Annotated in this window: 229 protein-coding genes, 3 tRNA genes, 3 pseudogenes and 1 riboswitch (1 of these 236 only partly in view); of the genes and pseudogenes, 115 read left to right on the forward strand and 120 right to left on the reverse strand. The window is 64.8% G+C overall.

The genetic code is table 11. The features are described 5' to 3' along the window. A protein-coding gene (locus NLM15_RS28140; protein WP_254120826.1) for an aspartate/glutamate racemase family protein crosses the window boundary here: on the forward strand, positions 1-24 show its final stretch. The gene continues 708 nt to the left of window position 1, outside the view; 24 of the gene's 732 nt are visible here — the last part of the coding sequence; its start codon lies beyond the left edge, outside the window; its stop codon occupies positions 22-24. A 177-nt stretch (positions 25-201) separates the two neighbouring features. Continuing rightward, positions 202-696, forward strand: a complete 495-nt coding sequence (locus tag NLM15_RS28145) for a hypothetical protein (protein ID WP_254120828.1) — start codon at positions 202-204, stop codon at positions 694-696. Positions 697-932: 236 nt separating this feature from the next. Here the strand turns inward: NLM15_RS28145 and NLM15_RS28150 are convergent, their stop codons facing one another. After that, positions 933-1,295 carry a hypothetical protein gene (locus NLM15_RS28150; RefSeq protein WP_254120830.1) on the reverse strand — a complete coding sequence of 121 codons (363 nt, stop codon included), beginning with the start codon at positions 1,293-1,295 and terminating at the stop codon, positions 933-935. Positions 1,296-1,399: 104 nt separating this feature from the next. Beyond that, positions 1,400-1,720, reverse strand: coding sequence for a hypothetical protein (locus tag NLM15_RS28155; RefSeq protein ID WP_254120832.1), 321 nt, complete (start codon positions 1,718-1,720; stop codon positions 1,400-1,402). Positions 1,721-1,877: 157 nt separating this feature from the next. On the opposite strand from NLM15_RS28155, the gene NLM15_RS28160 reads away from it, so the two are divergent. Continuing rightward, complete coding sequence (locus tag NLM15_RS28160) at positions 1,878-2,042, forward strand: hypothetical protein (protein ID WP_254120834.1); 165 nt, start codon at positions 1,878-1,880, stop codon at positions 2,040-2,042. Between the two features lie 78 nt (positions 2,043-2,120). Here the strand turns inward: NLM15_RS28160 and NLM15_RS28165 are convergent, their stop codons facing one another. Next, positions 2,121-2,651, reverse strand: coding sequence for a gamma carbonic anhydrase family protein (locus NLM15_RS28165; RefSeq protein ID WP_027560089.1), 531 nt, complete (start codon positions 2,649-2,651; stop codon positions 2,121-2,123). Positions 2,652-2,738: 87 nt separating this feature from the next. Next, positions 2,739-3,068, reverse strand: a complete 330-nt coding sequence (locus tag NLM15_RS28170; protein ID WP_254120836.1) for a DUF6949 family protein — start codon at positions 3,066-3,068, stop codon at positions 2,739-2,741. 219 nt (positions 3,069-3,287) lie between these two features. Between NLM15_RS28170 and NLM15_RS28175 the strand changes: the two genes are divergently transcribed. Continuing rightward, the gene (locus NLM15_RS28175) at positions 3,288-3,995 is read left to right on the forward strand and encodes a hypothetical protein (RefSeq protein WP_254120838.1); all 708 of its coding nucleotides are present in this window, start codon (positions 3,288-3,290) and stop codon (positions 3,993-3,995) included. Positions 3,996-4,242: 247 nt separating this feature from the next. Here NLM15_RS28175 and glyA read toward each other — a convergent pair whose 3' ends face one another. Genes glyA through NLM15_RS28200 form a run of 5 tightly spaced genes read right to left on the reverse strand, consistent with a single transcriptional unit; the run spans position 4,243 to position 9,801 of the window. Continuing rightward, positions 4,243-5,544 (reverse strand): serine hydroxymethyltransferase, encoded by a 1,302-nt coding sequence (gene glyA, locus NLM15_RS28180; RefSeq protein ID WP_254120840.1) that lies wholly within the window; start codon positions 5,542-5,544, stop codon positions 4,243-4,245. Positions 5,545-5,604: 60 nt separating this feature from the next. After that, entirely contained in the window at positions 5,605-6,399 is a 795-nt protein-coding gene (locus tag NLM15_RS28185; RefSeq protein ID WP_256565505.1) for an amino acid ABC transporter ATP-binding protein, read from the reverse strand. Continuing rightward, on the reverse strand, positions 6,396-7,529 hold the full coding sequence (locus tag NLM15_RS28190; protein ID WP_254120842.1) for an amino acid ABC transporter permease: 1,134 nt from the start codon (positions 7,527-7,529) through the stop codon (positions 6,396-6,398). The genes NLM15_RS28185 and NLM15_RS28190 overlap by 4 nt, the downstream gene beginning before the upstream one ends. Next, positions 7,526-8,719 (reverse strand): ABC transporter permease subunit, encoded by a 1,194-nt coding sequence (locus NLM15_RS28195; RefSeq protein ID WP_254120843.1) that lies wholly within the window; start codon positions 8,717-8,719, stop codon positions 7,526-7,528. The genes NLM15_RS28190 and NLM15_RS28195 overlap by 4 nt, the downstream gene beginning before the upstream one ends. 53 nt (positions 8,720-8,772) lie before the next feature. Then, the gene (locus NLM15_RS28200) at positions 8,773-9,801 is read right to left on the reverse strand and encodes a transporter substrate-binding domain-containing protein (RefSeq protein WP_254120845.1); all 1,029 of its coding nucleotides are present in this window, start codon (positions 9,799-9,801) and stop codon (positions 8,773-8,775) included. Positions 9,802-9,997: 196 nt separating this feature from the next. Between NLM15_RS28200 and NLM15_RS28205 the strand changes: the two genes are divergently transcribed. Both NLM15_RS28205 and NLM15_RS28210 read left to right on the forward strand, forming a co-directional pair. Continuing rightward, a complete protein-coding gene (locus tag NLM15_RS28205; RefSeq protein WP_254120846.1) occupies positions 9,998-10,906 on the forward strand; it encodes a LysR family transcriptional regulator in 909 nt (302 codons plus the stop codon). A gap of 92 nt (positions 10,907-10,998) precedes the next feature. Next, positions 10,999-11,403, forward strand: coding sequence for a hotdog domain-containing protein (locus NLM15_RS28210; RefSeq protein WP_254120848.1), 405 nt, complete (start codon positions 10,999-11,001; stop codon positions 11,401-11,403). A 50-nt stretch (positions 11,404-11,453) separates the two neighbouring features. Here NLM15_RS28210 and NLM15_RS28215 read toward each other — a convergent pair whose 3' ends face one another. Together NLM15_RS28215 and cysE are read right to left on the reverse strand one after the other, a co-directional pair. Further along, positions 11,454-11,672: a DUF3126 family protein gene (locus NLM15_RS28215; RefSeq protein WP_007602550.1), complete on the reverse strand. Its 219-nt coding sequence runs from the start codon at positions 11,670-11,672 to the stop codon at positions 11,454-11,456. 124 nt (positions 11,673-11,796) lie between these two features. After that, positions 11,797-12,621, reverse strand: a complete 825-nt coding sequence (gene cysE / locus NLM15_RS28220; protein WP_254120849.1) for a serine O-acetyltransferase — start codon at positions 12,619-12,621, stop codon at positions 11,797-11,799. Between the two features lie 275 nt (positions 12,622-12,896). On the opposite strand from cysE, the gene NLM15_RS28225 reads away from it, so the two are divergent. Continuing rightward, positions 12,897-14,267: a hypothetical protein gene (locus tag NLM15_RS28225; RefSeq protein WP_254120850.1), complete on the forward strand. Its 1,371-nt coding sequence runs from the start codon at positions 12,897-12,899 to the stop codon at positions 14,265-14,267. Here NLM15_RS28225 and NLM15_RS28230 read toward each other — a convergent pair. Next, positions 14,253-15,008: an alpha/beta fold hydrolase gene (locus tag NLM15_RS28230; protein WP_254120851.1), complete on the reverse strand. Its 756-nt coding sequence runs from the start codon at positions 15,006-15,008 to the stop codon at positions 14,253-14,255. The two genes, NLM15_RS28225 and NLM15_RS28230, sit on opposite strands and share 15 nt — an antisense overlap. Positions 15,009-15,044: 36 nt before the next feature. After that, positions 15,045-16,193: a hypothetical protein gene (locus tag NLM15_RS28235; protein WP_254120852.1), complete on the reverse strand. Its 1,149-nt coding sequence runs from the start codon at positions 16,191-16,193 to the stop codon at positions 15,045-15,047. A 319-nt stretch (positions 16,194-16,512) separates the two neighbouring features. Here NLM15_RS28235 and NLM15_RS28240 point away from each other — a divergent pair, with 319 nt between their 5' ends. Next, on the forward strand, positions 16,513-16,758 hold the full coding sequence (locus NLM15_RS28240) for a zinc-finger domain-containing protein (RefSeq protein ID WP_007602543.1): 246 nt from the start codon (positions 16,513-16,515) through the stop codon (positions 16,756-16,758). A gap of 19 nt (positions 16,759-16,777) precedes the next feature. Further along, the gene (locus NLM15_RS28245) at positions 16,778-17,980 is read left to right on the forward strand and encodes an FAD-dependent monooxygenase (protein WP_254120853.1); all 1,203 of its coding nucleotides are present in this window, start codon (positions 16,778-16,780) and stop codon (positions 17,978-17,980) included. A 21-nt stretch (positions 17,981-18,001) separates the two neighbouring features. Here NLM15_RS28245 and NLM15_RS28250 read toward each other — a convergent pair whose 3' ends face one another. Then, positions 18,002-18,427, reverse strand: a complete 426-nt coding sequence (locus NLM15_RS28250; RefSeq protein ID WP_254120854.1) for a twin-arginine translocation pathway signal — start codon at positions 18,425-18,427, stop codon at positions 18,002-18,004. A 173-nt stretch (positions 18,428-18,600) separates the two neighbouring features. On the opposite strand from NLM15_RS28250, the gene NLM15_RS28255 reads away from it, so the two are divergent. After that, positions 18,601-18,689: transfer RNA gene (locus NLM15_RS28255), tRNA-Leu, on the forward strand. Between the two features lie 30 nt (positions 18,690-18,719). Here NLM15_RS28255 and NLM15_RS28260 read toward each other — a convergent pair. From NLM15_RS28260 to NLM15_RS28270, 3 genes are read right to left on the reverse strand one after another with little or no spacing between them, the layout of a single operon-like run. Then, entirely contained in the window at positions 18,720-19,334 is a 615-nt protein-coding gene (locus NLM15_RS28260; RefSeq protein WP_254120856.1) for a class I SAM-dependent methyltransferase, read from the reverse strand. A gap of 22 nt (positions 19,335-19,356) precedes the next feature. Beyond that, positions 19,357-20,265 carry an oxidoreductase gene (locus NLM15_RS28265; protein ID WP_254120858.1) on the reverse strand — a complete coding sequence of 303 codons (909 nt, stop codon included), beginning with the start codon at positions 20,263-20,265 and terminating at the stop codon, positions 19,357-19,359. A 5-nt stretch (positions 20,266-20,270) separates the two neighbouring features. Continuing rightward, positions 20,271-20,831 carry a TetR/AcrR family transcriptional regulator gene (locus tag NLM15_RS28270; RefSeq protein ID WP_254120860.1) on the reverse strand — a complete coding sequence of 187 codons (561 nt, stop codon included), beginning with the start codon at positions 20,829-20,831 and terminating at the stop codon, positions 20,271-20,273. 229 nt (positions 20,832-21,060) lie between these two features. On the opposite strand from NLM15_RS28270, the gene NLM15_RS28275 reads away from it, so the two are divergent. Next, positions 21,061-22,608, forward strand: a complete 1,548-nt coding sequence (locus tag NLM15_RS28275) for a hypothetical protein (RefSeq protein WP_309144942.1) — start codon at positions 21,061-21,063, stop codon at positions 22,606-22,608. Positions 22,609-22,612: 4 nt separating this feature from the next. Here the strand turns inward: NLM15_RS28275 and NLM15_RS28280 are convergent, their stop codons facing one another. Both NLM15_RS28280 and NLM15_RS28285 read right to left on the reverse strand, forming a co-directional pair. Then, positions 22,613-23,842, reverse strand: a complete 1,230-nt coding sequence (locus NLM15_RS28280) for a hypothetical protein (protein WP_254120862.1) — start codon at positions 23,840-23,842, stop codon at positions 22,613-22,615. A gap of 68 nt (positions 23,843-23,910) precedes the next feature. After that, on the reverse strand, positions 23,911-25,269 hold the full coding sequence (locus NLM15_RS28285) for a hypothetical protein (protein WP_254120864.1): 1,359 nt from the start codon (positions 25,267-25,269) through the stop codon (positions 23,911-23,913). A 330-nt stretch (positions 25,270-25,599) separates the two neighbouring features. Here NLM15_RS28285 and NLM15_RS28290 point away from each other — a divergent pair, with 330 nt between their 5' ends. After that, entirely contained in the window at positions 25,600-26,802 is a 1,203-nt protein-coding gene (locus NLM15_RS28290) for a multidrug effflux MFS transporter (RefSeq protein WP_375166866.1), read from the forward strand. A gap of 203 nt (positions 26,803-27,005) precedes the next feature. On the opposite strand, the gene NLM15_RS28295 is transcribed toward NLM15_RS28290, so the two are convergent. From NLM15_RS28295 to NLM15_RS28305, 3 genes are all read right to left on the reverse strand, one after another. Then, a complete protein-coding gene (locus NLM15_RS28295) occupies positions 27,006-28,601 on the reverse strand; it encodes a glycosyltransferase family 39 protein (RefSeq protein ID WP_254120868.1) in 1,596 nt (531 codons plus the stop codon). 220 nt (positions 28,602-28,821) lie between these two features. Next, the gene (locus tag NLM15_RS28300; protein ID WP_254120870.1) at positions 28,822-30,438 is read right to left on the reverse strand and encodes an ABC transporter substrate-binding protein; all 1,617 of its coding nucleotides are present in this window, start codon (positions 30,436-30,438) and stop codon (positions 28,822-28,824) included. 124 nt (positions 30,439-30,562) lie between these two features. After that, positions 30,563-32,170: an ABC transporter substrate-binding protein gene (locus NLM15_RS28305; protein WP_254120872.1), complete on the reverse strand. Its 1,608-nt coding sequence runs from the start codon at positions 32,168-32,170 to the stop codon at positions 30,563-30,565. A 266-nt stretch (positions 32,171-32,436) separates the two neighbouring features. Between NLM15_RS28305 and NLM15_RS28310 the strand changes: the two genes are divergently transcribed. The 8 genes from NLM15_RS28310 to NLM15_RS28345 all read left to right on the forward strand — a co-directional run bounded on the left by NLM15_RS28310 (position 32,437) and on the right by NLM15_RS28345 (position 42,680). Beyond that, positions 32,437-33,567, forward strand: a complete 1,131-nt coding sequence (locus NLM15_RS28310) for a M20/M25/M40 family metallo-hydrolase (protein WP_254120874.1) — start codon at positions 32,437-32,439, stop codon at positions 33,565-33,567. 140 nt (positions 33,568-33,707) lie between these two features. Continuing rightward, entirely contained in the window at positions 33,708-34,649 is a 942-nt protein-coding gene (locus tag NLM15_RS28315) for an ABC transporter permease (RefSeq protein WP_254120876.1), read from the forward strand. 21 nt (positions 34,650-34,670) lie between these two features. Continuing rightward, on the forward strand, positions 34,671-35,558 hold the full coding sequence (locus tag NLM15_RS28320; RefSeq protein ID WP_254120878.1) for an ABC transporter permease: 888 nt from the start codon (positions 34,671-34,673) through the stop codon (positions 35,556-35,558). 14 nt (positions 35,559-35,572) lie between these two features. Next, positions 35,573-37,222 (forward strand): ABC transporter ATP-binding protein, encoded by a 1,650-nt coding sequence (locus tag NLM15_RS28325; RefSeq protein ID WP_254124461.1) that lies wholly within the window; start codon positions 35,573-35,575, stop codon positions 37,220-37,222. A 300-nt stretch (positions 37,223-37,522) separates the two neighbouring features. Continuing rightward, a complete protein-coding gene (locus NLM15_RS28330; protein WP_254120880.1) occupies positions 37,523-39,028 on the forward strand; it encodes a M81 family metallopeptidase in 1,506 nt (501 codons plus the stop codon). A 14-nt stretch (positions 39,029-39,042) separates the two neighbouring features. Next, on the forward strand, positions 39,043-40,206 hold the full coding sequence (locus NLM15_RS28335) for a M20 aminoacylase family protein (protein WP_254120882.1): 1,164 nt from the start codon (positions 39,043-39,045) through the stop codon (positions 40,204-40,206). Positions 40,207-40,208: 2 nt separating this feature from the next. Further along, positions 40,209-41,630 (forward strand): amidase, encoded by a 1,422-nt coding sequence (locus tag NLM15_RS28340; protein ID WP_254120884.1) that lies wholly within the window; start codon positions 40,209-40,211, stop codon positions 41,628-41,630. Between the two features lie 159 nt (positions 41,631-41,789). After that, positions 41,790-42,680, forward strand: coding sequence for a crotonase/enoyl-CoA hydratase family protein (locus NLM15_RS28345; RefSeq protein ID WP_254124463.1), 891 nt, complete (start codon positions 41,790-41,792; stop codon positions 42,678-42,680). Between the two features lie 97 nt (positions 42,681-42,777). On the opposite strand, the gene NLM15_RS28350 is transcribed toward NLM15_RS28345, so the two are convergent. The 3 genes from NLM15_RS28350 to NLM15_RS28360 all read right to left on the reverse strand — a co-directional run bounded on the left by NLM15_RS28350 (position 42,778) and on the right by NLM15_RS28360 (position 45,199). Further along, positions 42,778-43,755 (reverse strand): NADPH:quinone oxidoreductase family protein, encoded by a 978-nt coding sequence (locus NLM15_RS28350; protein WP_254120885.1) that lies wholly within the window; start codon positions 43,753-43,755, stop codon positions 42,778-42,780. Then, positions 43,755-44,363, reverse strand: coding sequence for a 2-hydroxychromene-2-carboxylate isomerase (locus NLM15_RS28355; protein ID WP_254120887.1), 609 nt, complete (start codon positions 44,361-44,363; stop codon positions 43,755-43,757). Before NLM15_RS28355 ends, NLM15_RS28350 begins: the two co-directional genes overlap by 1 nt. A gap of 134 nt (positions 44,364-44,497) precedes the next feature. Continuing rightward, positions 44,498-45,199, reverse strand: coding sequence for a glutathione S-transferase N-terminal domain-containing protein (locus NLM15_RS28360; RefSeq protein ID WP_254120889.1), 702 nt, complete (start codon positions 45,197-45,199; stop codon positions 44,498-44,500). A 145-nt stretch (positions 45,200-45,344) separates the two neighbouring features. On the opposite strand from NLM15_RS28360, the gene NLM15_RS28365 reads away from it, so the two are divergent. Both NLM15_RS28365 and NLM15_RS28370 read left to right on the forward strand, forming a co-directional pair. Next, positions 45,345-46,367 carry a methionine synthase gene (locus NLM15_RS28365; protein ID WP_254120896.1) on the forward strand — a complete coding sequence of 341 codons (1,023 nt, stop codon included), beginning with the start codon at positions 45,345-45,347 and terminating at the stop codon, positions 46,365-46,367. Continuing rightward, positions 46,367-46,597 carry a hypothetical protein gene (locus NLM15_RS28370; protein WP_254124465.1) on the forward strand — a complete coding sequence of 77 codons (231 nt, stop codon included), beginning with the start codon at positions 46,367-46,369 and terminating at the stop codon, positions 46,595-46,597. The genes NLM15_RS28365 and NLM15_RS28370 overlap by 1 nt, the downstream gene beginning before the upstream one ends. On the opposite strand, the gene NLM15_RS28375 is transcribed toward NLM15_RS28370, so the two are convergent. The 3 genes from NLM15_RS28375 to NLM15_RS28385 all read right to left on the reverse strand — a co-directional run bounded on the left by NLM15_RS28375 (position 46,594) and on the right by NLM15_RS28385 (position 48,661). After that, positions 46,594-47,211 carry a hypothetical protein gene (locus tag NLM15_RS28375; RefSeq protein WP_254120898.1) on the reverse strand — a complete coding sequence of 206 codons (618 nt, stop codon included), beginning with the start codon at positions 47,209-47,211 and terminating at the stop codon, positions 46,594-46,596. The genes NLM15_RS28370 and NLM15_RS28375 overlap by 4 nt on opposite strands. Positions 47,212-47,361: 150 nt before the next feature. Then, entirely contained in the window at positions 47,362-47,889 is a 528-nt protein-coding gene (gene gpt, locus NLM15_RS28380) for a xanthine phosphoribosyltransferase (protein WP_254120900.1), read from the reverse strand. A gap of 34 nt (positions 47,890-47,923) precedes the next feature. Next, the gene (locus tag NLM15_RS28385) at positions 47,924-48,661 is read right to left on the reverse strand and encodes a molybdopterin-binding protein (protein WP_254120902.1); all 738 of its coding nucleotides are present in this window, start codon (positions 48,659-48,661) and stop codon (positions 47,924-47,926) included. A 221-nt stretch (positions 48,662-48,882) separates the two neighbouring features. On the opposite strand from NLM15_RS28385, the gene NLM15_RS28390 reads away from it, so the two are divergent. From NLM15_RS28390 to NLM15_RS28420, 7 genes are all read left to right on the forward strand, one after another. Continuing rightward, positions 48,883-50,301: a circularly permuted type 2 ATP-grasp protein gene (locus tag NLM15_RS28390; RefSeq protein ID WP_254120904.1), complete on the forward strand. Its 1,419-nt coding sequence runs from the start codon at positions 48,883-48,885 to the stop codon at positions 50,299-50,301. 4 nt (positions 50,302-50,305) lie between these two features. Then, entirely contained in the window at positions 50,306-51,250 is a 945-nt protein-coding gene (locus NLM15_RS28395) for an alpha-E domain-containing protein (RefSeq protein WP_008143144.1), read from the forward strand. Positions 51,251-51,317: 67 nt separating this feature from the next. Further along, the gene (locus NLM15_RS28400; protein WP_254124470.1) at positions 51,318-52,160 is read left to right on the forward strand and encodes a transglutaminase family protein; all 843 of its coding nucleotides are present in this window, start codon (positions 51,318-51,320) and stop codon (positions 52,158-52,160) included. A gap of 141 nt (positions 52,161-52,301) precedes the next feature. Continuing rightward, positions 52,302-53,501 (forward strand): acyl-CoA dehydrogenase family protein, encoded by a 1,200-nt coding sequence (locus tag NLM15_RS28405; protein WP_254120906.1) that lies wholly within the window; start codon positions 52,302-52,304, stop codon positions 53,499-53,501. Between the two features lie 53 nt (positions 53,502-53,554). Then, the gene (locus NLM15_RS28410; protein WP_254120908.1) at positions 53,555-53,962 is read left to right on the forward strand and encodes a carboxymuconolactone decarboxylase family protein; all 408 of its coding nucleotides are present in this window, start codon (positions 53,555-53,557) and stop codon (positions 53,960-53,962) included. Positions 53,963-54,045: 83 nt separating this feature from the next. Then, on the forward strand, positions 54,046-54,804 hold the full coding sequence (locus tag NLM15_RS28415) for a proteasome-type protease (protein ID WP_254120914.1): 759 nt from the start codon (positions 54,046-54,048) through the stop codon (positions 54,802-54,804). A gap of 24 nt (positions 54,805-54,828) precedes the next feature. Then, positions 54,829-55,587: an SDR family oxidoreductase gene (locus tag NLM15_RS28420; protein ID WP_211385151.1), complete on the forward strand. Its 759-nt coding sequence runs from the start codon at positions 54,829-54,831 to the stop codon at positions 55,585-55,587. A 60-nt stretch (positions 55,588-55,647) separates the two neighbouring features. Here NLM15_RS28420 and NLM15_RS28425 read toward each other — a convergent pair whose 3' ends face one another. Then, on the reverse strand, positions 55,648-56,886 hold the full coding sequence (locus NLM15_RS28425) for an MFS transporter (protein ID WP_254120916.1): 1,239 nt from the start codon (positions 56,884-56,886) through the stop codon (positions 55,648-55,650). Positions 56,887-57,045: 159 nt separating this feature from the next. Here NLM15_RS28425 and NLM15_RS28430 point away from each other — a divergent pair, with 159 nt between their 5' ends. Continuing rightward, positions 57,046-58,296, forward strand: a complete 1,251-nt coding sequence (locus NLM15_RS28430) for a NupC/NupG family nucleoside CNT transporter (RefSeq protein ID WP_254120918.1) — start codon at positions 57,046-57,048, stop codon at positions 58,294-58,296. Between the two features lie 124 nt (positions 58,297-58,420). Here the strand turns inward: NLM15_RS28430 and NLM15_RS28435 are convergent, their stop codons facing one another. Continuing rightward, positions 58,421-58,960 (reverse strand): cupin domain-containing protein, encoded by a 540-nt coding sequence (locus tag NLM15_RS28435; RefSeq protein ID WP_254120920.1) that lies wholly within the window; start codon positions 58,958-58,960, stop codon positions 58,421-58,423. A 179-nt stretch (positions 58,961-59,139) separates the two neighbouring features. Beyond that, positions 59,140-59,427 carry an usg protein gene (locus NLM15_RS28440; RefSeq protein WP_254120922.1) on the reverse strand — a complete coding sequence of 96 codons (288 nt, stop codon included), beginning with the start codon at positions 59,425-59,427 and terminating at the stop codon, positions 59,140-59,142. Between the two features lie 379 nt (positions 59,428-59,806). Between NLM15_RS28440 and NLM15_RS28445 the strand changes: the two genes are divergently transcribed. Both NLM15_RS28445 and groL read left to right on the forward strand, forming a co-directional pair. Then, positions 59,807-60,121, forward strand: coding sequence for a co-chaperone GroES (locus NLM15_RS28445; RefSeq protein ID WP_008139213.1), 315 nt, complete (start codon positions 59,807-59,809; stop codon positions 60,119-60,121). Positions 60,122-60,166: 45 nt separating this feature from the next. Beyond that, the gene (gene groL, locus NLM15_RS28450; RefSeq protein WP_254120924.1) at positions 60,167-61,807 is read left to right on the forward strand and encodes a chaperonin GroEL; all 1,641 of its coding nucleotides are present in this window, start codon (positions 60,167-60,169) and stop codon (positions 61,805-61,807) included. 136 nt (positions 61,808-61,943) lie between these two features. Here groL and lepB read toward each other — a convergent pair whose 3' ends face one another. The 5 genes from lepB to NLM15_RS28475 all read right to left on the reverse strand — a co-directional run bounded on the left by lepB (position 61,944) and on the right by NLM15_RS28475 (position 65,512). Further along, positions 61,944-62,702 carry a signal peptidase I gene (gene lepB / locus NLM15_RS28455; protein WP_254120925.1) on the reverse strand — a complete coding sequence of 253 codons (759 nt, stop codon included), beginning with the start codon at positions 62,700-62,702 and terminating at the stop codon, positions 61,944-61,946. A 155-nt stretch (positions 62,703-62,857) separates the two neighbouring features. Beyond that, on the reverse strand, positions 62,858-64,009 hold the full coding sequence (locus tag NLM15_RS28460; RefSeq protein ID WP_254120926.1) for a slipin family protein: 1,152 nt from the start codon (positions 64,007-64,009) through the stop codon (positions 62,858-62,860). A 334-nt stretch (positions 64,010-64,343) separates the two neighbouring features. Next, a tRNA-Asn gene (locus NLM15_RS28465) sits at positions 64,344-64,409 on the reverse strand. 4 nt (positions 64,410-64,413) lie between these two features. Further along, positions 64,414-64,484, reverse strand: a tRNA-Ser gene (locus tag NLM15_RS28470). A gap of 194 nt (positions 64,485-64,678) precedes the next feature. Then, the gene (locus NLM15_RS28475; protein WP_254120927.1) at positions 64,679-65,512 is read right to left on the reverse strand and encodes a LysR family transcriptional regulator; all 834 of its coding nucleotides are present in this window, start codon (positions 65,510-65,512) and stop codon (positions 64,679-64,681) included. A gap of 126 nt (positions 65,513-65,638) precedes the next feature. Here NLM15_RS28475 and NLM15_RS28480 point away from each other — a divergent pair, with 126 nt between their 5' ends. From NLM15_RS28480 to NLM15_RS28490, 3 genes are all read left to right on the forward strand, one after another. After that, entirely contained in the window at positions 65,639-66,232 is a 594-nt protein-coding gene (locus NLM15_RS28480; protein WP_254120928.1) for a cysteine hydrolase family protein, read from the forward strand. A 12-nt stretch (positions 66,233-66,244) separates the two neighbouring features. Then, on the forward strand, positions 66,245-66,883 hold the full coding sequence (locus NLM15_RS28485; protein ID WP_254120929.1) for a glutathione binding-like protein: 639 nt from the start codon (positions 66,245-66,247) through the stop codon (positions 66,881-66,883). Positions 66,884-66,959: 76 nt separating this feature from the next. After that, positions 66,960-67,784: an SDR family NAD(P)-dependent oxidoreductase gene (locus NLM15_RS28490; RefSeq protein WP_254120931.1), complete on the forward strand. Its 825-nt coding sequence runs from the start codon at positions 66,960-66,962 to the stop codon at positions 67,782-67,784. Positions 67,785-67,859: 75 nt separating this feature from the next. Here the strand turns inward: NLM15_RS28490 and NLM15_RS28495 are convergent, their stop codons facing one another. After that, entirely contained in the window at positions 67,860-68,945 is a 1,086-nt protein-coding gene (locus tag NLM15_RS28495) for a DUF2778 domain-containing protein (protein WP_254120932.1), read from the reverse strand. A 665-nt stretch (positions 68,946-69,610) separates the two neighbouring features. Between NLM15_RS28495 and NLM15_RS28500 the strand changes: the two genes are divergently transcribed. After that, entirely contained in the window at positions 69,611-70,132 is a 522-nt protein-coding gene (locus tag NLM15_RS28500; RefSeq protein ID WP_254120934.1) for a FecR domain-containing protein, read from the forward strand. Between the two features lie 61 nt (positions 70,133-70,193). Continuing rightward, complete coding sequence (locus NLM15_RS28505) at positions 70,194-72,083, forward strand: CHASE2 domain-containing protein (protein ID WP_254120936.1); 1,890 nt, start codon at positions 70,194-70,196, stop codon at positions 72,081-72,083. Positions 72,084-72,262: 179 nt separating this feature from the next. Here NLM15_RS28505 and NLM15_RS28510 read toward each other — a convergent pair whose 3' ends face one another. From NLM15_RS28510 to NLM15_RS28525, 4 genes are all read right to left on the reverse strand, one after another. Beyond that, positions 72,263-73,765, reverse strand: a complete 1,503-nt coding sequence (locus NLM15_RS28510; protein WP_254120938.1) for a glycosyltransferase family 39 protein — start codon at positions 73,763-73,765, stop codon at positions 72,263-72,265. Positions 73,766-73,772: 7 nt separating this feature from the next. Further along, positions 73,773-74,906, reverse strand: a complete 1,134-nt coding sequence (locus NLM15_RS28515; RefSeq protein ID WP_254120940.1) for a glycosyltransferase family 2 protein — start codon at positions 74,904-74,906, stop codon at positions 73,773-73,775. Positions 74,907-75,166: 260 nt separating this feature from the next. Further along, the gene (locus NLM15_RS28520; protein ID WP_254120941.1) at positions 75,167-75,364 is read right to left on the reverse strand and encodes a hypothetical protein; all 198 of its coding nucleotides are present in this window, start codon (positions 75,362-75,364) and stop codon (positions 75,167-75,169) included. An 88-nt stretch (positions 75,365-75,452) separates the two neighbouring features. Further along, complete coding sequence (locus NLM15_RS28525) at positions 75,453-75,848, reverse strand: hypothetical protein (protein ID WP_254120942.1); 396 nt, start codon at positions 75,846-75,848, stop codon at positions 75,453-75,455. Between the two features lie 100 nt (positions 75,849-75,948). Between NLM15_RS28525 and NLM15_RS28530 the strand changes: the two genes are divergently transcribed. Both NLM15_RS28530 and NLM15_RS28535 read left to right on the forward strand, forming a co-directional pair. Beyond that, positions 75,949-76,785 carry a DUF72 domain-containing protein gene (locus NLM15_RS28530; protein ID WP_254120943.1) on the forward strand — a complete coding sequence of 279 codons (837 nt, stop codon included), beginning with the start codon at positions 75,949-75,951 and terminating at the stop codon, positions 76,783-76,785. A gap of 9 nt (positions 76,786-76,794) precedes the next feature. After that, positions 76,795-77,256 carry a DUF488 family protein gene (locus NLM15_RS28535; RefSeq protein WP_254120945.1) on the forward strand — a complete coding sequence of 154 codons (462 nt, stop codon included), beginning with the start codon at positions 76,795-76,797 and terminating at the stop codon, positions 77,254-77,256. Positions 77,257-77,302: 46 nt separating this feature from the next. On the opposite strand, the gene NLM15_RS28540 is transcribed toward NLM15_RS28535, so the two are convergent. The 10 genes from NLM15_RS28540 to NLM15_RS28585 all read right to left on the reverse strand — a co-directional run bounded on the left by NLM15_RS28540 (position 77,303) and on the right by NLM15_RS28585 (position 86,823). Then, positions 77,303-78,217 (reverse strand): PhzF family phenazine biosynthesis protein, encoded by a 915-nt coding sequence (locus NLM15_RS28540; RefSeq protein ID WP_254120947.1) that lies wholly within the window; start codon positions 78,215-78,217, stop codon positions 77,303-77,305. Positions 78,218-78,339: 122 nt separating this feature from the next. After that, positions 78,340-79,239 carry an amidohydrolase gene (locus NLM15_RS28545; protein ID WP_254120949.1) on the reverse strand — a complete coding sequence of 300 codons (900 nt, stop codon included), beginning with the start codon at positions 79,237-79,239 and terminating at the stop codon, positions 78,340-78,342. Positions 79,240-79,261: 22 nt separating this feature from the next. Further along, a complete protein-coding gene (locus tag NLM15_RS28550) occupies positions 79,262-80,503 on the reverse strand; it encodes an MFS transporter (RefSeq protein WP_254120951.1) in 1,242 nt (413 codons plus the stop codon). 51 nt (positions 80,504-80,554) lie between these two features. Next, positions 80,555-81,286, reverse strand: coding sequence for a GntR family transcriptional regulator (locus tag NLM15_RS28555; protein ID WP_254120953.1), 732 nt, complete (start codon positions 81,284-81,286; stop codon positions 80,555-80,557). 127 nt (positions 81,287-81,413) lie between these two features. Next, positions 81,414-81,641 (reverse strand): hypothetical protein, encoded by a 228-nt coding sequence (locus tag NLM15_RS28560; protein ID WP_254120955.1) that lies wholly within the window; start codon positions 81,639-81,641, stop codon positions 81,414-81,416. A gap of 145 nt (positions 81,642-81,786) precedes the next feature. Further along, on the reverse strand, positions 81,787-83,094 hold the full coding sequence (locus NLM15_RS28565) for an adenylate/guanylate cyclase domain-containing protein (RefSeq protein ID WP_254120956.1): 1,308 nt from the start codon (positions 83,092-83,094) through the stop codon (positions 81,787-81,789). A 30-nt stretch (positions 83,095-83,124) separates the two neighbouring features. After that, complete coding sequence (locus tag NLM15_RS28570; RefSeq protein WP_254120958.1) at positions 83,125-84,288, reverse strand: ABC transporter permease; 1,164 nt, start codon at positions 84,286-84,288, stop codon at positions 83,125-83,127. Next, positions 84,285-85,217, reverse strand: coding sequence for an ABC transporter ATP-binding protein (locus NLM15_RS28575; protein ID WP_254120960.1), 933 nt, complete (start codon positions 85,215-85,217; stop codon positions 84,285-84,287). The genes NLM15_RS28570 and NLM15_RS28575 overlap by 4 nt, the downstream gene beginning before the upstream one ends. Continuing rightward, on the reverse strand, positions 85,214-86,131 hold the full coding sequence (locus NLM15_RS28580) for an HlyD family secretion protein (RefSeq protein ID WP_254120962.1): 918 nt from the start codon (positions 86,129-86,131) through the stop codon (positions 85,214-85,216). The genes NLM15_RS28575 and NLM15_RS28580 overlap by 4 nt, the downstream gene beginning before the upstream one ends. Then, positions 86,128-86,823, reverse strand: a complete 696-nt coding sequence (locus NLM15_RS28585) for a TetR/AcrR family transcriptional regulator (RefSeq protein ID WP_254120964.1) — start codon at positions 86,821-86,823, stop codon at positions 86,128-86,130. The genes NLM15_RS28580 and NLM15_RS28585 overlap by 4 nt, the downstream gene beginning before the upstream one ends. A 109-nt stretch (positions 86,824-86,932) precedes the next feature. Here NLM15_RS28585 and NLM15_RS28590 point away from each other — a divergent pair, with 109 nt between their 5' ends. Genes NLM15_RS28590 through NLM15_RS28600 form a run of 3 tightly spaced genes read left to right on the forward strand, consistent with a single transcriptional unit; the run spans position 86,933 to position 88,152 of the window. After that, the gene (locus NLM15_RS28590) at positions 86,933-87,268 is read left to right on the forward strand and encodes a helix-turn-helix transcriptional regulator (RefSeq protein WP_254120966.1); all 336 of its coding nucleotides are present in this window, start codon (positions 86,933-86,935) and stop codon (positions 87,266-87,268) included. Further along, complete coding sequence (locus NLM15_RS28595) at positions 87,265-87,726, forward strand: SRPBCC domain-containing protein (RefSeq protein WP_254120967.1); 462 nt, start codon at positions 87,265-87,267, stop codon at positions 87,724-87,726. The genes NLM15_RS28590 and NLM15_RS28595 overlap by 4 nt, the downstream gene beginning before the upstream one ends. A gap of 12 nt (positions 87,727-87,738) precedes the next feature. Continuing rightward, positions 87,739-88,152 (forward strand): GFA family protein, encoded by a 414-nt coding sequence (locus tag NLM15_RS28600; protein WP_254120968.1) that lies wholly within the window; start codon positions 87,739-87,741, stop codon positions 88,150-88,152. A 152-nt stretch (positions 88,153-88,304) separates the two neighbouring features. On the opposite strand, the gene NLM15_RS28605 is transcribed toward NLM15_RS28600, so the two are convergent. From NLM15_RS28605 to NLM15_RS28650, 10 genes are all read right to left on the reverse strand, one after another. Next, entirely contained in the window at positions 88,305-88,715 is a 411-nt protein-coding gene (locus tag NLM15_RS28605; RefSeq protein WP_254120969.1) for a DUF2000 family protein, read from the reverse strand. A gap of 79 nt (positions 88,716-88,794) precedes the next feature. Beyond that, entirely contained in the window at positions 88,795-89,184 is a 390-nt protein-coding gene (locus NLM15_RS28610) for a DUF4189 domain-containing protein (RefSeq protein ID WP_254120970.1), read from the reverse strand. Between the two features lie 215 nt (positions 89,185-89,399). Further along, complete coding sequence (locus NLM15_RS28615) at positions 89,400-91,004, reverse strand: NTP transferase domain-containing protein (RefSeq protein WP_254120971.1); 1,605 nt, start codon at positions 91,002-91,004, stop codon at positions 89,400-89,402. Next, the gene (locus NLM15_RS28620) at positions 91,001-91,702 is read right to left on the reverse strand and encodes an XdhC family protein (protein ID WP_254120972.1); all 702 of its coding nucleotides are present in this window, start codon (positions 91,700-91,702) and stop codon (positions 91,001-91,003) included. The genes NLM15_RS28615 and NLM15_RS28620 overlap by 4 nt, the downstream gene beginning before the upstream one ends. A gap of 2 nt (positions 91,703-91,704) precedes the next feature. Beyond that, positions 91,705-92,028 carry an XdhC family protein gene (locus NLM15_RS28625; protein ID WP_008564652.1) on the reverse strand — a complete coding sequence of 108 codons (324 nt, stop codon included), beginning with the start codon at positions 92,026-92,028 and terminating at the stop codon, positions 91,705-91,707. Between the two features lie 10 nt (positions 92,029-92,038). Next, positions 92,039-93,241, reverse strand: coding sequence for a VWA domain-containing protein (locus tag NLM15_RS28630; protein WP_254120974.1), 1,203 nt, complete (start codon positions 93,239-93,241; stop codon positions 92,039-92,041). 69 nt (positions 93,242-93,310) lie between these two features. Beyond that, positions 93,311-94,249, reverse strand: a complete 939-nt coding sequence (locus NLM15_RS28635; protein WP_254120976.1) for a MoxR family ATPase — start codon at positions 94,247-94,249, stop codon at positions 93,311-93,313. A 61-nt stretch (positions 94,250-94,310) separates the two neighbouring features. Beyond that, the gene (locus NLM15_RS28640; protein ID WP_254120978.1) at positions 94,311-95,117 is read right to left on the reverse strand and encodes a xanthine dehydrogenase family protein subunit M; all 807 of its coding nucleotides are present in this window, start codon (positions 95,115-95,117) and stop codon (positions 94,311-94,313) included. 32 nt (positions 95,118-95,149) lie between these two features. After that, positions 95,150-95,635 (reverse strand): (2Fe-2S)-binding protein, encoded by a 486-nt coding sequence (locus tag NLM15_RS28645; protein WP_008137528.1) that lies wholly within the window; start codon positions 95,633-95,635, stop codon positions 95,150-95,152. Between the two features lie 146 nt (positions 95,636-95,781). Beyond that, complete coding sequence (locus NLM15_RS28650; protein ID WP_254120980.1) at positions 95,782-96,228, reverse strand: carbon monoxide dehydrogenase subunit G; 447 nt, start codon at positions 96,226-96,228, stop codon at positions 95,782-95,784. A gap of 170 nt (positions 96,229-96,398) precedes the next feature. Here NLM15_RS28650 and NLM15_RS28655 point away from each other — a divergent pair, with 170 nt between their 5' ends. The 3 genes from NLM15_RS28655 (at position 96,399) to NLM15_RS28665 (ending at position 99,072) form a co-directional block, all read left to right on the forward strand. Then, complete coding sequence (locus tag NLM15_RS28655) at positions 96,399-97,754, forward strand: 3-carboxy-cis,cis-muconate cycloisomerase (RefSeq protein ID WP_254120982.1); 1,356 nt, start codon at positions 96,399-96,401, stop codon at positions 97,752-97,754. Positions 97,755-97,782: 28 nt separating this feature from the next. Further along, the gene (pcaD, locus tag NLM15_RS28660) at positions 97,783-98,565 is read left to right on the forward strand and encodes a 3-oxoadipate enol-lactonase (protein ID WP_254120984.1); all 783 of its coding nucleotides are present in this window, start codon (positions 97,783-97,785) and stop codon (positions 98,563-98,565) included. A 114-nt stretch (positions 98,566-98,679) separates the two neighbouring features. Next, positions 98,680-99,072 (forward strand): carboxymuconolactone decarboxylase family protein, encoded by a 393-nt coding sequence (locus tag NLM15_RS28665; protein ID WP_254120989.1) that lies wholly within the window; start codon positions 98,680-98,682, stop codon positions 99,070-99,072. On the opposite strand, the gene NLM15_RS28670 is transcribed toward NLM15_RS28665, so the two are convergent. Further along, positions 99,034-99,570, reverse strand: coding sequence for a hypothetical protein (locus NLM15_RS28670; RefSeq protein ID WP_254120990.1), 537 nt, complete (start codon positions 99,568-99,570; stop codon positions 99,034-99,036). The genes NLM15_RS28665 and NLM15_RS28670 overlap by 39 nt on opposite strands. Positions 99,571-99,751: 181 nt before the next feature. After that, a complete protein-coding gene (locus NLM15_RS28675; RefSeq protein ID WP_254120992.1) occupies positions 99,752-99,925 on the reverse strand; it encodes a hypothetical protein in 174 nt (57 codons plus the stop codon). Positions 99,926-100,214: 289 nt separating this feature from the next. Between NLM15_RS28675 and NLM15_RS28680 the strand changes: the two genes are divergently transcribed. The 5 genes from NLM15_RS28680 (at position 100,215) to NLM15_RS28700 (ending at position 105,332) form a co-directional block, all read left to right on the forward strand. After that, positions 100,215-101,132, forward strand: a complete 918-nt coding sequence (locus tag NLM15_RS28680) for a branched-chain amino acid ABC transporter permease LivH (RefSeq protein ID WP_254120994.1) — start codon at positions 100,215-100,217, stop codon at positions 101,130-101,132. 9 nt (positions 101,133-101,141) lie between these two features. Then, complete coding sequence (gene livM, locus NLM15_RS28685) at positions 101,142-102,461, forward strand: high-affinity branched-chain amino acid ABC transporter permease LivM (RefSeq protein WP_254120996.1); 1,320 nt, start codon at positions 101,142-101,144, stop codon at positions 102,459-102,461. Continuing rightward, positions 102,458-103,303 (forward strand): ABC transporter ATP-binding protein, encoded by an 846-nt coding sequence (locus tag NLM15_RS28690; RefSeq protein WP_254120998.1) that lies wholly within the window; start codon positions 102,458-102,460, stop codon positions 103,301-103,303. Before livM ends, NLM15_RS28690 begins: the two co-directional genes overlap by 4 nt. Then, a complete protein-coding gene (locus NLM15_RS28695; protein ID WP_254121000.1) occupies positions 103,300-104,040 on the forward strand; it encodes an ABC transporter ATP-binding protein in 741 nt (246 codons plus the stop codon). The genes NLM15_RS28690 and NLM15_RS28695 overlap by 4 nt, the downstream gene beginning before the upstream one ends. Before the next feature lie 173 nt (positions 104,041-104,213). Beyond that, the gene (locus NLM15_RS28700) at positions 104,214-105,332 is read left to right on the forward strand and encodes a branched-chain amino acid ABC transporter substrate-binding protein (RefSeq protein ID WP_254121002.1); all 1,119 of its coding nucleotides are present in this window, start codon (positions 104,214-104,216) and stop codon (positions 105,330-105,332) included. A 75-nt stretch (positions 105,333-105,407) separates the two neighbouring features. Here the strand turns inward: NLM15_RS28700 and NLM15_RS28705 are convergent, their stop codons facing one another. Beyond that, positions 105,408-105,794 (reverse strand): response regulator, encoded by a 387-nt coding sequence (locus NLM15_RS28705; RefSeq protein WP_254121004.1) that lies wholly within the window; start codon positions 105,792-105,794, stop codon positions 105,408-105,410. 196 nt (positions 105,795-105,990) lie between these two features. Here NLM15_RS28705 and NLM15_RS28710 point away from each other — a divergent pair, with 196 nt between their 5' ends. Beyond that, entirely contained in the window at positions 105,991-108,843 is a 2,853-nt protein-coding gene (locus NLM15_RS28710) for a PAS domain S-box protein (protein WP_254121006.1), read from the forward strand. 54 nt (positions 108,844-108,897) lie between these two features. Continuing rightward, positions 108,898-109,896: a P1 family peptidase gene (locus NLM15_RS28715; RefSeq protein ID WP_254121008.1), complete on the forward strand. Its 999-nt coding sequence runs from the start codon at positions 108,898-108,900 to the stop codon at positions 109,894-109,896. A 161-nt stretch (positions 109,897-110,057) separates the two neighbouring features. Here the strand turns inward: NLM15_RS28715 and NLM15_RS28720 are convergent, their stop codons facing one another. Beyond that, complete coding sequence (locus tag NLM15_RS28720) at positions 110,058-110,837, reverse strand: EF-hand domain-containing protein (protein WP_254121010.1); 780 nt, start codon at positions 110,835-110,837, stop codon at positions 110,058-110,060. 252 nt (positions 110,838-111,089) lie between these two features. Here NLM15_RS28720 and rpe point away from each other — a divergent pair, with 252 nt between their 5' ends. From rpe to NLM15_RS28745, 5 genes are all read left to right on the forward strand, one after another. Further along, a complete protein-coding gene (gene rpe, locus NLM15_RS28725) occupies positions 111,090-111,791 on the forward strand; it encodes a ribulose-phosphate 3-epimerase (RefSeq protein ID WP_254121012.1) in 702 nt (233 codons plus the stop codon). A gap of 49 nt (positions 111,792-111,840) precedes the next feature. Continuing rightward, positions 111,841-112,434 carry a hypothetical protein gene (locus NLM15_RS28730; protein ID WP_254121014.1) on the forward strand — a complete coding sequence of 198 codons (594 nt, stop codon included), beginning with the start codon at positions 111,841-111,843 and terminating at the stop codon, positions 112,432-112,434. A 90-nt stretch (positions 112,435-112,524) separates the two neighbouring features. Then, positions 112,525-112,665, forward strand: coding sequence for a hypothetical protein (locus tag NLM15_RS28735; RefSeq protein WP_254121016.1), 141 nt, complete (start codon positions 112,525-112,527; stop codon positions 112,663-112,665). A 19-nt stretch (positions 112,666-112,684) separates the two neighbouring features. After that, on the forward strand, positions 112,685-112,849 hold the full coding sequence (locus tag NLM15_RS28740) for a hypothetical protein (RefSeq protein WP_254121018.1): 165 nt from the start codon (positions 112,685-112,687) through the stop codon (positions 112,847-112,849). A 24-nt stretch (positions 112,850-112,873) separates the two neighbouring features. After that, positions 112,874-113,065: a hypothetical protein gene (locus tag NLM15_RS28745; protein WP_212487404.1), complete on the forward strand. Its 192-nt coding sequence runs from the start codon at positions 112,874-112,876 to the stop codon at positions 113,063-113,065. 27 nt (positions 113,066-113,092) lie between these two features. Here the strand turns inward: NLM15_RS28745 and NLM15_RS28750 are convergent, their stop codons facing one another. From NLM15_RS28750 to NLM15_RS28770, 5 genes are all read right to left on the reverse strand, one after another. Next, on the reverse strand, positions 113,093-114,517 hold the full coding sequence (locus NLM15_RS28750; protein ID WP_254121020.1) for a bifunctional serine/threonine-protein kinase/universal stress protein: 1,425 nt from the start codon (positions 114,515-114,517) through the stop codon (positions 113,093-113,095). A gap of 6 nt (positions 114,518-114,523) precedes the next feature. Next, positions 114,524-115,264, reverse strand: a complete 741-nt coding sequence (locus NLM15_RS28755) for a metallophosphoesterase (protein WP_254121022.1) — start codon at positions 115,262-115,264, stop codon at positions 114,524-114,526. Positions 115,265-115,380: 116 nt separating this feature from the next. Beyond that, on the reverse strand, positions 115,381-115,986 hold the full coding sequence (locus tag NLM15_RS28760; protein WP_254121024.1) for a hypothetical protein: 606 nt from the start codon (positions 115,984-115,986) through the stop codon (positions 115,381-115,383). Continuing rightward, the gene (locus NLM15_RS28765) at positions 115,979-116,665 is read right to left on the reverse strand and encodes a hypothetical protein (protein ID WP_254121025.1); all 687 of its coding nucleotides are present in this window, start codon (positions 116,663-116,665) and stop codon (positions 115,979-115,981) included. The genes NLM15_RS28760 and NLM15_RS28765 overlap by 8 nt, the downstream gene beginning before the upstream one ends. Continuing rightward, on the reverse strand, positions 116,662-117,432 hold the full coding sequence (locus tag NLM15_RS28770; RefSeq protein ID WP_254121026.1) for a MotA/TolQ/ExbB proton channel family protein: 771 nt from the start codon (positions 117,430-117,432) through the stop codon (positions 116,662-116,664). The genes NLM15_RS28765 and NLM15_RS28770 overlap by 4 nt, the downstream gene beginning before the upstream one ends. A 199-nt stretch (positions 117,433-117,631) precedes the next feature. Here NLM15_RS28770 and NLM15_RS28775 point away from each other — a divergent pair, with 199 nt between their 5' ends. The 4 genes from NLM15_RS28775 to NLM15_RS28790 all read left to right on the forward strand — a co-directional run bounded on the left by NLM15_RS28775 (position 117,632) and on the right by NLM15_RS28790 (position 121,262). Further along, a complete protein-coding gene (locus NLM15_RS28775; RefSeq protein WP_254121028.1) occupies positions 117,632-119,002 on the forward strand; it encodes a sensor histidine kinase in 1,371 nt (456 codons plus the stop codon). Between the two features lie 7 nt (positions 119,003-119,009). Next, positions 119,010-119,660: a response regulator transcription factor gene (locus NLM15_RS28780; RefSeq protein ID WP_254121030.1), complete on the forward strand. Its 651-nt coding sequence runs from the start codon at positions 119,010-119,012 to the stop codon at positions 119,658-119,660. A 170-nt stretch (positions 119,661-119,830) separates the two neighbouring features. After that, on the forward strand, positions 119,831-120,862 hold the full coding sequence (locus NLM15_RS28785; RefSeq protein WP_254124472.1) for an MBL fold metallo-hydrolase: 1,032 nt from the start codon (positions 119,831-119,833) through the stop codon (positions 120,860-120,862). A 94-nt stretch (positions 120,863-120,956) separates the two neighbouring features. Next, positions 120,957-121,262 carry a hypothetical protein gene (locus tag NLM15_RS28790; RefSeq protein WP_254121031.1) on the forward strand — a complete coding sequence of 102 codons (306 nt, stop codon included), beginning with the start codon at positions 120,957-120,959 and terminating at the stop codon, positions 121,260-121,262. A 36-nt stretch (positions 121,263-121,298) separates the two neighbouring features. Here the strand turns inward: NLM15_RS28790 and NLM15_RS28795 are convergent, their stop codons facing one another. Further along, complete coding sequence (locus tag NLM15_RS28795; RefSeq protein ID WP_254121032.1) at positions 121,299-121,886, reverse strand: TetR family transcriptional regulator; 588 nt, start codon at positions 121,884-121,886, stop codon at positions 121,299-121,301. A 571-nt stretch (positions 121,887-122,457) separates the two neighbouring features. On the opposite strand from NLM15_RS28795, the gene purB reads away from it, so the two are divergent. Together purB and NLM15_RS28805 are read left to right on the forward strand one after the other, a co-directional pair. Beyond that, on the forward strand, positions 122,458-123,765 hold the full coding sequence (gene purB / locus NLM15_RS28800; RefSeq protein WP_254121033.1) for an adenylosuccinate lyase: 1,308 nt from the start codon (positions 122,458-122,460) through the stop codon (positions 123,763-123,765). Positions 123,766-123,876: 111 nt separating this feature from the next. Next, positions 123,877-125,046: a M20 aminoacylase family protein gene (locus NLM15_RS28805; protein WP_254121034.1), complete on the forward strand. Its 1,170-nt coding sequence runs from the start codon at positions 123,877-123,879 to the stop codon at positions 125,044-125,046. A gap of 123 nt (positions 125,047-125,169) precedes the next feature. Here the strand turns inward: NLM15_RS28805 and NLM15_RS28810 are convergent, their stop codons facing one another. The 4 genes and pseudogenes from NLM15_RS28810 to NLM15_RS44075 form a co-directional block, all read right to left on the reverse strand. Further along, positions 125,170-126,495 carry an LVIVD repeat-containing protein gene (locus NLM15_RS28810; RefSeq protein ID WP_254121035.1) on the reverse strand — a complete coding sequence of 442 codons (1,326 nt, stop codon included), beginning with the start codon at positions 126,493-126,495 and terminating at the stop codon, positions 125,170-125,172. A gap of 88 nt (positions 126,496-126,583) precedes the next feature. Further along, positions 126,584-128,386: a caspase family protein gene (locus NLM15_RS28815; protein ID WP_254121036.1), complete on the reverse strand. Its 1,803-nt coding sequence runs from the start codon at positions 128,384-128,386 to the stop codon at positions 126,584-126,586. Positions 128,387-128,603: 217 nt separating this feature from the next. Next, a pseudogene (locus NLM15_RS28820) lies at positions 128,604-129,866 on the reverse strand (sensor histidine kinase); the annotation flags it as partial. A gap of 126 nt (positions 129,867-129,992) precedes the next feature. Continuing rightward, positions 129,993-130,514, reverse strand: a pseudogene (locus NLM15_RS44075) (CHASE3 domain-containing protein); the annotation flags it as partial. Positions 130,515-130,678: 164 nt separating this feature from the next. Here NLM15_RS44075 and NLM15_RS28830 point away from each other — a divergent pair. Beyond that, a complete protein-coding gene (locus tag NLM15_RS28830) occupies positions 130,679-132,055 on the forward strand; it encodes an ABC transporter substrate-binding protein (RefSeq protein WP_254121038.1) in 1,377 nt (458 codons plus the stop codon). A gap of 78 nt (positions 132,056-132,133) precedes the next feature. Here NLM15_RS28830 and NLM15_RS28835 read toward each other — a convergent pair whose 3' ends face one another. Continuing rightward, on the reverse strand, positions 132,134-134,041 hold the full coding sequence (locus NLM15_RS28835) for an acyl-CoA synthetase (RefSeq protein WP_254121039.1): 1,908 nt from the start codon (positions 134,039-134,041) through the stop codon (positions 132,134-132,136). A 247-nt stretch (positions 134,042-134,288) separates the two neighbouring features. Here NLM15_RS28835 and NLM15_RS28840 point away from each other — a divergent pair, with 247 nt between their 5' ends. Next, positions 134,289-135,371, forward strand: a complete 1,083-nt coding sequence (locus NLM15_RS28840; RefSeq protein WP_254121040.1) for a preprotein translocase subunit SecD — start codon at positions 134,289-134,291, stop codon at positions 135,369-135,371. Between the two features lie 257 nt (positions 135,372-135,628). Then, positions 135,629-136,435: a Crp/Fnr family transcriptional regulator gene (locus NLM15_RS28845; protein ID WP_254121042.1), complete on the forward strand. Its 807-nt coding sequence runs from the start codon at positions 135,629-135,631 to the stop codon at positions 136,433-136,435. 13 nt (positions 136,436-136,448) lie between these two features. Here NLM15_RS28845 and NLM15_RS28850 read toward each other — a convergent pair whose 3' ends face one another. Next, positions 136,449-137,090, reverse strand: coding sequence for a glutathione S-transferase family protein (locus NLM15_RS28850; RefSeq protein ID WP_254121044.1), 642 nt, complete (start codon positions 137,088-137,090; stop codon positions 136,449-136,451). A 186-nt stretch (positions 137,091-137,276) separates the two neighbouring features. Between NLM15_RS28850 and NLM15_RS28855 the strand changes: the two genes are divergently transcribed. Beyond that, complete coding sequence (locus NLM15_RS28855) at positions 137,277-138,452, forward strand: IS481 family transposase (RefSeq protein WP_254115031.1); 1,176 nt, start codon at positions 137,277-137,279, stop codon at positions 138,450-138,452. A 66-nt stretch (positions 138,453-138,518) separates the two neighbouring features. Here NLM15_RS28855 and NLM15_RS28860 read toward each other — a convergent pair whose 3' ends face one another. Next, positions 138,519-139,067: a cytochrome b gene (locus tag NLM15_RS28860; protein WP_254121046.1), complete on the reverse strand. Its 549-nt coding sequence runs from the start codon at positions 139,065-139,067 to the stop codon at positions 138,519-138,521. A 169-nt stretch (positions 139,068-139,236) separates the two neighbouring features. Between NLM15_RS28860 and murI the strand changes: the two genes are divergently transcribed. The 6 genes from murI (at position 139,237) to NLM15_RS28890 (ending at position 144,442) form a co-directional block, all read left to right on the forward strand. Beyond that, positions 139,237-140,034, forward strand: coding sequence for a glutamate racemase (gene murI / locus NLM15_RS28865; protein ID WP_254121048.1), 798 nt, complete (start codon positions 139,237-139,239; stop codon positions 140,032-140,034). A gap of 62 nt (positions 140,035-140,096) precedes the next feature. Next, positions 140,097-140,870 (forward strand): HpcH/HpaI aldolase/citrate lyase family protein, encoded by a 774-nt coding sequence (locus tag NLM15_RS28870; protein WP_254121050.1) that lies wholly within the window; start codon positions 140,097-140,099, stop codon positions 140,868-140,870. Between the two features lie 67 nt (positions 140,871-140,937). Next, positions 140,938-141,336, forward strand: a complete 399-nt coding sequence (locus NLM15_RS28875; RefSeq protein ID WP_254121052.1) for a cupin domain-containing protein — start codon at positions 140,938-140,940, stop codon at positions 141,334-141,336. A gap of 107 nt (positions 141,337-141,443) precedes the next feature. Then, positions 141,444-142,211, forward strand: coding sequence for an acyltransferase (locus tag NLM15_RS28880; protein ID WP_254121058.1), 768 nt, complete (start codon positions 141,444-141,446; stop codon positions 142,209-142,211). 199 nt (positions 142,212-142,410) lie between these two features. Then, the gene (gene rpsD, locus NLM15_RS28885) at positions 142,411-143,028 is read left to right on the forward strand and encodes a 30S ribosomal protein S4 (RefSeq protein WP_254121064.1); all 618 of its coding nucleotides are present in this window, start codon (positions 142,411-142,413) and stop codon (positions 143,026-143,028) included. Positions 143,029-143,374: 346 nt separating this feature from the next. Then, on the forward strand, positions 143,375-144,442 hold the full coding sequence (locus NLM15_RS28890; RefSeq protein WP_254121066.1) for a low specificity L-threonine aldolase: 1,068 nt from the start codon (positions 143,375-143,377) through the stop codon (positions 144,440-144,442). 101 nt (positions 144,443-144,543) lie between these two features. Here NLM15_RS28890 and NLM15_RS28895 read toward each other — a convergent pair whose 3' ends face one another. Genes NLM15_RS28895 through grxD form a run of 4 tightly spaced genes read right to left on the reverse strand, consistent with a single transcriptional unit; the run spans position 144,544 to position 148,022 of the window. Next, positions 144,544-145,827, reverse strand: coding sequence for a serine hydrolase (locus NLM15_RS28895; RefSeq protein ID WP_254121068.1), 1,284 nt, complete (start codon positions 145,825-145,827; stop codon positions 144,544-144,546). Then, complete coding sequence (locus NLM15_RS28900) at positions 145,808-147,094, reverse strand: serine hydrolase (protein ID WP_254121070.1); 1,287 nt, start codon at positions 147,092-147,094, stop codon at positions 145,808-145,810. Before NLM15_RS28900 ends, NLM15_RS28895 begins: the two co-directional genes overlap by 20 nt. A 46-nt stretch (positions 147,095-147,140) precedes the next feature. Next, positions 147,141-147,692, reverse strand: a complete 552-nt coding sequence (locus NLM15_RS28905; RefSeq protein ID WP_254121078.1) for an O-acetyl-ADP-ribose deacetylase — start codon at positions 147,690-147,692, stop codon at positions 147,141-147,143. Positions 147,693-147,695: 3 nt separating this feature from the next. After that, positions 147,696-148,022 (reverse strand): Grx4 family monothiol glutaredoxin, encoded by a 327-nt coding sequence (gene grxD, locus NLM15_RS28910; protein ID WP_254121080.1) that lies wholly within the window; start codon positions 148,020-148,022, stop codon positions 147,696-147,698. Between the two features lie 251 nt (positions 148,023-148,273). Here grxD and egtB point away from each other — a divergent pair, with 251 nt between their 5' ends. Both egtB and egtD read left to right on the forward strand, forming a co-directional pair. Beyond that, positions 148,274-149,572, forward strand: a complete 1,299-nt coding sequence (egtB, locus tag NLM15_RS28915; protein ID WP_254121082.1) for an ergothioneine biosynthesis protein EgtB — start codon at positions 148,274-148,276, stop codon at positions 149,570-149,572. A gap of 50 nt (positions 149,573-149,622) precedes the next feature. Continuing rightward, a complete protein-coding gene (gene egtD / locus NLM15_RS28920; protein WP_254121084.1) occupies positions 149,623-150,594 on the forward strand; it encodes an L-histidine N(alpha)-methyltransferase in 972 nt (323 codons plus the stop codon). A gap of 202 nt (positions 150,595-150,796) precedes the next feature. On the opposite strand, the gene NLM15_RS28925 is transcribed toward egtD, so the two are convergent. Then, on the reverse strand, positions 150,797-151,990 hold the full coding sequence (locus tag NLM15_RS28925; protein ID WP_254124473.1) for a low temperature requirement protein A: 1,194 nt from the start codon (positions 151,988-151,990) through the stop codon (positions 150,797-150,799). A 27-nt stretch (positions 151,991-152,017) separates the two neighbouring features. Next, positions 152,018-152,263, reverse strand: a complete 246-nt coding sequence (locus tag NLM15_RS28930; protein WP_254121086.1) for a BolA family protein — start codon at positions 152,261-152,263, stop codon at positions 152,018-152,020. Positions 152,264-152,456: 193 nt separating this feature from the next. On the opposite strand from NLM15_RS28930, the gene NLM15_RS28935 reads away from it, so the two are divergent. Together NLM15_RS28935 and NLM15_RS28940 are read left to right on the forward strand one after the other, a co-directional pair. Continuing rightward, complete coding sequence (locus NLM15_RS28935; protein ID WP_254121088.1) at positions 152,457-152,816, forward strand: DUF427 domain-containing protein; 360 nt, start codon at positions 152,457-152,459, stop codon at positions 152,814-152,816. Between the two features lie 102 nt (positions 152,817-152,918). Beyond that, a complete protein-coding gene (locus NLM15_RS28940; RefSeq protein ID WP_254121095.1) occupies positions 152,919-153,986 on the forward strand; it encodes an alpha/beta fold hydrolase in 1,068 nt (355 codons plus the stop codon). Positions 153,987-154,036: 50 nt separating this feature from the next. Here NLM15_RS28940 and NLM15_RS28945 read toward each other — a convergent pair whose 3' ends face one another. Then, positions 154,037-154,210 (reverse strand): DUF1328 domain-containing protein, encoded by a 174-nt coding sequence (locus NLM15_RS28945; RefSeq protein WP_148742381.1) that lies wholly within the window; start codon positions 154,208-154,210, stop codon positions 154,037-154,039. 184 nt (positions 154,211-154,394) lie between these two features. Here NLM15_RS28945 and NLM15_RS28950 point away from each other — a divergent pair, with 184 nt between their 5' ends. Continuing rightward, entirely contained in the window at positions 154,395-155,585 is a 1,191-nt protein-coding gene (locus NLM15_RS28950; RefSeq protein ID WP_254121097.1) for an acyltransferase, read from the forward strand. Positions 155,586-155,714: 129 nt separating this feature from the next. Here the strand turns inward: NLM15_RS28950 and purL are convergent, their stop codons facing one another. Beyond that, a complete protein-coding gene (gene purL / locus NLM15_RS28955; RefSeq protein ID WP_254121098.1) occupies positions 155,715-157,925 on the reverse strand; it encodes a phosphoribosylformylglycinamidine synthase subunit PurL in 2,211 nt (736 codons plus the stop codon). 183 nt (positions 157,926-158,108) lie between these two features. Here purL and NLM15_RS28960 point away from each other — a divergent pair, with 183 nt between their 5' ends. Further along, positions 158,109-158,588 (forward strand): PaaI family thioesterase, encoded by a 480-nt coding sequence (locus tag NLM15_RS28960; protein WP_254121099.1) that lies wholly within the window; start codon positions 158,109-158,111, stop codon positions 158,586-158,588. A gap of 75 nt (positions 158,589-158,663) precedes the next feature. After that, positions 158,664-159,629: a DMT family transporter gene (locus NLM15_RS28965; protein WP_254121100.1), complete on the forward strand. Its 966-nt coding sequence runs from the start codon at positions 158,664-158,666 to the stop codon at positions 159,627-159,629. Positions 159,630-159,639: 10 nt separating this feature from the next. Here NLM15_RS28965 and NLM15_RS28970 read toward each other — a convergent pair whose 3' ends face one another. Together NLM15_RS28970 and NLM15_RS28975 are read right to left on the reverse strand one after the other, a co-directional pair. Continuing rightward, complete coding sequence (locus NLM15_RS28970; protein WP_254121101.1) at positions 159,640-160,995, reverse strand: NAD(P)H-dependent oxidoreductase; 1,356 nt, start codon at positions 160,993-160,995, stop codon at positions 159,640-159,642. A 233-nt stretch (positions 160,996-161,228) separates the two neighbouring features. Further along, positions 161,229-162,116, reverse strand: coding sequence for a LysR substrate-binding domain-containing protein (locus NLM15_RS28975; protein WP_254121102.1), 888 nt, complete (start codon positions 162,114-162,116; stop codon positions 161,229-161,231). A gap of 285 nt (positions 162,117-162,401) precedes the next feature. On the opposite strand from NLM15_RS28975, the gene NLM15_RS28980 reads away from it, so the two are divergent. Together NLM15_RS28980 and NLM15_RS28985 are read left to right on the forward strand one after the other, a co-directional pair. Then, positions 162,402-163,424, forward strand: a complete 1,023-nt coding sequence (locus NLM15_RS28980; RefSeq protein ID WP_254121104.1) for a TRAP transporter substrate-binding protein — start codon at positions 162,402-162,404, stop codon at positions 163,422-163,424. Continuing rightward, complete coding sequence (locus tag NLM15_RS28985; protein ID WP_375166868.1) at positions 163,421-165,301, forward strand: TRAP transporter large permease subunit; 1,881 nt, start codon at positions 163,421-163,423, stop codon at positions 165,299-165,301. The genes NLM15_RS28980 and NLM15_RS28985 overlap by 4 nt, the downstream gene beginning before the upstream one ends. A 37-nt stretch (positions 165,302-165,338) precedes the next feature. On the opposite strand, the gene NLM15_RS28990 is transcribed toward NLM15_RS28985, so the two are convergent. The 5 genes from NLM15_RS28990 to purC all read right to left on the reverse strand — a co-directional run bounded on the left by NLM15_RS28990 (position 165,339) and on the right by purC (position 168,949). Continuing rightward, positions 165,339-166,076 (reverse strand): tetratricopeptide repeat protein, encoded by a 738-nt coding sequence (locus tag NLM15_RS28990; RefSeq protein ID WP_254121106.1) that lies wholly within the window; start codon positions 166,074-166,076, stop codon positions 165,339-165,341. A 180-nt stretch (positions 166,077-166,256) separates the two neighbouring features. Continuing rightward, positions 166,257-167,231, reverse strand: coding sequence for a tripartite tricarboxylate transporter substrate binding protein BugD (locus NLM15_RS28995; RefSeq protein ID WP_254121108.1), 975 nt, complete (start codon positions 167,229-167,231; stop codon positions 166,257-166,259). Next, a complete protein-coding gene (gene purQ / locus NLM15_RS29000) occupies positions 167,228-167,929 on the reverse strand; it encodes a phosphoribosylformylglycinamidine synthase subunit PurQ (RefSeq protein WP_254121110.1) in 702 nt (233 codons plus the stop codon). The genes NLM15_RS28995 and purQ overlap by 4 nt, the downstream gene beginning before the upstream one ends. Further along, entirely contained in the window at positions 167,929-168,168 is a 240-nt protein-coding gene (purS, locus tag NLM15_RS29005) for a phosphoribosylformylglycinamidine synthase subunit PurS (protein WP_015685059.1), read from the reverse strand. Before purS ends, purQ begins: the two co-directional genes overlap by 1 nt. 13 nt (positions 168,169-168,181) lie before the next feature. Beyond that, a complete protein-coding gene (purC, locus tag NLM15_RS29010; protein WP_172782948.1) occupies positions 168,182-168,949 on the reverse strand; it encodes a phosphoribosylaminoimidazolesuccinocarboxamide synthase in 768 nt (255 codons plus the stop codon). Between the two features lie 318 nt (positions 168,950-169,267). Here purC and NLM15_RS29015 point away from each other — a divergent pair, with 318 nt between their 5' ends. Beyond that, positions 169,268-169,591: a DUF1476 domain-containing protein gene (locus NLM15_RS29015; RefSeq protein ID WP_254121112.1), complete on the forward strand. Its 324-nt coding sequence runs from the start codon at positions 169,268-169,270 to the stop codon at positions 169,589-169,591. Between the two features lie 68 nt (positions 169,592-169,659). Here NLM15_RS29015 and cynS read toward each other — a convergent pair whose 3' ends face one another. Both cynS and NLM15_RS29025 read right to left on the reverse strand, forming a co-directional pair. Continuing rightward, on the reverse strand, positions 169,660-170,148 hold the full coding sequence (gene cynS / locus NLM15_RS29020) for a cyanase (protein ID WP_145628604.1): 489 nt from the start codon (positions 170,146-170,148) through the stop codon (positions 169,660-169,662). 90 nt (positions 170,149-170,238) lie between these two features. Then, on the reverse strand, positions 170,239-171,807 hold the full coding sequence (locus NLM15_RS29025; protein WP_254121118.1) for an alpha/beta fold hydrolase: 1,569 nt from the start codon (positions 171,805-171,807) through the stop codon (positions 170,239-170,241). A 148-nt stretch (positions 171,808-171,955) separates the two neighbouring features. Here NLM15_RS29025 and mddA point away from each other — a divergent pair, with 148 nt between their 5' ends. From mddA to NLM15_RS29045, 4 genes are all read left to right on the forward strand, one after another. Further along, the gene (gene mddA, locus NLM15_RS29030; RefSeq protein ID WP_254121120.1) at positions 171,956-172,726 is read left to right on the forward strand and encodes a methanethiol S-methyltransferase; all 771 of its coding nucleotides are present in this window, start codon (positions 171,956-171,958) and stop codon (positions 172,724-172,726) included. Next, positions 172,723-173,700: an NADPH:quinone oxidoreductase family protein gene (locus tag NLM15_RS29035; protein WP_254121122.1), complete on the forward strand. Its 978-nt coding sequence runs from the start codon at positions 172,723-172,725 to the stop codon at positions 173,698-173,700. Before mddA ends, NLM15_RS29035 begins: the two co-directional genes overlap by 4 nt. A 33-nt stretch (positions 173,701-173,733) precedes the next feature. After that, positions 173,734-174,483: a PaaI family thioesterase gene (locus tag NLM15_RS29040; RefSeq protein WP_254121124.1), complete on the forward strand. Its 750-nt coding sequence runs from the start codon at positions 173,734-173,736 to the stop codon at positions 174,481-174,483. A 295-nt stretch (positions 174,484-174,778) separates the two neighbouring features. Continuing rightward, positions 174,779-175,987 (forward strand): GGDEF domain-containing protein, encoded by a 1,209-nt coding sequence (locus NLM15_RS29045; RefSeq protein ID WP_254121126.1) that lies wholly within the window; start codon positions 174,779-174,781, stop codon positions 175,985-175,987. A 151-nt stretch (positions 175,988-176,138) separates the two neighbouring features. On the opposite strand, the gene NLM15_RS29050 is transcribed toward NLM15_RS29045, so the two are convergent. Next, positions 176,139-177,908: a tetratricopeptide repeat protein gene (locus NLM15_RS29050; RefSeq protein WP_254121128.1), complete on the reverse strand. Its 1,770-nt coding sequence runs from the start codon at positions 177,906-177,908 to the stop codon at positions 176,139-176,141. Positions 177,909-178,006: 98 nt separating this feature from the next. Further along, a complete protein-coding gene (locus NLM15_RS29055) occupies positions 178,007-179,206 on the reverse strand; it encodes a TrmJ/YjtD family RNA methyltransferase (protein ID WP_254121138.1) in 1,200 nt (399 codons plus the stop codon). Positions 179,207-179,545: 339 nt separating this feature from the next. Here NLM15_RS29055 and NLM15_RS29060 point away from each other — a divergent pair, with 339 nt between their 5' ends. Further along, positions 179,546-180,760 (forward strand): NADP-dependent isocitrate dehydrogenase, encoded by a 1,215-nt coding sequence (locus tag NLM15_RS29060; protein ID WP_254121139.1) that lies wholly within the window; start codon positions 179,546-179,548, stop codon positions 180,758-180,760. 100 nt (positions 180,761-180,860) lie between these two features. Continuing rightward, the gene (locus tag NLM15_RS29065; protein ID WP_254121141.1) at positions 180,861-181,361 is read left to right on the forward strand and encodes a DUF3455 domain-containing protein; all 501 of its coding nucleotides are present in this window, start codon (positions 180,861-180,863) and stop codon (positions 181,359-181,361) included. 4 nt (positions 181,362-181,365) lie between these two features. Here the strand turns inward: NLM15_RS29065 and NLM15_RS29070 are convergent, their stop codons facing one another. Both NLM15_RS29070 and alaS read right to left on the reverse strand, forming a co-directional pair. Then, a complete protein-coding gene (locus NLM15_RS29070; protein ID WP_254121144.1) occupies positions 181,366-182,592 on the reverse strand; it encodes a cyclic nucleotide-gated ion channel in 1,227 nt (408 codons plus the stop codon). A gap of 6 nt (positions 182,593-182,598) precedes the next feature. Further along, positions 182,599-185,292, reverse strand: coding sequence for an alanine--tRNA ligase (gene alaS / locus NLM15_RS29075; protein WP_254121149.1), 2,694 nt, complete (start codon positions 185,290-185,292; stop codon positions 182,599-182,601). 223 nt (positions 185,293-185,515) lie between these two features. Next, a riboswitch (glycine riboswitch) is annotated at positions 185,516-185,606 on the forward strand. A gap of 144 nt (positions 185,607-185,750) precedes the next feature. On the opposite strand from alaS, the gene gcvT reads away from it, so the two are divergent. From gcvT to gcvP, 3 genes are all read left to right on the forward strand, one after another. Then, a complete protein-coding gene (gcvT, locus tag NLM15_RS29080) occupies positions 185,751-186,899 on the forward strand; it encodes a glycine cleavage system aminomethyltransferase GcvT (RefSeq protein ID WP_254121151.1) in 1,149 nt (382 codons plus the stop codon). A gap of 10 nt (positions 186,900-186,909) precedes the next feature. Beyond that, positions 186,910-187,278 (forward strand): glycine cleavage system protein GcvH, encoded by a 369-nt coding sequence (gene gcvH, locus NLM15_RS29085; RefSeq protein WP_254121153.1) that lies wholly within the window; start codon positions 186,910-186,912, stop codon positions 187,276-187,278. A gap of 160 nt (positions 187,279-187,438) precedes the next feature. Beyond that, positions 187,439-190,306 (forward strand): aminomethyl-transferring glycine dehydrogenase, encoded by a 2,868-nt coding sequence (gcvP, locus tag NLM15_RS29090; protein WP_254124476.1) that lies wholly within the window; start codon positions 187,439-187,441, stop codon positions 190,304-190,306. A 149-nt stretch (positions 190,307-190,455) separates the two neighbouring features. On the opposite strand, the gene NLM15_RS29095 is transcribed toward gcvP, so the two are convergent. From NLM15_RS29095 to recA, 3 genes are all read right to left on the reverse strand, one after another. Continuing rightward, entirely contained in the window at positions 190,456-191,430 is a 975-nt protein-coding gene (locus NLM15_RS29095; protein WP_254121155.1) for a hypothetical protein, read from the reverse strand. Positions 191,431-191,486: 56 nt separating this feature from the next. Then, positions 191,487-192,482: a hypothetical protein gene (locus NLM15_RS29100; RefSeq protein ID WP_254121157.1), complete on the reverse strand. Its 996-nt coding sequence runs from the start codon at positions 192,480-192,482 to the stop codon at positions 191,487-191,489. A 99-nt stretch (positions 192,483-192,581) separates the two neighbouring features. Further along, the gene (gene recA, locus NLM15_RS29105; protein ID WP_254121158.1) at positions 192,582-193,670 is read right to left on the reverse strand and encodes a recombinase RecA; all 1,089 of its coding nucleotides are present in this window, start codon (positions 193,668-193,670) and stop codon (positions 192,582-192,584) included. A 219-nt stretch (positions 193,671-193,889) separates the two neighbouring features. On the opposite strand from recA, the gene NLM15_RS29110 reads away from it, so the two are divergent. Next, positions 193,890-194,138, forward strand: coding sequence for a hypothetical protein (locus NLM15_RS29110; protein WP_254121159.1), 249 nt, complete (start codon positions 193,890-193,892; stop codon positions 194,136-194,138). A gap of 671 nt (positions 194,139-194,809) precedes the next feature. After that, positions 194,810-195,001, forward strand: a complete 192-nt coding sequence (locus NLM15_RS29115; protein ID WP_254121160.1) for a hypothetical protein — start codon at positions 194,810-194,812, stop codon at positions 194,999-195,001. Between the two features lie 35 nt (positions 195,002-195,036). On the opposite strand, the gene NLM15_RS29120 is transcribed toward NLM15_RS29115, so the two are convergent. Next, on the reverse strand, positions 195,037-195,192 hold the full coding sequence (locus NLM15_RS29120; protein WP_254121161.1) for a hypothetical protein: 156 nt from the start codon (positions 195,190-195,192) through the stop codon (positions 195,037-195,039). A 248-nt stretch (positions 195,193-195,440) separates the two neighbouring features. On the opposite strand from NLM15_RS29120, the gene NLM15_RS29125 reads away from it, so the two are divergent. Continuing rightward, positions 195,441-195,608, forward strand: a complete 168-nt coding sequence (locus NLM15_RS29125; protein WP_254121163.1) for a hypothetical protein — start codon at positions 195,441-195,443, stop codon at positions 195,606-195,608. An 862-nt stretch (positions 195,609-196,470) separates the two neighbouring features. On the opposite strand, the gene NLM15_RS29130 is transcribed toward NLM15_RS29125, so the two are convergent. Together NLM15_RS29130 and NLM15_RS29135 are read right to left on the reverse strand one after the other, a co-directional pair. Further along, positions 196,471-196,710, reverse strand: coding sequence for a DUF2798 domain-containing protein (locus NLM15_RS29130; RefSeq protein WP_254121165.1), 240 nt, complete (start codon positions 196,708-196,710; stop codon positions 196,471-196,473). A gap of 110 nt (positions 196,711-196,820) precedes the next feature. Beyond that, the gene (locus NLM15_RS29135) at positions 196,821-197,369 is read right to left on the reverse strand and encodes a hypothetical protein (protein WP_254121167.1); all 549 of its coding nucleotides are present in this window, start codon (positions 197,367-197,369) and stop codon (positions 196,821-196,823) included. Positions 197,370-197,405: 36 nt separating this feature from the next. Here NLM15_RS29135 and NLM15_RS29140 point away from each other — a divergent pair, with 36 nt between their 5' ends. After that, entirely contained in the window at positions 197,406-197,648 is a 243-nt protein-coding gene (locus NLM15_RS29140; RefSeq protein ID WP_254121169.1) for a hypothetical protein, read from the forward strand. 89 nt (positions 197,649-197,737) lie between these two features. After that, positions 197,738-197,971, forward strand: coding sequence for a DUF6894 family protein (locus NLM15_RS29145; RefSeq protein ID WP_254121171.1), 234 nt, complete (start codon positions 197,738-197,740; stop codon positions 197,969-197,971). 9 nt (positions 197,972-197,980) lie between these two features. Here NLM15_RS29145 and NLM15_RS29150 read toward each other — a convergent pair whose 3' ends face one another. Continuing rightward, positions 197,981-198,235, reverse strand: coding sequence for a hypothetical protein (locus tag NLM15_RS29150; RefSeq protein ID WP_254121173.1), 255 nt, complete (start codon positions 198,233-198,235; stop codon positions 197,981-197,983). A gap of 103 nt (positions 198,236-198,338) precedes the next feature. After that, the gene (locus tag NLM15_RS29155) at positions 198,339-198,635 is read right to left on the reverse strand and encodes a hypothetical protein (RefSeq protein ID WP_254121175.1); all 297 of its coding nucleotides are present in this window, start codon (positions 198,633-198,635) and stop codon (positions 198,339-198,341) included. 363 nt (positions 198,636-198,998) lie between these two features. Here NLM15_RS29155 and NLM15_RS29160 point away from each other — a divergent pair, with 363 nt between their 5' ends. Beyond that, complete coding sequence (locus tag NLM15_RS29160; RefSeq protein WP_254121177.1) at positions 198,999-199,463, forward strand: PaaI family thioesterase; 465 nt, start codon at positions 198,999-199,001, stop codon at positions 199,461-199,463. A 119-nt stretch (positions 199,464-199,582) separates the two neighbouring features. Here the strand turns inward: NLM15_RS29160 and NLM15_RS29165 are convergent, their stop codons facing one another. Beyond that, positions 199,583-199,876 carry an HdeA family protein gene (locus NLM15_RS29165; RefSeq protein WP_254121179.1) on the reverse strand — a complete coding sequence of 98 codons (294 nt, stop codon included), beginning with the start codon at positions 199,874-199,876 and terminating at the stop codon, positions 199,583-199,585. 182 nt (positions 199,877-200,058) lie between these two features. Between NLM15_RS29165 and NLM15_RS29170 the strand changes: the two genes are divergently transcribed. Then, positions 200,059-200,301 (forward strand): PilZ domain-containing protein, encoded by a 243-nt coding sequence (locus NLM15_RS29170; protein WP_254121181.1) that lies wholly within the window; start codon positions 200,059-200,061, stop codon positions 200,299-200,301. 46 nt (positions 200,302-200,347) lie between these two features. On the opposite strand, the pseudogene NLM15_RS44080 reads toward NLM15_RS29170, so the two are convergent. Beyond that, positions 200,348-200,561 (reverse strand): annotated as a pseudogene (locus NLM15_RS44080) (pyrroloquinoline quinone-dependent dehydrogenase); the annotation flags it as partial. A 172-nt stretch (positions 200,562-200,733) separates the two neighbouring features. Then, positions 200,734-200,964, reverse strand: a complete 231-nt coding sequence (locus tag NLM15_RS29180; protein ID WP_254121183.1) for a hypothetical protein — start codon at positions 200,962-200,964, stop codon at positions 200,734-200,736. Between the two features lie 168 nt (positions 200,965-201,132). Between NLM15_RS29180 and NLM15_RS29185 the strand changes: the two genes are divergently transcribed. Both NLM15_RS29185 and NLM15_RS29190 read left to right on the forward strand, forming a co-directional pair. Further along, positions 201,133-201,537 (forward strand): hypothetical protein, encoded by a 405-nt coding sequence (locus tag NLM15_RS29185; protein WP_254121185.1) that lies wholly within the window; start codon positions 201,133-201,135, stop codon positions 201,535-201,537. A gap of 112 nt (positions 201,538-201,649) precedes the next feature. After that, positions 201,650-201,973, forward strand: coding sequence for a hypothetical protein (locus NLM15_RS29190; RefSeq protein WP_254121187.1), 324 nt, complete (start codon positions 201,650-201,652; stop codon positions 201,971-201,973). A 58-nt stretch (positions 201,974-202,031) separates the two neighbouring features. Here NLM15_RS29190 and NLM15_RS29195 read toward each other — a convergent pair whose 3' ends face one another. Further along, positions 202,032-202,499 (reverse strand): DUF6691 family protein, encoded by a 468-nt coding sequence (locus tag NLM15_RS29195; RefSeq protein WP_254121189.1) that lies wholly within the window; start codon positions 202,497-202,499, stop codon positions 202,032-202,034. Between the two features lie 5 nt (positions 202,500-202,504). Beyond that, a complete protein-coding gene (locus NLM15_RS29200; RefSeq protein ID WP_254121190.1) occupies positions 202,505-202,933 on the reverse strand; it encodes a YeeE/YedE family protein in 429 nt (142 codons plus the stop codon). A gap of 179 nt (positions 202,934-203,112) precedes the next feature. Between NLM15_RS29200 and NLM15_RS29205 the strand changes: the two genes are divergently transcribed. Beyond that, positions 203,113-204,282 (forward strand): GNAT family N-acetyltransferase, encoded by a 1,170-nt coding sequence (locus NLM15_RS29205; RefSeq protein ID WP_254121191.1) that lies wholly within the window; start codon positions 203,113-203,115, stop codon positions 204,280-204,282. 5 nt (positions 204,283-204,287) lie between these two features. Here NLM15_RS29205 and NLM15_RS29210 read toward each other — a convergent pair whose 3' ends face one another. Beyond that, complete coding sequence (locus tag NLM15_RS29210) at positions 204,288-204,953, reverse strand: DsbA family oxidoreductase (protein WP_254121192.1); 666 nt, start codon at positions 204,951-204,953, stop codon at positions 204,288-204,290. Positions 204,954-205,121: 168 nt separating this feature from the next. On the opposite strand from NLM15_RS29210, the gene NLM15_RS29215 reads away from it, so the two are divergent. Then, positions 205,122-205,922, forward strand: a complete 801-nt coding sequence (locus tag NLM15_RS29215) for a thioesterase family protein (protein ID WP_254121193.1) — start codon at positions 205,122-205,124, stop codon at positions 205,920-205,922. On the opposite strand, the gene NLM15_RS29220 is transcribed toward NLM15_RS29215, so the two are convergent. Both NLM15_RS29220 and NLM15_RS29225 read right to left on the reverse strand, forming a co-directional pair. Then, on the reverse strand, positions 205,910-206,734 hold the full coding sequence (locus NLM15_RS29220) for a helix-turn-helix domain-containing protein (RefSeq protein ID WP_254121194.1): 825 nt from the start codon (positions 206,732-206,734) through the stop codon (positions 205,910-205,912). The two genes, NLM15_RS29215 and NLM15_RS29220, sit on opposite strands and share 13 nt — an antisense overlap. 40 nt (positions 206,735-206,774) lie before the next feature. Then, complete coding sequence (locus NLM15_RS29225) at positions 206,775-207,596, reverse strand: helix-turn-helix domain-containing protein (RefSeq protein ID WP_254121196.1); 822 nt, start codon at positions 207,594-207,596, stop codon at positions 206,775-206,777. 101 nt (positions 207,597-207,697) lie between these two features. Between NLM15_RS29225 and NLM15_RS29230 the strand changes: the two genes are divergently transcribed. Continuing rightward, a complete protein-coding gene (locus tag NLM15_RS29230; RefSeq protein WP_254121198.1) occupies positions 207,698-207,928 on the forward strand; it encodes a hypothetical protein in 231 nt (76 codons plus the stop codon). A gap of 36 nt (positions 207,929-207,964) precedes the next feature. Next, the gene (locus NLM15_RS29235; protein WP_254121200.1) at positions 207,965-208,363 is read left to right on the forward strand and encodes a hypothetical protein; all 399 of its coding nucleotides are present in this window, start codon (positions 207,965-207,967) and stop codon (positions 208,361-208,363) included. A 159-nt stretch (positions 208,364-208,522) separates the two neighbouring features. On the opposite strand, the gene NLM15_RS29240 is transcribed toward NLM15_RS29235, so the two are convergent. Next, positions 208,523-209,095, reverse strand: coding sequence for an SET domain-containing protein (locus NLM15_RS29240; RefSeq protein WP_254121202.1), 573 nt, complete (start codon positions 209,093-209,095; stop codon positions 208,523-208,525). 159 nt (positions 209,096-209,254) lie between these two features. Here NLM15_RS29240 and NLM15_RS29245 point away from each other — a divergent pair, with 159 nt between their 5' ends. Further along, positions 209,255-209,860: a hypothetical protein gene (locus tag NLM15_RS29245; protein WP_254124478.1), complete on the forward strand. Its 606-nt coding sequence runs from the start codon at positions 209,255-209,257 to the stop codon at positions 209,858-209,860. Here the strand turns inward: NLM15_RS29245 and NLM15_RS29250 are convergent. Continuing rightward, entirely contained in the window at positions 209,857-210,465 is a 609-nt protein-coding gene (locus NLM15_RS29250) for a DUF6321 domain-containing protein (protein WP_254121203.1), read from the reverse strand. The genes NLM15_RS29245 and NLM15_RS29250 overlap by 4 nt on opposite strands. A 35-nt stretch (positions 210,466-210,500) precedes the next feature. After that, entirely contained in the window at positions 210,501-211,238 is a 738-nt protein-coding gene (locus tag NLM15_RS29255; protein WP_254121204.1) for a TetR/AcrR family transcriptional regulator, read from the reverse strand. Between the two features lie 107 nt (positions 211,239-211,345). Between NLM15_RS29255 and NLM15_RS29260 the strand changes: the two genes are divergently transcribed. The 6 genes from NLM15_RS29260 to NLM15_RS29285 all read left to right on the forward strand — a co-directional run bounded on the left by NLM15_RS29260 (position 211,346) and on the right by NLM15_RS29285 (position 215,658). Then, positions 211,346-212,743 (forward strand): carotenoid oxygenase family protein, encoded by a 1,398-nt coding sequence (locus NLM15_RS29260; protein WP_254121205.1) that lies wholly within the window; start codon positions 211,346-211,348, stop codon positions 212,741-212,743. Positions 212,744-212,836: 93 nt separating this feature from the next. Further along, on the forward strand, positions 212,837-213,100 hold the full coding sequence (locus tag NLM15_RS29265; protein WP_254121209.1) for a hypothetical protein: 264 nt from the start codon (positions 212,837-212,839) through the stop codon (positions 213,098-213,100). Between the two features lie 76 nt (positions 213,101-213,176). Continuing rightward, entirely contained in the window at positions 213,177-213,752 is a 576-nt protein-coding gene (locus tag NLM15_RS29270; protein WP_254121211.1) for a hypothetical protein, read from the forward strand. Between the two features lie 14 nt (positions 213,753-213,766). After that, a complete protein-coding gene (locus NLM15_RS29275; RefSeq protein WP_254121213.1) occupies positions 213,767-214,321 on the forward strand; it encodes an inner membrane-spanning protein YciB in 555 nt (184 codons plus the stop codon). A gap of 103 nt (positions 214,322-214,424) precedes the next feature. After that, on the forward strand, positions 214,425-214,721 hold the full coding sequence (locus NLM15_RS29280; protein WP_254121215.1) for a hypothetical protein: 297 nt from the start codon (positions 214,425-214,427) through the stop codon (positions 214,719-214,721). Between the two features lie 16 nt (positions 214,722-214,737). Beyond that, a complete protein-coding gene (locus NLM15_RS29285) occupies positions 214,738-215,658 on the forward strand; it encodes an SH3 domain-containing protein (RefSeq protein ID WP_309144944.1) in 921 nt (306 codons plus the stop codon). A gap of 63 nt (positions 215,659-215,721) precedes the next feature. Here the strand turns inward: NLM15_RS29285 and NLM15_RS29290 are convergent, their stop codons facing one another. Continuing rightward, on the reverse strand, positions 215,722-216,663 hold the full coding sequence (locus tag NLM15_RS29290) for a hypothetical protein (RefSeq protein ID WP_254121219.1): 942 nt from the start codon (positions 216,661-216,663) through the stop codon (positions 215,722-215,724). A 34-nt stretch (positions 216,664-216,697) separates the two neighbouring features. After that, positions 216,698-218,353 (reverse strand): fumarate hydratase, encoded by a 1,656-nt coding sequence (locus NLM15_RS29295; protein WP_254121221.1) that lies wholly within the window; start codon positions 218,351-218,353, stop codon positions 216,698-216,700. A 211-nt stretch (positions 218,354-218,564) separates the two neighbouring features. Between NLM15_RS29295 and NLM15_RS29300 the strand changes: the two genes are divergently transcribed. From NLM15_RS29300 to NLM15_RS29310, 3 genes are all read left to right on the forward strand, one after another. Beyond that, positions 218,565-219,038, forward strand: coding sequence for a hypothetical protein (locus NLM15_RS29300; RefSeq protein ID WP_254121223.1), 474 nt, complete (start codon positions 218,565-218,567; stop codon positions 219,036-219,038). A gap of 264 nt (positions 219,039-219,302) precedes the next feature. Then, complete coding sequence (locus NLM15_RS29305) at positions 219,303-219,476, forward strand: hypothetical protein (RefSeq protein ID WP_167358184.1); 174 nt, start codon at positions 219,303-219,305, stop codon at positions 219,474-219,476. 116 nt (positions 219,477-219,592) lie between these two features. Further along, entirely contained in the window at positions 219,593-220,267 is a 675-nt protein-coding gene (locus NLM15_RS29310; RefSeq protein ID WP_254121225.1) for an isoprenylcysteine carboxylmethyltransferase family protein, read from the forward strand. Positions 220,268-220,414: the final 147 nt, after the last annotated feature.

The raw sequence follows: 220,414 nt of genomic DNA on the forward strand, positions 1-220,414 counted from the left end.
CCGTTTTCGCCGTTTCAGCCCTGATCACGTCCTCTTTGGGGCCTTCTGGAGGCCTCAAGGCCAGCTGATTGCTGGATTTTTTGCCCTTAGCCTCTTTTTGGTCCCATTCCTTGCCGAAATCTAACGTTTTCGGGACCCCCGGCCGCCCATAGGTAGCCGGTCTTCGCCACGCACCAAGTTTCAATTTGGGTTTTGTCAGCGATGATCGATCTCGCACGGGACACGCCGTCCAATCCCCTCCTTCGCTTGGGCGCCCAGCCTATCGCGCTGACCGCCGCTGCCCTTCTTTTGCTGGTCGCCGGCGTGACCTCGATCGCGATCTGGCGCGCCTATACCGGCTCAGCTCCCGAGACCGACCGGGTCGTGGCATCGCGGCAGCTCCAGGCCCGCACGGCTCAGGCGTCCGAGCAACTCGTCGAGAAGACCAAGGGGCTGGAGGCGACTCAGCAGGAATCGATCGACCAGCTCCAGCTCGTGCAGGACCAGCTCCAGACCATGAAGCGACTGATGGCGGCGCAGCAAGCCGACACCAAGCGCCTGTCCGAGCAGGTCACGACACTGAACGAGTCCGTCGACAATCTGCGGCAGTCCTTTGCCAGCGCCCGGGCCACGGAAGCCGAGACGCCCTCGGTTACCCGCAGGAAACCGGCGCGGCACCGTGTCCACGCCAGCGCCCGAAAGCGCTCGCGCGGCTAACCGGGTCACCGCCGGCGCCTTTAAATTTTCTGACTTGTGAACTGGATCACATTCCCCCGTATGATTCCGCTTCATGCTCTCCGGTACCGGATGGCGTGAGCCGATTTCAATGTCCGGGGCTGGCAAGGTCGTTGACGGTATACTGCGTCAACGGCCTTGTTCTTTTAGTGGGTCCAGGTTTTGGCAGGTCTGGCTTGGTAGGTCTGGCCTAGCAGCCTGATCGGGCGTTGTGGACGTTATTCGCAGACATCCACGCGGCGGACACGCCAGCCCGACGGCGTCATGACGCGCTTCCGCGCGACATAGCATCCACCATAACCGCCATCGTCGTAGCCGGTACCATAGTAATAGGGATTGCCGTAATAGGGGTAACCGTAGCCGTAATAGCCGCCGTAGTAGCCGGCGCCGGCGAGGCCCGCTCCGATCGCGACGCCCGGCCAAAAGCCGCCGCCCCGCCAGTGGCCGCCATGACCCCAGCCGCCGCCATGGCCCCAGCCGCCTCCGCCATGTCCAAAACCGCCCCTCGCCTGGGCCGCCTGCGGTGCCGACAGCGCCACCGCCGCAACGGCCACGGCCGCCATCATCATCTTGCGTAACATCACTCGATCCTCCGCGTGGAGACGTTCCACGCTTCAAAGCAGGACCAAGCTAACGTCACCCGCGCTTTCCTGACAGCCTCACTGTCTCACTTCCGCGCGAGCCATCAGCAGCCGCGGCAGATGCTCTTCATCTTCTTGTCGAGCAACCGGTTCTCGGTGTTGACGGCGGCATCAGCCGCCTCACCTGTGCCGGTGCCGGTGGTGACTCCGGAGCCGGTGTTCGCGCCGGATGATTGGGCCGTCCCCAGGCTGTTGGTGCCGGGTGGCGGAGCGGGAGCGTTGGCGACGCCTCCGGTCGATCCGCTCGATCCGCTGGAGCCGGTTGCGCCGCCGGTCGCTTGCGCGAACGACACGGCCGGCATCGCCGCGAGACTGAGGATCACCATCAACGTCTTCATTGAAATGGTCGCAGGCGATGTGGCCATCGGAATGCTCCTTTGGCTGTCAACGGTCCCGGCCAGGAGCCGTTCCGGAACAAAACCCGTCACATCAGCTTGAAAGCGAGGATGCAGGCGCGATCAGCGCCAACAAGGACCCTGCCAAGCCGGCTGCGCGTTCCAAAGCCAGAAAGGCCAAATCACGATGACCGATCGCGATCCTTTTGCAGAGGGCGAACGCGCCGCGCGCGAAAACATCCCGGCCGAAGCCAACCCCTACTCGGACGGCAGCGACGAGCATGCGCTGTGGTCGGCAGGCCACGAGAAGGTCGCGGGCGCAAGCGAAGCTCGCGAATCCGAGGGAAGCTGACGCGCCGCGCGGGTTCATGGCGATCTCGCAGGCCGCCGGCTCAATGGTGCGCGGACCGGAGGCGGCCTACAGCTATCCTCAGCCGATCCGCTTCAGGCCTTTCTTGAAACGCGGGCCGTTGGCCACGTAGAACCTCGCCGCGCTCCCCATCTTCTGCACCTGGGCATCATCGAGCGTGCGGATCACACGCGCGGGCGAGCCGATGATCAGCGAGCGTTCGGGAAATTCCTTGCCCTCGGTGATGACGGAGCCCGCGCCGACGATGCTGTTGCGGCCGATCTTCGCGCCGTTCATCACGATCGATCCCATCCCGATCAGCGCGCCCTCCTCGATCGTGCAGCCGTGCAGGATGACGTTGTGGCCGACGGTGCAGTTCCTGCCGATGACCATGGGAAAGCCGAGGTCGGTGTGGCAGGTCGAGCCGTCCTGCACATTGGCGCCCTCGCCGATCTCGATCCATTCATTGTCGCCGCGCAGCACGGCGCCGAACCAGACGCTCGCGCCCGGCTTCAGGCGCACGCGGCCGATCACGGTCGCGGTCTCGGCGATGAAGTAGTTCCCATCGGCGGGAAGATCGGGTGCCTGTCCGTCGAGCTCGTAGATCGCCATGGGGTTCTCCTGTCGCGTCAACCCCAGCCATAGCGAAACGGCGGCGCGGAGGCAAAGGCCCGCCGCGCCACGCAGCCCTGCAGAGCGTCAGCCCAGGACGCCGGTCGCGCGCAGCGTCATCAGGAAGAAGGTGCCGCTCATCATGCTCCAGAAGCCGGCGATGACGGTCGCCATCATCACGAATTCGAAGCGGCGGCTCTCCAGCCGCATGCCGCGCAGGGTGTTGCGCATGATGATGAAGGGCGCCGCGAACACCAGGAACGGCACCGCCGCAAACGTCCTCGGCGCCACACCGTCCTGCAACAAGCCGAAGCCGGCGGGGCGCTGCGCGACCGCCTGGTATCCGCTCACGAGCGCGCCCGCGAGCGCGAATCCGATGCAGATCGAGAAGAGAGAATTGAAAGCCTCAGGTGTCATCGGAACGGTCCGCCCTTACGCAACGCCGGAGCCTTCCTGTGACAAAGAGTGCCGGTTAACGCTACATTATCCTTAAGGGAAGGTTAACATCGCCAGCCGGTCCGCGCAGGGCCCTCCCTCATCCCGGCAGCCGGGACCGCTGCGCGAATTCGCCGCCACGTGGCATATTCGCGCCTGATTCGTCGGCCACCGGCCGACGTCCCGGCTCGACTCAAGCTCATGACGATGTTTTCAGCAGTCTCCCCCCGGTCCCGCAGGACCCGCGCATGGGCGCATGTCGTCCCGATCGTGCTCGGCGGCGTTGCTGCGCTGGCCGCAGTCGCGCTCGTCGCCTACCTGCTGTGGCCGACCTGGGGCTCGGGCGGCGCGAACGCTCCGGACAGGCTGCCGGTGAGCGTCGGCGGCACGCTGTTCAACGTGCCGACGTCGGCGATCCGGATGAAGATCCAGCGGCACTCCGGGCCGCAGGAGCGCATCGATCTCGACTTCCTCTATCCGTCCCTGGAGCCGCCGGGCGCGCCCAAACACGTCACCGCCGACACCGTCGAAGAGGCGATGCAGCCGATCGACCGCATCTTCCTGTCAATCGCGGCGCATCGCGATGCGCTCGCGCCCGAGCAGCGAACGGCCACGATCTATCCGCGCTATCTCGATCAGGCCGCGACCATGCCGCAGGACGGACTGACGATGCGGATGTTCCGCAGCGATACGCCCTATGGCAGCGAGGACTTCTATTCCGCAGCAAACCCCGCGCTGAGCGCGCGCTGCACGCGCGATGCGGCGACGCCCGGCATGTGCCTCTCCGAACGCCGCGTCGGTGGCGCCGATCTCACCTTCCGCTTTCCGCGGAGCTGGCTGTCGCAGTGGCGCGATGCGGCGGACGCGATGGACCGCCTGACGGCGCAGCTGCGCGGGCCAAAGGGCTGAGCGGCGCCTCTCCGCCCCGCCGCGAGAGCGGCTTGCGGGGACGGGCCGCAGCCTCTCGACAAAAAACATCGAAAACAACCCCATGCACAGTAGCCAAGCGCCTGTCATGACTTCGTATTTTTCGAAGTCAATTTGACCCGTCGGGCAAAACAGGGGTATGGTGTCATGATGGGGCGATCGACTTGAACGATGCGGCCACCGACTAGCATCGGGCGATCCTGAAGTCCGTCGGCTCCCGCGCGCGGGATCAATCGACGAAGGACGGAATGGGATGGGCGTTGGCCAGATCCTTCAGCCTGCGAAGCCGCGCGGGATCGACGGCAGCGCTTGGGCCGGCGCGCAAGATCTCCGCAACCTCGCGGCCGAGTGTCCTCGCCTCGGCTATGTCGAAGCCACGGATCGTCAATGCGACGCTGCCGAACCGGAACGCGGTACGTGGTTCGCCGGCTTGCCCGGGCGCACGCATGGCGTTGCCGATGACCCCGTAAGCACCGAGCCCCGCAACCAATTCGGGCTGGGTCCAGCTCTCGCCGGCGTAAGCCATGATCATGTGCGAGTCCGTGCCGCCGGTGTAAAGCTCGATGCTGCCTTCCTCCAGGCCCACAGCGAACGCCTTTGCATTCGCAACGACGTCACGCATGAGCTGCGCAAAAGCCGGGCGAGTGATCATCTCCATCTGCACGGCCCGCGCCGCGATCATGTTGGAGGCTGCCGGGCCTTGCAGGCCGGGATAGACGGCGGCGTCGATGGCGGCGCCGAAGCGCTCTTTGGCGAAGACAAAGGCGCCGTTGCGCGGTCCGCACAATGTCTTCTGCGTCGAGCTCGTGGAGACATCGGAGAACGGAACGGGGTTGGCATGGAGGCCGGCCGCGATCAGCCCCGCGACATGGGCGATATCGGTGAAGAACAGCGCACCAACCTCGTCGGCGATGGCCTTCAATCCCGCGAAGTCGATCTCGCGCGGATACGAGGACGGGCCGGCGAGCAAGACATGCGGCCTCGTCTTGCGGGCGAGGTCGCGGGCCTGGTCTAGGTCGACCGCACCGGTACGGGTCACACCGAAGGAGACGACCTCGCGGTCTGCGCCCGTGATATGGCGCATGGCGCCGTGGCTGACATGGCCGCCGGCGAGCTCGTCGAAGGTGAGCAGCCGGGCGCCCTCGGCCGGCAGGATCGCGCGCAAGACCGCGACATTGGCAATGGTCGAGGACAGCGCCTGCACGTTGACGTATTCGGCGCCGAAGATCGCCTTCGCCCGATCGATCGCAAGGTTCTCGATGGCGTCGAGTTCCTCGCAATTGGCGACGCTGCGACGGCCGGGCAGCCCCATCGGCGCACGGTTGACGAGATGAGTCCCCTCGATCTGCCGCAGGCCGAGCGGCGCATAGGAGGCGGAAGCGATCATGTTGAGGGACAGCGCCTCCCTCTTGCGGTCCTGGTCGATCAGCGCGACGACGTCAGCGCCGACCTGACGGGCATCGGCGCCGAAAAAGCCGTGCCAGTTGACGTCGGTCGAATGAGCTTGGGCAGTGCCCGACGAAAGTGACATGTGTCATCCTCTTTCTAGGTGATCGGAATTCTGAAATCGTTGTACGAGGCGGCGGCTTCGTCAGTGACGCAGCACGCGCGAGAGAAAGGTTCGGGTTCGTTCGTGCGTCGGCCGGTCGAAGATCTCCGCCGGCGTGCCGATCTCCAGGATGCGTCCGTGATCGATGTAGACGACGCGGTCGGCGACCTCGCGAGCGAAGCCCATCTCGTGGGTCACGATCATCATCGTCATGCCTTCGCGCGCGAGTCCGCGCATGACGTCGAGCACCTCGCCGACCATCTCGGGATCGAGCGCCGAGGTCGGCTCGTCGAACAGCATGATGTGCGGCTCCATCGCCAGCGACCGGGCGATGGCGACGCGCTGCTGCTGACCGCCGGAGAGCTGGGAGGGAAGCTTGTGGGCGTGGTCGCGCAAGCCCACCCGCTCGAGCAGGCGCAGCGCATTCGCCCTCGCCTCGTCAGGCTTGCGACCGCGCACGCGGATCGGCGCAATGGCGACATTGTCGATCGCGCTCATGTGCGGAAAGAGATTGAACTGCTGGAACACCATGCCGACGCCCTTGCGGATCCTGGCCAATTCCTTCTCGCCGCCGATCGCGAGATCGGCCTCCGTCGGCATGTTGAAGCCGTCCACAGTCAGGCGCCCGCTCTGGTACGTCTCCAGACCGTTGACACAGCGGATCAAGGTCGACTTCCCCGAGCCGCTCGCACCGATGATGACGACGACTTCGCCGCGCCCGACGTCGAGATCGACATCCTTCAGGACATGGAACGCGCCAAAGGACTTGTTGAGACGGCCGATGCTGACGATCGCGTCGCGCGACAGCTCGGCCGCCGGAATCTGGATGGCGTTCATCGTGATCCCCTTGCGAGATGGGCTTCGAGGCGGCGCGAGGCGTAGGTGATCGCCCCGCCGATGGCGAGATAGACGGCGAACAGGAAGACGTAGATCTCGTAGGTCCGGCCGCTGTTTTGCGGATCGGCCAGGATCATCTGTCCGGCGCGCAGGAAATCGGTCAGGCCGATGATGAAGACCAGTGTCGCACCGTTGAAGATGTCGAGGATCTGGCCGACCAGCGAGGGAACGACAACCCGCAGCGCCTGCGGCAGGACGATGTCGACATTGAGCGTCCAGCTGCTCATTGCCAGCGAACGCGCCGCCTCGATCTGCCCCTTCGGGACCGCCTGAAGTCCGCTGCGAACATATTCGGCGACATAGGCCGCGAAGAAGAGCGCATAACCGGCCATGCCGCGCAGCAGGCCCGGCACGGACGTGTCCGGTGCCAGCAGCGGCACGATGATCCAGATCCAGTAGACGACGAGGATCAACGGCACCGACCGCATCGTCTCGATATAGGCGGTTGAAATCAGGCGCAGACTGGTGATGCGGCTTTGCCGGCCGAGCGCGAGCAGGATGCCGAATGGCAGGGTCAGGATCGAGACCGCGATCGTCAAGACGACGCTGAGCAGCAGACCACCCCAGACCTCGAAACCCGGCGGCGAAAGCACGACGAAGATGGCCACCACGCCCGCGAGGAGGCCGGACAGGACGATGCGCTGGCCCACAGCCGAGTGATAGGCTCCGACCCAAACGGCAACGCCGAGCGCAGCGCTGCCGGCGGCAAGGACGCCCGACTGCACGTTGATCGCGACCGCAAGCATGACGCCGGTCAACGTCACGACCGATGCGACGACCGTCAACGCGGCTCGCCCCGGGCGGACCGAAAGGCCGAGGCCGGCGCCGAACATCGCGCACAGCGTCGCGACGGAGAACCATGCCCGCCACAACTGGTCGGCGGGATAGATGCCGGTCATCAACACCTTGAAGCTGCCGCCGACGACTTGCCAATGCGCCTCGATCAGCGCCCAGTGCGCAAAGGCATAGACCGCCCAGACCAGCATCGGGATGACGACAAGCGAAAGCGCTGCGTCGAACGGCTTGGCGAAGAGATTGCGGTGGACCCACCGCAGCGCCATCGTGGTCATCGCGCCCTCCGTCCGTTGACGCGCGCGTTGATGCCGTTCACGCAGGCGCTGATGATCCAGCTCAGCGCGAGGTAGGTCAGCATCACGATCACGACGCCCTCGAGATTGCGTCCGGTCTGGTTCGAGACGGTACCGTAGACGTTGAACAGATCAGGAAAGCCGATCGCGATCCCGAGCGAGGTGTCCTTGGTCAGGCTGATGTATCGGTTGGCGAGAGACGGCAGGACGATCCGGAAGACCTGCGGAAGGATGATGTCGCGCAGCGTGTGGGAACGCGACAATCCGAGCGATGCAGACGCCTCCCATTGCCCCTTGGGCAAGGCCTCGATCGCGCCGCGGACGATCTCGGCGACATAAGCGGAGCTGTTGACGACGATCGCGATGAGGAGCGCCGTCATTTCCGGTGAAATGGCAAAGCCTCCGCGCGCGCCGAAGCGGGTTGCGACCGGCAGGTCGAGGCCGAGGGGGAAGCCGACAAAGGCGGTTGCGATCAGGGCTGCGACCGCTGCCGCCAGGAGGATCAACCGGAGGCGCAGTCCGCGCAGAACCACGCAGGCGACGACCAGGGCGAAGGCCGTGGCGAGCAATCCCCAGGACACAACGCCGGCGCGCTCGGAGATCGCAAGGCCGGGAAAGAACACACCCGAACGACTGGCAAGCAGGCCGCCGAACCAGTTCGACGCAGCGTTGGCGGGAGGAAACCGCAGGACCACCGCAAAATACCAGAACACGATCTGGATCAGCAGCGGCGTGTTGCGGATGGCTTCAACCAGTCCAAAGCAGAGATTGCGCACCAGCCAGTTGGTCGAAAGCCGGCCGATGCCGACCAGCGTGCCGAACATGGTACAGAGGACGATCGCCGAGAGCGCGACCTTCAGCGAGTTCCACAGCCCGGCGAACAGCGCCTGGAGATTGCTGTTGGAGGGCGAGAAAGGCTCCAGCACCAGCCAATTGCCGTCAAATGAAGGGACGAGGCCTTCACTGAGACTGAAATTCGCGACATTGCCGACATAGCCGAACGAGAACTGGATGCCCTTGCGCGCGAGTGCCTCACGGACAGCGAGGCCGAGCCAGATGACGATCCCCACCACCGCGATGACGATCGCTGCCTGCAACAGCCATCTCGACGCGATCAACAGGCCGCGACGCGCCGGCGGGATGCTGTGATATTCGGCGATCTCTGTGCTCACGACGCCCTCTCGGGATCGAGGCGAGCCGGTCGGCTCGCCACGGACCATGTGGCTCAGTTCCACGGAGGCGAGTACTCGGCGCCGCCCTTGGTCCACATCGCATTGGGCGTGCCGGCACGATCGATGAAGTATGGTGTCTTGGGTCCGAGGTTACGGTCGTAGATCTCGCCGTAATTGCCGACGGACTTGATCATGCTGGCAACGAAATCGTCGGCGACACCGAAATCCTTGCCAAAACCGTCCTTCACGCCGAGGAATTTCTGCACGAACGCGCTCTCGTCCTTCATCCTGTCGAAGAGGTTGGCGGTCGTAATGTCCCACTCCTCCGCCTGGAACAGCGCGAACGTCGCCCAGCGCAGGAGATTGCGCCATTTGGAATCATTGGCGATGACGAAGCCCGCGAATGGAGACTTGTTGAGAGTCTCGGGCAGGATGGTGAAGTCGTCCGGCTTGGGCGAGTTGCCGCGCCAGGCTGCAAGCGCAGATTTGTCCGTCGACATCGCGTTGCAGCGATCGCTCTGGAGCGCACCAAACAGCTTCTCGAGATTCTCGAAGGTGAGAACCTTGGTGGTCTTGAAACCGCGCACGCGGACGAAGCTGGCGAGCGTGGCTTCGGTGCCGGAGCCCTGCGTCGTGCAGATCGTCGCGCCGTCCAATTCCGCGACGGATTTCACGCCGGACGCTGACTTCACCATCATGCCGGTGCCGTCGTAGAAATTGATCGGCAGGAAATCGATGCCGATCGCGGATTCGCGCACCGGCTTGACGGTCGTGTGTGCAAAGACGACGTCGGCCTGTCCGGTCTGCAAGGCGTTGAAGCGGCTCTTGTCGGTGACGATGACGAAGTTGACCTTGCTGGCATCGCCGAGAACGGCTGCTGCCATGGCGCGGCAGAAATCGGCATCGAGTCCTTCGACCTTGCCGGTCTTGGTGTTGAGATAGCCGAAGCCAGGAGCCGTGTTGTCGGTGCCGCAGTTCAGCATGCCGCGCTGCTTGACGTTGTCGAGGACGGTCGCGGATGCGCCCGGCGCCCACAGCGATGCTGCGGCAAGCGCAGCGACCAGAAATCTGGAATGAGCCATCCGAAAACCCCTCTCTGCCTGTTGTCGTCGTCCGACGCATCTCAGCCGGGCTTGGGATGTGCTCCTCTTGTGGGCCCGAACTGCTCTGGAGAATGAGGCTACAGTCGCAAAACAATTCTGGTCTACTTAATTAATTTCGCGATATACATTAGAGAATATGCACGATTGTCTTCTGGGCATCTGTTGGAGCTGAAAGATGGATTTCGCCCGACTCCGCACGCTTCGTGAGCTTTCGCTGCGAAAAACAATGGCAGCGGTGGCCGAGGCCTTGCTGATCTCTCCATCGGCCGTTTCGCAGCAAATCGCGCAGCTCGAGGACGAGACCGGGGTTGAATTGGTGGAACGCAGGGGCCGCGGCGTACGGCTGACGCCGGCGGGACAGCGACTGGTCGATCATGCCGGGCGGGTCATCGGCATTCTGGAAGAAGCAAAGACCGATCTTGCGGAGCTTAAGAAGACCGTCGCCGGCGAGTTGCGCGTCTCGGCGTTCCCCTCGGTCGCCGCATCCCTCATTCCGCCGACGATCCGCGCGATGTCGGCGCGCTTCCCGGATCTGGCGACGATCTTCGAGGAGCTGGAGCCCGACGACAGCCTGGCCGCCCTGCGTGCCTGGCAGACGGACGTCGCGATTATCGACGACCTCACCACGTCGGCGAGCCTCTCGGAGACGCAAGTCGAGACGCTGCATCTTCTGGACGACCACCTTCACGTCATGCTGCCGCGCGACCACCCCTTGGCCGAGCGGCCTCACCTCACCTTGCCTGAGCTGGCGACGGAGCGATGGGTTCTCGATACGACGTCCGCCACCTATTCGGACGTGATCGTCGGCGCTTGCCGCAGTGCCGGCTTCGATCCCATCGTCAATGCCCGCTGCCACAGTTTTGAAGTGGTCAGGGCCATGGTCGAAGCGGGCTGCTCGGTCTCGATCAATCCGGGGCTACGCGGACGCGATCATATCGGCACGCTGCGCCTCAAGGAGATCCGGCCGATCATCACGCGGCGGATCTTCGCGGCCTTCCGTACCGGTGAAAGGCGTAACCCGGCGATCGCCGAATTCGTCGACGAGCTTCGCGCGGTGGCAACGTCGATGACGGCCCGGCGCTGATGGTGCAATTGCGCGGGCTGCGCGGCCAGGCCTGCATCTCGCTTGCGTGACATCGGCCACCTGATAGGCTCGTCATCAACACATCAAACGCGGTGACCGACGTGACCGATGCAGCGGCAAACCTGCCACCGGGTGCCCAGCTGCTGGGGCGGGAATGGCTTGGCTTCGACGAGGGCGGGCACGCACTGATCCGCTTTCAGGCGCAACTCGCCTTCACCAACAGGCACGGGACAATCCAGGGCGGCTTTCTCGCCGCGATGCTGGACTCCGCCACCGGGATTTGCGCGCTCGCGGCGCTCTCGCCTGATCTGACTGTGGTGACCAGGGGCCTCGACACGCGCTTTCTGAAACCTGCGGCGGTCGGGCCGATCACGGCACGCGCGCGCGTTGTCGAGCGGACGGATCGCGACATGGTCGTGCATGCCGAGCTTGTCGATGCCGGGAGCATCATCGTCGCTGATGCGACGGCGCGGCTGCGTATTCTTGCGAGGAAATAGAAAAAGGGGTCGCGCAGCGCGCGGCCCCTTTGGGCGGCACAATCGCCGCGTTATTCCTGATCGACGAGATCGTCCTCGAGGATCGCCATCTGGAACTGGAACGAGCGATCATCATCCTCGTCGTCGACGAAGAGCACGCCGATGAATTCCTCGCCGATATAGACCTCGGCGGAATCATCCTTCTTCGGCCGCGGCACGACGCGGATCTTGGGATTGCCGAATACGCGCTTCAGATACGCGTCGAGCTTCCTTACTTCCTTGACGTCCACGGCAAGTCTCCAATCGAAATCTGGGTTGGCGGGGTTTTAGGACGAGACGCGACGAACCGCCAGCATGAATTGCCAAAGAATTTGGGGACGAAAAGGGCCGGAGAATCCGGCCCTTCGCGCGAGCTCAAAGTCCCATCGCGTTGATCATCTGATCCATGGTGCGCGACGGCTCGGCGCAGCCGGCTTCGCCGACGATCTTGGCGGGCACGCCGGCAACGGTGACGTTGTGCGGCACCGGCTTGACCACGACCGAGCCGGCGGCGATGCGCGCGCAATGGCCGATCTCGATGTTGCCGAGGATTTTTGCGCCGGCGCCGATCAGGACGCCGTGACGGATTTTCGGATGGCGGTCCTCGTTCTCCTTGCCGGTGCCGCCGAGCGTGACGCCGTGCAGGATCGAGACGTCGTCCTCGATCACCGCGGTCTCACCGCAGACGAAGCCGGTGGCGTGGTCGAGGAAGATGCCGCGGCCGATGCGCGCGGCGGGATTGATGTCGGTCTGGAACACCGCCGACGCGCGGCTCTGGAGATAATACGCAAAGTCCTTGCGGCCCTTCAGATAGAGCCAGTGCGCGAGGCGATGGGTCTGGATGGCGTGAAAGCCCTTGAAGTAGAGCAAGGGGTCGATGAAGCGCGAGGTCGCGGGATCGCGGTCGTAGACGGCGACGAGATCGGCGCGGAAGGCGTTACCGAGATCGGGAGCCTCGCGCAGCGCTTCGTCATAGGTCTGGCGAACGAGATCGCCCGACAGGGCGGAATGATCGAGCCGGTCGGCGAGACGATGGATCACCGAATCTTCCAGGCGACTGTGATGCAGCACCGTCGAGTAAATGAAGGTCGCAAGCTCCGGCTCGCGATGGACGATGTCTTCCGCCTCGCCGCGGATCCGATCCCAGATCGGATCGAGCGTTGCGAGCTTTCCTCCCGGATTGACCTGATGCACTGCCATAGGATCTGCTCTTTCGAATTGGCTCGTTTTGCTGGCTCTATACCACAGTCTAGGTGACAAAGTCCCGACGGGCTTGCCTGAGAGTGAACAGTGCCTTGCCCCGCGAAAGCACGCCAACGCCTTGAAACACAACAATTTCTCAGGACGCCCCCAGGCGGCAAGGTCGCTTCAAAGTGGTCAGAGTTTCGCCAAATTCAAGCCGGGCGGCGTCAAACTATTGGTGAATTCCGTCTCAACGGCTATTGCGGGCATGGTCCGGACGAGACGGAGCGGTTTTGAGCATCACCACCGAACAATTGCGCGCGCGCGCCGCGGGCTCGTTTTGGCTGCGGCTGGCGGCGGGGGCCCTGCCCCTCCTCCTGATCGCGCCGGCATTCTGGAACCGCTATCCGCTGTTGCAATGGGATACCGGCGGCTATCTGGCGCGCTGGTACGAGGGCTATCTGGTCCCGAGTCGCTCCACCGTGTTCGGCCTCTATCTGCATTACGGCGAGAATTTTGGTTTCTGGATCAACCTCGCGGTCCAGTCGCTGGCGACGCTATGGCTGTTGCAGCTCACCCTGCGCGTCCTTGGCCTGATGCAGACGTTCCGCTTCGTCGCGATCAGCCTGCTCCTGATCTTGTCGACCGCGCTGCCCTGGCTCGCGAGCATGCTGCTCACCGACATCTTTGCCGGGCTCTCGGTCCTGTCGCTGTTCCTGCTGATCGTTGGTGCAAGCAGAACTTCAACGCTCGAAAAGATCTCGCTATTCGTCTTCACCGCCTTTGCCGCCGCGACCCACAGCGCCACGCTCGGCGTGCTGCTCGGGCTCTGCATCGTCGGCTGGATGGCGCGGCCGTTCCTGGGGCGTCGTCTCCCGGTTGCCGGCCTGGCGCAGGCGAGCCTGACCATCGTCGCGGGCGGCCTGATGCTGGTGTCGGCGAACCATGCGCTATCAGGGAAATGGGCCTGGACGCCCGGCGGCTACGGCGTCGCGTTCGGCCGCATGATGCAGGACGGCATCGTCGCGCGCTTTCTCAACGACCACTGCCCCCGCGAGCACTACAAGCTCTGTCCCTATCGCAACGAATTGCCGGCGACCGCCGACGAGTTCCTGTGGGGCAAGAGCATGTTCAACACGCTCGGCCGCTTCGAAGGCATGAACGACGAGATGGGCATCATCGTCGTGCATTCGCTCGCCGACTATCCGGCCTGGCAGGCCGGCGCGGCGCTGCGGGCGATGGGCCAGCAATTGCTGCATGTGGCCACCGGCGAAGGCGCCAGCGTCTGGATCGGACACACCTACGGCATCATCGAGCGCTACATCCCGGCGCAAGTCGCGCACATGCGCGCGGCGCGCCAGCAGAATTGGGAGCTCAATTTCAACTACGTCAACTGGCTGCACGTCCCCGTCGCGCTGGCCTCGATGCTGGCGCTGGTCGTGCTGCTCGCGCAGGCGCTGGCGAACCGCAGGCTCGACGATCTGACGCTGCTCGCGGCGACCGTCACGCTGGCGCTGCTCGGCAACGCCTTCATCTGCGGCGTGATCTCGGGCCCGCACGACCGCTACGGCGCGCGGATGGTGTGGGTCGCGACCTTCGTGGTGCTGATGGCGCTGTTCCGTTCGTTCGGCGACGACGCGGACGAAACCTCAGCCGCGGCGTGACAGGAAGTCGAGCACGCCGGTCTTGTAGACCTTGTCGCCGACCGCGCGCATGTGGTCGCGGCCCGGGATGTCGAGCACTTCCGAGCCGGAAATGATCGCGCCGAGCGCGCTGGCGGATCCCGCGACGTCATCGGTGCTGCCGACCGCGATCAGCACAGGCACGTCGATGCGCGCGGCTTCTTCCTTGGTCATGAGATCGCGCGTGCCGCGCAGGCAGGCCGCGAGCGCACGGCGGTCGGAACGGGTTTGGTCTGCAAACGCGCGAAACGTGCGCCCGACCGGATCGGTGACGTCATCCAGCGAGGGCGCCTCCAGCGCCTTCGCCACGTTCTCGCCGGGCCCGGTGCCCTCGATCAGGCCGCCAATGCCGATGCCCCCCAGGATCGCCGAGCGCAGGCGCTGCGGCTCGTTCAGGGAAAGCCAGGCCGTCATCCGCCCGCCCATCGAATAGCCCATGATGTCGGCCTGCGGGATCGCGAGGTGATCCATCAGCGCGAGCACGTCGCCGGCCATGGTCGGGATCGAGTACTGCGCGGGCTCGTAGAGTTTTGCGCTTTCGCCATGGCCGCGATTGTCGAGCGCGATGGCCCGGCGGCCGTTCTTGCGCAGTTCCGAGACCCAGGTCGGATAGACCCAGTTCACGTTCTTGCTCGAGGCAAAGCCGTGCACCAGGATGATCGGATCGCCCTCGCCTTCGTCGAGATAGGCAATTTCAACGGCGCCGTTGTGAAAGCTCGGCATCAGCAGTTCCGCGGTCTTGAGGGGGGAAGGTTGATCTTAAGCCGAGACGGCTTCGTTCGCCAGAGCGGCCTCGGCAGCGGCCTGGGCAGCAACCTGGGCACGGCGGAGCCGCCGCGCCCGTCTGCGATCGCACCAGGCCTGGGTCAGGCGCTCCGTCGTCGCCTTGATGGAAGACAACAGGCCGAACAGCGTCAACGCCGCGCCGAACAGCCAGAGCGCCAGATCGAACATGCCGCCAACGAGCAGCAGCGCGCCGCGGCCGAGCAGCTTCATGATCGCGCGGGTCTTGCTCCCTTGTGCTTCCGCGAGCCGCGCTGCGCGTGCGACGTCCTTCGGGCCTTCGGCGATGCGCAAGCTATCCATGGCGCCGCGCGTGCCGGTCTTTTCAGCAACGCGGGTGACGTCCTTGCCGAACCGGACCAGCGCACCGGCCTTCTCGGCACGGAACGCAGCCTTGATCGCGCTCACGGTCTCGCCGGGGCGGAACACCGAACCCTTGGCGACAGCGTTCTGCAGCATCGGCCCATCGACCACCTCACGCGCCGACCGGCCGGCCCATGCGGCAAGTCCCTCGCCGAGCCGTCCAACCTTGCGGGCATCCTTCACCAGCGTCAGCCCGGCGCGAACAGGCGCGGCACCGCCAACGGAGATGTAGGTCACGGCCGTCACCGCAAGGCCTGCGGTCGCAAGTCCCAGCACCAGGCGATCGGTGTCCTCGCCCATGGCGAGATGCTTACCCTCGCGCACGACGTCCCTGATGTCGCCGATCACGAAGAGATCGCCGGCCACCGTCCCGGACAGGCTCGCGACATCGTCGGCGTTGCCGGTGACGAGGCCGGTGGCGAACCGTTTGGCGAAATGCCCGGTGGAATTTTCTTCCTTGACCGCATCACTCACGCGGTTGAGGAGGTCGTCGGGCAGCGCGATGTTGCGCTCACGCGCCAGCGCGACAAAGCTGTCGGCGAGATCGGCATCGCGCGTGGCGAGCGCGGCCTCGATATTGTCCTGAACCAGGTGGTCGTTCTGCCGCAGCAACGCATCGAGCTTGAGCTCGGAGAGCGCCGCCGGATCGTCCTGGGCCGAGAGGATCGCGCCGGCCTCGCGTGCATGCGGCGCTACCTGCGCGAGCATGAAGCTGCAGGCCGCGATACCGGTCAACGCCGTGCTGATTCGCAGCCACTTCATGCCAAGAGCCTGGACGGTCCAAAGATCTGTCTCGAGATCATCTGCGCCTGATGGTTCGCATTTCGTCGCAATTCCGCGCGTCCACAGACATAGTATGCCAAAATTGCGACACAACGTCCCCGACGAAAGAAGGGCTTCTCTCTGGCCGCAAGATTGTGTCGAATTTGCATGAGCAAATGAGCATGGGGCAATTGCGAACCTTTCGGTTCCGCTGGACTAGCAATCATCAGCACCCACCAGTATGGTCCGCGGCGCCTCAAATATGCCGCGTCAGTTCTTGATTGTGTCTGCCGCCATTGCCACTCCAGGATGAACTACGATGTCCGACCATGTCGTCCCGCACTTCCATAACGATGCCGGTGTCCCCGTCATCGAGATCGGCTCGCAAGAGTTCATGTGCGTCGGCGCCAATCCTCCGTTCGATCATCCGCACGTCTTCCTGGACCTCGGCAACGACAACGAGATCATCTGCCCCTATTGCTCGACGCTGTACCGCTTCGCCGCCGACCTGAAGGCCGGCGAAGCCCGTCCGCCGGAATGCGTGCTGAAGGACAAGGTGGCCTGACCGCCTCTCACGGTCAGGGGTGGCGCTCTCCCGAACGATTGTCATCGCCGGTGCCGGCATCGGTGGACTGACGGCTGCGCTTGCGCTCGCCGCCCGCGGCTTCCGCATCGTCGTGCTGGAGAAGGCCGAGCGGCTCGAGGAAGTCGGCGCCGGCCTGCAACTCTCCCCCAATGCCAGCCGCGTGCTGGTCGAGCTCGGCCTCACCGAACGGCTCAAGCTGCGCGCCGTCACGCCTGAGGCGCTCTGCGTCATGAGCGCGCGGGCCGGCGGCGAACTGCTGCGCATGCCGCTCGGCGACGCCGCGTCCGCGCGGGCCGGCGCCCCCTATTGGGTGGTGCACCGCGCCGACCTGCAATCCGCGCTGGCCGGTGCGGTCTCCGACCATCCCGATATCGACCTGAAGCTAGGGGCGACCTTCGAGGACGTTGCGCCCCACGCCAAGGGACTGACGGTGGTCCATCGCAGCGGCACGATCCGCCGCAGCGATCTCGCCAGCGCACTGATCGGCGCCGACGGCATCTGGTCGACGGTCCGCCAGCATCTGTTTCCCGAGGTGCAGCCGCGCTTCTCCGGCCTGATCGCCTGGCGCGGCACGCTCGATGCCACGCAACTGCCGAAGGAGTTTACCGCGCGGCGGGTGCAGCTCTGGATGGGTCCGAACGCCCATCTCGTGGCTTATCCGATCGCCGGCGGGCGCCAGATCAACGTGGTCGCGGTGCTGCCGGGGACCTGGAACAGGCCCGGCTGGAGCACGCCGGGCGACCCCTTCGAGGTGATGGATGCCTTCGCGGCGCCGCGCTGGCCACCGCCGGCCAGGATGATGCTCACCGCGGTCGACAATTGGCGCAAATGGGCGCTGTTCGGCGTGCCCGACGGCTGCCCCTGGAGCCAGGGACCGGTCGGCCTGCTCGGCGACGCCGTGCACGCGATGCTGCCGTTCGCGGCCCAGGGGGCCGGCATGGCGATCGAGGATGCCGCCGTGCTCGCGCAGCATCTGAGCCCTGAGGCCGCCGAGAGCGCGGCCGGCGTCACCGCGGCGCTGAAGCAATATGGCCGCGCGCGGCAGGCGCGGGTGCGGCGGGTGCAGCGGACAGCGCGGCAGCAGGGCCGCATCTATCATCTCAACGGGCCGCTCGCGATCGCGCGCGACCTTGCGATCCGCGCGCTTGGCCCGGAGCGCATGCTGGCGCGGCAGGACTGGATCTACGGCTGGCGCGTCTGAGGTGGACGCAGCCGCGTTGACTTACCGAATGGTGCCGCCTGATTTTGGGGCGGGCTTGATGTCCGGCCGCTGCGGCGCAGAGGCCGGCGTCGGCGCACCCGGCGGCGTCTCCCGGCACCTGTTGCGGCGCCAGGCGTCTTCGGCGAGCTGCGCCCGGCCGCGTACCGCGACGTAATCGTTGCGATAGGCGAGCTCGGACACGACGGCACCGCCGGCTCCGGTCTCCGCCTTGTCCATCAGCTTCTGCAAATCGGCGGTTCGGGCGGCGAGCGACTTGCGCTCGGTCTCCAGCTGCTTGCAGTCGTACAATTCATAGGCGCCGGGATCGGCAAAGGCCGGAGCGATCGTCTCGCTCATGCCGGCGCAGCCGGACAGCACAGCGCCCGCCGCGAGCAGCGCCAGAAGCGCGGCCGAGCCGCGCGGGCGATAGGAAAACGAAACAGCCATGCCGGATGAATAGTCCCCGTGGATTGAGAATGCCTAAAGCAACAACAGATGTCCGGATTGAGGCTTTGCCTTGCGCGGCCGGCTCGCTTAAGGAAGAACCGCCCACCCGGCCTGCAAAGCACCAATTCCAGACCGCCGGGATGGGACTTAAGTGTTTGATCTCGTTGGATCAAGCGGGCATGGCGGAATTGGTAGACGCAAGGGACTTAAAATCCCTCGGCGCGCAAGCGCTGTGCCGGTTCGACCCCGGCTGCCCGCACCATCGGAGCTGACGGTGGAGCAGCAAGTTTTTTCATGACCGATCCCAGCCGGGCTCAGCGGTGTAGGCGATCGGCTGGCGACGACGGATACGGTAGACCGACGCGGGCGGGACATTGAGCGCGGTTCGGCCGACCAGACTCGCCTTCAGTCCAAGGCGGTCGAGAATCGGCCGAGGGATCGGGCAGCTCATGCCATAGGTGAATTGGTAGAAGGTGCCGCCTTCCCGCATGTGGCGGAAGGCTCCCGCCAGGATCGCCATCACCTTGCGCGGCGTCATCGAGAGCAACGGAAGGCCGCTCACAACAGCGCCGGCCGGCGCGACAAACGGTGCATACTGGCTCAGCTGGGAAGCATCCATCCAAAGCACCCGCGCATTCGGAAAACGCTGCTGCAGCAGCCGCATGAAATCAGAGCCATATTCGATCAGCAGCAGATCCGACTCCGCGATGCCTTGGCGCAGGAGTGCCTTGGTAAAGACGCCGGTGCCCGGTCCCAGCTCGATCACGGGTCCGTCGCCGGGCTTGATCTCACCGGTCATGAGGCGAGCCAAGCTTTGGCCGGAGGGCGCGATGGCGGAGACGCGCCTCGGATTGGCAATCCACGCGCGGAAAAAGCCGACGAAATCGTTGCATGTTGTAGCGGTCATATCAGGCCTCCGATTGTCGATGTCAGAACTCGAAGCGAATTCCCGACATGCGTTCGAGCTCCTCAACGAGAATGCGACCGGCCTCCACATCGTCCGCAAGGGAGGCGGTCTTATCTTCGGTGGGATGCCCACGCAGTCTCATGAAGCCGCCGGGACCGTAATAGCCACCCGGCTTCACATGCTTCGAGGTTGCGGCCATGAGCGTCGGCTCCGCCCCCATGGCAGCATTCTGAATCAGCGGATAGATGGCAAACGCCGAGAGCAGCATCAGCGCGCTGGTGTCGGCGAACAGATTCGTTTTTGACGCGCCCGGATGGCAGATGACCGACAGCAACCGGTCGCCGGCGCGCCGTTGCAACTCCCTCGCGACCAGCACGTTTGCGAGTTTCGTTTTCGCATAGGCTTTAATGGGCTTGTAGCCCTGCCTGGAGTCGAGGTCTGCAATGGGGACCGGACCACCCATCGCGTGGGTACCGGACGCCACCGTAACGAGACGTGGTGCAGCAGATCGAAGCAGTGCAGGAAGCAGTAAAGCCGTCAGCCGGTATGGACCCAGGACATTCGTCGCAAACTGCATCTCGTGGCCGTCTACGCTCTCCCGGCGATCAGGCAGCGCCATGACACCCGCATTGTTGACCAGCACATCGATCGGCCCGGATAGCACCAGTTGGCTTTCAGCAAAGGCCTTCACCGACGCCGGATCCGAGAGGTCAAGTTTACCTGTCTTCAGCTTGGCGTTTGGCGCGATGGCGAGGATGCGGCGAGCCGCTTCAGCGGCCTTGGCTTCGTTGCGAGAAGCGATTGTCACCTCTGCGCCTGCGCGCGCCAGCTCCAAAGCCGCATGCCAGCCGATGCCGCTGTTGGCACCGGTCACGATGATGCGCTTTCCTACTTGTGAAGGAATGTCCTTCACCGTCCACGCTTTACTCATACTCGCTACTTTCGTTTGTTGGCAGGCGGCGCGAAGCGCGCCGCGAGAAGCTGAACGCGCTGCTCCAGCACCGCTGGGGTGGGCTCATCGCTGAGCAGTCCATCGAGCGCGAGCAGGAAAACCTCTGCGGCCGCTTCGTCACCGTCAAGAATTGCCGCAACGCAATCCGCCGCCACACCGCGGTGAAGTGCTTCAATTTCGGGATCTATGCGTTCGCAGACGTCAAAGAACTCGCCTGCCATCGGCGCACCGACCATGTCGGCCCAGGGCTGGATCACCATGAGCCTGCACACATCAACGAGACGCTCGCGCGGTGGTTTGGTGCCCGCCGCCGCTTGCTTCGCCGCAGGATGTCGAGAGATGAGCCAATCAGCAAATACAGCAGTGAAGATGTCCTCCTTATCCTTGAACGTCCGATAGAGGAGCGTGCGCGAAATCCCCGCGCGCTTCGCGATGTCGTCGAGCGAAGTCTTGGAGAAGCCGAAGTTGAGGAAGCACCAGCGCGCGGCCGCCAGGATCTTGTGCCGACGCGCTTCTGCTTCGTTCGGGGTGAGTTTGCTGGTCATGGGCTGCGTTCTATCCGAACTCACTTTGACAAAAAACGATTTATTTGTCAAATTGTATCGGAGAAGATCGTTGGCCGGTCCATGCCAGCGCCGCTCAACGCAACCATTCGTTCACCAACCCGCCCCTCGCCGTCCGGAACCCGCGCGGCGCAGCCGGCCTTTACCCGGCTTTAGGCCGTCTTCCCCTAAAGCGAGCGATGTCTGCCGCCGATCGACGCAGACCAAGGACATGCAGGGCCTGGAGCGGCTGGCTGCGATGGTGAGAGCTCCGATGGACGCGCGCGAGAATTGGTCCCGGTCGGGGATTGGCGAAGCGTCCGCGGCGTCAGGACATCGCCTGCACGGCTTCGAAGTCTACGTCTTCCTGATCGCTTTCCTCGGCGTGTTCTATTTGTCGAACGGGCCGCTTCTGCTCGGCCATTACGATCTGGGCTGGCACCTCGCCGCTGGAGACCTGATCAGGGAGCGGGGCGAAGTCCCTTTTCAGGATCCCTGGGCGTTCACCCTAGGCGACAAGCGCTGGTATAATCTGTCGTGGCTTTGGGACGTGATTGCCAGCGTGGTCTTTCAGCACGCGGGCTTCGCCGGCATCGTCCTGATGGTCGTCGCCTCCGGCGTGACCATCGCCGGATATCTCGCGTTCTGCGGCTTGAGCAGCGGCGCATCCGCGCCCGCGGTCTGCATCGCGGTCTTCGCGGCGTGTCTGCTCTATCCCTGCTACGAAGCCTCGCCGAACATGTATCTGGCGGCGTCGCCGAACATCGCGACCATGCTGTTCGCAATCGTCTTCTACGGCGAATGTTTGCGACGGCGCGCATGGTTCCTGTTGCCGCCCATGATGGTGCTCTGGGTCAATCTGCACGGCGGCTTCATGCTGGCCTTTCCCATCATCGGCGTCTTCTGCGGCGTCGCCCTGCTGCGACGGGACTGGGTGAACTTCCGGAACTACACCCTCGCGGGCGTCGGGTGTTTCATCGCGATCTTCGTCAATCCGCTCGGATGGCATGTCTATGACGGCGTCAGGGCGACGCTGGGTCATTTCGTCCAGGCCGACATCGGCGAGTGGCGTCCCTACTTCCACAACATGGTCATGCCCGGCAGCATTCCCGGCATCGTCTATGCATTGACGTTCGCCGTGCTCGAGCTGTGGTACCGAAGCTCAACACGGGTTCCGCTGGAGGCGCGCCTGCTGGCGTGGCTGTTCCTGTTCCTGGGACTCTATCAGTTCAGGTACGCCGCATTCTTCTTCATCTTCTCGAGCGTTCCGATGGCGCTCCACATCGACCGGCTGTTGCCCGAACGGCTTGCGAAGTTCGAGGTCCAGCGCGCGATGCTGGCAGCCGGCGTCGTCGGCGTGCTGTTGCTGCCGCTCACGTTCATGCAGGTGAGACCGGCGCTGGCATTGCCCGACATGCTCTCGGAAGACGACGCCAATTATCTCAAGGCGCATGCTGCGCATGCCCGCCTGCTGAACCACTGGAATATCGGCGGGCTCCTGATCTTCCGGACGCACGGCTCGGTGCCGCTGTTCGTGGACGGCCGCGCGGCGACCGCCTATCCGGACGAGCTGTTGCACGACTATCTCAAGCTGGTTCGATGGGAAATCGACGAGGCGACTTGGGACAAGGTGATCAGCAAATACAAGATCGACGCAGTGCTCTGGGTCAGAGGGCACGAGCAGCTGAGGCAGTTCCTCGTCCGCGAGAGAGGCTGGAGAGAGCAATACACCGGAGCCTATGTGAGCCTCTACACCAGGCAACCGGCCGCTTCTCGGTAGAGGATCAAGTCTCCTGCGGCGCCAGGCGGCCTGAAGACTCCCGCGGGAGCAGCAGCCAGAAGCAGATCAGTGCGAACGTAAGCTGGCCGAACCCGCCCCTGAACGTGATGCCCGAGATCGATGCCAGGGTCGGGATGGCGACCCCGACCGTCAGCACCGCCGCCATCGTCGCCGCAGGCAGGTTGACGATGAGAACGGCCGCGTAGAGCGCCACTTCGAAGAAGGCATATTCCTTCAGCCTGGGCGCGCAGAGATAGATCGCGTACATCGTCAGCACGGTGATGCGCATCGCGGCATCAGGGTGCTCCATGAGCCAGTCGTCGAGCACCCGAAGCCGCAAGCCCCTGCGAGCCGGGCGCTGCGCCTGGATCATGCGCCACACGGAGATCGTGAACGGCGCGAGCACCAGTGCGGTCGCGATGACCCCATAGAGCGCGACAACGATTGGCTTGCTGCCGGCGAGCCCAACGCTGTCCGCAAGTGTGAGCGAGAGGAACAGCAGCGACGGATTGACCTCGTTCCCCGGCGCATGCTGTCCGGGAATCTGGCCGAGGATCGCGCTCAGCCAGCTCCTGGACAGATCGGGGTAGAACGCCATCGACGCCAGGATCGGCAGGGCGAACATGCCGGCCGCCACCGCGACCAGAACGAGCTTGCGACGTCGCGGCTGCGGCAGGAAATACAGCGCCGCGACGACCGGGACGAACACCAGCTTGAACGAGGCGACGAGGCCGAGCACGGCCGCACCGGCGAGCTGCGGCACGTAGCTCGCCGGCCGGGCGGGACGCAGCAGCAGCGCAAGCGATACGGCCGTCAGCAGCCCGCTCAGTATCGCAAAGTTCCCGGTCGCCATGATCCATTCAAAACCGAGCAGACCTCCGAGCGCGAACACGCCGCGCAGCACGACGTCCCGCGAGGCCGGACGGGTCTTGCCGAGACCCGGCAACAGCAGCGCGCAGAGCAGCGCAAGGACGAGGAAGATCGGCTTGTAATGCGCGACGAGAAAGCCGCCGGCGCAAAGCGGCCGGAAGGCATCGAGGGTAACCGGCAGATAGGGATAGGAGAGCTTGGTGTCCTTCAGGTTCTTGACGAAATAGGGATCGAGCCCCGCGATATGGGCGTCGACGGCTGCGCAGTTCACGCGCGCGTCCCAGCCAAATGTGTCGTCCATCCCCATATCGATGGCGACGGCCGTGGCGACGAGCACCGCCAGGGCCAGGATGAAACGGGTCATCCAGCTCCTCCCCGGCGCTTCGGCGGCCAAGGTCCGTTCTCCGGCATCCGCAGACGCGGCGATATCCGTCATGGTTGCGCGAGCTCCATCTCGAGGCGTTTCGGCTCGGCACGGAAGTCGAGCAGCAGGATCCAGAAGCATATCAGCGCGACGATGAGGAGCATGAAACTGCCCTCGAGCTGCGTGCCGACAAGCGAGATCAGTGCAGGAACAAGGACACCGACGGAGAGAAATGCGGCGAGTGCCAGCGCCGGAAGATCGACGACGAGGATCGCGGCGTAGACCGCGAGCTCGAAGAAGGCATATTCCTTGAGGCGGGGCGAGCTGAGATAGAGCGCAAACATGGCAAGCACCGTGATGCGCATGGCCGCGCGGGGATGTTGCATCAGCCAGCGATCCAGCCGCGTCAAGAACGATCCCCCTTCCCGCACCGGCCGGCTCGCGACCACGCGCAGGACGGACAAGGCGAACGGCACGAGCACGAGCGCGGACGCCGCGAGCGCATAGGTCGCGAACATCGCCGGCTTGCTGTCACCGAGGCCGGCATGTTCCATCAGGCTCCGCGCCAGCAGCAGCAGCGACGGATTGATCTCCACGAGATCGACGGCGTGCTGGTTGGGAATCTGCCCCGCAATCGCAAGCCGCCAGCTCCCGAACAGATCGGGGTAGAACAGCCCCGATATCAGGACCGGCAATGCGAATGCGAACGTCGCCGCCGCGATCAGCACCAGCTTGCGGCCGCGCGGCAGCGGCAGGAAATAGAGCGCAGCCAGCACCGGAAAAAACACCAGCTTGAATGAGGTCACGAGGCCGAGCAGCGCCGCACCGGCGAGCCGCAAGGGAAAGCTACGGTCGTCCCACGCTTCGGATGCGGGTGGACCAAGCAGGAGCGCCAGCGCGATTGCAGTGAACAGGCCGCTCAGGATCACGAAATTGCCCGACGCCTGCACCCATTCGAACCCGACGAACGCGCCGAGCGCGCAAAGCACCCTCAGCGCAACATCGCGCACGCTCGTGCGCGCTCGGCCGAGAGCGGGCAGCAGAAGCGCGCAGAGCACGGCGAGAGCGAGAAAGATGCCTCTGTAATGATCGACCAGAAAGGTGCCGCCGCACAGCGGACGGAAGACGTCGAGCGTCACCGGCAAATAGGGATAAGAGAGCCTGGTGCCCTTCAGGTTCTTGACGAAATAGGGATCGAGCCCGTCGGCATGCGCATCGACCGCCGCGCAATTGACGCGAACGTCCCAGCCATATTTCACGTCGAGCGCGGCGTCGTTGGCGAGATTGCCGAGCACCAGCAGCGCAATCAGCGCGATCAGGCAGGCAAGCCAGGTGTTCCGCCGCCCAGCCATGCCGGCTGAGGGGCCCACCCATCGTGCTGCATCGGTAGCGTCGGACACCGCGAAATACCTGTCGTCTGGATTCAAGTCCTAAGTTTCCTCTGGCGCGCTGCGCGGGCGCCCGGTCCGGCCACAATGGACAGGATGGGTTGCGGATTCATCTCCCCGAGGCGCAGTGCCCGGTCTTATGGTGAATCCCTGGTTGTTGACTGCGGCCCGGGTCCGATGAACCGGTCGCCCGCCTTCGACGCAGCAGCGACCCGCGGCCACTTCACCAATTCTTGTCCGCCCGCCTGCCAGCCATCCCGAAACATGGGTTGTGCGTCGCAGCATAAACGTTAGAAAAGCCTCAGATTTCAGAGGTGAGCTTTGTCCGACGTCAATGCCGACGATTGGGTGTCCTCGGGACACCGCCCCATGGGTTTTCCAGAATTCGTCATCGTGATCGCGTCCATCATGGCGCTGAATCCGCTTGCGATGGACATGATGCTGCCCGCTCTGCCCAACATCGGGGCGGCTTTCAACATTCCCAACGCCAATCATCTTCAGCTCGTGCTGTCGACCTTCCTGATCGGGTTCGGCGCGGGCCAGTTCATCATGGGTCCGCTGTCGGATCGCTTTGGCAGGCGCCCCGTGCTGCTCGGCGGGATGACCGTCTACGCCGTGGCGAGCGTGCTGGCGATTGCCGCGCCGTCGTTCGAGACGCTGCTGCTGGCGCGCGCGCTGCAGGGTTTCGGCACCTCGGCGACGCGGGTCATCGCCACGTCGATCGTGCGCGACTGTTACGTCGGCCGCCGCATGGCGAGCGTGATGTCGCTTGCGATGATGATCTTCATCGCCGTCCCCGTGGTCGCGCCCTCCTTCGGACAGGCGGTGCTGCTGGTGACGCAATGGCGCGGCATCTTCGTCGTGCTGATGCTCTACGGTCTGCTCGCGCTCGCATGGTCCGTGCTGCGGCTGCCGGAAACCTTGCCGGAAAGCGAACGCAGGTCGCTCGCGCCGCGCGACGTGCTCGCGGCCTACTGGCAGACCGTGAGCAATCGCCAGACCATCGGCTATGCGGCAGCCGCCGGCAGCGTCATGGGCGCACTGTTCGCCTACGTGTTCTCGGCGCAGCAGGTTTTTGTCGGCATCTATCACCTTGGCCGTTATTTCCCGCTCGCCTTTGCCGCGATCGCGGCCGGCACCGCCATTGCCGGTTTCCTCAACGCCAGGTTTGTCGGGACCCTCGGCATGCGCGTGATCTCGCACGGCGCACTGACGCTCTACACCGCGGTCGCGGGCGTGATGCTGCTGACGGAAAGCCTCGGCATGCTGCCGCTCTCCCTGTTCATGGTGCTCTCGGCCCTGATGATGTTCTCGTTCGGCATGATGGTCGCGAACTTCACTGCGCTCGCCATGGAGCCGCAGGGCCATATCGCCGGCACGGCCTCCTCGCTCTACGGCTCGATCACGACGCTGATCGGCATCGTCGTCGGCATGGCGATTGGGCAGAGTTTCGACGGCACGCTGCTGCCGTTCTCGGTCGGCTTCTTCCTGTCGACACTGGTGGCGCTGGCGATCGTGCTGGTGGTGGAAAAGGGACGGCTGTTCAAGCCGCATCATCGCGCCATCGCGTGAGGAACATAGCGGCGGCTGCGATGTTGTACTGCAGCAATTCGAAAGGCCGCTCCATGGAACCGGAACACCGCGAAGACCAACCTGCCTCGGATCGGCCCGCGACGGAGCCATCAGCGCCGAACACCGACCAGGACGCGTTCACCGCGCCTTTCGCAAGCGAAGGGCTCGAAGGACTGCGCGACAGCAATTGCTGAGTGCAAAGCCTAGTCCGTCTTACGTCTGCTTGCGCTGAAATCGTCGGCCGCGCTCTCGGGCGCCGCGCTGTTTCCGCGTGGCGGCACCATCAGCACGACCACGTCCCGCGTGACACCGGCGCGACCCCACAGCGTCGCCTGCACCGTGAACTCATGCCTGACGGAATATCCCGCGCGCCCGGACACCGATTCCATCCACCGATTGCAATGGTCCTGGTCCCGGAAACAGAGCGCGGCCCAGCCGCGATCCAGCGTCGTCTTGCGCGGCAGGCCCCAGGTGTACTGGTACTCGAGCGGCCGCGCATAATGCGGGTGGTCCGGGCTGTAAAACGCCGTCGCGAAGGCCAGCGAATCATCGCCGCTCACGGCGCTTAGCGGCCTGCCGGTCAGCTCGCGCCATTCGCGCGTCAGTTCGTTCGCCGCCTGGGCGTAGAAATTCCGGCCCTCTTCGTAACCGTGATTGTTGCGATAGACGGCATGGATCGGCGCGGCGACGAGGACGGCGGCGAGCGCGACGCCGGCCGCGATCGCCGTGAGGTTGACGGTGTAGAAGCGCTCGATCGGGTAGCGCGTGCCGCAGACCACGAGAACCGCGAACAGGAACAGCCCCTGCAACGCCCATAGCGACGGCAGATCCGTGCCCATCGCGAGCGAGGTCATGACCGGCAGCGCGATCGTGCCGATCGCAACATAGAAGAGAAGCCGCAGGCCCGGGCTCATCGCGACGAAATCGGCCGGAAACTGCTTCAGCCGCGTGCCGGCGATGAACACCCAGAGCACGGCCGATACGCTCATCGCTGCCGCCAGCCCCAACAGAAAATTCTTGACCTCACCGAGCGAGCTGACGGCGTTTCCATTGGCGTGGTTCATTGCATAGGTGAAGGTCGAGGCGCCCGTGGTCGCGAGCCAGTAGATATGCGGCGACAGCACCGCGAGCCCGACGACAACCGAAATCCAGGGCGAAGCCGAGGTGAAATAGGCGCGCCGCGCCGGATGCGCCAGCGCTGCAAAAGCAAGGCTCGCGACGAGGAAGATCGAATAATACTTGCCGACCATCGCCAGCGCCGTCGTGCATCCCACCGCGACCGCCCACCGCCGGCTGCGGGTCTCGAACGCGCGCAGGAAGCAATAAGTCGCCAGTGGCCAGACCGCGAGCAGCACCGCATTGGCATTGAAGCGCTGGGCGTGGAATTGATAGGCCGGCGTCAGCATCAAAAGCAGCAGCACGAGGATGCGCTTGTGCCCCGTCACGAAGCGCCGCGCGATCAGGTCGACAAAGAACAGCGCAAGCCCCGCATTGGCCATCGCCATCAATTGCAGCGACCAGTCGCTGAGCGGAAAAACCGAGGTCCAGCCGGCCGCAATCCAGCCCATCAGTGGCGGGTGCTTGTGATAGCCCCAGGCGAAATTCCGTCCCAGCGTCCAGGCTTCGAGCGTATCGGGATGCAGGCCGCCGCCGGCATAGGCGATGGCGAGATAGAGCGTCCAGATCGCAACGAAGCACGCGATGAGAAGCGGCGCGGCCCAGCCCGCCTCGACACCATCGAGCCAGCGCAGGAAAGGCCGGCGCCACCCTGCCGGAGCGCGATCGGACCGTTCGGCCATCGCCTGGAATGCAAAATCGATCGGCAAGGGAATCAAAATGAAAGACGGCAAGTGATGTGCGAGCTGCGCACATCTATTTCAGGACAGAAACAAATAGCAACAATTGGAAACTGGAAGGGTTCAAAGCTGACGCGAGGCTGACAAAACGAAAAACGGCGCCGCTGGTGACAGCGGCGCCGATTGATTGACCGGGACTGAAGGCGCGAGGCGCGCCCTCACCTTACTCGGATTTGTCGACGTTCCAGAACACCGGCGTCGCCGGGCCGTCGATCACGCCGGAGAGCGACTTCCGCCAGGCACTCGGTGCCTGATACTGGCCGAGCGGCATGTAGAGCACCTGATCGTAGGCCTCCTTCTGGATTTCGGCCGCGATCTTCTTCCGCTCGTCGAGCGAGGCAGCACGAACGAAGCCGTCCTTGAGCTGCTCGATCCTGGCGTCCTCCGCCCAGCCGAACCAGCCGCCCTTCTTGCCCTGCCCGCCGACAGCGACGTTGGAGATCGGGTTGTCCACGTCGGCGCTAACCCAGTTTGTGATGAACATGTTCCAGCCGCCCTCCTTCGGGGGCTTCTGGCTGGCGCGCCGGCTGACCACCGTCTGCCAGTCGGTGGCCTGGAGGTCGACCTTGAAACCGGCTTCGCGCAGCTGCTGGGCCACCACGATCGGTTGAGCCTTCAGCAACAGCACGTCGCCCGGCGCCATCAGCACGATGGGTGTCCCGTCGTAACCGGACTCGGCCAGCGCCTTCCTGGCCGCAGCCATGTCGCCCCCCTTCGCCAGGGTCTCACCGCCGACTTCTGTCGCGAACGGCGTGTCGCAGATGAAGGCCGCGGCGCAAGTCTTGTAGTACTTGGGATCGCCGATCAGCGCATCGAGCACGTCCTTCTGTTTGATCGCCAGGAATGCTGCGCGGCGGACCTTGACGTTATCGAAGGGCGGATGAAGGAAGTTCATCCGTGCACCCGTCTGGAATCCGAACTTGTTCAGAATTTCGATTTTGAGCGCCTTGTCGGCTTCGATGGCGGGCAACATCTCGATGGCGGGACTTTCCATGAAATCGATGTCGCCCGACTGAAGCGCGTTCAACGCCGTCTGAGCGTCCGGCATCGTAATCCATTCGACGCGGTCGACCTTCACCACCTTGCCGCCGGCGGTCCAGCTCGACGGCTCCTTGCGCGGCAGGTAATCGGTGTTCTTGACATAGATCGCCTTCACCCCGGGCTGGAATTCAGCCTGCACGAACTTGAAGGGACCGGAGCCGATCTGCTCGGGGATCTGCTTGTCCACCGGTGTCTCGGCGAGACGCTTCGGCATCATGAAAGCGACCCGCGAGGACGGCTTGCCGATCGATTCCAGCACAAGCCCGTACGGCTCCTTCAGCTTCAGCGTGATGGTCTTGGGATCGGTCGCCTCGATGCTCGCGGTGAACAGCATCATCTGCTGCCCCATGCCATCGACAGCCGCCCAGCGCTTCAGCGAGGCAACGCAATCTTCCGCGGTGACCGGCGTACCGTCATGCCACTTCAGGCCGTCGCGCAGCGTGAAGGTGTAGGTCAGCTTGTCGTCGGAGATCTTCCAGTCCGCCATCTGCGGCTGGATCTTGAAGTTCGAATCCGTCGCGATCAGCGTGTCGTAGACCATGTAGCCATGATCGCGCGAGATATAGGCGCTGGTGAAGATCGGATCGAGGATGCGCAGATCCGAATGCATCACCGCGGTGATGGTCTTGCCGGCTGCAAGAACCGGCGAGGCAAGTACCGAAAGCCCCAGGACTGAAAGCGACAAAGCTGAAATTGCAAATGTGGAAACGAACGTCCGGCGCCGCATGAGTTGGAACACTGAAGTTCTCCTGGAACGTTTCTTCGGAAATTGCTTGGGAAGTTTCTCCTGGCGAGCGGCGCCGCTGATGGCAGCGGCGCCGCGTGATTGATCGGGATAAGAGGTGCAGGAATGCGCCCTCTCCTTACTCCGACTTGTCGACGTTCCAGAACAGCGGCGTTGCCGGGCCGTCGAGCACGCCGCTCAGCGATTTGCGCCAGCCGCTCGGCAGCAGGTACTGCCCGAGCGGAATGTAGATCACCTGCTCATAGGCTTCCTTCTGGATCTCGGCGGCGATCTTCTTCTGCTCGTCGATCGAGGACGCGCGGACGAAGGTGTCCTTGAGCTGCTCGATCTTGGCGTTTTCCGCCCAGCCGAACCAGCCCTTCTTGCCCTGGCCGCCGATCGAGAGATTGGCGATCGGGTTGGATACGTCGGCCGCGACCCAGTTGGTGAAGAACATGTTCCAGCCGCCCTCCTTTGGCGGCTTCTGGCTGGCGCGGCGGCTCACCACCGTCTGCCAATCGGTCGCTTGCAGGTCGACCTTGAAGCCGGCCTCGCGCAGCAACTGGGCCGCGACGATCGGTTGCGCCTTGAGCGTCGTGACGTCGCCGGGCGCCATGACCACGACGGGGGTACCGTCATAGCCGGATTCGGCGAGCGCCTTCTTGGCTTCCGCCATGCCGTTGCCCTTGACCAGGGTCTCGGCGCCGACCTCGGTCGCGAGCGGCGTATCGCATACGAAGAACGCGCCGCAGATCTTCTGATATTTGGCGTTGCCGACGAGCGCGTCGAGAACGTCCTTCTGGTTCATCGCCAGAAACGCCGCACGGCGCACTTTCACGTTGTCGAACGGCGGATAGAGGAAGTTCATCCGGCCGAGCGTCTGGAAGCCGAACTTGTTCGAGACCTCGATCGTGATCTCCTTGTTCGCCTCCAGCAACGGCAGCATGTCGTACGGCAGGTTTTCCATGAAGTCGATGTCGCCCGACTGCAGCGCGTTCACGGCGGTCTGCGAGTCCGGCATGGTGATCCATTCGACGCGGTCGACCTTCACTACCTTGCCGCCCGAGGTCCAGCTCGCCGGCTCCTTGCGCGGCACGTAATCGGTGTTCTTGACGTAGACCGCCTTCACGCCCGGCTGGAATTCCGACTGCACGAACTTGAAGGGACCCGAGCCGATCTGCTCCGGGATCTGCTTGTCCGCCGGCGTCTCGGCGAGGCGCTTCGGCATCATGAAAGCCACGCGCGAGGACGGCTTGCCGATCGACTCGAGCACGAGGCCGTAGGGCTCCTTCAGCTTCAGCGTGATGGTCTTGGGGTCGGTCGCCTCGAGGCTGGCCGTGAAGGTCATCATCTGCTGGCCCATGCCGTCGACGGCGGCCCAGCGCTTCAGCGAAGCGACGCAGTCTTCCGCCGTCACCGGCGCACCGTCGTGCCACTTCAGGCCGTCACGCAGCGTGAAGGTGTAAGTGAGCTTGTCGTCGGAGATCTTCCAGTCCGCCATCTGCGGCTGGATCTTGAAGTTCGAATCCGTCGCGATCAGCGTGTCGTAGATCATGTAGCCATGGTCACGCGTGATGTAGGCGGTGGTGAAGATCGGATCGATGATGCGCAGATCCGAATGCATCACCGCGGTGATGGTCTTGCCGGCCGCAAATACCGGCGAGGCCATCGCCGTGGCTAGCGCAACGACCGACAGCGCAAGTTTGGAGGCGAACGCGCGACGCCCCCGGCGCATCAAGCTCAACATAAAAACTTCTCCTGACGTGAAACTGTTCAAAGGCAGGTTATTGATTAAGCATCAGGTTCGTTCTTTAGGCGAACTAACCTCATGCAATGCCTTCATCTTTCGAGACTTGCAGACAGCGTTGAGCGCGTCAATCCGGTTTCGCTGCAGCCCCTCGCGGCGCACGCACGGGCTCCACAAAGCTCGGTTTGGCTCTACAACGCTCTCCACCAGTCCTGCCGTGCCGATGCAATGCGCGTTCCATCTTTCGCAGCTTGAGAGACATTCAGATGAATCCAGCCAATCTTCCCTTCGATTCCGAGGCGATGCTCCAGGGCCTGCGCACCTGGGTGGAATGCGAGAGCCCGACCTGGGACGCAAATGCGGTCAACCGCATGCTCGATATCGCAGCGCGGGATATGGCGATCATGGGTGCGACGATCGAACGCATCGCCGGCCGGCAAGGCTTCGGCGGCGTGATCCGCGCGCGCTTCCCGCATCCGAAGCAGGGGGAGCCGGGCATCCTGATCGCCGGACACATGGATACCGTCCACCCGGTCGGCACCATCGAGAAGCTGAAATGGCGGCGCGAGGGTAACAAGTGCTACGGCCCCGGCATCTACGACATGAAGGGTGGCAACTACCTCTCGCTCGAAGCGATCCGGCAGCTGGCGCGCGCGTCCTTCACCACGCCCCTGCCGATCACCGTGCTGTTCACCCCGGACGAGGAAGTCGGCACCCCCTCGACGCGCGACATCATCGAAGCGGAAGCCGCGCGCAACAAATATGTGCTGGTGCCCGAGCCCGGCCGCGCGGACAACGGCGTCACCACCGGACGTTACGCCATCGCGCGCTTCAATCTGGAGGCGACGGGACGGCCGAGCCATGCCGGCGCGACATTGTCGGCGGGACGCTCGGCGATCCGCGAGATGGCGCGGCAGATCCTCGCCATCGATGCGATGACGACGGAGGATTGCACCTTCTCGGTCGGCGTCGTGCATGGCGGACAATGGGTCAATTGCGTTGCAACGACCGCGACCGGCGAGGCGCTGTCCATGGCCAAGCGCCAGGCCGATCTCGACCGCGGCGTCGAGCGGATGCTGGCGCTGTCGGGCACGACCAATGATGTCGCCTTCAAGGTGACGCGCGGCGTCACGCGTCCGGTCTGGGAGCCGGATGCCGGCACCATGGCGCTGTACGAAAAGGCGCGCAGCATCGCAAAATCGCTCGGCGCTGAGCTGCCGCATGCGAGTTCCGGCGGCGGCTCCGACGGCAACTTTACCGGCGCGATGGGAATCCCGACCCTCGACGGCCTGGGCGTGCGTGGAGCCAATGGCCACACGCTTGAAGAGTATATCGAGGTCGAAAGTCTGGTGGAACGCGGCCGCCTGATGGCGGGGCTGCTGGCGACGCTGGAGTGAGGCGAGCCACGTCACCAAAACCAAGGGGGCCGCACTGCAAAATCTGTGGCCCGGATGGCATGGGAATTGCTGAAATGTTAGGCTGATGGCAACCTGTTGAAGGTGTTGCCACGATTTGACTCTAAACTGACGGATCCAACTTGCTCGGATATCTCGTTCGCCGAATTTTCGCTGCCGTGCCCGTAATGGGCGTCGTCGCGCTGTTCGTGTTCCTGTTGCTGCGGCTGACGCCCGGCGATCCCGCCGCGATTCTAGCCGGAGACAACGCCACGCCCGAACGGCTGGAACGCATCCGCGCCTCGCTCGGCCTCAACGAGCCATTGATCGTGCAGTTCGTCACCTGGGTGAACAAGCTGCTGCACGGCGATCTCGGCACCTCGCTGATCTCCAACCTGCCGGTGATGAAGATGATCGGCCAGCGGGTCGAGCCGTCGATCTCGATCGCGCTGTCGACCATCGTCCTGGCCGTCGTCGTCGCCGTCCCCCTCGGCGTGATCGCGGCGTGGAAGCACGGCACCTGGATCGACCGCTTCGTGATGGGCCTTTCCGTGCTCGGCTTCTCGGTGCCGGTGTTCGTGGTCGGCTATGTCCTGATCGAGATCTTCGCGATCGACCTGCGCTGGGTGCCGGTGCAGGGCTTCCGCAGCATCTCGAACGGTTTTGGCCCGTTCTTCGAACGCATCATCCTGCCGACCTGCGCACTCTCTTTCATCTACATCGCGCTGATCGCGCGCATGACGCGCGCGGCGATGCTCGACGTCCTCGGCGAGGATTACGTCCGCACCGCGCGCGCAAAAGGCATCAATGAGGTCGCGGTGATGATGCGCCATGCGCTGCGCAACGCCGCGGTGCCCGTCATCACCGTGATCGGCACCGGTTTTGCGCTGCTGATCTCCGGCGTCGTCGTCACCGAGAGCGTGTTCAACATCCCCGGCATCGGTCGCCTCACCGTGGACGCCGTGCTGGCGCGCGACTATCCGGTGATCCAGGCGATGATCCTGCTGACGTCGCTGATCTATGTCGTCGTCAATCTCCTGATCGACGTCGCTTATACGCTGCTCGATCCCCGGATCCGGTACTAGGGCTAAGGATTAAGAACACCCATGTCGGTCGATACCCTTCCCCAGTCCTCCATTCCGATCACGTCGCCACTGCGGCCGCGCTTCGGATTCCTGACCTCGACGCCGATCATCGCGGCGGCCACGGTCCTGCTCACCTTGATCGTGCTGGTCTCGATCCTGGCGCCGCTGATCGCGCCGCACGACCCGGTCCAGCTTGCGCCCTCGCAGCGGCTGAAGCCGGCCTCTGCGCAGTTCCTGCTCGGCACCGACGCCTATGGCCGTGACCTGTTGTCGCGCGTCATCTATGGCGGCCGCATCTCGCTCCTGATCGGCATCGGCTCGGCGATCCTGTCGATCGTCATCGGCCTTGCGATCGGCCTCGTCTCCGGCTTCTTCAAGCTGGTCGATGCGGTCCTGATGCGCGTCATGGACGGCCTGATGGCGATGCCGAGCATCCTGCTCGCGATCGCCGTGGTCTCGTTGTCCGGCGCCAGCATCTGGACCGTGCTGGTCGCGATCACCATCCCGGAAATTCCGCGCGTGGCGCGCCTGGTGCGTTCGGTGGTGCTATCCGCGCGCGAAGAGCCTTACGTCGAGGCGGCGATCTCGGTCGGCTCGTCGCTGCCGAAGATCATGTGGCGGCATTTGATGCCGAACACGATCGCGCCGCTGATCGTCCAGGGCACCTATGTCTGCGCGTCTGCGATCCTCACCGAGGCCATCCTGTCCTTCCTCGGCGCCGGCATCTCGCCGGAGACGCCGACCTGGGGCAACATCATGGCCGAGGGCCGCCAGTATTTTCAGCTCAAGCCGATGCTGATCTTCTGGCCGGGACTGCTGCTCTCGATCGCCATCCTCAGCATCAACCTGATCGGCGACGCTGCCCGCGACGCCCTCGATCCCCGCATGAAGCAGCGGGAAGGCAAATAATGACCGATCAAGTGATGACCAACACCATTCTCGACATCAACAACCTCGTCGTGTCCGTCGGCAAGAAGCCGAAGGCCGCGAACATCATCGACGGCATCTCGATCCAGGTGCGCGAGCGCGAGACGCTGTGTCTCGTCGGCGAAAGCGGCTCGGGCAAGTCGGTGACCTCGCTCACCACGATGGGCCTCTTGCCGAAGGGCACGCTGGTGCCCACCGGCGGCAGCGTCAAGTTGGTCGGCGAGGAGATCCTCACCGCGACCGATCGCCGCCTGCGCCAGCTTCGCGCGACGCAGATGGCGATGATCTTCCAAGAGCCGATGACCGCGCTCAATCCGGTGGTGCCGGTCGGCCGCCAGATCGACGAAGTCCTGCGCGCCCATACCAAGCTCGACGCCAGGGCGCGGAGAAAGCGCATCCTCGACATGATGGAGCAGGTCCACCTGCCCCAGGTCGAACGCATCTTCGCCTCCTACCCGCATCGCCTCTCCGGCGGCCAGCGCCAGCGCATCATGATCGCGATGGCCCTCGTGCTCGAGCCGAAGCTGCTGATCGCGGACGAGCCGACCACCGCGCTCGACGTCACCACGCAGAAGCAGATCCTGTCCCTGATCCGCGAGCTCCAACGCGATCACGGCACCGCCGTGCTGTTCATCACCCATGACATGGGCGTGGTGGCCGAGATCGCCGACCGTGTCGCCGTCATGCGGCAGGGCCGGCTGGTCGAGACCGGTCCGCTCGAAACGGTGCTGCGCAATCCGACCATGGAGTACACCCGCAATTTGCTGGCGTCGGTGCCGAGCCTGGTGCCGCGCGCTCCGCGTGAGGAGAGCAAGGAACCGGTGGTGCTGGAGGCCAACGACCTCAGCAAGGTCTACAAGGAGCGCGCGTTCTTCGGCAAAGGCCGCGAGGTCGTCGCCGCCGACAAGGTCACGCTGACATTGCGCAAGGGCCGCACGCTCGGCATCGTCGGCGAGAGCGGCTCGGGCAAGTCGACGGTGGCACGCTGCATCGTCCGCCTGATCGACCCGACCTCGGGCGGCGTGCGCCTTGCCGGCCGCGAGATCGCCGACATCTCGCGCCGCCTGCTCCAGCCGCACCGGCAGAAGATCCAGATCGTGTTCCAGGATCCTTACCGCTCGCTCAACCCGCGCATCACCGTCGGCGAGAGCATCGCTGAAGGTCCGATCAACTACGGCACACCGCATGCCGAGGCGATGAAGCGGGCGCGCGAGCTGCTCGAGCTGGTCGGCCTGCCGGCCGACGCGGTGTCGCGCTATCCGCACCAGTTCTCCGGCGGCCAGCGCCAGCGCATCGCCATTGCGCGTGCGCTCGCGCTCGACCCCGACGTGCTGGTCGCCGATGAAGCGGTCTCGGCACTCGACGTCTCGGTGCAGGCGCAGGTGCTGGAACTGCTCGACGAGATCCAGAAGCGGCTTGGCATCGCGATCCTGTTCATCACCCACGATCTGCGTGTCGCAGCGCAAATCTGCGACGAGGTCGTGGTGATGCAGCACGGCCGCGTCGTCGAACAGGGTCCGGCCGCCGAAGTCCTGACGCATCCGAAGGAGGCCTACACCAAGGCGCTCTTGGACGCGGCTCCGGGGCGCAACTGGGACTTTGCGAACTTCCGGCCGGTGTCGGAGGGCGTGGCGGCCACGGCGTAACGACATCCTCCGCTGTCGTCCCCGCGAACGCGGGGACCCATACCGCGGAATCTATCGATAGCGCGTGGGACGAGTCCCGAACGACCAATCTTCGCCAAACTCCTCCCTGGGGTTATGGGTCCCCGCGTTCGCGGGGACGACACCGAGAGCGTGGTTGGCGGAGCGCTCACTACACCCACCGCATCCGCAAGCATTCCCAAAACAGCTTGAGCCTATGCACGGCGCGATTGCTTCCCGGCTTGCTCTCGCCGCAAGCACGGGGCTAACGTCGCGCACTTTCAATCGCCTGGACTTGAGTTGATGACACGTATCGCCGTCGGCGGCTTCCTGCACGAGACCAACACCTTCGCTCCCACGAAGGCGACATTCGCGGACTTCCAGCATGGCGGCGGCTGGCCGGCGATGACTGAAGGCGCCGACGTGCTGAAGGTGATGCGCCGCATCAATGTCGGCCTCGCCGGCTTCGTCGACAGCGCCGAAGCCAACGGCTGGGAACTCATTCCGACCATCGCCTGCGGTGCGAGCCCGTCGGCGCACGTGACCAAAGATGCCTTCGAGCGCATCGTGACGGTCATGGTCGACGGCATCGCAGCCGCCGGCCCGCTCGATGCGGTCTATCTCGATCTGCATGGTGCGATGGTGACCGAGCATCTCGACGATGGCGAAGGCGAGATTTTGGCGCGCGTGCGCCGCGTCATCGGCAAGGACGTTCCACTGGTTGCGAGCCTCGACCTGCACGCCAACGTCACGCCGGAGATGATGGAACAGGCGGACGCGCTGATCGCCTACCGCACCTACCCCCACGTCGACATGGCCGAGACCGGCCGCGCCTCCGCAAGGCACCTCGCTTTGCTTCTGAAGACCAGGCAGCGTTTCGCGAAGTCGTTCCGCCAATTGCCGTTCCTGATCGCGATCAGCTGGCAATGCACCAACGACTATCCCACCAAGGGCATCTACGAGAAGCTCGCTGCGCTGGAGAGCGACGCGGTTCCGACGCTGTCCTTTGCGCCCGGTTTCCCTGCCGCCGATTTCCGCGATTGCGGACCGAGCGTGTTCGCCTATGGCAAGACGCAAGCCGATGCCGACCGCGCGGCCGATGCGATCGTCAAGCTGATCGAAAGCCATGAGGACGATTTCGACGGCAAGATCTGGACGCCCGACGACGGCGTGCGCCATGCGATGGAACTTTCGAAGAGCGCGAGCAAGCCGATCATCATCGCCGACACCCAGGACAATCCCGGCGCCGGCGGCGATTCCGACACCACCGGCATGCTGCGCGCGCTGGTGCGCAACAAGGCGAGCGCCGCGACCGGCGCGATCTACGATCCGGTGTCGGCCAAGGCCGCGCATGCGGCCGGCGTCGGTGCCACCGTGACGCTGTCGCTCGGCGGCAAGTCCGGCATTCCCGGCGACGAGCCCTATCGCGAGACGTTCGTCGTCGAAAAGCTCTCCGACGGCCGCTTCATCGCGCCGGGCCCCTATTATGGCGGCCGCGAGATGGAGATGGGCCCCTCCGCCTGCCTGCGCATCGGCGACGTCCGCGTGGTCGTGAGCTCGCACAAGGCCCAGCTCGCCGATCAGGCGATGTATCGTTATGTCGGCATCGAACCGACCGCGCAGAAGATCCTGGTCAACAAGAGCTCGGTGCACTTCCGCGCCGATTTCGAGCCGATCGCGGAAAAGCTGATGATCTGCGCCGCGCCCGGCGCGATGCCAGCCGACACCGCCACCCTGCCCTGGACGCGCCTGCGGCCGGGCATCCGCATCAAGCCGAACGGCCCCGTTTTCAATCCCCCTTCACGCTAACCGGACAGGAACACATGCCCACGATCGAGCGCATCGACGGCTACGCCGACGAACTCACCGCCATCCGCCGCGACCTCCACGCCCATCCCGAGATCGGTTTCGAGGAAGTGCGCACCTCCGGCATCGTCGCCGACAAGCTGAAGAGCTGGGGCATCGAGGTGCATCGCGGTCTCGGCGGCACCGGTGTGATCGGCGTCATCAAGGGCAAGGGTACGAGCAGCAAGCGCATCGGGCTCCGCGCCGACATGGATGCGCTGCCGATGGAAGAGAACACCAATCTGAAATGGAGCTCGAAAATCCCCGGCCGCTTCCACGGCTGCGGCCATGACGGCCACACCACCATGCTGCTCGGCACCGCGCGCTACCTCGCCGAGACCAAGAACTTCGACGGCACCGTGCACCTGATCTTCCAGCCGGCCGAGGAAGGCCTCGGCGGCGCGCGCGCGATGATCAAGGACGGGCTGTTCGAGAAATTTCCCTGCGACGAGCTCTACGGCCTGCACAACGCGCCCGACCTCAACCACGGCGAGATCGCGATCCTGCCCGGCCCCGCGATGGCCAGCGCCGACTTCTTCGACCTCCGCATCACCGGCTACGGCGCGCACGGCGCGATGCCCGAGCGCTCCAAGGACGCGGTGATCATCGCGACCACGCTGGCGCAGGCGATCCAGACCATCGTCAGCCGCAACGTCGAGCCGCTTCAGGCCGCCGTCATCTCGATCACCCAGATCCATGCCGGCTCCGCCTACAACGTCATTCCCGGCGACGCGCATCTCTGCGGCACCATCCGCACCTTCTCGAAGGAAGTCCGCACCCTGATCAGCGAACGCATCCGCACGATCTGCGCCGGCATCGCGAGCGCCTATCAGTGCGTGATCGACGTCGACATCCGCGACACCTTCAACGTGCTGGTCAACCAGGTCGAGCAGTCCAAGGTGGTCGAGGACGTCGCGCGCACCATCGTCGATCCCGCCAAGGTGATCACCCGCGCCCAGCCGAAGATGGGCAGCGAGGACTTCGCCGACATGCTGGAGACCATTCCCGGCGCCTATTTCTGGGTCGGCCATGACGGCTCGGTGCCCGTGCACAATCCCGGCTTCGTGCTCGACGACAAGATCCTGCCGATCGGCGCCAGCATGTTCGCCCGGATCATCGAAACGCGCATGCCGGTGGGCTAGCAATGCAGAAAAAGAGCGTCGAAGAGGCGGTCACCTCGCTGCACGATCTCTCCGCGGTCGATCTGATCGCGGGCTATCGGGCCAAGCAATTCTCGCCGAGCGAGGTGCTGGAGGACGTGCTTGCGCATGTCGCTGCGTGGGAACCGCATCTGAAGGCGCTCTATGCGTACGATCCCGACAGCGCGCGCGAGGCCGCCAAGGCCTCGACCGCGCGCTGGTCCGGAGGCGAACCGTCAGGCGCGCTCGACGGCGTGCCTGTCACGGTGAAGGACAACATCGCGACCAAGGGCGTGCCGGTGCCGCTGGGCGCCGCCAGCGTCAAGCTCGTTCCGGCCGAGAAGGACGCCCCGCCCGCTGCGCGGCTGCGCGAGGCCGGCGCCGTCATCTTCGCCAAAACCACCATGCCGGATTACGGCATGCTGTCCTCGGGGCTCTCCAGCTTTCACGCGCTGGCGCGCAACCCGTGGGACCTCTCGAAGAATCCCGGCGGCTCCAGCGCGGGTGCCGGTGCTGCTGCGGCGGCTGGCTACGGTCCGCTGCATCTCGGCACCGATATCGGCGGCTCGGTGCGCCTGCCCGCGGGCTGGTGCGGCCTCGTCGGGCTGAAGCCGAGCTTCGGCCGCGTGCCGATCGATCCCGTCTATGTCGGCCGCGTCGCGGGTCCCATGACCCGCACCGTCGACGATTGCGCGCTGATGATGAGCGTGATCGCAAAGCCCGACCGCCGCGACGGCATGAGCCTGCCCGCCGAGCCGCTCAACTGGAAGGGGCTGGAGAAGTCGCCGCGCAAACTGCGCATCGGCCTGATGCTCGATCCCGGCACCGGCCTGGCGCTGGAGAAACCGGTGCGCGAAGTCGCGGTGAAGGCGGCGAAAACCTTCGAATCCGCCGGCGCCGTCGTCACCGAGGTCGACGGCATCCTGACGCGCGAGATGCTCGACGGCCTCGACAATTTCTGGCGCGCGCGGATGTGGGACGATCTGTCGAAGCTGACGCCGGCGGAACAGGCAAAGGTGCTGCCCTACATTTTCGCATGGGGCGAGTCCGGCGCGAAACTCTCCGGCCTCGACGTCATCCGCGGCTTCAACCAGACCATGGCGATCCGCGCGGCCGCTTCAAAGCTGTTCTGCGAGCTCGACTATGTGATCTCGCCGACCGCGCCGAACGTGAACTACCCCGCGGACTGGGCCTCGCCGACCAACGATCCCATGAAGCCGTTCGAGCACATCGCCTATACCGTGCCGTGGAATATGTCGGAGAACCCCGCCGTCTCCCTCAACGGCGGCTTCGATGCCAAGGGCTTTCCGATCGGCGTGCAGATCGTCGGCCGCCGCTTCGACGATATCGGCGTGCTCGGCATGGCCAAGGCGTTCGAGGGCCTGCGCGCCCCGCAGCGGCCCTGGCCGAGCCCGCCGGCACACTGACCGCTTCAATTCCATCAGACTGCGACATGGCCGGGCTTGCCCCGGCCATTGTCGTTTGGATACTCAGGAGAGACGACATGCCCAGTCCGCGCAAGACGGACGGCGGCGTGCATGCATGACGTCTTCAACGAGACTGCGTTCAAGAAGGAAGGAAACCCCATGGCGTATGAGACGATCAAATACGAGGTCGCCGAGCAGATCCTCACCATCACGCTGAATCGGCCCGACAAGCTCAACGCCTTCAATGCGCAGATGCAGGCCGAGCTGATCGACGCGTTCGACGCCGCCGACAAGGACGACAACGTGCGGGCCATCATCGTCACAGGCGCCGGCCGCGGTTTTTGCGCGGGCGCCGATTTGTCGTCGGGCGCCGATACGTTCGACCGCGACGCGCGGCGCGGGCCCGTAAAACGCTTCGCCGACGGCAAGGTCGACTACAGCGATCCGCAGGTGCGCGACGGCGGCGGCCAGGTGACCCTGCGTATCTTCAAATGCCTGAAGCCCGTGATCGCCGCGATCAACGGCCCTGCCGTCGGCATCGGCGTCACCATGCAGCTCGCGATGGACATCCGCATTGCCTCGGACGCCGCACGGTTCGGCTTCGTGTTCTCCCAGCGCGGCATCGTGCCCGAGGCCGCCTCGAGCTGGTTCCTGCCGCGCATCGTCGGCATCGCGCAGGCGCTGGAATGGTGTTATTCGGGCCGCGTCTTCCCGGCGCAGGAAGCGCTCGCCGGCCGCCTCGTCAGCAAGGTCGTCGCCCCCGATGATCTCTTGCCGACCGCACGCGCTCTCGCCAAGGAGTTCGCGGCGAAGACCGCACCGGTGTCGGTCGCGCTGATCCGCCAGATGATGTGGCGCATGATGGGCGCCGACGATCCCATGGAAGCCCACAAGGTTGACAGCCGCGGCATCTACGCCCGCGGCCGCTCCGACGATGTGAAGGAAGGCGTGGTGTCGTTCCTGGAGAAGCGGCCGGCGCAGTTCAAGAACAAGGTGTCGAGCGACATGCCGGACTATTTCCCGTGGTGGACGGAGCGGGAGTACAAGTGACGCGAAGCGTCATCCCGGGGCGATGCGAAGCATCGAACCCGGGATCTCGAGATTCCGGGTTCGCCCTTCGGGCGCCCCGGAATGACAGTGATGGAGGTCACTCCATCACCAGCGCCACACGCCCGATCGCCTTGCGCTCGAGCAACAGCCGCATCGCCTTCGCATAATCCTCCAGCGGCAGGCGATGCGAGACGTTGGGGCGCAGCTTGCCCTCCTCCGCCCATGCGAGCAGCGCCTTCAGGCGCACCTCGCCGAGATCAGGATTTTTCCGCACGGCTTCTCCCGCGCGCACCCCTAACACGCTGGCCCCCTTGATCAGCAGGAGGTTGGTCTTGGCCGAGCCGATCCCGCCGGTAAAGCCGATCACCAGCAGCCGCGCGCCCCAGGCGATGCAGCGCATCGAATTCTCGAACACCTCGCCGCCGACGGGATCGAACACGACATCCGCGCCGCGGCCGTCGGTGATCCGCTTGACGGCATCGCGGAACGGCTCGCGGTCGTAGCGCACGAGATGATCGGCGCCGCGCGATTTCGCGATGGCCAGCTTCTCGTCGCTGGACGCGGTCGCGATCACGGTCGCACCGAGCATCTTGCCGATCTCGACCGCGGCTAGGCCGACGCCGCCGCCGGCGCCGTGCACCAGCAGCACCTCGCCCGGCTCGACCCGGCCGCGATCGATCAGCGCATGATAGGCGGTGCCGTGGCCGGCGAGATAGGTCGCGGCTTCCGCGTAGTCGAAGGTCGACGGCATCGGCGTGAGTTGCGCGGGCGTCACCACGGCTTCGTCGGTGAAGGCGCCATGGCGCATCTTCACGATGACCTTGTCGCCGACGGCAACGCCGCTTGCCTCCGCGCCCACCTCGGTGACGTCACCGGCGGCCTCCATGCCGGGGGTGAACGGCAGCTCCGGCTTGAGCTGGTACTCGCCGGCCGCCATCAGCACGTCAGGAAAGTTTAGGCCAGCGGCGCGGATCGCGACACGCACCTCGCCCGGCTTCAGGGCGTGCGACGGAAATTCTTCCAGTCGCAGTGTTTCGGGCGCGCCGAGCGCGCGGCAGACGACAGCCCGCACCATCAGGCCGCGCTCGCCTTGCTGCGCATCAGTGCCTCGCGGATCAGCGGCAGGCGGTCATTGCCGAAATACATGTCGGTCTTGTTGACGAATATGGTCGGCGAGCCGAACCCGCCGCGGGCGACGACCTCTTCCGTGTTGGCCTTGAGCTGATCCTTGATTGCCTGCTCAGAGATACCGGCGAAGAATTTTGGCTCGTCGATGCCGACCTTCTTGCAGATCCCGGCGAGCACGGCGTCCTGCGAGATGTCCTTGTCCTCGCCCCAATACGCCTCGAACACGGCGGTGGCGAACGGCACCATGTCCTTGCCGAGCCAGATGCAGCCGCGCATGGCTTTCACGCTGTTCACGGGAAACACCGTCGGCGGCATCTTGATCGCGAGCCCTGCCGAGCGCGCCCAGTCACCGAGGTCCTTCTTCATGTAGCGCGCCTTCAGCGGCACCGGTGTCTCACGCTGCGCATAGACACTCGGATTGACCGTGTTGAAGATGCCGCCGACCAGGATCGGCCTCCAGACGATCTCGGCGCCGACCTCCCTGGCGAGCGGCTGGATGTTGTGGAAGGCGAGATAGGTCCAGGGGCTGGAGCAGTCGAAGAAGAATTCGATCATGGCGTTTCCTTTTATGACGGACCTCATCCTGAGGAGGCCGCGTAGCGGCCGTCTCGAAGGATGGCCGCGGTGAAAGTCGGGCCTTCATGGTTCGAGACGCGCCTACGGCGCTCCTCACCATGAGGAGTGAGGACCTATGTCTTTCCCAATACTTCCTTCGCACGCTGACCGAACATGATCTTGCGTGATTCCTCGTCGAACGGCTCTTTCACGAACTTGCCGATCGCCAGGCCCGCCTGCACTTGCGGCCTTGCCCGCATTTCGGCGTACCAGCGTTTCACGTTCGGATGGTCGTCGAGCGTAAAGCCCTGCGCCTTGTGGGTCATGGTCCAGGGGAAGCAGGCGATGTCGGCGATGGAATAGTCGCCGGCGACATAGGCGCCGGTCCTGGCCAACTGCCGATCGAGCACGCCATAGAGCCGCGCGGCCTCGTCGCGATAGCGCTCAATCGCATAAGGAATCTTTTCCGCTGCATAGAGCGCGAAATGGCCGTGCTGGCCGAGCATCGGCCCAAGGCCCGCCATCTGCCACATCACCCACTGGATGGTGGTGGAGCGGCCGCGCAGATCGGTGGGCAAGAAACGGCCGGTCTTCTCCGCGAGATAAATCAGGATCGCGCCGGTCTCGAACGCCGAGAACGGCGCGCCGCCATCGGCGGGATCATGATCGACGATCGCGGGAATGCGGTTGTTCGGGGAGATCGCCAGAAACTCGGGGGTGAACTGCTCGCCAGCGCGGATATTGACCGGCTTCACCGTGTAGGGAAGCCCGAGTTCCTCCAGCATGATCGAGATTTTCCAGCCATTCGGCGTCGGCGCATAATAGAGGTCGATCATGACCTTTCCCTTGGCCTTTCCGCTGGCCCTTTCCTGGGCCTTCCCTGTCGCCGCCGCTGGAATAGAGAGCGACTTTCGTTGTTCTGTACCTCGACGTTAGGACATGGCAGGAAGGGGCGCAACTCAACCTGCCGGGAGGGCCGCCATGCTGTTTCCAACCACGATCGCCGGCTCCTTGCCGAAGCCGGAATGGCTCGCCGAGCCCAACATGCTCTGGGCGCCCTGGAAGTCTGGAGGTGACGAGCTGCTCCGCGCCAAGCGCGACGCGACGCTGATCTGGCTGAAGATCCAGGAAGACGCCGGCATCGACATCGTCACCGAGGGCGAGCAGGCCCGCCAGCATTTCGTGCACGGTTTCCTCGAGAAGATCGAGGGCATCGATTTCGCCCACAAGGTCGAGATGGGCATCCGGAAAGATCGCTACAAGGCGATGGTGCCGCAGGTGGTCGCGCCGCTCCGGCTCAAGGACCGCGTCCATGCCTTCGAGGCGGGCGTTGCACGGACGCATACGAAGAAGAAGCTCAAATTCACCCTGCCCGGCCCGATGACCATCATCGACACGATTGCAGATCGCTACTATGGCGATCGCGTCAAGATGGCCTTTGCCTTCGCCGAGCTCCTGAACGAGGAAGCCAAGGCGCTGCAGGCCGACGGCGTCGATCTCGTGCAGTTCGACGAGCCCGCCTTCAACGTCTACATGGACGAGGTCAACGACTGGGGCATCAAGGCGCTGGAGCGCGCCGCGCAGGGCCTCACCTGCGCCACCGCCGTTCACATCTGCTACGGCTACGGCATCAAGGCCAACACCGACTGGAAGGAAACGCTCGGCGCGCAGTGGCGGCAGTATGAGCAGATCTTTCCGGCGATCGACGCCAGCCCGATCCAGCAGGTCGCCATCGAGTGCCGCAACTCGAAGGTCCCGCTCGATCTGCTCTCCCTCTTGAAGAACAAGATCGTGCAGGCCGGCGTCATCGACGTCGCCAGCGACACAGTGGAGACGGCCGAGGACGTCGTGCAGGTGATCGACGCGGTGTCGAAGTTCGTGCCCAAGAGCAACATCATCGCGACCACCAATTGCGGCATGGCGCCGATGCGGCGCGAGATCGCCGAAGCCAAGCTGATGGCGCTCGGCGCCGGTGCCGCGCTGGCGCGCGAGAAGCTTGGGTGATGGTGATCCGCCCGTTTCTCGTCGCAGCCGCTCTTGCGGCGCTCGCGCTGCCCGCGCACGCGGAGGATCGCTCCGTGCTTCTGAACTGCAAGGCGATGGTGGAGCGCGCGGAGAAGGCGGCCGGCACCGCGAGCGAGGCTGAGCTGACCCGCTGCCGCCAGGTGATCCGCGAATGGGCCCTGCGCGATGCGCGGACGACGGTGGACGAACAGGGACGGCCGCTGCGCTAGGAAAGCGTCGTCGGATGCAGCGTGGGCTGATAGCCGGCGTTCAGCGTACGCAGCGTCGAGGGCGGCGTCAGGAGTGTTGCTTCGCCGAATTGACGCTCGACCGCGGAATAACCCGCTGGCGACCACAGCAGCGCCCTGCCCTGCGTCACCAGAAAGCTCTCCTCGGCCTGCAGCACCATCGCGCCGTCGGGAAGCTGGTCGAGCGGCACCAGCAGCGCATGCAGCCGCTTCTTGCCGTGATCGAGCCGCTCGTGGTGCAGCACCGTGTCGATGTCGTGCATGCGGACGTCATGCACGCGGTTGCCCTTCTCCCACGCAGCCCGGAAGCGATTGGCGTCGTCACGACGGCAATAGAAGCAGGGGCGATGGCCGGCGGCGAGCGCGGTGGCCTCATCGAGAAAGAACAGCTCGGTCCAGCTCCGCTGTGCCATCACCTCGCGGCGACGGCCGCGGAATTCGCAAGTGCAAGTGAGCCAGGCCGGCGTCGACCAGCGCTTCTTCAGCAGCGTCTTGGTCGCGGGATCGTGGATGATGCCGCGATTGCCGGTGAACAGGCCGCGGTGCGGGGTGGCGATGATGTCGCCGGTGGGCGTGACGCGGTTTTGCAGGGGCATGTGGCTCTCTTCTCCTTCTCCCCGCTTGCGGGGAGAAGGTCGGGATGAGGGGGAGCCTCCGCAAGGTCGGTGAGAGTCGGACTCGCGGAGAGTCCCCCTCACCCGCGCCTTCGGCGCGGCCTCTCCCCGCGTGCGGGGAGAGGCAAAGAACTACGCCGCCCCGTCGCGCAGCGGCGGGTGGTAGGACAGCGCGGTGTCCCACGGGAAGAAGATCCATGTGTCCTGCGACACTTCGGTGATGAAGGTGTCGACCAGCGGGCGTCCCATCGGCTTGGCATAGACCGTGGCGAAATGCGCATCCGGCAGCATCTCGCGCACCAGCCTGCCGGTCTTGCCGGTGTCGACGAGGTCGTCGACGATCAAAAGCCCTTTGCCAGTGCCGTTGCCGAGCTTCATCGCGGCCTCCGAGATGCCCTTGAGCACCTGAAGCTCGCCCTGCTTGTTGTGGTCGTAGCTGGCGATGCAGACCGTATCGATCACGCGCACGCCGAGCTCGCGCGCCACGATCGCGGCCGGCACCAGCCCGCCGCGGGTGATCGCGATCACCGCATGGAACGGACCGACCTCGTTGAGGCGCCAGGTCAGCGCCCGGCAGTCCCGGTGGAACTGGTCCCACGAGACCGGGAAGGCCCTGCCGGCCTTCTCCTGCGCATTCAGCTCCGGTGCTTCACCAGCCATTGTCGTCTCCTGCCATTGGTCTGCGGGCAGTTTGCTAGCGGGTGATGTTCAATCCCGCCAGCATTTCCTTCACCGCGGCCATCGCGGATGCGAGCTTGTCCGCGTCGCGCGAGCGCACCACCAGATTGGTGTTCGGCTTCTGCTCTTCGTCCATGAACGGATAGCTGCCGATGATGGTGTCGGGATGGGCGGCGGCGATCGCACGCAGCGGGCTGCCGATGTCTCCCTCCCGCGCATTGGCGCGAACCGATTCGGAGAGCATGCGCACGCCCGACTTCAGCTTGGGCGAGACGATGTCCATCATCGCCTGCATGATCGAGGGCACGCCGGCCATCACGATGACGTTGCCGATCTTGAAGCCGGGGGCGAGAATGGTGGCGCTCTGGATCAGCTCGGCGCCATCGGGGATGCGGGCCATGCGCAGGCGGGCCTCGTTGAGGTCCTGCTCGCTCCAGCGCTCGCGGAATCGCGCGACCACCTCCGGATGATGGTCGATGCCGACGCCGAACGCCTTGGCGACGCTGTCGGCGGTGATGTCGTCATGGGTCGGTCCGATGCCGCCGGTGGTGAAGACATAAGTGTAGCGATGCCGCAGTGCATCCAACGCGGCGATGATGTCGGACTCGTCGTCGGAGACGACCCGGACTTCCTTCAGGTCGATGCCGATATTGGTCAGATATTCGGCGATGAAGCCGATATTCTTGTCCTTGGTCCGGCCGGACAGGATTTCATCCCCGATGACCAGAATGCCCGCCGTGACGATGTCGCTCATACCTCAAGTCCCTCACCTGTCGGCCCGACTTTGCCGAGGTAACGCGTTGAAGTCACGCGGTTTTGCTGCCGAAATAAGCAGTCCTCAGCCATTTTTTCAGGCAAGCTCCCGGCCATCCCCGGCAAATGCCCTCCATCAATGCTTATCGCGCTGGCCCGCCCCTTGCTACCACATGAAAGTCATGCACTCTTGCCGCATGGCGACAGAGACAGTCGGGATCTATGGCAGTCGCGTTTGATGAAATGAATATTCCCGGCGGGGACCTTCGCCCCGCCTATCAGGAGCTGGCGCGCTGGCTCAAGGAGACGCCTCCCGAGGCGCTCGAATATCGCCGCCAGGAGGCCGAGCTCCTGTTTCGCCGCATCGGCATCACCTTCGCGGTCTATGGGGATTCCGAATCCACCGAGCGTCTGATCCCCTTCGACGTGATCCCGCGAATCATGTCCGGCAAGGAATGGGCGCTGCTGGAGAAGGGCCTGAAGCAGCGCGTGCGCGCGCTCAACATGTTCCTGCGCGACATCTATCATGGCCGCGACATCCTGCGCGCCGAGATCGTGCCCGACGATTTGATCTTCCAGAACCCGGTGTTCCGCCCCGAGATGAACGGCCAGCAGGTGCCGCACGACGTCTACGTGCACATCGCCGGCATCGACATCGTCCGGGTCGATGCCGAGGACTTCATCGTGCTGGAGGACAATGCCCGCACGCCGTCGGGTGTGTCCTACATGCTGGAAAACCGCGAGATCATGATGCGGTTGTTTCCAGACCTGTTCGCCCGCCACAGGGTGGCGCCGGTCGAACGCTATCCGGACGAGCTGCTCTCCGCCCTGCGCTCGGTTGCCCCGCAAAGCGCCTCGGGCGAGCCGACCGTCGCCCTGCTCACGCCCGGCGTCTACAACTCGGCCTACTACGAGCACTCCTTCCTTGCCGACAAGCTCGGTATCGAGCTGGTCGAGGGCCGCGACCTCATCGTCAAGAACAACGAAGTGTTCATGCGGACGACCGAGGGGGTGAAGCGGATCGACGTGATCTACCGCCGTGTCGACGACGACTTCCTCGATCCCCTCACCTTCCGCCCCGACTCCGTGCTCGGGGTGCCCGGGCTGATGTCGGCCTATGCGGCCGGCAACATCACGCTCGCCAACGCGGTCGGCACCGGCATCGCCGACGACAAGGCGATCTATTCCTACATGCCCGACATCGTGAAATTCTACCTCGGCGAGGAGCCGATCCTGAAGAACGTGCCGACCTGGCGCTGCCGCGAGCCGAAGGATCTCGCCTATGTGCTGGACAATCTCGGCGAGCTCGTCGTCAAGGAAGTCCACGGCTCCGGCGGCTACGGCATGCTGATCGGCCCCGCCGCGACGAAGGCGACCATCGAAGCCTTCCGCGAGAAGCTCAAGCGCGAGCCCGAAGGTTTCATTGCCCAGCCGACGCTGGCGCTCTCAACCTGCCCGACCTGCACGGCATCCGGCCTCGCGCCGCGCCACGTGGATCTGCGGCCCTTCGTGCTCACCGGCAGCAAGGGTACCACCATCGTGCCGGGCGGCCTGACGCGTGTTGCGCTGAAGGAAGGCTCCCTGGTGGTGAATTCGAGCCAGGGCGGCGGCACCAAAGACACCTGGATCCTGGACGAGTAGTCAGATGCTGTCGCGTACCGCCGAAAACCTCTACTGGCTCGCCCGCTATGTCGAACGGGCCGAGTACCTCGCGCGCACCATCGATGCGACGCTGCGCGTCACCGCGCTTCCCGCCGCCTATATCGGCAAGACCAATGAATGGGACTCGGCGCTGCTCACCGCCGGCGTCGCTACCAGCTTCTATCAGCAATATGAGGAAGCCAATGAGCGCAACGTCGTCGACTACCTCTCCTTCTCTGCCGACAACCCGTCCTCGATCCGCAACTGCATCGAGGCGGCGCGGCTGAACTCGCGCTCGGTGCGCACAGCCCTCACCAGCGAGATGTGGGACACCATCAACTCGGCCTGGATCGAATTGCAGGAGGTCTGGAGCAAGGGCACTTCAACGCGTGAGGATCTCGCAAAATTCCTGCGCTTCGTGCAGGAGACCTCGCTGCGCTTCGACGGCTCGGCCTACCGGACCATGCTGCGCAACGACGCCTACTGGTTCTCGCGGCTCGGCCTGCACCTGGAGCGCGCCGACAACACCGCGCGCATCCTCGATGTGAAGTATCACGTGCTGCTGCCCGAGGAAGAGCACGTCGGCGGCCCGCTCGACTTCTACCAGTGGAGCTCGATCCTACGTTCGGTTTCGGCGCTGACGGCCTATCACTGGGTCTATCGCGAGACGCTGAAACCCTGGCTGGTCGCGGATCTCTTGATCCTCAACGGCACGTTGCCGCGTTCGCTGGCGAGCTGCTACGACAATCTCACGCGCAACCTCGACCAGATCGGCGTCGCCTATGGCCGCCAGGGCCCAGCCCAGCGCCACGCCCGCGGCATCCGCAACCGGCTGGAACACAGCAATATGAACGACATCTTCCAGCACGGCGTGCATGAATTCATTCAGGAATTCATCGCGGACAATTCCAGGCTGGGCGAAATCATCACGAAGCAGTATTTGATCTGATACTGCGGTCATTCCCGGGCGCCCGCAGGGCAAGCCCGGAATGACGACGGAAGAACAACGGTCCACCATGCGCCTGCGAATCCAGCACACCACGACCTATCGCTACGAGCCGCCGGCCACCAGCGTGATCCAGATCCTGCGCATGACGCCCGGCAGCCATGACGGGCAATATGTGGCGGAGTGGCAGATCGACGTCTCGACCGACACCAGGCTCGACACCCATGAGGACGCCTTCGGCAACGTCACCCATGTGCTGTCCTGCGGCCCCGTCGGCGACATCAAGATCACTGCCGAGGGCCTGATCGAGACCCACGACACCGGCGGCGTGCTGCGCGGCGCCGACGAGCGCTTTCCGGCCGGCATGTTCTTGCGCGCCACCGACCTTACCGGGGTCAATCCCGCAATGACGGCGGTCGCGCGGCAGTTGCGCAGCGAGGCCGAGAGCGACACGCTCGGCTTCCTGCACACGCTGATGACGCAGATCAGCGATCACATGACCTTCGACGAGGATCCGACCAACAGCGGCACGTCGGCGGCCGATGCGTTCACGCTCAAGCGCGGCGTCTGCCAGGACTACGCGCATATCTTCATCGCCTGCGCCCGCAGCGGCGGCGTGCCGGCACGGTTCGTCTCCGGCCATTTCCTGCGCTCGGACGGCACGGTGCACCAGGATGCCGGCCATGCCTGGGCGGAAGCCTACGTCGAGGGTCTCGGCTGGGTCGGCTTCGATCCCGCCAACTGCATCTGCACCACCGACGCCCATGTCCGCGTCGCGATCGGGCTCGACTATCTCGGCGCAGCTCCCGTGCGCGGCACCCGCTATGGCGGCGGTGCGGAGACGCTGACGGTGGCGGTCAAGGTCGACCAGGCCGGCCGGCCCGGACAGTGGCAGAGCCAGACGCAGTCATAGGACGACAACCCAGCAAGGCGCACCGCCCAACGAGGCCGCAGCGTTACAGCTGTAATCGACGATCACCGCGCTGAAACGACGGCGTAGCGCCGTCCCTTCAACCTCCGTTGCGATCCGTTTCCGCAACAGAGGTTGAGACAGATGCGGCTTCAAGAAAAGACCAAGACCTATTCCGTGCCACTGCGTGATCCCCACGAGGACATCCTTGCGGGCATCCAGGAGCTGGCGCCCGAGATCAGGGCCCGCGCCGCCGAGATCGAGGCTGCGCGCCGCGTTCCGCCCGACATCGTGGAACGGCTGAGATATCTCGGGCTCTTTCGGATGTTCGTGCCGCGGAGCGCGGGCGGGCTCGAGCTGGATTTTCCGGCCGGCCTCGAGGTCATCAAGGCGCTGACCCGTCTTGACGGCTCGATCGGCTGGATCTCGATCGTCGCCGGAATCGGCAGCCTGATCGCCGCGGCGGCCCGCCCCGAATTATTCCGGCAGATCTATCAGGACGGACCTGACGTGGCGATCTGCGGCTCGTCCCAGCCGAATGGGACGGCGGAGCGCGTGGAGGGCGGCTATCGCGTCAAGGGCCGCTGGCCGTTCGCGAGCGGTTGCACGCATGCCGACTGGATCGGCGCCTTCTGCATCGTCACCGAAAACGGCAAGCCGGTCCCGGGGGCGCAGGGCAAGCCTCAAATTCGCGCCGTCGCACTGCCGGTGCGCGACTGGGAAATCGAGGACACCTGGTACGCCGCGGGCCTCGAGGGTACCGGCAGCCATCACATCACGCTGCGGGAAAGGATCGTTCCCGAGGAACATTTGTTCGATATCGATGCCGCCCCGCGCCTGTCGGGCCCGCTCTATCAGGCGCTGCGGCAATGGCTGCCGATCGTGCATGGCGCATTCTCGGTGAGCATGGCCGAGGGCACCGTCGATGACCTGCTCGCGCTGGCCCATACCGGGAAGCAGCAATTGTATGCGGCCACCCCGATGCGCGAGTCCGAGACCTTCCAGTACGAGCTCGGCCGGATTTCCGCCGGCCTCAGGGCCGCGCAGGCCTTCCACGAGGTTCAGGTCGCCAGCCATTGGCGCCGCGCGCTGGCGGGAACGCTGAAGGACGATGACGTCATGATCGAGGGCGCCCGGTCCGCGGTCTGGCTCGCCACCACCTGCGTCGGCATTGCGGACGCCTGCTTTGCGCTGGCCGGAAGCGGCGCGGTCTACGACGACTCGCCGCTGCAGCGGCGCCTGCGCGATCTTCACATCGGCGCGCAGCATGCTCACGCGCAGCAACGGCAATATGTTGACATCGGCAAGCTCGCCTTGCGCCGGTCGGCCGGGCATGCCGGTTGACCACGCGAGCCGTGCTACACTCGCGGGATCAGATTTGATCCCGCGAGGCCCCCATGGCGACCGTAAAGCTGCTGTCCGACGATGAGCTCTCCCCTGAAGCGCGCGCCGTTTTCGACGACATCCGCAAGGTGCGGAAGTCGGACTTCGTCAACAATTTCTGGCGCGCGCTGGCGCATGATCCGAAGACGCTGCGGCGGACCTGGGAAAGCATCAAGGAGGTGATGGCTCCGGGCGCGCTCGATCCCAAGGTCAAGGAAATGCTCTATGTTGCGGTTTCGATCGCGCATGGCTGCAGCTACTGCATCCATTCCCACACCGCCGGCGCACGGGCCAAGGGCATGACCGAGGCCGAATATGGCGAGTTGCTCGCCATCGTCGGCATGGCCGCGGAGACGAACCGGCTGGTCACGGCGCTCGGCGTTCCCGTCGACGAGGCGTTTCTGGTCGATGCGGCTGACTGAGGTCCCGCCCCCGGGGAATCGGGGGTTGGAGCGGCCCCCGAAATTGGCTAGTAATTCCGCGCAAACGCGTTCGGGGACTGGAAATGACCTATTGTTGCGGAATTCTGGTTCGGGACGGGCTCGTCATGATCGCCGACACCCGCACCAATGCCGGCCTCGACAATGTCTCGACCTTCCGCAAGCTCCACATCTTCTCCAAGCCCGGCGACCGCATCATGGCGATCGCCAGCGCGGGCAACCTCGCCATCAGCCAGTCGGTGCTGTCGACGCTGACCGAAGGGCTGGAAGACCCCAACACGGGCGAGCTCGAGACGCTGATGAACGCGCCGACCATGTTCCAGGCCGCCCAGCGCATCGGCCGGGCGATCCGCGCGGTGCACGCCACCGAAGGTCCGGCGTTGCGATCCGAGGACGTCTCCTTCGACGTCTCCTTCCTGTTCGGCGGCCAGATCAAGGGCGCGCGGATGCGCCTGTTCATGGTCTACACCGCAGGCAATTTCATCGAGTGCACCACCGACACCCCTTACCTGCAGATCGGCGAGCACAAATACGGCAAGCCGGTGCTCGACCGCGCCATGCATTACGACGTCGAGCTCTACGAGGCGCTGAAGACCGGCCTGATCTCGATGGACTCGACCATGCGCTCCAATCTCGGCGTCGGCCTGCCGATCGACGTGCTGGTGGTGCGCGCCGACGCCTGCGATGCCGATCTCAACCACCGCATCGAGGCGGGCGAGCCCTATTTCCACGACCTGCGCTCGCGCTGGTCGGCGGCGCTGCGCGCGGCGCACCAGAACATTCCGCGGCCGCCCTACAAGAACGAAAAAGAACCCAAAACCTGACAGCAAGAGAAAAGGCAGGAAACGATGAGTGAAGCAAAAAAGATCGCAGTGGTGACGGGCGCCGGCACCGGTGTCGGGCGCGCGGCGTCGCTGGCGCTGATGAACACCGGCTTCACCGTGGTGCTGGTCGGGCGCCGCCTCGACATGCTCGAGGAGACCGCCAAGCTCGGCCCCGCCGGCAAGAGCCTGTGCGTCACCGCCGACATGACCAAGCCGGATTCGATTGCCGCGCTGTTCGACAAGGTGAAGGCGACCTATGGCCGCCTCGACGTGCTCTTCAACAATGCCGGCATGGGCGCGCCGGCCGTCAACTTCGAGGACCTCAGCCTCGAGCAGTGGCAGGCGGTGGTGAACACCAACCTCACCGGCCCGTTCCTGTGCACCCAGCACGCCTTCCGCATCATGAAGGACCAGAGCCCGCGCGGCGGCCGCATCATCAACAATGGCTCGATCTCGGCGCATGCGCCGCGGCCGTTCTCGGCGGCCTACACCTCGACCAAGCACGCCATCACGGGCCTGACCAAGGCCTCCAACCTCGACGGCCGCATGTACGACATCGCGGTCGGCCAGGTCGACATCGGCAACGCCGCAACCCCGATGACCGACCGCATGGTCAACGGCCCCGGCGTGCTGCAGCCCGACGGCACCACCAAGCACGAGCCGCGCATGGATGCGAAAGCGGTCGGCGATGCCGTCGCCTACATGGCCGGCCTGCCGCTCGATGCCAACGTGCTGACCATGACGGTCATGGCGACCAAGATGCCGTTCGTCGGCCGGGGCTGAACGAAAACGCGGCGCGTGACGGCCTCTCCCCGCAAGCGGGGAGAGGCGAAGAAGAGCTCCCTACTCCAGGCTCTCCACCTGCCGCAGGCTTGGGAACAGCTTCATCCACAGCAGCGCCACCGCGACGGTGCAGACGCCGCCGAGGACTGCGGCGGGCATGGCACCGAGCAGCGCGGCCGCGACCCCGCTCTCGAACTGGCCAAGCTGGTTCGAGGCGTTGATGAAGAGGAAGTTCACCGCGCCGACCCGGCCGCGCATCTCGTCGGGCGTGGCGAGCTGCACCAGCGAGAAGCGGATCACGACGCTGATCGTATCGGCCGCGCCGAGCACGGCAAGCGCGAGCACCGACAGCCACATCCAGGACGACAGCGCGAACACGACCGTGGCGACGCCGAACACGATCACGGCCTGGAACATGCGCAGGCCCACATGCCGCGAGATGGCGTGACGCGCCAGCACCATGGTCATCAGCAGCGCACCCACCGCGGGCGCGGCGCGCAGCACGCCGAGCCCGACCGGGCCGGTCTGGAGGATGTCGCGGGCATAGATCGGCAGCAGTGCGGTGACGCCGCCGAACAGCACGGCGAACAGATCGAGCGAGATGGTGCCGAGGATCGCCGGATTGCGGCGGATGAAGCGGACGCCGGCAAAGATGTTGTCCGAGCCCGTCCCTTCCTTGGCGACCGCTTGCGGGCGCGGCTGGATGAAGCCGGTCAGGATCATCCCAAAAATCCAGAACAGCACCATCACGGCATAGGCGAGATGCGGCGCGATCGCGTAGGCGAAGCCGCCGAGCGCCGGGCCGGTGATGGTCGCGACCTGCCCCGCACCGCTCGCGACGGCCGTGGCGCGCTGGAGCGATCCCTGCGGCGCGATCAGCGGCAGCAGCGCCGCCGTGGTCGGGCTCTCGAACGCGCCGGCGATGCCGAGCACGAAGGTCGCGATGAAGATCTGCACCTCGCTGACCGCGCCGAGATAGGTGATGATTGCGAGATAGAGCGCGGTCGCGGCTTCCACGAGCTGGCAGAGCTGGACCACGCGCTTGCGCTCAAAACGGTCGGCGGCGTGGCCGGCGACGAACACGAGCAGCGCGGTGGGCAGGAATTGCACGAGGCCGACCATGCCGAGGTCGAAGGGCGAGCCGGTGAGATCGTAGATCTGCCAGCCGATCGCGACCGCCGCGATCTGGCTGGAGAAGCGCGACAGGCTGCGCGAGAGCAGGAAGAACAGGAAGGCGCGATGGGCGAGGAGCGCACGGGCACTGACCGGCGGACTGGTTGATGTTGGCTGCTCTGGCATCGCCTCTTGGGTCACCCCGGACCGTCCGCCCCCTGATATCGACGTGCCCCCGCGTGACTGAGGCGGACCTGCTTGTCAACAGCGGGACGCTTCCCGCATGTCCCGGCATTGCCTTTGCAACGCGGGCGCGGCCATAATCATTGGGGCTTTGGGGACATCATGCTGCGCTTGCAATCGGCACTCGGCATTTTCGCATTGCTGTTGATAGCCTTCGCGCTGGCGGAGAATCGGCGCGCCGTCTCGCTGCGGCAGGCGGCGATCGGCCTCGTCGCGACCTTCGTCACCGCGGCCGTCCTCCTGAAAGTGCCCGTCGTCGCACGGGCTTTTGGGGCGATCAACGACGCGGTCGGCGCGATCTCCGCGGCCTCGCGCGCCGGCTCCTCCTTCGTGTTCGGCTATATCGGGGGCGGTCCCCTGCCCTTCGACGCGAAGGTGCCGGGCGCCGATTTCATCCTGGCGTTCCAGGCGCTGCCGATCGTGCTGGTCATGAGCGTGCTGACGACGCTGCTGTTCTATTGGCGGGTGCTGCCGCCGATCGTGCGCGGCATGGCGTGGCTGCTCGAACGGACGCTGGGGGTCGGCGGCGCGGTCGGGCTGTCGACCGCCGCCAACATCTTCCTCGGCATGGTCGAGGCACCACTGTTCGTGCGGCCGTATCTGGCGCAGATGACGCGCAGCGAATTATTCCTGGTGATGACCGGCGGCATGGCCGGCATCGCCGGCACGGTGCTGGTGCTCTATGCGACGCTCCTTGCTCCGCTCATTCCGGACGCCGCCGCGCATTTCGTCATCGCCTCCGTGCTGGGCGCGCCGGCCGCGATCCTCGTCAGCCTGATCATGGTGCCCGAGACATCCGACAAGCGCACCGGCGGCGCGCTGGAAGATCCCGAGATGGAGGTCGCCAGCACGATGGACGCGATCGTGAAGGGGACGAGTGCGGGGATCGAACTGCTGATCAACATCGTCGCCATGCTGCTGGTGCTGGTGGCGCTGGTCTATCTCGTCAACGCCATGCTCGGCCTGCTGCCTGATATCGGCGGCGCCGCGATCTCGTTGCAGCGCCTGCTCGGCCTCGCGATGGCGCCGGTGTGCTGGCTGATGGGGCTACCCTGGGACCAGGCCGTGACGGCCGGCAGCCTGATGGGCACCAAGACCGTGCTCAACGAGCTGATCGCCTATGTCGACTTCTCGAAGTTGTCGTCCGACGTGCTCGATCCGCGCTCGCGCCTGATCATGCTCTACGCGATGTGCGGCTTCGCCAATTTCGCCAGCCTCGGCATCATGATCGGCGGCCTGGGTGTGATGGCGCCGGAGCGCCGCGAGGAGATCAACGCGCTCGGATTGAAGTCGATCGTGTCGGGGACGCTGACGACGTGCCTGATGGGGGCGGTGGTGGGGGTGTTGGCGTAGCGACGGTCCCGTAGCCCGGATGAGCGCAGCGATATCCGGGACCAGCTTCGCCGCGGAGAGACTTTCCCGGATATCGCTTCGCTCATCCGGGCTACGAAGCACCCCGTCATTGCGAGCGGAGCGACTACGCCTTCAACTCCACCGTCCTGAACTCCGCAGGCAAAATCACCTCCAGCAGCTCGACGTCATCCGAGTAATCCAAAATCATGTGCTTGATCTTCGGCGGCTGGGTCCAGGCGCTGCCTTCCTTCATCAGCGTTTCGCCCTGGCCGTCCATGTAGGTCTTCACCCAGCCCTTGAGCACGTAGACCATCTGGAATTCGACGTCGTGGAAGTGGAGCTTCGACACTTCGGCGGGATCGCAGGGGCCTTGCAGGCGGATCACGTGCGCTTGCGCGAGGCCGTGACTGGCTTCGGCAATGCCGAGGTCGCGGTACTTGGCATAGGCGCGCAGGCCGTCGGCCTTGAAATCTTCCTCGCGGTGATGGCTGATGGCGATGCGCTGTCTCGGACGTGCGGGCTTTTTCGTGGAGGACTTCGCAGGCGTCGTGCGCGCCTTCGCCTCGACGGCCTTGCGTGCGGATGATCTCGCGGGAGCCTTGGCTCCGCTCCGCTTCTTCACCGCGGCCTGGGCTGCGCTGCGCGATTTTGCTTTCTTGGCCATGGGCCGCCTCCCGTTGTTGTTATGGGCGGAGGCTAGCACGAAAACGAAGGTCCGTAGGGTGGATTAGCCGAAGGCGTAATCCACCACTTCTCTTTCGACGCGTGGAGAGCAAAGAGGTGGATTACGCCGGCGACCGCGCTTCGCGCAGCCGCGGGCTAATCCACCCTACGCATCCCCTCTCAATGCAGCCGGAACACGCCGTCCACCGCGCGCAGCTCGGCCGGCCTGATCAGCTTGGAATGCGCCACGGTCACCGAATGGAGCGGACCGTCGAGCCTCTCCTGCCAGAACGCCAGGAAATCCTTCAGCGCCGGAAATTTTGGAAACATGTCGTAGTTCTGCCAGACGTAAGTCTGGAGCAGCGAGGGATGATCCGGCATCCGATAGAGAATTTGCGCGGTCGTCAGCCCGTAACCCAAAAGCTGTTTCCGGAAGTCCTCGGAAACGCCCCCACTCCGCAAGCCCATGCCAACCTCCTTTGCAGGAGCGCATTCAAGGGGCGGCTAGTCGGTGTGCGCCTTTACGAGCCACCCGGTACTGATGCGCTCACATGAGAGAAATGTGACGCAAACTGACAACCCATCTCAAGCCCAAAAGTTTAACAAGCTGTTGAAATTCAATGCTTTAGCAGCAGACATGGCTCCGTGCTAATACGGTCCCGGCGCCGGTTAACGATGGTTAGGAGATTCTGGCAGGGAGGCCTTCTGAGCGCCAAATTTTCTGCTAGAAGCCCTTGCCCCCGCAAAATTCCTGTCCTATTTCAACCTCGCCTGTGCTAGCACTCGCGGGCATCGATTGCTAACAATCTAAAAATCATCAACTCGTGCAAATGCTTAGGAGAGCTGCATGAAATTCCGTCCGCTTCACGACCGCGTCGTGGTCAAGCGTATCGACGCAGAAGAGAAGACCGCCGGCGGCATCATCATCCCCGACACTGCCAAGGAAAAGCCCTCCCAGGGTGAAGTCGTCGCCGTCGGCCCGGGTGGCCGCGACGAAGCCGGCAAGCTGATCCCGATCGACCTGAAGGTCGGCGACCGTGTGCTGTTCGGCAAGTGGTCGGGCACCGAGGTCAAGATCGACAACGTCGATCTGCTGATCATGAAGGAAAGCGACATCATGGGCGTCCTCGACGTCCCCGCTTCCAAGAAGAAGGCGGCCTAAGAGCCCCTCTCTCCCTCCAGTCAAACACCTCAAGGAAAATTTCAGATGGCAGCCAAAGAAGTCAAATTCTCGGTTGAAGCGCGCGACAAGATGCTGCGCGGCGTCGACGTTCTCGCCAACGCGGTGAAGGTCACGCTCGGTCCGAAGGGCCGCAACGTCGTGCTCGACAAGTCGTTCGGCGCTCCCCGCATCACCAAGGACGGCGTCACCGTCGCCAAGGAGATCGAGCTCGACGACAAGTTCGAGAACATGGGCGCCCAGATGGTGCGCGAAGTCGCCTCCAAGTCCGCTGACGCGGCCGGCGACGGCACCACCACCGCCACCGTGCTCGCCCAGGCGATCGTGAAGGAAGGCGCCAAGTCGGTCGCCGCCGGCATGAACCCGATGGACCTCAAGCGCGGTATCGACCTCGCGGTCGAAGCCGTCGTTGCGGACCTCCAAAAGAACTCCAAGAAGGTCACCTCGAACGACGAGATCGCCCAGGTCGGCACCATCTCGGCCAACGGTGACGCGGAGATCGGCAAGTTCCTCGCCGACGCCATGAAGAAGGTCGGCAACGAGGGTGTCATCACCGTCGAGGAAGCCAAGTCGCTCGAGACCGAGCTCGACGTCGTCGAGGGCATGCAGTTCGACCGCGGCTACATCTCGCCCTACTTCGTCACCAACGCCGACAAGATGCGCGTTGAAATGGACGACGCCTACATCCTCATCAACGAGAAGAAGCTCTCCTCGCTGAACGAGCTGCTCCCGCTGCTCGAGGCCGTGGTGCAGACCGGCAAGCCGCTGGTCATCGTCGCCGAGGACGTCGAAGGCGAAGCCCTCGCCACCCTGGTCGTGAACCGCCTCCGTGGCGGCCTGAAGGTCGCGGCCGTCAAGGCTCCGGGCTTCGGCGATCGCCGCAAGGCCATGCTGCAGGACATCGCGATCCTGACCGGCGGCCAGGCGATCTCGGAAGATCTCGGCATCAAGCTCGAGAACGTCACGCTCAACATGCTCGGTCGCGCCAAGAAGGTGATGATCGACAAGGAGAACACCACGATCGTCAACGGCGCCGGCAAGAAGGCCGACATCGAGGCGCGCGTGGCCCAGATCAAGGCGCAGATCGAGGAGACCACCTCGGACTACGACCGTGAGAAGCTCCAGGAGCGTCTTGCCAAGCTCGCGGGCGGCGTCGCGGTGATCCGCGTCGGCGGCGCGACCGAGGTCGAGGTGAAGGAGCGCAAGGATCGCGTTGATGACGCGATGCATGCGACCCGCGCGGCTGTCGAGGAAGGCATCGTCCCGGGCGGCGGCGTCGCCCTGCTCCGTGCTTCCGAGCAGCTCAAGGGCCTGCGCACCAAGAACGACGACCAGAAGACCGGCGTCGAGATCGTGCGCAAGGCGCTGTCGGCTCCCGCTCGCCAGATCGCGATCAACGCCGGTGAAGACGGCTCGGTGATCGTCGGCAAGGTGCTGGAGAACAAGGCGTACGCCTACGGCTTCGACTCCCAGACCGGCGAATACGCCGACCTCGTCAAGAAGGGCATCATCGACCCGACCAAGGTGGTCCGTACCGCGATCCAGAACGCAGCCTCGGTTGCGGCCCTGCTGATCACCACGGAAGCCATGGTCGCCGAGCTGCCCAAGAAGGGCGGCGCCGGTCCGGCGATGCCCCCCGGCGGCGGCATGGGCGGCATGGACTTCTAAGGTCCAACCACCTCAAGACCTACGAAACCCCGGCAGCGATGCCGGGGTTTTTGTTTGGGCACGCTCTATCCCCAGTCCTTCCGGGGCGCGCCCTCTTGGGCGCGAGCCCGGAATGACGGGTGGAGAGACTAAAGCCTCACCGCACCTTCCCCATCCGCTCGAAGCGCGGCTCGCCGTCATCGTCGAGCGACCAGATGATCCGCGTCACTCGGCCTACGAGATTGTCCATGGGGATGAAGCCGATCGTCGCCATCACGCGGCTGTCGGTGGAGTTGTCGCGATTGTCGCCGAGCACGAAGAAGTGGCCCGGCGGGACCGTGTAGACGTTGGTGTTGTCGTAATAGCCGTTCTCGATGCAGTCGTAGGTGGTGTAGGACGGGCCGTGGGGCCTACTGTTCGGCAGCGTCTCAAGCCAGCTTTTGGCCTTCGCGTCGTCGGTGCCGCAGGCGGCTTCGCCGTCCACCTCTTTCAGCGGCACGCGATTCACCGGCTTGTCGTTGAGGACAAGTTGCCCCTGCCGCATCTGGATGCGGTCGCCGGGCAGTCCGACCACGCGCTTGACGTAATCGACCGATGTGTCCTTGGGCGTCCGGAATACCACGACGTCCCCACGCTCGGGCTCCGCGGCGAAGACGCGGTGCGTGATCAGCGAGGATGCGAACGGAAACGAATAGGGTCCGTATCCATAAGCGAACTTCGAGGCGAAGACATAGTCGCCGATCATCAGCGTCGGTGCCATCGAACCCGAAGGGATGTTGAACGGCTGGTACAGGAAGAAGCGAAACAGGAACGGCGGCGACCACAGCACCGGGATCAACAGGATCAGGACGACGATCGCCTTCCATTCCCGCGATTGCGCCTTCGACGGCCGGATGGTTTGCGAGAGAGCGGTCATGCGCCTGCCTTGATCGAGACTGTTTGCGAGATTACGCAACCGTCGCGCGCCTGCAATCCCGCTCAGTTATCTTGGTCGCACCGGCACGCTCACGCGTTCACGCCAAATGAACACGACAGACATGTGAAGGGCCGCCCGTGGGCGGCCCTTCCGCTTCATGCGCTCTCGGGCGCCTTCAGGCGCACGAGCCGGGTCAGGAGAGCATCGAGGCCCTCGCCGTTGCCGGCGTGGAGATCGATGCGGCCGACCTTCTCGACCAGCCGCTCCAGCGACTCCAGCTCCTTGAGCCGCAGCAGCAGAGGGTTCTCCTCCATCAGGCGGGCGGTGTTCAGAAGAGAACGCGTCGCCGCGGTCTCCTCCTGCCGGCGGATCAAGTTCGCCTTGGCGACCCGCTCCGCCTCCACCACCTTGTTCACCAGCTCCCGGATCTCGCCGGGCAGGATCACATCCTTGACGCCGAGCTCGGTCACCTCCACGCCTGATACCGCGACACGTGCCCGCACATAGTCGCGCAGCTCCGCATCCAGCGCCGCCTTCGCGGACAGCACCTCGTCCAGCGTCCGGCCGGCGACCGCTTCGCGGATCGCGAACTGCACCAGGCGGTACAGCCACGCATCCACGTCGGGCACGGTCGCAACCGTCCGCTCGGGATCGACCACCCGGCGGAACGCCGTCAGCGTCACCCGCAGCGCGATGCGATCCCTGGTCAGCATCTCCTGCGCGGTGATCTCGACCGCCTGGGGCCGCAGGTCGAGGCGCTTCACCTCGATCTTGCGGCCGACGGTCCAGAAGGCGTGCCGGCCGGGCGCGAGCCGCTGCACCAGCCGGCCCTCGACATAGAGCAGGCCGGCCTCGTGGTTCTCGACCACCGTCTCGCTCACGACAGTCGAGCGGCTCCGCTCGATCATGGTCAGGTGCCGCGCATCGACCCGGGGATCGCTGGACACATCGATGCGCTCGACATCGATGCGGGTCGCGACCTTCCAGTAGACACGCACCTGCCAGGGCGTCATCAGATGCACGGGCCGGCCGTCGAGGCTGACGATGGCGACCTCGTCCGCCTTGGTCTCGACCGCCTCGAACAGCTCGGCGGCGAGATCAGGCCGCGCGGCCTTCAGCACCGCGTAGCGATCCGTGGGGAATTCGGTCCCCACGACGTTGTACACGGTGGCCGTCAGCTCGTTGCGCAGATCGAACAGGCGATGCCGCCCAGGCGCGAGCACACGCTCGAGCCGGCCGTTTCGCGTGAGTAGCGCGCGCTCACCGTCCTTCACGGTGACCGTGGTCGTCAGCAAGTGCCAGGTCATGACACGCCTCCATCGTTTGCGCCCGGCCGGATGCCGGACAACAGGTTTCGTTTGCAAAGGACGTGAGGACGCGGACGACGCTTCCCAAGAAATCGGCGGGCCGTGGCTTGAGCTTGCACGATGACGGGCGCACGCGCGCGATCGCCCGACACGCGTCGGGCGTTCGCACGAAGCCACCCGGCATCAGCGCAAGCGGTATCCACCGCGGCGCGGAGCCGGTTTCACAGTGTCGTTGTTCGGTCGGAAGCCTTTTGGGCAAAACGGCCGGACGGCGACTGAAGCGCGCGTCCGGTCCTCGTCAGAGGTATCAGCTTTTCAGGCTGAAACGGAGCGCTGGAGCGGGATTCGAACCCGCGTCACGATGAGTAACAGTCATCTGCTCTACCAAACTGAGCTATCCTTTGTGCAAGAGACCGGAATCGAACCGATGCCTTCGGGTGTTCAAGCCCGACGCTCTCCATGAGCTACGTCCTGCGTTTCTGCTTCATTCGGCGGAACACGAAACCGCAGGGCGGCCCGCGCCAGTCGGGATCTCAGAGAGCCCGAACCCATGGCCTAGCGAAGGAGCGGGCTAATAGACGAAGCACGTTCGGGTTGCAAGAGGGGAGTGCAAGATTTTTTCGTCACGCGCCTTTCGCTGTGACGCGCTCGTCACACCGCAGCAACGCCTCAACTGCGCGACATGTCCTGAAAACACGCCCTCACCCAGTCGATCGTCACGCGCGTTGCGGCGTCGCGCTTGAGGTGATTTTGCACGAGCAGCCAGACGTCGCGCCGTTTCGGCAGCAGCGTCGCGCGCAGGCGACGATCGCCGAGCAGATCCGCGCAAACATACTCCGGCAGCACGCCTGCGGCCTGATACGAGAGGATCAGGCTGCGGATGACGCGAACGTTGTCGGTGACGCAGCGCGAGCGGGCTTGCTTCGTGCGCAGGAATTGCATCTCGGGAATGGCACCGAGTTCGTCCGGATAGGCGCACAGCATCGGCTCGCCGTCCCTCGCAACAGGCTCGAAATAATAGATGCGGGTCTCACCGAGCTTTGAGATCGCGAAGTCGCCCTTGTCGGGCTTGCGCAGCCGGATGGCGAGGTCGGCTTCCCAGCGCGAGAACTTGACGTTCTCGCTCGAGGTGAGGAATTGCAGCGTCAGGCCGGGATTGGCGCGCAGGAAATCGCTCGCGCGCGGCGACAGCACCTCCTCGGCGACCGTGTTGGTGGAGGCGATGCGCAGGCGTCCCACCGGACCTGCCAGACTCTCGCCGACGCGGCCGATCTCGGCGGCATGCGCCGCCATCGCCTCGACATGCGCCAGCACCGCTTCGCATTGCCGTGTCGGCTTGCGGACGCCGTCGGCGGCCTCGAACAGACGCAGGCCGAGCGCACGCTCGATGCGCGACAGCCTGCGCCCGACCGTCGTCTCGTCGATGCGCAGCCGCGCGCTGGCGCCGGCGTAAGTGCCCTCGTCCCTGACGGCAGCGATGATGCGCAGATCGTCCCAGTTCATCGCTCGAGGTTATATCGGCCGGGCGCAGCCTGCAATATCGCAGCCACCAGCTGCAATATCCCTGCATATCGGCAGGTGCTCATGGGGCTATGCTCGTCGTGCCTTTTGCCCGGAGATTTCCAGACCATGACGACCGCAAAGACCCTGCTGCAGCTTGCCGGTGCCGACCTCAACCCGCCGCGACTTGGCGACGCCGCACTGGTGCTGATCGACATCCAGAACGAATATCTCACAGGCCCCCTCGCCTTGCCCGACGCCAAGCCCGCGGTCGCGCGGGCAGCTGCGCTGCTGGCGCGGGCCCGGGAGAGCGGAGCCGCGATCATCCATATCGCCCACCGCGGCAAAGCGGGCAGTCTGTTCGATCGCGCCGCCGAGCGCGGCGCCATTGTCGCTGAACTCACGCCCCGTGCCGGCGAGCTGGTGATCGAAAAAGAGCTGCCCAATGCGTTTGCCGGCACCGATCTCAAGGCGCGCCTTGACGCGACCGACCGCAAGAACATCGTGCTGGCCGGCTTCATGACACATATGTGCGTCAGCTCCACGGCGCGCGCCGCGCTCGACCTCGGCTTTCGCACGACGATCGACGCCGATTCCTGCGCCACGCGCGACCTGCCCGACGGACGCGGCGGCACGCTGGACGCCCGGACCATCCACGAGGTTGCGCTCGCCGAGCTATCCGACCGCTTCGCGATCATCGCGCGCGGCGATGCGCTGACGTAGCGGGGCAACGCGATGCTGCAGCTCTATTTCTCGCCGATGGCCTGCTCGCTTGCGAGCCGCATCGCGCTGATGGAAGCCGGCCTCGATGCGCGCTATCATCTGGTGCATCTCGCGACCAAGACGGTCGCGGACGACGACAGCGATTTTCGCGGCATTTCGTCGAAGAGCGCTGTGCCGGTCCTCGTGCTGGACAACGGCGAGCGGCTGACGGAAAGCGCAGCGGTGCTGCAATACATCGCCGACCTGAAGCCCGAGCGCGGCCTTGCGCCGCCGCCCGGCGATCCCGATCGCTACCGCCTGCAGGAATGGCTGAGCTTCATCGGCACCGAGATCCACAAGGCCTTCCTGTTTCCGACCTTCTGGTACAAGGACGATGCCTCGCTCGCCAAGCCGCGCGCAAGGATCGCACAGACGTTGTCGGTGCCAGCAGCGCATCTGACGGACCGTGAATTCCTCGTGGGCCAACGCTTCACCGTTGCGGACGCACATCTCGCCTGGGCTTTGCTGCTGCTCCGTGCCGCAGGTGTCGACGTCGCGCAATGGCCGTCGCTCGCTTCCTATCTCGAACGCATGCAGGCGCGACCCAGAGTGAGAGAAGCGATCGCGACCGAGATGGCGCTGCGCAAGGCCATGGCCGCAAGCGCGGCATGAAGGGATCACTGGTACAGGCGATGCCGAATGGGTTAGATCTTGTGACCGACTGAACTTTCAAAACGGGAACAAGATCATGACATCGCATGACACGGCGAAGCTTCTGGCAGGCAAGGTTGCGCTGGTGACCGGCGCGGGGCGCGGGCTCGGCCGCGCCTTTGCGGAGAAGCTCGCCGCGCTCGGTGCCGATGTCGCCGTCCACGGCATGCGCGAGAACGGGCCGGCGGAATATGGCGAGGGCACCACCCTCACCGCGGTGGCCGCGGAGATCGGCCAGCAGTTCGGTGTGCGCAGCCAGCGCGTGCTCGGCGATCTCACCAGGGGCGAGGATATCGCGCGCGTGATTGCGGAGACGGAAGCAGCGCTCGGCCCGATCGACATTCTCGTGCACAATGCCGGCGGCGATATCGCAGCCGCCGGCGGCAAACCCGATCCGAACGACGCGGTGCACATCAAGGAGGCCGATGTGCGCGCGGTGCTGGAGCGCAATCTGCTCTCGACCATCCTGACCTGCCAGGCGGTCGCAAAAGGCATGATGGAACGGAAACGCGGCCGCATCGTCACGCTCGGCTCGGTCGCCGCGTTCAAGGGGCGCACCCAGGGCTCGATCTATGCGGTGTCGAAGGCCGGCGTCACCCACTACACGCGATGCCTGGCCGACCAGCTCCGCCCCTACGACATCGCCGTCAACTGCATCGCGCCCGGCGATACTCGCACCGGCCGCTTCCTCGGCACCCGCGCGGTGGACCCGGGCCGGATGGTCGAGACCGGCACGCTCGACCGCATCGCGACCGTCGACGAGGTCGCGCGCGTCGTCGAGTTCTTCGCCGGTCCCATGGGCGCCTTCGTCTCGGGCCAGGTGCTGCGGATCGACGGCGGCGGACAGTGCTGGCCGGGCTGAAAACGCGCGAGCGAGGCACAAGAAGAAAAGGGCCGCTGCGAGCGGCCCTTTTGCATTATCCAGAATGAGCTGAGGTCACTCGACCCGCGCCAGCACCGCGAGCTTGCGGATACCCTTGTTGCGGTAGGCGTCGAGGAACGCGTAGTAGTCCTTGAACGACACGCAGCCGTTGGAATCGCCGTTCGGGCCGAGCATGAAGGTGTGGGCGAGCAGGCCGTCGCGGCCGTAGATCGCGCTCTCGCCGCCGATCGGGGTCAAGCGTAGCGCCGGCACGCCGTGGAACAGCGCCTCGCGCGGCTTCAGCGTATAGATATGCGGCGGCGTCACCCCGCGCATGCGGACCCGCGAGGAACGCGGATCGTCGAGATTGGAGCCGAGGCCGGAATGCGCCTCGAGCTTGGTGCCGTCGGGCAGGTAAACCGTCTTGGCGGTGATGTCATAGACCGCGGTGTCGCGTTCATAGGGCGCCGAACCGCCGAGCATCGGGTTCTGCTCCTTCGGGGCGATCGACGCGGTCACGCTGGCATCGGCGGAGGCGTAAGCGAGCAGCCCGCCGGACGGCTCACGCTTGCCCCAGAGCTTTTCGACCATCGACTGGCGCGGTCCGGTGATCGACATCACCGCGGCCTTGGCGCGATCGGCAAACGATTTTGGCTTTGCTTCGGGCGCCGGCACGATCTCGGCCGGGTCGGCCGAGGCCAGCTGCACCGGCGCGTCGGCGCCGCGCTTGCCCCTGGCAGCATCCGCAACCTTCTCAGTGACCTTCGCCGCGGCCGGCTTCAGCACTTCCGCGACCTTCGCGATCACGCCTTGCTTCGGCGCGTCCTTGGCCACAGCAACCTGGGCTGCGGGTGCAGCGCTCGCCGCATTGGACGCCACGCCCTGCGTCGCAGCCGCGGCAAAGCGCTCGTTGAACATCTCGCGGGAAATCGGAGCGGCGACCTGCAACCGGTCGGGCAACAACGCAAAGGTTTCGTTGATGGCCTCGCCGGCCTCGCGCAGCGCCACCCGGGGCGCGCGCTTGATCACGGGCTCGTCGTAGCCAATGCTGCCGACGGTTGGATAGACGCTGGCGCCGAAGACGTTGCTGTAGATGGTCCAGCCGGCCCCGATCACGGCGCAGCCGATCGCCGCGGCGCCAAGCCAATTGGTCGCAGTCATTTTCCGGGAAGGCTTCCGATATGAATTCTTGGACTTCCGTGCCGCGTTACTCTGCGCAGCGATACTCGTACTCATTCGCCTTGCGTCCAGGACGGTGTCACTCAGTCCCCCTTCGAAGTGCCGCTGGTCACGATCCGGGACCAGCATCTCGCAGGAGGTCGGAGCGTCATTAAGGCGACTTTTAGTTAAATGCGGATTAAGTTCGGGCCGATATAGGGCAGCACGTTCACGCTGTCCCATTTTGAGAAAAAAGCCCGCAGAACTACGGACTTAGGCGGTTCTGTTAACTATAATTCTCGGCCGGATCGGAGCGGTCAGCGGACCTCACCGGCCGCCTTCCTAAACGCATCCAACCAAGTCCTTTTCGTGGTCATCAAATCGGCCCGACCATAGCGCCGGAGCGTTGCGCGGGGCTGGTGCGCGCAGGCCCTCCTTCCTCTCTCGCCACGCGCGGGCGTCGGCAGAACGGCGGAAGCAACTCACACATCGCGCATGGAGCGCTGACACTGCACGGCGCCGTGACTGAAAGTTGATCGCGCCCGTCTGGAAATGGCGGTGCCGAGAAAATAGCTGCAACCTCGGCACTTTTCAGCAGCCTCTGCGCGTGATACGGTACCGTATCAACATCGCCTTGAACTGTGCCGAGCACGCAAACGGAGGCTGGCATGAGAGGGTTCGCGCGCGCCGGGTTTTTCGCCCTGGCGTTGTTCTTGTTGATCGGGCCTGCAACGGCACAGCCCTTCCTCAATGCGGGCTGCACGGCATCGCCATCGGCGGCCGGCACGCAGACCTGGCGCTGCGACAACGGCATCACCATCGTCGCGGAAAACGGCGCCAGATTTGAACTTAAGGACGCCAACCGCGACGGACATATAGACTCCGTGGAGTTGAGCAGCAAAGCGCTGCTGGTCGAGGTGCCCAGGAAGCCCGGCGGCAATCCCTTCAAGGTGCTGACGCCGCAGGCGATCGCCGCCGTGCGCGGCACAAAATGGGCGGTCGACGTCGCCGATGCAAAGACTTCGGTGTTCGTCGCCGACGGCCGCGTCGGCGTGACCCGCAGGAGCCGCGGGCGCGGCGTCGTTTTAGGTCCCGGCGAAGGCGTCGACGTGGAAGCGACCGGCCCTCTGAGCGTCAAGCAGTGGGGCAAGCCGCGCATCGACGCGCTGATGGCACGCCTCGGACAATGAGGCCGGGTCGATAAGGCTCAGCCAATGAGATTTGGACACAGGAAGATTGCAGACCGACCGCATGAGTAGCCGACGCGTTCAGATCCTGGTGGCACTCGTCCTCACCGCGCTGTGGGGCGCGGGCATCTATGCCGGCCACGCCAACGGTCATCTGCGCTTTCTCGATCGGCTCGAGGCGACGCTGACGGATTGGCGGACGCAAGTCCGCGGCGTGAAGGCTGCGCCCGATCTCGTCACCATCGTCGCGATCGACGACACCGTGGTGAAGCGCGGCGGCACCTATCCGCTGCCGCGCGCCGATCTCGCCCGCGTGGTCGACACCATCGTGCAGTTCAAGCCGAAGGTCGTCGCCATTGATCTTCTGCTGGTCGACCGCAGCGCCGCGATCGGCGACGCCACGCTGGCCAACACGCTCGCCACCGGTCCCATGGTGCTCGCCGCCGCGGCGATCTTCCCGTCTGCCAGCGAGACCGTGGAGCCGAGCAGCCAGGGCCCCCTCGCCGTTCTCCCGCAGGCCGAGCGCTTCCTGCTGCCCTTGCCGGCGTTCGCCGATCATGCCGAGGTCGGCGTCGTCAACGTCGCGACGGGACAATCGGGCTCGCCGCTCGCGGTGCCGATGCTGTTCCGGACGCGCGACAAGGTCGAGCTGTCATTTCCCCTGCGCGTTGCGACGCGCGCGCTCGACAAGCCGCTGACGATCGCGCCGGATCATCTCATGCTCGGCGACCGCGCGGTGCCGACCGACACCGACTTCGCGCTGCCGATCACCTATTACGGCCCGCGCCGCACCATCCGCACCGTCAGCGCCCAGAGCATCTTCGACGGCACGCTCAATCGCGCGGCGATCGAGAACCGGATCGTGGTGATCGGCGCTTCGGTCGCCGGCGGCGGCGACTTCTATCCGACGCCGTTCGATTCCCTGATGCCGGGGGTCGAGGTGGTCTCGACCGCAATCACCCATCTGGTCGCCGGCGACGGCATCGTGCGCGACCGCAAGGTCCACATCGCCGACGCGCTCACCGCGATCCTGCTTCCGATGCTGCTGGTGGGCCTGCTCGCCTGGCGGCGCAGCGCGCTCGGCATCACAGCGGCAGCCGCGGCGATGATTGCCTGGGCCGGCCTCAACCTGTTCGCGTTCACGCACGGCGTCTGGCTGAACGCCGCGACCACGCTCGCCGCAGCCGTGCCGCCGGTGGTGGTCTTTGCCGGCGTGCAATTGTGGGCGGGAGGCCGCCGCACGCAATATTTTGCCGCCAAGAGCCGGTCGCTCGCGCAGTTCCAGGCGCCGGCCGTGCAGGAGTGGCTGGCGCGTGATCCGAATTTCCTGTCGAAACCGGTCCGGCAAGACGCCGCCGTCGTCTTCATCGATCTCTCGGGCTTCACGGCGCTGAGCGAACGGATCGATCCGGACGAGCTGCAGGACATTCTGAAGGCGTTCCACGTGCTGATTGACAAGACCGCGGTCGATTGCGGCGGCATGATCACCAGCTTTCTCGGCGACGGCGCGATGATCCTGTTCGGCCTGCCGAGTGCGATGCCCGACGATGCGGCGCGCGCGCTGAAATGTTCGATCGACCTGCACCGCGGCGCCGAGCGTTGGATCGCGTCACTGCCATCAGCGATCGGCGGCTGTCTCGGTTTCAAGATCGGAGCGCATTTCGGCCCGATCGTCGCCTCCCGTCTCGGCGAGAGCCACCAGCACATCACGGCAAACGGCGACACCGTCAACGTCGCCAGCCGGCTGATGGAGGTCGCCGCCCAGAACGATGCGCGGCTCGCGCTGACCGATACGCTGCTGGATGCGGCCGACTTCCACGGCGCGCCCGACGGCGTTCTGTCAGGCCCCCTGCTCACGCAGGTCCGCGGCCGCTCCGGCGTCGTGACGGTGTGGTTCTGGCGCGATCAGGATGGGCGCAATCAGCCTGCCACCAAGGTCGAGATGATCGACTGAGGCCACTGCTGCGAGCCACACACTCCACTGTCGTCCCCGCGAACGCGGGGACCCATACCCCCAAGAAGAAGTTCGACGAAGACTGTTAGTGGGCGGCTGCTTTTCGCACGGTACGAGCACCTGCACTTATCGAGGCATCACGCGGTATGGGTCCCTGCGTTCGCAGGGACGACAAACAACTACCGTGCCTCCGGCGGCGGCGAGCGATCGAGCACGTCGCCCTTGGGGCCTTCGAGCAGATCGATGCCGTAGGTCTCGACCACGAGCGGGCCGCGCTTGCGCTGCAATTGCGCGACCTGTGTCACGCTGGCGAAGAGATCCTCGAGAGCCGGACGGCCGTCCGAGCGCAACTCGTCGACATAGATCAGCTTGCCGGCAAGCAGCTTTGGATCGGGCTCGGGCATGTTGACCCAGCGGATGCGCTGGTTCTGCTGCAGCACGCAGGTGCCGCGCGGCAAGTAAAACGAGAGCCAGCCGGTCGTGCCGTAATCCGGCGCGAGGACGCAGGTGGCGCCATTGCGCGCGCGCACGGCTTCGATTTCGGCGGCGAGCTCGCGCCAGCCGACGCCGACGCTGCGCACCGTCGCATCGCGGCGATAGCCCGACAGCCAGCCGGTGTTGGCCTGCACGATCAGCGCGGCAAACATCACGATGCCTGTTGGCGCCGCCCAGCGCAGGCAAAAATCGACCAGGCGGCGTGCGCGCGGTTGCCACCGCACGAGATTGGCGGCGGCGGCCGCGGCAACGATGAAGGGCGGATAGACCGGCGCGAACCAGTTGGCCTCGACGCGGGCATGCAGCGAATGCCAGACGAAATAGGCGACGATGGTCCAGAACATCGTCTCGATCAGCACGCGCGAGGCCAGCGCACCGGCCCTGCGCCAGGTCAGCGCATGCAGACCCATCGCACCGAGAATGAAGACCAGCGGGGTCGCGAACGCGATCTGGGTCGGGATCAGCTCGGCGATGAAGACCGGACGGAAGTCTTCGATCTTGGCGCGGCCGAGCTGCTTTGCGAACGAGACCCATTGATGATCCGCATTCCACAGGATCACCGGTGAGAACAGCGCCAGGGCAACGAGGCCGCCGAGATACGGCCAGGGCGACAGAAACCAGTGCCGCAACTTCGGCACGGAAGCGAGCCAGATCAGGATCGCAGCGCCGAAGAACATCGCCGTGTATTTCGACAGCAGCGCCGCGCCGACCGCCGCGCCGACCGCGAGCCACCAGACGCCGCGGCCGGTCTCCAGGACTTTTGCGAGAAAGAACAGCACGAAGCTGGAGGCGACCAGCAGCGGCGCATCGGGCGTCACGATCAGCGTGCCGACTGAGGCCATCATCGTCACGTTGAGCAGGATCGCGCTGGTCGCGGCCACCCGCGCACCGCCGAACAGGATCGCGGCGGAGCGATAGATCGCATAGCTCATCGGCAGCGCGAGCAGGATCGAGACCAGGCGGACGCCGAGCTCGGTGTCGCCGGCGATCATGGTGCCGGCGCGGATCACATAGGCGACCATCGGCGGATGGTCGTAATAGCCCCCGGCGAGGTTCTTCGACCACATCCAGTAATAGGCTTCGTCGAAGGTGATCGGCGTGAACGCGGCGGCAACCAGCCGCAATCCGACCAGCGCAAGAATCACCAGTACGGTGTTGCGGACGATCCGCGCGTCAGCCCCACCCATCCTGCAGCTATTTCTTGCGCCAGACGAACAGTCCGGACATCGCGTAGTTCCACACCACGCCCATCAGCGCACCGGCCATGCCGGCCAGCCACCAGATCGGCTCCTGGTCGTAGACCGAGAAGGCGACGCCGACATTGGCGAGCAGGCCGACGCTGCACACGATGTAGAACGCGATCAGGCCGCGCAGCAGCGCGAAGCCCTTCAGCCGCTGGTCGCGGTAGGTGAGGAAGTTGTTGAGGACGAAATTGCTGGTCATGGCGACGACGGCGCCCGCGGCCTGCGCCTCCGCGAACGGCGCCTTGAACAGCTCAAGTCCGATGAACAGCGTGGTCAGATGCACGACGAGGCCGATGCCGCCGACCATTGCGAACAGGATGAAGCGTAGCGAGACGATGTCGTTGCTCAGCTTGGCCAGGACGAGGCCGAGGAAGTCTAGTGCGACCATGGAATCGAGCTTGCTCTCGCCGTGCTGGCGGGCACCAAAGGTGTAGGGAATCTCGACGGCGCGCAACGTGCCTTGCGCGGAGGCGACGAGATCGAGCAGTATCTTGAAGCCGTGCACCGACAGCTTCGGCGCGAGCTCCTCGAAACGGTCGCGGCGAACCATGAAGAAGCCACTCATGGGATCGGCGATCTCGACCCGCAGCATCTTCTTTGCGACCTCGGTCGCCAGCGCGCTGGCGCCGGCCCGCTGCTTGTTGAAGCCTTCGCTCTTGTAGCCCTCGATGTAGCGGCTGCCGACGACGAGATCGGCCTGCTCGCTCGCGAGCAGCAACAGCATCTTCGGCAGCTGGGTCTCGTCGTGCTGAAGGTCGGCATCGATCACGGCGACGTAGGGCGCGCTGGAGGCCAGAATGCCCTCGATGCAGGCGCCCGACAGGCCGCGACGACCGATGCGGCGGACACAGCGTACGCGATTGTCGCGCTGCGCCAGTGCGCGCACGACATCCCAGGTGCCGTCGGGCGAATTGTCGTCGACGAACACGACTTCCCAGGCGACGTTGGCGAGTGTCGCCTCCAGCCGCCGGTACAGCACCGTGACGTTGTCGCGCTCGTTGAACGTCGGGACGATCACCGACAGTTCCGGCGCCTCTTGAGCCTGCGGGGACGTGTCGGGGCCCGGTCTGATCGCTTCATTCATGACGGGAGCGTATATCCGCCGCGTCCTGCGCTGCCAAGTTCTAGCGCTGCCAAGCGAGGGTTTCTCTGGGGAACGGCCCAAAAGGGCCCTAAAATGCCAACGACCCCGGAACGGCGGACCGCGCGTACATCCGGCGCAGGTCCAGGCTATTCCAAGGTCGTCCCAGCGCCGGAGTTTTCGCTCAACGTCGCCGTTAGAAGCTAAATAGGAACGGCAAAACCGCTTCGCAAGGGCCAAAAGGCTCCTTTTTCAGACCCTTGCTAGTTCGGGACTTCCTTGATCACCGGCCCACGCGGCACGGGGGCGGCCGGGACAGCCGGCGCTGCCGCAGCCGGTTCGACCTTTACCGGCCTGGGCGGCTTGCCGTACTGGCCGATCGGCCCGAACACGATGGCGACCGCAAGCACGACCGCCGCGACGATCGCGCCCAGAATGCCACCCACCGACTCAGACGACATGGAAGCCCACCCCTGTTCCAGATGCGCCCAGTGATACCATGGATGCGCGCGGCGCCGGAAGAGCTCCCGGACGGCCTCGGTGAATGGCCTACTTCTGCGGCAGCCGGTGCTTGACGAAGGCCGTCACGATGTCCTTCTGCGCCGACTCGACCGCCCTGTTCGCGGTGGCGAGATGGGCGCCGGAATCGATGTTGGGATATTGCGTGGTGAGATAGTCGAGCAGGGCCACCCGGTAATATTGCCGCTCCGACGGACAGGCTCCCGCGACCGAACGGCCGAAATCCTGTTCCGATAGTCCCTGATTGGAGTCGCGAGAATATTCCCGCGCCAGGCAATGCCAGTAATCGTCGCGGCCCTGCTGGGCGAGCTTCTGCGCCCCCTTGGCGTCGTCGTCATCCGCCATGACCGAAGATACCGTGGCCGAAGATATCATGGCAGCAGATGTCATCATGACGAGCGCCGCTCCCAGCATCAGCATCCGCATTCTTGTTCTCCTTTTTCGCGGGTCCGTCGCAAAGCTTAGACCGGGCGCGGCAACTGGCCAATCACATCTGGTTTGATTAGGATGAGGTCCCTCCCCGTCGATGCGAGATCCTCCCGTGGCCAAAGCAAAAACCGCGTCCAAAAAATCCGGCAACATCTTCATCGGCATCGGCGGCTGGACTTTCGAGCCCTGGCGCGGCGTGTTCTATCCGGAGAAGCTGACGCAGGCGAAGGAGCTGTCCTACGCGGCCTCGAAGCTGACCTCGATCGAGATCAACGGCACCTATTACGGCTCGCAGAAGCCGGAGAGCTTTCGCAAATGGGCGGGCGAAGTGCCCGATGGTTTCGTGTTCTCGCTGAAGGGACCGCGCTTCGCCACCAACCGCCGCGTGCTCGCCGAGGCCGGTGATTCCATCAAGCGGTTCTACGATTCCGGCGTGCTGGAACTCGGCGACCGTCTCGGCCCGGTGCTGTGGCAGTTCGCGCCGACGAAAAAGTTCGACGGGGCCGATTTCGGCAAGTTCCTGGAGCTGTTGCCGCGCAAGCTGGAGGGCCGTGCGCTGCGCCATGTCGTCGAGGTCCGCCACGACAGCTTTTGCACGCCGGACTTCGTCGCGCTGATCCGCGAGTTCGAGACGCCCGTCGTGTTCGCCGAGCACGGCAAATATCCGGCAATCGCCGATGTCGCGAGCGACTTCGTCTACGCGCGCCTGCAGAAGGGCAACGACGAGCTGAAGACATGCTATCCGCCAAAGCAGCTCGATGCCTGGGCCAAGCGCTTTCAGGACTGGGCCGAGGGAAGTGAACCCGAGGACCTGCCGAAGGTCGACAAGGCCAAGCCGAAGAAAGAGCCGCGCGACGTGTTCGCCTACGTCATCCACGAGGGCAAGGTGCGCGCGCCGGCCGGCGCCATGGAATTGATCGCGCGGGTGAGCTGAGGATGGTTCATGGCAAAGGCGAAGAAGCTCTTCACCATCGGTTATGAGCAGACACCGCCCAAGGCGGTGCTGGACGAGCTGGAACAGGCCGGCGTCAAGCTCGTGGTCGACGTACGCGCGGTGACCTCATCGCGGCGGCCCGGATTCTCCAAGAAGCAACTCTCTGCGGGCCTCGATGAGCGCGGCATCGCCTATGTTCATCTCGCCGCCCTCGGCACGCCCAAAGAGGGCCGCCTCGCCGCGCGCAGCGGGCAATACGATGTGCTGGAGAAGATCTACGCGAAGCACTTGAAGACGCCGCAAGCGAGAGAAGAGATGGACGAGCTCTCGGCGCTGGTGATGAAGGCCGGCCCCGTGTGCCTGCTCTGCTACGAGCGCGACCACACCCATTGCCATCGCCAGATGATCGCGGAGATCATCGAGGAGCGCGATGGCGTCGCGGTGAGGAATCTGGCGGGACGGCAGGTGTAGCCGCAGCCGTCATTCCGGGGCGCGCTGCGTGAGCCCGGGCTACGAACTACCCCTCCCCCGCCAGCTCGAACGTCCCTTCCATCATCTGCATGCAATTGCCGCCGACATAGGCGTCGAGCAGGGCGCCGCCTTGCTTTTCCACCGTCGTCCGCAGGATACTCGGCCGGCCCATGTCAAAGCCCTGACCGATGGTGAGCTTCACCTCGCCGTCGCGAAGCCGATCGAGCGTGGCGAGCAAGGCGGCGGCGGCGACTGTCGCGCTGCCGGTGGCGGGATCCTCGATCAGGCCGCTGGCGCCCGGAAAGTACATCCGCGCCTGGAGATCGCAGCCTGCCTCCGCCGCGGGAATGTCGCGTGTGTAGAAATAGATCGCGAACGCGCCGTCGCGCGGCAGCGTCCGGCCGAACGCTGCGGCATCGGGCTTCGCCCGGCGCACCGCGTCGCGCGAATGCAATTCCGCGACGACGAACGGCGTTCCGACGCCGACGACCTCGGGCATATGTCGATCCGTCTTGATGTCATCCGCGGTCAAAGACAGGCATGCGGCGACCTCGGCGGCGGTCAACTTTGCAAGACGCGCCAGCGGCTGCGGCGCGGTCAGCTCGGCGCCGACGACCTTGCCCTGCTCCCGCCAGATCTCGACCGGCACGATTCCCGCTTTCTCCTCGAACAGCAGGCGCGGCCAGGGCTCATTGCTGCGCCGGGCCAGCACGAAGGCGGTTCCGACATTGGGATGACCTGCAAAGGGAAGCTCCCGCACCGGCGTGAAGATGCGCACCTCCGCGTCGTGGCCGGGGTTTTTGGGCGGCAGCACGAAGGTCGTCTCGGAATAGTTGAACTCGGTCGCGATCGCCTGCATCTGCGCGGTCGAGAGCCCGCCGGCATCCAGCACCACGGCGAGCTGATTGCCGCCGAAGGCGCGATCGGTGAACACGTCGACGGTGACGTAGCGGCGCTGCATCTTCACTTCCCCATGCCAATCGCGGCCGCGACCGGGCGCATCGCGCGGCAGTCTACAGGCCGGAAACATCGCTCGTCATGCCCCAAAATTCGGAGCACTCGGAGCAATCGCGCAAGGAGGAGTCAGAAGCGGAAGAGCTGTTTCGGCGATGCGAGCACCTGCGCGCGCTCGTTCTGGTCAACGATCAGCGCATCGAGAAATTGACGGTTCTTCGCATAGTCTTGCGACGCCTCGAACTGCGTGTGCGGCCAGTCGCTGCCCCACAGCAGGCGGTCGAGCCCATAAGCTTCGCGCAGCAGCGGATAGGCCGCCCTGGCGAAACTCTCGCCTGCCGCGCCGTTGCGATACGGTGCCGAGATCTTGACCCAGACGTTTCGCGTCGGCCCTAACTTCAGGACCGACTGGAAACCGGGATCGCCGACGCCGAGTTTCGGATCTGGCAGCGCATAGTGATCGAGCACGACGGTCACGCCATGATCGAGCAGCCGCGGCGCAAGCAGTGCGAGGTCGGACGCGTTGCGCTGGACCTCGACCTGCCAGCCCATCGATTTCACGGTTCCGAGCAACGCCTTCCATTCGCCGGCCGCGAGATCGGGCAAGGGTTGGCCGACGAGATTGAGGCGAATGCCCGTTACGCCGGCGCGATCGAGCGCGCCCAGTTCGTCCGCGGTAACAGCGGGTTCGACCACAGCGATGCCGCGCAGGCGTCCGCCGGCCGTCTTCAGGCACTCGACCAGATAGGAGTTGTCGGTGCCGAGAAAGCTCGGCTGCACCAGCACGCCGTTGCTCATGCCATTGCGGTCGAGCTGTTCCAGATAGAGCGCTAGCGGCGCGTCGTAATCGGGCGCATAGCGCCGGCCGGGGGCAAGCTTGAGGCCGCGGTGGAAGACATGGGCATGGGTATCGATCGTCGGCAAGCTTGTCTCACTCTTCGCTCGGCTCGCGGCGGCCGCGGCCGGCACGAGCGATACAAGACCTGCGCCGAATTGGCGGCGCGTCAGGCCGCGCTCCCGGGACATCATGGTGACTGCTCCCCATCCGGCGTCAGGCGCGGCTCGCTGCGGCTTGTTCAAAAACCTTGCCGCGGGTTTCGGGCAACAGCACGACCGCAATCAGCACCAGCGAATAGGCAAAGGCCGCATCGATGCCGATCGCAGGTCCAAGCCCGATATGGTCGCTGAGATAGCCGACCAGGAAGGGGAACGCGGCGGAGACGATACGGCCGAAATTGTAGCAGAAGCCGACGCCGGTGCCGCGCACGCCGGCAGGATAGAGCTCGCTGAACAGCGCGGCCATGCTGGCGGGAATGCCGGCGGAGAAGAAGCCGAGCGGAAAGCCGAGCAGCAGCATCTCGCCATTGGTCAGCGGCGCGAAGATGTAGATCAGTACGGTGATGATGCAGGCGCTGGCGAAGAAGGCGACATTGGCCCTGCGGCCGATACGGTCGCTGATGATGCCGCTCGCGACGCAGCCGCAGAAGAAGGCGACGATGATCACGGCGAGGTAGCCGCTGGAGCCCAGCACCGACAGATGCCGCACTTCGCGCAGAAATGTCGGCAGGAACGTGGTCAGGGCGGCGTAACCGCCGTGGGCGCCGATGCCAAACAGGCCTCCGATCAGCGTCGAGCGCAGCACGTCGCGATGGAAGATGCCCGAGAGCGTGGCGAAGAACGGCGTCTTCTCGGCTGCGACCGCACGCGGCGGCTCCTTCAAGCCGCGCCGGATGAAGACGATGAGGAGCGCGGGCAACATCCCCAGCGCAAACAGCAGCCGCCAGGCGATGTCGGCAGGTGCATAGGTGAACACGAAGGCCGAGAGCAGCACGGCCGCGCCCCACCCCACGGCCCAGGCGCTCTGCACCGAGCCGAGCGCCTTGCCGCGATGCTCGGGGCGGATAATCTCGGCCATCAGCACCGCGCCGCAGGCCCATTCGGCGCCGAAGCCGAGACCCTGGATCGCCTTGAGGACCAGGAGCTGGGTGTAGGTCATCGCGAACGCGCAGGCGAAGGTCGCGAGCGCAAAGGTCGCAACCGTGATCTGAAGCGCTTTGACGCGACCAAAACGGTCGCCGAGCGCGCCGCCGATCCAGCCGCCGAACGCGCCGAAGAACAGCGTGATCGAGCCGAGCAGGCCCGCATCGGCCTTGCTGATGCCGAAGGCCGCGATCAGCGCGGGGATGGCAAGGCCGAACATCTGGACGTCGAGCGCATCCAGCGCCCAGCCACCAAAGCTTGCCCAGAACGTGCGCCGCTCCAGCGGCGAGCTTTCGCTGTACCAGTTCGACATTGTTACTCCCTGAACTCTTGTTGCTTGATTTGTTGATGAAGACCGCTGCTTTCAGCGGATCTCGGCGTGATAGCGGAAGCGGTCGGCCGGCCCGCGCGAGCGGCGCCATTCGATCGGCCGCCGCTCGAGGTCGAGCGCGAGGCGCTCGATCACAATCAATGGTGCGTGAACCTCGAGCCGAAGCAGGCGGGCCTGCATCTCGTTGGCGGCTTCGACCGTCAGGATTTCCTCGGCCGACACTACCACCTCCCCGCAGCGCTCCTCGTAGAGCGGATAAAGCAGGTCGCCGAATTCGGCGGTGTCGATCTCGAGGATCGGGGCGAAGCGCGATTGCTGGAGCCAGATCTCTTCGGCGAGCAGCGGCACATCGTCGATCAGGCGCAAACGCGACAGGCTGATCACGGGCTCGCCGACCGGGATGCGCAGCGCCGACGCAACGGCCGAATTCGCCGGAGCGCTCTTGCGCCGGATGATCCGGCTCTTCGGCACGCGCCGCTCGCCGCTCTCGGACTGGAAGCGGAAGAAGCGGAAGAGCGAGGAGTTGAAGCGCGCCCGGCGCACGAAGGTGCCGCGGCCCTGCTGGCGCTCCAGCACGGTATCCGCAACGAGTTGGTCGATCGCCTTGCGCACGGTGCCGATGGCGACGCCGTAATGCGCAGCCAGCTCAGCCTCCGACGGGATCGGCTCGCCCGGCCGCCATTCATTGCGGTTGATCCGCGCGGCAAGGTCGTCACGCAGGCGCTGGTAGCGCGGCAGGCGGTCGTCGTGCGGAGCTGAATTCATATAGTCATATAGATGACTAGATGAAATGCGAGTCAAGCGCTACTAAAATACCACCATGACAACTACGATTGGCGCGCGACGCCAGGCTGGCACACTTTCGCCAGCCCGGCTTCGTCTGCCACGATCGTTAGTAGGCGTACGAATACGGATAAGAGGACCCCGTATTCGGCAGGCAGGGCGGCTGATTGTAGGGCGCAGAGGCATAGGCGCCCTCTGCCGGCGCCCTGACGCAGGAGTCGGTCATCGCCTGAGTTGCAGCGGCGCGCGTCGGGGCAATGTGGCGCGCAGATGCGGCCTGCATCTGGGTGACGGCGGCGGCGATCAGCGCGGCCGCAACAAGGGTCATTCGGGTCATTGGCTTTCTCCGGATTGCAAACGGAAGGCGAGATGTTTCGGCTTCCACCGTGCGAGATCCGAAAGCTACCAGAGATCGTTCATCACGCGCGTTCAACGGACCGCGACTCCGCTTCAACGAAACGCGACTCGCATTTGAAGGCGCGTCATCCCAGCTGGAACACCGCGACCTTCTGCTCGTAGCCGCGCACCTCGACCTCGCCGAGCGCGACGGCATCATCGCCGTCCTTGCCGAGCGCCTCGCGCACGGAAGCGGAGATCAGGAGCTGCGACCCGAGCTCCTTGTTGAGTGCCTCGAGCCGCGAGGCGAAGTTCACGGTGTCGCCGATCACCGTGTACTCCTTGCGCCTGGGCGAGCCGATATTGCCGGCGACGACCTCGCCGAAATGGATGCCGATGCCGATCCTGAGCCGCCAGCTCGTTTGCGCGTTGATGCGATCCATCGCGGTCAGCATCTCGCGACCTGCGGCAACCGCGCGGTGCGCGGCATCGGAGGCCTCCAGCGGCGCGCCGAACAGGGCAAGGAAGCCGTCGCCCAAGAACTTGTTCACGATGCCGCCCTGGCGATCGAGGATGTCGACCAGCACGGCGAAGGCGCCGTCGAGCCGGTCGACCACCTCCTGCGGGGTACGTAACTGCGCGCCGGCTGTGAAGCCGCGGAAATCGACGAACATCACCGCGACGCGGCGGAGATCGCCGCTTGCGCTCGTCCCCTCTGCCATCAGCCGCTCCACCACCTGCGGCGAAACGTGCTGGCCGAACAGGTTCGTCACCCGGTCGCGCGCAGTGGTGGCCGCAATGCTCGCCGCAAATTGCCGCCGCAACCGCGCGCCGACGGCGCCCGCGAGCACGCCGCAGATCAGAATGACGGTGCTGCGCACGACATGAAAATAGATCAGGGGTTCGCCGGCGTCGTTCGCCGAATTGTAATACAGCGCGACGGCCAAAAGTTCGGCTGCGGCCACAAATCCCGTGAAGGTGGACAGCCAGAAATCGAGCCGCAGCGTCGAAAGAATGACGAAAATGAAATAGACCAGTGGCAGCACGAAACCGAGCGCTTCGCTCGCGCCCATGCTGCGAATCTGCAGGATCAGGATGATCGTCGGCAGCGACGTTTCGATGAGGGCGCCGATATAGCGCCTGATCACCGGCAGGTCGCGATCGAGCTTGAGGTTTCGCCTGATCTGAGTGTGGACCCAAATCTCGAAGAGGATGAAGCTCGCCAAGAGGATGTATTCGTGGACGAGGCCCTCCGTCCCGCGCCAGACCCGGTTCACGAGAGCAGGGTCGATCAGGTAGGTTGCGGTGAGGAACAAGATTATGACGCAGCCAGTGATGATCAGTGTCCGCACGCGCAACAGCTCGGTGCGCAGCACTTCCCGTGTCAACTCGCGCTCGAAATCCTCCGATAGCGCGGCGTGCTGCCGCATCCTCCTGCTCGCAAAGCTGACCATTCCATCCCCTCGATTCCGGGGCATTGTGCCTCAATCCAGCGTGCGGCGGAAGCGCGTCACGGCGATGGTCATGGCGAGCAGCATCAGGGCCGCCAATGCCAGCGCGTCGAAGCGCAAATTCTGCATGGTCGCACCCTTCAGCATGATGGCGCGGACGATGCGCAAATAGTGGGTCAGCGGCAGGCCTTCGCCGAGATATTGCGCCCAGACCGGCATGCCGGCGAACGGGAACATGAATCCCGACAAGAGAATGCTCGGCAGAAAGAACATCATCGACATCTGCATGGCCTGGAGCTGGTTCTGCACCAGCGTCGAGATGGTGTAGCCGATCGCCAGATTGGTGGTGATGAACAGCGTCGAGAGCAGCGCCAGCAGGAACAGGTTGCCGAGCACGGGCACGCCGAACAGCCCGACGCCGATGCCGATGATGAGGAACGCCTGCACGAAGCCGACCAGCACGTAAGGAATGATCTTGCCGAACATCACCTCGACCGGCTTGATCGGCATCGACAGCAGGCTCTCCATGGTGCCGCGCTCGACCTCGCGCGTGACCGATAGCGCAGTGAAGATCAGCATGGTCATGGTGAGGATGGTGCCGACGAGACCCGGCACGATGTTGAGGCTGGAGGCTGCCGCCGGGTTGTAGCGGGCATGCGCGCGGATCTCGAACGGCATTTCCGGGGGATCGCCGATGTAGAGATCGTGCTTGAGCGCCGTCTGCACCACCATGCCGAGCGAGCCGATCGCCGAACTCGCCGCCACCGGATCGGTCGCGTCGGCCGCGACCAGCAGCGCCGGCCTGTCGCCGCGCCGCACCGCGCGCTCGAAGCCGCGCGGGATCTCGACGCCGAACAGCACCTTGCCCGATTTCAGGAGATTGTCGAAATCGTCGACGTCGTGCACTTCATAGAGGAAACGGAAATAGGCCGTATTCTCCAGCGCCTTGAGGATCGAGCGGGCGAGATCGGAGTCCTCCTGGAGCAGCACGGCGCTCGGCAGATGGTGCGGCGTGGTGTTGATGGCGTAGCCGAACAACATGAGCTGCATCACCGGCAGCATCACGATCATGGCGAACGAGACGCGGTCGCGCTTGAGCTGGATGAACTCCTTGACCAGCATCGCGTAAGAACGCCGCAGGAAACCGAAGCGTTCGCGGATTTCGCGCAGAGGCGCGGGATGCTCAGTGGTGCTCATTGGAAATTATCCTTGGAGCGGCTCATCAGCTCGATGAACACGTCTTCGAGCGAGGGCGATGATTTGTGCCAGTGCAGGCCGGCCTTCTCGCGCCACGGCGCGATGCTGGCTTCGAGCGCCGCGACGTTGCGCCCGGAAACGTGCAGCGAAGTGCCGAACGGCGCCACCATGTCCACGCCGGGCTTGCCGGTGAGCGCGGCCGGGAGCCCGTTAAGGTCCTCGCCCGTCACGGTGTAGGTCGTCAGGGCGGACTTCGCGATCACCTCCTCCACGGTGCCGTGCGCAAGCAAATGGCCGTAGGCGATGTAGGCGATCTCGTGGCAGCGCTCGGCCTCGTCCATGTAGTGGGTCGAGACCAGGACGGTGAGGCCGTCGGCCGCGAGCGCATGGATCTCGTTCCAGAAATCGCGCCGCGCCTTGGGATCGACGCCGGCGGTCGGCTCGTCCAGCAACAGCAGCTTCGGACTGGGCAGCGTGCAGGCCCCCAGCGCCAGGCGCTGCTTCCAGCCGCCGGAGAGCTCGCCCGCGAGCTGCTCTTCGCGCCCCGACAGCCCGAGCCGCTTGATCATGTCGCGCGCAGCCCCGCGTGCGTCGGCGAGGCCATAGAGCCGCGCGACGAATTCGAGGTTCTCGCGGACCGAGAGGTCCTGATACAGGCTGAAGCGCTGGGTCATGTAGCCGACCTGGCGCTTGATCTTTTCGGCATCGCGGCGGATGTCGTAGCCGAGGCAGGTGCCCTCGCCGCTGTCGGGCGTGAGCAGGCCGCAGAGGATCCGGATGGTCGTGGTCTTGCCCGAGCCGTTCGGACCGAGGAAGCCGTAGATCGAGCCGCGCTTCACCTGCATCGACAGATCGTGCACGACCTCGCGTCCGCCGAACGATTTGGTCAGGCCCTTGACGTCGATCGCGATGCCGTTGCCGCCGTTCATCGCTTGTCGGCCACCGGCGTTTTTGGATTGAGGTAGACGTTGATCGGCTGGCCGACCCGCAGGGCATCGGGCCGCGAGGGCCGCGCCTGGATCAGATAGACCAGCTTGTTGCGCTCATCGAGGCTGTAGATGACAGGCGGGGTATATTCTGCCGAGGTCGCGATGAAATAGATCTTTGCGGTGAGATCGGCCGCGCAATTATCGCAGGCGATCCGCACCGTGTCGCCGATCGTGAGTTTCGGCAGCTCGGTCTCCGGCACGAAGAAGCGCAGCTTCATGTTGCCGGGCGGCATGATCGAGAGTACCGGCCGCTGCGCCGCCACCATCTCGCCCTCGCGGAAATAGATCTGCTGGATGGTGCCGGCAACGGGCGCAAAGCCCTTGCGCCGCGCCATCCGCGTCTCCGAGGTCGCAACCCGCGCTTCCGCAACACGCAAGGCCGACACGGCGGAGTCGAGATTGGCCTGCGTGCCGGAGCCGGTCTTGTTCAGCGAGGCCGCGCGGTCATAGGTCTGCTGCGCATTCGCCAGCGTCGCCTTGTTCTGATTGAGATCGGCGAGCTGGAGGTCGTCGTCGACGGAATAAAGGGCATCGCCGACCTTCACCTCGTCGCCCTCGCGGACATTGAGCTTCGTCACCCGGCCCGCTTCGTCCGGGCTGACGAAGATCATGTCGGCCTCGACCCAGCCCTGAAATCCGGGATCGCGCTTGTCCTGGCAGCCGGCAAGGCTGGTTGCGAGGGCCAGAACCGCGATCGCACACAGGCGCGGCAGATGGGGCTGTCGCACCCTCACCCTGAGGAGCCGCGAAGCGGCGTCTCGAAGGGCGAGGAGCCGCAGCCGGGCCTGCATCCTTCGAGACGCGCGTTCCGCGCTCCTCAGGATGAGGTGAGAGATGGTTCGCGACGACCTCATGTCGTCCTCCGTTCGCCAAAAATCAAATCGAGATGGACGCGCAGCATGTCCTGCGCGTCGAGCGGCGCGTGCCGCGCAAACAAGCTCTGCCAGATCACCGCGATCATCGCGGGTGCGACCAGGATCTGCGGATAGCGCGCGAGGTTCTTTTCACGGATTTCGCCACGGGCAATGCCGAGCTCGATCAACGCGCGCATGCCGGCAATCCCGCGCGAGACGACCTCGCGGTAGTAGAAATCGGCGACTGACGGAAAGCGCGGCCCCTCCGCCACGATCAGGCGTACGAGATCGCCGCGCCGGGTGCCGATGACCTCCTTCAGGAAATTGCCGGCAAACGCCTCGATGAGATCGCGCACCGAGCCCGTGGGCGGCGGCAGCGCATTGAGCTTCGCCACGACAGGCACGATCACCGTGCGCACCAGCTCCTCGAACATCGATTCCTTGTCCTTGAAGTGCAGGTAGATCGTGCCCTTCGCCACGCCCGCGCGCCTGGCGATGTCGTCGAGCCGTGTTGCGGCAAAGCCGCGCGCGATGAACTCCTCCATCGCGGCCTCGACGATCGCCGCACGCCGCTCCGCAGCGCGCGCGGCGCGGCTCGAAGCGGGTGCCCCTTCGCTGCTATCGGGCGCCTTGCCCTTCGCGTCGGTGCGAGTTGCGGATGGCGTGGCGGCTTTGGTCGGCTTCATTGTCATTCCTAATTTATGACTGACCGGTCAGTCATAGTCAAGTAAACAGTACGGACGTAACTGGTCAAATAAATTAGCATTGACTAATGCATTAGCCTCCACTAATCGAATGACCATGATCGAAGCCGCCCCCAATTCCGTGACAACTGTGATGCGCGCCCTCGCCGATCCGACCCGCCGCGCCGTGTTCGAGCGCGTGTTCGAAAGCAAGGAGATCAGCGTCGCCGAATTGACCCGCGGCAGCGGCGTCACCCAGGGCGCGATCTCGCAGCACCTCAAATCCCTCAAGCAGGCCGGCCTCGTCGCCGAGCGCGCCGAGGGCCGCAACGTCTACTACCGCGCCGCGCCGCAAGGACTCGAGCCGCTGGTCACCTGGATGGACCATTACGGCGTGTTCTGGCGCGAGCGCTTCCAGAACCTGCGTGACCTCTTGAAGGAGATCGATCCGTGAGTGCAGCCGCGTTGAAAGCCGAGACAAGAGACATCGTCATCGACGAGGTCTTCCCTCACGCGCCAGAGACCATCTGGAAAACCCTCACCAGCGCGCAGCTCATCGCGCGCTGGCTGATGCAGCCGACCGGCTTTGAAGCCGTCGAAGGCAACGCCTTCACGTTCCAGACCACGCCAGGCGGCAACTGGGATGGCGTGATCCATTGCCGGGTTCTGGAGGTCGTGCCGAACCGTCGCCTCGTCTACGCCTGGAAGGGCGGCGATGAGCGCAACACCGGCTACGGCGCGCCACTCGACACCGTCGTGACGTGGTCCCTCACCCCGGTCGAAGCCGGCACGCGGATCCGCCTGGTCCACGCGGGCTTCGTCATGCCCAGGAACGAGTCCGCCTACACGGTCATGAGTGGCGGCTGGAAGAAGGTCGTCCGTCAGCTCGACGAGATCAGCAGCGAGGAGTGAGGAAACATCGCGATGACCAAGCCCTTTACCGGCGGCTGCGCCTGCGGCGCGATCCGTTATTCGATCACCAGCGAGCCACTGTTCAGCAATCACTGCCAGTGCCGGGACTGCCAGCGTGAAAGCGGCAGCGGCCACGGCTCCTACATGACCTTCGCGCGCGCCGGCGTCACGCTGACGGGCGAAGCAAAACACTGGGACATGACCGGCGACAGCGGCAACGTGAAGACGCGCGGCTTCTGCACGCAGTGCGGCCTACCGGTCTACCTGACCTTCGCGGCCATGCCCGACATCTTCACCATCCGCGCCGCCAGCCTCGACGAGCCCGCCCGCTACAAGCCTGAGGTGGTGACCTATGCGGCGCGCGGGCATGAGTGGGACCGGCTCGATCCGGAGCTGCCGAAATTCGCGGGCATGCCGCCGGGGTAGCTACGCACTCCGTCATTGCGAGGAGCCCGCGACAAAATTGCGAAGCAATTTTGCGCTGGTGCGACGAAGCAATCCAGAAAGCCTCCGCGGAAAGATTCTGGATTGCTTCGCTGCGCTCGCAATGACGACGTGGAAGCGCTCGAGCGCGCCCACTAGCTGTGAAACTTCAGCCCGTCGACGATCTTGTCGATCACCTTGCGCTCGGCACGCATCGCGATGCCGACGAGGTTGAGGTCAGTGCGCGTCACCGCCCTCACCGCCTCGCGATTGGCGGCGTCATGCGTGGTCCTGAACATGTCCTCGGTATAGACCGCCGCCGCGACGTTGCGCGTGAGGGCACGATCGAGCGCGCGTGACAGCGCCGGAGTATCGGCGCCGTAGATCAGGATCGGCTGGCCGATCAGCGCGTGATATTTCGTGCCCGAGGCATCCTCATAGGGCTCGCCGATGCAGTCCGGAAAGGCCGCGGCGATGCCGCTGGTGAGAAAGGACGCGACGTTGAGCTTCTGCCAGGCCTGAAGATCGGTGCGGATCACGACGGCGATCTTGGTGTCGAACTGCATGGAATTCCCCGACTGTCATTCAAGGCTCGATGCTATCCATCGCCCCGGAATGACGGCAAGAGGAATTAGCCCTCAGGAATCAACCCTTCGCGTCGCAGGCCCAGGCGCGGATCACGCATTCCTTGCCGCCGTATTTGTAGCACTCGCGCGTGGCGGCATTGAGGGAGGCGGAGATCTTCGGCTTGACGGCATAGCCATAGGCGCCGCAAGGGTTTGACAGATCGACCGACATCGCAGCGCAGGCGCGCTTCATCGTCACGGTCGTGCAATCGCCCTTGCACTGCTTCTGCGCCGCGGCGCGGGCCTCGTGCTCAGCCCGATAGTCAAAGGCCTGGCCATAGGCGCCGCACTTGCCGACCGCGAAGGCGCCGGCGGCATGGGCTTCGGTGATGTAACGGGCGCCGGCAACACAAACCGACAGCGCAAAGAAAAACATCGCGCAACGGCGCGCGACGACGTTCGAAGCCATGGAAAAACCCCTCCCCCCAAGGCAGGTGGAGCCAACTGTAAGCGGCGGTCGTTTCCAGATGGTGAACGGAGGGTTGAAATCGGAGGCTTGGGAAGTGCCGTAGGGTGGGCAAAGCGAAGCGTGCCCACCAAATGTAGACGACGGCGTGGCGGGAGATGGTGGGCACGGCGCTACGCGCCTTTGCCCACCCTACGGCGCCGTCATTTGCGGCAGCGTCATCCGCGTCGGGCCGCTTCCAGCGCTTGCGGCGTGTCGATGTCGAGGAAGGCGCTCTCGCCATCGACGGGCACCTCGGCGACCGCCTCAGTGTGCTTGGCGATCAGGTGCCGCGCGCCGACGTCGCCGTCGAGCGTCATCAATTCCTTGAAGAAACGGCGCGACCACAGCACGGGATTGCCGCGGCGCCCTTCGCTGACGGGCACGACGATGAGGTTGCCGCGGTCCGGCGCAAAGCCGTCGATGAGACGATCGATCAGGCCGGCATCGATCAGCGGCATGTCGCCAAGGCAGACCACGGCGCCGTCGCTGGCTTCAGACACGGCCGCGATGCCGGCCTTGACCGAGCTTGCTATGCCGCCGGCGAAATCCGGGTTGCGCACGAACTTCACGTTGAGGCCCTGCAGCGCCTGCTCGACCAGTTCGGCCTGATGCCCGGTGACGACGATCACCTCGGATGCTTTCGAGGCCAGCACCTGCTCGGTCGCAACGCGCACCAGCTTCTTGCCGTCGAGCTCGGCGAGCAGCTTGTTCGGCCCGCCCATGCGGGTCGAGCGTCCCGCCGCGAGCACGATGGCCGCGACCTGGCTGTTGCCCTCGGTTTCGGGCTGTGCGCGCGGCTGCGGCCGCGTGACGATCTCCATCAGGAGGCCACCGACGCCCATGCCCATCAGCTCGGCGCGCGTCACCTTGATGCCGGCGAGCAGCCGCATCAGCACCCAGTCGAACCCGTTCTCCACCGGCGAGCGCGCGCAACCCGGCGCGCCCAGCACAGGCACCCCACCGGCCCGCGCGATCAGCAGCAAATTGCCGGGATCGACAGGCATGCCGAAATGTTCGATCTCGCCGCCGATCCCGGTGACCGCCGCCGGAATCACGTCGCGGCGGTCGGCGATCGCGGACGCCCCGAACACGATGACAAGTTCTGCGCTAAGAGAAAGCAATTCCTTGATCGCGGCGGACAGCGCGCGTTCATCGTGCTGGACCCTCCGCTCGGCGATGATGCCGGCGCCGGCCGGCGCGAGCCGTTCGGCGGTGACGCGCAGCGTCTTGTCGATCACCTTGGAGGAGAGGCCCGGCAGCAGCGTCGAAACCACGCCGACGCGCTTGATGACGTAGGGCGCGATCTTCAGCACGTCGTGGCCTGCGGCCTTCACCGCGGCGTCGCGCAAACTGCCTTCGACACCGAACGGGATGATCTTGACGGTGCCGACCATCTCGCCCTCGACCACCGGCTTGTAGGCGGTGAGCGTCGCAAAGGTGATTGCCTCGTCGATATTGTTGATGCGGTCGACCGCGGCGCGGTCGATCACCAGCACGCCCGGGTGCGCGGCGAACAGATTGGCGCGGCCGGTGAAGGCGCGCTCGACATGGATGCCCTCGCCGCCGACGGCAAGGGCAATGCCGGCGGCCGCGACGTCCTCGGAGACGTCGCCTTGCTCCATGCGCACCACGACGATGTCCTTGATGCCGGCGCGCTCCAGAGCCTCGACTTCGGCGGGACCGATGGTCGTGCCCTTCTTCAGCACCAGCGGTCCCTGGCGCAGGGTGTGGACGGTCACCCCGCCGATCGCATCCTTGGGGCTCGCCGGTCCGAACTTCATGCTGCTTCTTCTTTTTCTTTGGGTGGCAGGCGCAGCACCGCCGTGATCTCGGCCATGATCGCCACCGCTATCTCGGACGGCGAGACCGCGCCGATCGCCAGCCCAATGGGCGCGTGGATGCGCGCAATGTCGCTCTCCTTCGCACCCTGCGCCCGCAACCGGTCGCCGCGCTTGGCATGCGTCTTTCGCGAGCCGAGCGCGCCGATATAGAAGCAGTTGCGCTCGAAGGCGTGCAGCAGCGCGGGATCGTCGATCTTCGGATCGTGCGTCACCGCGACGAAAGCCGTATAGGCATCGACATTGAGCGGCGGCAGCGCCGTGTCGGGCCATTCGGCGACGAGCGGAATGTCGGGAAAGCGCTCGGGGCTCGCAAACGCCGTGCGCGGATCGACCACGGTGACGTCATAACCGAGCGAGCGCGCCAGCGGTGCAAGCGCCTGGCTGATATGGACCGCGCCGACAATGACGAGTTTTGCGGTCGGCGCGTAGACATTGAGGAACAGTTTCTTGCCGCCGGCTTCGACACTGGCGCTCTTGCCCATGCGAAGCTGCTTTTCCAGTTCGGCCCGCAGCGGATCTTTGGCGAAGTCATTCGCCTTCACGAGGCGTTGCTCGCCGTTCTCGGTATCCGTCACCAGAATGGCGGCCCGGCGCGCGGCGCGCTCGGCGTTGAGTTCGTGCAGGATTGCGAGCTTCACGGCTAGCCGACCTTCTCGACGAAAACGCGGATGGTGCCGCCGCAGGACAGCCCGACATTCCAGGCGGTCTCGTCGGCCACGCCGAACTCCAGCATTTTGGGCTTGCCGCTCTCGATCACATCCATGGCCTCGGTGACCACGGCGCCCTCGACGCAGCCGCCGGAGACCGACCCCAGGAAGGTGCCCTCGTCGTTGATGACGAGGCTCGAGCCCGCAGGGCGCGGCGCCGAGCCCCAGGTCTCCACCACGGTGGCAAGCGCGACGCCGCGGCCGGCCTTCTGCCAGTCCTCCGCCGCCTTCAGGATATCCTCGTCGCGATCGAGCATGTTTGGCCTCTCAGGCTACGGAGCGGATCAGGCTGCGGTGATGCGGCGGCAGCGGCCGGGAGAGCGTGGTGATCAGCTCCTGGATCGAACTCAAATTATGCACGGGCCGGAATTCGTCAACGTGCGGGAGCATCATTTTGATGCCCTGCGCCTTGGCCTCGAAGCCGCCGAACCGCAGCAGCGGGTTGAGCCAGATCAGCCGCCGGCAGGACCGGTGCAGCCGGTCCATCTCGAAGGCGAGCCTGGAATCGGCCTCCCGCTCCAGTCCGTCCGAGATCAGGAGCACGATGGCGCCCTGGCTCAGCACGCGCCGCGCCCACAATTTATTGAAGTTGTGCAGCGAGGCCGAGATCCTGGTGCCTCCGGCCCAATCCTCGACCGAGGCCGAGCAGCTTGCCAGCGCCTCGTCAGGGTCCCGCTGGCGCAGCGCACGGGTGACGTTGGTCAGCCGCGTGCCGAACAGGAACACCGAGACGCGCTTGCGCGCGTCCCCGATGGCATGCAGGAAATGCAGGAACAGGCGGGTGTACTCGCTCATCGAGCCCGAGATATCGAGCAGCGCGACGATCGGCGCCGGCTTCTCGATACGCCCCAGGCGATGGATGTCGATGATGTCACCGCCGGTGCGGAGCGATGCGCGCAGCGTGCGGCGCAGGTCGAGGCGCAGCCCGCGCGGATCGGGTCGGTGCCGGCGCGTCAGCAACTCGGCCTGCGGCAGGTGCATGCGCTCGATGGCGCGGAGCGCTTCGGTGATCTCGGCCGCGCTCATCTGCGCAAAATCCTTCTTCTGAAGGATCTCCTTGTCGGAGACCGACAGGCGCAGATCCTGCTCCTGGTGCTGCGGCGTCTCGGTCATGCGCGGCTGCGACATCGCCTCCTGCACGCGGCGGGCGCCGGCCTGCGGCTTCTTCTTGGCCTGCTCCGGCAGCGGCACCGAGTCCAGCATGTGCTTCCACTCTTCCGAGGCGCGGAAGAACAGGTTGAAGGCCTGCTTGAAGATCAGCGCATGCTCGTGGCGCTTGACGAAGATCGCCTCCAGCGTGGTGAAGACGTCGGCGCGGTTGCCGATGTCGATCACCTGGAGCGCGCTCATGGCGTCGATCACCGCCCCCGGCCCGACCGGCATGCTCGCTGCTCGCAACGCACGGGCAAACCCGACGATGTTATCGGCGAACTGCTCGGTTTGCTCGGGCGCCAGGTGGTTGATGGCCATGGTTCAGCACTCTCACTCATCATCCCGTCGCGGCGCGCCGAATGACGAGCTCAGTCGTGACGCGGAGCGTCAATTCTCGCTCGTCGCTTCCTTCAGCACCTTCTGCAGGGTATCGCCCTGCATCCGGGTGATGTCGTCCTGGTACTTGAGCAGCGCGCCCAGCGTGTCGCCGACCACTTGCGGGGTCAGCGAGCGGGCATCGAGCTCCGACAGCGCGGTCGCCCAGTCGATGGTCTCGGCGACGCCGGGCGACTTGTAGAAGTCCTGGTTACGCAGCGCCTGGACGAAGCGCACGACCTGCTGCGACAGTTTTGCCGAGATGCCGGGCACGCGCGTCTTGACGATCGCGAGCTCACGCTCGGCGGCCGGATAGTCGACCCAGTGATAGAGACAGCGCCGCTTCAGCGCGTCGTGGATCTCGCGGGTGCGGTTGGAGGTGATGATCACGATCGGCGGGTGCGGGGCCTTCACGGTGCCGAATTCGGGGATGGTCACCTGGAAGTCGCTGAGGATTTCGAGCAGGTACGCCTCGAACGCCTCGTCGGCGCGGTCGAGCTCGTCGATCAGCAGCACGGGCGGACCGGCAACGTCGGGCTCCAGCGCCTGGAGCAGCGGCCGCTTGATCATGTAGCGATCGGCGAAGATGTCGCTCGAGAGCTGCTCGCGGTCGGTGTCGCCGGCGGCTTCCGCCATCCGGATCGCGATCATCTGCGCGGCGCTGTTCCACTCGTAGACCGCGGAGGACACGTCGAGGCCTTCGTAGCACTGGAGCCGGATCAGCTTCCGCCCGAGAGCTGCCGACAGCACTTTCGCGATCTCGGTCTTGCCGACGCCGGCCTCGCCTTCCAGGAACAGCGGACGCCCCATGCGCAGCGACAGATAGGTCACCGTCGCCAAGGACCGCTCGGCGAGGTAGCCGCGCGACGTCAGGAGTTCGAGCATCGCATCGACCGATGCCGGCAATACAACTGAAGTATTGGCACCGGACGTATTGGCCGCTGAGGTCATGAAAAAGCCAGTCTCGCTACGCCCTCACCGGGGACAAGTATGGCCGAGGCGTGAGGTTCACTCACTCCTTGGCATTGGCGGCATCGAGGGCGCGCCGCGTCAGCACCCCGATGAGATGCGCGCGGTATTCGGCGCTGCCGTGGATGTCGCTGTTGAGGCCGTCCGCCGGCACCTCGATGCCATCAAGCGCCTTCGCGGCGAAGCGCTTCTTCAGGGCTTCCTCGAACGCGGTGACACGGAACACGCCTTCCGAGCCGGCGCCGGTGACGGCGACCCGCACGTCCGACGGACGCCGCGCCACGAACACGCCGACCAGCGCGTAACGCGAGGCCTGGTTGCGGAACTTGATGTAGGCCGCCTTCTTCGGCAGCGGGAACATCACCTTGGTGATGATCTCGTCGGCTTCGAGCGCCGTCGTGAACAGGCCCTGGAAATACTCTTCCGCCTTGAGGCGGCGCTTGTTGGTGACGATGGTGGCACCCAGCGCGAGCACCGCGGCCGGATAGTCCGCGGTCGGATCGTTGTTGGCGAGCGAGCCGCCGATCGTGCCCTTGTGGCGCACGGCGGGATCGCCGATCTGGCCGGCAAGGCTCGCCAGCGCCGGAATGGCTTCACCGACGATCGCGGAGCTTGCGACCTCGGCGTGCCTGGCGGTGGCGCCGATCACGAGCGCGCGACCCTTCATCTCGATCGTGTCGAGCCCCTCGATGTGGGAGAGGTCGACCAGATGCGGCGGGCTGGCGAGGCGCTGCTTCATGACGGGAATCAGCGTGTGGCCGCCGGCGATCACCTTGGCGTCTTCGTTCTTCACCAGGAGGTTGGCGGCCTGGCGAACGGTCCCAGGGCGATGATATTTGAATTCGTACATCTGAATGTCCTGATCGCAGAATGCGCGCGCGGTTACGCGAGATCGGATTTCGCCATCGCCTTGGCGCCGGCGGAGATCGACGCGACGATGTTCTGGTAGCCGGTGCAACGGCAGAGATTGCCTTCCAGCTCCTCGCGGATGGTGTGGTCGTCGAGCTCGTTGCCCTTGCGATGGACGATGTCGATCGCGGTCATGATCATGCCGGGCGTGCAGAAGCCGCACTGCAAGCCGTGGTGCTCGCGGAAGGCCTCCTGCATCGGGTGCAGCGGCGCTCCGTCGGCGGCCAGTCCCTCGATCGTCTTGACCTCGTGGCCGTCGGCCATCACGGCCAGCGTGGTGCAGGACTTCACGGCCTTACCGTCGAGATGCACGACACAGGCGCCGCACTGCGAGGTGTCGCAACCGACATGGGTGCCGGTCAGGCGCAGATTCTCGCGCAGGAACTGCACCAGCAAGGTGCGGGGATCGACATTGGCCGTAACAGGATTGCCGTTCACGATGAGGGAGATTTTTGCCATAAGCACTCTCTGTCAGCGCCCCGACGGGTCCCGTCGAAGCGGTTCTTATAATTATTCCAACCCATCATATGGGCCATTATGCCCCGGGGCAACATCGCCCGGGGCGCAAGCGGCCATGCCAAAAGGCGCAGTGCTGAAGCCGGGGTTCAGCCCTGTACCGCCTTGGCGAAGTTCGCGAAAAATTCGTCGGCCAGCTTCTTGGCGGTGCCGTTGATCAGGCGCTGGCCGAGCTGCGCCAACTTGCCGCCGATCTGCGCCTCGACGTCGTAGGACAACAGCGTGCCGCCGTCCTTCTCCGCCAGCTTGACCACGGCGCCGCCCTTGGCGAAGCCGGCCACCCCGCCCTCGCCTTCACCGGAGATCTTGTAGCCGTTCGGCGGGTCAAGATCGGAGAGCGTGACCTTGCCCTTGAAGCGCGCCGACACCGGCCCGACCTTCATTTTCGCCGTCGCGCGAAAGCCGCCGTCGTCGGTTTTCTCCAGCTCCTCGCAGCCGGGGATGCAGGCCTTCAGCACCTCTGGATTATTGAGCTTCTCCCACACGGCCTCGCGCGGCGCCGCAAGCTGGACTTCGCCGTTCATCGTCATGGCCATGGGGTGCCTCCCGGGATGCGTCACTATAATGCTGATCAAGTAACGCACGGAGGCCGCAAAGGAAAGGGCGGCCCTGGGTCACGTGCAATGCATATTCGCAACTGCAAAAAGCTTGCGCTGATGGTTTGGGATTGGCACAGGCGGGGCATGGTGGTTAGGTCCCGCACGATATGAGCACATCCCTCTCCCCCCTGCTCGCGCCGATGCTGTCGAGCGCAGCCATGCGCGCGGTCTGCGACGACCGGTCTACCCTCCAGAACATGCTCGATTTCGAGGCAGCTTTGGCACGGGCCGAGGTCGCCACCGGCGTGATTCCCGCATCCGCGGTGGGCCCGATCGAGGCCGCCTGCAAGGCGGATACCTTCGACATGGCCGCGCTGGCCGAGGCCGCGACGCGATCCGGCAATCTTGCGATTCCGCTGGTCAAGGCGCTGACCGCCAGTGTCGGCAAGGCTGACGCCGAGGCCGCGCGCTACGTGCATTGGGGCGCGACCAGCCAGGATGTCATCGACACCGCGACCATGCTCACATTGCGCGCCGGCATCGAGGTGCTGGACGCCGACCTCAGCCGCGCCATCAGGGGCTTTGCGGCGCTGGCGCGCAGCCATCGCAACACCGCGATGGTGGCGCGGACCTGGCTTCAGCACGCGCTGCCGATGCCGTTCGGGCTGAAGGCCGCCGAGTACGCATCAAGCCTCGCCCGCGCCCGCTGCCGCCTGCGGCGGCTCTCCCGCGAGGGCCTTGCGCTGCAATTTGGCGGCGCGGCCGGCACGCTCGCGGCGCTCGGCGACAAGGGCCTCGCGGTGGCAGAGCGGTTGGCGCAGGAGCTGAACCTGCCGCTGCCGGAAGCGCCCTGGCACACCCATCGCGACCGGATCGCGGAAGCCGCATCATGCTTTGCGATTCTCGCCGGAAGCTGCGGCAAGATCGCGCGCGATGTTTCGCTGATGATGCAGACCGATGTCGGCGAAGCCTTCGAGCCCGCCGGCGAAGGCCGCGGCGGCTCCTCGACCATGCCGCACAAGCGCAACCCGGTCGCGGCCGCCAGCGCGCTGGGCGCAGCGACCATGGCCCCGCAACTCGCTGCGACACTGTTCGCCGCTCAGGTGCAGGACCATGAGCGCAGCGCCGGGCCCTGGCACGCGGAATGGCCGACGCTGCCGCAATTGATGCTGGTCGCCTCCGGCGCCCTCGCCGCCATCGTCGACATCGCGGAGGGCCTTGACGTCGATGCCGCGCGCATGCGCAGCAATCTCGATGCGACCCACGGCCTGATTATGGCGGAAGCGGTCACCTTTGCGCTCGCCGACAAGATCGGCAAGAGCGATGCGCATCATCTAGTCGAGGCCGCGAGCAAGCGCGCGGTTGCCGAGAAGAAGCATCTGCGCGAGGTGCTCTCGGCCGATTCGCAAGTCACCGCGCATCTGACGCCGGAAAAAATTGCGGCATTGTTCGAGCCGATGGCCTATCAAGGGGCATCGCAAGCTTTGATCGACCGGCTGCTCAACAGCCTCGATCGCGAATAAAAACCGCAGATACGACGGAGACGCCACGATGCCCATGATCGATGCCGACGGTTGCCTGATCAACGTCTCCGTCGAGGGCCGCGACGGCGGGCCGACGCTGATGTTGTCGAACTCGCTCGGCTGCACGCTTCAGATGTGGGAGCCGCAGATGAAGGCGCTGACGCAGGTGTTTCGCGTCATCCGCTACGACCGCCGCGGCCACGGCAAGTCGAACGTGCCGCCCGCCCCCTATACGATGGAGCGCTTCGGCCGCGACGTGCTGGCGATCCTCGACGACCTCAACATCGAGAAGGTGCACTGGTGCGGCCTGTCGATGGGCGGCATGGTCGGGCAATGGCTGGGCGCCAATGCGCCTGAAAGATTCGGCAAGCTCATCCTCGCCAACACCTCCTGCTATTATGCCGAGCCGACCAAATGGCTGGAACGCATCGACGCCGTGAAGAAGGGCGGCATCGCGGCGGTTGCCGACGCCGTCATCGCGGGCTGGCTGACGCAGGATTTCCGCGAGCGCGAGCCTGATATCACCGCCAGGATGAAGTCGATGCTGCTCGCCACCCCGGTCGAGGGGTATCTCGCCTGCTGCGAGGCGCTGTCGACGCTCGACCAGCGCGAGATGCTCGCCAAGATCAAGAGCCCGACGCTGGTGATCGCCGGCCGCCACGACATGGCGACGCCGATCTCGGCGGGTGAGCTGATCCGCTCGAACATTCCCGGCGCCAGCATGACCATCATCGACGCCGCCCACATTTCCAACGTCGAGCAGCCGCACGCGTTCACTGACGCGGTGGTGGGCTTTTTGACGCAACGCTGACCACACAACGTCGTCATTGCGAGCGCAGCGAAGCAATCCAGAAATCCCTCTGCGGTGACAGACTGGATTGCTTCGTCGCTACGCTCCTCGCAATGACGGAGAGGAGGATAGACCATGGACGACCAGAAGCGCCGCGATGCCGGCATGAACGTGCGCCGGAAAGTGCTGGGCAATGCCTGGGTCGACAAGTCGATCGCGGGTCGCAACGCGTTCAACACCGATTTCCAGGACATGATCACGCGCTATGCCTGGGGTGAGATCTGGACACGGCCGCATTTCGACGAGCGCACGCGGCGCGTGCTCGTGATCGGCACCATGGTCGCGCTGGGGCAGTGGGACGAATTCCGTCTGCATGTGCGCGCGGCGCTCGCCGAGGGTGGCTTCACCCCCGACGACATCAAGGAAATCCTGCTGCAGCAGGCGATCTACTGCGGCGTGCCGGCGGTGAACCACGCCGTCAAGGAAGCCTCAGCGATTGTGCAGGAGCTCGGCCTGCTCAAGACCTAGCGGCGCTGCGGTCTCGACGGTCTCCTGAACGATCTTGGGCGCCGGGTCCGGCCGTTCGATCACCACGACGATGGCGGCACCGAGCAAGAGCAGCAGCTCGGTGGCGTGCAGGCGGAGTGCGGCCAGCTCGCCGACCTTCGAGGCCATCACCATGCTCGCGAACGAGATGATGCTGCCGATTGCCAGCGCAATGCCGAGCGCCTCGTCGCTGCCGCCGTTCTTGCGGACACGAGGGATGCACAGCAGCACCAGATAGATGGCGAAGAACGCAACGACCGTCAGCCGGCCCAGCGCCAGCAGCCAGGCGGCTCGCACCGTGTCCATCCCCGCCATCTGGAGATGGTCGCTGAGGAACAGCGCCACCGCGACACTCGGCCGCTCATAGAGGCCGTGCACCGGTGCCATGAAGATGTTGAAGGCGACCAGGGTCCAGGCCGGAATGAAATAGGCCGCCAGCAGCGCGCCGTTGACCGAGCCGATCCGCCAATTCCTGAACATGCCGCTTCCCGCTTCGCCAGCTTACGCGCCTTCAATGGGAAGGCTTTGCGGGGAGCTAACTCGCATCAGACTATGGCGGCAATTTAAACCCTTTGTTTACCTTAACCGGCCCGCCGGGCGGGCCTGTCCAAAGAAAAAAGGCCCCGCCTTTCGGCGGGCCCCGCCCTCCTTTGCTCCCAAACTAATTGTCCTGACCGTGCTGGCCGCCCTGCTGCTGGCCGGGCTTTTCGCTCTGGCGCTGCGGATCCTGCTGCTGCTGTCCGGGTTTCTGGCCGCCGCCCTGCTGCTGCCCGGGGCGCTGCTGGCCGGGGTTCTGAGACTGCTGGCCCGGATTCTGGTTCTGCTGCTTCGTCATGGGGGAAACTCCCTTGTTAGACGTCAGAGGGGAGACAACGGCCGCCATCCACTTTGGTTGCTGTGCGGAACCCGGTTCCTCGCAGCTGCGGAACCCCGGAGATGACATTCGTAATGAAATGACCTCTGTACAAGCCCTTATGTCGATGCCCGGCCAGTTGCAGCCGCCAGTTCCCTCCTGTTACAAAACGAGAAGAAAGCTTAGGGGCTGCCGGGGCCCGAGAAGAAACTCAAGCACACTCTCTCGAATAGCTCCCTTTGAGCCGCGTCAGGTTTGGTAACGGCAGCCCATGGATTATTTCGCCCAGCAGCTCATCAACGGTCTCGTTCTGGGCTCGATCTACGGCCTGATCGCCATCGGTTATACGATGGTCTACGGCATCGTCGGCATGATCAATTTCGCCCATGGCGATGTCTTCATGATCGGCGGCTTCATCGCCCTGATCACCTTCCTGATCCTGGTCTCGCTCGGCCTGACTGCGATCCCGGTGATCCTGCTGGTGGTGCTGCTGGTCGCGATGGCGATCACTGCGCTCTATGGCTGGACCATCGAGCGCATCGCCTACCGGCCTCTGCGTCATTCCTTCCGCCTCGCCCCGATGCTGTCGGCGATCGGCATGTCCTTCGTGCTGACCAATTACTCGCAGGTGGCGCAGGGCGCGCGCGTCAAGCCGATCCCGCCCTTCATCACCGGCGGCTACACCCTGCATGAGAGCACGGACGGCTTCGTCATCCAGCTCTCCAACATCCAGATCATGGTGGTCGTCACCACCATCGTGCTGCTGGCGCTCTTCACCTGGCTGGTGTCGCGCACCCGCCTCGGGCGCGACATGCGCGCCTGCGAGCAGGACCAGACCATGGCGGCGCTGCTCGGCGTCAACGTCGACCGCACCATCTCCATGACCTTCGTGATCGGCGCCGCGCTCGCCGCGGTCGCGGGCCTGATGTACCTGCTCTATTACGGCCTGGTGGATTTCTTCATGGGCTTCGTCGCCGGCATCAAGGCGTTCACGGCGGCCGTGCTCGGCGGCATCGGCTCGCTGCCTGGCGCCATGCTGGGCGGTCTCGCGATCGGCCTGATCGAGACGTTCTGGTCGGCCTATTTCTCGGTCGAGTACAAGGACGTCGCGGCGTTCTCGATCCTGATCGTCGTGCTGATCTTCATGCCGACCGGCCTGCTCGGCCGTCCCGAAGTCGAAAAAGTCTGACGGTCACGCGTGACAGCTCCCTCGACCAACACGGCCAAACCTGCAACGGGCATCCCCGCTCTCCTGAAGACGGCCTTCATCAACGCCCTGATCGCGCTGGTGCTGTTCTCGCTGATGGTCGGCATCCGCACCGAAGCGGGTTCCGACGGCCAGCTCACCTATTGGACGCGCTTCGGCGAGGTCGCCTCCCTCGTGGCCGCCGTGTTCGGCGGCTCGATCGTGATCGAACTGCTCAGGCAATGGATCGGCCCGACCGGCGCAGAGAAGCTGGTGCCGCCGGCGGTGCAGAGCGGAATATCGTTCGTCGGCCGCTACCTCGCACCCGCGCTCCTGATCTTCACGCTGCTGGTGCCGGTCATCTTCTATGACCAGCGCTACATCCTGGATCTCGCGATCCTCGTGCTCACCTACGTGATGCTGGGCTGGGGCCTCAACGTCGTGGTCGGGCTCGCCGGCCTGCTCGATCTCGGCTACGTCGCCTTTTATGCGGTGGGTGCTTATTCCTATGCGCTGCTTGCGACCAATTTCGGCTGGTCGTTCTGGGTCTGCCTGCCGCTTGCCGGCATCCTCGCCGCGTTCTGGGGCGTGCTGCTCGGCTTCCCCGTGCTGCGCCTGCGCGGCGACTATCTCGCCATCGTGACGCTCGCCTTCGGCGAGATCATCCGCCTCGTCATCATCAACTGGCAGGAACTCACCGGCGGGCCCAACGGGGTTTCCAGCATTCCGCGCCCCTCCTTCTTCGGCATCCCGCTCGACAACAGCGACAACGGGCTCGCGGCAAAACTCGGCATCGAATATTCGCCGACCCACCGCATCGTCTTCCTGTTCTACCTGATCCTGGCGCTCGCGCTGCTCACCAACTGGGTGACGATCCGGCTGCGTCGCCTGCCGATCGGCCGCGCATGGGAAGCCCTGCGCGAGGACGAGGTCGCCTGCCGCGCGCTCGGCATCAACACCACGACCACCAAGCTCACGGCGTTCGCGACCGGCGCCATGTTCGGCGGCTTCGCCGGCGCGTTCTTCGCAACGCGCCAGGGCTTCATCAGCCCGGAATCCTTCACCTTCCAGGAATCGGCGCTGGTGCTCGCCATCGTCGTGCTCGGCGGCATGGGCTCGCAGCTCGGCGTCGCGCTCGCTGCGCTCGCCATGATCGGCGGCTTCGAGCTGTTCCGCAGCCTCGAGACCTACCGCATGCTGGTGTTCGGCATGGCCATGGTGCTGATCATGATCTGGCGGCCGCGCGGCCTGATCGGCCATCGCGCACCGACCGTGTATCTGACCAAGGCGCAGGCGATCTCCTCCGACCTCGTCAAGGAAGGGCACGGATGAGCGGCGACAAGACCAGCGACAAGATTCTTGGCGTCGACCGGCTGACCATGCGTTTCGGCGGCATCGTTGCCGTGCAGGACCTGTCGTTTGCGGCCGAACGGAAGAAGATCACCGCGCTGATCGGACCGAACGGCGCCGGCAAGACCACCGTGTTCAATTGTATCACCGGCTTCTACAAGCCGAGCGGCGGCGCCATTCGCCTCACCCATGACGACGGCAAGGTGGTCGCGCTGGAGCGGCTCAACGATTTCCGAATCGCCAAGCAGGCCAGGGTGGCGCGCACCTTCCAGAACATCCGCCTGTTTCCCGGCATGACCGCGCTGGAAAACCTGATGGTGGCGCAGCACAACGCGTTGATGCGCGCCTCCGGCTTCACCTTCCTGGGCCTCGTCGGCGCCCCGGTTTACCGGGAGGCCGAAAAGCGCGCGATCGATCTCGCCACCGACTGGCTCAGGCGGGTCCATCTGCTCGATCGGGCCGACGACGCGGCCGGCAATCTCGCCTATGGCGACCAGCGCCGGCTCGAGATCGCGCGCGCGATGTGCACCGAGCCCGCGCTGCTGTGCCTGGACGAGCCCGCCGCAGGTCTCAACGCGCGCGAGAGCGCCGCCTTGAGCGAGCTCCTGCTCTCGATCCGCAACGAGCTCGGCACCTCGATCCTGCTGATCGAGCACGATATGTCGGTGGTGATGGAGATCTCCGACCAGATCGTGGTGATGGACCATGGCGTCAAGATCGCGGAAGGCTCGCCGCGCGAGATCCGCGACGATCCCAAGGTGATCGCGGCCTATCTCGGCACCGACGAGGAAGAGGCCGTAGCAGTGATGGAGAGCGGGTCGTGACGTCGCCGGCTCCCCTGCTCGCGATCCGCGGGCTGCGCGCCGCCTATGGCAAGATCGAGGCGCTGAAAGGCGTCGACGTCGAGATCAATGCCGGTGAGATCGTCGCCCTGATCGGCGCCAACGGCGCCGGCAAGTCGACGCTGATGATGACGATCTTCGGCAAGCCGCGCGCCCGCTCCGGCCAGATCCTGTACGAAGGCCGCGACATCACCGACGTTCCGACCCATGAGATCGCACATCTGCGAATCGCGCAATCGCCGGAAGGCCGCCGCATCTTCCCGCGCATGAGCGTGGCGGAAAACCTCCAGATGGGGGCGGACGCCACCGGATGCACGGACGCGGAACGCGAGGCCACGCTGCAACGCGTGTTCACGCTGTTTCCGCGCCTGAAGGAGCGCTACGCCCAGCGCGGCGGAACGCTGTCCGGCGGCGAGCAGCAGATGCTGGCAATCGGCCGCGCCCTGATGAGCCGTCCCCGCCTGCTTCTGCTCGACGAGCCCTCTCTCGGCCTGGCGCCTTTGATCGCCCGCCAGATCTTCGATGCGATCCGCACCCTCAACCGGCAGGACGGCCTGACCGTGCTGATCGTCGAGCAGAACGCCAACCATGCGCTGAAGCTCGCCCATCGCGGCTACGTCATGGTCAACGGCCTGATCACGCTGGCCGGGACCGGCGCCGAGTTGTTGCAGCGCCCCGAGATTCGCGCCGCATACCTGGAAGGCGGCCGGCACGGCTGAGGCTGCCCAGAGCGGCCCCCGGTGCGGAGCACGTGCGGCCGAATGTGGCGAGATATCTCCGCCAATGCCCGTATTTTGCCGGTGACTTCTCCCAGGATTCATTCAAGAATGGCGCCGGTTTGAACCGGGGCGAACCCGGCAACTTCCACAGGCGACCACCCGCGAGGTATCTCATGAAATCACTGAAGCTCATCGGTCTGGCATTCGGCGCGTCGCTCGCGCTGTCGAGCGCGGCGTTCGCGCAGGATGTCACCGTCGCAGTCGCAGGCCCGATGACCGGCGGCGAGTCCGCCTTCGGCCGCCAGATGAAGAACGGCGCCGAGATGGCCGTGGCTGACATCAACGCCGCCGGCGGCGTCAACGGCAAGAAGCTCGCGCTCACCGTCGAGGACGACGCCTGCGACCCGAAACAGGCACGCTCGATCGCCGAGAAGATCGCCGGCGCGAAAATCCCGTTCGTCGCCGGGCACTATTGCTCGTCGTCGTCGATCCCCGCCTCCGAAGCGTATGCCGACGGCAACGTACTCCAGATCACGCCGGCCTCCACCAACCCGAAGTTCACCGATAGCGGGCTGTGGAACGTGGCGCGCGTCTGCGGCCGCGACGACCAGCAGGGCCTGGTTGCCGCGCAGTACATCGCCAAGAACTACAAGGGCAAGAACATCGCCATCCTCAACGACAAGACCACCTACGGCAAGGGTCTCGCCGATGAGACCAAGAAGGCGCTCAACAAGGCCGGCATCACCGAGAAGATGTACGAGTCCTACAACAAGGGCGACAAGGACTTCAACGCGATCGTCTCGCGCCTGAAGCGCGACAACATCGACCTCGTCTATGTCGGCGGCTACCATCAGGAGAGCGGCCTGATCCTGCGCCAGATGCGTGACCAGGGCCTCAAGACGATCCTGATGGCCGGCGATGCGCTCGCCGACAAGGAGTACGCCTCCATCACCGGCCCGGCCGGCGAAGGCACGCTGTTCACCTTCGGCCCCGATCCGCGCAACAAGCCGACCGCGAAGAAGATCGTCGACGCCTTCAAGGCCAAGAACATCGACCCCGAGGGCTACACGCTCTACACCTACGCGGCGATGCAGGTCTGGTCGCAGGCGGCGAAGAAGGCCAACACCACTGACGCCAAGAAGGTCATGGCGGCGATCAAGGCCGGCAAGTGGGACACCGTGATCGGCCCGATCGAGTATGACGCCAAGGGCGACATCAAGCAGCTCGACTATGTCGTCTACAAGTGGGACGCCAAGGGCGGCTACGCCGAGATCAAGGGCAACGGCACCTGAGACAGGATGCCTGACCTTTTAACCAGATCGATCCCAACGCCCCGGTTCGCCGGGGCGTTTTCTTTTGCCGTACGGTCAGACCGCTGCGGAGAGCTCGCCGCCCGCCGCAGCCTGAGCCTTCCGCAGTGCTTGCAGGAGATCGTTCGGCCGAAACGGCTTTTGCAGACATACCACGTCGGCCAGACCAGGCGCCTCGCCCATGAAATCCAGCGCGGTCATTCCGGAGACCGCGACGATCGGAAACCCGGGAACTCGCTCGCGAATGGCCACCATGACGTCGACGCCGCTCGTATCGGCCAGGAAAATGTCGACAATCGCAGCATCGAAGGCGTCCTCGCTGAAGGCCTTCAGGCCCGCCGCGCCGCTATCGGCCTCGACCACGTCGAACCGGTTGACCCGAAGCACGATCGCGACCATGGCGCGGACGTCCTTCTGGTCGTCGACAATGAGGACACGGGGCATAGGGAACAACTCCCGGATTCATATCATTATTTGGTTCAATTCACCGCAAAGGGACGGCAAGGCAGTATGAGTCGATCCTAGTAAAGCACCTCTTACCGATTACCCGTTCCGAGTCCCCCTCCAGGTTAAGTAAGCTGTAACCGTCGGTTGAGTCGCACCCGCTTTCTGTCAGGATGCGCGCCCGGAGCGCGCTACCATGAAGGTAACGGCTTCCCGGCCGGAAGGGATTGACGTAGGAGGTCATCATGCCGGCTTACGAGAGATCGACGTGCTAGCGCCCAACGACCGAAGCACATTCCTGTCGACCTTGCCGGCTACGCGGAGCGATCGCACCGCGGCATTGGCAATCGTCGGCGTCAGCGCGATCCTGTTCGCGCTGGCGGTACCCTTTGCAGGAATGCCGCTCGTACAGGTGCCGGCCTTCGTGGCGAGCTACCAGTCGGCGCTCGCCGTCAGCGACATCATCACCGCCGTTCTGCTGCTGTCGCAGTTCGCCGTACTGCGCAGCCGCGGGCTGCTGCTGCTGGCGACCGGCTATCTGTTCACCGCGGCCGCCGCGGTGACCCATGCCCTCACCTTCCCCGGACTGTTCGCCCCGGCCGGATTGTTCGGTGCAGGCCCGCAGACCACCGTCTGGCTCTACATGATCTGGCACGGCGGTTTCCCGCTGTTCGTGCTGTCCTATGCCTGGCTGAAGGACGGCAATGGCGGCAGCAGGATTGAAGGCTCGACAGCTTCCGCGATAGCACTCTCCGTGGCCGGCGTGATCGTCGCGATGACCGTCTTCGCCTGGCTGGTGACTGCGCAGCACGGCCTGCTGCCGGTGCTGCTCAAGGACGGCCACTACACCACCACCATGATCGGCGTGGTGTCGTTCGTGTGGTCCCTGAGCTTCGCGGCGCTGGTCACGCTGTGGTTTCGCAAGCCGCACACGGTGATCGACGTCTGGCTGATGGTCACGATGTGCGCCTGGCTGTTCGACATCGCGCTGTCGGCGATCGTCAACGTCGCCCGTTTCGACCTCGGGTTCTATGCCGGCCGGCTCTACGGCCTCGGCGCGTCGAGCTTCGTGCTCGCGGTGCTGCTCATCGAGAACGTGCGCCTTCAGGCCAATACGGCAGGCATGGTCGGCGCGCTGCAGCGGCAGTCGAGCTCGGAGCGGAACTATTATGCCGAGCGCGAGCGGCTGTTCAGCGCCGTCGTCGAATCCTCCAACGACGCCATCATCACCAAGTCGCTCGACGGCACCATCACGTCCTGGAACAACGCGGCCGAGCGCGTCTTCGGCTACTCCGCCAACGAGGCGATCGGCCGCCAGGTCGACATCATCATGCCCGAGGGGCAGCGCGAGGAAGTCGCCGAAATGCTGGCCCGCACCCGCAACGGCGAGGTCATCGACCAGCACGAGACCGTGCGGCTGCACAAGAACGGCCAGCCGATCGACGTCTTGCTGAGCCAGGTCCCGCTGCGATCGACCGACGGCAAGATCATCGGCGCCTCCAAGGTCGCCCGCGACATCACCGAACGGAAGCGGGCGGAATCCGCCCTCAACCGCGAGATCGAGGAGCGCCAGCGCATCTTCGAGACCTCGCAGGACCTGATCCTCGTCACGGACGGTTACGGCAATTTCATCCAGATCAGCCCCAGCGTGAAGGACATCCTCGGGTTCAAGCCGGAGGACATGATCGGGCACAGCGCCATCGAGTTCATTCACCCCGATGACCTCGACAAGACGCGGGGCGAGATGCGCGCGGCGCGGCGTGGCGCCGTCAAGCGCAGCTTCGAGGCGCGCTACTACCATTACGACGGTCACGAGGTGACGCTGAACTGGATGGGCACCTGGTCGGAGCCGGTGAAGCGCCATTTCTTCATCGGCCGCGACCTCACCGAGAAGCAGGCCGCAGAAGCCCAGCTCAGGCAGGTCCAGAAGATGGACTCCATCGGCCAGCTAACCGGCGGCGTCGCTCACGATTTCAACAACGTACTGACCGTCATCACCGGCACGATCGGCATCCTCGCGGATGCGGTGGCCGACCGTCCCGAGCTCGCCGCCATCACCAAGCTGATCGACGACGCCGCCGAGCGCGGCGCGCAACTGACCAAGCACCTGCTCGCCTTTGCCCGCAAGCAGCCGCTCCAGCCGCGCGAAATCGACGTCAATGCGCTGGCGCTCGAGGCCGCCAAGCTGCTGCACCCGACCCTCGGCGAGCAGATCACCATCATGCCGCAGCTCACCGAGGATGCCTGGCCGGCGCTGGTCGACCCGGGCCAGCTTTCCACCGCGATCCTCAATCTCGCGCTGAACGCGCGCGACGCCATGCCGGACGGCGGCACCCTGGTGCTGGAGACCCGCAACATCTTCCTCGACGACGGCTATGCCAGCATGAATCCCGATGTCGTCGCCGGCAGCTATGTGATGATCGCGGTCAGCGACACCGGCACGGGCATTCCGCCGGACCTGGTCGAGCGGGTGTTCGACCCGTTCTTCACCACCAAGGAGGTCGGCAAGGGCACTGGCCTCGGGCTCAGCATGGTGTTCGGCTTCGTCAAGCAGTCCGGCGGCCACATCAAGATCTACAGCGAGGAGGGTCACGGCACGAGCGTGAAGATCTACCTGCCGCGCTCGAGCGGCGCGCAAGAGGCCGAGTTCGAGGCGCTCCAGAACGTGCCCATCACCGGCGGCGACGAGAAGATCCTGATCGTCGAGGACGACGCGCTGGTGCGGCAATACGTCGTGACCCAGATCAAGAGCCTCGGTTATGCCGCGCTCGAGGCCGCCAACGCGGCCGAAGCCCTCACCATCATCGATGCCGACAAGGGGATCGACCTGCTCTTCACCGACATCATCATGCCGGGCCACATGAACGGCCGCCAGCTCGCGGACGAGGCGGCGCGACGGCGTCCCGACCTGAAGACGCTGTTCACCTCGGGCTACACCGAGAACGCCATCGTCCATCACGGCCGGCTCGATTCCGGCGTGCTGCTGCTGGCCAAGCCCTACCGCAAATCCGAGCTTGCCAAGATGCTCAGGACCGCGCTGGCGAGTTGAGCCTGCTGCATCAGTGCGCTATCGCTGGTGCGTGAAGCGCATGGAGTGCCGGCCTTGAAAAATCTGCTCACCGATATCGCCGGCGTCCGCGTCGGCCATGCCGAGGATGCCAAAGTTGCCTCCGGCGCGACTGCGATCATCTTCGATGCCCCCGCGGTCGCGGCGATCGACGTTCGCGGCGGCGGGCCCGGCACGCGCGAGGACGCGCTGCTCGATCTCGCCAACACCGTCGAGCGTGTCGACGCGATCGCGCTGTCGGGCGGCTCCGCCTTTGGCCTCGATACCGGCGGCGGCGTGCAGGCCTGGCTCGCCGAGCAGGGCCGCGGCCACCGGGTTCGCGAAGCGCTGATCCCGATCGTGCCAGGCGCAATCCTGTTCGATCTCCTCAACGGCGGTGACAAGGCCTGGGGACGCTTCTCGCCCTACCGTGACCTCGGCTACGCAGCGGCGGCCGCAGCCGGCGCCGACTTCGCGCTCGGCAGCGCCGGCGCCGGCCTCGGTGCCACAACTGCGACGTTCAAGGGCGGGCTCGGCTCGGCCTCGGCGGTGACACCTGATGGCGTCAAGGTCGCGGCGATCGTCGCCGTCAACGCGGTGGGCACCGTCACGGTCGGTAACGGGCCGTGGTTCTGGGCGGCGCCGTTCGAGGTAGCAGGCGAATTCGGCGGGCGCGGCCTGCCCGACAAGTTCACCGACGACATGCTCCGCATGCGCATCAAGGGTGGTCCCGCTGCGAGCGCGCGCGAAAATACCACCATCGGCGCCGTCGTCACCGACGCGGTGCTGACCAAACCCCAGGCCAAGCGGCTTGCGATGATCGCGCACACCGGCTTTGCCCGCGCCATCTACCCGGTGCATGCCCCAACCGACGGCGACGTGCTGTTCGCGGCCGCGACCGGCGAGAAGCCGATCGAGCCGTTGGTCGGCCTCACCGAGCTCGGCACGGTCGCCGCCAACGTGGTCGCGCGCGCGGTCGCACGCGGCGTCTACAGCGCGACAGCCCTGCCGTTCCCCGGCGCGCTGCCGGCGTGGAAGGACCGGTTTGGCGGGTAAGGGGCATTCGCCTCCTGCCACGCAACGCGTGTCATCGCCCGGCGAAGACCGGGCGATCCAGTATTCCAGAGACGGGCGTGATGGAACCGAGAGGGCGCGGCGTACTGGATGCCCCGGTCAAGCCGGGGCAGGACAGCTTCATGTGTGGAGAGAACTCTCGCTCAAACGCTCATCGACATGGACGAGCCGGCTGCCGTTGAGGCGCCCTGTCCCTGCCCGCCTTGCTGCTGCATCAACTGCGCGAACAGATCGTAGGCCGAATTACGAGAAGAAGCGCCGGGGACCGTCGTCGACATCTTGAAGCCGTCGGCATAGGTGACGGTGGTGGTGGTCGAGCCGTCGGCCGCGGTCGTCGTGGTCGAGGTCGATCCGCCGCCGGACTTCGACGAGGAATCCGATCCATCGCCGGAGTCGCCCGCGCCTTGCGCGTGGTGACCGTGATGGCCGCTCTTCAGCGCCTTCGACATCTCGTCCAGGCTCACGCTGCCGTCCGAATTCGAATCCATCTTCGAGAAGACGTCGTCGGCCTGCGCGAGGTTGGTGCCGCCGGCGCCGAGCGCGTTCTCGAATTCGGACTTAGTGATGCTGCCGTCGCCGTCCGCGTCGATCTGCGAGAACAGATCCTTGAGCGCTGCGTCACGGCTCGTTGACGTCGAGGAGCTCGAGCTCGACGAGGTCGTTGCACTGCCGGCGCTGTCCGTCGACTGGCTTTGCGCCGCGAACAGCGCGTTCATCGTCTCCGGCGAGATCTGCGGATATTTGCCCGCATTGACCGACGAGGTCGCACCGCTGGTCGTGCTGCTGCTGCCGCTGTCGATCGCGAACGGATTGGTCGCGCCTTGCGAAGAGCCCGTCTTCTGGGTCGACGAGGACGACTTCGAGTTCGTCAGCGACTGGATCGCATCGAGCGCACTCGATACGGCGCCAAGGGCAAACAACATTGCACAACTCCAACCGATGCGGCACGCCGCGGCCAAGGTTCTGGAGATGAAGTCAGCAAGCGTCGTGCCAGCGTAAAAAGCTCAATGAAATCCGACTTCGCCGCGCTTGGCGCGGCGAGGGAACACCGGCAATTCATGCCGGTCGCGGCAGAAATTTCCGCCCACAGGAAGCACGCTACCCCTGCATTGCCCGGCGTGGAGGCCCATGTTAGGCGAGGTCCATCCTTCACGGCCGCCACGGGAAACCGCGCCATGACCCAAGCCTTCGCCCCCCGCCCCCTGGCAATCGCGCCCTCGATCCTGGCCTCGGACTTCTCAAAGCTCGGCGAGGAGGTGCGCGCGGTGGACGCCGCCGGCGCCGACTGGATCCATCTCGACGTGATGGACGGGCACTTCGTGCCCAACATCTCCTACGGCCCCGACGTCATCAAGGCGATGCGCCCGCACACCAAGAAGATTTTTGACGCGCATCTGATGATCTCGCCCTGCGATCCCTATCTCGAGGCCTTCGCCAAGGCCGGCTGCGACCACATCACCGTGCATGCGGAAGCGGGTCCCCATCTGCACCGCTCGCTGCAGGCGATCCGCGCGCTCGGCAAGAAGGCCGGCGTCTCGCTCAACCCGGGCACGCCGATTAGCGTGCTCGAATACGTCATTGACCTCGTCGACCTCGTGCTGGTGATGTCGGTCAATCCCGGCTTCGGCGGTCAGGCCTTCATCCCCTCCGCGATCTCCAAGATCCGCGACATCCGCGCGATGACGGCGGGCAGGCCGATCGACATCGAGGTCGATGGCGGTGTTGGCCCCGACGTCGCAGGCCCCCTCGCCGCAGCCGGCGCCAACGCCTTCGTCGCCGGCACCTCCGTGTTCAGGGGCGGCACGCAGGACGCCTACAAGACCAACATCGCCGCGATCCGCAACGCGGCGCTAGGGGCGCGCGGCGAGGCCATCTGACGGCCATTCGCGGTCCGAACCGGCCTTGTGGCCGCTGCGACCAATGGCAATGGATGAAATCCGCGCCACTCCGTTTTCCGCAGGCTTGCGGCGCCTGCTCGCCGAGGCCTTGCAGGACGGCGAGCACGTGGTCTGGCAGGGCCGGCCCGACGGCGTCGCCCGGATGATGATGTGGCGATTTCTGTGGTGGATCGGGTTCCCCTGGCTGTTGCTGACCGTCGTCGCCGTCAGGAACGATTGGATCGACCAGGCGGCCCATCCTCTCGCGATGCTCGGAGTTGCGATGGTTGCGGCTCCGCTGGTGCTGCTGCTGCAAGACCTGCAGACGCTCTATCTGATCACCGATCGCCGCGCGCTGATCCTGCGAACGGCCTGGGGCAGACGGACGGTGAGCCAGACGCCGTTCGAGGCCATGGACGCAGTCCTTGAAATCCTCGACATCGGCCGTGGCGCCGGCCACCTCAACTTCGCGTCGGGGCGATCGACCCGTTCGCCCTATACCGACTACACTGGCCGCTACGGGTTTCGCTGTGTTCGAGACGCTCCGCGCGTTCGGGATATTCTCGAAGGCGCGCGCACGGGAAAGATGCAGCACACGCGAAAAACTGCGGCTCTTACGGTCGCAGCAGCGCGCAATTGTTAAGATTGCAACCTCAGTCCGTACTCCTCCGGACTTCCCTGATTCGCGCAAATCACTGCTAGTGATTCTTGCCTGTTTTCGCGGGAGCACATCATGACGACGACCCTGGTTTGGACTGGCGTGGCGTTGTGGCTTGGTTTTTGTGCGTTTGTTGTGTTTGGCCCGTCGGCCGGACCGGTGCAGGTCCCGGCACGTTCGGCCCGCATCGTCCGTCGCAACCCGCACCGGGCGTGAGCCCGTGCGGATCGCGCTCGTGAAACGTCAGCCGAAGCGCAGGTGTCGCATCCCGCGGCGCCCGCATCCTGACCTCGACTATTTCTTCGGTCAGCTCGAACGCACCGAAGGCGAGATGCGCGACGACACCGGGCCCGAGACGGCGGACCCGGACTACCCGTTCCGGTCACCGCGCCGGTATTGAAATTCTTGATCGGACTCTTGCCTGATGAAACCGCACTGCCCGAACTGCCTGAAGGAAATGACCAAGGCATCCGCGTCGCGTAACCTCTTCAACTGCGAGCCCTGCCGCGAGATCATCCAGTATTTCGGCGGCAGCGCGGATCACGGCGAGCCCGGCCCGCAATTCTGCTGGCCGATCCGCCGCAAGCGTTCGGTCCACGCCGCCCACGCGGCCTGATCTCTTCCAAGATCCAGGGGCGCGGCCCTATCCGGCCGCCTCATCCGCATCCCCAGCCATCCGCGGCGGCCGCACCACGGTGACGGTGCAGGCGGCTTCCGAGGCTACCTTCGCCGAGACGCTGCCCAGCAGCGTGCGGCGGAACGAGCTCTGCCGCGCGCCGATGATGACGTGGTCGACCTGGTTGACCTCGGCGAACTCCAGGAGCGCCGCGGCGGGGTCGACGGCTTCCAGCACGTGGACCGACAACCGGCTCTCATCCAGCTTGAGCGGCGTCGCCCAATGCCTGAGCGCGACCAGACGGTCGATATGCTTGTTGGAGCCCTGCTCGTCGAGCGTCCGGTCGATCGCGATGCGGTTGAGCTTGAGCACGTTGACGCAGGCGAGCCGCGCCGAGGGCAGCGTCGCGAGAATGCGCTCGGTCGTCACGCGCAGCGCCTCGTTCAGTTCGCCCGCGCCTTCCACCGTGTCGAGCGCCACCGCGAGGATCGGGCTGGAGGCGATTTGCGCGGCGACGTCCGATTTCGCGCGCGGCGCCATCACGCCCTGGTTGAAGCGCCGCCGCCAGGCCACGCTGAGGGGATCGCGCTTCAACCGTTCCGAACGCGCGGTGAGCTTGACCTGATCCGGATGGGCCAGATCGAAGGCAAGCTGGGAGGCGGTCGGATAGCGCCACACCGGCTCGATCTCGAGACACCGCAGCACGATCTCCTGGAGCCAGGGCGGATAGTCCGCGCGCAGGCCGCGCGGCGGATGCGGATCGCGCCAGAGCCGGCGCCGCATCGCGCGCAGCGTCTCGCCCTCGCCGAACGGCCGCTCGCCGGTGGTGAAGAAATAGAGCAGCACGCCGAGCGAAAACAGATCGCTGCGCGGATCGTCGCGCACCCCCAGTAATCGCTCGGGAGCCATGTAGGGCGCGGTGCCGTAAGGCAGGCGGAATTCCTCCTGCAGCAGATCAGGCAGGTGGTCGTGATGCGACAGGCCGTAGTCGATCAGCACCGCCTCGCCAGAGTCGCGGAACATGATGCTGCTCGGCTTGATGTCATGATGGATCACGTTCTGCCGGTGCAGATCGGCGAGCGCGGTCGCGACCTTGGCGACGAGCTGCCGCGCCTCGTCATAAGGCAGCGGCAGGTCCGGCAGCCGCTTGTAGAGCGTGGTGCCGACGATACGCTCGATTACGGCATAGGCCTGATGGGCGAAATCGCCGGTGCCGAAACAGGACGGAACGTGCGGTCCCGCGAGCCGCGGCAGGATCATCATCTCCATCTCGAAGGAGACGATCGCGGCGGGATCCTCGCCCTCCGACACCCGCGGAATCTTCATCAGCAGCGGCACGTCGATGCCGGGATGGGTGACGGTCCACAGCGTCGCCATGCCGCCGGCATGGACGCATTCGCCGATAGTGTAGCCGTCGATCTCGGCGCCCGATTTGACCAGGGATTGCGGCATCGGCCTCTAGCGCCCCTGCGACAGCCGGTCGGCCAGCCAATGCGGCAAGCCGTTCTCGCGGATGCGGCTCGCAGCGGTCTGGATGTCATAGGGCGCGCGGCAATAGGTGATCTGACACGACACGGTGTCGAACAGCACGAAGGCCGCGGATGGATCGCCATCGCGAGGCTGGCCGACCGAGCCCAGCACGGCCAGCCATTGCCGCCCGCGCAGCAGCGGCACGGAGACGTCGGTCTTGGGCACGAGGCCCGTCATCTTCGCCGTCACCGACATCGAATAAAGCGCCGGACGGTGGATGTGGCCGCAGAAGGTGACATGGGCGGGCGTCGATATCAGGCTCTTGGCGGCATCCGCCGTCGAACGGACATAGTGCCAGCGCTGCGGGCTGGAGGCTTCCGAATGCACGAACAGGAGATCGGCGTCCTCCACCAGCATCGGCAGTTCGGCGAGGAACCGCCGCTGCGCGACGTCGAGTCGCCCGCGCGTCCATTCGATCGCGATCTGCGCCTCCGCATTCATGGCCTCGGTCGTGGTGTTGACCGCCTCGTCATGATTGCCGCGGACGGCGATGGCGCCCTCCCCGACCAGCTCCATCGCGGTATCCACGACCCATTCCGGGTCGGCGCCATAGCCGACGAAGTCGCCGAGCAGGACGAACCGCTCCGCGCCCTTCGCGCGGGCCACCTTCAGACAGGCCTCGAACGCCTGCCGGTTGCCGTGGATATCCGAGAAGACAGCGAGAAGCACGCACCCTCCACCCTCAAACCTTATCGGGAGCCGATAAGGCCAAATTGAGGGACGTCAAGAAGATGCGCCAGCGCCGGTCCGTTTTCCAGCGCTAGCCTGACGCAATGGTGAAGGGCCTATTGCTCGTCCTTCGGCGGCATCCGGGGCGGCGGGATCGGCGTGAACACGGCGCCCTGCGCGCCGGCCGGCGGTGCCAGGAATTCGCCGGTCGAGGAATCGCCGCCGGTGGTCTCCAAAATGGTCTTCGGCGTCACATATTCCCGGACCATATCGATCAGGCTGCCGTCGCCGCCGCCGAAATCGGCGGCGCGGCCGCCTTGCGGATGTCCCAATGCGATCTCGTTCTCCGCCGCATGGGTCTTGTCGGCCAGCCGGTCATTGTAGGGCACACGAAAGGCGCGCGGGATGCCGCTCGGTCGATTGTCCTCGTCGAGCTGCTCGACCCAGAGATAGATCGAGCCGGGATCGCCCTCCAGCGAATGCGGCTCGACGATGCGGGCCTTCAGCAGCTTGAAGGTGGCCGGCAGCCTGTCTGTGCTGGCCCAGCCAAGCAGCCCGCGCATCTCCGTGAAGCTGACGACATAGAAGGCGCTGGTCACGACCACCGCGACCGCCTTCAGCGACCAGTGCAGCCGCGCATAGACCAGCACGACCAGCAGCAGTGCGCCGATCACGGCATAGGCGACCGACAGCGTGAGGATGACCGTTGGCAGATTAGTCACGGCGTATCCTCTTGGCGTTACTGCTCACACCGGTCCTCGGGTCGAGATCGGCGCCGTTGCGCCAGCTGCTGCGGAACGTCTCGAGCAGCGATTTCGGCCGCTGATTCACATCGACGACCTTGCCCTCCGTGTCGAGCCGGAATCGCACCGCGGTCTTCTCATCGCCGGTGTGGTCGAGCGTGAACTTATTGTCGAAGACCACCTGCGCCGTCGGATTGAGCTTCTGCACCTTCACATTGGCCGTCACGGGCTCGCCGGTCGTCGCGACGAAATGCGAGACGTTCACCGTGTATTCGCCGGCGAGGATGCCGCGCAGCGTGACGATCTCCTCGCGGATGGGCGAGGCAATCTTCTTGCCGGCGACCATGATGAAGTCGTTGGCCCCGCCGCGATCGTCGCGGTCGAGCGTGAGGAAGCCGGCCTCGCGGTGACGATACCAGGCAACGTTGCCGGCAGGGTCCTGCACGAACAGGTCGAGATCGTCGGGGTGGTTGTCCGGCCAGTCCAGCGTGATCATGAACTCGGCCTTGGAGTCGATCTTGCCGTCCTTTGCATCGGGCGAGACCGCAAGCAGGGCGAGAAAGAACAGGAAGGCGATCACCTGGAGCGCCTTGAACAGCATCACGCCCAAAGGGTCGAAAGGCTCCTCGCGCGGATAGAGACCGAAATCATCCATCATGACGATGTTCCGGCGCCTTTACGCTCCAGCACCGGCGTCACATAGGTCTCGGTCAGCACCACCGCATCCGAGAACACTCGCTGGGTCGCGGAATCCAGCATGTAATACTGGATGCGGACCAGGATCGAGCCGACGAGGCCCGCCAGCGTCGTGTACATCGCGACCGCCATGCCGTCGCTCATCAGCCCCATCGAGGAGCGCATCGCGACCTTGTCGGCGGCGTCCAGCCCCGCGATCGGCGCCAGCATGATGATGAAGCCGATGATGGTGCCGAGCAGGCCGAGCTTCATCAGCGTGTCGGAGACGAAGGCGCCGAACCCGTTGGAGCCGCGCAGCCGGTCGGCGAGATTCCGCAGCAGCAGCGTCTGGTCGACCGGCCGGTAGTCCTGCGCGGCCGCTTTCGTCACGAGGCTCTCGATATGGTCCCGCACCAGCCCGCGCGGCAGCTTCGCCGTGCCGGCATCGAGCACCTTGCTGCCGCCGGGCGCCGCGAGCGCCTCGCGGCAACGCCGCGCCGCCGCGCCTTCACGGGCGATCGCCCGCGTCCGCAGGAAGCAGTGGCCGCAGGTCAGGACATAGAGCAGCGCGATGACGCTGGAAATGTAGGTCCGGTCCGATGTCAGCATCAAGCGGATCAGGCCGAACCGCCACAGCAGCACGACGGCGAAGATCGACAGCCCTGTGAAGATCATCCAGAACAGCAGCGCGCTACGCTCGGATGGGTCGGCAGCCTGGCCCGCGATCGGTCCAATCGTCATCGAACTCATGCTGCACTGCTCCTGACCTGCAGGGATTCGCCTGCAACGATTCCTCACCCATTAGATCAAAGCCGCCGCGCCCGGTCCAAAGAGCCATGCCCAATCCGGCTTGGGAAATTTGCCCGAGCAGCAAATCCTGCCGCTCCCGCAATTGGCAAGGCGCGGCGGCGTTGTTAGGCTGACCTTACCAAACGTCGGGGATGATCGCATGCGCCTCGTGCTTCAGCTTGTCGCCCGTCTGCTTCTCATCGTCGCGCTCTGCCTTGGCGCTGCGACTGTCTGGGCCACGTTCGACGCCTATCGCAGCGTCGACCGGGCGACTGCGGCCTCGGCGCAGCGGGTCGCGCAGGCGCTTCAGGCACTGTACTGGCACGAGTTCTTGTTGCGCAGCAGCAGAACCCGCGAGCAGCTCTTGCCGGTTCCGGAGTGGCGCACGCTGGAGACGATGAAGCTGATCTCGCCCGGCGTCTGCGTCGAGTTCCAGCCGGCCATCGCATTCGAAAGGCCGCTCTGCGGCCAGAGCGTGGGGCTGGGCAAGACGCCGCCGCACTGGTTCGCCGCAATAGTCCCCGTCTTCCTCGGCAGCCATGCCGAAGTGATAAGGCCCGTCAGCCCCCGCGCCGCATCTGCCGGAACGGTCGTCGCGACGCCGGATGCCGCAGCGGCCATCTCGCTTGCCTGGGAGTATCTCCTCAACGTGGTCGATGTCGCGCTGCTGATGGCGGCGGCGATCGCGCTCCTGGCGTCGGTTGCGATCGCGCACGCGCTGGCGCCGGCGCGCACCATCGTCACCGCGCTCCAGCGCATGGCACGGGGCCAGTATCGCACCAAGCTCCCGCGCTTCCGCTCGATGGAGCTGGCGATGATCGGCAGCGCCGTCGGCGAGCTTGGCGGTCGATTGGAGGAAGCCACCGAACAACGCGCGGCGCTGACAAGGCGGCTGATCGAGATCCGCGACGACGAACGCCGTGCGCTCGCCCGCGAGCTGCACGACGAGTTCGGCCAAAATCTCTCCGCCATCCTCGCCTTCGCGAACACGATCGAAATGGCGAGCGCGAAGGAGAGCAAGGACAACGGTATCGCGCAGGACGCGCGCATGATCTCTCAGGCCACCCATCATCTGATGGCCTCGCTGCGCGATGCGCTCAAACGCCTGCGCAATCCCCTGCCCGAGGAGCTCGGGCTGGAAGCGAGCCTCGTGAATCTGGTGGACAGCTGGCGCTCGCAAAGCGCGGCGCAGCCGACCATCCGGCTCGACGTCAAGGGCGACCTCACCGACATCAGCGGCCCGGCCGCCACCACCGCCTATCGCGTGGCCCAGGAATGCCTGACCAACGCACTGCGCCACAGCTCGGCGCGCGAGATCTCCTTGCGCATCGAGCGGCGCGCCGGTGACGACGACGCGTTGCTGATCCGCGTCGAGGACGACGGCGGCGGCGATGCGGCGCGCGTGGCGCAGTCGGCCGGCTTCGGTCTCACCGGCATCCGCGAGCGGGTCGCGGCAGCAGGCGGATCCTTGTCGATCCTCCCCGCCAATCGCGGCCTCAGCGTCGCCGCCACCATTCCGCTTGCCGCGTGAGGAAGGCATGAGCGAGGTTGCGGCAACAGGCATCTCCGTGCTGCTGGTCGACGACCATCCGATCGTGCGGCAAGGCTACCGGCGCGTGCTGGAGAGTCAGGGCGATCTCCATGTCGTGGCGGAAGCCGACAATGCGGCGGACGCCTACGGCGCCTTCAAGACGCACGACCCCGACGTCGTCGTGCTTGATATCTCGATGCCCGGGGCGAGCGGGCTGGAGGCGATCCGCAACATCCGCGCGCGCAGCCCGCGGGCGCGCATCCTCGTCTTCACCATGCACAACGAAGCCGTGCTGGTGAAAGCCGCCTTCGGCGCGGGCGCCAGTGGCTTCGTCACCAAGAGCAGCGAGCCATCCGCGGTCGTCACCGCGATCCGCAGCGTCGCGCGCGGCGAGCGTGCCATGAGCGACGACATCGCCCATATTCTGGCCGAGGACAGCCTGTCGGCAGGCTCGGCGCTGGATCAGCTGGGTGAGCGCGAGATCGAGATCCTGCGCCAATTCGCGGGCGGCGCGACCACCGAGCAGATTGCTGCGCATCTCAATCTCAGCGTCAAGACGGTGCAGAACTATCACTACCTGATCAAGACCAAGACCGGCGCGCGCACCGACGCGCAGCTCGTGCGGCTGGCGGCGAGCTGCGGGCTGACGAGGATTTAAAGCTTAGCGACGGCCTGCTCGCATAAGTTCCCAAGGCCCCTCATCAAAGCTCTGCTGCCCCAACGAAGGTCTGCAGCCTCCCTCAGATTGTGCTAGGCTCGATCGCCGGCACGGCATCGAAGCCCCCTCGTTCCCGTTGTATGTTTCGCACAACAGCAGGAGACGCTTCCATGACCATCAGGGACAGTCTTCTTGCGGCACTGATCGCCTTCACCGTTTTCGCGACCGGAACCACCGAATGCGCAGCAACCGAGGCGAAAGACCAGATCACCATTCTTTACGACGCCTTCGGCACGAATGACGCGATGACAAAGGACTGGGGTTTTTCCGCCCTCGTCGAAGTCGCGGGAAAACGCATCTTGTTCGATACGGGTAACGATCCCGAAATCTTCGCGGCAAACGTGAAAGCCAAGGGCGTCGATCTCTCGGGCCTCGACTTTGTCGTTCTTTCGCACCGCCACTCCGATCACATGGCGGGTCTGTCCTACGTCCTGAGCGTCAATCCGACCGTCAAGATCTACGCGCCGAAGGAAGGGTTTGGCATCTACGGCTCTTCGCTGCCTTCCGGCTTCTACCGGAAGGACGAGGCCTTGCCGCCGGAGATGCGGTACTATGGAGGCAAGCCCCCGGCAGTGATGAAGTTTGGCTCGGCATGGGCCAACGCGAACTTCGAGCTGATCGATCAGACGACCGAGATTGCTCCCGGTATCACGCTCATTTCGCTGATCTCCGACGCGCCCGGGACAAGAGAGCTCAAGGAGCTGTCCTTGGCTGTCAACACGGCAGACGGTGTAATCCTTCTGGTCGGTTGTTCGCACCCCGGGATCGAGCGCATCGTCGAGGCGGCAAGCATCATCAATCCCAGGATTCATCTCATCGCAGGCGGATTTCATCTGGTCGTCGCACCTGACGAGGCCATCGCAAAAGTCGTGAGCGCTCTGAAGGACAGGTTCAAGGTCGACGCCGTAGCACCAGGACATTGCACCGGTGAGCCGACTTTTGCCGCGCTCAAGAAGGCGTTCGGCGACAACTATCTCTATGCCGGCCTCGGCACGTCGATTTCGGTTGGAACGAGTGGGAATGCCAGACGTGGGGAGGGTCCGACGCTTGACGACCTTGCAACGTATCGCAGACTGGCCGGGCGCCAAGACCCGTTCGGCATATTGCGGTCGCGCAGCTTGCGGTCGGGATCCGCGCTGTAGCGCGCAATTCGCATCTTTATCCAGCGCTTCGGGCGAGCGGAATGGAACCGACACCGTCGCGCTTTGGTTAGCAGCAGAGTGAAGGAGTTGCGCCATGAGTAAGGCTATGCACCGAACGGTCGTCGATCATCCGCTCCTCACGGTGGGTGAGCTCATCGACGAACTCTGCCGCTTACCGGATACGGCCGTCGTCCACTTCCACTGCCCCGCACTCGATCAGGAGCTGACTTTCTACCGCCTTCGGAGGCGGTCAAAGGACGCCGTCGAAATCGCGGTGAATGCATATCCGCAGAGCCCGCCGGTTGTCCCAGCGTCCGGTGCCGCTTTTCACGCGAGGAGACAATCTGCCCCCTCGGCGCCCCTTCGCGAGGAGACCCTGCTGCGCAAGGCGAAAGGCTGAATCGGCTCTTACGCGCTCTGGAGGGAGGGTATCGGTCTAGGCCGCCTTCAACCCGCGCAGCACCAGCGCGAGCGTCGCATCGACCCGCGCAGGCAGATCTGCGTCCTTCCACTCGTCGGCATGGGCGGGATGATGGAAGCGGCAGGTCGCGTCGAACAGCGCGCGCGCTGTCGCCTTGATGTCGCCCACCTCGAACACGCCCTGCTTGACGCCGTCGGACAGGATCGCCGAGATCTGGTCGATCATGGTGTCCTTGTGGCACCTGACGGCTGCGCAGGCCTCGCGCGCCAGGGTCAGATAGGTCTCGAACATCTCGGGGTCGTCGAGCACGCGCGAACGCTTGGCGGCGAACAGCGTGCGCAGCCAGCGATCGAGCCTGTCGGGCGCGGCGCCCTTCTCCTCGGCGATCTGGCGCAACGGCGCGTCGATGCGGTCCAGCCAGCGTTTGGCAACAGCCTCGCGCAGCGAGGCCTTGCTCGGGAAATGGCGATAGACGCTGCCGTGGCTCACATCGAGCGCACGGGCAACGTCAACCACGGTGGCTTTGGCAAGTCCGTAGCGCCGCAGAACGTCCTCGGTGACTTCGAGGATCCGCTCCGGCGTCAGGACAACGGCTTCATTCATGCCAGCACCTTGTTCCCGTTCAGGGTTCACCCGGCGATCGAGCTGCTTCCGAAGCGCCCCTGCCGGTCGTTTCGGAAAGCTCTCGCCTTAATGAGGCAGTTTTGCAGCCTGCGCCGCGATCTGGCGCGCCACCAGTAAATTGAGCCAATGCCCAATCGTCCCGGTGAAGTTGATGATTTCGGTCGTCATTGTCTTAAGTCTCCATTCGTCCGCGGTCCCCACCTCCGAATTACGTCCCGCGATCCACAAGTGTTTCGGACCTCGGGCTCCCCGGGCGGGATGACCACGGGACGCCCAATCGGAGCGTCCGGGAACGGATATACACGTCTCGCTGACAGATTTCAATATCTGTCAGTCAATGATCCGTGATTGACAGCTGATTTTTGCGGACGGATCGCTCCAGCCGCGGTCGTCCCGGTTGGCCGGCCCGGTGGATAGCTCGGCGATCCCCATCTTCCCCGGCCCAGATTGTTTGTTTCGCCCCGCCCGCTCTGTTAAATCACGGCGTAAAAAGCATTTTGGCAGGTCGCACCCCTTCGGGCCGCCCGCCCACCTTTCCTGGAGCCGTCCCATGATCCCCCGCTATACCCGTCCCGAAATGGCCTCGATCTGGGAGCCGCAGACCCGGTTCAAGATCTGGTTCGAGATCGAGGCGCATGCGGCGGACGCCCTCGCGGAGCTCGGGACGATCCCCAAGGAGGCCGCCAGGACGGTCTGGGCCAAGGCCAAGGATGCCACTTTCGACGTCGCCCGCATCGACGAGATCGAGCGCGAGACCAAGCACGACGTCATCGCCTTCCTCACCCACCTCGCCGAGATCGTCGGCCCCGAAGCGCGCTTCGTGCACCAGGGCATGACCTCCTCCGACGTGCTCGACACCTGCCTCAACGTCCAGCTCACCCGCGCCGCCGACCTCCTGCTCGCCGATCTCGACAAGGTCCTCGCCGCGCTGAAGAAGCGCGCCTTTGAGCACAAGATGACGCCGACCATCGGCCGCAGCCACGGCATCCATGCCGAGCCCGTCACCTTCGGCCTCAAGCTCGCTTATGCATACGCCGAATTCACCCGCGCCAAGGAGCGCCTGATCGCGGCTCGCAAGGAGGTTGCGACCTGCGCCATCTCCGGCGCCGTCGGCACCTTCGCGCAGATCGACCCGCGCGTCGAAGCGCACGTCGCCAAGGCGATGGGTCTCGTGCCCGAGCCGATCTCGACGCAGGTGATCCCGCGCGACCGGCACGCGATGTATTTCTCGGTGCTTGGCGTCATCGCCTCTTCGGTCGAGCGCATCGCGGTGGAGATCCGCCACATGCAGCGCACCGAGGTGCTGGAGGCCGAGGAGTTCTTCTCCGAAGGGCAGAAGGGCTCCTCCGCGATGCCGCACAAGCGCAACCCGGTGCTGTCGGAAAACCTCACCGGCCTGTCCCGCATGGTGCGCGCCTATGTGACGCCGGCGCTGGAGAACGTCGTGCTCTGGCACGAGCGCGACATCTCGCATTCCTCCGCCGAGCGCATGATGGGCCCGGACGCGACCGTGACGCTCGATTTCGCGCTGGTGCGCCTCGCCGGCCTGATCGACAAGCTGCTGGTGTACCCCGCCAACATGCAGAAGAACCTCGACCGCCTCGGCGGCCTGGTGCACTCGCAGCGCGTGCTGCTGGCGCTGACCCAGAAGGGCGCGAGCCGCGAGGACGCCTACAAGCTCGTGCAGCGCAACGCCATGCCGGTCTGGCGCGGCGAAGGCGACTTCCTCGTTCTTTTGAAGAAGGACGCTGAAGTGAAGAAGTATCTCAACGACGCCGAGCTCGAGGAGCTGTTCGACCTCGGCTACCACCTCAAGCACGTCGATACGATCTTCAAGCGCGTGTTCGGCGAGAGCTGAGCGTCGCTTGCGCAGCCCGGGTGAGCGCAGCGATACCCGGGACCTCACTCGCACAGACCCGGATGTCGCTTCGCTCATCCGGGCTACAGCACATCAGAAACGGATCCCCTCATGCCCATCGTCAACCGCGTTGCCGCCCTCTCCGACGAAATGGCCGCCTGGCGCCATGACTTCCATGAGAACCCGGAGCTGCTCTACGAGGTCCACCGCACCGCCGGCATCGTCGCCGATCGCTTGCGCGAGTTCGGCTGCGACGAGGTGGTGACGGGCATCGGCCGCACCGGCGTCGTCGGCGTGATCCGCGGCCGCAAGTCCGCCTCCGGCAAGACCATTGGCCTGCGCGCCGACATGGACGCGCTGCCGATCATGGAGACGTCGGGCGTCGCCTACGCCTCCAAGGTCCCCGGCAAGATGCACGCCTGCGGCCATGACGGCCACACCGCCATGCTGCTGGGCGCCGCCAAATATCTCACCGAGACGCGCAATTTCGACGGCACCGCGATCATGATCTTCCAGCCCGCCGAAGAAGGCGGCGGCGGCGGCAAGGCCATGGTCGAGGACGGGCTGATGACGCGCTGGAACATCGAGGAGGTCTACGGCATGCACAACATGCCCGGCCTGCCCGAGGGCCATTTCGCGACCACGCCCGGCGCGATGCTCGCCTCCTCGGACAACATCCAGATCATCGTCCGCGGCAAGGGCGGCCACGCCGGCGCCGGTCCGCACAAATCCGTCGACAGCGTGCTGATCGGCTCGCAGATCGTCAACGCGCTGCAATCGATCGTCGCGCGCAACGTCGATCCGCTGAAATCGGCCGTCATCTCGATCACGCAATTCCACTCCGGCACGGCCTTCAACATCATCCCTGAAGTCGCCGAGCTCGGCGGCACCGTGCGCACGCTTGATCCCGAGGTGCGCGATCTCGTCGAGCGCCGCATCGGCGAGGTCGCCGAGAGCGTCGCCCGTGCCTATGGCGGCTCGGCCGAGACCAAGTACACGCGGATGTATCCGGTGACGATGAACCATGCGCGCGAGGCCGGCCTTGCCGCCGACGTCGCCCGCGACATCGTCGGCGCCGAGCGCGTCAACGACAGGTTCATTCCGATGATGGGCGCCGAGGACTTCTCGTTCATGCTGGAAGCGCGTCCCGGCGCGATGGTGCTGGTCGGCATGGGCGACGGCAACGAGTGCCACCATCCGGCGTACGTGTTCAACGACAACATCCTCGGCCACGGCGCGTCGTTCTGGGCGCGCCTGGTCGAGACGCGGATGCCGGCATAGGCATTCGCAGGGTGGGTTAGCCGAACTTGTAGCCCGGGTGAGCGAAGCGACACCCGGGACAACTTTCGCCAAGGTCACAGCAGGTCCCGGATATCGCTACGCTCATCCGGGCTACGAGTACGCTCATCCTTCATACTGCAGCACGTGCATCCCGGCGTTCCAGTCGGAGACGAACATCAGCCCGTCCGGCCGGACATAGGCGTCACAGGTCTTGGCTGCGAGCGCGACGTTCGGGCGGGGATCGATCAGCTTTTTCGGCGTCGGCGGCACCCAATACGCGATCTCCTTCGGCGCAAAGGCGTCCTTGACGTCGAACACCCTGACGCCGGCATTGTTGTAGGTCGCAAAGATCGTCTCCTCGCTCTGGAATGCGCCCGGACGGTTCTCGTGCAGATTATGCGGACCGAAGGTGCCGTTCGCGCAAAAGTCGCGATCGCGCGGGGTCGGTAGCGTCGCGATCGGCACCGGGTTTTGCGGCGCGCGCACGTCGAGCACGAATGTGTGGAACAGGCCCTTGGCGCACTGGTCCGCATTGGCTTCATCCGCGACGATCGCGAGCTGACGCTTGGGCAGCGGCAGCGGCGTATGCGTGCCGCCGGCAAACGGCGGCGACCAGTTGATGTGGGACAGCAGCTTCGGATTGGTGGGATCGCTGATGTCATGAATGGTGAAGCCGCCGTCACGCCAGGCGGCATAGCCGCGATCACCCGCCGTGATCATGTGATGCAGCGCAAAGCGCTTGCCCTTGGGTGTCGCCGGCTCGCCGGCCGCGCGGTTCATGCCCGGCAGCCACCATTTCGCGACGATCTCTGGCTTCGTGATGGTCTTGAGATCGACCACGCAGAGGATGTGGTCGGTGAAGCCGTCGAAATGCGCCGACACATAGGCATAGCGGCCGCCCGGCCACCAGAGACGGTTGATGCCGAAGCCGGGCATTTCGAGGAACGCGATCTCGCGCATCTCGCCCGGCTTCGAGATGTCGTGGATCGAGAGGCCGCAGCGGAATTTCTTGGCCTTGGTGATGCTGTCGGCCAGCGTGTTCTCGAAATAGCCGCGCATGTTGTCGTAGGACTGCATCGCGACGATGTTGGCGCCGTTCGCAAGCAGCAGCATGTCTTCCGCCACCTGGAGATGGTGGGTGCGGGTGTATTGTCCCGCGGTGAAGAAATTGACCGGTTTCAGCGCACGCGGGTCGGACGCGTCCAGGATCGTCACGCCGTCGCTGAACATGTGCCCGACATAAACGTGCTGCCGGTTGAACATCACCTGCACGCTGTCGGGCCGGCCGCCGATGTCGCTGTAGGAGATGTGCTTGATGCCCTTGCCGATCCCCTCGGGCGGAATGTCGGCTTCAGAAGCCCATGCGGACCTCGACCACCCGGACAGCGCAGCGGACCCAAACACGGCCGACAATTGCTGAAGGTGGCGGCGGCGCGAGAGTCGAGGCATCGATTTCCCCCATTTTTTTAGGGATGATGCTCGCTTGCAGCGAGGCGTGCAAGCCTCGCGTCGTCTGTCCGAAAGTTTTGCTTCGTCGCTAGTTGCAGATTTCGGCTGGTATTTTTGCGGCAGGATTGGACGGATGATTGGCCGTCCCGAGCCGGCATCCCTTGGCAATCGGCCTGCATCCGGCATTGTTGCAGATCATCTGTCCCGAGGCCTGCGGCGTCGATGGCGCGCCCTCGGTTTGTTTTCGGTCCGTATCGCGCCTCCTCGAATCCTCGCGCGTCGCGACCGGCTTCTTGTCCTGGATCTTCTCGCACTCGTTGTCGTCACCGACGCGATAGCCGGCGCGGCAGGTGATTTTCACGCATTGATCGCCGTCGGCCTTGAAACCGAAATTGCACACGAGCGGGCAGACCCGTCCAGGCTTCGCCTTCAGCGCATCGAGGGCGTCGACGCTGGCGAGCTTCACGTCGAACTGGGTGCCGGCATATTTGTTGAACAGCGTCAGCGAACGCTGAGATGTGCCGTTCCAATCGCCATCAGCAGCAGCGGACAGACAGCCGACGCGGCGCAATTCGCTCTGCACGGATTTTGTCAGATCGGCCGCTGACAATGTCGATGCCGGCGCAGGCGAAAGGGCCGCAACCTTTTGCTCGACCTCGGGCATCTGACGATCGGCCGCCGGCTTTGCGGCCTGTTCCGCTTTCTCCGCGGCCTGCTTGGCGGCAAGCTCGGCCTTGGCCTTCTCCGCGGCCTGCTTCTCGGCCAGCGCCTTCGCAGCCGCCGCCTCGGCCACCTTGCGCTCGCGCTCGGCCGCTTCGGCTTTCGCCTGCTCGATCTGCTTTTGCTTCTCCGCTGCGATCCGCGCCTCCTCGGCGGCTTTTGCCGCCGCGGCCGCCTTCTCTTGCTCGGCTTTCTGGGCGCGCTCGGCAATCAGTCTCGTCTTTTCCTGCTCGGCCGACCTGGCCTTTTGCTCGGCCGCCACGCGCGTTTCTTCAGCGCCGATCTTGTTCAACTGGCCCTTGGCGAGGTTGGCGTAGAACCCATCGGAATACGCCGCCAGAAACGCCTCCCAGCCATCGCGCGTGGCCAGCTGGAGCGCCAGCTCGTAATCCCTGCGAATAGCGTCCTGCGGGTTGGCCTGCGGACCGGTCGCGACCGGCTTGACTACGACCAGGGGCACGTCGTCGCCACCGAGGGAGCCGTAGACATAGGGCTCCTGCTTGTAGCCGGTAGCCTTGAGCACGTCGTCGCGCACGAAGCCGAAGGCCTTGCGCAGATCGAGCCCCGGCTTCGGCAGGTGCTCGACCAGCGCGACGGCGAACGGGCTGTTTCTGGAATCGCCGTCGGATGCGGTCGAGCCGGCTTTCGCGGCGAAGGCAATCATGGTGTTGGGGCTGGTCGGCTCGACCTTGGCCAGGCCGCGTCCGATCGCGCGCGAGGCCAGCGTGCGCTTCATGGTCTTTGAGAAGGGATTGTCGCGGCAGGCGTCGAGGATGATCAGGCGCAGTTGCTTGGCCGGCTCGACCGCGAACAATGCGCGCTCGACCGGGATGGTCTCGTCGAGAACGTCGCCGTCCGTTTCCAGCGTTGCGTCGGTCGGGATGAGGTAGTTGTTGCCGTCGAGCTCGATGCCGTGGCCGGCGTAATAGATCACCGCCATGTCCGCATCGCGCGTCCTGCCGGCAAACTCACGCAGCATGCGCCGCATCTCGCTGGCGCTGAGATCAAGCCTGACGTCCACGGAGTCGAAGCCGGCCTTCTTGAACATGCCGCCGACCAGCGTGGCATCGTTCACGGGATTGCCGAGCTTGGGCGCGCTCTTGTAGGCGGAATTGCCGATGACGAGCGCGACCCGCCGGTCGGCATGTGCCGGTCCGCAAGCCAAGCCCATCGCAAATATCAACAAAGCAAATAACCGAAGCGAAATCACGTGCGTCCCCCCGGATGCAATTCCATGAGACTATTCGGATCATTGCCGAATGCCAATTCTCCCCTATGTGATATTCATCACACAACGTGTTTCAAGGCTGCTCATAACCATGCGGCAAGGCGTCACCATGCTTCGCTCATCCGGACCAGACTCCGAAAAAAGGGGTACGCAGGGTCCGTCATTGGGCTGCAGAGCGTAGATCCGCTGGCTCACCCGAGTGAAGCAGGCGAGATGCGGTCTCGTCTGGCGCGAAAGGCAGGGTGAACTGAAAGACGGCGCCCCGGGGCTCGTTTGCGCCGGCCCACAACTGTCCGCCATGCGCCTCGATGATCGAGCGGCAGATGGCGAGGCCCATCCCCATCCCCGTGGGCTTGGTGGTGTAGAAGGCCTCGAACAGGCACTCTACATTCTTCGGATCCAGCCCCGGACCGGAATCCCGCAAGGTGACGTGCACGCCGTTCGATGCATCCCGACCGGTGCTGATCAGCAACTCGCGTCCTCCCTCGCCGACCGCGGCCATCGCCTCGATCGCGTTGACAATCAGGTTGAGCACCACTTGCTGGAGTTGAACGCGATCTGCCTGAATGGGCGGCAGGCCTTCGGCAAGTTGCGTTCGCACCGAGACGCCGTTCTTGAACGCTTCGCTGCGCGTCAGCGCGATGACCTCGAGCACCGCCTGATTGATCTCCATATCCTCCTTTTGCGGGGGCGCCTTCCTGATGAGCGCCCGGATCCTGCCGATGACGTCGCCGGCTCGCATGCCGTCACCCGTGATCCAGTCGAACGTCTGTCGAACCCGCTCCAGATTCGGCGGTTGAGCCTCCAGCCAGTTCAGCCCGGCCTCGGCGTTCGCCACGATCGCGGCGATCGGCTGGTTGACTTCATGGGCAATCGAAGCGGTGAGTTGCCCCATCGTGGTGACGCGATTTGCGTGCGCGAGCTCCATCAGGGCTTCACGGTAGCGCCGCTCGTGTTCGCGTGCTTCGGCTTCCGCCCGCTTGAGAGCCGTCAGATCGAGGACAAAGCCGACGCCTTGATCGGTACCTTCTCCAAACATGGTCCCGCCGATCAGCACGGGCACACGGTTGCCGTCCTTCCGCACATACTCCTTCTCGAATGGTTGGGCCGTCCCGAGCCGCTTTAGTTCCGCCACGGTATGCAAGTCGCGGTCGCGCCATTCCGGCGGCGTGAGGTCGGTCCGATGCAGGCGCCCTGAGCTGAGATCTTCCCGGTCGTATCCCACGATGCGCAGGAACGCATCATTGGCCTCGAGAATGCGCCCCTCGACCTCCCAAATGATGATGCCGATGATGTTGGCGTCGAACAGGCGCCTGATCTTGATATCCCGTGCTGCAAGATCACTCTGAAGCTGGATGTTCTCCTCGGTCGCCTTTCTCCGCTGTTTCGCCTCGAGCCGCGCGAGCGCCAGCGCCGCTCCGGCCAGCGCGACGACGAGGACGACGGCCCCGGCGATCAGCGAGGTCCAGCGATGCTCGAATGCCTCGGCGCGCGCCTCCCGGTCGGCGAGCCGAAAGCGCTCGTGATCCACCATCTGGTCGATTTGCGAGCGGATCTCGTCCATGCTGCGGATCATTGCCAGCGCGGCCAGTCCGGACTTGCCGGCCGTCTTCAGCAGCTCGTCGATCTCGCGCAGCGTTGCGGCAACGGTCAGTGCCAGATGTCCGGCCCGAAGGCCCTGCAACGGATCCTCTGCGACCAGCGTCTGCAACGCCTGAGCTTCCCGTCGTACACTTTCGTCGGAAACGCCGTAGGCCTTGAGATAGGCGGGGTCGAGGGTCATGAGATACCCGCGTCTTTCGGCCTCCAGTTCCGCGATGATCGCCCGCAGCCGATCGAGCGTTTCGAGTATTTGGCGGCTATGCTCGGTGAAGTGGTGAGCTGCCTGCCGCTCCTGCCAATATTGCAGGCCGAGCAAGCTGGTCGCGACAAACAGGCCCACGAGCACTGCGACCGCAAGGATCAGCGGACGCGCAAACCATCGCGAAGACAGGGCCGGAGCAGGCGCTGACATCTGCCTAGGGTCATGCTGGCGTGACCGGCGCGTCTTCTGGTGCCAAGGCCAGAGCATTGCTAGGATGATAGCATGGATAGGCCCGCATGGGTGAGCCGGGAAACTGATCAGGTTACATCGGCTTCGGCCCCCGTAAGTCGTCTGGCGAGGGCCACGATGTCGCAGGGTGCGGCGGCCCGCTCACGTGTCATGAATGACTGCCTTGGTGAAGGAGCATTGGCATGGCGCAGGGTGAAAACACACTGAACCGTCAAATGCCGGCCAGCCGGCGCAGTTTCATCAGGGGATTGGGCGCAGCGGGGGCGGTGCTGCCGGCCCTTGGCGCGCTGCCGCGGTGGAGTTTTGCCCAAGGCGCCGCCGTGACCCACGCCAGCGCCGCGATCGACTGGAAGCAATTTGCGGGACAGTCGATCGCGCTTTCGGGTGCTATCCATCCGTGGTCGAATACGATCACGCCGCTGTTGCCGGAGTTCACCATACTCACCGGCATCAACGTCACCATCGATTTCCAGCTGGAAACCACCTATCTCGGCGCGCTGCCGATCAGGCTCGCTCGCGGCAGTAGCACGCCCGATGTCTTCATGTTCACGACCTATGGCCAGGGCATCTCGAACGGATGGCTGGAGCCGCTGAACGGCTATTATTCCAACAGGTCGCTGACCGACCCCGCCTGGTATGACGAGAACGACCTGCTCAAGACGGCCCGAGCCTTCCCGCTGTGGTCGGACGGCGAACGGTACGCCGTCCCGATTACCTCAGAGGCGATGACCCTGTTCATCAACAGCGATGCGCTGGCAGCCAAGGACCAGCCGATTCCCCAGACCTTCGAAGAGTTGCTTGTCACCGCCAAGGCGGTCAAGACCAGCGGCATGTCGGGGATCGCCATGCGGGCCCAGGCCGGAGGCAATTCCTCCCCACCGGCGATGGGCTTCGTGTTCTCCTACGGTGGGGCCATGGTCGAGCACAACAGGGTCGCTTTCGCGAGCCCGCAGGCGATAGCGGCAGTCGAGATGTACGGACAGCTGCTCAGTCAGGCCGGGCCTGCCGGCGTCGGCAGCTATGAATGGTACCACGTGCTGGATGACTTCCTGCAGGGTCGGACGGCCATGGCCATCGACAGCAGCAACTTCGCGACCGACATCTCCAATCCAGCGAAAAGCCGTGTCGCCAACCAGGCCGGGTTTGCAATCTTTCCACATCTTGCCGGTCGCGGACCCGTCCCCTTCATGTCGCACTGGCAGGCGTGCATCAATTCCAAATCTCGAAACAAGCGGGCGGCTTTCCTGTTCCTGCTCTGGGCGACGAGCAAGGCGACCTCGCTGCAGACTGCTGCAGCGGGGCTGGCGACGACACGCGTGTCGGCCTGGTCGAGCGAGGGCTTCAAGAAGGCGTTCGGCTCGCAGGCCGCCGAGGCGGCGCTGACCAACTTGCAGAATGCGGATGTCGACCGTGCCAAGGCAATCCTCTTCCATCCGCAATCGAGACCGATCCTCGACGCCTTCATGATCGGCGTCAATGAAGTGGTCAATGGTGCGAAATCGGCGAAAGATGCGATGACGGGCGCGGCCGAAAGAGCCAATGCGGCGATCCGCGGGTAGCGGCGATGCTTGTCCCATCGGACAGTTGGGACCGCGCTATGCGCGGCCCCGTTGGGCTTACCGGCTGGGCCACGCCGGTCAGGCGAAAATCACCTCGTGCCGCATCACGAAGGGCGCGAGCAGCGTGTGCACCTCACCGGTCACCACCTCGCGTTGGTCCGCCGGCAGGCCGGCCAGCGTCACGGTGGCGATCGAGCCGTGGCTGCCGTGGGCGCCGACCTTCACCTTGCAGTCGATGCCGCGCGCGGCGAGCGGCGACAGCACCTTGGTGAACACACGCTGCGCCGCGTCCCAGCGCAGCTGTGGCTTGAACACCTTGCCAACACCGGTCACGGGCATCGGATCGATGGGAATGACCTGCACCGGAACGGCCGCGCGCTCCGGCGTGCGCTCGCGCACCCACGACTCCAACTCGCCCGGCTCGACCTTGGCGCCCGGCTTCAGCTGCACGTAACCGACCGGCAACTCGCCGGCATAGGCATCGGGCTGGCCGACCACGGCGGCGAAGCCGACGGCGGGATGGCGAAACATGATCTCCTCGATCGGCGCCGGATCGATATTGTGGCCGCCGCGGATCACGAGATCCTTGGCGCGGCCGGTGATCCAGAGATAGCCGTCGGCGTCTAACCGGCCGAGGTCGCCGGAATTGACCCAGACCTCGTCGACGAAGGCGCCCTTGTTGTGCTCGTCGTTGAGATAGCCGCCGAACACGCCGGGCCCCGCCATGATGACGACACCGATCTCGTCAGGCGCGCAGTCGCGGATCAGCCGGCCGTCGGCATCGAGCTGCACGATGCGCACGCGCGCATAGGGCATGGGAAGACCGACCGAGCCGAGCCGGATCGGCCGTGACGGATAAGCCAGCGTATGCACGCTCGACGTCTCGGTCATGCCGTAGACCTCGACCACCGGCAGCTTGAGCTTGTCCTGGATCGCGGAGCCGACGGCGACGGGGATCGCCGAACCGCCGCCGGCGGCATATTTCAGGCTGGAGATGTCAGCGTTACCCGGTGGCACCGCGAGCGTCGCCGCGAGCACCGTCGGCACGCTCGACAGCGCCTCGGGCTTGAAGCGCTCGACCAGCCCCCAGATGTTCTTCACCGAGTTTGGATTGCGCCATCCGCTCGGCGACAGCACGACCAGCGAGCCGCCGCTCGACAGCGTCAGCAGCACCTGCGTCAGCGATCCACCGACGTGGAATAGCGGCATGCCGAATAGCAGATTGGAGCCCGGCCTGGTCTTCAGCAGCAGATTGAGCGCCCAGGCCTGGTAGACCTGATTGGCATGGGTGTGCCGCACCAGTTTCGGCGTGCCGGTGGTGCCACCGGTGTGGAAATAGGCAGCGATATCGCTGCCTAGAATCTTGCGCCCGCTGATAAGCCGGTCGGACGGCTGCTGCTTGATCAGGTCGCTGAAGGCAAAGATGCCCTTCTCCGGATCGCCGCCACCGAACACCTGCACGATCGCCTTGAGGTGTTTGAGTGAAGGGCGGATCTGCTCGACCTTCTGCCAGATGTCGGTGCCCGGCATCGGCCCCAGCGCCACCAGGATCTTGGTGTTCGCGGCTTCGAGAATCTCCGCGATCTGGTGCGGCTCGAGCAGCGGATTGACGGGATTGGCGATGCCCGCGGCCTCCGCACCGAGTAGCGTCACGAAGGCATCCGGCACCAGCGGCAACATGAAGCTGACGACATCGCCCTTCTCCACGCCGAGGGCGTGAAACATGTTGGCGGCCTGCGTGACGCGCGCGATCAGGTCGCGATACGTCACCACGACCGGCGTATCGGCCGGATCGGCATTTTGCAGGAACTGGATCGCGGCCCCGTCGGGATTGCGCGCCGCCCCTAACCTGACGGCGTCATAAGTGCTCTCGGCCGCGACGCGATCGGCGTAAGGGACCTGCTCGAAGGTGCGAACCTCGGCGTCGGTCGCCAGGTCAGGATAGTCGTTGCCGATAAAGCGATCGAGCGCGTGGATGCCCGCCATGGAATTCTGTCCTCCCTCAGTGCTTGTCCCCGCCCGGTGTCTTTTGACATTTTGGTTCGGCGAGGCCTCGACCGATGGCCGGTCGAGCGCGGACAGAATGATGGATGATTGAGCGTTCGTCCATGACTTAACGGCTACGGTCGTAGCACCCGGATGAAAGGCCTTTGAACCTCCGCGCTCGATCCCGGGACCAAGAACATGCATTGGACTCGCCTGCCAGCGTCCTGCCGCAAGACTTGAGGTGATCATGACCACGCCCCTGCGAGAGCGCATCACACGGCTGATCGTCGTGCTCGCCATGGCAGCGGCAATCGCCCTGCCCCGCGCGACGCTCGCCGCGGACAGCCAGTTCGACAAGATGCGCGCCAAGATCGTGGCCTTTGTCGGCGACAAGATGGAGAAGCTGGGCGGATCGCGCATCGTCTACAAGGTCGATACTGATGGCTTGCGCGAGAGCGTCGTCACGGATTTGCGCGACGACGTCGTCAAGACCCTGCGCGAGGGCAAGATCGCCTTCTCCGGTCTTGTGATCCGCGACGGCGGCGTCGAATTGAAAATCGCCGACGCCAAGGGCCGCGAACAGCTCGAACGCAAGCTCGCCTCCGCCGCGGAGGGATTGCCATCGCATGCGATTTCCGTGACCGACGGCGGCGACGGAGCGATCAGGCTCGCACCGACCGATACGGCATCCGCCGCACGGCTGAATGACCTCGTCGAAGATTCCATCGCCATGATCGAGCAGCGCCTCAAGGACGCCGGCGTCAAGCTTGTCAGCGTCGTCCCTGATGGGACCGACGGCATCCGCATCTTCCTGCCCGGCGTCACGGACCCCGAGCGCATCACCGCGATCTTCGCCCGGAAGGTCAAGGTCAGCTTCCGCCTGGTCGATCTCTCGATGCCGCCGGAGCAGGCGCAATCCGGTACGCCACCGACGGGTACGGAAATTCTGCTCGGCTTCAAGGACAAGCGACCTTATCTGGTGGCCACGGACAGCGCACTGGACGGCGACGACATCAGCTATGCCGGCCCGGGATTTGCCAGCGGCACGAAGGACCCGATCGCCTCGTTCCGCTTCAACGGCCGCGGCACGCGGCGCTTTGCCCACGTCACCGCGGAGAACATCGGAAAGCCCTTCGCCATCGTGCTCGACGGCAAGGTGATCTCCGCCCCCGTGATCCGCGAGCCCATCACCGGCGGCTCGGGCCAGATCTCCGGCAATTTTACCCTCGAGGAGGCCAACAGCGTCGCCATGCTGCTGCGTGCCGGGGCGCTGCCGGGGCACCTGACCCTCGTCGAACAGCAGGTCATCCAGCCCGCCGCCAAGCCGTAAGGCGGAGATTGCCCGCGCCTCACGTCGCCGGTGCGCCCGGGTCCGTCCACGACGCCAAAGCCCGCACCCCTCCGCCCCCGAATCACGGGGGCGCCGCGGCCATACGCACAACCAAGGGGCAATTGCCGAAACGCCCGATCAGGCTAAAATTTGCCTCTTGCGACAGGACGGCCTGAGGCTTCATTCAAGCGGTCGTCATTCGATTTCGGCTATACGGGTATCGACCGGGACTGAAGGCCTTACGCGGGAACATTACCATGCCGTCCGGCAGTGCAGACATTTCCTCGATCCTCGACCGCATTCTCGATGCGGCGACGGACAATCTCAGGATCGCGAAGATCCTGATCCAGATGGGCCTCGATCCCAACAACGTCACCTACGATGCGATCTTCAACCGGCTGCTGGAGATCTTTGTTCAGAACATCACGCTGGCCAATCTGTTCGCCGCGGTCGGTGCCGGCTTCTTCGTCGCCACGCTCTTGATGCGGACGATGGTGCCCCTGCGCGTCGCCAACATGATCGGCTGTGCGCTCTTCGCCGTTTTCGGCGCGCTCTCGGCCAACGTCTCGACGTTCCTCCTCTATCTTCTGCTGCTTCCGATCAACGCGTTGCGGCTGCGGCAGATGCTCAAGCTCGTCAAGAAGGCGCGCCATGCGGCCGAAGGCGACATGTCCATCGAGTGGCTCAAGCCGTTCATGACCGAGCGCAAATATCGCCGCGGCGACACGCTCTTCAAGCTGGGCGATCCAGCCAAGGAGATGCTGCTCACGGTCACCGGCAAATTCCTCGTCAAGGAGATCAATGTCGAGATCGGGCCCGGCGCCCTGATGGGCGAGCTCGGCTTCCTGACGCCGGATAACCGCCGCACCGGAACGATCGAATGCATCGAAGACGGCCAGGTGCTGACGATCACCTATGACCGGTTGCTCGAGATCTATTTCCAGGACCCGCAGTTCGGCTATTACTTCCTCGTGCTGACCAGCCAGCGCCTGTTGCAGAACATCGACCGCTTGCAGAAGCAGCTCGCGACCGAGCGGGCGGCCACCACCAACAGGATCGCGTGACCGGCGTCGCCGCTCAGTCCAGGAGCAGCGCCATGCCGGGATCGCCCTTTTCCATCGCCCGCCGATAGGCCGGGCGGGCGCCGATACGACCGAGATATTTCACAACGTTCGGGCAGCGCTGGAGATCATAGGGCTGGAAGTAGCGCATCGTGGTGAGCGAGAAGCCCATCATGATGTCGGCGGTGGTGAAGGTGTTGCCCGCCAGATATTCGGCGTCCCGTACGCGCGCATCGACGAGGTCGAAAGCGCGGTCGATGCGCCCCCTGGTCGCGACCAGCATCGGATTGTCGCCGGCGAGCTTGAGCCGGTTCAGGATCATCAGCCGGCCCATGCCGGCCTGCAACGTGCCGTTGGCGAAGTGAAACCAGTACAGGAAGCGGGCGAAATCAGGATCGTCAGGGCGGAGCGCAAGGCGTCCATTGCCGTATTTGGCCATGATGTAATCGACGATGGCGCTGGACTCGGCGAGCACGAGATCGCCGTCGGTGATGACGGGCGCCGCCCCGATCGGGTGCAGCGCCTTGTAGTCGGGAGGCGCTAGCATGGTGACGGGATCGCGGGCATAGCACTTCAGCTCGTAGGGAATTCCCAGCTCCTCGCAGAGCCAGACGATGCGCTCGGATTGCGACTTGCCGAGGTGATGGACGGTGAGCATGACGCCTCCTGCGACCGTGAGTTGGATAAGCCGTGACGGCTCATCCTACTCCGTCATTGCGCGCGCAGCGAAGCTTCACTGTCATCGCCCGCGAAGTGTTTAGCCCGGACAGATCACTGACGGGTGTTCGGAGACATAGCTGACACATCAACATTGGCTGGATTGGTCCGATTCGGGAGGCCGTCCATGCCTTGGAATGAGGTGTCAGTAATGGATCAGCGCCACGAGTTTGTGCGGCTTGCTTTGCAAGAGGGAGCCAATCGGCGCGAGCTCTGCCGCCGGTTCAACATCAGTCCTGATGTTGGCTACAAGTGGCTGGCGCGCTGGCAGGCCGGTGATCGGGAGCTGGCCGACCGCTCGCGGCGCCCGCACGCGATGCCCAGGCGGAGTGAGCCCGCGGTCGAGACGCAGGTTCTGGCTGTGCGCGACAAGCATCCGGCCTGGGGAGCGCGGAAGATCGCCCATTGCCTGAAGCGGGGCGGGCAGACGGTGCCTGTGCCGTCAACGGTGCACCAGATCCTGTGCCGGAACGGCCGGGTCAGCCCCAGCGAGAATGCACCGCCAAATCCGGGGCACCGCTTCGAGAAGGAAGCTCCCAACCTGCTGTGGCAGATGGACTTCAAGGGGCACCTGCCGCTCGCCAACGGAACGCGCTGCCATCCGCTCACAATCGTCGACGATCACTCGCGCTATGTTCTGTGCCTGAAGGCCTGTGCCGACGAGCAGCGTCTGACCGTGCAGGATCACCTGACGGCGACGTTCCGCTGCTATGGCCTGCCGGAGGCCTTCTACACCGACAACGGCTCACCCTGGGGCGACACGTCCGGCATTCGTTGGACCGGACTGAAGGTGTGGCTGCTCAAGCTTGGCGTCAGGGTGGTCCATGCCAGGCCGTGCCATCCACAGGCCCGCGGCAAGAACGAACGCTTCCATCGCACCCTGAAGGCCGAGGTCTTTGCCATGCGCCGCTTCCGCACCCTCCCGGAAGTCCAGCGTGCCTTCGATGCCTGGCGGCCGGTCTACAATCTGGAGCGGCCCCACGAGGGCCTGGATATGCACGTCCCTGCCGATCGCTTCCGGCCAAGTGCCCGTGCCATGCCGGCCCGCGTTCCGAACGTCGCGTATGACAGCGGCGAGATCGTGCGCAGGGTCTCATCGACAAGACCCTACATCTCCTTCAAGGGGCGCTTCTGGAAAGTTCCCCAGGCTTTCGCACGCGAACGTCTCGCCATCCGACCGCTGGATCGTGACGGCCACTACGGAATCTTCTTCGCCAGCTGGCAGGTCGCATCCATCGACTTGACCAACGCCCAACCTGTCAGTGATGTGTCCGAACAGGTGTCAGCTATGTCTCCGGACTAAACAGAAGGCGGGGCATGACAGCGTCGGATAGTAACGGGCTGCCGCGACACCGAGACCTCGTGCTCCCTACGCCTCGTCGGTCACCATCCGCGCCACGACGCGGTCGCGGCGGATGAAGTGGTGCCAGAGCGCGGCGAGCAGGTGGATTCCGATCAGCGCGAGCAGCACATAGGCAAAGAGGATGTGGCGGTCCTCATAGGCCCCCGCCGCCGCACGGTCCGGCGAGGTGAATTGCGGCACGTGAAACAGGCCGAAGAAGTCCGAATAGTCGGGCGTGTGCGCGCCGGAATGCGCCCAGCCGAGCATGATGACGACGATCACGGCGAGATAGAGCGCACCATGGCTGACATGCGCCGCGATCTTCTGCCAGCGCGAGGTCTCGGTCGGCATCGCCGGCGTCGGGTTGACGGCGCGCCAGACCAGGCGCAGCACCGTGAGCAGCAGGATCACATAGCCGATATCGGCGTGGATCGAGCGGTAGAAGAAGCGGTCGGGACGGGCCGGGATGTGGTTCATCCACCAGCCGAAGCCGATCATCCCGATGATGGCCAGGGCCAGACCCCAGTGCAGCCACCGCGAGATGCTGCCCCAGCCATTACTGGTGTTTCTGATCATGTCGGCTCTCCGGAGTTTTGCGGATATGTCCCCGTCCGCAGCGCAGCTGCTGATAGCGGGAACTTGCGGTAATCCTGAAATTGAATCGTTCCAAACTGGTCCCAAACGGCCCCGCCGCAAAACCGCCCCAAAAACCGAATGGTAACCATGGTGCCCTTAAGGTAGCGACGTGACCAATTCTCCGACGATCCTGGTATTCGATTCCGGCCTTGGCGGACTCACGGTGCTCCGTGAGGTCGTGGCCGCACGCCCGGACGCGCATTACGTCTATGTCGCGGACGACGCCTTCTTCCCCTACGGCCACCACAGCGAGGACGAGATCATCGCCCGCGTCGTGCCGCTGATGGGGGAACTGATCGCCACGCACGATCCCGAGCTCGTCGTCATCGCCTGCAACACGGCGTCCACCCTGGTCCTATCTCACTTGCGCGCCGCTTATTCCCTGCCCTTCGTCGGCACCGTGCCGGCGATCAAGCCCGCCTGTGCGCAGTCGAAGACCCGGCGCGTTTCGGTCCTCGGCACCAAGGGCACGGTGAAGCGGGAATACACCAAGGCGCTGATCCGCGATTTCGCGCTGGGTTGCGAGGTGACGCTGGTCGGCTCGCCCGAGCTGGCCTCGCTGGCCGAAGCCGCGCTCAGCGGCTCTTCCGTCAGCGACGATGCCATCCTCGCCGAACTTACCCCCTGCTTCGTCGGCGATCCCCAGGATGCGGGCGCGCGCACCGACATCGTGGTGCTCGCCTGCACGCATTATCCGCTGCTGCTCGACCGGCTGAAGCGGCTGGCACCCTGGCCGGTCGACTGGATCGATCCGGCGCCGGCCATCGCCCGCCGCGTCTCCGACCTGCTCGGGGCGCGCATCGGCGGCATCGCGCAGTCCGGCGCCGAGATGATCTTCACCTCGAACCGCGCGCATGGCCTCAGCGCCACGCTGATGCCGTTCTTCGGCGGCCGCGTGCCGGCCTGACTTTTCGGGTTCACGACGCGCTGCTAGGCTCCGCCGTCGTCATCTCCGCGCAGGTCTTCCCCATGTCGGTCCCGACACTACCGCTCAACCGTCTCCGCCAGCTCTGGCGCGATGGCCGCCCGGCCTTCGGCGCGATCGCGACGATCCCGAGCGTGCAGATGGTGCAGATCATGGCGCGCTCGCTCGACTGGATCATCGTCGATCTCGAGCATGGCCCGATTGGACTGACCGAAGCGCATGCGATGATCGCGGCCACCACCGGCACGCCATGCACACCCCTGGTGCGGATCGCGGCGAACGAGCCTTGGCTTGCGAAGGCGCCGATGGACATCGGCGCGTTCGGCATCAATTTCCCGATGATCACCAATCGCGCCGAAGCCGAGAAGGCGGTGCGCAGCGTGCGCTATCCGCCGCGCGGCGACCGTCTCTGGGGTCCCTTCCACGCGCCGTTCCGCTGGGGCCAGTCGATGCCGGACTACATGGCCGCGGCCGACGACGAGATGATCTGCATGATCACCATCGAGCATGTCGATGCCGTCAACCGCATCGACGAGATCATGGCGACGCCGGGCATCGACGTCGCGGTGATCGGCCCCGGCGATCTCGCGACATCCATCAACAAGCGCGGGCAGATGGACGATCCGGAATTGCTGGAGCTGGTCGCCCGCGCCGAGGCCGGCATCCTCAAAAGCGGCGTGCCGATCGGCGGCGTCGCCCGCACCGCCGACCAGGCCAACCAGCTGATCGACCGCGGCTACCGCGCGATCGCCCTCGGTTTCGACTGGTCGCTGTTCCAGCGCGGCATCATGGCCGCATTCGACGGCATCAGGCGCTGAACAGGCCGATTGCCACCTTGCCGGGAATGGCGGCGCTGCTAGGGTCGGCCGTTCCAGGGAGGAAACAATGCCTAAAAAGACTTTGCTCGCTCTGACCTTCGCCAGCCTTGCCTTCACCGGCCTCGCCTTCACGGCCCTTGCCCAGCAGCCCGGCATCAAGCGCACCCCGCTGCAGAAGATCGAATTTCCGGACGGCTATACGACTGTCACTGCCATCGCCGAGGTCCCGCCAGGCGGCGCCGCCGGCCGGCACACCCACCCCGGCGTCGAGACGGGCTACGTTCTGGAGGGCGAAGTCGAACTGCTTGTTGACGGACAGCCTGCGAAGCAGTTGAAGGCGGGCGATTCCTATGTGATCCCGGCGGGCGTCGTGCACGACGCCAAGACTCACGGCGATAAGCCTCTGAAAATAATGGGTATTTATATTTTCGACAAAACCAAGCCGCTGGCCACGCCGGCGCCTTGATGGTGCGGCGAACCGACCGGGCCCAACCGGGTTGGTTCGTGCTAGAGCGGGCGGCGAGCGGAACCCCGCTCGCTGCACATATTTTAATCCGCGGGAACCGGAGAGCGATGCGCGGGAAAGCCAGGAACATTTCACTGCCGCGCCGCCTGATTTGCGACCTCATGCGCGCGTCGATGGACGTGCCGTTCGTTTCGCTCTCCCGTTCGCTCGATATCCGCCCCCTGCTGGAGGCCCGCGCGGGCGCGATGACGCGCGCCGGCTGGGCCGCGATATTCGTCAAGGCCTTCGCCATCGTGGCCAGGGACGAGCCGGTCCTGCGCACCGTCTACGCCAAATGGCCCTGGCCGATGCTCTACGAATTGCCGAACAGCGTGGCGTCGGTAGCGATCGCCCGGGTCGAGGACGGCGAGGAATGCGTGATGCCGCAGCGAATCGCGGCCCCCGAGGCTATGGCGCTGGCCGCGGTCGATGCCGAGATCCGGCGCGCCAAGACGGCGCCGATCGAGGACGTCCCGATGTTCCGCAAGATCATGCGGGCGACCCGCCTGCCGCTGCCGCTGCGGCGCCTGTCCTGGGCGATCGGGCTCAATTTCGGCCGGCAGAGGGGTAACTGGTTCGGCAGCTTCGCGGTGAGCTCGGTGGCCGCCTATGGCGGTGGCGAGCTCCATCCGGTCACGCCTGGCCCCTACATCGTCAGTTATGGGGTGGTCGAGCCCGACCAGACCATCCATGTCGTCATCCGCTGGGATCACCGGGTCACCGACGCCGCCCCGATCGCCCGGGTCCTGACCCGGCTGGAACAGGTCCTGAACACTGAAATCGCTGCCGAATTACGGACGGCAGGCCCGAAGCCGATCCGGGCCGTAGCGACCTGATTTTGCGGCCATTCGCATTGACAGAACGGCCCACATTCCCCTAAAAGCCGCCTGCTCGCGGGCCGATTTCGGCCCGCGAAGCGTTTCGCGACCCGTGGTCCTGTCCCCTATGCTTTGGGGATCGGACCTGTCGGTGCCGAGCCCAGCTCGTCACACAGGAGGGCGCGTTTCCTCAAACCATGTACCTGAAGAGGACGCGATGACTAAGCGCAGTGAGGCGAAGTACAAGATCGATCGCCGTATGGGCCAGAACATCTGGGGCCGCCCGAAGAGCCCCGTGAACCGCCGCGAGTACGGCCCCGGCCAGCACGGCCAGCGCCGCAAGGGCAAGCTCTCCGACTTCGGCGTGCAGCTGCGCGCCAAGCAGAAGCTGAAGGGTTACTACGCCAACATTTCCGAGCGCCAGTTCCACGGCATCTATGTCGAGGCGAGCCGCCTCAAGGGTGACACCGGCGAGAACCTGATCGGCCTCCTGGAGCGTCGTCTCGACGCGGTCGTGTACCGCGCCAAGTTCGTCTCCACGATCTTCGCCGCGCGCCAGTTCATCAACCACGGCCACATCAAGGTGAACGGCCGCAAGGTCAACATCTCGAGCTACCAGCTCAAGGTCGGCGACGTGATCGAGGTCAAGGAAGCCTCCAAGCAGCTCGCCCACGTGCTCGAAGCCAGCCAGCTCTCCGAGCGCGACATTCCCGATTATCTCGAAGTCGACCACGGCAAGATGACCGCGAAGTATGCGCGCATCCCCGGCCTCTCCGACGTGCCGTTCCCGGTGCAGATGGAGCCGCATCTGGTCGTCGAATTCTATTCGCGCTGATAGTTCAGCAGATCGACTTCAAAGGCCCCGGTTTTCCGGGGCCTTTTCGTTTGGTAACATGCCATCGATGTCTCGCATGGCCGACCAGTTCGCCAACTCTCTGCCTTCGGCAACGCCAACTGAAGCGGCGCTTCGAGCGTGGGAGCCCCTCTCCCGCGATGAGCAGATCTGCCGATATCAGGGGCTGTTCGCTCTGCCTGATTGCAATATCCTCACAGCCGGCACGCCAGACCAAATCCTCCTCGCCGCGCGACAGCGCGTCGCTCAACGTTCTCGTGGCTAGTACAGCTCATCAGGACACGCACGCAAGACGTCGCAATTGTTCGGCCAAATGACGAGACCAGCCATGCTCTACACCCCTCCCCCGATCGATCCCAAAGCGCCGCCGGTGCGCATCAATCTGCTCTCGGACACGCAGACCAGGCCGACGGCTGCGATGCGCGAGGCGATGGCGCGGGCCGAGGTCGGCGACGAGCAGGTCGGCGACGATCCGACCGTGAATGCGCTGTGCGAGCGCGTCGCCGCGCTGCTCGGCAAGGAGGCCGCGGTCTACATGCCCTCGGGCACGATGTGCAACGTCACCGCGACGCTGGTGCATTGCCGTCCCGGCGACGAGATCCTCGCCCACGAGACCGCCCATATCATCGCCCGCGAAGGCGGCGCGCATGCCGCGATCGGCGGCTTTCAGGTCACGCAATTGAAGGGACCCGACGGCCAGTTCACGCCGGAGACGTTCCGCAAGGCGCTGCACCCGCGCACGCGCTATCAGCCGCCGCAGACCGTGGTCAGCGTCGAGCAGACTGCCAATATCGGCGGCGGCACGATCTGGAAGAAGTCCGCGCTCGACGAGATCGTCGCGATCGCCAAGCAACATGGCCTCATCACCCACATGGACGGCGCGCGCCTGCTCAACGCCACCGTGGCGAGCGGCATCTCGCCGCGCGACATGACCGCGGGGTGGGACTCCGCCTGGATCGACTTCTCCAAGGGGCTGGGTGCGCCGATCGGCGGCGTGCTCGCAGGCTCGCGCGCCTTCATCGACGCGGTCTGGCAGTGGAAGCAGCGCCTCGGCGGCTCGATGCGGCAGGCTGGCGTCTGTGCGGCCGCCTGCATCTACGCGCTCGACCATCACGTCGACCGGCTGGCCGACGACCACGCCAATGCGCGCGCCCTGGCCCGCGGGCTGTCGCAGATCGCGGGCGTCGAGGTGCAGGAGCCCGAAACCAATCTCGTGTTCTTCAAGCCCGACGGCGCCGGCATTCCCGGCGACAAGATGGTTGCCGCACTTCGTCAGCGCGGCGTGACGCTCGCGATGATGGACGGCCGCATCCGCGCCTGCACCCATCTCGACGTCAATGCGAGCCAGATCGAGGAGACGATCGGGCACGTGCGCGAGATCGTGCGCGGGGCGTAAGGCTCAGTCTCGTAGCCCCGGTGAGCGCAGCGATACCCGGGACGTCACTCGCGGTGACCCCGGATGTCGCTTCGCTCATCCGGGCTACAAGCAAACCGCGATCACCGCCCCATCGCCTGATAGATCAGCGTCTTCAGCGACAATTGAATCCGGCCGCGCTGTGTCGGGGTCTGCACCATGAAGATCCCGAACAGATCGTCTTCGGGATCGATGAAGAAGAACGTGCCGCCGACGCCGTCCCAGCGATATTCGCCAAGCGGCCACGATGTACCCGATGGCACCGAAGTGCGCACGGCGAAGCCGAGGCCGAAACCTGAGCTGCCACCCGGATAATAGTTCTGATCGCGTGCGATCTTCGTCTCGGGGCCGATGTGATCCGACGCCATCAGGGCGATGGTCTCGGGCTTGAGATAGCGTCGGCCTTCATAGGTGCCGCCATTCAGCAGCATCTGCGCGAAGCGGGCGTAGTCGCCGATCGTGCCGACCATGCCGCCGCCGCCCGATTCCCATTTTATCGGCTGCCTGATGTCGCGAACCGGCGTTGTCGGGTTGATGTTGCGATCTTCCGGCATCGGCTCGGCGATGCGCGGGAATTTGGCGGGATCGGCGACGAAGAACGCCGTCTCGGTCATGCCGAGCGGATCGAGCAGCCGCTCCTTCTCGAACTGGAGCAGCGTCTTTCCCGAAACCACTTCAACGACGCGGCCGAGCACGTCGGTGGAAAAGCCGTAATCCCACACGGTGCCCGGCTGCTCCACCAGCGGCAACCTGGCGATCCTCGCGGCGAAGTCGGCATTGCTGAGATTGCTGTTGAAGAGATTCGCGTCGGCATAGAGCTCGCGCACCATGCCCCCGCCATACCAGCCGTAAGACAGGCCGGAGGTGTGCCGCATCAGGTCCTTGATCGTGACCGGACGATTCACCGGCTCCAGCGCCATCGAAACCTTGCTGTTCTCGGCCTTCTTCTCGACGCCGACCTTCATCCCGGCAAAGGCCGGAATGTATTTCGAGACGGGATCGTCGAGCGAAAGCTTGCCCTCCTCGACCAGCATCATCGCCATGACCGAGGTGATCGGCTTCGACATCGAATAGAGCCGGAAGATCGTGTCCGCGCTCATCGACATCTCGGTCGCAACGTCGCGCACGCCGAAATTCTCGAAATAGACTGGTTTGCCGTGCTGCTGGAGCAGCAGGATGGCACCGGGGATCTTGCCGGTGACGATCTCGTTGCGGATGAAATCCGAGACCTTTGCCAGGCCTTCGGGCGAGAAGGCGCGCGCCGCGCGCCCCTCTGAGCCCGCTTTGGCACCGACGACGCCGAACAGAAGAACGAGCGCCGCGATGATCGCGCGGCGCCTGGACCTGTCACTTCTCCATGGCTTCATAGACCAACTGCTTCAATGTCCGCTGCACGCGCTGGCGCTCGGTCGGGGTCTGCTCCAGGAGCACGAAGAACATGTCCTGCTTTGGGTCGATCACGAAATAGCAGCCGGAGGCGCCGTCCCACTTCAATTCACCGAGATCGCCGGGCGGCGGCGGCTTGGCGTTGCCGGGATCGGTGCGGACAGCAAGGCCAAGGCCGAAGCCAAAACCGTCGCCGGGGAAATAGAAATAATCGCGATCGACGCCGGAGTTCGGGCCGACCTGATCGGTCACCATCAGCTTGAACGTCTCGGGCTTGAGAATGGTCTTGCCGTCGAGACTGCCGCCGTTGAGCAGCATCTGCGCAAAGCGCGCATAGTCGGCCATGGTCGTCACCATGCCGCCGCTGGCGAATTGGATCTTCTTGACGACCGTCGGATCATTGATCCGGCCGACCCGGAAATCGCTGTCGTTCGGCACCGGCTGCGCCAGCAGCTTCTGCTTCTCGGGGGCGGTGACGAAGAAGCCGGTGTCGACCATGCCGAGCGGCCCCAGCAGCTTCTCCTGCTCGATCTCGATCAATGGTTTGCCGGCCGCGATCTCCATCACGCGCGCCAGAATGTCGGTGGAATGGCCGTACTGCCAGAGCGCGCCCGGCTGGTTGTGCAGCGGCAGCTTTGCGATGCGCTCGGCGAACTCGGCGAGGTCGAAATCGCCGTCATAGATCTTGGCGTCCCGGTAGGCCTTGCGGACCAGGCTGTCGCCATAGAAGCCATAGGTGACGCCGGAGGTGTGGCGCATCAGGTCGAGCACGGTCATCGGCCGCGTGGGCGGCACCAGTTCGAGCGACTTGGAGCCATCCTCGGCCTTCTTCTCGACGCCGACCTTCACGTTGGCGAACGAAGGAATGTACTTTGAGACGGGATCGTCGAGCTTGATCTTGCCGTCCTCGATCAACTGCACCGCGACGACGGAGGTGATCGCCTTGCTCATCGAGAACAGGCGGAAAATGGTCTTGTCCGTGATCGGTGCCTTGCTCACCACGTCCTGCACGCCGAAGGCTTCGTGGTAGACCGGCTTGCCATGCTGCTGGATCAGGACGGTTGCACCGGCGATCTTGCCGGTCGCGACCTCGTTCTTGAAGAACTCGCCGATCTTGGCGAGCTTGTCCTGGTTGAAATGCGCGCCGGCGGGAATCTCGTAGGTGCCTTCCGCCTGCGCGAACGACATCGCACCGAGCGACATCAACGCGCCATAGACCAACGAGCGCAGTCCAAAATGCAAAATCATATCCCCTCCCCGGAACATGGTCCGGCGGAGTGTACTGACCGTCCCATCAGGCACAAGGGCTGCTGTAGCGCGCCAAAACGTCCGTGTGGCGAGCGGCGCTTGTCTCCGAGAAACAACAAAATATGACGCGGGCGACCAGCGGCGCAGCCGGCAGCGCTTCAATGGTCGCATGAACGGCAATCTTCGCAGCCTGGTCGGCCGGGAAGCGATAGACCCCGGTCGAGATCGCAGGAAAGGCCAGCGAGTTCAGCTCGTTGGCCTGGGAGAGCTCAAGCGCGCGGCGATAACAGGAGCCCAGCGCCTCAGCTTCGCCGCAGCCACCACCGTGCCAGACGGGGCCGACCGCGTGGATCACATAGCGCGCGGCCAGAAGGTAGCCCTTGGTGATCCTGGCATCGCCGGTCGGGCATCCGCCGAGCGTCCGGCACTCGGCCAGAAGCTCAGGGCCGGCAGCGTCGTGGATCGCACCATCCACGCCGCCTCCGCCAAGGAGAGACGCATTTGCGGCGTTGACGATGGCGTCAACGCCGAGTGTCGTGATGTCAGCGACGATGACCTCGAGCTCAGCGCCGCCGATCCGGCGCGTCAGCCGGGTCAAGCCTCAGGCCGCGACCGCGACGCCCTTCTCGGAGAAGAGCTGCTGCAGTTCGCCGGCCTGGAACATCTCGCGGACGATGTCGCAGCCGCCGATGAACTCGCCCTTCACATAGAGCTGCGGGATGGTCGGCCAGTTCGAGTATTCCTTGATGCCGTTACGCAGTTCAGCGGATTCGAGGACGTTGAGGCCCTTATAGCCGACGCCGATATGGTCGAGAATCTGGACGACCTGGCCGGAGAAACCGCACTGCGGAAATTGCGGCGTACCCTTCATGAACAGAACCACGTCGTTCGACTTCACTTCGTTGGCGATGAATTCCTCGATGCTCATATCCGTGTCCTTCCGGGGCGGAGCCCTCAACGATTCCTTCGGGTCGGCTCAGCCGATCTAACCCGATACCTGCCTATATATGTAGCCCAAACCGTTGTGCATCCAAAGTAAAATGGCGGCGAACAGCCGGCGAACGGCCCCTGGCCGGCCGGTCCAGGCCATGCCGGCCGCATTGCATGATGGAACGAATATCATCGCCGAGCAGGACTTTCATACCGTCACGGAGCCCCTATCTAGGACAAACCCAGGTTTTGGAACCGGGCAACGCCAACAACGTTCTCTTGTCCTGTCTGGAGAAAAACGTGACGAAACCAGCCTCCGCTACGGCCACCGCCCCGCTTTCGTCACTGTCGACCGATTTGGGCGGCCTCGCCCGGAGGCTGGAAGACGCGTTTCTGGCCGTCCGCAACGAGACCGAGCGCCGGGCGGCGCCGCTGTCGCCCGAAGACCAGCAGATCCAGTCCATGGCGGATGCGAGCCCGACGAAATGGCACCGGGCACACACCACCTGGTTCTGGGAGCAATTCCTGCTCGGCGAGCACGCGACTGGCTACCGGCCCTTCCACCCCGACTTCGCGTTCCTGTTCAATTCCTATTACGTCAGTGCCGGCCCGCGCCATTCCCGCAATCACCGCGGCGACATCACCCGTCCTAGCGCTGAGCAGGTCGGCGCCTACCGAAAATACGTCGACGCGGCCGTCGTAAAATTCCTCCGGGAAGCCGGCGCGGACAAGCTTCGCGAGATCGCGCCGCTGATCGAGGTCGGGCTCAATCACGAGCAACAGCATCAGGAATTGATGTTCACCGACATCCTGCACGCGTTCGCGCAGAACCCGATCCCGCCGGCATATGATCCGGATTGGCGCTTCCCGGCTTCGACGCGCGCGGGTGAGGACTGGCTGGCGCTGAACGAGGGCATCCACACCGTCGGCCATGTCGACGACAGCTTCCATTTCGACAATGAGAAGCCGGCGCACCGCGCCCTCGTCGGCCCTGTCAGGGTCGCACGCAATCTCGTCACCAATGGCGAATGGCTCGCCTTCATGCGCGACGGCGGCTACCGGACCGCAACGCTGTGGCTGATGGACGGCTCCGCCACCGTGAACAACGAGGGCTGGGACGCTCCCGGCCATTGGCGCGAGATCGACGGCCAGTGGCATGTGATGACGCTGGCCGGCCTCAGGCCGGTCGATCCCGACGCGCCGGTCTGCCATGTCAGCTATTACGAAGCGGATGCCTTCGCGCGCTGGGCCGGAAAGCATCTGCCCGCCGAGATGGAATGGGAAGTCGCGGCCCGCGCGGGCCAGCTCAACGACGCCTTCGGCATCGTCTGGCAGTGGACGCGATCGTCCTACTCGCCCTACCCCGGCTATCGCGCCGTCGAGGGCGCGCTCGGTGAATACAACGGCAAGTTCATGATCAACCAGCTGGTACTGCGCGGCTCCTCGCTTGCAACCCCGGAAGGGCACAGCCGTATCACCTATCGCAACTTCTTCTATCCGCACCATCGCTGGCAGTTCACCGGACTGCGGCTCGCCGACTACGACTAGTTCTCATCCGACGACAACCGCGCGCCGGACAGCGCGTTCAGGAGAGTATCATGAATGTGCACGCCAGCGCTTTGGCCGAAGCCCATCTCCCCGACGAGCAGACCACCGCCTTCGCCCGGGAGGCCATCGGGGACCTCTCGCAGCAGCCGAAAAAACTGTCGCCGAAATATTTCTACGACGCGACCGGATCGGAGCTGTTCGAGGCGATCACGCGCCTGCCGGAGTACTACCCGACGCGCACCGAGCTTGCGATCCTGAAAGAGCGCGGCAGCGAGATCGCGAAGATCATTCCGGAGCATGCGGCGTTGGTCGAGTTCGGCGCCGGCGCGACCACAAAGGTCCGCCTGCTGCTCAACCACTGCAAGTTCGCGGCCTATGTGCCGGTCGACATCTCGGGCGACTTCCTGACGGCACAGGCCGACGGCCTGAAGCGGGATTTTCCCTCGCTCGGCATCTATCCGGTGGCGGCTGACTTCACCACGCCGTTCGAGCTGCCCCGGGCAGTCGCGTCTATGCCCAAGGTCGGCTTCTTCCCCGGCTCGACCATCGGCAATTTCGAGCCGCACGAAGCCCAGGCCTTCCTGAAGAGCGCGCGCAAGATCCTGGGCAAGGGTGCGCAGATGATCATCGGCGCCGACCTCGAGAAGGAAGAGCGCGTGCTCTATGACGCCTACAACGATGCGGCCGGCGTCACCGCGCGCTTCAACCTCAATGTGCTCGTGCGGATCAACCGCGAGCTCGGCGGCAATTTCGACCTGTCCGCCTTCACCCATCGCGCGATCTACAATCGCGAGCGGCATCGCATCGAGATGCACCTGATCAGCAAGAAGAGCCAGACCGTGCGCCTGCTCGGCACCAGCTTCTCGTTCCGCCCCGGCGAGAGCATTCATACCGAGAACAGCTACAAATACAGTCTCGAGCGTTTTGCTACGCTGGCGCAGGGCGCAGGCTGGCGGGTGCGCGAAAGCTGGACCGATGCCGCGAAGATGTTCTCGGTGCACGCGCTGGAGGTGGCGGAGTAGAAACTCCGGCGCGGCCAGAGCGGTTTGCTGCGGCCCATCCTTCGAGACGCCCGCTCTACGCGGGCTCCTCAGGATGAGGACGGAGTGCGCGGCAGCAGTCTCAACGGGCATCGATGCCGATTAGCCTCATCCTGAGGAGACCGCGGAGCGGTCGTCTCGAAGGACGAGGCGCGCGCTCGGGCGCTACCCCGGCGCGCGCGGTTCAATGCTCCTCGGCCTCTTCCGTCTTCGACCCCAACGACATCGACTCCCACACCGCGACCACGATCATGATCACGCTGGTCGCGACCGACAGCCAGAGCGGCGAGAGATCGGCGGCGAACCACCACAGCACCAGCAGCAGGATGATGCCGATGCCGTGCGAGAGCTGGAGGAAGCCACGGATCGAATGCTTGAACAGGATGGTGCCGACGAGGAACACCAAGGGACCACCGATCGTGCTCACGATAGTGCGCACATCGGAGTGTCCGGTCGGGTGCTTCAGCACCAACTCGTCCGACACCGCGGTCAGGATGATGCCGGCGATGATCGGCATGTGCAGATAGGTGTAGGCGAGTCGCGCCAGCCGGCCGGATTCGGTGGATTTCGAGATGCGCTCGGACCCGGCCTCCGCGCCCTTGTGGAAATAGACCCACCACATCGCGATCGCGCCGACCAGCGCGGAGACGAAGGCCAGCATGTTGCTGGCGGTCCATTCCAGCTCGGCGAACGTCGCGCCGTTGACGACGACGGCCTCACCGAGCGCGATGATGACGAAGAGAGAGCAGCGCTCGGCCATGTGGCCGCCCTCGACGGCCCAGGCCTCGACCGACGAGAAGCCCAGCTTCGGGACCCAGAAGCGGACCGCCGGCGAGATGTATTCGATCGTCAGCGCCACGATCCAGAACCACAGCCGCGCCTCGTCATGCGCAAGGCCGCCGAGAATCCAGAACACCGCGGAGACCGACAGCCAGACCAGAATGCGGATCGCATTGTGCCGCACCAAGGTCCGGTGGTGCGGGGTTGCAAACAGCCAGAACGCCGTGCGCCCCACTTGCATCGTCGCGTAGGCGATCGCGAACCACAGGCCCCGCCCTTCGAACGCGGTCGGGATCGTCGTCGACAGCACGAGGCCGCCCAGCATCATCGCAAACAGCAGGAGCCGGACCGGCGTCAGCTCGGGATCGAGCCAGTTGGTGACCCAGGCGGTGTAGACCCACACCCACCACACCGCGAGGAATAGCATCGTGACATGCACAGCACCGAGCGGCGTGAAATGGTGCAGCAGCGTGTGCGAGACCTGCGTGACGGCAAAGACGAAGACGAGGTCGAAGAACAGCTCGACATTGGTCACGCGGCTGTGCTGGTTCGGCGCGATGACGCGAAACATCGCGCCGCGAGGATTGTCCGCAGCCATCGTCATCCCCCCGTCACGCGGATCAGATCAGGCCCCGGGGCTCCCAGGTACCCCGGTTTGCAGCGCCAGGGCATGCAGGACGCCGCCCATCTGGCCGCGCAGGGACTGATAGACGATCTGGTGCTGCTGGACGCGGGACTTGCCGCGGAAGGATTCCGAGATCACGGTCGCGGCGTAATGATCGCCGTCGCCGGCGAGGTCACGGATGGTCACGTCGGCATCGGGGATCGCTGCCTTGATCATCGCCTCGATATCGTGGGCGTCCATGGGCATTCGGGTCGTGCTCCTTGTCTCGGCTTTCAGTCTCGTCGTCGAATCGCTGCCGGGGGTCCCCTCGCCGGCAGGGCCAAACTTAGCGTGAACGGCCTTCTACGTCACGCTTTCCGGCACTATATCCCTGATCCTACCAGGATAAAGGCACGACAAAGTGCCGCGCGCGGCAGATTGATCGAAAAGGCGTGAAGTCATGAAGCTTCCAGGGCCCGACCACCCCATCACCATCACCCAAAACCCCCGCCGCGTCCGCGTCACGGCTGGCGACATCGTGATCGCCGAGACCAGCAAGGCGCTGACGCTGAAGGAGGCCAGATATCCGGCGGTGCAATATGTGCCGCGGGAGGACGCCAACATGGCTCTGCTCGAGCGCACCGACCGTGTCACCCATTGCCCCTACAAGGGGGACGCGAGCTATTACAGCGTCAAAGCCGACGGCAAGACGCTCGACAACGCGATCTGGACCTATGAGACGCCCTTCCCCGCCATGGCGGAGATTTCCGGCCATCTCGCCTTCTATCCGGACAAGGTGAAGATCGAGGAAGTGGGGTAAGCTCCTGGCGCTGTGACACCGAGGCGATCGTTAGGTCGCCTCCTCTCAGGTGACGCAAGGCGCAAGATGCCACGCAAGCCCGCAAGACTGATTGGAGTCTCGTTGCTGGGTCTGGCTGGCGTCCTCCTTGTGGTGGCGGCTGCCGGGCTGGGTTTTCGTGCCTATCGCCAGCATCTTGCAGCGGACACCCTTGCAATCCGCTCACCCAGGGGCGTCCAGGAGGGACAGTTCGTCGATATCGGCGGCATCAGGCAATGGGTTCAAATCCGCGGCGAGGATCGGAACAATCCGGTTCTCCTGTTCGTCCACGGCGGGCCCGGAGGCACCACCTTGCCGATCACGTCGGGCTGGCGGCGCTGGGAAAAGCAGTTCACCGTTGTACAGTGGGACCAGCGCGGCACCGGCCGCACTTACGGCGCCGCTGGAGATGCGCTCGCGCCGACCATGACATTGGAGCGAATGACTCGGGATGGTCTTGAGCTGACCGAATATCTGCGGGCGCATTTGCACAAGGACAGGATCATCCTGGTCGGCCATTCCTGGGGTTCATTCCTGGGAATTCACATGGCGAAGCAACGTCCGGAACTGTTCTATGCCTATGTCGGCACTGGCCAGGTGGTTGGCAGGACGACCTTCGAGAAGGCATTCGAGCTCACGATCGCGCGCCTGCAAACGCGGGCGGCGTCCACTGGAAACAGCGAGGCGCTGGCAGAGCTGGCGCCGGTCGCCGCACGGCCGACCATGACCCAGGAAAATCGCCTGATTGCGGAAAAGTGGAGCAGCGTGTTGGCCCTGCCGCCCGCCGATCGCCTCCAGCCGGCCGGCCTGATCCCGCCGCTCTTCATGCCGGATTTCTCGCTGCTCGACTGGTACTACTGGCGCAAAGGCGTCGCCTTCTCCAAAAAGTATCTGACCGGGAGAGACGGTCCGATGTTTCAGCACGACATGGCTTCGATCGGATTCGAATTTTCGATACCCATGTTCTTTTTTGAGGGCGATGCGGATGGCGTGACGCCGGGCGGGCCTGCCGAGCAGTATTTCAACCAGATCAGAGCCCCGCATAAGGAATTTGTCTGGATTCGCGGCGGCGATCATTTCATTCCGTTCAACCGTCCCGATGAGTTTCTGGCGGAGTTGGCGGCCCGCGTAAGACAGTTCGCAGGCAATTGAGGGCGGTGCCTCCAGGTCGGCGCGCTGTCCCGATTTGATCGTCTGCCCGGCTAAGCCCTGAAGATCGTGAGCCCCAGTATCAGCAGCACCAGGAAGATCACGACGAAGATGTAGAACAGGAAGCGGGCGACATCGGCCGAGGCGGCCGAGATGCCGGTGAAGCCGAGCACGCCGGCCACGATCGAGATCAAGAGAAAGATCAGCGCCCATTTCAGGATCGTCATAGCCAACTCCGAGACCTCGGTGCCACCTCAGGCGGCCCTCAACCATTTCGCGAACGCTAACTTCGCGACGCGGGACTGGTTCCAGAGGAGCCGGTCGGAAGCGACGAATGACCGAAACTGCCCTTGCTGAATCGGGTTCCCGGCTGCACAGTCCGGCTGGGAGAACGACGCAACCGGGGCGACCATGACCACGATCTCACCTTCTGCGACGATCGGCACGGAAGCGCATGCTGCGCCAAAGAGCAAGACGCGCAACCAGGCGCTCGATCGTGCCCGTACCTTCCTGACGCTGGTGGTGCTGCTGCACCATGCCGTCATCCCCTATACTTACTTCGGTCATACCGACCCGAAATTCTTCTTCGGCTTCGATATGATCGTGCTGGCCACCGACAGCTTCTTCATGGCGATGTTCTTCTTCCTGTCGGGCTTGTTTGCGTGGTCGGGCATCGCCCGCAAGGGCGCGCTGAACTATCTGGCAGATCGCCTGCTTCGGCTTGGCCTGCCATTCGTGATCTGCGCATTCACGATCATTCCGCTCGCCTACTACGCCGTCTCGCTCCGACATCATCCCGAGATCGGCTTTTCGGAATACTGGTGGAATATGGTCACGAAGGGCCCGTGGCCGAGCGGGCCGATCTGGTTCCTTTGGGTCCTGCTCGGCTTCGATGTGGTGGCCTGCATACTGCATCGGCTGTCACCAAACCTGCTCGATCCGATCAACCGCCTCTCGCTGGACGGTCGCCGTCGGCCCGAGTTGTTCTTCGCGGTCATGCTTGCCGTCACCGCAGCGTTCTATGTTCCCGGGCTGATGTACTATGGACCTAGCAGCTGGTTCGAGTTCGGGCCGTTCTCGGTGCAGCACGGGCGTGTGATGCTCTATGCGAGCTACTTCTTTTTCGGTGCCGGCATTGGAGTCGCGAATATGGATCGCGGCCTGCTCGCGGCAGACGGCCGGATGGCGAAGGTCAGCTGGGACTGGATGGTCTTGGCGATCGTTCCGTATTGCCTGCTCTGGGTGCTGATCTTCATCAAGCGCGAAATTCTGGGAAATCCGTCGCCGCTGCCGAACTGGTATGAGGGGCTCTACGCCATCTGCTTCGCTGTCTTCAGCGTGGCCATCATGTTTCTGATCCTGGCCTTTTTCCAGAGGTTCAAGCAATCAGGCTCGGCCAGGCTACTCGATCCGATGCAGGCGGATGCCTACGGCATGTTTTTGGTGCACTACCCGATCGCGCTTTGGCTGCAATACTGGCTGTTCGACTATGACCTGCCAGCGATCGTCAAGGCAACGATCGGGTTCGTGCTGACAGTCGCGTTCAGTTGGGCGCTAACGCGCGCCTTGCGCCAGATCCCCGGGGCAACGAAGGTGCTGTGACACTGACGGTCTCCATCATTGCGAGCGCAATGGTCGTAGCCCGGATTTCGCGGAGCCTGTCATCAGGCGGCGCTTCGCGCCGACCCGTTGGCTCCATCCGGGCTACGGGACTGAGACTGCGGCGGCGCCCTAAGCCGCCTTCCCGCCCATATACTCCGGCAGCCAGCGCTCGAACGATTTCCGCAAGCTGTCGATCGTCACAGGCGCTTCGCCCGCGATCGTGATCGCACCGCCGCCGGTGGTACCGATGCGCACGCAGGGCACCTCGCAGCCCCGCATCTTGGCGAGCACGCGGCCGGCTTCGGTTTCCGGCACGGTGACGAGATAGCGCGCCTGGTCCTCGCCGAACCAGTAGGCCTGCGAGACAAGCGAGGTCGGTGCCGCCAGCAATTTTGCGCCGATGCCGCTCGCCATCGCCATCTCGGCGAGTGCGATCAGGAGACCACCGTCGGAGAGGTCGTGCACGGCGGTGGCGGTGCCCGCATGGATCATGCCGCGCACGCAATCGCCGTTGCGCTTCTCGGCGGCGAGATCGACCGGCGGCGGCGCGCCCTCCTCGCGACCGCAGATGTCACGCAGGTACACCGACTGGCCGAGCCAGCCATGGGTTTCGCCGACCAGCAGGATCGCCTCGCCCTCGGCCTTGAAGGCCAGCGAAGCGGATTTGGTGAAATCGTCGAGCAGGCCGACGCCGCCGATCGAAGGCGTCGGCAGGATCGCGCGGCCGTTGGTCTCGTTGTAGAGCGAGACGTTGCCCGAGACGACCGGGAAGTCGAGCGTGCGGCAGGCTTCGGAGATGCCCTTCAGGCAGCCGACGAATTGGCCCATGATCTCGGGCCGTTCAGGATTGCCGAAATTGAGATTGTCGGTGATCGCGAGCGGCTTGCCGCCGACCGCGGTGATGTTGCGCCAGGCTTCCGCCACCGCCTGCTTGCCACCCTCGAACGGGTCGGCCTCGCAATAGCGCGGCGTGACGTCGACGGTCAGCGCCAGGCCCTTCGGCCCGTCCTGTACGCGCACCACGGCGGCATCGCCGCCGGGGCGCTGCAAGGTGTTGCCGAGGATGACGTGATCGTACTGCTCCCAGACCCAGCGCTTGCTGCACATGTCGGGCGTGCCGATCAGCTTCTCCAGCGCGGCACCGACAGCCATCGGCGCCGGCACCTCGCGCGCATGCACGACCGGCAGCGCGGCGGATGGGACATGCGGGCGGTTATAGAGCGGCGCCTCGTCGCCAAGCTCCTTGATCGGCAAATCGGCCATCACGTCGCCGCCATGCTTGACGACAAAGCGCTTGCTCGGCGTGGTGTAGCCGACCACGGCGAAGTCGAGGCCCCATTTCCTGAAGATCGCCTCGGCTTCCTGTTCCTTCTCGGGCTTGAGCACCATGAGCATGCGCTCCTGGCTTTCCGAGAGCATCATCTCGTAGGCGCTCATGCCGGTTTCGCGGGTCGGCACCGCGTCGAGATCGAGGTCGACGCCGAGGTCGCCCTTGGCGCCCATCTCGACCGCCGAGCAGGTCAGGCCCGCCGCGCCCATGTCCTGGATCGCGATGACGCAGCCCTTCTCCATGATTTCGAGGCAGGCCTCGAGCAGCAGCTTTTCGGCGAAGGGATCGCCGACCTGCACGGTCGGGCGCTTCTCCTCGGATTTGTCGTCGAACTCGGCCGAGGCCATCGAGGCGCCGTGGATGCCGTCGCGGCCGGTCTTGGAGCCGAGATAGACGATCGGCATGTTCACGCCGGAGGCGGCCGCATAGAAGATCTTGTCCGCGTCGGCGAGGCCGACGGCCATCGCGTTGACGAGGATGTTGCCGTCATAGCGGGTGTGGAAGCGCACCTGGCCGCCCACGGTCGGCACGCCGAAGGAATTGCCGTAGCCGCCGACGCCGGCGACGACGCCGGAAACCAGATGCCGGGTCCTGGCATGCTCGGGCGCGCCAAAACTCAGCGCATTGAGGCAGGCGATTGGCCTCGCGCCCATGGTGAAGACGTCGCGCAAGATGCCGCCGACGCCGGTGGTCGCGCCCTGATAGGGCTCGATGTAGCTCGGATGGTTGTGGCTCTCCATCTTGAAGACCACGGCCTGGCCGTCGCCGATGTCGATCACGCCGGCATTCTCGCCGGGGCCCTGGATCACCCAGGGTGCCTTGGTCGGCAGGCCGCGCAGATGGATGCGCGAGGACTTGTACGAGCAATGCTCGTTCCACATCGCCGAGAAGATGCCGAGCTCGGTGAAGGTCGGCTCCCGCCCGATCAGCTTCAGGATGCGCTCATACTCGTCGGGCTTGAGCCCGTGGGCGGCAACCAGTTCGGGGGTGATCTTGGGTTCGTTCTTCATGGATTCGAGGCTTTCGGCGGCGGTTGGCCGTTCTTAGGAACATCGGACGGCTTGGAAAAGCCCTTTATGGCGCATTTTCCCGCTGTCCCACGTTTTGCGGCGGGGGGCTGCGGGAACAGGAATTGCACCGCGCGTAAGGATCGGATTTAAGGGCAAAAGACCCGCAATTGAAGGCCCATTTCCTTGCACGAACTCACCAAAACGCCCCCGCCCCGCCGTCCCGACCTCCACATCGCCACCGAGGGGGAATTCCAGGGCTGGCGGACCTGGATTCGCGACAGTTTTGAGTCCCATGTCGGCCCCTTCTGGCACCGGATCGAGGAGGACGGCAGCGTCCGCAGCGCCTTCCGGGTCGAGAAAAAGCACCTCAACGGCTCGGGGAACGTCCACGGCGGCTGCTACATGGCTTTTGCCGACTACTCCCTGTTTGCGATCGCCACCCATGTCCTGGACGGACGGGCCGTGACGACCAATTTTACCTGCGAATTCCTCGACGCGGCACGGGAGGGCGAGCTGATCGAATGTACCGGAGAAGTGAGCCGGGCCGGCGGTTCGCTGATTTTCCTGCGCGGCAAGATGATGTCCGGCAACAGGCAGCTGTTCACCTTTTCCGGGACGATCAAGCGGGTGAAGCGGAAGGCGCAACCTCAGCCAAACGCATAGCTCGGCGCCTTCCCTTTTGGCGCCCCCTCGCCCAGACTTGTGCCGAGCGCTGTCGCGCCGGGGAGCAAGACCAAGGTGCCGCAGAGCACATCGAGGGCGGGGCGCACGGCAGCCTCCGTAGCATCGCCGTTGCCGTCCGTGGCCGCCACCGGCGCACGCAACTGGCGCGACTATGCGCTGCTGTTCGCGCTCGCCTGCTGCTGGAGCTCCACCTATCCGCTGGCCAAGCTCGCGCTCGACACCATCCCGCCTGTGACCTTCATCTCGGCGCGCTCGCTGATCGCGGCCGCCTTCCTGTTCGCGATCCTGTGGATGCGCGGAGTCAGCCTGCCGACGGATGTGAAAGCCTGGAAGCTGTTCGCGGTCCAGCAGCTGATCAACTCGACCTTTCCGTTCCTGGTCATCACCTGGTCGCAGCTCTATGTGCCGGCATCGAACACGGTGGTGCTGGCCTCGACGACGCCGATCTTCGCCTTCCTGATCACCTCGCTGATCACGCGGCACGAACCGGCGACGTTGCTGAAGCTCGCGGGCGCGATCCTCGGCCTTGCCGGCACCATCGTCATCGTCGGGCTCGATGCGCTGCGCGGCCTCGGCAGCGAGATCGTGGCGGAGATCGCGATCCTGCTCGCCACCATCTCCTTTGCCTGCGCGACCATCTTCGGCCTCCGCCTCTCCGAATACGACCCGATGGTGGTCGCCACCGGCTCGCTGCTGTTCGGCGGCCTTGTGCTGCTGCCGCCCTCGCTCATCATCGACCAGCCCTGGACGCTGCACCCGACACCAACGGCGATCGTCGCCACCATCGTCATGGGGATCGTCTCCAGCGCGCTGGGGCTGATGCTGTTCTACGTCTGCCTCGGCCGGCTCGGCACGCTGACCACGAACGCACAAGGCTATTTGCGCATCCCGATCGGCGTCGGCCTCTCCGTGCTGCTGCTCGGCGAGAGCGTGCCGTCAAACCTGGCACTGGGGCTATTGCTGGTCATGGCCGGCGTCGCCGCGATGACGGTGCCGGCCGAACGACTCAAGTGGCGGTAGCGGGCGCCGATCAAGCAGCCATGTTGGGTTGCCGGAAGGCCGCTTCCATCTCGCGGCGCACCCGCACGGCGAGACTGTTGGGATCGTACTCCACGTCCTCCCATCTCAGGCGCTGGCCTTCCGCGATGTCGGTCTTGAGCTTGACCTGGTGCGCGAGGCCGAGCGGCAGATAGCCCTGCTTCAGAGAGGCGTCGGCCGGGGTCTGCTTACCCCACACGCAGAAGCCGCCCTCGCCGTCGAGCATCTCGCCGGCCTTCAGCTTGCGCTTGGCGGTCGCCACCACGTCCGAATTGAACACGATCGGCGCACCGGTCGGCTCCTTGCGCAGCGCCGCGGAAGCCACGGAGATACCGAGCTCGAGCCCGATCATGTGGATGGGGCGATAGAGCGAGGCATATTTGCCGGTCTTGTCCGGCAGCATGCTGTATTCGCGGAAGCATTCCTCGGAATAGGCGCTGTCGGTCTCGAACACGACATAGGTGCCCATCACGAGGCTCTGCGGGACGTCGCTGCCGTCACGATAGACCGAGGACGTGACCTCGGTGACGCCCGACTTCTCCAGCATGCCACCGTCGGATTTCGGCTTGCAGATTTCGGCGTGCTCGAACCGCGTTGCCGGCGGAAACGACAGCCCCTCGCTCTGCGCATGCAGCCCGGTCGCATTGCACACCGCCGTCATTTCGATGCCCGACTTGGTGCCGTCGACGAAGGAGTTGAACATCTTCGGGTTGATCGAGTTGCGATCCTTGATCTTCATGTATTTGTCGAGGATGTCCCAGACCGTATCTGGCGTCGACTGGTGATAGGTCGGGTGATAGCGCGTACCCTTGCCCGCGGCGACGACCTTGAAGCCGGCGGCACGTGCCCAGTCGACGTGATCGGCGATCAGCGCCGGCTGGTCGCCCCAGGCCAGCGAATAGACCACGCCGGCCTGCTTGGCCTTGCGCGCCAGGATCGGACCTGCGACTGCGTCCGCCTCGACATTGACCATCACGATGTGCTTGCCGTTCTCGATCGCCTTCATCGCAAAGCGGATGCCGGCGCCGGGATCGCCGGTCGCCTCGATGATAACCTCGATCGCCGGATGGGTGATCAGCGCATCGGCGTTGTCGGTGACGACGGTGCGGCCATGCTTGAGCGCGTCGTCGATCGTGGCAGCCGCGTATTGCTCTTCCGGCCAGCAACCGAGCTTGAGCTGCGCCCGGGCGCGGGCGGTGTTCAGGTCGGCAACGCCGACGAGATGCATGCCGTCGGTCTGGCGCACTTGCGACAGGAACATCAGGCCGAATTTTCCGGCCCCAATCAGGCCGATGGTAACAGGCTTGCCGGCCGCCTTGCGCTCCAGCAGCATGCGATGGAGATTCATCTGGATTTCCTTAAGCGTTCCTCGGGTGACGGCGTTGTTGCGGCCGTGACGTCCGGCCGCGCTCGCCTTGCACGGAACGTTAGGCAGCGGCGAATCCGAGGGCAATTCAGATTATCTGCCGCAACGATGTAGGCGCGCTAAACAATCGGCATGCCCTCAGCACGCATGATCTCCGCGCGAACGTTTCGCGTCGGTCGCAGGGAAAACCGCTTCAGACCTTTCCGGATGATGCGCTAGCGCGCGCTCCAGGCGTCGCGCTCCGCGCGCAGCCAGTCGAGAAAGGTGCGGGTCTTGCGGTGGCGCAGATGGCCGTGCGGGCAGACGATCCATTGCGTGGTCAGCGCGACCTCCGGCGGGTTCTTCACGGGACAAACCAGGCGGCCGTCGCGTAATTCGCGCCAGGCCAGCAGCTCGCTTTCCAGCCCGATGCCAAGGCCGTCGACGGCGGCGTCGATCGCCATGTGGCTGCGGTCGAACAGCACGCGTTTCCAGCGTTCTGCAGGCTCGATGCCGGCCTCCGTGAACCAGCGCGGCCATTGCATCTGCGATTTCACCGAATGGATCAGCCGGTGCTCGAGCAGGTCCTGGGCGGACAGACTGCCCGCCGCAAAGAACGAAGGCGCACACAGCGGAAAGAATCGCTCCTTGCCCAGGCTTTCGACGAACAGACCGGCCCAGCCGCCTTCGCCGTGGCGGATCTCCAGGTCGACATTTTCCTTGCGAAAATCGGTCGGCTCGTTGGTGCCGTCGAGCCGCAATTCGATGTCCGGATTGGCATCAACGAAGCTCGCAAGCCGCGGCAGCAGCCATTTGCTCGACACGCTCGGGGCTGCGCGTACCGTCAGTGTGGTGGCGGAGCGGATGCCGCGGACATGCTGCGTCACGTCGGTGACGTGCTCGATCTCGCGGCTGATCATCTCGAAATAGCGCTCACCGGCCTCGGTCAGCGTGATGTTACGCCCGACCCGCGAGGTCAGCGCCGTGCCGAGGTGCAGCTCGAGCGCCTGGATCTGCTGGCTGACGGCCGACGGCGTCACCCGTAATTCGTCCGCCGCACGGGAAATGCTGCCCGCGCGCGCCACCGCGTGGAAGACAATGATGGCGCGGAACGGTATCTGCATCAGGAAACCTTTTAGGTCAGCTAAAGTGACGGCGAATATAATTCAATTGTCGTGCGTGACCAGCGATCTAGGCTTCAGACTCAAGGCAACCCGCGGCAGACGGGTGCCGACAGAGGAAACAGGACGGGCGTAGAGCGCCGGTCCGCCCGGGGGGAAGGAACGCAGGGCGAGGCCCTTTCACCAGCTACAGCGATTTTGACGACACCGGCGCGGCGAGGACCGCGCGCGGCAACGAGCACGTGCGCCGACAAAGGCGCCGCACAAGATCATCAGGGAGGACCAACGATGTCGGGCAAGGGCCACAGGATTTCACGGCGCAACTTCATGGTCGCAGCTGCGGCCGTTCCACTGATCGCGATCCGCACCCGGCCGGCGCAGGCCGCGGAATTCGAATACAAGCTCGCCACCGGCCAGTCGCTGACGCAGCCGATCAACACCCGCCTCGACCAGGCCGTGAAGCGGATCAGGGAAGCGAGCGGCGGCCGGCTGGAGATCAAGTTCTTTCCCGCCTCGCAGCTCGGCTCGGACACTGATCTCCTGACCCAGATCCGCAGCGGCGGCGTCGATTTCCTCAACATCGCGGGCTCCGTGCTGTCGACGGTAGCGCCGATCGCCGGCATCGCCAATGTCGGCTTCGCGTTCTCGGACTACGGCCAGGTCTGGAATGCGATGGACGGAGACCTCGGCAAGCTGATCGCAAGCCAGATCGAGAAGACCGGCGCGCTGGTGATGGCCAAGCCCGCCGACAACACGTTCCGGCAGGTTTCGTCGTTCACCAAGCCGATCAAGACGCCGGCCGATCTCGCCGGTTACCGCATCCGCGTGCCGGTCTCGCCGATCTTCACCTCGCTGTTCAAGTCGCTGGGCGCCAACCCGACCTCGATCAACTTCAACGAATTGTACACGGCGCTCCAGACCCATCTCGTCGACGGCCAGGAGAACGGCCTCGTTACCATCGAGGCCGGCAAGATCTACGAGGTGCAGAAATACATCTCCGAGACCAACCACATCTGGGATCCATTCTTCATTCTCGGCAACCGCCGCTCGGTCAAGGCACTGCCCGACGAGTTGCAGGCGATCGTACGGCGTGAATTCGACCAGGCCGCGATGGAGCAGCGCGCGGATACCGCAAAGCTCAATCTGACACTGAAGGACCAACTGACCGCCAAGGGCATCACCTTCGAGGTCTCCGACAAGGAGGCGTTCCGCAAGGGGCTGTCGGCCGCCGGCTTCTACAAGGAATGGCGCGGCAAGTTCGGCGAGGACAATTGGAAGATTCTGGAGGCCGCGGCCGGAGCGCTGGCATGAGCGCGGTGATCGGCATGCCGGAAACGGTGACGCTCGGCGAGGCGCGACCGTTGCGCGGACGCTGGCTGGAGCAGTCGCTGCGCTGGCTGGTGGAGGTTCCGGCGGCGATCGCCGTGGTCGCCGAGGTCGTCATCCTGTTCGCTGGCATCGTCGCACGCGGAATCTTCCACCGGCCGATCATCTGGTCGGACGAACTCGCCTCCATCCTGTTCCTGTGGCTGGCGATGCTCGGCAGCGCGATCGCCGTGCAGCGCTCGGCGCATATGCGCCTGACCTTCTTCACGTCGTACCTGTCGCCGCGTGCGGAGGCCTGGGCCTCGACGCTCGCGGCCGGCGGGGTTGCGCTGTTCCTCGCGATCATCCTGCATCCGGCGCTGGACTATGTGGAGGACCAGGCCTTTGTGGAGACGCCGGCGCTCGGCTGGTCCGGCATGGTTCGTGCGGCCGCCATCCCGGTCGGGTGCATCATCGCGCTCGCCAGCATCTGCCTCACCCTCGTCAAGCGATCCGCGAAGGACCTGCTTGCCGTCGCAATCCTGTTTGCGGCGATTGCCGGCGTGCTCTATTTCGCAGGCCCCTCGCTGAAGTCGCTCGGCAACTGGAACCTGCTGATCTTCTTCGTCGGTCTGCTCGGCTGCGCCGTGATGGCGGGCGTGCCGATCGCGTTTTCCTTTTGTCTTGCGACCGTCGCTTTCCTGCTGACCACGACGCGGACGCCGTTGCTGGTCGTGGTCGGGCGGATCGACGAGGGCATGAGCTCGCTGATCCTGCTCGCGGTGCCGCTGTTCGTGCTGCTGGGACAACTGGTCGAGCAGACCGGCATGGCGCGCGTCATGGTCGCATTTCTCGCCTCCATGCTCGGCCATGTCCGGGGTGGGCTCTCCTATGTGATGTTGGGCGCCATGCTGCTGGTTTCGGGCATCTCCGGCTCGAAGACCGCCGATATGGCGGCGATCGCGCCGGTGCTGTTTCCCGAAATGCGCAAGCGCGGCATGAAGGATGGCGAACTGGTGTCGCTGCTCGCGGCGTCGGGCGCGATGAGCGAGACCATTCCGCCGTCGATCGTGCTGATCGCGATCGCCTCCGTCACCGGTGTCTCGATCGCCGCGCTGTTCACCGCCGGCATCCTGCCCGGGATCGTGCTGGCGATCGTGCTCGCCTTCGTCGCGCGCTACCGGGCGGGCGCGGAGGAGAACGCCGCGCTCAAGGTGGCGCGGGCACCGATGTCTGTCGTGGCGAAGACGTTCTGGGCGGCGCTGCCGGCCCTGGCCTTGCCGTTCCTGATCCGCAGCGCGGTGGTCGAGGGCTTTGCGACCGCCACTGAAGTCTCGACGATCGGCATCGCCTATTGCCTCGTGCTCGGCCTGGTCATCTATCGTGGCAGCCTGGCCTGGAAGAATGTGCTGCCGATGCTGGTGCAGACCGCCTCGCTGTCCGGCTCGATCCTGTTCATCGTGGGGGCTGCCAGCGCGATGGCATGGGCGTTGGCGCAATCCGGCTTCTCACATGATCTGGCGGCGCGTATGGCCGGCGTGCCCGGTGGCGCCTGGGGCTTCCTGTTGATCTCGGTCGTCGCCTTCATCGTGCTCGGCAGCGTGCTGGAGGGCATCCCGGCCATCGTGCTGTTCGGTCCGCTGCTATTCCCGGTGGCGGCAACGTTCGGGATCAACGAGGTGCACTATGCGATGGTGGTGATCCTCGCCATGGGCCTCGGCCTATTCGCGCCGCCATTCGGGCTCTGCTACTACGCGGCCTGCAGCATCGGCGGCGTGTCGCCGGACGCCGGCATGCGCCGAATCTGGATCTATCTCGCCTGGCTGTTCCTGGGCCTGTTGCTGATCACCTTCGTGCCCTGGATATCGCTGGTGTTTCTGTGAGATTCTCAGGCTGAAGCCATTCGGCTGGTGCACCTCTTCAGGTCGAGAGCTGCTTCTCGGCGATCGACAGCCACTCGGCCTGCGCCTCGCGCAGATATTTTGGCGCGCGCCGCATCTGGATCAGGAGCTCGTTGAAGACCATTCGCGCCTCGGCGCTGCGGCCGACCATCTGGAGCAGCATGCCGTAGCGCACCCGCGCTTCGGCGCCGGGGAAATAGCCGGAGACGGCGTGATATTCCTCCAGCGCCTCGTCGAGCCGGCCGACCTCGGCGAGCGCGCGGGCGTAGAGCAGATGCGCATCGGCGGAGTCGAAGTCCGGCCACTGCTTCTGGAGGTCGTCCAGCGTCGCGAGCGCGTCGGCCGGACGCTTGGCTGAAAACTCGGCTTGCGCCTTGCCGAGCGCATAAGCGGGATCGTGGCCCATCGGCAGCTTCAGGACGTGGTCGTAATGCGCTTCCGCTTCACTGAATCTGCCGATCTTCGCGCACTCTTCCGCCAGCGCGGCGCGGTTGGCGATGGTGTCGGTGGCCGCCAGCCGATCGGACAACTCGCGATAGCGCTTCTCGGGATCAAGGCGATTGGCGACGCGCTGCCGCGCCTGCCGTGCGCCGGGGCTGGAAAACCATTCCGGGATGAGCTCGACCGCGATATAGGCGAGCGCCCCCATCATCGGCACCAGCAGGATGATGAAGGCCCAGGGCCGTAGCCGCCCGGTTCGCGACGCGTGATAAATCAGCGTGATATCCAGCAGCAGAACGACCAAAGCGACGGGCATGTGACATCCAGGAGCACAACGACAGCGCACGCTTCCTGATATCGCAACTGACGCAATGAAACAACTTTGAGTTGTCTACATCGACAGAAATCGGCGACCCCGGACCCGCGCGCCTTGATGACGGCGAGGAGTCAGTCGCTTCAAATGCTATCGAGGTTCATGAAATCGCAGCCAAAGCTGCTATTGCTTGGCGTCGTCCGCCAGCATCTTCCGGTATTTTTCGACGTCGCGTGTCACGAGCTTTTGCAGCACGTCGGGCGTATGCTCGTCGGGATCGGGCGCAACGGTCGACAGATCGGCGAAGCGCTTCTTCACCGCGTCGGTTTCCACCGCCGTCCGCGCGGCGGCATTCAGCTTGGCGATGACGGCCGGTGGCGTGCCCTTGGGCGCGAACAGGCCGTTCCAGCCCTGCGCCTCGAAATCCGGCAGGCCGGCCTCGGCAGACGTCGGCAGATCGGGCAGCGTCGCAAGCCGCACGGTCGAGCCGACCACGAGGCCCTTCACCAGCTTCTCGTTGATCGACTGCGAGACCGAGGCGGCGGCGTCGCAGACGCCGTCGATCTGGCTGCCGACCGCGTCGGTCAGCGCAGGCGCGGCGCCGCGATAGCCGACCAGCGTCGCATCGATGCCGGCGGCGGTCACAAAGCTCTTGCAAATGAGGTAATTCGACGAGCCGACGCCGGCATGGCCGAGATTGATCTTGCCCGGGTTGGCCTTGGCGTAGGCGATGAACTCTTTGAGGTCCTTCGCCGGGAAATCCTTGCGCAGCGCGATGATGCCGAATGTCTTCGCAACCATCCCGATCGGCACGAAGGAGTCCGGCGTGAACGGCAGCTTTGGATAGATCGTGTAGGTCGCGGCATTGGTGCCGGCATTGCCGATCGCGATGGTGTAGCCATCGGGCTCCGCGCGGGAGGCGCGCGCCAGCGCGGTCGAGCCGCCGGCGCCGGCGACGTTCTCGATCACGATGGTCTGGCCGAGCGCGATGCCCATCTGCTCGGCAACCGTGCGCGCGATCACGTCCGAGGTGCCGCCGGCCGCGAACGGCACGATCATCGTGATCGGGCGCTTGGGAAAATCCTGCGCGAACGCGGCAGTCGCGAACGCAATGACCGCGACCGCGGCGAGCGCGCGCTTCAGCAGGAACGGGATCACGCGGCCTTTTCCAGATGCGCGGTGAGGCCGGCGAACAGGCCACGGCCGTCGGTGCAGCCCATGATGTCTTCGACGTGGTTTTCCGGATGGGGCATCATGCCGAGCACGTTGCCCTTGTCGTTGACGATGCCGGCGATGGAATGCGCCGCGCCGTTGATGTTATGCGCCTCATCGACCACGCCGTCGGCGGAGCAGTAGCGATAGAGCACCCGCCCCTCGCCTTCGAGCCGCTTGATGGTCTCCTCGTCCGCCTCGTAATTGCCCTCGCCATGTGCGACGGGAACGCGGATCACCTGCCCGGCATTGTAGCCGCGGGTGAACGGCGTGTCGGAGCGCTCGACGCGCAGATGCACGTCGTGGCAGATGAATTTCAGCCGCTCATTGCGCATCAAGACGCCGGGCAGCAGGCCGGATTCGCAGAGGATCTGGAAACCGTTGCAGACGCCGAGGACGAGACCGCCCTTGGCCGCATAGTCGCGCACCGCGTCCATCACCGGCGACCGCGCCGCAATCGCCCCACAGCGAAGATAGTCGCCGTAGGAGAAGCCGCCCGGCACCACCACGAGATCGGTGCCCGCAGGCAGCGATGTCTCGGCGTGCCAGACCATCGCGGGCTCATGGCCCGAGATGAGCTTCAGCGCGCGCGCCATGTCGCGCTCGCGGTTGATTCCGGGGAAGACGAGGATGGCGGCTTTCATCAGAGCAGCTCGACCCGATAGTTCTCGATCACGGTGTTGGCGAGCAGCTTGTCGGCGGCATCCTTGAGCGCCGCTTCGGCCTTGGCCTTGTCGGCGCCGGCGAGCTCGATGTCGAACACCTTGCCCTGGCGGACGCTGGCGACGCCGTCGACGCCGAGCGACTTCAGCGCGCCTTCGATGGCCTTGCCTTGCGGATCGAGGATGCCCGTCTTCAGGGTAACGGTGACACGTGCCTTCACGTCAAAATCCTCTTCAGCTCTTCACCAGCACCGGGCCAGTGCCCTGCGGACGCTCGTTCTCCATGAGGATGCCGAGGCGCTTGGCGACTTCGGTATAGGCCTCGAGCAGGCCACCGAGGTCGCGGCGGAAACGGTCCTTGTCGAGCTTCTCGTTCGACTTGATGTCCCACAGACGGCAGCTGTCCGGCGAGATCTCGTCGGCGACGATGATCCGCATCATCTCGTTCTCGAACAGGCGGCCGCATTCCATCTTGAAGTCGACGAGGCGGATACCGATGCCGAGGAAGAGGCCGGTGAGGAAATCGTTGACGCGGATGGCGAGCGCCATGATGTCGTCGATCTCCTGGGGCGTGGCCCAGCCGAAGGCGGTGATGTGCTCTTCCGACACCATGGGGTCGTTGAGCTGGTCGTTCTTGTAATAGAATTCGATGATCGAACGGGGCAGCTGCGTGCCCTCCTCGATGCCGAGGCGCTGCGACAGCGAGCCGGCGGCAACGTTCCGCACCACCACCTCGAGCGGCACGATCTCGACCTCGCGAATCAACTGTTCGCGCATGTTGAGGCGGCGGATGAAATGGGTCGGCACCCCGATGTCGTTGAGGTGCTGAAACAGGTACTCCGAGATCCGGTTGTTGAGGACACCCTTGCCCTCGATCACCTGATGCTTTTTCGCATTGAACGCGGTGGCGTCATCCTTGAAGTGCTGGATCAGGGTGCCGGGCTCCGGGCCTTCGTAAAGAACCTTTGCCTTGCCTTCATAAATACGACGCCGACGGCTCATGGGGATGTACCGTGTTTTGTTGAAATCCATGTATTTGGTGTGCTCCGGTTACCAGGTTACGACCCACAGCGGAGCTGCCGTGAACGGCCGGGAACCCCATCTGGAACCATTGGAAACAGAACGGGAACCTAGCCTTCAGGCAACCTATCCGATTGGCTGTCCCAGCACAATCGATCCGGCCGTCCGGCATCAACTTATACCGTCTTGCCTGCGGCTTAACGGCTCGTTGTTTTGCCGATTCGTGCCCCCTATCTAGGCATGCGCCGGGGCCCTCGCAACGAGGGCCGCCGGGTCCAGTCAGAGGGAATTGGAAAAGGCATGAGCACGTTGGACAAACGCGAAGAAGGCTTCGAAAAGAAATTTGCCCTCGACGAGGAGCAGAAATTCAAGGCGGAAGCCCGCCGCAACCGGCTGCTCGGGCTTTGGGCAGCCGAGAAGCTCGGCATCACCGGCGATGCCGCCACCGCCTATGCCAAGGAGGTGGTCGCCGCCGATTTCGAGGAAGCCGGCGATGCCGACGTGCTGCGCAAGGTCATGGCCGATTTCGCCGCCAAGAACGTGGCCGTCACCGAGCAGGCGATTCGCGCCAAGATGAGCGAATTGATCGCTGTGGCGGCGGCCGAGGTGAAGGCGGGGAAATAGGCGGACAGGGAAGTGGCGAGTAGCGAACCGAGCCCTGTTCGCTACTCGCAATCCGCCATTCGCCCAGATCACTCCTCCTTGAAGCCGTACTCCGGCACGTTGCCGCTGGCGCCGTAATATTTGTACGGCAGGAATTTGCCCGACATCGTGATCTTGACGCGGTCACCCTTCGGATTGGCGACGCGCTCGATTCCCATGTCGAAATCGATCGCCGACATGATGCCGTCGCCGAATTCCTCCTCGATCAGCGCCTTCCACGCCGGGCCGTTCACCATCACCATCTCGTAGAAGCGATAGATCAGCGGATCGGTCGGCGGCATCGGCGTGCCGGTGCCGCGCATCGGCACCTCGTTGAGCATCGCGGTCTCGGCCTTCGACAGGCCGAACAGTTCGCCTGCATTGGCGGCCTGCGGTTTCGTCAGCTTCATCTGGCCCATGATCGCGCCGACGATCAGCACTTCCGAATAGCCGCCGATCTTCTCGCAGATGTGTTTCCAGCTCCAGCCCTTCTCGCGCTTGATGTCGAGCAGCTTTTCGGTGAGGTCTTCGCGTTTCATGTCAGGGTCTCCCTTGGCTAGACATTGTGGCGCATCGTTTCGTGCCGCTTTGGGAGGCACGAAACGTGCCAATAAAAGAGGCTGGGGTTTCTAGGCCCGCGCCCTCGCTCCACGTGGCAAAGCCTCCGTAAATCGCTTGATCGCATCGAGCACCGGCTGCTGATCGCCGGCAAAGAACCAGTGATCATTGCCGTCGAGCTCGACGAATTCTGCACCGGTGATGCGGCTCGCGACATCGCGGCCCGCGGCAATGCGCACGGCTTTGTCGTCCCGCCGGTGCAGCACCAATGTCGGCACGGCAATGCGCGGCAGAAGGTGCCGCACATCGGCGTCGCGAAACGCCTCCAGCACGGCCGAGATGCCGCCGGGACTGGAGGCCGCGCGCAATAGCCCCGCCCACCAGGCGCGCGCCTGCGGATCATTGGCAAGGCTCGGCGCAAAAGCTTCGATCCCGACCGGGCCGCCCCATTGCGCGATGAGATGCTTCCTCCAGGCGTCATACTGGCTGGCGCGCAACGCGTGCGGGTAGTCCTCCGACCAGCAGCCTTTTGCCAGTGCGCCGAACAGAATGAGCCCGGCGACGCGGCTGGATTCATCGACCGCAAATTTAACGCAGGCCGGCCCGCATTCGGATGCGCCAAACAACACGACGCGGCGCGAGTCCGCCGCGCGCAGCACGGTGCCGATATCCTCCGCGGTGACGTCGATATCAGGAGCCGACCCGACCCGGTCGGACAGGCCGATGCCGCGGCGATCGAAAACGATCAGGCGTCCAAGCCTCGTCAATGAGGCCAGAAACGTCCGGCTCGCCGGATGCTCCCAGGCGCGTTCCACATGCGAGACGAAGCCGGGCATGACCAGGATATCGAGCGCGCCGCTTCCATAGGTCTGATACGCCAGATGCACGCCGGCGCCCTTCACGTAGCGTGTTGCCGGCACTGCATCGCGCAGCGGCGCCGCCGCAGGAGCCATGAGCGCTTCCGTCTCGGCTTCCGGCGCAACGCCAAGCTCGTCGCGCAGCCGCTGTGTGAGCGCTGCGTGTTGCCGCTCCGCCGCGCTGCGATCGCCGGCCAGCAGCAGGCTGCGGATCAGATGCCGGCCATAGACTTCGCTGAGCGGATCGAGCTCGACCAGACGTCCCGCATACAGGATGGCGGCAAAATGATCGCCGGCGGCATTCCTGTCCTGCACGAGACGCTCCAAGGCATGCATGAGCCGCCCCCGCAGCGCCTCCCGGCGAAAGAACGCCCAATCGTCGAATTCAGGACAGTCCTCCGGAGCGAAGCCTGCGAGGAAGTCACTCCGGTAAATCCGACAGGCCTCTTCAAACGCGCCGCGGTCGCAGGCGCTCTCGAACAGTTGCGAGTCGAGCTTCAACGCGACCTCGGGAGACCATCGCACGCTGGTGCGGTCGGTCTCGAAAACCGACTGGCCGAGCGTGAGCTCGACACGGTGAAGCAGCCGCCGCAATCGAGCGAGACCGGTCCCGCGGGACGTTTCGGGCCACAGCAGCGTGGCGATGACGTCGCGCGCGACGGCGCCCTTGGCCTCTGCGAGATAGACCAGCAGCGCAAGGCCCTTGCGCAGGTTCAGCTTGATCGGGCGGCCGTCAGCGTGGACCTCGGGGAACCCGAACGTGCCAAGCGAGAAAGCCGTCATGAGATCCTCCCTCCCCGGCCGGCGTCCCCCGGGGGACGCACGGGGGACGGTCCGGCGGTAACGGTCGGGCGAGATCGAGCCTGACAGCCATCGAGCGATTCAGGCTCCTGCATGCGGCACCGCCGTATCAGGCACAATAGGAAAAACCATGGTCGCGCGCCTCGCAATCCTGCTCTACGCCATCGTAAGCTATGCCGTATTCACGATTTCATTTCTCTATGCGCTCGGTTTCGTCGGCAATTATGTCGTGCCGAAGTCGATCGACGTCGGCAGCCAAACCAGTTTGAGCGAGGCCATCGTCGTCAACCTGCTGCTGCTGGGCCTGTTCGCCGTCCAGCACAGCGTCATGGCGCGCCCGGCCTTCAAGCGATGGTGGGGCAAAATCCTTCCCGTGGCCTGCGAGCGCAGCACCTATGTGCTGCTCTCCAGCCTGATCCTGCTGTTGCTGTTCTGGCAGTGGCGCCCGATCCCGGCACCGGTCTGGCAGACCAGCGGAATTGCGGCCTGGTTGCTGATCTTCATGCATTGGCTCGGCTGGCTGACCGCGTTTGCCTCGACCACCATGATCGACCATTTCGATCTGTTCGGCCTGCGCCAGGCTTTTGTCGCGCTGCGCGGAGCCGGGATATCAGGCCAGTCCTTCAGGACGCCGCTGCTCTACAAGATCGTGCGGCACCCGCTCATGCTGGGCTTTCTGCTCGCGTTCTGGGCCACGCCCGAGATGACATCAGGCCATCTGCTGTTCGCGATGGCGAACACGGCGTACATCCTGGTCGGGCTCCAGCTCGAGGAGCGTGATCTGATCGCCGAATTCGGCGCGACCTACCAGGACTATCGCCGGCGCGTTCCCATGCTGGTGCCGCGTCTTTTCGGTCGTCGCGAGACGGAAGGTCGCCGGCCTGCTGGAGCACCACGATGAGAGCGATCCTCTGCAGCGCGTTCACCGGGCCGAAAGACCTGCGCCTCGGCGAGATCGACGAGCCCAAACCGGCCGGCGACGAGATTCTCGTCGACGTCCATGCGGCCTCGGTCAGCTTCATGGACCAGTTGCTGGTCTCCGGCCTCTACCAGATGCGGCCGCCGACGCCGTTCGTGCCCGGCACGGAAGCCTCCGGTGTCGTCGTCGCGGTCGGCGACAAGGTCACGACATTCGCACCCGGCGATCGCGTCGCGTGCAGCGCATGGACCGGCGGCTACGCCGAACGGATGATTGCCAAGGAATCGAAGAGCGTGCGGCTGCCCGACGGCGTCGCGTTCGAAGCCGCGGCGACGGTGCTGCACAATTACGGCACGGCTTGTTATGCGCTGGTGGAGCGGGCACGGGCGCAGCGCGGCGAAACGCTGTTCGTCACCGGCGCTGCCGGCGGGGTTGGCCTTGCCGCCGTCGATCTCGGTCGCCATCTCGGCCTGCGCGTCGTTGCCGGCGTCGGCTCCCACGACAAGGTTGCCCTGGTGAGGAGTTACGGGGCCAGCGATGTCGTCAACTATCGCAGCGAAGATCTGCGCGACCGGATCAAGTCGATCACGTCAGGAGAAGGCATCGATATCGGCTTCGACAATGTCGGCGGCGCGATTTTCGAGCAGATGGCCCGGCTGATGACATGGGGCGGACGGCTGATGCCGATCGGCTTCACCAGCGGCGAAATTCCACAGATCCCGATGAACCTGCCGCTTCTGAAGAACTATTCCATCCTGGGCGTGTTCGCCGGCGCCTGGGCGGAGAAATTCTCCGCGGAGGCCGCGCGCATGAATGACAAGCTGGTGCAATGGCTGGCCGACGGAAAAATCCGTCCGCATATCGATCGCGTCCTCCCTTTGGAGGAGGCCGGCGACGCCATGCACGCGGTAGCCAATCGGACGGTTCAGGGAAGAATTGTCCTCAAAATCAGGTAAGATGAGCTGCCGACGGCAGGAGAAAAGAGACCGATGACAGAGATCATCATCGACAAGCGCTTTTGCGGTCCTCCGAACTCCGGCAACGGCGGTTACGTCTGCGGCCGGCTGGCCCGGCATATTCCTGGGGCTGCGGAAGTGACGCTGCGCGCACCGCCTCCCCTGCGCACGCCGCTCGATGCTGTGGCGACGAACGACGCGACATGGGAGCTTCGCGACGGCACAAAAGTCGTCGCGACCGGACGTGCGACGAGCGTCGAGCTTGCACGCGTGGAGACAGCCAGCTTCGAGAAGGCCCGCGCGGCCGAATTGCTGGCGCTGTTCGAGCCGCACGAGCATCCGCTGCCGAACTGTTTCGTATGTGGCCCCGCAAGGGCACAAGGCGACGGCCTGCGTATCTTCGCCGGGCCGCTCAGCCGTCATGCACAGACTCCCGTTCTCGCAGCGAGCTGGATACCGGATGCGAACCTGGCCGCCGAGGACGGCCTGGTCGCTCCCGAATTCCTCTGGTCGGCACTCGATTGTCCCACCGGCTTTGCCTGCAATTGCAATCCGCAGGCCGGCACCTACGACAAGACGCCCCTCCTGCTCGGCCGGATGTCGGCACGGATCGAGGCCCGCCCGCGCCCCGGCGACCGCTGCATCATCACGGCCTGGCCCACCGGCCGCGACGGCCGCAAGCGCACCGCGGACGCTGCGGCCCATGATGAAGCCGGGAAGTTGCTGGCGGTGGCGAGGACAACATGGATTGCCGTCGAACGCGACGTGCAGCTCGGGCGATAGGTGCTTAGGGTTGATTAGCCCGCGGCTGCGCGAAGCGTAGTCCGCCGGCGTAATCTACATGCTTCAGCAAACGCAGGACGAAGTTGGTGGGTTGCGCCTTCGGCCAACCCAACTTACGGAGCGTTCGATCAGTGATCCTCGCCATCCTGCATCGATCCGCATTCGCCTGCACCAGCACGGCCGCGCTGGCGGCGGTTTACCTTGCGTCAAGCACGGCAAGCATTCGACAACCGCCTTAAAAGGCTGTTAGGAGCGGTCATCGTTGTTGGCGCCCGGAATACGGGGACGCTCTGCCATGCAATCGGACAAGGGACTCTACAGTGCGCCGCGCTGGCGCCTGACGCGCTGGCTGGCCGAGCCGGGGCCCAGCGTGCCCGACGACATCCGCGCAGCACTCATTGCGCAGCTCTATGGATCGCTGCCGGTTTTTGCCGCGGGCGCCGTCAACACCATTGCCGTCGCCGCCGTGATCGCGGCCCGGAAGCAGACTGCACCGTTCATGGCCTGGCTGGTCATGGAGATCGCGATCTGCCTGGCCCGCCTGATTGTGCTGGTTCTCGCGCAGCGCAGGGCACGTGCCCATCGCCCGACGCCGACCGACCTTCATCTCCTGCTCGCGATCGCCTGGAGCGCCAGCGTCGGATTTGGCGTCATTGTCAGCCTCGCCAGCGGCGACTGGGTCGTCGCCATGCTGGCGACCCTGTCGGCGGCAGCGATGGTCGGCGGCATCTGCTTCCGCAATTTCGGCGCGCCGCGGCTGGCCGGGACCATGATCCTGCTGAGCCTCGGTCCGATCGTCCCGGGCGCTGCGCTCTCGGCCGAACCGCTGTTCTACATCGTCTACCTGCAGGTGCCGATGTATCTGGCCGCAATGACGGCCGCTGCCTTCCGCCTCAACCGGATGCTGGTCACCACCATGCGTGCCGAACGCGAGAACAGCCATCGCGCCCATCATGACGCCCTCACGGGCCTGCTCAATCGCGCGGGCTTCGTCGAGGCGCTCAGTGCGCGACTCCTGGTTCATGCCGAACGGCGGTTCGCGGTGATGTTCTTCGATCTCGACAATTTCAAGCCGATCAACGACACGTTCGGACATGCGGCAGGTGACGAGGTGCTGAAAGCGGTGGCCGGGCGCGTCCGCCGGGCGCTGCCGGACGGCGCGGTGGTCGCCCGGATGGGCGGCGACGAATTCGTCGTGCTCGTCGACGGCGTTACCGCCGAAATGGCGCAGGAAACCGGATACCGTCTCATCCGCGAGGTTGCCGTCTCCTATGAGCTGGGCGGCGAGGTGCGCGCCAGTGTCGGCGCCAGCGTCGGCATTGCGATGTCGCCGGATCATGGCGCCGAGGTCGACGAATTGCTCGCAGTCGCCGATGCCGCGCTCTACGAAGCGAAGTCGAGCGGCAAGTCGCGTTGCTGCCTCGCCTCGGTCGAGACCAACCTCGCCGCGCTGCGTCGCCTCCAGCAGAGCAGTCAGAAAGGCCCGGTCGCAGGCGCTGCCTGACGCAAGTTCGTAGGCGGGCAAAGGTGCAAAGCGCCGTGCCCACCATCTCTCCGTTGGCTCGATGCGCAATGGTGGGTACGCTTCCGCCTTCGCTCTTTGAGCTATGGCGGACAAGTCGCTTTGTGCACCAAGGCGATACGCGGTTATCCCGTCAGGGATTGACGCCTAACGCCTTGAGCTCGGCCGCAGCCGCCTGTGTTTCCACGAAGGTCGGCGGGCAGTCGGCAAGCGCGAGAGCAAAAAGCCGCCGAGCCTCCTCCTTCGCGCCGCGCTGCAAATTCAGTTCGGCGGTGAAGAAATTCGCCTCGCACACCTGGCCCTTCTTCTTCCGCGGATCGGGATCGTCGGCTGCGCGCAGCAATTCGTCAGCTGTCGTCGTCCCCAGCAAGAATTGAATGACAGGCGCAGGCCATTTGGTCATGTCGAGCCTGGCAATCGCATCCGACAGAATACTCGGCGTGTTGCTGCGCCAGCCCGCGATCTCGCGCCATATCGCGTTGTAGGAATCCTTGGGATCAAGCTCCTTCAACCGGTCGAGATAGGTAACCGCTTGTACGGGCGAGCCAGCCTGGAGATGTGCCATGACGCACGAACGGTAGGATTCTGCCGTTTTCGGGGTGAGCTCGATGGCACGGTCGCATGCCGCGATAGCTTGCTGCGGATCGCCCATCGCAAGATAGGTCATGCCGCGACAAATGAGGGCGTATTCGTCTCTGGGTTCGAGCAACGCCGCGCGGTCGCAATCGGCCATCGCCAACGTGAGATCACGCTTGGCCCTGTATTCAGCCGCACGGTAGACAAACGCAGCCCGATAGGTCGGATCGATCTGTATTGCCTGCCCATAATCCGAGATTGCGCTATCGGTATTGCCCTTCCTGCTCTGCGCTGCTCCGCGCGCCAGATAAGCGGCTTTGTACGTCGAACCGAGCTGCTGATTGGACGAGGCGGGATCTGGCTCTCGGCCCCGGTAATGAGCTTCTGTGCTACCCTTACTCTGGGACGGATCGGGCTTGAACTCGATCGCCTTGGTATAGTCGGCAATGGCCCGATCGAGATCGCCTTTTTTCACGTACGCAACTCCGCGGCTGTAGTATGCGCGCTGATTCTTGGGGGTCAGCCGAATGATCTCGTCATAGTCAGCGATAGCGCGGTCGAACTCGCCCAGCTGAACCAAGGATTCGGCTCGAAAGTAGTAGAATGACTCGTTCCTTGATTTGATCTGGATGGTTTGATCGAGTTCGGCCAATGCCCTCTCTCTGTCACCCTTGGCCAAGTAAACCCGGACGCGGCACAACTGGCCACCGCCGTCTTGCGGGCTGATCCCAACCGCTCGGTCACAGTCGGCCATGGCACGGACCAAATCCCCATTGCCGATGTAAGCAAGACCTCGCTCGACACGCGCTTTGAGATTATCCGGATGGATCAGAAGGGCCTGATCGTAGTTGACGATGGCGCGGACGAAGTCGCGCCTCTCCCCGTAGATTTGGGCGCGCCCTAGATATGCGTAGGTACTCTTCGGATCGAGCTCAATCACCTTGGCGTAGTCTGGCAGCGCGGCCTCGGGCTCTCGCTTTTGGATAAACGCAGAAGCCCTCGCGATACGGGCGTTCAGATTGCCCGGATCGTGCTCGATGATCTGGCTGTAGTCGACGATCGCAAGGTCGATCTCGCCCTTCTGGCGGTAGAACATGGCGCGGCGGAAGCGCGCCATGATCACGCCTTGCTGCATGCCCGTCGGCGCCTGGATGATAGCGGTGCAGCCGGCGATGCGGTCATCGACACTGAAATTTCCGACCGCGTTGCACTTGGCGGTCAAGGGCATTTCCGCGCGGGCGCCTGACACTTCGAGCAAGGTCGTCAGTGCAAAAGCGCTCGCGCCTGCTGCCGCATACACGAGTGCGCGGCCTGTCATTCCAAACATGCAGTCCCCAAGTCAATTCCCAGGGACCACATTATCAACCAACGGCACTCTTGCACAGCCCTTGGTTGCGGCGCTCAAGAACCGCGACGCGCCCGAGGCTACGTCGCCTGCTCCACCATCCCCTGTAGCCGCACCAGCTCCGCCTCGAGATCGCGCTCCACATCCGACGCGCGAATGTCGATCACGCGATAATCCCGCGCCTCCAGCCACGCCCGCCGCGACGCGCGGTCGGCGGCGATGGTCTCGCCCTCACCCGGATTGACCAGCTCGATCGCGATCCGGTGCGGGAAAGAAACGAAGTCCGGGATGTGGCGACCCACAGGGGTCTGGCGCTTGAACTGGCCGGCAAAGCGGCGGTCGCGCGTGAGCGCGTGCCAGAGCAGGCGTTCGGCATCGGTCGGGTTGCGGCGGAGCAGGCGCGCGAGGCCGCGCACCGTGGAGCCGCTGTCGGGCACGCCGCCGCCCTGTCCGTGCTCGGCCAGGAGCGCGCGAAGGCGCGTGGCCTGCTCGCCGTCGAGCACACCGCCCTTGGCCGGGCCCTTGCGCCCCTCCGCGATCGCCATGACCACCCCGTGCAGGGTGTGCATGTCCTGCTTGGTCGGCTCCATCCGGCTGAAGATGTTGCGCAGGTTCACCAGCATGGTGTCGCGCTTCTCGGCCGGGCGCAGGAATTCGACCCGGTCGAGCTCGCGGATGAGGTTGTCGAAGAAGGCCTGCATCTGGTGCTGCGAGGCGCGCTCGGAGCGCTCCGGCATGGCGTGCGGCAGCTCGCCCGAGGTCGCGCGCTTGAACCATTCGTAGCCGACCAGCAGCACGGCCTGGGCGAGGTTCAGCGAAGCAAAGCCCGGATTGACCGGGAAGGTGATGATGCGGTTGGAGAGCCCGACCTCCTCGTTGGTCAGACCCCAGCGCTCCCGGCCGAACAGGATGCCCGCCTTGCCGCCGGTCGCGACGTGCCCGGCGATCTCGCTGGCGGCGGCCTCCGGCCCGACCACGGGCTTGGCCTGGTCGTGGGGGCGAGCGGTGGTGGCGAACAGCAGGTCGAGGTCGGCGACCGCCTGCTCGACCGTGTCGAACAATTCGACCTTTTCCAGAATATGGTCGGCACCGGCCGCGGCGCGCTGGGCGGCGATATTCGGCCAGCCGTCGCGGGGGTTGACGATGCGCAAGGCGCCAAGCGCGAAATTGCCCATGGCGCGCGCGGCCATGCCGATATTCTCGCCGAGCTGCGGCTCGACCAGGATCACGATGGGACCGTCGAGGGAAAGGCCCGCCTTGCTCTTGTCAGTCCCCGACATCTCGCTTCGCTTTCACACTGGTTCTCAAGGCCTTGGCAGGGCCTTCTTAGGAAATGATTCAAAGCGGCCAAGGGGCCGACTTTGCCGGTTCGCCTGTCGTTTGCCTGTCCTGACAGAATTCTCAAGGAAAATAACGGGGTTAGATTCGGTTTTTGAATCTCGTCTGAAACTTGACGTCCGCCCCTCCGGCCGGGCCCCATCCCGCCCCCCATCTGTGGAAGCTGGATGAGCTAAAAGTGCATAATCACTTGGCTTTCACCCGCCGCGGTCAGGTGCTAAGAGGCGGCGGATATTCAATTTGGCGCCGGCGGCGCCGTTCCCAAGAAGGCTTTCCCGATCATGGCAAAAATCAAGGTGTCCCAACCCGTCGTCGAACTCGATGGCGACGAGATGACCCGGATCATCTGGCAGTACATCAAGGACAAGCTGATCAACCCGTACCTCGATGTCGAGCTGCTGTATTTCGACCTGGGCATGGAGTACCGCGACCACACCAACGATCAGGTCACGATCGACGCCGCCGAAGCCATCAAGAAGGTCGGCGTCGGCGTCAAGTGCGCCACCATCACCCCGGACGAGGCCCGGGTGAAGGAGTTCAACCTCAAGCAGATGTGGAAGTCGCCGAACGGCACCATCCGCAATATCCTCGGCGGCGTGATCTTCCGCGAGCCGATCATCTGCAAGAACGTGCCGCGCCTGGTTCCCGGCTGGACCAAGCCGATCATCATCGGCCGCCACGCCTATGGCGACCAGTACCGCGCCACCGACATCAAGTTCCCCGGCAAGGGCACGCTGACGATGAAGTTCGTCGGCGAGGACGGCACCGTCATCGAGAAGGAAGTGTTCAAGACCCCGGGCTCCGGCGTCGCGATGCAGATGTACAATCTCGACGACTCCATCATCGACTTCGCCCGCGCTTCGTTGAACTACGGCCTGCTGCGCAACTACCCGGTCTATCTCTCGACCAAGAATACGATCATGAAGGTCTATGACGGTCGCTTCAAGGACATCTTCCAGGACGTCTTCGACCGCGAATTCAAGAAGGAATTCGACGCCAAGGGCCTGACCTACGAGCACCGCCTGATCGACGACATGGTGGCCTCGGCCCTGAAATGGTCCGGCGGCTATGTCTGGGCCTGTAAGAACTACGACGGCGACGTGCAGTCCGACACGGTCGCGCAGGGCTACGGCTCGCTCGGCCTGATGACTTCGGTACTGCTCACCCCCGACGGCAAGACCGTCGAGGCCGAAGCCGCCCACGGCACGGTGACCCGCCACTACCGCGAGCACCAGAAGGGCAAGGAGACCTCGACCAACTCGATCGCGTCGATCTTCGCCTGGACCCGTGGCCTGTCGCACCGCGCCAAGCTCGACAACAATGCCGAGCTCGCCAAGTTCGCGGCAACCCTGGAGAAGGTCTGCGTCGACACCGTCGAGGCCGGCTACATGACCAAGGACCTCGCGCTGCTGGTCGGCGCCGACCAGCGCTGGCTCTCGACCACCGGCTTCCTCGACAAGGTCTCGGAGAACCTGACGAAGGCGCTGGCGGCCTGAGCTGCCATCCGCAATTTCGCCCGACTGGGCCAGACATCATCAGGGGCCGCGCCAAAAGCGCGGCCCCTTTTTTTGAGACCCCTCGCGCGGAGATGCGACCATGTCGATCAAGCCAGCCGTCCCCTGCCTGATGTTGCTTGCCGCGATGGCCGGCCCGGCCGCCGCCGAGCCACTTCCCGATACCATCGCCGCGCCCGGCGAAACCGTCGTGCTCAGCGTCCACGCCGAGGGCGCGCAGGTCTATGAGTGCAAGGCCGGCACCGACGGCAAGCTCGCCTGGGCTTTTCGCGAGCCGATCGCAACGCTGCTCGCCGAAGGCAAGACCGTCGGCCGCCACTATGCCGGCCCGAATTGGGAGCTCGCCGACAGCAGCGCCGTGGTCGGCAAGGCCATCGGCAACGCGCCGGGCGCAACGCCCGCCGACATCCCCTGGCTGAAGCTGGAGGTCGCCTCCCGCCGCGGCAGCGGCGTGCTCACTCCAGTCACCACGGTCCAGCGCATCAACACCCATGGCGGCAAGCTCGACGGCGCCTGCGACAAGGCCGGTGAGTTCAAAAGCGCGCCGTATTCGGCGGAGTATGTCTTCCTGAAGAAGGGCTGACCGCTCAGCGGTCGGTGACCTCGCGCTCGGCCTGCGCCAGCTCTGCCGCCGCGAGATCGCCGCTCTCCTCCAACCGCGCTTTCGCGGTCATCTGGACGTGGGCAGCGAGCGTCGGCATGCGCGCGATCAGGGCGTGAAAATCCTGGGCGTCGAGCACGAGCAGCCGCGTCTTGCGCGTCGCCGTCACCGTGCCGCTGCGTTTGGTTTTGTGCAGCAGCGCGATCTCGCCGAAGAAGGTCCCGTCGGTGAGCCGCACCTGCTGGCTCGGCAGAGCGATCTCGACCTCGCCGGCGGTGATGAAATACATCGAGGATGCCGCATCGCCCCGCCGCACCAGAATCTCGCCCTGCTCCACGGTGCGCGCCCGCAACAGCCGCATGATGTCGGCGATTTCAGCTGCCGACAGATGCGAGAACAGCGGCACCCGCGCCAGCATGCCCCAAGTCACGACGAAGTCGCGGCGCCTCACCTCTTCGGCGAAGGCGCTGGAGATGATCGCGACCGGCAGCGCGATCATGGCGAAGCCTGAGATGATCGCGAACACCGAGATGAATTTTCCGAGCGGCGTCACCGGCACGACGTCGCCATAGCCGACGGTGCCGAGGGTTACGATCGCCCACCACATCGCCTGCGGGATGGTGCCGAGCTTGTCCGGCTGCACGTCGCGCTCGATGGCGTAGAGCAGCGAGGCAAACGTGAGGACTGCGCCGATCAGGATGACGATGCAGCCGATCAGCGCCCGCCGCTCGGCATGCACGGCGGCGAGCAGCGAGCGCATCGCCGGCGAATAACGTATCAGCTTGAAGAACGGCAGCACGCCGAGCGCGGCCAGCGTCGCGTGCCGCCCCGTGGCCAGCACGATCGCGGCGGGCAGGAACGCCATGAGATCGATGATGCCGAGCGCCGAGAAGGCATAGCCGAGCCGGTCGGCGAGCGCGGAGCCCGTGCGCGGCGTATGGCCCGCCACCGTCCACATTCGCGCGGCATATTCCAGCGCGAACACGATCACGGACAGGATGGTGATCGCCGAAAACAGCGTGCCGAACCGATCATCGAGCTCCGGCACCGAGGCGAGAACCATCGCCGCGACATTGAGCACGATGACGCCGATGATCAGCTGGATGAAGCGCGATCCGGCCGAGTAGGCCAGCGGATCGTGCTCCAGCAATTCGTAGAGGCGATCCCTCAAGTTCGGATCGCGAAGCCCATGTCCTCGCGGAACGAGGCGCATCGCAATTTAAGCGCCTGCCATCGCTTTTTCGATCGCCGCGAGCGCCTCGGGCGCCTTGGCCCCGTCGGGGCCGCCGGCCTGCGCCATGTCGGGCCGGCCGCCGCCGCCCTTGCCGCCGAGCGCCTCGGAAGCGATTTTCACCAGATTGACTGCATTGAAGCGCGAGGTCAGGTCGGCGGTGACGCCGACCACGACACCGGCCTTGCCATCCTCGGTGACGCCGACGATGGCGACCACGCCAGAGCCGATCTGCTTCTTGCCGTCGTCCGCTAGGCTCTTGAGATCCTTCATCTCGATGCCCTCGACCGCGCGCGCCATCAGCTTGACGTCGCCGACATCGCGCACGCCCGCGGCTGCGCCGTTCCCGGTGAAAGAACCGCCCCCGCCCATCGCGAGCTTCTTGCGGGCGTCGGAGAGTTCGCGCTCGAGCTTCTTGCGCTCGTCCATCAGCGCGGCGATGCGCGCCGGGACGTCGTCGATCGAGGTGCGCAGTTCGCTAGCCGCGGTCTTCGCCAGCGCCATGGTCTCGTTGGCATGCCTCCGCGCGTAATTGCCGGTCAGCGCCTCGATGCGGCGCACGCCGGAGGCGACCGCGCTCTCGCCGGTCAGCGTGATCAGGCCGATATCGCCGGTGCGCCGCACATGGGTGCCGCCGCAGAGCTCGACCGACCAGCCGAGCGCATTGGCGCCGCGCTCACGCGCGGTCCTGCCCATCGAGACCACGCGGACCTCGTCGCCGTACTTCTCGCCGAACAGGGCGCGCGCCCCGGCCTCACGTGCTTCATCGACGCCCATGACGCGGGTGGTGACCTCGTCGTTCTCCAGCACCACGTCGTTGGCGATGTCCTCGACTCGCGCGAGCTCTTCCGCCGTGATCGGCTTCGGATGCACGAAGTCGAAGCGCAGGCGGTCCGGCGCGACCATCGAGCCGCGCTGGGCGATGTGATCGCCAAGCACCTGGCGCAGCGCCTCGTGGATGAGATGCGTCGCCGAATGGTGCGCGCGGATCGAGGATCGCCGCGAATGATCGACGTCTAGAAGAACAGGATCCCCAACCTTCAGTCCATAGTTGTCTACCGCGATGTGATGGACGAACAGATCTCCACCCACCTTCTTTTGCGTATCCAAAACACGCGCGAGAATTTTGGCGTCATCCGGTCCACGCCTCATGACACCGGTGTCGCCAACCTGACCGCCAGATTCCGCGTAGAATGGCGTCTGATTCAAGATGACCTGCCCGCTTTCGCCGGGCTTAAGTTCGGAGACTTCCTCACCGCCTCTAACAATCGCCGTAACTACGCCCTCAGCGGTTTCGGTGTCGTACCCGAGGAATTCGGTGGCCCCGAGCTTTTCCCGCAGCGGGAACCAGATCGCCTCGGACGCAGCTTCACCCGAACCCTTCCAGGACTCGCGCGCCTTGGCCTTCTGGCGCTCCATCGCGTCGGTGAACGAAGCCTGGTCGACGCCGATGCCGCGCGACTTCAGCGCGTCCTGCGTCAGGTCGAGCGGGAAACCGTAGGTGTCGTACAGCGTGAAGGCGACGTCGCCGTCGAACATGTCGCCCTTCTTGAGACCTGCGCTCTTCTCGTCGAGGATGGCAAGGCCGCGCGAAAGGGTCTTGCGGAAGCGGGTCTCTTCCAGCCGCAGCGTTTCCTCGATCAGATTCTCCGCGCGCATCAGGTCGGGATAGGCCTGGCCCATCTCGCGCACCAGCGCCCAGACCAGGCGATGCATCAGCGGCTCTTTCGCACCGAGCAGCTGCGCATGGCGCATCGCGCGGCGCATGATCCGGCGCAGCACATAGCCGCGGCCCTCGTTCGAGGGCAGCACGCCGTCCGTGACCAGGAAGGCCGAGGAGCGCAGATGGTCGGCGATGACGCGGAACGAGGCCACGGTCTGCTCGTTCGGCCCGGTGCCGAGAGCGGACGAGGTCGCGTCGATCAGGTGACGGAACAGGTCGGTCTCGAACACGCTCTCGACGCCCTGGAGGATGCAGGCCATGCGCTCGAGGCCCATGCCGGTGTCGATCGAGGGACGCGGCAAATTCACGCGCTCCTCCTTCGTCACCTGCTCGTATTGCATGAACACGAGGTTCCAGAATTCGAGGAAGCGGTCGCCGTCCTCTTCCGGCGAGCCGGGAGGTCCGCCCCAGATGTGCTCGCCGCGATCGATGAAGATCTCCGAGCACGGGCCGCACGGGCCGGTGTCGCCCATCGCCCAGAAATTGTCCGAGGTCGGGATGCGGATGATGCGGTCGTCGGAGAAGCCGGCGATCTTCTTCCACAGGCCGGCCGCCTCGTCGTCGGTGTGGTAGACGGTGACGAGCAGCTTGTCCTTCTTGAGCCCGAACTCGCGGGTGATCAGCGTCCAGGCAAGCTCGATCGCGCGCTCCTTGAAATAATCGCCGAACGAGAAGTTGCCGAGCATCTCGAAGAAGGTGAGATGGCGCGCGGTGTAGCCGACATTGTCGAGGTCGTTGTGCTTGCCGCCGGCGCGCACGCATTTCTGCGACGTGGTGGCGCGCTGGTAGGGCCGCTTCTCGACGCCGGTGAAGACGTTCTTGAACTGCACCATGCCGGCATTGGTGAACATCAACGTCGGATCGTTGCGCGGCACCAATGGCGAGGACGACACGATCTCGTGGCCGTTCTCGGCAAAGAAGTTCAGAAAGGTCGACCTGATCTCGTTGACGCCGCTCATGTTCATCCAATCGGGTGTGCTTGGACCCGCTTCCCAGCCATCCAAACCGCTGAGTTTGGGCTGATATCTGCGGGCCAAAGCGCTTTTAGACAAGGCCAGCTTCGCTGTCCAGAAACTGTGCAGACGGATCAGTGGGTTGCCGCAGGCGCTCAATCCCGTTGAAAGGCGCCGTTGCCGCGTTGACAGGCTTGGCTGCCCTGTGGTCTGTACCCATCTGTATCGTACGGCCACGTCGGGAGAGACCGGCTTTAGGCAGCCGGCGCCGAAGGAGCAACCGCCCCGGAAACTCTCAGGCAAAAGGACCGCGTGGCTTTGACGACATCTGGAAAGAGGCGCCGACGGGCTTAGTCCCGGACGACGTCCGCCGACGGGATAATACTCTCAGGCACAGCGACAGATGGGGCTTCGACTGGTGTCCACGGGAAATCGTTCCCGGGGAACCGCCGAGGGCCCCTGTGATGTCAGTGCGTGACGACAAAGAATCCCTGAAACGTACCCCCCTCCACAGCCTTCATGTGTCGCTCGGCGGCAAGATGGTGCCGTTCGCGGGCTATGACATGCCCGTGCAGTACCCCGCGGGCGTCCTGAAGGAGCACCTCCAGACCCGCAACGCCGCCGGCCTGTTCGACGTCTCCCATATGGGCCAGATCGCGCTCCGGCCGAAGTCGGGCAAGGTCGAGGACGCCGCCCGCGCGCTGGAGCGGCTGGTACCGCAGGATATCGTGGCGATTGCGCCGGGACGGCAGCGCTACGCCCAGTTCACCAATGCCGATGGCGGGCTCCTCGACGATCTCATGGTCGCCAATTTCGGCGATCACCTCTTCCTGGTCGTCAACGCCGCCTGCAAGGCCGAGGACGAGGCGCATCTGCGTGCAAATCTCGCAGGCGACTGCGTCATCGATTCGCTTGCCGACCGCGCCCTGATCGCTTTGCAGGGCCCGAAAGCGGAATCCGTGCTGGCGAAATTGTGTGCAGAGGCGCCCTCCATGAAATTCATGGATGCCGGCCCGCACCGGGTTGCCGGCATCGACTGTTTCGTCTCGCGTTCCGGCTACACCGGCGAGGACGGCTTCGAGATTTCCGTCCCTGCTGCCGATGTCGAACACCTGGCGAAGACGCTGCTCGACAACCCCGATGTGATGCCGATCGGCTTGGGGGCCCGCGACAGCCTGCGGCTGGAGGCCGGTCTTTGTCTCTATGGGCACGACATCGATACCGGGACCACGCCGGTCGAGGCCGGACTGGAATGGTCGGTGCAGAAAAGCCGCCGCACCGGCGGCGCCCGCGCCGGCGGCTTTCCCGGTGCCGAAAAGATCCTCGCCCACTTCGACAACGGCGCATCCCGCCGCCGCGTCGGCCTGCTCGCCCAGGGCCGCGCCCCGGTGCGCGAGGGCGCGCTGCTGTTTGCTGATAGCGCGGGCGGCGAGCCGATCGGAGCGGTCACCTCGGGCGGCTTCGGCCCGAGCCTGAATGCGCCGGTCGCGATGGGCTATCTGCCCACCAGCCAGAGCGCGCTCGGCACGCAAGTTTTCGCCGAAGTGCGCGGCCAACGGCTGCCGCTCACGGTCGCCGCCATGCCTTTCGTGAAAAACACCTACAAACGCTGAGGACAAGAAAATGACCACGACGCTGTACACCTCCGACCATGAATGGCTGGCCATCGACGGCGACGTCGCCACCGTCGGCATCACCGACTACGCCCAGTCGCAGCTCGGCGACGTCGTGTTCGTCGAGCTCCCCAAAGCCGGCCGCACGCTGAAGAAGGCGGAAGCCGCAGCCGTCGTGGAATCGGTGAAGGCCGCCTCCGATGTCTACGCGCCAATCTCCGGCGAAGTGCTGGAGACCAACGACGCGCTGGCCGCCGAGCCGGCGTTGGTGAACTCGGACGCGCAAGGCAAGGCGTGGTTCTTCAAGATCAGGATTGCCGACAAGAGCGAGCTCGGCGGCCTCATGGATGAAGCCGCCTACAAGGCACATACGGCGTGAGATGAAGCGAACTGTGACCTCATATTCGGTGTCATCGCCCGCGCAGGCGGGCGATCCAGTACGCCGCAGCTTCTCGGCTCAAGCCGTGACGCCTGCGTGTACTGGATGCCCCGCCTTCGCGGGGCATGACAGCGACAGCGAAATTTAGCGAGGACCCATGATGACCGCGCACCGCAAATCGAACGGCGACACCGCCACCTCCTTCGTTCGCCGCCACATCGGCCCCTCGGCGCACGATGTCACCGCCATGCTCGAGACCGTCAGCGCCAGAAGCGTCGACGCACTGATGGCGGAGACGCTGCCGGCCTCGATCCGGCAGACCTCCCCGCTCGATCTCGGCAAGCCCTTGAGCGAGACCGAGGCGATCGCGCATATGGGCGAACTCGCCGCACAGAACCAGGTCTTCACCTCGCTGATCGGCCAGGGCTATTCCGGCACGATTTTGCCCGCGGTGATCCAGCGCAACATCCTTGAGAATCCGGCCTGGTACACGGCGTATACGCCCTACCAGCCCGAGATCAGCCAGGGTCGGCTGGAGGCGCTGCTCAACTTCCAGACCATGATCTGCGACCTCACCGGGCTCGATGTCGCCAACGCCTCGCTGCTCGACGAGGCGACCGCGGCGGCCGAAGCGATGGCGCTCGCCGAGCGGCACTCGCGGGTCGAAGCGAAAGCTTTCTTCGTCGACAAGGACGTGCATCCGCAGACGCTGGCGGTGATGCGCACCCGCGCCGAGCCCTTGGGCTGGACCCTGGTCGTCGGCGATCCCCTCACCGATCTCGACAAGTCCGACGTGCTCGGAGCGCTGCTGCAATATCCGGGCTCTTCGGGCGCGGTGCGCGACCTCAGGCCCGCGATCGCTACTCTGAAGGCCAAGGGCGCACTCGCGATCGTTGCCGCCGATCTGCTGGCGCTCACTTTGCTCACCTCGCCCGGCGAGCTCGGCGCCGATATCGCTGTTGGATCGGCGCAGCGCTTTGGCGTGCCGATGGGCTATGGCGGACCGCACGCGGCCTATATGGCCGTACGCGATGCGCTGAAGCGCTCGCTGCCCGGCCGTCTCGTCGGCCTCTCCGTGGACTCCCGTGGGCAGCCTGCCTATCGCCTCGCGCTGCAGACCCGCGAGCAGCACATCCGCCGCGAGAAGGCGACCTCCAACATCTGCACCGCGCAGGTGCTGCTCGCCGTGATCGCCTCGATGTACGCCGTCTATCACGGCCCCGAGGGCCTAACGCAGATCGCGCGCAACGTGCACCGCCGCGCCGCCGTGCTGGCCGCCGGCCTGCGCAAGCTCGGCTTCGCGCCGCAGTCGGAGGCCTTCTTCGACACGCTGAGCCTGGATGCCGGCGCCAAGCGCGCCGAGATCGTCGCGCGTGCCGCCGCCGAGAAGATCAATCTGGGTGTCGGTGACACCGCACTGCGCATCGCGCTCGACGAGACCACCACGCCGGCGACGGTGGAAGCCGTCTGGCGCGCGTTTGGCGGCACGCTCGCTTACGCCGAGATCGACGCCACGACGCGCGAGGCGTTGCCGGAGGCGCTGAAGCGCGGGACAGCCTTCCTGACGCATCCGGTCTTCCACGCACATCGCTCGGAGACCGAGATGCTGCGCTACATGCGCAAGCTCAGCGACCGCGACCTCGCGCTCGACCGCGCGATGATCCCGCTCGGCTCCTGCACGATGAAGCTGAACGCGACCACCGAGATGATGCCGCTGACCTGGCCGGAGTTCGGCTCCTTGCACCCATTCGTCCCGCACGAGCAGGCCAAGGGCTATCACGCGCTGTTCGCGCGGCTGGAGAAATGGCTGTGCGACATCACCGGCTATGACGCGATCTCGCTGCAGCCGAATTCGGGCGCGCAGGGCGAATATGCCGGGCTTTTGGCGATCCGCGGCTATCACGCCGCGCGCGGAGAGACACATCGAAAAATCTGCCTGATCCCCTCCTCCGCCCACGGTACCAACCCGGCCTCGGCCGCGATGGTCGGCATGGACGTGGTGGTGGTCGCCTGCGAGAAGAACGGCGACGTCGACGTCAACGATCTCCGCGCCAAGGCCGAGAAGCACTCGAACGACCTCGCCGCGGTGATGATCACCTATCCCTCGACGCATGGCGTGTTCGAGGAGCATATCCGCGAGATCTGCGACATCGTCCATGGCCATGGCGGCCAGGTCTATCTGGACGGCGCCAATCTCAACGCGCAGGTCGGCCTTAGCAGGCCCGGCGATTACGGCGCCGACGTCAGCCATCTCAATCTGCACAAGACCTTCTGCATCCCGCATGGCGGCGGCGGCCCCGGCATGGGCCCGATCGGCGTCAAGGCGCATCTTGCGCCGTTCCTCCCCGGTCATCCGGCGACGCAAGCCGAAGCCCCGGTCGGCCCGGTCTCGGCCGCGCCGTTCGGCTCGGCGTCGATCCTGACCATCTCCTACATCTACATCCTGATGATGGGCGGCGAAGGCCTGAAGCGCGCCACCGAGATCGCGATCCTCAACGCGAACTACATCGCGGCAAGGTTAGAGCCGCACTTCCCGGTGCTCTACAAGAACGCCAGGGGCCGCGTCGCGCATGAGTGCATCGTCGATCCCAGGCCGCTGAAGACGACGTCCGGCGTCACCGTCGACGACATCGCCAAGCGCCTGATCGACTACGGCTTCCACGCGCCCACCATGAGCTTCCCGGTGCCGGGCACGCTGATGATCGAGCCGACCGAGTCGGAATCCAAGGCGGAGCTGGATCGCTTCTGCGACGCTATGATCGCGATCCGGAAAGAAATCGCCGAGGTCGAGGCCGGCCGCTTCAAGATCGAGGCCTCGCCGCTGCGGAACGCCCCGCACACCGTGCACGACATCGCGGATGATGCGTGGAATCGCGCCTACACCCGCAGCGAAGGCTGCTTCCCCGCCGGCACCTCGCGCACCGACAAATACTGGTGCCCGGTGGGGCGCGTCGACAACGTCTACGGCGACCGCAACCTCGTGTGCTCCTGCCCGCCGGTCAGCGATTACGCGGAAGCCGCGGAGTAACTTCGTAGGGTGGGTTAGCTGGCGGCTGCGCAAAGCGCAGTCGCCGACGTAACCCACCGCTTCTGCTGCCGCAGAGACAAACAGTGGTGGATTACGCCAGCGGACTGCGCTTTGCGCAGCCGCGGGCTAATCCACCCTACGGTCCCGACTTAAGGTGCCACCAGCGAACGGCTCTGCGCATCCCACCGCCAGAGCCGCTCGTTGGTGAGAAGCGTACCGCCCCACCAACGATTGATCGGGTTGTGGCGCCACATGTCGTCTTCGCGGGCCAGAAGTGACCGCCCGAGTTCAGTCAGCGTGACCTTCCACTCACTCTCGCCGCGGTAGCGGGCCTCATTGTCGAACGACGGATCGCCCAACAGGACCGGCGGCGCTGAGTGTTGCGCCAGTTCGATCAAGGCATCGCTCGCCTCGTCTTGTTCGAGCACATCGCGAAGCCATCTTGCCTCGCAGACGCGCTTCGGCTCCGTGTGCCCGTCGTTCACAAACTCCAGCAGATCCATTTCGCTGGCACCGAGTCCCGTCAAGCTGTCCGGAAGCTCTTCAAGCAGCGCAATCAGCGCCGATCGAAGCCTCGGCAGGACTATCAGATCCGTCATCAGCAGATCGAAACACGGTTCTGGCGTTGCAGCCCGATAGGCCCGCCAGGCGCGGCTTGCCGTCACCAAATGGTTGTCGGTCACCTTGAAGGCCGGCAGCTTCCATGTCGCGACCGATTGTGGAGCGTAGTTCGCAACAATGTCATCCGTATGCACCAGGCTCAGCTTCGTCGTGATCTCTTTGTAGGGACGAAGCAGATTGAGCAGCCAGACCAGCACAAGCTGATCATTGGGGAGGGTATCGACCCACACTTCGATCGAGTCGAACTTCGCACACAGCTCGAAGAGACCAATATCGCGCGTGCCGAAACCTTCCAGCGAGCCGCGACAAACGTCGTCGAGCCAATGATCGCCCGGATTACAGTGCCCTGCCGATCGCCGCTCCAACCCCATCGAAAGTTGCTCCTCGGAGGGCAATTTCCCCGAGACAAAGCGTAGAGAGAAGCCAAGCGCGACGTTTGCCGGACCTGACTGGCGAAGCGTGTTTGCTGCGAGGTCGTTGGTGGCCAAAATAAGATGTGACACGGTCGCCTCTCAAAATTGCATGCGCATACGAGGACATGTCGAACAATATGCACGCACTAAGCAGGTGCCACCAACGCACGGCTTTGCGCATCCCACCGCCAGAGCCGTTCGTTGGTGAGAAGCGTACCGCCCCACCAGCGCCGAACAGGATTGTGACAGCGGAAGTCCTCACGGCCTTCAAGGACCGCTTTGCCAAATTCGGTCAGCGACAGCCGGCTCCGGCGAAAGGCGGCGTTGCGGCCTCGCGCATTGTCCGGATCGAGTGTCGCCAGCTTACCGTCCAGACCGGCAACCGCCGGCGCCGGGCCGAATGCGAGCCCTTCGAGCAGAGCGCCCAACTCCCATTGATCGAACACGCGTGTCCGGAGCGCACCCGGCCGAAACAGCTCATCGGTACGGCTGCATCCTCTCGCGATCAGTTCGAGAAGTCGCGCCTCCGTCGCCGCCAGTCCCGTCGTCGGCGAAGGAAGCTCAGCGAGCAGGTCTTGCATGGCCGGCTTCACGGACGACAACTTGCCGAGGTCCCTGCCGAGCAGCCCGAAACAGAGCTCGGGCGTTGGCGCGCGGTAGGCCTCCCAAGCGAGGCTTGCGATCTCAAAATCGCTTTCCGCGACATCGCACTCCCGAACGCTACGCTGACGAAGCTCCGCAGCGTCTGCGTCACGCAGATCGAAATCGACAAGGCACAATTTCAGACGCTCTGCGACAATCGGATGAGAACGAAGGTAGTCGAGGATCCAGATCAACTGCAACTGACTGTTAGGTTCAGGGTCGAACCACAGCTCGATGAGGTCGACACCGTAGGTCTTGCAGAACCAGACCAGTCCGACATTTTTGTGCGCAAGACCGATCTGGGAAGACCGGCCGACAAGATCGAACCACATCACCGCCGGATCGCCTCTGAAGGAGCCCCCTTCGAGGTAGGCATCGAGGTGATGCGAGGTGGGTAACATTCCCGAAACGAACCGAAAGATCAGCGGGACGACCATGTCGGCACGGTTCGCGTGGATGAGACCAACGCCGGACGAGCTGGTCAGGATCACACGTTTCATTGCCCCGGCGCCCTACTCCAAAACGAAACGGGCACTGACGACGTCGGCAACTCAACGTCCTCAGCGCCCGCTCCTCGCGAAAATTTTTCGCGTTACGGCTTACTCCTCCGCGGGCTCCTCGCCGTCGGCGTCGCGCTCGGGGGTGCCGGCCAAAATCTGCTCGGCGATCAGGCCGGAGTTCTGGCGGATCGAGGTCTCGATCTTGGCGGTGATGTCGGGGTTGGCCTTCAAGAACGCTTTCGAGTTCTCGCGGCCCTGGCCGAGGCGCTGGCTGTCATAGGAGAACCAGGCGCCGGACTTCTCGACGATGCCGGCCTTGACGCCGAGATCGAGGATCTCGCCCATCTTGGAGACGCCCTCGCCGTACATGATGTCGAATTCGACCTGCTTGAAGGGCGGCGCCAGCTTGTTCTTCACCACCTTGACGCGCGTGGTGTTGCCGACGACTTCGTCGCGCTCCTTGATCGCGCCGATGCGACGGATGTCGAGGCGGACGGAGGCGTAGAATTTCAGCGCGTTGCCGCCGGTCGTGGTTTCCGGCGAGCCGTACATCACACCGATCTTCATGCGGATCTGGTTGATGAAGATCACCATCGTGTTGGACTTGTTGATGGAGGCCGTCAGCTTGCGCAGAGCCTGGCTCATCAGACGGGCCTGCAGGCCCGGCAGTGCATCGCCCATCTCGCCTTCGAGCTCGGCCTTCGGCACCAGCGCCGCGACCGAGTCGATCACCATCACGTCGACCGCGCCCGAGCGCACCAGCGTGTCGCAGATCTCCAGTGCCTGCTCGCCGGTGTCCGGCTGCGAAATCAGGAGCTCGTCGATGTTGACGCCGAGCTTGCGGGCATAGACCGGGTCGAGCGCGTGCTCGGCGTCGATGAAGGCGCAGATGCCGCCCTTCTTCTGGGCTTCCGCCACCGTATGCAGCGCCAAGGTGGTCTTGCCCGAAGACTCGGGCCCGTAGATCTCGACGATACGCCCCTTGGGCAGGCCGCCGATGCCGAGCGCGATATCGAGCCCGAGCGAGCCGGAGGAGACCGCCTCGATGTCCATGGAGCGGTCGCTCTTGCCGAGCTTCATCACCGATCCCTTGCCGAACTGGCGCTCGATCTGGGAGAGCGCGGCGGCCAGGGCTTTACTCTTGTCCATGGAAGATCCTTCGACGATACGCAGGGCAGTGGCGGACATTGGGTCGTGCTCCTTATGGCGAGGATTCGCGTGAGGGACAAACGATTGGCGAGGCGGCTCGTCGATAAAAGCAATGTACCCCATCTGTTCTCTGTTCGCAATATGTTCTTTTGCAGATTTTGGTGCTGTCCGTATGCGACCCCTTGTGTCCTAAGTTCAGTTTCAAGCTGCCCTGATTTGCTTTAGCGATAAGATGGTTCCCAAAGGGGAGCGCGCCTCATGAAGGAAATGCTTGCGCATCTGGCGATGCTTCGCGAGCAGATCGCCGAATGCGAGCGGCTTCATGATTCCGCGACAAGTGAAATCAGGCGCGACCTGTTCGCGAGGCTGCTCACGCGCTACCGGGCCATCGCGACCGAGCTGGAGCGGGCGATTGCAAAACTGCCACCGCCCAGCACCTTCCTGGGCCGCAAAACCCGAGAGCCCTTTCCCAAACAAGAGCCCTTTCCCAAAGAAGGACAGGAGTAAGGCCGCCCCAGTTGGCTGCCTCGGCAAAACGATTTGAAACCACAGGCTGTCGGTATTTGGGTGCCCAGTTCCCGTCCGCGGGTGTCCCTTAACGCGACATAAAACCTTGGCACAACTTGTGCAGACTAATCAGTACCGGGTTTTGCTAACCCACCCGGGGCTGGAAAGCCGCCGCCCGCGATTATTTAAGCGGGCGGCGTTTTTGCTTTCTGCCCGGCACTCCGGGGCTGGCAAGAGTGCCAAGAAATCCCATGCAAGCATAGATTGAGGCCCTGCGCGTTATCCTATGTGAAAACGCAGTGTCCTAAATCGATTGTCGGGGCGCCCCAATCAGGCCAGCACCGGCCCCCGGGTTGTCCGAATTTGGATTTGGACGACCACCCAGCCTCAGTCGGCGGCCTCTATCCCCGGCGGGAATGGCCGCCCTGGCGACGGCCAGCCCTGAGCGCCCTCATGCCCCTCTGCGGATCCCAAGCAAAGGGCCGCTGCTTTGCGACAGCGGCCCCTCCCAGGTTTCAAAATCTTCGAAATGAAATCTTCCAGCCTCCACCGAGAGGGCGCCGGGTCTTCTTCCGCTTCCGAAGGAGACCTTGAATTTCAAAGCTACAATTTGTAACGCTAATATTTGTAGCGCTACATAGCGTACTGATCGAACAACCTCAGGAGGCATCATGAAGTCAATTCTCAGGATCGTTCTCGCGCTGTCCGTCTTCGCCGGATCGATGTCGGCGCACGCCCAGATCTCGAATGCCGCGACGTCATCGGGCACACTGAAAGCCGGCGCAAAGATTACGAAGAAGTCTCAATTGCACGACGGCTGCCACAGCAGGTACGCCCAGATGCGGGGCAAGCCCTGCCACTAGCAAACAAGCGATCCAAGGTAAGACGCAAGGCCGCCTTAGCTGGCGGCCTTTTTGATTTTGCCCGATCCACCGCATTTCGTGCAGGGACGAAACTCGATCTTTTCACCAAGGCGAATGGGTTTCATGCCGGTGTCCTGACCCGTCCCGTCACATTCGGGGCAGCTGTGTTCGACTTCCTTCTGCTCGGTCATGTGCGCCTCTCACCGTTCAAGCTTACTTAAACGTGTATTTTGGGGCAATGCTTCTCATCCAGGCGAGCCGGCCAAAATGGTTTCGCAAGCATTCAATCGCCGCCACGGGTCAGCCTTCGACTGAAGATGACGCGCATCAAAGACGCATTGGCTGAGCGCCGTCATAATTCCGCAATCCTGCGGCACCGAACCTTTCTGCGGTGTCCGGCTTTCTCCCGGATGAGACCGCAACGACGGGGATCTGGATCATGACGGAAGACACGCACAACGAAGCCGTCAGGCGCAATCACCTCCTCGAGGCGGCGCAGGAGGAGATGGTGAAGTTCGAGCGGAAGGAGAACGAGTTTCGCAAGAAGGACCGCGAAGAGCGCGCCGCCGAACTCCGCCTTCCCCTCGGCGAGATCAAGGTCCACTAAGCCTGACCGGCTTTGGATCTGACCAGACGCTGCGCCGGCGATGGGCAGAAGCCGCCCGCACCGGCCGGTCGGGAATGCGCGTCGCAAAGGGTGGCCGCCAGGAGCGGCCGTCTGTTCATGTCGAGGACCCGGGGAAGCCGGTCGGGTCGCCTCGGAGCCAGTTTTGGGCAATTGAGGTATCTAAACACCTCAAATAAGCCATTGATTGCGCACTGAAATTTCCCAGCGCCCTACTGTGCATGGGGTTGTTTTCCATTTTTTAGATGAGCGCGTCGGCGTCCTGGGTGGCCACCCAGGATCGGAGCGCCTGTCGGCACGCTCGCCGGACCGCCCTACAGCACCGCGAGCAGCACGAGGCCGATCACCAGCACGACGAAGCCAGCCGCCGTCGCGGCGGCGAATGACCGCTCTACGTTATCCATGATGCCACCCCGCTGCCGGCGCGCCACGTTTCCCCCATGGCGTCACCAGACGACGAAATCTCGCCGAGGGGTGTGGCTCCAGTGGTGCGATCAGATGGCCGAATTGGGACCGGTGCGGGGCCAGTGTGCGGCCTTCGCGACACGGATTTCGGTGCCGCCGTCAGGCACCCGTAAGCCTGATCTCCTAGTCTGGCTACGTCCGGTGGACCAACACCGGGCCTCCATACAGTCGAGGACCCCGCTCCACCCAGAGCGGGGTTTTCTGTTTGCAGGCACGGACGCGCGCGGCCCCTGGAAGCCGCCGGGCCCTGTCAGGCTGTCGTAAGCTCAACCGGCTAGGGTCGTCTCGCTATGGTGTTGCAGCCCAGCACCTCAGCCTCCAATAACCTTTCACCCGCTTGGCTCTCCCCAAGCGGGTTTTTTCATGCTTGCCCGCCCGTTCACGGAGCCCTCTCCTCCCGCGTCAGCCGCAGCGAGAAGGCGCGGATCGCGGGCGCGGCCAACAGCACGATCGGCAGCATCGCGGCCCATGCGATCAGCCACGACGCCATCCAGTGCGCGAGGAAGACCGTCGCGGTCCGTGCGGGAAAGCTGGCGATTCCCGCCGCGATCAGCGAGGTCAGGCCGGACTGGATGACACCGAAGACGAAATGAGAATAGCGGCGGGGAATGCCGAGCATGACGCGCCCATGTTGTTTGCCGTGATGGGGCCAAGCAAGGCACATGCCGCAGCGCGCATGGCGCGGGCTTCGAGGCACAGCGCCGGATCGCAGCGCCCGCGTAGAAAGAATCAGTGCCGCGAATCGGACAGCGGCGCGCGCCGCATCGCTTCAGTGCAATCGGAGCTGCACGATAGTCCTTCGAAACGCCAGAACGTGACGACGCTGGTCTCGCCGCACTCTTCGCAACAAAGCGTATCGTCACCGAGCATGAAGCGCGCGCGCTTGAACGTCGGTGAGGACGCGGGATGCCGGCAATGGGGGCAGGTCAGCGAGAAATTCCGTGCACCCCAGCGCAGCACAAGATGTCTGAGCCAGCTCACGCCTTCCTCTTCCGCGACATTACGCTCGAACCAACCATCGACGGCAGCAGAGCATAGATGCATGACACGCAAAAGTGGAAAAGAGTCAAACACTCCTGTTCGCTTCGAATGGCCGCGGCGTGCAGCCCGGGTTCCATCAGCCACAGGTGGAACCCGGATCGCGCTCGCCTGCGGCCGTCCGTGGTTCTCCCACCATGAACAGAGTTCCTCGGCGCGGACGGCGGCGCGGCAGGACGGGGGATGAATCGCCATGCAGGCAAATTTCGCTTGTCGCGGGAATATCGTGACGCCCAGCATGTTCAGGGGACATGGGGGTGAATCGTGGAGGTGACCATGAATCACAGGGGCGTTGAGTTCACCATTGCCAAGACGGCGCTTCCCGGCATCTGGCAGTGGCAGTTCCGCATCGGTGACGAGACCAGGACCGGCAAGACCGAGACGAAGATCGATCTGCTGGCGATCCGGCGCGTGCAGCTGCGCATCGATCGGGAGCTGAAGGCGATGGAGCAAGACCGCATGAAGAAACCGCCTGAAGCGGGTTCCGCGGCCACGCGCCCCGCGAGGTCTCGTCCGTAGCGGCCCGGAATTGATCTGCCCCTGGTTTGGGACTGGACTGCGCGCGCCATGGCCCGGGAGGCGGGACCATGATGTGACCGGTGCGAGCCATGCCGCTCTACTTCTTTCAAATTCGGAACGGCCGCTATTCCGGCTGCGCGGACCAGGCGACGGAATTCACCGATCGCGATGCGGCCTGGAAGCAGATGACCAGCGTCTGCGCCGACATGGCCGCCGGCATCGCCCGCAAGCTCAACGAAAATTCCGAATGGCATCTCGAGCTGCTGGACGAGGCCAAGGAGCACGTGTTCCGAATCCGCATCGTCGCGGAAACCTTCGAATAGGCTTGGGGTCTAGTCGGCGCTCGGCAGCCGCCGCATGGTGAACTCGATGTCGCCGCCCGGCAGCTCGCGCCAGGTCTCGACCGCGCTCATATAGCCGGCCTTCGGGTAGCGGGCGAAGAAGGCCTCCGCCCTCGCCCGCGCCGCCGCGCGCGGCAGCGTGAACGTCTCGCGCAGATAGCCGTCGCCGCTGCCCTCGCCCGGCTTGCCGCCCATCTTGCGCCGGCGTGCCATCCGCTCGGCGAGATCCCGCGGACGATCGGCCATGCCGCTCCTCCTCAACGCAATACGCTCCCGAAGATGTAGGAAGCAGGCCGGCCGAAGAGGAGTCCCGGCCGGAGGCGTCAGCCGCCTCCGATCGGGCGGAAGGTCAATTGGCGGTCGTGCCAGACTTCTTCTTTGGCGCGCTGGTTGCGGCCGACGCCTTCGGCGCGGCCGCCTGCTTCGGCGGATCGGAACGCATGCCGCCCCAGGGATCGTTCGAGCCCTTGGAGTCTGGAATCTTCTTCAGCGTTTCCTTGTAGGCCTTGTCACGCTCGGCTTCCGCGGCCTTCTCCTCGGGGGTCTTGCTCGGGCCGTCCTGCAGCAGATTGAGATTGGGCATTTGCGCGTAGGCCGGTCCCGCCAGCACGGCCAGCAGCACCGCCGCCATACGGAAAAGCTTCATCATCGACTCCTTGATTTCCATACAGGTGCGGATCAACCGCGCCTTGTCATCCCTGTCAACGGCCCCTCAGGGCCGAATGGCGCGCTAGAGCCGGTCCGATCGGCACGATTTCGGCGCATGCAGCCAGTCGTCCCAGATCGGGCCGCATCTGGTGCACCCGTTCAGCGCGAGACCGAGCGCTACCAGCCAAAACACGAGGACATACTGACGCAACATCGTCCACCCGCTCCCAAGCCCGGTATCATATCGGGCCAAGTCAGGCATTTTCAAGCCGACGGAGCCGGCGGAAGACCGGGTGACTTTGCCGCGCCGATGCGCGCAGAATGGCCGAAACATCCGGCAACATTGGAGGACACGACAGCAATGCCATCGCAGCCAGAAGCCGAGTTCGGCATCACTGACGCCAGACGCATACTCGGCGAGGTCTTCGCGCCCTGGGTCCAGGATCTCAACCTCTCGGTCGAGCGCATCGAGCACCTGCCGCCGCCGGACGCGCCGGACTGGCAGCCGGCGGCGCTCTTGCGCATGCCGTTCTCGGAGCGGTTGTGCCGCAACGGCGGCGTGGTGTGCGGCCAGGCGCTGATGGCACTCGCCGACACCGCGATGGTGATCGCGAACCTCGCCGCCAACCGCGGCTATCGTCCGATGACGACGGTCGACCAGACCACGCACTTCATGCGCGCGGTCTCCTCGTCGGACGTGCTCGCCGACGCCCGCGTGGTGCGGCTCGGACGCACCATGAGCTTCGGCCGCGTCACGCTGCTCTCGGCCACCGACAACAAGCCGGTGGCGATGGTGTCGAGTGCCTTCGCAATGTTGCCGGGGTGATCTAAAAAACACGGGAGCCGCGTCAACGCAATGCGCAACGCGGCTCCCGTTGACGATCGTATCGCAGCGAGCGACCGAGGCGCGATTGCGATCGCGCCTCAGTCGGCACACTTCAAGAATTACTTGCCGAGGATCTCGTCAGCCGCGGTGACGACGCTGACGGTCGGATTCTTTCCGCAATAGGCACCGAACTTCTTGGCATTCTCGATGAACACGTCGGTGTCGATGATCGCGTTGTCTTCGTCGCCCTTGTACCAGCCGTCCATCCAGGTCAGCACGACCGCGATGTTGTCTTCGCCGCTCTCGAGGAACTGCTTGCAGCTCATGGTCGAGAGGTCCCACTTGACGGCGTGGGCGGGCATCGATGACAGCGAGAGCGCTGCGGCGAACAGAAGCGAAAGCGTGGTCTTCATCGGAATCTCCATCGGCGCGAAACGCCATAAAAGAAAGGATTGTGGGACAAGTCGGCGGAGTGACTCACCGCTTCAACGTCGTAAACGAAGTCTGAAGCGCTGTGCAAGTAGCGCCAGTATTGAGTTTAGTTCAACGTAATTTCTATGCACTACTTTACAATCGTCGTTATGGATTAATGCGGATGATCGAGAAACGTACAGCTCAGCGTTACCGCGTTTTCAAGGGTGGAACGATCACCTTTGAAAACAGTGGAATCGCGTGCACCGTGCGAAACATGTCGGAAGGCGGCGCAGCGATCGACCTCGATTCCCCTGTCACATTGCCGCAATCATTCAAGCTCTCGATCGCACGCGACAATTTCGTACGGAATTGCCGCGCCGTTTGGCGCAATGACAGGCGCATCGGCCTCGCTTTCGAACGATAGCGCGCGCAATGTGAACTACTGTTCGCATCGCATACACAACGCATCATCATGCTTGCTCTATACGACGTCGACGATGCCAGCGCAGGCTCGTGATCATCAACGCGATGATCGCGAGCGCAATTGCTGACGACGGACACGCAAAATCGTCCGCCCGGGCGATCGATGGCGCGTGACCACAGCGACGGCCCTTCACCCGGCCGTGCCGGGCGAAACGCAACGACGCTGTCGGTGATCGAGGTGCCGGCCTCTGAGTGGCCGCCGGTGAACGGAAACTCCAGCGTGCCTTGCGTCGAGGGCGGCGCGAACGCCCCCTTGCTACGGGCCTCCGCGAACTGCCTCTCGCAAGCAGAGCGGCGCAGGCCGCAACGAAAACAACAGGAGCAGGATGACGGCGGCCGAATGGCACAGGCGGGTCGCCAACGCCCGCCTCACCTATTTCGGCTTCTTGGCAGGCTCGGCCGGACGGGCCCCGCTCCACGGGTCGTACTTCTCTTTCGGCTCGGGAATGCGCTCGAGCGCGGCCTTATAGGCCTTCTCGTCGACCTTGGGCTTGTTGTCCGACTTCTGGCCGGCTTCATTCGGCTGGCCTCTGCCGCGGCCCTGCGCCTGCACCGACGCAGCCGTCAGTGCGAGCACTGCGGCCGCTATGACCAAGATCCTCATTGGCGCAATCCCCCTCATCCGGGGTACAAACTAGCCTGCAATCCCGTAATAGCCAATGCCGCGAGTTTCGGGCCTTCGGTAGAACCTGGCTTCAGCAAATCTTGATCGGCCGGGACTTTGCCCGGTCGCATTCCTGCCTATCTGTTGGCCCGCAGGGGACTTCCACGGATGTTGCGGATTATTGCTCATGCGGCGCTGATAGCCGGCGCCCTCGCGCTTGGTTCTTGCGGCTTTGCCGATAGCCGCGCGCCGGTGCCCGAATTCATGCGCCTGAAGGAGGCCGAGCAGCCGCCACCCGAAGCGCCCCCTGACGTCAAGCGCGTGGTACGCGAGCAGATCAACGTGGTCTTCCTCAACACGTCCTATCCGCGCGAGGTGAACGTCGCCCCACCCCATCGCGAGGTGCGGGGACCGGGCTGGACGGCCTGCGTCCGCGCGCAGCTCACCTCCGCGACCGGCTCCGCGCTCGGCACCCAAATCTACATCGTGACGATATCAGGCGGAAAGGTAGTCGATCGCCGCCGCGCGGAAGCGGACGACATCTGCGGATCGGAAAGCTACGAGCCGATCTAGGAACAATTACATCGAGACGCGCAAAGGTTCCGGGAAAAACCTGTAATTCGACCGGAACGATCGCTGCCTCCCCTTCTTGTTACCGCCAAGGGCAGTTTTGGAGGAGGACACGATGAGGACATTCACGATCGCACTGCTGGCTGGCGTCGGCGCCCTCGCTGCGGCGAGTGGCGCGAAAGCCGCGGACATCTACACGACCAGCGAATACACCAGCCCCGATCTCATTCAGGAAGTGCGGCTCGTTTGCGACGATGCCGGCAATTGCTATCGCACCCGTGGCGGCTCGCGCGTGATCGTGCGCGACTCCTATGCGACCATGCCGCGCGACCGCTACTACGAGCGCCGCACCTATCGCGACTGGGACGATGGTCCGCGCGGCGGCGTCGGCATTCGCGCGCCCGGCGTCAGCGTTGGCGTCGGTGTGGACCGCTGGTAGTCAATGAAGTTGTAGTAGGGCAGGACCGGACGAGATAACTCGCCCGGTCCTGTCCATGTCATGTTTCGAGCGGATCGGCCGGCGTGGCGACACGCGCAGAAGACGGCAGGTTCGCGATGAAGCGCGCGAGCACCATGCCGGCACACATCGCGGCGACGAAGATCAAAGCGGGTGCCGAGCCGAATCCAAGCGCGGTGAGCGCAGGGCCTGGACAAAAGCCTGCGAGCCCCCATCCGATGCCGAAGATGGCAGGACCGGCGATAATTCTCGGATCGATGTCCGTTCGCGTCGGAACATAGAAGCGGTCGGCGAAAAACGGTCGCGCCTGTTTCAATACGCGGCTGAAGCCGATGAAGGTTACCGCGACCGCACCTGCCATCACGAAAGCAAGGCTCGCATCCCACGTTCCGGCGGGAATGCCGCCGATGTCCAGGAAGTTCAGCACCTTTGCAGGATTGGACATGCCGGAGACGATGAGCCCGATACCAAAGACGAGGCCGATCGCGAATTGAATGATGATTGCCATTGGCGTCAGCTCCAGTGCCGCATCACAAAGACAGTGGCGATGCCCGCCGCCATGAAGATGATGGTCGCGACCAGCGATCGCAGCGACAGCCGCGACAGGCCGCAGACGCCATGGCCGGATGTGCAGCCGCTGCCCCATACCGCACCGAAGCCCGTGAGCAATCCGGCGACGATCAGCACCGGCGTTCCTGCCGCGATGGTTTGCGCCGGCAGGCTTCCGCCGGCAATGCGCACCAGGATGGGCGCGGCGACGAGGCCGGCGACGAAAGCGAGCCGGCCGGCGAACTCGCGATCCTCGTAAGGCGGAAACAGCCGCGCCGCGATGCCGCTGACACCGGCGATCCGTCCCGTCGCCCACATCAGGAGCACGGCGGCCAGACCGATCAGCGCGCCACCAAGGAGCGACGCCATCGGCGTGAAAGGTGTGGCGATCATTGTGATCCTCCAGGTCGAGAGCTTCCGTCAGACATCCTGCGGCTTGCCGCCCGAATGCTCAACGAGACGTTAATATTACCATTCGAATTGAAGCGGCGTCCCAACGGTATTTTCCAATCTTTGCGCTAAGCATGACCACGTAACACGGGCGTAGCCCGCGCGAACGGGGACGACGGGACGTGGTCGATATCGCGCATCAGGCAGCGATCAATCCGGCATCGGCAAGGGGTGCCGCGGCAGCGCGCGCGCTCGTCCCGCTCACGGCGATCGAAGCCGGCCAATGGCGCGCGCTCGCGCAGCAGGCGATCGAGCCGAATGGCTATTACCTGCCGGACTGGGAACTCGCCGTGAGCGCCACCGCGCGGGGCCGCACCGATGCCTCGGCCCTTGCCGCATTCGACGGTTCATCGTCGCGACTGATCGGGCTGATGCCGGTGATCTCGCTCTGGCGCGCCTGGAAGATCCCCCTGCCCGCACTGGTGAGCGCGCATCCCTATGGCACGCTGTGCAGCCCCCTAATTGACCGCGCCACGCCGGTCGAGGCAGCCACGCGTCTGTTGCAGCAGGCGCGGCAGGCCGGCGCGCATGCGCTCGTGCTGAACGACGTCGCGCTCGACGGTGCGGCAATGAATTCGCTCGGCGAGGTTCTCAGTCGCGACGGCCTGAAGCCGCGTGTCCTCTCCTCCTACATCCGCGCCAGCCTCGACGCGACGCAGGATGGTGAAACGCTGTTGCACGAGGCGCTCGGCGCCAAAAAGCTCAAGGAGCTTCGCCGCCAGCGCCATCGCCTCGAAGAGCACGGACCCGTCGCCTTCGAGGTCGCGCGCAGGCCCGACGAGATTGGGCCAGCCCTCGAAACATTCCTGCAACTCGAAGCCAGTGGCTGGAAAGGCAAGCGCGGCACCGCGCTGATCCAGCATGCGGGCGATGCGGCCTTCATTCGCCGCGCGGTCCCCGCGCTGGCAGAGACCGCGCAGTGCGAGGTCATCACGCTGCGCGCCGGCACGACGCCGGTGGCAGCCGGCATCGTGCTACGCCACCAGGATCGCGCCTTCTTCTTCAAGCTCGGTATCGACGAACGCTTTGCAAGATATTCGCCGGGCGTGCAGCTCACGCTCGACCTCACCCGCCATCTCTGCGCCGATCCCGCCATAGCCAGCGCAGATTCCACGGCGAGCGCCGACCATCCCATGATCAACCCGATCTGGCGTGGACGCTTTGCCATCGGCGACGTGCTGATCCCGCTGCGGCGGAACGACCCGGTCGTGGCGCTCATTCACGGCGCGCTCGCGGCGCACGGCATCGCCTACGCGGCGGCACGCCGCGCAGTTCGCCTGCTTCGTAAATAGGACAGCTACTCCGCCGCCTGCGCGTTGATCTCCGCCGAGACCTGGCGGATGGCGCGCGCGAGCATCTCCGGATCCTGCGCGCCGGAGACGGCGTATTTCTGCGCGAACACGTAGGTCGGCACGCCGGAGATGCCCTTCTCGGCAGCTTCCTGCGCGTCGGCCGAAACGCGCGCGACGTCCTCGTCGGTGGCAAGGCGCTTGCGCACATCGCCGGCATCGAGGCCGACATCGGCGGCCGCCTGCACCAGCACATTCACGTCGGTGAGGTCGCCGCCGTCGCGGAAGTACAACTCCATCAGGCGCTGCTTCATCTCGGGCGCCTTGCCGATCGTCTCGGCCCAGAGGATCAGACGATGACAGTCGGTCGTGTTGGGCTGACGCGCGACCAGCTCGGGCTTGTAGATGAGGCCCTCCTCGCTCGCAGCCGCGACGACGCGGCCGGCAATGCCCTTATAGGCCTCGACCGAGCCGAATTTGGTGGTGAGATAGTCCTCGCGGCTGATGCCCTCGCGCGGCACCCACGGGTTGAGGAAGAAGGGACGGAAATTGAGCTTGACGGGAACGTCGGGCACGAGCGCCAGCGCGCTCTCGATCCGGTGCTTGCCGATATAGCACCAGGGGCACACCACGTCGGAGACGACATCGATCTGGAGCGGTTTCAGCGTGCTCATATCAGGCGCCTCCTTCGGGCGGTGCGGGTCCGTGCCAAGATAAGCCGAACCAGAGGCGGCGCAAGGCGTGGGCCCTGCATGGCTCAGGACTTCACCTCTGCGGTTATTGTGACTGCTCCCACCCGCTCCGATACTCGCGGCGAGGATCAAGCCCGAGGGGAGACCGCGATGACCGCCATTTTCAAGCCGGAAGGCCATCAGTTCCGGGCCACGGAGCATGCCGGCGGCCCGTGGTCGCCGGACATGTTACAGGGAAGTGCCACCACCGCCCTGATGACCCGTGAGATCGAGCGCCTCGCCGTCGAATCCGGCTTTGCGGTGCGGCGTCTGACCTTCGACCTCTGGCGGCCGGCGGGACTGCGCGCGTTCAGGACCATCGCCGAATTGTTGCGCGACGGCCGCAAGGCCAAGACTGCGCAGGTGCGGTTGATGGACGGCGAAACCGAGATCGGCCGTTGCACGGCGCTCCTGACGGCACAGGGTGGGGACTCCCCCGTCGATCCCTTCGCGAGGCCTGCGGCGATCGACAGGGCACCCGAGGCCGGCACCGCGCCGCCGGCCTTCGCGCAGAAATGGAGCCGCTATTTCCAGAACGTGTCGGTACGGCTGATCGAGGGCGCGCTGGAGAAGCCCGGTCCGGCCGCCGCCTGGATGCGGCTCGATGCGCCGCTGGTCGAGGGCGAGCCGAACACGCCGCTGCTCCAGGCCGTGCAGGCCGCCGACTTCGCCAGCGGCGTCGCACAGATCGTCGACATGCGCAGCTGGACTTTCATCAATCCGGAGATCAGCCTCTATTTCTTCCGTCCGCCGGAAGGCGATTGGATCTTGATCCGCGCCGCCACGCGCGTCGGGGCCAATGGCGCGGGCCTCACGACGGCGACGCTGAGCGATCTCAAAGGTCCGTTTGCGGAAGTGATGCAGGCGATGAGCTTCGAGCGGCGTGACGCCGTGCAGGCTCAGGCGTCCTGAGCCGCAAGCGCGATCAGGGTCGCCTCGGATGCGGCATCGGCCGGCATGAACATCTCGACGCGAAGCTCCTGAAGCGTGACGTCCTGCGGCGTGCCGAGCGTCAGAACCGCACCGATCAGGCCGATGCCGACATCGCCCTTGCGCAGCCGCACCTCGCAGAGCGGCCCCGGCACGGCGCTGTCCTCGATCTCGGGCGCCGGAAGCTCCGGCAGCCGCATCAATTCGCGCCAAGTTGACTGCAGCGCCTCATCGAGCGGCGCCGCCATCGCCTCATGCCGCGCTCGCGACAGGAGCGCAGCCGCAACGGCCGGCCAGTTCTCGACGAACGGCTTGAGCTCGTTCGGCGCGAGAAACATGCGCATGTGATTGAGCGGCCGCTGCATGCGCTCGGAGCCGAGCAGCATGGTCATCAGCCGCGAGGCGGCACCGTTGGCCTGCATCACATTCCAGCGCCGATCAGTGACGATCGCGGGGAACGGCTCGTGCCTCCGGAGCAGAAGATCGATGGCGCGGCGCGCATCGGCAAGCTCCGGCGCGGCCAGGTCGCGCTCGCCATATTGTCGCGCGAATCCGCCGGCCTCGAGCAGCGCGTTGCGGTCGCGCAGCGACAAATCGAGGGCGGATGCGAGTTGCAGCAGGATGTCCCGGCTCGCCGCCGCCTTGCCGGTCTCGACATGGCTCAGATGCTTGACCGAAATGTCGGCCTCGAACGCCAGCTCTGCCTGGCTCAAGGCACGGCGCATGCGCCAGGCGCGCAGGAGATCGCCGGCAGGATTGGCCGGCCGAAATGTCCGGGACGAGTGTGTATCCATCCGCGGATTATGCGTGGACCGCTTCTGCCTGTAAACGCCGCTAATGCAAGCCGGCCGCCATCTGCCTGAGCCGCTCCGCGGTGCGCTCGTCCGCCGGAAAGAACGTCTCCAGCGCCAGCTCCGACAGCGTGATATCCACGGGCGTGCCGAACACCATGGTGGTGGAGAAGAAACTTAGTACCTCCCCGCCGAGCCGCAGCTTGAAGGGGATCGCGACATTGTCGCTCGACAGCGGCGCCGAGCGCGCCGGAATTGGATAACTCTTGAGGTCGTTATAGAGCTTGATCAACTCGGGATCGGCCGTCGCCTCGCATTGCCGGTGCAGCCGCTCCAGAAGATGCCCGCACCATTCCGCGAGATTGACCGTGCGCGGCGCCAGCGCTTCGGGGTGAAAGGCGAGCCGCAGCACGTTGAAGGGCTGGCCGAGCAGTCGCTGCGGGATGCCGTCAAGCAACGGCGCCACCATGCGGTTGGCGGAGACCAGATTCCAGTGCCGGTCATAGGCCAGCGCAGGATTGGGCTCATGCGCCTTGAGGACGAGGTCGATCGCCTGGCGGGCCGATTTCAAGGCGGGATCCTCCAGCGGGCGCTGTGGAAAGGCCGGCGCGTAGCCGGCAGCGACCAGCAGCACGTTGCGTTCGCGCAGGGGCACGTCGAGACGTTCGGCGAGTCTCAGCACCATGTCGCGCGAGGGCGCGGCGCGGCCGGTCTCGACGAAGCTCAAATGCCGCGCGGAAATTTCGGCCTCGCCCGCCAGATCGAGCTGGCTCATGCGGCGGCGCTGCCGCCATTCGCGCAAATGGTCGCCGATATGGACCGGCTGGCTGCGCTCAGTGTGGGCCGTGGATGCATGTGCGTTCATGGTCGAAAACCTAGCATGCGGATTTCAGACCTTCCATTACCTGCGGGGTAATCGAATTGGTCCCCGCGACGGCGCATCTTCGGTCGCAACAGGAGATGACCATGATCGCGCTGCTGCTCTACCAGACCATCGCCGACCGCCTTGTTCCCTGGGCCGCGACGCTCGCGACCCGGATGCTGGCACGCAGCCTCAACATGCCCGAGCCTCTGGTGCACTCGACCGGCGACTATGTCGTCGCGCAGGTCACGGCCTTCGAGCACAGCGTCGGCAAGAGCCTCTGCCCGTTCCGCATCGCCCGCCTGCTCCGCGCCTGGTGGCGCGGACGGCACTGAGTTCACCCCAAGCCCAACCCAGCCATGGAGACCACGATGATCGACGCATCCACCTTCCTGCGCCGCGCGCTTCTCGCCGACGCCATCTTCAGCGGCGTCGCCGCGGCAGGCTTCACCTTCGGCGCAAGCGCGTTCGCGTCGCTGTTCAACCTGCCCGAAGCGCTGCTGCGCGAGACCGGCCTGTTCTTGATCGCCTACACCGCGCTGGTCGGCTGGCTTGCCTCGCGCGCCTCCATAGCGAGGTCGCTGGTGCTGCTGGTCGTGGTCGGCAACGCGGCCTGGACGGTCGGCAGCATTGCGCTGCTGTTCTCGGGCGCGGTGTCGCCGAACCTTGCCGGCGAGCTCATGGTCGTCGCGCAGGCGATCGCGACCGGCGTGTTCGCGGAGCTGCAATATGTGGGATTGCGGAAGAGCGGACATGTGGTGACGGCCTGAGACGTCAGGTCGACCGCATCACCACTAACAGTCGTCGCCCGGCTTGACCGGGCGACCGCGCATTCCGGAGACGGTCGTCATATGCGGATAAGCCGCGACGCACTGGAGGCCCCGGTCAAGCCGGGGCACGACAATTGAGCCGAAGGCTCCAGTTTCGGGCTACGCCCGCGCGCGGCCGTTCTTCTTGCCAACGGCATGACCGTTGAGCTTCTTCTTTTTGGCGGCCTTGTTCGGACTCTTGGCGCCCGCCTTCTCCGCCTTGCCTTCCGTGCGCGCCTTCACCTTGGTGCGTTCGGCGCGGGCCTCGGCGCGCAGCTTCTTGCGCTTGGTCTCGCAGGAGGCGCATTTGCAGCCGATCGGCTTGAGATAGGCTTTGAAGTAGTCGGTGCCGTAATCGTAGTTGATCTCGTCGCCCGGCTCGATGTTCTTGATGGCGCGGATGAAGACCTTGCGCTCGCGCGGCCGGACGTCGGACTCGGCGTTCGGGCGGCAGGAATGGTTGATGTAGCGCGCGAGGTTCTTGCGGACCGAGCCGTCGATGGTCCAGCGGCCGTTGAGCTCGAACAGGTACTTGTTCTCGATGTCGTCCTGCTCGGGAATCCGCGAGTCCAGGATCGGCCCGTAATAACGGATGATCCGGGTCCCCTTCTTGATCGGCTTGGTGGCGAAGAGGCCAAGTCCGGTCTTGGAACGGCCGACACGGTAGGATTTGCTGGAAGCGATGGCTGGCATGATCGAATGAGATGTCGCGAACGGAGCGCGGTAAGCGCCGACGGAAGGCGCCCTTCTAGAACGATTCCGCGCCGCTGTCAGGTATATCCCGCCTCTGTTTGAACCTTGCCCACAATGAAGACGTCTGACGGAGAGAGTTCCCGCACCAAAGGTCTCATGATGAACCGGACGACCAGTATCGGCCTGGCTGTCTTGATGGCTTGCATCGGCCTGAACAGCGCCGCCGCCCAATCCATGGGCAGCACCTACTCCTCCACAGCGCCAAAGGATTGCCGCCAGATCGGCAAGCCCAGCGAGCTCGACGGCAGCACCACGCGGGTCTGCCCGGGCAGGGACGGTCTCGTGGTGCTGATCGCCGAGGACGATCTGCGCGAGGTCGTCTCGGTCGGCCGCAATCGCAAGGTTGCAGCGGAGGAACCGGCGGCAAAAGTCTGGTTCGCCCCGTTCAACTCGTCCGAAACCACCGTCGAGTGGCGGACGGCGGGCACGAAACCGTTCGCGATCATCCAGCGCTGGCACATCGCCGATGGCAGCGATCCCGACAAGCAGGGACGGCCGAACACCAAGGCCATGCTGGTCGTCACCCGGCTGCCGCCGGGCCCGGTCTGCCACGTCGCTTATGTCGATGCCATCGCCAACCCCACCGCCAATGAGCTGGCCCGCAAGGCCGCGGACGAGTTCGCCCGCGGCTTCACTTGCGGCAAGGACGAGGTGAAGGTCATCGGCACGCGCGGCCGCGCCGTCGAGCTGGCGACGATGCGTTAGTTCTTCGCCTTGGCGCGGCGATAGCGCGCCAGCAGCCGCTCACCTTTCGCGGCAATACGCCGTGCCGCCGCCACCGTCTTCGGCACGGGCTCGCCCCAGGCATGCGCCGACAGCGCGTGCCGGGTCGGCCGCCCCTTGGCGTCGACCAGCGGCGGCAATTTCGCGCGGCCGTAGAAGCGGACGGCCCAGCTTCCCTTTCGCCGCATCTCCTGCGGCGTCATCTCGGACTCTTTCCTGGTAACGCCGGGCCGCAAATGAGCGCCCTGCTTGCGCGCAAAAGCCTTGCGGCCCGCCGCGGTCAGGCCGCCGCGCGGATCCTTTTCCTTCGCCGACGCGCTGCGCTTGCGCGAGGTCTTTGCAGTCTTCTTCGCCGTCTTGCGCTTGCGGGTCGTCTTCGCTGATTTCTTCGTCGCGGATTTTTTCGCCTTCGACGTTTTCTTCGCTGCCATGCGCATGTTGTCCACGAGGTTGGGATAGCGGCGGCCGGCGCGGCGCGCGCGCGCTTTCGCCGCCGATTTCTGTGCCGGACTGAGATGTTTGGAGGCCTTGCCCGCGCGCTTGCGCGGGTTCTGACGTTTCCAGGGCGCGCGGGGTGATCTTGCCATGCGGCGTCAACGCCTGACGATGGCAAGGGTTGCGTTCACGGGCCTGGCAGCTTCCCCGTGATGGGTGCCGTCAGCATCGTCTCGAGCAGCCGTTCGGCCGTCGTGCCCTCGGGCAGCCGTCCCAAAATATCCTCGAGCCGGCCATCGAGCAGCAGCATGGTGAAACCGTGCACCATGGACCAGGCGCGCGCGATCGCGGCGCCCTGGTTCAGCGTCAGCGCATCTTCGCTGATCTGCTCCTGCCGCATCATGCCGATGGCATTGGCAAGGCCCGCGAACGAGGCCTCGGCCGCCTCGTGCAGCGAGGGCCGGGAATAGTCGAGCCGTTCGGTGCGGAACATGATGCCGTACATGCCGGGATGGGCCTGCGCATAGGCGACATAGGCCTTCGGCCGCGCCAGCGCGCGCGCGAGCGGCGTGGTGGCGGCATCGCAGGACGACGCCATCGCCGCGTTGAACTGGCGGAAGCCGACGGCCGCGAGCTCGCTGAGCAGGCCGGTGAGATCGCCGAAATGATGGGTCGGCGCGGCATGCGAGACGCCCGCCTCGCGCGCCACCGCGCGCAGCGTCAAGCCGGACAACCCGTCGCGCTCCAGCACCCGCTCGGCGGCCTGAAGCAGCGCCTCCCGCAGCGCGCCGTGGTGATAGGGCGTCTCGGCCTTCGCGGCCGCCGGGCGTCGCGCGGGACGCGACGGCGCGCTCGCTGCCGACGCTGTCTTTCTCGGAATGCGCGGGCTACGCGCCGGTTCGCTCTTGGTGTCGCTCTTGGCCATGGGACAAGCTATATGACGCAATATTGACAGTGTAAAGATTTCACTTGACGCGCACGACGATCGGCTCTATTTGATCTTTACGATGTAAAGATAGGGAGGGATACGCCGTGCAGCACGACGCCGTTGCCGAACGCCGCCATAATCTCGGTCCGATTCCGTTCGAGGCCGATGCGCCATTCCTCAAGATCGTCGGCGAATTGCCGCGCGATCTGAATGGCGTGCTCTACCGCAACGGTCCCAATCCCCAGTTCGAGGCGCCCGGCGCGCACTGGTTCGTCGGCGACGGCATGCTGCATGCCTTCCACCTGGAAAACGGCCGCGCCAGCTATCGCAACCGCTGGGTCCGCACGCCGAAATGGCTGGCGGAGCATGATGCCGGCCGCGCCCTGTTCGGTGGCTTCGGCCGCAAGCTGCCGGATGCGCCACAAGACCTCACCGACGGTGGCGTCGCCAACACCAACATCATCTTCCACGCCGGCAAGCTGCTGGCGCTGGAAGAAGCGCATCTGCCGACCGAGATCGAGCCGGGCACGCTGGCAACGCGCGGCTATCACAATTACCAGGGCCGCGTCGCCGGCAGTTTTACCGCGCATCCCAAGATCGATCCCATCACTGGTGAACTGGTGTTCTTCGGCTACAACGCCGCGGGCCCGCTGACGCCTGCCCTCTCCTACGGATCGATCGATGCCTCCGGCAAGGCGACGCGCTTCGAACGTTTCGAGGCGCCCTATGCCAGCATGGTGCACGACTTCATCGTCACCAAGAACCATGTGCTGTTTCCGATCCTGCCGATCACGGGCAGCATGGAGCGCGCGATGAGCGGACGGCCGCCCTATGCCTGGGAGCCGGACAAGGGCGCCTATGTCGGCGTGATGAAGCGGAGCGGCACCGCGAAGGACATCGTCTGGTTTCGTGCCGAGGCCTGTTACGTCTTCCACGTCATGAACGCCTGGGAGGACGGCGAGCGCATCATCGCCGACGTCATGCAGTTCGAGGAAGCGCCGCTGTTTCCCCATCCCGACGGGCGGCCGACCAATCCGGAAAAATCGCGCGCCCGGCACTGCCGCTGGACGTTCGATCTCTCGGGAAATACCGACCGCTTCCAGCAGACTTATCTGGACGATCTTACCGGCGAATTCCCCCGCATCGACGACCGCCGCGCCGGACTGAAAAGCCATCACGGCTGGTACGCCTGCGCCAATCCGCGGCTGCCGATGTTCGGCGCGCTGTCGGGCATCGTCCATGTCGACGGCAACGGCAGACGGCTCGGCCATTATCTGCTGCCGGCCGGCGATACCATCTCCGAGCCGGTGTTCGTCGAACGCGCGAAGGACGCCGCGGAAGGCGACGGCTGGCTCTTGGCGGTGGTGTGGCGCGCGCGGGAATACCGCAGCGACCTCGCCGTGTTCAACGCGACCGACGTCGAAGCCGGTCCCGTCGCGCTGGTGCAGCTCGGCCACCGCGTGCCCGACGGCTTCCACGGCAACTGGGTGGGAGCGGCGTAGCGCCGTCAGGCGGCATTGCGCGAGGCGAAATGGATTCCGGGCTCGCGCCAGGTGGCGCGCCCCGGAATGACAGCGCGGAAACAGGAGTTTCGCATGCACGTCCCCACAATCACCGCGAGCTATCTCGCCGTCCTCGTCCTGATCTGCACCGCGCTTGCATTTGGAATGATCCGGCTCCGGCGAAGCAGCCACGCCATCTTCAACGGCGGCATCTTGCTCGCCCTCGGCCTCTCGATCGTTTGCGCGCTACCCCTCCTGTCACGCCTGCCCTGGTCGGAATTCGCAGACGAGGCGGTCGACCAAGCCATTGCGGCACTTCAGTTTTTGGAAGCAACCTACGTTATTTTGACACTGTAAAGATTTCGCTTGACCCGGGCACGCCGCCGAACTACTTATCTTGACATTGTAAAGATTGGCCTGACCGAGGCGGCCCATGGCAATTTTCCTGATCCTCGCGCCCTACGGCGCCTACACCTTCCTGATGCTGGTGACGTCGGCCACTTCAAGCGTGTTCGTGGCCTGCGCGATCTGCCTCGCCACCATCGCGATCGATGTCGCGCGCGGCCGCTCGGTGAAGATCCTGGCCGCGGGCTCGGCGATCGTGTTCGCCGCAATCGGCCTCTACCTCACGCTGGTCGACCCGACGCTGGGTACGCTCGGCGTCAAGCTGTCGGTCGATATCGGCGTCTTCGCCATCTCGCTCGGCTCGTTGCTGGTCCGCCGTCCGTTCACGCTGCAATATGCGATTGAAACGGTCCCGGCCGAGACGGCCGCGATCCCCGGCTTCCTCACCGCGAACTACATCATCACCGGCGCCTGGACCGCAGCTGCGCTGCTGATGGCGGCCGCCAACATCGCCCTGCTCTACTTCCCCGGCCTGCCGCTCTGGTCGAGCCTTGCGGTCGCCTTCGCCGCCCGCAACAGCGCGATCTACTTCACAAAGTGGTATCCCGAGTATCGCCAGATCAAGTACGGTACGCCCGCCCGCGCACTGCCCCACTCCCACTGAAGACAGGACAGACGATGAAAGACGTATTCCGCCGGCTCGTCTCCGACTTCCTCTCCACCATCGTCTTCCTGGTGATCTACCTCGCGACCGACAACGTCATCCTTGCAACCGCAGTCGCCATCCTCGGCGCCATCGGCCAGGTGGCCTGGTCGCGGATCAAGGGCCAGACTCTGGGCTACATGACCTGGGCAAGCCTCGGCCTCGTCATCGTACTCGGCGGCGCAACGCTGCTCACCCACGATCCGCGCTTCGTGCTGGCCAAGCCGGCGATCGGACACGTCGCGATCGGCCTCATCATGCTCAAGCGCGGCTGGATGCTGCGCTATCTGCCGCCGATCGTGACCGAGACCATTCCGGAATACGTCACCGTCGCAGGCTATGCATGGGCCGCGCTGATGTTCGTGCTCGCCGCCGGGACCGTTGCCGTCGCCATGACGGGGGACATGAAGCTGTGGGCCTTCTATATTTCCGTAGTCCTGATCGGCGCGAAAATCGCCGCGTTTGCCATCCAGTACGTTGCCTTCCGCCTGCTCGTCGGCAGCCGCATGCGCGCTGCCGCGCGCGCTTGAGGCCGCGTCAAAGAGAGCGTTAGGAAGGTCACGCGAGTTAGGCTATAGGCGTCTCTGGCAGGCCTTGCGTGTCGCAAGCCGCCGGAAAAATTGGGAGACGGGAATGGCCGTGGACGGCAACTGGAATCTGACCATGACGACCCCGATGGGCGAGCGCCAGGCGACTCTGACCCTGCTGAGCTCCGGCGGCACGCTGACGGGCACGCAGGGCGCCGATGGCAATTCCGCCGAGATCTTCGACGGCACCATCAGCGGCGATGCCGTCAACTGGAAGGTCTCCATCACCAATCCGATGCCGTTGACGCTCGAGTTCATCGGCACCGTCTCCGGCGACAGCATGAGCGGCGAGATGGGGATCGGCCCGATGGGCAGCTTCCCGTTCACGGGCACGAAGGCGTAAGCTCGCGTTGCGAACCGTGCGCGTGCTCCGTCTCATCGCGGCAGCGATCCTGTGTGTCGCGACACAAGCGGCGCGCGCGGATGACGCCGAGCCGGCGTGGCGCGCAAGCGCGCTCGCCATGGTGCCAGCGGGCTATGTAGCTGGCACCGCCTATCGAACCGATGGTTCGACCGGATATCTCGCGATCTATCCCGCGGCATCGAACGATCCGAAGACGCCGGCAAGCGTGTTCGCTGCGCGCCAGACGCTCGTGGTCACGCTGACGGCGGATGCGACGCGCGCCGTCTCAGCCGCGTTGCAGCCGCGCACCGGGCCCGATCCTGACAACGACGATACCGACTTCGCAAAGCTGCACGCCGATCTCGCCGCCAGGCGCGCAAATTTGCCTGAAGGCACCGAGCCCTGCGACTTCGGCGCCTGGTCCGTCGACAAGGATCCAAACGGCCTCAACGTCCGCGCCGAGCCATCAGTGAAGGCGCGTGTGCTCGGCACGCTGCCGCCGCCCTACCGGCTCAAGCTCGGCGGCGCCGAGAACACGCCTGACGGCGGCTGGCTCACCGAATTCCGCATCATCGGCTTCAAAGACGGCTGGTTTCTCATCGAAGGCGCCAAGCCGCCCGGCAAGGACTACGAGGACGAGAAGAGATATCCGCGCAGCGCGCCAAAGCCCTATGCGGGGCGCGGCTGGGTCGCGTCCAACAAGGTCGGCGCAAATTACGCCAATGGCTACACACGCGCGGGCGGGCTATTCCAGGCTCCATCCGTCGATGCCAAATGGATGCCGGCCCAGAGCGAGCTCGGCGGCCCGATCGACGGCGACGGCGGGCCGAAGCGCCTACTTGCCTGCAGCGGATATTGGGGCCTCGTCGAGAGCCATGACGGCGTCCGCGGCTGGTGGCGCTCGCTGTGCTCGAACCAGGTCACGAATTGCAGTTAGCGATGTGCGCGCCGTCTCGCTCGCTCAACCAGCCGGTGAGCAGCCGCGGATGGAGCGGCCGTCTCACCAGGTGATCACATAGGTCCCGAAATACGGACTGTCGCCGGGCAGGACGTTCTTGGTGCCGTAGGCGCTCTGCAATGCGGGGATGTCGGCGTGCACCGTCACGCCTCTGCCACTCCAGCCGAATTCGCCGCCGCTGGCGCTGAACTCCTCGGTTGCCGTTACCAGGCTGGAATCCGACGCCGCATGGATCTGCATGCGGCCTTGTTGGGCCGCCTCGAGCGCCCCCTGGTATCCGGCAATGTTTTGCTTGATGAGGTCTGCCTCCGCCGGACTGACCGAAGAAAGCTGGTCTTGCATGCGCGCGATCGCGTCCGGGTAGGAGTCGAGCACGATCTTGACGTGATCCGAAAGCGCCTGCTCGATCGACTTCGGCATTGCGTCGTACAGGCCCTGCAGGGTGCGAACCACGCCGTAGATGTTCTGCTCGCTCTTGCTGAGGCTCGCCCATTGCACCTCGTCGAGTGCGGGAAGCTCGGCGAGCTTGCCATCACGAACGAGGGCGCGGACCTCATCATCCGCATTGCCCTGGGCGGCATTCCGGAAGACGCTCGATTTCGCCATTGCCTTGATGGCAGCGATCGCGTTGCCGCCGTCGGCCAGAGCACCGGATGCCGAATAGGTCTGTAGAACGCCCGCACCGCCGCTCAGGCTCGATCCGGCAAAGCCATCATCGGGGGAAGCCGAGAACTGCGAGCGGGCCGCTGAACCCGACTGAGCGCCAGCCGATGCGCGCGACAATATCTGGAGTGCAATGAGCTCGGACTGGATCTGGGCCGCTCCGCCTACACGCATCGGTTGCTCCACTTTTGCTTGCATGCAAAAAGAGCACCCGGGCTGGTTAACGTTCGGTGAATCCGGCACAACCCCAAGCAGCAATCGGCTCGATCCGTCGCGCGTCACAACGTCCCAGCCGGCGCCAGGATGCGCCGGCCAGACCACGGTTGCCGAACCGCCTCGGGAAACAGACGAAGGGCTAGCCGAGGTTCAGCTCCTTGAAGAAATCGTTCCCCTTGTCATCGATGATGATGAACGCCGGGAAGTCGACGACTTCGATGCGCCAGATCGCTTCCATGCCGAGCTCGGGATATTCGAGCACCTCGACCTTCTTGATGCAGTGCTCGGCAAGGTTCGCCGCCGCACCGCCGATCGAGCCGAGATAGAAGCCGCCATACTTCTTGCAGGCCTCGCGCACGGCGGGCGCCCGGTTGCCTTTCGCGACCATCACCATCGAACCGCCGGCGGCCTGGAACTGGTCGACGAAGGAATCCATGCGGCCCGCGGTGGTCGGGCCGAACGCGCCGGAAGCGTAGCCCTCGGGCGTCTTGGCGGGGCCGGCATAGTAGACCGGATGGTTCTTGAAGTAATCCGGCAGCGGCTCGCCGCGCTCCAGCCGCTCGCGCAGCTTGGCGTGCGCGCTATCGCGCGCGACGATCATGGTGCCGGTCATCGAGACCCGCGTCTTGGTCGGGTACTTCGAGAACGTCGCCAAAATATCCTTCATCGGCTGGTTGAGGTCGATCTTGACGACCTCGCCGCCGAGCGATTCCTCGACCTGCGGCAGGTACTGCGCCGGATTGTGCTCGAGCTCCTCGAGATAGACGCCGTCCTTCGTGATCTTGCCGAGCACCTGGCGGTCGGCCGAGCACGACACGCCGAGCCCGATCGGCAGCGAGGCGCCGTGGCGCGGCATGCGGATCACGCGCACGTCGTGGCAGAAATACTTGCCGCCGAACTGCGCGCCGACGCCGAGCGACTGCGTCATCTTGTGGATTTCCTGCTCCATCTCGACGTCGCGGAAGGCGTTGCCGTCAGGCGAGCCGTGCGTCGGCAGCGCGTCGAGATAGCGGGCGGAGGCGAGCTTCACCGTCTTCATGCAAAGCTCGGCGGAGGTGCCGCCGATCACGATGGCAAGGTGATAGGGCGGGCACGCGGCGGTGCCCAGCGTGAGGATCTTCTCCTTCAGGAACGCGAGCAGCCGGTCCTTGGTCAGCACCGAGGGCGTGGCCTGGAACAGAAAGCTCTTGTTGGCGGAGCCACCGCCCTTGGCCATGAACATGAACTTGTAGGCATCATCGCCCTCGGCGTAGATCTCGCACTGCGCCGGCATGTTGTTGGCGGTGTTCTTCTCCTCGTACATCGACAAGGGCGCGACCTGCGAGTAGCGCAGATTGCGGCGCAGATAAGCATCGCGCGCGCCCTCCGACAGCGCCGCCTCGTCGTCACCGTCGGTGATGACGTTGCAGCCCTTCTTGCCCATGATGATCGCGGTGCCGGTGTCCTGGCACATCGGCAGCACGCCGCCGGCGGCGATGTTGGCGTTCTTCAAAAAGTCCAGCGCAACGAACTTGTCGTTCGGGCTCGCCTCGCCGTCCTCCAGGATCGCGCGGAGCTGCTTCAGATGGCCGGGCCGCAGGTAATGGTTGATGTCGCCGAAAGCCGCCTCCGACAGCGCCCGCAGCGCCTCGCGCGACACCACCAGCATGTCCTTCCCCAGGACCTTCTCGACCCGGACGCCTTCGGCCGTGATCTTCTTGTAAGGCGTCTCGTCCTTGCCCAGCGGGAACAGCGGGGTATGCTTGTAGGGCGGAACGGGCTTTGACGGATCGGGGAAGGCGGTGGGAGCGTTCATGGGGCAAATCTCGGGGTTTTGGAGCCCTGCGCGGGCCTAGCATAGAAGCGTTCTAAGCGCATTTTGGGCGGAAAAGAAAGGGAGCGGCGCGCATGGGAGAGATCGGCGCGGGCTCGGCAGGGCATTGGCACGGCACGTGGAAAGGCCCGTTCCCGCCCTTGCGCTTCGCGTTCACCGACGCTTGAATGCGCCTCCCAAGGGGCTTTTTATCATGACATTGAACTTGAACGTCCGCGGCGCGATCCTGGTCGCCGCCGCCATCACCGGCCTTGTGACCCTGGCCTCGCCCGCGCGGGCCGACCGCTGCGACGACAGCGCCAAGGAGCTGGCAAACCAGGTCGATCGCCTCAAGGTGAATTTCCGGGCCGCCAATATCGTGTACCTGACTCACCCGGCGGCCAAGGAGCTGTCCGTGGGTTGCCGCGGCGACAAATATTCGATCGAGCTCTATGCCAAGGGCGATCGCAAGCCGACGCCGGAGTTCTTTGCGCTGGTGGGGTCGATGGCGGCGATCGTCTTCACCGTGACGAAGGACGACACCACGACGGGCGCGACACGCTGCCTGAAGCGGATGGGACTGCTCCGCGGCGACAAGGTCGTCATGCGCTACCGCCGGCTCAACATGGAATGCACGCGCACCAAGACGGACGCATCCATCGCGATCACGCGCGGCAAGGACGAATAGACGGCCTCGCTCTTTCCATACATTCCGTCATTGCGAGCGCAGCGAAGCAATCCAGACTGTCTCCGCGAAGGCAGACTGGATTGCTTCGTCGCAAGGGCTCCTCGCAATGACGAGGAGAGGTCTCGTCGTCCTCGCAGCGCGGATGAAACGCAAGAACAGCCTTCTCCCACCACACCAATTCCCTCACATTTTAACGATTGCCTTGAAGGAAATTTCGCTCCTGGCAGGGCACGCTCAATTGTTTCCATGTGTGAGGATTTGTGGATGAGCGTTTCTACCGTTGCGCCGCCGCCGATCGCGATCGTGGTGCCGAGCTACGACACGACCAAGCAGCAGGACGACCAGACCAAGACCAAGGACAACGACCCGACCTACAAGCCGCCGCCGCCCGCGCCGCTGCCGCCGGGTCAGGGCACGCGGATCGATCAGCTCGCCTGATCAGCCTTGCCGAAGATGAAATGCCCGATCCGGTCGATCGGGCTTTTCGCGTGTCCGGCCGCATCTTCGCCGGATAGCGGGCTCAACATCGTGCGCGATTACTGCGGAACCTGCGCATGATCGCAAGACTGCTGTTGCAGAACACGATCACCACCGTCGCGATGGGCGCGCTGCTGTTCGCTTGCGCCGGGACTTTGCACTGGCCTTCGGCCTGGGTCTTCCTCGCCACCTGCGCCCTGCTCGGCCCGCTCTGCGGCTGGTGGCTTTATCGGGTCGATCCGGCGCTGCTCGCCGAACGTCTGCGGCCGGTCCTGCAAAAGGACCAGCCCGCCGCCGACAAGGTGTTCATGACCGTCTTCGTCGTCGCGATGCTGGCCTGGCTGGTCGCGATGGGGCTCGACCGGCGCGCGCAATCCTCCGACATGCCGGTTGCATTCCAGGTGCTCGGCCTCGCTCTGTTCGTGCTCTCGACCCTGTTCATCCTCTGGGTGTTCCGCGCGAACTCGTTCGCCGCACCCGTGGTGAAGCTGCAGGCCGAACGCGCACAGCGCGTGATTTCGACCGGGCCCTACGCACATGTGCGCCATCCCATGTACAGCGGCATGATCCTGTTCTTCGCCGGCGTGCCGCTGTTGCTGGGCTCGTGGTGGGGCCTTGTGATGGTGCCGCTCATCCTCGTTTTGTTTGCGATCCGCATCGGCATCGAGGAGCGCACGCTGCGCGAGGGCCTGCCGGGCTATAGCGACTATGTCGCGCGCGTGCGCTATCGCCTGCTGCCTGGCGTGTGGTGAGAACGCATCACTCTCCCGTGCACGGCGCGGAAAAGCACATGCTCTCCTCCGATCGACTGACGTCGCCGCAAGCGAACCTCGCTAGAGGGAACCCGCACCCACACCGGAGACGCGACGATGTTCTGCAAGCCCCCCTGCCCCGACGAG

Origin of the sequence: Bradyrhizobium sp. CCGB20 (assembly GCF_024199855.1) — a bacterium.
GTDB lineage: Bacteria > Pseudomonadota > Alphaproteobacteria > Rhizobiales > Xanthobacteraceae > Bradyrhizobium.

Bases quoted from the DNA above. Each gene is read 5' to 3' on its own strand.
- NLM15_RS28145 (WP_254120828.1), top strand. From the start codon at position 202: ATGATCGATCTCGCACGGGACACGCCGTCCAATCCCCTCCTTCGCTTG.
- NLM15_RS28150 (WP_254120830.1), bottom strand. From the start codon at position 1,295: ATGTTACGCAAGATGATGATGGCGGCCGTGGCCGTTGCGGCGGTGGCG.
- NLM15_RS28155 (WP_254120832.1), bottom strand. From the start codon at position 1,720: ATGGCCACATCGCCTGCGACCATTTCAATGAAGACGTTGATGGTGATC.
- NLM15_RS28160 (WP_254120834.1), top strand. From the start codon at position 1,878: ATGACCGATCGCGATCCTTTTGCAGAGGGCGAACGCGCCGCGCGCGAA.
- NLM15_RS28165 (WP_027560089.1), bottom strand. From the start codon at position 2,651: ATGGCGATCTACGAGCTCGACGGACAGGCACCCGATCTTCCCGCCGAT.
- NLM15_RS28170 (WP_254120836.1), bottom strand. From the start codon at position 3,068: ATGACACCTGAGGCTTTCAATTCTCTCTTCTCGATCTGCATCGGATTC.
- NLM15_RS28175 (WP_254120838.1), top strand. From the start codon at position 3,288: ATGACGATGTTTTCAGCAGTCTCCCCCCGGTCCCGCAGGACCCGCGCA.
- glyA (WP_254120840.1), bottom strand. From the start codon at position 5,544: ATGTCACTTTCGTCGGGCACTGCCCAAGCTCATTCGACCGACGTCAAC.
- NLM15_RS28185 (WP_256565505.1), bottom strand. From the start codon at position 6,399: ATGAACGCCATCCAGATTCCGGCGGCCGAGCTGTCGCGCGACGCGATC.
- NLM15_RS28190 (WP_254120842.1), bottom strand. From the start codon at position 7,529: ATGACCACGATGGCGCTGCGGTGGGTCCACCGCAATCTCTTCGCCAAG.
- NLM15_RS28200 (WP_254120845.1), bottom strand. From the start codon at position 9,801: ATGGCTCATTCCAGATTTCTGGTCGCTGCGCTTGCCGCAGCATCGCTG.
- NLM15_RS28205 (WP_254120846.1), top strand. From the start codon at position 9,998: ATGGATTTCGCCCGACTCCGCACGCTTCGTGAGCTTTCGCTGCGAAAA.
- cysE (WP_254120849.1), bottom strand. From the start codon at position 12,621: ATGGCAGTGCATCAGGTCAATCCGGGAGGAAAGCTCGCAACGCTCGAT.
- NLM15_RS28230 (WP_254120851.1), bottom strand. From the start codon at position 15,008: ATGCCGAGCTTTCACAACGGCGCCGTTGAAATTGCCTATCTCGACGAA.
- NLM15_RS28235 (WP_254120852.1), bottom strand. From the start codon at position 16,193: ATGAAGTGGCTGCGAATCAGCACGGCGTTGACCGGTATCGCGGCCTGC.
- NLM15_RS28240 (WP_007602543.1), top strand. From the start codon at position 16,513: ATGTCCGACCATGTCGTCCCGCACTTCCATAACGATGCCGGTGTCCCC.
- NLM15_RS28250 (WP_254120854.1), bottom strand. From the start codon at position 18,427: ATGGCTGTTTCGTTTTCCTATCGCCCGCGCGGCTCGGCCGCGCTTCTG.
- NLM15_RS28260 (WP_254120856.1), bottom strand. From the start codon at position 19,334: ATGACCGCTACAACATGCAACGATTTCGTCGGCTTTTTCCGCGCGTGG.
- NLM15_RS28265 (WP_254120858.1), bottom strand. From the start codon at position 20,265: ATGAGTAAAGCGTGGACGGTGAAGGACATTCCTTCACAAGTAGGAAAG.
- NLM15_RS28270 (WP_254120860.1), bottom strand. From the start codon at position 20,831: ATGACCAGCAAACTCACCCCGAACGAAGCAGAAGCGCGTCGGCACAAG.
- NLM15_RS28275 (WP_309144942.1), top strand. From the start codon at position 21,061: ATGCAGGGCCTGGAGCGGCTGGCTGCGATGGTGAGAGCTCCGATGGAC.
- NLM15_RS28280 (WP_254120862.1), bottom strand. From the start codon at position 23,842: ATGACCCGTTTCATCCTGGCCCTGGCGGTGCTCGTCGCCACGGCCGTC.
- NLM15_RS28290 (WP_375166866.1), top strand. From the start codon at position 25,600: ATGGGTTTTCCAGAATTCGTCATCGTGATCGCGTCCATCATGGCGCTG.
- NLM15_RS28295 (WP_254120868.1), bottom strand. From the start codon at position 28,601: ATGGCCGAACGGTCCGATCGCGCTCCGGCAGGGTGGCGCCGGCCTTTC.
- NLM15_RS28305 (WP_254120872.1), bottom strand. From the start codon at position 32,170: ATGTTGAGCTTGATGCGCCGGGGGCGTCGCGCGTTCGCCTCCAAACTT.
- NLM15_RS28310 (WP_254120874.1), top strand. From the start codon at position 32,437: ATGAATCCAGCCAATCTTCCCTTCGATTCCGAGGCGATGCTCCAGGGC.
- NLM15_RS28320 (WP_254120878.1), top strand. From the start codon at position 34,671: ATGTCGGTCGATACCCTTCCCCAGTCCTCCATTCCGATCACGTCGCCA.
- NLM15_RS28325 (WP_254124461.1), top strand. From the start codon at position 35,573: ATGACCAACACCATTCTCGACATCAACAACCTCGTCGTGTCCGTCGGC.
- NLM15_RS28330 (WP_254120880.1), top strand. From the start codon at position 37,523: ATGACACGTATCGCCGTCGGCGGCTTCCTGCACGAGACCAACACCTTC.
- NLM15_RS28335 (WP_254120882.1), top strand. From the start codon at position 39,043: ATGCCCACGATCGAGCGCATCGACGGCTACGCCGACGAACTCACCGCC.
- NLM15_RS28340 (WP_254120884.1), top strand. From the start codon at position 40,209: ATGCAGAAAAAGAGCGTCGAAGAGGCGGTCACCTCGCTGCACGATCTC.
- NLM15_RS28345 (WP_254124463.1), top strand. From the start codon at position 41,790: ATGGCGTATGAGACGATCAAATACGAGGTCGCCGAGCAGATCCTCACC.
- NLM15_RS28350 (WP_254120885.1), bottom strand. From the start codon at position 43,755: ATGGTGCGGGCTGTCGTCTGCCGCGCGCTCGGCGCGCCCGAAACACTG.
- NLM15_RS28355 (WP_254120887.1), bottom strand. From the start codon at position 44,363: ATGATCGAATTCTTCTTCGACTGCTCCAGCCCCTGGACCTATCTCGCC.
- NLM15_RS28360 (WP_254120889.1), bottom strand. From the start codon at position 45,199: ATGATCGACCTCTATTATGCGCCGACGCCGAATGGCTGGAAAATCTCG.
- NLM15_RS28365 (WP_254120896.1), top strand. From the start codon at position 45,345: ATGCTGTTTCCAACCACGATCGCCGGCTCCTTGCCGAAGCCGGAATGG.
- NLM15_RS28370 (WP_254124465.1), top strand. From the start codon at position 46,367: ATGGTGATCCGCCCGTTTCTCGTCGCAGCCGCTCTTGCGGCGCTCGCG.
- NLM15_RS28375 (WP_254120898.1), bottom strand. From the start codon at position 47,211: ATGCCCCTGCAAAACCGCGTCACGCCCACCGGCGACATCATCGCCACC.
- gpt (WP_254120900.1), bottom strand. From the start codon at position 47,889: ATGGCTGGTGAAGCACCGGAGCTGAATGCGCAGGAGAAGGCCGGCAGG.
- NLM15_RS28385 (WP_254120902.1), bottom strand. From the start codon at position 48,661: ATGAGCGACATCGTCACGGCGGGCATTCTGGTCATCGGGGATGAAATC.
- NLM15_RS28390 (WP_254120904.1), top strand. From the start codon at position 48,883: ATGGCAGTCGCGTTTGATGAAATGAATATTCCCGGCGGGGACCTTCGC.
- NLM15_RS28395 (WP_008143144.1), top strand. From the start codon at position 50,306: ATGCTGTCGCGTACCGCCGAAAACCTCTACTGGCTCGCCCGCTATGTC.
- NLM15_RS28400 (WP_254124470.1), top strand. From the start codon at position 51,318: ATGCGCCTGCGAATCCAGCACACCACGACCTATCGCTACGAGCCGCCG.
- NLM15_RS28405 (WP_254120906.1), top strand. From the start codon at position 52,302: ATGCGGCTTCAAGAAAAGACCAAGACCTATTCCGTGCCACTGCGTGAT.
- NLM15_RS28410 (WP_254120908.1), top strand. From the start codon at position 53,555: ATGGCGACCGTAAAGCTGCTGTCCGACGATGAGCTCTCCCCTGAAGCG.
- NLM15_RS28415 (WP_254120914.1), top strand. From the start codon at position 54,046: ATGACCTATTGTTGCGGAATTCTGGTTCGGGACGGGCTCGTCATGATC.
- NLM15_RS28420 (WP_211385151.1), top strand. From the start codon at position 54,829: ATGAGTGAAGCAAAAAAGATCGCAGTGGTGACGGGCGCCGGCACCGGT.
- NLM15_RS28425 (WP_254120916.1), bottom strand. From the start codon at position 56,886: ATGCCAGAGCAGCCAACATCAACCAGTCCGCCGGTCAGTGCCCGTGCG.
- NLM15_RS28430 (WP_254120918.1), top strand. From the start codon at position 57,046: ATGCTGCGCTTGCAATCGGCACTCGGCATTTTCGCATTGCTGTTGATA.
- NLM15_RS28435 (WP_254120920.1), bottom strand. From the start codon at position 58,960: ATGGCCAAGAAAGCAAAATCGCGCAGCGCAGCCCAGGCCGCGGTGAAG.
- NLM15_RS28440 (WP_254120922.1), bottom strand. From the start codon at position 59,427: ATGGGCTTGCGGAGTGGGGGCGTTTCCGAGGACTTCCGGAAACAGCTT.
- NLM15_RS28445 (WP_008139213.1), top strand. From the start codon at position 59,807: ATGAAATTCCGTCCGCTTCACGACCGCGTCGTGGTCAAGCGTATCGAC.
- groL (WP_254120924.1), top strand. From the start codon at position 60,167: ATGGCAGCCAAAGAAGTCAAATTCTCGGTTGAAGCGCGCGACAAGATG.
- lepB (WP_254120925.1), bottom strand. From the start codon at position 62,702: ATGACCGCTCTCTCGCAAACCATCCGGCCGTCGAAGGCGCAATCGCGG.
- NLM15_RS28460 (WP_254120926.1), bottom strand. From the start codon at position 64,009: ATGACCTGGCACTTGCTGACGACCACGGTCACCGTGAAGGACGGTGAG.
- NLM15_RS28475 (WP_254120927.1), bottom strand. From the start codon at position 65,512: ATGAACTGGGACGATCTGCGCATCATCGCTGCCGTCAGGGACGAGGGC.
- NLM15_RS28480 (WP_254120928.1), top strand. From the start codon at position 65,639: ATGACGACCGCAAAGACCCTGCTGCAGCTTGCCGGTGCCGACCTCAAC.
- NLM15_RS28485 (WP_254120929.1), top strand. From the start codon at position 66,245: ATGCTGCAGCTCTATTTCTCGCCGATGGCCTGCTCGCTTGCGAGCCGC.
- NLM15_RS28490 (WP_254120931.1), top strand. From the start codon at position 66,960: ATGACATCGCATGACACGGCGAAGCTTCTGGCAGGCAAGGTTGCGCTG.
- NLM15_RS28495 (WP_254120932.1), bottom strand. From the start codon at position 68,945: ATGACTGCGACCAATTGGCTTGGCGCCGCGGCGATCGGCTGCGCCGTG.
- NLM15_RS28500 (WP_254120934.1), top strand. From the start codon at position 69,611: ATGAGAGGGTTCGCGCGCGCCGGGTTTTTCGCCCTGGCGTTGTTCTTG.
- NLM15_RS28505 (WP_254120936.1), top strand. From the start codon at position 70,194: ATGAGTAGCCGACGCGTTCAGATCCTGGTGGCACTCGTCCTCACCGCG.
- NLM15_RS28510 (WP_254120938.1), bottom strand. From the start codon at position 73,765: ATGGGTGGGGCTGACGCGCGGATCGTCCGCAACACCGTACTGGTGATT.
- NLM15_RS28515 (WP_254120940.1), bottom strand. From the start codon at position 74,906: ATGAATGAAGCGATCAGACCGGGCCCCGACACGTCCCCGCAGGCTCAA.
- NLM15_RS28520 (WP_254120941.1), bottom strand. From the start codon at position 75,364: ATGTCGTCTGAGTCGGTGGGTGGCATTCTGGGCGCGATCGTCGCGGCG.
- NLM15_RS28525 (WP_254120942.1), bottom strand. From the start codon at position 75,848: ATGCGGATGCTGATGCTGGGAGCGGCGCTCGTCATGATGACATCTGCT.
- NLM15_RS28530 (WP_254120943.1), top strand. From the start codon at position 75,949: ATGCGAGATCCTCCCGTGGCCAAAGCAAAAACCGCGTCCAAAAAATCC.
- NLM15_RS28535 (WP_254120945.1), top strand. From the start codon at position 76,795: ATGGCAAAGGCGAAGAAGCTCTTCACCATCGGTTATGAGCAGACACCG.
- NLM15_RS28540 (WP_254120947.1), bottom strand. From the start codon at position 78,217: ATGCAGCGCCGCTACGTCACCGTCGACGTGTTCACCGATCGCGCCTTC.
- NLM15_RS28545 (WP_254120949.1), bottom strand. From the start codon at position 79,239: ATGATGTCCCGGGAGCGCGGCCTGACGCGCCGCCAATTCGGCGCAGGT.
- NLM15_RS28550 (WP_254120951.1), bottom strand. From the start codon at position 80,503: ATGTCGAACTGGTACAGCGAAAGCTCGCCGCTGGAGCGGCGCACGTTC.
- NLM15_RS28555 (WP_254120953.1), bottom strand. From the start codon at position 81,286: ATGAATTCAGCTCCGCACGACGACCGCCTGCCGCGCTACCAGCGCCTG.
- NLM15_RS28560 (WP_254120955.1), bottom strand. From the start codon at position 81,641: ATGACCCGAATGACCCTTGTTGCGGCCGCGCTGATCGCCGCCGCCGTC.
- NLM15_RS28565 (WP_254120956.1), bottom strand. From the start codon at position 83,094: ATGGTCAGCTTTGCGAGCAGGAGGATGCGGCAGCACGCCGCGCTATCG.
- NLM15_RS28570 (WP_254120958.1), bottom strand. From the start codon at position 84,288: ATGAGCACCACTGAGCATCCCGCGCCTCTGCGCGAAATCCGCGAACGC.
- NLM15_RS28575 (WP_254120960.1), bottom strand. From the start codon at position 85,217: ATGAACGGCGGCAACGGCATCGCGATCGACGTCAAGGGCCTGACCAAA.
- NLM15_RS28580 (WP_254120962.1), bottom strand. From the start codon at position 86,131: ATGAGGTCGTCGCGAACCATCTCTCACCTCATCCTGAGGAGCGCGGAA.
- NLM15_RS28585 (WP_254120964.1), bottom strand. From the start codon at position 86,823: ATGACAATGAAGCCGACCAAAGCCGCCACGCCATCCGCAACTCGCACC.
- NLM15_RS28590 (WP_254120966.1), top strand. From the start codon at position 86,933: ATGATCGAAGCCGCCCCCAATTCCGTGACAACTGTGATGCGCGCCCTC.
- NLM15_RS28600 (WP_254120968.1), top strand. From the start codon at position 87,739: ATGACCAAGCCCTTTACCGGCGGCTGCGCCTGCGGCGCGATCCGTTAT.
- NLM15_RS28605 (WP_254120969.1), bottom strand. From the start codon at position 88,715: ATGCAGTTCGACACCAAGATCGCCGTCGTGATCCGCACCGATCTTCAG.
- NLM15_RS28610 (WP_254120970.1), bottom strand. From the start codon at position 89,184: ATGGCTTCGAACGTCGTCGCGCGCCGTTGCGCGATGTTTTTCTTTGCG.
- NLM15_RS28615 (WP_254120971.1), bottom strand. From the start codon at position 91,004: ATGAAGTTCGGACCGGCGAGCCCCAAGGATGCGATCGGCGGGGTGACC.
- NLM15_RS28625 (WP_008564652.1), bottom strand. From the start codon at position 92,028: ATGCTCGATCGCGACGAGGATATCCTGAAGGCGGCGGAGGACTGGCAG.
- NLM15_RS28630 (WP_254120974.1), bottom strand. From the start codon at position 93,241: ATGGCCATCAACCACCTGGCGCCCGAGCAAACCGAGCAGTTCGCCGAT.
- NLM15_RS28635 (WP_254120976.1), bottom strand. From the start codon at position 94,249: ATGACCTCAGCGGCCAATACGTCCGGTGCCAATACTTCAGTTGTATTG.
- NLM15_RS28640 (WP_254120978.1), bottom strand. From the start codon at position 95,117: ATGTACGAATTCAAATATCATCGCCCTGGGACCGTTCGCCAGGCCGCC.
- NLM15_RS28645 (WP_008137528.1), bottom strand. From the start codon at position 95,635: ATGGCAAAAATCTCCCTCATCGTGAACGGCAATCCTGTTACGGCCAAT.
- NLM15_RS28650 (WP_254120980.1), bottom strand. From the start codon at position 96,228: ATGGCCATGACGATGAACGGCGAAGTCCAGCTTGCGGCGCCGCGCGAG.
- NLM15_RS28655 (WP_254120982.1), top strand. From the start codon at position 96,399: ATGAGCACATCCCTCTCCCCCCTGCTCGCGCCGATGCTGTCGAGCGCA.
- pcaD (WP_254120984.1), top strand. From the start codon at position 97,783: ATGCCCATGATCGATGCCGACGGTTGCCTGATCAACGTCTCCGTCGAG.
- NLM15_RS28665 (WP_254120989.1), top strand. From the start codon at position 98,680: ATGGACGACCAGAAGCGCCGCGATGCCGGCATGAACGTGCGCCGGAAA.
- NLM15_RS28670 (WP_254120990.1), bottom strand. From the start codon at position 99,570: ATGTTCAGGAATTGGCGGATCGGCTCGGTCAACGGCGCGCTGCTGGCG.
- NLM15_RS28675 (WP_254120992.1), bottom strand. From the start codon at position 99,925: ATGACGAAGCAGCAGAACCAGAATCCGGGCCAGCAGTCTCAGAACCCC.
- NLM15_RS28680 (WP_254120994.1), top strand. From the start codon at position 100,215: ATGGATTATTTCGCCCAGCAGCTCATCAACGGTCTCGTTCTGGGCTCG.
- NLM15_RS28690 (WP_254120998.1), top strand. From the start codon at position 102,458: ATGAGCGGCGACAAGACCAGCGACAAGATTCTTGGCGTCGACCGGCTG.
- NLM15_RS28700 (WP_254121002.1), top strand. From the start codon at position 104,214: ATGAAATCACTGAAGCTCATCGGTCTGGCATTCGGCGCGTCGCTCGCG.
- NLM15_RS28705 (WP_254121004.1), bottom strand. From the start codon at position 105,794: ATGCCCCGTGTCCTCATTGTCGACGACCAGAAGGACGTCCGCGCCATG.
- NLM15_RS28710 (WP_254121006.1), top strand. From the start codon at position 105,991: ATGAAGGTAACGGCTTCCCGGCCGGAAGGGATTGACGTAGGAGGTCAT.
- NLM15_RS28720 (WP_254121010.1), bottom strand. From the start codon at position 110,837: ATGTTGTTTGCCCTTGGCGCCGTATCGAGTGCGCTCGATGCGATCCAG.
- rpe (WP_254121012.1), top strand. From the start codon at position 111,090: ATGACCCAAGCCTTCGCCCCCCGCCCCCTGGCAATCGCGCCCTCGATC.
- NLM15_RS28730 (WP_254121014.1), top strand. From the start codon at position 111,841: ATGGATGAAATCCGCGCCACTCCGTTTTCCGCAGGCTTGCGGCGCCTG.
- NLM15_RS28735 (WP_254121016.1), top strand. From the start codon at position 112,525: ATGACGACGACCCTGGTTTGGACTGGCGTGGCGTTGTGGCTTGGTTTT.
- NLM15_RS28745 (WP_212487404.1), top strand. From the start codon at position 112,874: ATGAAACCGCACTGCCCGAACTGCCTGAAGGAAATGACCAAGGCATCC.
- NLM15_RS28750 (WP_254121020.1), bottom strand. From the start codon at position 114,517: ATGCCGCAATCCCTGGTCAAATCGGGCGCCGAGATCGACGGCTACACT.
- NLM15_RS28765 (WP_254121025.1), bottom strand. From the start codon at position 116,665: ATGATGGATGATTTCGGTCTCTATCCGCGCGAGGAGCCTTTCGACCCT.
- NLM15_RS28770 (WP_254121026.1), bottom strand. From the start codon at position 117,432: ATGAGTTCGATGACGATTGGACCGATCGCGGGCCAGGCTGCCGACCCA.
- NLM15_RS28775 (WP_254121028.1), top strand. From the start codon at position 117,632: ATGCGCCTCGTGCTTCAGCTTGTCGCCCGTCTGCTTCTCATCGTCGCG.
- NLM15_RS28780 (WP_254121030.1), top strand. From the start codon at position 119,010: ATGAGCGAGGTTGCGGCAACAGGCATCTCCGTGCTGCTGGTCGACGAC.
- NLM15_RS28785 (WP_254124472.1), top strand. From the start codon at position 119,831: ATGACCATCAGGGACAGTCTTCTTGCGGCACTGATCGCCTTCACCGTT.
- NLM15_RS28790 (WP_254121031.1), top strand. From the start codon at position 120,957: ATGAGTAAGGCTATGCACCGAACGGTCGTCGATCATCCGCTCCTCACG.
- NLM15_RS28795 (WP_254121032.1), bottom strand. From the start codon at position 121,886: ATGAATGAAGCCGTTGTCCTGACGCCGGAGCGGATCCTCGAAGTCACC.
- purB (WP_254121033.1), top strand. From the start codon at position 122,458: ATGATCCCCCGCTATACCCGTCCCGAAATGGCCTCGATCTGGGAGCCG.
- NLM15_RS28805 (WP_254121034.1), top strand. From the start codon at position 123,877: ATGCCCATCGTCAACCGCGTTGCCGCCCTCTCCGACGAAATGGCCGCC.
- NLM15_RS28810 (WP_254121035.1), bottom strand. From the start codon at position 126,495: ATGCCTCGACTCTCGCGCCGCCGCCACCTTCAGCAATTGTCGGCCGTG.
- NLM15_RS28815 (WP_254121036.1), bottom strand. From the start codon at position 128,386: ATGGGCTTGGCTTGCGGACCGGCACATGCCGACCGGCGGGTCGCGCTC.
- NLM15_RS28830 (WP_254121038.1), top strand. From the start codon at position 130,679: ATGGCGCAGGGTGAAAACACACTGAACCGTCAAATGCCGGCCAGCCGG.
- NLM15_RS28835 (WP_254121039.1), bottom strand. From the start codon at position 134,041: ATGGCGGGCATCCACGCGCTCGATCGCTTTATCGGCAACGACTATCCT.
- NLM15_RS28840 (WP_254121040.1), top strand. From the start codon at position 134,289: ATGACCACGCCCCTGCGAGAGCGCATCACACGGCTGATCGTCGTGCTC.
- NLM15_RS28845 (WP_254121042.1), top strand. From the start codon at position 135,629: ATGCCGTCCGGCAGTGCAGACATTTCCTCGATCCTCGACCGCATTCTC.
- NLM15_RS28850 (WP_254121044.1), bottom strand. From the start codon at position 137,090: ATGCTCACCGTCCATCACCTCGGCAAGTCGCAATCCGAGCGCATCGTC.
- NLM15_RS28855 (WP_254115031.1), top strand. From the start codon at position 137,277: ATGCCTTGGAATGAGGTGTCAGTAATGGATCAGCGCCACGAGTTTGTG.
- NLM15_RS28860 (WP_254121046.1), bottom strand. From the start codon at position 139,067: ATGATCAGAAACACCAGTAATGGCTGGGGCAGCATCTCGCGGTGGCTG.
- NLM15_RS28870 (WP_254121050.1), top strand. From the start codon at position 140,097: ATGTCGGTCCCGACACTACCGCTCAACCGTCTCCGCCAGCTCTGGCGC.
- NLM15_RS28875 (WP_254121052.1), top strand. From the start codon at position 140,938: ATGCCTAAAAAGACTTTGCTCGCTCTGACCTTCGCCAGCCTTGCCTTC.
- NLM15_RS28880 (WP_254121058.1), top strand. From the start codon at position 141,444: ATGCGCGGGAAAGCCAGGAACATTTCACTGCCGCGCCGCCTGATTTGC.
- rpsD (WP_254121064.1), top strand. From the start codon at position 142,411: ATGACTAAGCGCAGTGAGGCGAAGTACAAGATCGATCGCCGTATGGGC.
- NLM15_RS28890 (WP_254121066.1), top strand. From the start codon at position 143,375: ATGCTCTACACCCCTCCCCCGATCGATCCCAAAGCGCCGCCGGTGCGC.
- NLM15_RS28895 (WP_254121068.1), bottom strand. From the start codon at position 145,827: ATGAAGCCATGGAGAAGTGACAGGTCCAGGCGCCGCGCGATCATCGCG.
- NLM15_RS28900 (WP_254121070.1), bottom strand. From the start codon at position 147,094: ATGATTTTGCATTTTGGACTGCGCTCGTTGGTCTATGGCGCGTTGATG.
- grxD (WP_254121080.1), bottom strand. From the start codon at position 148,022: ATGAGCATCGAGGAATTCATCGCCAACGAAGTGAAGTCGAACGACGTG.
- egtD (WP_254121084.1), top strand. From the start codon at position 149,623: ATGAATGTGCACGCCAGCGCTTTGGCCGAAGCCCATCTCCCCGACGAG.
- NLM15_RS28925 (WP_254124473.1), bottom strand. From the start codon at position 151,990: ATGGCTGCGGACAATCCTCGCGGCGCGATGTTTCGCGTCATCGCGCCG.
- NLM15_RS28930 (WP_254121086.1), bottom strand. From the start codon at position 152,263: ATGCCCATGGACGCCCACGATATCGAGGCGATGATCAAGGCAGCGATC.
- NLM15_RS28935 (WP_254121088.1), top strand. From the start codon at position 152,457: ATGAAGCTTCCAGGGCCCGACCACCCCATCACCATCACCCAAAACCCC.
- NLM15_RS28945 (WP_148742381.1), bottom strand. From the start codon at position 154,210: ATGACGATCCTGAAATGGGCGCTGATCTTTCTCTTGATCTCGATCGTG.
- NLM15_RS28950 (WP_254121097.1), top strand. From the start codon at position 154,395: ATGACCACGATCTCACCTTCTGCGACGATCGGCACGGAAGCGCATGCT.
- purL (WP_254121098.1), bottom strand. From the start codon at position 157,925: ATGAAGAACGAACCCAAGATCACCCCCGAACTGGTTGCCGCCCACGGG.
- NLM15_RS28970 (WP_254121101.1), bottom strand. From the start codon at position 160,995: ATGAATCTCCATCGCATGCTGCTGGAGCGCAAGGCGGCCGGCAAGCCT.
- NLM15_RS28975 (WP_254121102.1), bottom strand. From the start codon at position 162,116: ATGCAGATACCGTTCCGCGCCATCATTGTCTTCCACGCGGTGGCGCGC.
- NLM15_RS28980 (WP_254121104.1), top strand. From the start codon at position 162,402: ATGTCGGGCAAGGGCCACAGGATTTCACGGCGCAACTTCATGGTCGCA.
- NLM15_RS28985 (WP_375166868.1), top strand. From the start codon at position 163,421: ATGAGCGCGGTGATCGGCATGCCGGAAACGGTGACGCTCGGCGAGGCG.
- NLM15_RS28990 (WP_254121106.1), bottom strand. From the start codon at position 166,076: ATGCCCGTCGCTTTGGTCGTTCTGCTGCTGGATATCACGCTGATTTAT.
- purQ (WP_254121110.1), bottom strand. From the start codon at position 167,929: ATGAAAGCCGCCATCCTCGTCTTCCCCGGAATCAACCGCGAGCGCGAC.
- purC (WP_172782948.1), bottom strand. From the start codon at position 168,949: ATGAGCCGTCGGCGTCGTATTTATGAAGGCAAGGCAAAGGTTCTTTAC.
- NLM15_RS29015 (WP_254121112.1), top strand. From the start codon at position 169,268: ATGAGCACGTTGGACAAACGCGAAGAAGGCTTCGAAAAGAAATTTGCC.
- cynS (WP_145628604.1), bottom strand. From the start codon at position 170,148: ATGAAACGCGAAGACCTCACCGAAAAGCTGCTCGACATCAAGCGCGAG.
- NLM15_RS29025 (WP_254121118.1), bottom strand. From the start codon at position 171,807: ATGACGGCTTTCTCGCTTGGCACGTTCGGGTTCCCCGAGGTCCACGCT.
- mddA (WP_254121120.1), top strand. From the start codon at position 171,956: ATGGTCGCGCGCCTCGCAATCCTGCTCTACGCCATCGTAAGCTATGCC.
- NLM15_RS29035 (WP_254121122.1), top strand. From the start codon at position 172,723: ATGAGAGCGATCCTCTGCAGCGCGTTCACCGGGCCGAAAGACCTGCGC.
- NLM15_RS29040 (WP_254121124.1), top strand. From the start codon at position 173,734: ATGACAGAGATCATCATCGACAAGCGCTTTTGCGGTCCTCCGAACTCC.
- NLM15_RS29045 (WP_254121126.1), top strand. From the start codon at position 174,779: ATGCAATCGGACAAGGGACTCTACAGTGCGCCGCGCTGGCGCCTGACG.
- NLM15_RS29050 (WP_254121128.1), bottom strand. From the start codon at position 177,908: ATGTTTGGAATGACAGGCCGCGCACTCGTGTATGCGGCAGCAGGCGCG.
- NLM15_RS29055 (WP_254121138.1), bottom strand. From the start codon at position 179,206: ATGTCGGGGACTGACAAGAGCAAGGCGGGCCTTTCCCTCGACGGTCCC.
- NLM15_RS29060 (WP_254121139.1), top strand. From the start codon at position 179,546: ATGGCAAAAATCAAGGTGTCCCAACCCGTCGTCGAACTCGATGGCGAC.
- NLM15_RS29065 (WP_254121141.1), top strand. From the start codon at position 180,861: ATGTCGATCAAGCCAGCCGTCCCCTGCCTGATGTTGCTTGCCGCGATG.
- NLM15_RS29070 (WP_254121144.1), bottom strand. From the start codon at position 182,592: ATGCGCCTCGTTCCGCGAGGACATGGGCTTCGCGATCCGAACTTGAGG.
- alaS (WP_254121149.1), bottom strand. From the start codon at position 185,292: ATGAGCGGCGTCAACGAGATCAGGTCGACCTTTCTGAACTTCTTTGCC.
- gcvT (WP_254121151.1), top strand. From the start codon at position 185,751: ATGTCAGTGCGTGACGACAAAGAATCCCTGAAACGTACCCCCCTCCAC.
- gcvH (WP_254121153.1), top strand. From the start codon at position 186,910: ATGACCACGACGCTGTACACCTCCGACCATGAATGGCTGGCCATCGAC.
- gcvP (WP_254124476.1), top strand. From the start codon at position 187,439: ATGACCGCGCACCGCAAATCGAACGGCGACACCGCCACCTCCTTCGTT.
- NLM15_RS29100 (WP_254121157.1), bottom strand. From the start codon at position 192,482: ATGAAACGTGTGATCCTGACCAGCTCGTCCGGCGTTGGTCTCATCCAC.
- recA (WP_254121158.1), bottom strand. From the start codon at position 193,670: ATGTCCGCCACTGCCCTGCGTATCGTCGAAGGATCTTCCATGGACAAG.
- NLM15_RS29110 (WP_254121159.1), top strand. From the start codon at position 193,890: ATGAAGGAAATGCTTGCGCATCTGGCGATGCTTCGCGAGCAGATCGCC.
- NLM15_RS29115 (WP_254121160.1), top strand. From the start codon at position 194,810: ATGAAGTCAATTCTCAGGATCGTTCTCGCGCTGTCCGTCTTCGCCGGA.
- NLM15_RS29120 (WP_254121161.1), bottom strand. From the start codon at position 195,192: ATGACCGAGCAGAAGGAAGTCGAACACAGCTGCCCCGAATGTGACGGG.
- NLM15_RS29125 (WP_254121163.1), top strand. From the start codon at position 195,441: ATGACGGAAGACACGCACAACGAAGCCGTCAGGCGCAATCACCTCCTC.
- NLM15_RS29130 (WP_254121165.1), bottom strand. From the start codon at position 196,710: ATGCTCGGCATTCCCCGCCGCTATTCTCATTTCGTCTTCGGTGTCATC.
- NLM15_RS29135 (WP_254121167.1), bottom strand. From the start codon at position 197,369: ATGCTGGGCGTCACGATATTCCCGCGACAAGCGAAATTTGCCTGCATG.
- NLM15_RS29140 (WP_254121169.1), top strand. From the start codon at position 197,406: ATGAATCACAGGGGCGTTGAGTTCACCATTGCCAAGACGGCGCTTCCC.
- NLM15_RS29145 (WP_254121171.1), top strand. From the start codon at position 197,738: ATGCCGCTCTACTTCTTTCAAATTCGGAACGGCCGCTATTCCGGCTGC.
- NLM15_RS29150 (WP_254121173.1), bottom strand. From the start codon at position 198,235: ATGGCCGATCGTCCGCGGGATCTCGCCGAGCGGATGGCACGCCGGCGC.
- NLM15_RS29155 (WP_254121175.1), bottom strand. From the start codon at position 198,635: ATGAAGCTTTTCCGTATGGCGGCGGTGCTGCTGGCCGTGCTGGCGGGA.
- NLM15_RS29160 (WP_254121177.1), top strand. From the start codon at position 198,999: ATGCCATCGCAGCCAGAAGCCGAGTTCGGCATCACTGACGCCAGACGC.
- NLM15_RS29165 (WP_254121179.1), bottom strand. From the start codon at position 199,876: ATGAAGACCACGCTTTCGCTTCTGTTCGCCGCAGCGCTCTCGCTGTCA.
- NLM15_RS29170 (WP_254121181.1), top strand. From the start codon at position 200,059: ATGATCGAGAAACGTACAGCTCAGCGTTACCGCGTTTTCAAGGGTGGA.
- NLM15_RS29180 (WP_254121183.1), bottom strand. From the start codon at position 200,964: ATGAGGATCTTGGTCATAGCGGCCGCAGTGCTCGCACTGACGGCTGCG.
- NLM15_RS29185 (WP_254121185.1), top strand. From the start codon at position 201,133: ATGTTGCGGATTATTGCTCATGCGGCGCTGATAGCCGGCGCCCTCGCG.
- NLM15_RS29190 (WP_254121187.1), top strand. From the start codon at position 201,650: ATGAGGACATTCACGATCGCACTGCTGGCTGGCGTCGGCGCCCTCGCT.
- NLM15_RS29195 (WP_254121189.1), bottom strand. From the start codon at position 202,499: ATGGCAATCATCATTCAATTCGCGATCGGCCTCGTCTTTGGTATCGGG.
- NLM15_RS29200 (WP_254121190.1), bottom strand. From the start codon at position 202,933: ATGATCGCCACACCTTTCACGCCGATGGCGTCGCTCCTTGGTGGCGCG.
- NLM15_RS29210 (WP_254121192.1), bottom strand. From the start codon at position 204,953: ATGAGCACGCTGAAACCGCTCCAGATCGATGTCGTCTCCGACGTGGTG.
- NLM15_RS29215 (WP_254121193.1), top strand. From the start codon at position 205,122: ATGACCGCCATTTTCAAGCCGGAAGGCCATCAGTTCCGGGCCACGGAG.
- NLM15_RS29220 (WP_254121194.1), bottom strand. From the start codon at position 206,734: ATGGATACACACTCGTCCCGGACATTTCGGCCGGCCAATCCTGCCGGC.
- NLM15_RS29225 (WP_254121196.1), bottom strand. From the start codon at position 207,596: ATGAACGCACATGCATCCACGGCCCACACTGAGCGCAGCCAGCCGGTC.
- NLM15_RS29230 (WP_254121198.1), top strand. From the start codon at position 207,698: ATGATCGCGCTGCTGCTCTACCAGACCATCGCCGACCGCCTTGTTCCC.
- NLM15_RS29235 (WP_254121200.1), top strand. From the start codon at position 207,965: ATGATCGACGCATCCACCTTCCTGCGCCGCGCGCTTCTCGCCGACGCC.
- NLM15_RS29240 (WP_254121202.1), bottom strand. From the start codon at position 209,095: ATGCCAGCCATCGCTTCCAGCAAATCCTACCGTGTCGGCCGTTCCAAG.
- NLM15_RS29245 (WP_254124478.1), top strand. From the start codon at position 209,255: ATGAACCGGACGACCAGTATCGGCCTGGCTGTCTTGATGGCTTGCATC.
- NLM15_RS29250 (WP_254121203.1), bottom strand. From the start codon at position 210,465: ATGGCAAGATCACCCCGCGCGCCCTGGAAACGTCAGAACCCGCGCAAG.
- NLM15_RS29255 (WP_254121204.1), bottom strand. From the start codon at position 211,238: ATGGCCAAGAGCGACACCAAGAGCGAACCGGCGCGTAGCCCGCGCATT.
- NLM15_RS29265 (WP_254121209.1), top strand. From the start codon at position 212,837: ATGCACGTCCCCACAATCACCGCGAGCTATCTCGCCGTCCTCGTCCTG.
- NLM15_RS29270 (WP_254121211.1), top strand. From the start codon at position 213,177: ATGGCAATTTTCCTGATCCTCGCGCCCTACGGCGCCTACACCTTCCTG.
- NLM15_RS29275 (WP_254121213.1), top strand. From the start codon at position 213,767: ATGAAAGACGTATTCCGCCGGCTCGTCTCCGACTTCCTCTCCACCATC.
- NLM15_RS29280 (WP_254121215.1), top strand. From the start codon at position 214,425: ATGGCCGTGGACGGCAACTGGAATCTGACCATGACGACCCCGATGGGC.
- NLM15_RS29295 (WP_254121221.1), bottom strand. From the start codon at position 218,353: ATGAACGCTCCCACCGCCTTCCCCGATCCGTCAAAGCCCGTTCCGCCC.
- NLM15_RS29300 (WP_254121223.1), top strand. From the start codon at position 218,565: ATGACATTGAACTTGAACGTCCGCGGCGCGATCCTGGTCGCCGCCGCC.
- NLM15_RS29305 (WP_167358184.1), top strand. From the start codon at position 219,303: ATGAGCGTTTCTACCGTTGCGCCGCCGCCGATCGCGATCGTGGTGCCG.
- NLM15_RS29310 (WP_254121225.1), top strand. From the start codon at position 219,593: ATGATCGCAAGACTGCTGTTGCAGAACACGATCACCACCGTCGCGATG.